The organism is Streptococcus oralis (genome assembly GCF_001983955.1).
Classification (GTDB): domain Bacteria; phylum Bacillota; class Bacilli; order Lactobacillales; family Streptococcaceae; genus Streptococcus; species Streptococcus jiangnanensis.
This window is the reverse complement of the sequence record NZ_CP019562.1, coordinates 691,507-921,276: the sequence shown is the minus strand read 5'-3', so window position 1 is coordinate 921,276 and position 229,770 is coordinate 691,507. Positions and strand designations below refer to the sequence as shown.

Sequence of the window (229,770 nt, the reverse complement as noted above, 5' to 3'; positions counted from 1 at the left end):
ACACCCTCAAAAGCGGTCTCAGTCGTTTCTTCAATCGTAATATCTTGGTCTTTAAATTTCAAAGTCTTGCCTGCTGAACGTGCAGAAGCAAGGTAACGAATTTTTTCGATAGGAAGTGTTGATTCTTCCAACATTTTTATCATCTGAGCTCCGACAGCACCTGTCGCGCCGACTACAGCAACTGTATATCCCATAAATAACCTCTTTCGGAATTTTCTAAAAATTTCTATAATAGAAGTATTATACTACTTTTTCTAAAAATTGAAAAGTATTTTTGAGTTCTAATTTCTGAAAATAAAAAATCCCTAGCCATTGACCAGGGACTAAGAGGCATCTTCATGTGATGAGCAGGTTCACACAACTCATCAAGGTCCGCTCCTGCGTTATGACCTCCTTATGCTCAATAGTAGTCCGAAGACTACCTATCGACTCATCGCAGGTTTTATTCTACTATGCTTTGCTGACTTTGTCAAGGCTAATGCGGGGTAAATATAAAAAACTCTCGAATATCAAGAGTTTTACTGTCTATTTCATGCTAATTGCCGGGATTGAACCGGCGACCTCATCCTTACCATGGATGCGCTCTGCCAACTGAGCTAAATCAGCTTACCTAAAAAGTATACTATAGTTCTATGCTATTGTCAAGCGCTCTTTTTCTTTTCTGGAATGAAAAAAGCTAGATTTATCAAGTATCTAGCTTATAAACTTCTTATTTTGTTAAATCGATTCGCTGTCCCAGTTTTCCGATTAGGATTGCACCAACGATAAGCGATGCAAACTCTCCAATTCCTGTAGAAAACCAAGTGAAAAAGAATGGAGCTTCAGCAACGATATGAAGTTCTGCTGCAATGGTAATCATTGAAATTGAGAAGAGGATTGAAAAGAAGAAATGATCTTTTCGAATCAAACCATTGAACAAATAGTCTTCCTTATACTTGCTAAAGAGCCAAACACCTAGACTAAGGAAAATTAGAGTAGATCCTCCACCGACAAAGACATCAATTATGCCAAAACTAAAGAAATTAGCAATCATACAACCAATCGTCACACCGATGATGTATTTAGGGTTGTAAAAAGCCAAAAAATTCATCATCTCAGAAATACGGAACTGGTAAGCACCGTAGCTAATAGCATTTAGTGGTGGGGTAATGGTCAAAACCACATAGATAGCAGCAACAATAGCAATATCTGCCATGTCGCGAACAGTTAATTTTTTCATGTTTTCTCCTTTGGCGGTTTCCCGCGTAAAATATGCTTGGTGAAAGAAGCTAAGCACCAAGGGTTGAGTGAATCAACCTTACCAGTATAGCACAATATATGACTTTATGCTATACTAAAATCATGAAAAATCAAATTAAGGCTTTTTTTGATAATGAAATCCTCTCCTATCTATTTTTTGGTAGTGCTACTACCTTGGTATCTATTTTATCACGTTTAGCTATCTATCATATCAGCCATCAGGAAATCCTAGCAACTGCACTGGCAAATATTATCGGTATTCTTTTTGCCTTTATCACTAATGATACATTTGTTTTTAAACAAGAGAGGAAGAATTGGCCAATTCGACTAGTTAAATTTTTCTTAGCTCGTCTCTCTACTCTTGGTCTGGACCTTCTTTTAACTTATATCTTTGTTACAACCTTTCCTGATGTTATTGGCCAGTTTGTTAAATATAATATAGATAGAGTTAATACTATCGAGACCATACTAGCACAGATATTGATCATTATTTTAAACTATATTCTCAGTAAAATTTATATTTTTAAAGGGGGCAACTGAGAACTTTGAGCGTTCAAGTTGCTTTTTGTCACAATTTAGGATATAATAAATTAGAAAATTAGGAAAGGAATTTATGAAAATGTTAAAGGATCTTAAAGCATTTTTGCTTCGTGGTAATGTCGTTGACCTCGCTGTCGGTGTGATCATTGCCTCTGCATTTGGTGCTATCGTTACTTCATTTGTTAATGATATCATCACTCCACTTCTCTTGAACCCAGCCTTGGAAGCTGCGAAAGTACAAAATATCGCTGAGCTTGCATGGAATGGTGTTACATATGGTAAATTCTTGAGCGCTGTTATCAACTTCCTTGTTGTGGGTACAGTTCTCTTCTTCGTTATCAAAGGTATTGAAAAAGCGCAAAACCTCCGTAAGAAAGAGGAAGTGGTTGAGGAAGCTCCTGCTGCTCCAACTGAACTCGAAGTTCTTCAAGAAATCAAAGCTCTTCTTGAGAAAAAATAAGACAAATAAAGGATTTAGCTTCAAGCTAAATCCTTTTTTCTTTACTCTTTTGGTAACTTCCCAGCCTTTTCGAGCATTTTCTTAATCAAGTAAGGCATCTTCACATTTTCACGGCCTTTTTTCTCAATGAGTTTTTTGACAAATTCTGGCATCTGAAGATCGTCTGTCTCCTCCATGATGTCCTTTGTAGTTGCCGAAGGCGCTAACTCATCAAATGTTTCTTCTTCTGGGAGAAAAGCTTTAAATTCTTTGTCTTCATTGGCTCGTACAGTAGCAACTAAAGCGTCAATTAAACGGCTATCTGTATTGGGCATAGGTGGACGATGGTAGGTGACACCTAATTCTTGACACAACTCATAACATTCTACATCGTTGTCAAACAAGACTTCAATGTGCTCACTGATAAAACTAATCGGGATAAAAATATAATGCTCGGGATGTTGCTTTTGTTCTCGTAAATACTCTAAGACATCTGGCTTGATCCAAGGGATTCCAATATCGCTTTCGCTCTGCCAAGTATTGGTATACTGGTCAGCTGTTAGGCCGAGTTGTTCAGCAATTAGCTTGCTATTATCGAAAATCTGATCAATATAAGGATCTCCATAGTCTAAGGCGAAAATGGGAACACTGTGAGCTGAAAAGATTACCTTGAAAGTTTCTTCTCCCACATGATTTCGTAAAATTTTGCTAATCTCATCTGTCCAGAAGTCCAGCAAAGGCTGTTGTTGATACCAGTCCTTAATTACTAAAAATCGGATCTGCTGACTTTCCAAAAACTTTTCATACCCCATCACCGAGTAAAAGGAATAATGAGGTTCCAAAATCAAGCAGATACATTCTTCAACACCATCAGCTTCCATCTGCTTGATCACGTCTGGAATAAAGGGGCGAGAAAACTTATTGGCAAAGTAGATACCGTACTCCTCCCCTATACGTTCTCTTACTAAAGCAACTTCTTCCCTTGTAATCCGCTGCAAAGGTGTCCCACCGATAAGGACGTAGTTGTCATAGAGGGTCTGAATCTCGTGGTCTTGGGGTCTAACACCACGACGAATGTTTGTAAAAAATTCTGCGACTCCTTCAAAACTAATCTCCTCTGGAGATCCAAAGGTCATCATTAATATTGCTTTTTTCATGTTATTATCCTTATGTTATTATTTTCACTATCTATTCTATCATGAAAGAAAAAAATAGTAAACGCTTCCGACGTCTACTATTTCTTTTTGTCTTTAGTCTTTTTATCTCGTCTCATGATTAGGATGATAACGACAAGGAGTAAAATAACGATAATCAGGAGAAGAAAGGCAAGGATATAAATCCAATGCGTTGGTAGCCCTTGATCGAAATACCGCGTCCCTACAGCTTCTCCACTTTTATCCTGGGCTGCTTTTACTGGTGCATCCGTTATTTTAGCTAAGAGGATATGTCGTCCGTTGGTAATGTTAAGGAAACAGGTGCTTAACAAAACAATCTTGTCCGTTGAGGTCAAGGAGACATCTCGCTTGTACTTGGCTTTACTTAGCAAATACTGATAGTAAGCCTGGTGTTCCTCATCGTTGGAACTCAAAGTCCGGTAAATCTCCGTGTCATAGGCATCCACTTCTAAAATCCCAAAAATCTCAAGACCACGTTCACGACCATTGTAGTAGATAGAACCATAGCGATGATTTTCAAAAAAATCTTGATCTGCAAATTTTTGAATCTCCCCAAACATAGCACCAGAAGCCATGGAGTGACCGTAGATAATAGTGTTAAAGTCAGTAAAATTTGGATTAAAACGATAGTCTAGAAATATAGAACCTGACACAGTATAATCGCCAAAAGCATTGCGGTCAAGGTATTTGACATTGTCCTGACTCTGCAAGAGGGGATAGTCTACCTTGGTCCCATCGAGGCTAATCCAACCACAAACATCCTTGTTGAGGTGCTGCAAGGTTTCAAAGCCCGTACTGCTGGCATCCTTTTCAATGGGATTATAATGATCGTAGTCACTCGCAAGTACTCTATCAGCTGTAAAAAGACAGAAAAAAGCTAGAAAGAGGGATAGAATGACCTTTATAACTTTGCGACTCGTACTTGTTTTCATATTTCCTTCTTTCTCCTTTCTAGCCTTGAAAATAAAAGAGCAAGAGAGGCTGTCCCTTTCTCTTTTATTGGTAGTTTAGTCAGTAATGGTATCTTCCCCTTCTTCCTTTGCTTCTCTTCTACGACGCAAGATCAAGTAGAGGATGATGAGCAAGAAGATCAATAGCAAGAGCAAGATAAATAAGATGATATACCATATCCACAAAGGTATCGATGAGAGAAATCGTCCGAGCGACGAATCATCAAAGACACTGTAAGGGAATGGTTTTGATTTTTTCGTATGGAAGGTGTTCTTTGGAACCGTATCCGTAATCTTGGCAACTACGATATGTCTCCCATTTGTTACGTCTAGGAAACAGGTACTGAGAAGGATGATATGGTCATTTGGCCCCAGTGTAATGTCTCGTTTGTGAATGGCAACCGAGAGTAAGTGATCGATATATTCTTGGCGCCGATCATCCCCATTAATACCTGGATCGTAGATGTTAAAGTCATAGGCGTCCAACTCGAGCATCTCAAAGATCTCAAGACCTTTTTCTACGCCATTATAGTAAATACTACCGTAGCGATGCTGGTCAAAAAATTCCTTATCAGAAAACTTTGCTACATCTCCAAACATAACCCCATTTTCTACATGGTGTCCGTAGATGATGGTATTAAAGTCTTCGAACTTGGATTCATTTCGAGCCTCAAGGAAAATAGCTCCCGTAGCTGCAAACTCTCCTTTTGAGTCCTTGTTCAGGTATTTTTCATTGTCTTTGGCTTGAACTAAGGGATAGTCGATATTGGTGCCGTAGACATTGATCCAACCGAGAACCTCTGGATTGACTTGCTGTAGCTTGTGGAAGCCAGAAAAACTAGCAAGCTCATCCTTCTCAGTAGTACTCACTGGTCTATAGGCCTCATACTCACTTGATGAAGCCTGAGAATAAACCTGATTGGCATCCCAAAGGGCGTAGAAACCAAAGAGAAAGACTAAGGCTGCCAAGAGGAGCAAGATATGATTCATCAATGCATCTACAGCAAGTACCAGACGCCTAGACAGACTCCTTTTTGGTTTCTCACGCTTAATTTTCATAAGTCAAACCACTTATTTAAGCTTGTCTGCGTTTTTTAGACAAAACAACAAATCCAGCCAAACCAAGACCAATCATCAAGATGAAAGGAAGGTTGTCAATCAAGAGACCAGTAGGGGTAACGTCTTGAACGCTATTGGTGATTGTGTTTTCATTTCGTTTTTCGCCAACTAAAATACTATCTTGAGTCAAATCAGCTGAAATTCTGCCTGCTTGAGTTTTAGATACTCCATTTTCCCAATAAGCAGCTGAAGCTGTATAGCCCTGAGATCCTGTTTCAACCAATTTATAACGAGTACCTGCTGGGATTGTATCAAATACTAAGGATTGATCATGGTGTAGTGTAATTATTGTTTCTTTTCCGTATTCGAAAGTTTTAGAAACATTCCCGATTTTTCCTACAATAGATGTTCTATCTTCAGTAGATGCTTTTTTGAAAGTAAGCTTGAAAGTGAAATCTTTCGATTTATCTGCAGTTCCTCCTGAAACAACTTTTTTAATTACTAATGAGTCAACTTTAGGATTAAACTTCGCAAGGTGCGGATTATTAGGATGGGGGTGATTTGGATCTGTTATCTTACCAGCATTTTTACGATAGATATTTGTGAACAAATCATATTTGTAAGTAGGCCCTTTTTCAGATGGTTTCACTTTAGCTGTGGCCCCTGTTGTTTCTTGTTTAAAGTACACAGATGAGATATAGACACCACTCGTTGATTTATTTTTTACAATAACATGCATTTCATAGCTACGATTATCATATGTCATTGAGTCAATTGCATCATCACCTCTTTGAATTGCTCTCCAACCGTCATTTTGTTTTTCAGCTACAGTATAGACATATTCTCCAGCGTGTGTGTAAGTCACGTTTGCAAAAATATTTCCAGTTTCTTTCTTAATACTAGTTTGATTTGGTTGCAAAACATCTCTTTCAGAATAATTAATTGTTTTATCTGCTATTTGACCGTTTGAAGCATTGATTGTTTCATATGGTACTCCGTTATTCGAGTTACCGTTTTTCGGAGTGAAAGTAAAGGTAAAGTTAGCTAGTGGTGTAGTGATTCCTTCTGCAATATTCAACACCTTGTTAATGGATACTTGTGCATTTGTTTCTCCATTGGACATTGCGGTTGCATCAGAGCTTTCATCCGCAAATGTTGGCACTCCTCTAAAGACCGACAAGGCGGTTACAGCTGCAATGCTTGCAGTAACTAATTTTTTCAAAAATGTTTTTTTCATGATTATTCCTTTTATTTTTAAATTTCTTTTTTCATAAATTATCATCAAAAGCCCCGTCGCCTTAGGACTGTTACCACCTTGCCATGGGTATCCTGTATAGGAATGGTTCCAAAAGCACGACTATCTACAGCCGTTGTTCGATTGTCTCCGAGGACAAAGAGTTGTCCTGCTGGGACTTTCATTGGGAAGGTAGCCCCTTCCTTATAGAGCAGCGTTTCTTTGTAGATATCCTGCTCTTGTTGAGGAGAACCATTGATGATGAGACCATTTTCGTTTATATCGATCGTACTTCCTTCGGTTGCTATGACACGCGCCACTCTTTCCTTGCCCTTATAACTATAGACGAGCAGATCACCAATCGAATAACGTTTATCCAACCTATAGTAGACAACCAAGTCGCCATCTTTTAAGGCTGGCTTCATGCCATCGTCATTATATCTCAATAGTCCAAAAACAAAAAAGTAAAGGGTGGCCAGTACAAACCCAACCATCAGAAGCTTACTGACTAAGTAGAGGATATCTCCCCATACACTCGGCGGAGACTTATCCCGATTGACTTGTGTTACCGTTTTCTTATATTTCTTTTTTAGTAGCATTATTTTCTCCTATGCACCACTAGATATCCGAGTAGGATTGTAAAGAAGATTCCTCCTAGCGGAAGGATTATTCCTAACATGAGTGTACTGCTGAGGAAGTCAACTCCGGTTTCAGGTACACTATTCTTATTATTCGTGACTGTCGCGGACTTGTCCCCATCAAGCTTGCCTTCTTGATTTTCATAAGAAACCTGATATCCACGAGAAGAGTTTGATTCCTCTTCTACGGTATAGTAACTATCGAGTGGAAGTCCATCAATTTTTATGGTTTGATCTTTGTTGAGGTCAATAGACGCTCGACCATTCGTAAATTGCAAAGGAGTTCTTTTATTATTCACCGTTGCATTATAGGTTCCATTCAGTGGACTATTCTGAGCATCCCTAATGTTAATGGTAATCTTAAAAGATTTTAATAGATTGGCAAATACCCCAGTAATCTTTTTTGTAACGGATAAACTTGGAAGCTTGTGATTCGTAACAGTGCTGGTTTCGTCTTTATTCAGATCACCCTCTTGATTCTCATATGTAACGTGGTAACCGTTCGTTGATGCCGCTTCTTCTTCAACTTTGTAATGAGTTCCATACGGGAGATACTTTAGAGATTTTTCGGCATTATGTGTTAATGATATTTGAGCACGTCCATTAGTAACTTTGATATCACCGAAAGTACCATTTATAGGATGTCGTTCTTTATCAGTTAGTTCGATGTTAATATTAAAACTCTTATTTGATGTATCTTCAGGAACTAATATCTTCCTTATCGTCAAACTAGGTAATTGACGATAAAATACTTTAAAGGTTGGCGATTGGTCCGTTCCTTCTTTTTTTACTTCCTTAGTAAAACCGGGAACATCAGGAGCTATAAGATCATATTGATAACCCTTAGCTACTTTTTCAAAATTGGAAGTTTCACTTAGCTCACCTGCTTCTACTCCAACACTAGTTTTCCTGTATTCATTCTTGTCAGTTCCACCACTCTTGCCCTTTTGAATTAATTTAAAATCTAAAGCCTTAGGTTGACTAGCTGTTACCGTGTTACTTCCATTAACGCCTTCCCACTTCACTTCCACTGGAACTGTTAATGGATCTGAAGGCTTAAAGGTTGGGTTATCAGTGTATTCTTTGGTCTTAGTTTGTGAGGTGCCTATTCCATAGGAATATGTGACACTGGCACCTTTATTGGAGTAGAGTTTATTGACATCAGATCCCTCAGCATCACCAGCCTCTAGTTTTTTATCACCAGCAATGGCATCCAGGGCTTCTTGACTTGATGTAACAGTGAATTTTAGAACATATCTAGCTCCATCTTCTAAGGAATAATTAGGAGAAAATTTAGCTGTAACTTCCACTAATCCTTCTGACGTTGTCTTGGAATCAAAAGTTACTTGATTTTCGGTTAATGTTTCACTACTACCAGCCTTTTCTTTCACTACACGAAACTCTGACGATCCGTTTGGTAATAGCTGGACATACTTAGAAAGAACATCCTTGATGGTCACGTGGTGAATTCCCAGTGGCAGAATCTTATCAGTGATATCTTTAAAACTGTCCCGTAACTGGTCTTCATTGTTTGCGGATAGAATTTCATTAGGAATTGAAGAATTGTGGTACCTGATATAATACTGCAAACTGGTAATACTATCGACATTATTTGAATAACGAAACTTAATAGAGTAAAAGCCAGCTAGTTTTGGAGCGAGACTATAGGCGAGATTATTGATAGATACATCTAAATTATTCCAGAACCAATCTGGTGCCGTTTCTGATCCATCTTGATTATTATAGTTATAAACTGTATAACCACTGTCGTTGTAATACATATTGGCAAAACCATCTGAAAGAACAATAACAACCTTCTTGGCATTTGGTCTTGCACTATCTATCAATTGATTAGCAATACGAATACCCGCGCTAATATTGGTTCCTGTACCGATTCCTGATTCAGTCCCTATTGATTGACCACCAGCAATTCTCATATTACTGACTGCAGTCTTTGAACCACTAGCATCGTTATTCCAATTTAAAATTGTTTCCGCATCATCCCATGGGGATACACCATCATAAAATGCTGTTCTCTCTTCATACGGCCAATACCGATACCCCCACTCCCATTTTCGGTAGTAGGAATTCCATGCTTGTTCCGCAAACTTATTATCAATCTTTCCACCAAAACCTACCATAGATAATCGATTATTTGAATTGGATAAAATGGTATCAATTAATCCCTGACGATTTCGAGTTCCTTTAAGGGTATTTTTTAAAGCATCCAATCTTGTAATTGTTCGACCAGTAGAAGAAGGAACATCTCTCTTATTCATACTTCCTGACAGGTCTGCTACTAAAACAACATCCAAGGGATCCGTTTGGGTCTCTGTTCCCAGTTTGGATGTGATATCCAATGACAACTCATACTTGTCATCCTGTCCTGGTATCGGAGTAATCGTTTTACGAAGAGTTGTCTGAGGTTCTGTAGTAGAATCTGCATTTAACAGACTTATCGGAGCACACAAAAAGAGAATAGCTAACAGTGTAACTAAACGGCGCGCAATAATTTGAACTTTCTTAAAATCGAAGCGAATGTTCATTTTATTCTCCTTAACTAGAATGTACTAATATCATTACTATATCAATCTAGGGCATTTACAAGATAATTGTACAATAAAGTTCACGCAGTGTCAATTAATATGATTGATTTTATATTATGTTAATTAATAAAAGAGTATGATTCTTCTTTGTCTTTCAAACTTTTCTATGGTAAAATGAAAAAAGAATAAAAAAATCTCATAAAATATCAATGCATATATTTTAATCTAAAATATCCAAGATTTCATTTAAAAGTCTATTGAATTTGAATTATTATATTTTTTTAAAATTCGTGAAATTTTCAGAATGAGGCTTTTTCCGAAATTTGCATTCTATTTTATGATTGTTAAAGGAGTTTTTATGACTTATCCGAACCTTTTAGATCGTTTCTTGACCTACGTTAAGGTCAATACGCGTTCTGATGAACACTCTACTACTACTCCAAGTACGCAAAGCCAGGTTGATTTTGCGACCAATGTTCTTATTCCTGAAATGAAACGTGTTGGTTTGCAAAATGTCTACTACTTACCAAATGGTTTTGCTATTGGTACCTTACCAGCTAATGATCCAAAGCTCACTCGCAAAATTGGCTTCATCTCCCATATGGATACTGCTGATTTTAATGCTGAAGGTGTGAAGCCGCAAGTTATCGAAAACTATGATGGTGGAGCTATCGACTTGGGTGATTCTGAATTTAAACTCGATCCGACTGATTTCAAGAGCCTTGAGAAATATCCAGGTCAAACCCTCATCACAACCGACGGTACGACCTTGCTAGGTGCTGATGACAAGTCAGGGATTGCTGAGATTATGACTGCTATCGAATACTTGACTGCCCATCCTGAAATCAAGCATTGTGAAATTCGTGTTGGTTTTGGACCAGATGAAGAAATCGGTGTCGGTGCCAATAAGTTTGATGCAGATGACTTTGATGTTGACTTTGCCTACACTGTTGATGGTGGCCCACTAGGTGAACTTCAGTACGAAACTTTCTCAGCAGCTGCTGCTGAATTGCATTTCCAAGGGCGCAATGTTCACCCTGGTACTGCTAAAGGACAGATGGTCAATGCCCTTCAGCTTGCCATTGATTTTCATAATCAACTTCCTGAGAATGACCGACCAGAACTGACAGATGGTTACCAAGGTTTCTATCATCTCATGGATGTGTCAGGTAGTGTTGAGGAAGCACGTGCAAGCTATATCATTCGCGATTTTGAAAAGGATGCCTTTGAAGCTCGTAAGAAAGCCATGCAGGACATCGCTGACAAGATGAATCAAGAGCTTGGGAATGATCGCGTTACCTTGACTCTGACAGACCAGTACTACAATATGAAGGAAGTCATTGAGAAAGACATGACACCTATTACTATTGCTAAGACTGTTATGGAAGATTTAGGTATCACGCCTATTATTGAACCAATCCGTGGAGGGACAGACGGCTCTAAGATTTCCTTTATGGGAATCCCAACTCCTAATATCTTTGCAGGTGGTGAAAACATGCATGGACGCTTTGAATACGTCAGCCTTCAGACAATGGAGCGTGCAGTAGATACCATCATTGGCATTGTATCCTATAAAGACTAAAAAAGACGAGGTAGCTCAGCTACTTCGTCTTTCTTTTTATTCTACTGTTTTTTCTTGATTTTCAGTGCTTGTTGTAGATTCTGTTGTTTCCTTTTCTGAAGTTGATTCAGATGGTTTAGAATCTGTTGCATTACTCGGTTTGTTTTCGTCGCTGGCAGTTTCGCTGTTAGATTCTGCAGTTGCTGATGTTTCAGTTTCAGTACTTGTCTTACCACTATTTGCTTCAGCATTTCTTGCTGGGGTTGCTTCTTCACCGACGCTTGATTTTGACTTGATTTCTTGATTTAATACCAGAATAGCTTTTGTCAATTCAAGTAAAGCGGCTTTATCTTTACTCTTAGCAGATAGCTGATCTAGTAGAGCATCAACCTTATCAAAGTCTGCATCAGAACCCTTATTATTTTCTAAATATGAGTGAAGCGACATGAGAATATCGTAGAGTTTTTGATAGAGAACAAGTGTCTGAGGATCTTGCTCTGCATTTTCCTTCTCTTGTTTAAGGGCGCTAGCGATACGAGCCAAGACGTCTTTCACCTGACTATTTACTTCATCCAAGTCTGCATCAGCCTTGTTTGTGGCAGCTTTGAGATTTTCTACTTCTTCTGCCAAGGATTGTTTGATGCCTTCTTCTTGGATTTGTTCCAAGAGTTGATTTGCCTTGCTCAGGAGACTCTCTACTTGTTCCTTGCTAACATGGTTGACATGTTCCTCAGGCATAAAGTCTCCATACAATTCTTTCAAGAAGCCATAAATAGCTGTTTTGGCACTTTGATTATCGACTTTTTCAGTATCTAGAACTGTTTGCGTTGATTTTGCAGTAGTTGGTTGAGCTTTCAAAGCTTCTTCCACTTCTTGTTTTGCCTGATAGATGCTTGGGAATAATTTGTTCAATTCTGCTGCCTTAAGGAAGGATTGAGATTGATACAAGGTCCAAGTCAACTGAGCTACTTTATTTCGCAGTTCATCACTCAAACGACCATCATTTACGTGTTCGTAGAAATACTTGATGTATTCTACAGTTGTAACACCTGTTCGATCATTAAAGTCTTGTAAGGCTTGAAGTTGTGATTCAACCGCTGCTAAACCAGCCTCATCTTTAGCTAATTTAGCTTCTTGAAGTTGAACGAGAAGCTCTTTCTTAGGAAGACCATAAGAGTCTGTATCTAGTGTATTGATTTTATCAATCAAGGCCTGATATTTCTTATCTAGAGCGCTTGTTTCAACAGGTTTGATACTTTCATCAATATGGATATATTGCTTATCAAAAAGATCAAGTGTTGCAAGATAACCTGCCGTAGAGTTGGTTGCTAGTTTCTTCATATTTTCAGTAAACTGACCTAAAGCTAATTCAATCTGTCTTTGTGCGATAGGCTTGTCTTTGTAAATATTTCTGCTATATTCTAAAAGTTGATCCACTTTAGATAGAACAGTTTGTTCATCAAAAGCCCCAGGTTGATAGGTCGATTGTAGCGCCGGAATCTTATTTTTCAAAGCTACTTCATAGCCCTTGGTTTGAACCTTGATGTAGTGATTGTGGTCTCCGTGAGGAATTACAAAACTACCATTTTCTACTTGCAAACTATAAGGAGATACCCCATCACGTAGTGCAGTCGTATAAAGTTCATTTAGGAAATCCAGTTCTGGATTTCCAGTTTGGAGAGGAATACGAACATGTTCTTTTCGAACGGCATAGGGATGGATATGGGTTGGATCATAAGCTTGATCCGGATTTCCAAAGACAAAGAATCCATTTGAAATGCGAATGGCTTCTAGCGGTACACCGTAGGTCTTAGCAATATACTCCATTTTTTCTTTGTCACTGGCCTCTCTAGAAAATGCTTCTACATCTTTTGCAAGAGGTTTAACAGACTCAGTTTTATGACTGTTTAAATGTTCTTGAGCAGCTTTAATCTGATCTTTTGTTAAATCTTTTTTAAAGAAATAGTGGTTGTGATCTCCATGAGAAACGACAAATCCTTTATCATCTTCACTTATCACTCGATCTGCTGCAAAGCCATGATCGTGTTCTTCCTCATGATGGTTTCCATGGTTATCATGATGGTGTTCTTCTGGTTTACTAATGTGGTTATCAGGGCTAGTTTCTGAATGTTTATTTCCGTACAAGTGATCTTGTGCTGCCTTGATTTGCTCAGGTGTCAAATCTTTCTTAAAGAAGTAATGATTGTGATCACCATGACTCATGACAAAACCTTCTGAATCTTCACTTATAATTCTATTTGCATCAAAACCATGATCGTGTTCCTCTTCTTCATGGTGAACATGTGGTAACGGATTATTTGGTGTAGAATTAGAAGGACTTTCTAAGCTTGGAGTGTTAGATTGTGCTTGATGATTGTTAAGAGATGATTTAGGGATATAGTGATAGTGGTCCCCATGTCGTACGATATAAGCATCGCCAGTATCTCTGACAATATCATTAGGGTTAAAGACATAACCATCATCTGCTGCAGAAACACCATTATTCGGTGTCAGTGACAAGGGTTGACTGAGAGCTGAACTATTGCCAGATAAATAAGCCTTTGCGGCAGCTAATTCACCCGCTGACAGATCACTCTTAGGAATATAATGGAAGTGTCCTCCGTGGGGAACGATATAAGCATCTCCTGTATCTTCAATGATATCAGAAGCGTTAAAAACATAACCGTCATCAGTTGTATAACGTCCTTGAGCTCTAGCTGCCACAACTTCCTTAGAATCATTTTTTTGGTCAGATGTATGCCCTTGTTTTTGTTTTTCAATTTGTTCTTTGGTACGAATATTTTCAGCTTGACTAGCATTTTTTAGGTAGACATAATACTTACCATCAACCTTGATAATGTAGCCACCTTTGATTTCGTTGACAATATCAGCGTCTTTCAGTTGATAATTGGCATCTTTCATCAACAGTTCTTCGCTGAAAATCGCATCAAAAGGAACTTTCCCATTGTAATAATGGAAATGATCACCGTGTGAAGTCACATAGCCTTGATCAGTAATTTTCACAACAATTTGTTCTGCCTGAATATCTTCCTTTTTGCTAACTTGATCTGGTGTCTGAGTCTCTGTTTTTTGAGAGTCTTGTTTCCCATCAACATAAGACACACGGTTATTATCTTTGTTTCCTTCTACCTGGTGTTGGTTCAGTGCATAGATGCAAAGACTTAGGGAAAGGACTAAAGCCGATCCCGCCACAAGATACTTTTTCTTCATTTTCATCATCTCCTCATTTTAATTCTTCTGCAAGAACTTTCATATTTTCTTCTAGATTTTCTAAGTAAGTTTTGTCATTTTCGGGGTCTGCTTCCAAAGGATTCAGTGTTTTCAGACTAACCCCTGTTGATTTGACCAAGGTTTCAGCAACTTTAGAAGAGGCATTGCTCTCAGTAAAGATGGTTTTAACCTTATAGGTTTTGACAAATTCTTGGATTTCTGTCAACTGTCTCGGACTCGGCTCTTGTTCAGGAGAAATACCAGCAATCCCAAGTTGTTTCAAACCAAAGCGTTTAGCGAGATAAGAAAAGGCTGTGTGTTGTGTAACAAAGGTCTTTTGACTCGCTTTTTCAAAAATAGGCTGGTACTTCTTAGTCAATTCTTGGGCTTTAGCGATAAAGTTTTTAGCATTCTTTTGATACGTTTCCTTATTGGCACTATCAATCTCCGAAAGTTTATCCGCAATAATCTGCGCCTCTTCACCTGCTTTTTCTGGATCTAACCAAGTGTGAGGGTCATAGAGTGTTTTTTCATCGATGCCGTCACCAGCTTCAACATCTTCCAAACCTGGTACACGCTCCAAGGTCATTCCTTCAGAAGCTTCTAAAACCTTAACTTTTGAATTTTTCAAGTTAGGATCTAGACTTCCAGCCCAAGATTCGAGCGTATGAGAATGGTAGACAAAGACATCCGCGTCATAAATAGCAGCAATGTCATTTGCTGACGGTTCAAAGGAGTGAATCCCACTACTTGACTGAATCATCCGTACATCATTCAAGTCCCCCGATACCTCTTTGACCATGGCATAGATTGGATAAAAACTTGTTACAATCTTCATTCCTTTTGCTTCTTGTTTTTCTTTTTGACTACATGCTCCTAAGACAAGAGCCAACAAACTGGCCATCAATAATAGGATTGTTCTTTTTTTCATCATTACTCCTTAACTAGTATTTAACCATTTAATTAACTAGTAAATAGTTTATCTTTATTTACACTATATGTCAAGTTATTTTGCACATTTTCATGAAAAAAATGAGAACTAGAACTCACATTCTGCTCTCATTTTTCGATTTTATCTTTTCTAGCTCTCCTATCCTGTTTTTAGGAGTTAGAAAATGTTGCTACGACTACTTACTCTTCCTTAACAAAGCCAATAATTTTTCAGCTTCTGCCATAATAGTATTGTTGTCTTGGGAGCCAAATAACAAGTTATTCTTTAATCCCGTGAGAGTTTCTTTGGCATTAGACTTGATAATTGGATCCTGGATTTTTCCAAGTAAATCTTCAGCCTCTCTCAGTTTTTCTTCAACCTTTTCAGTTTCAACCTGAGGTTCTTCTGATTCCTCTGGCGATTCTTCTTCTGGCTCCTCAGTTGGTTTTGGAGACTCTGGTTTCTCACTCTGAGGTTTCTCTTCGCGAGGTTTTTCTTCCTCAGGTTTTTCTGTACGAGGTTTCTCTACTGATGGTTTTTCCGTATGATTGTTATCAGCTTGACCATTTTGGTTTCTTTGAACATGGTCACTTGCATTGCCCCAACCACTATCTGAATGCGGACGTTCGTTTGGATGTTCGACATAGTACTTCACAGTCGCAAAGAGATCCTCTAAAGTATACCCCTTAGGAGCCTCATAAAGACCTTCGTCAAACCATTCAAATTTGATGTTATGGTAATGGTCATAATGAGGAATAATCAAGCTTCCGTTTTTGACTTCCACAGTATGTTGAAGATTGTAAGGCATACGATCAAGCGGCACCTTCTTAGCTGCTTTCACGCGATTGTAGACAGCTTCTGCTCCTTTAGCCTCTGTATTTCCTGAATTCTGATGGTCTGTTGAAGGAGGCGTTAAACCTTTCTCTTTAGCATAAGCTTGGGCAGCCGCTCTTTCAGCTTCAGACAAACTATCTTTCTTAATCCAATGACTGTGGGTCATATGAGGAGTTACATAGGCATCCCCCTCATCACTTGTGATATCACGAGGATCAAAGATATAACCGTCTTCTGTTGTATACTTACCTGCCAACTTGGCTACTTGAATCTCATCATCTGTGTAAGCTATTTGCGCATTTGGTTTCCCTAGACGTTCTGGATGACGAATCGGTGCTAGGAAGGTAAGAATATCATCAACTAACTTGACTTTATCGCTTGAGACATCATTGAGACGTTCCAAGAGTTTATCCAAAGCCTCAAATTCAACTTGTCGACCTTTATTATCAAGTAAGTCTTGATGAACTCTTGCTAGTAAATCATAAGCCTTATTGTAAAATCCTCGATCACCAGATGGGAGGTTGGTTTTCTTAGCTCCGAGTTTATGAGACAAACTTTCTTGCTTGGCTAGTTTACTATCAATGGCTGCTGCTGTTTCTGCTGAAAGTTCCTTGGCAGGAGTATAACGTGAGATCCCATTCTCCTCAAATACATAGCCATCAGCTACTTTTCGAATCGCCTGTTTAACCAATTTTTCATCAATTGGATAGCTTGGAGCTGGTTGGGGATTTGGTGCAGGTTGCGGACTCGGACTAGGTTCTGGAGTCGGTTGTGGACTTGGTTCTTCTGATCTTGAATCTGGTACCCAATGGTTTGAACGATAGCGAAGCGGGATGATGCGAGCAATTCGTTCTTCCAATTCAGACATTTGTTCATAAGGGATAAAGTGGTAATGGTTACCATGAGGGACAGCTACACCTCTGGCGGTTCGACTTGTGATTTGTGCTGGGTCGAAAACAAGGCCATCAGACTCTACGTGTCGTTGACTTAAAGGCAGTTTGTAAAGCTGTTTCAAAAGACTATCAATGTCATCACTTTGACTTGCTTGACTGTTAGTATTGCTGTTGTTACTTGTGTTAGTATTGGTAGTTCCCTGATTGCTTACAGAAGGTACCCAGTTTGTTCTTGGAGTGTTATCGCTATTTTGTCGGCGATAGGTTCTTGAATTTGACAGATTTCCCCGACCAGATAGAAAGGCTTCTGCAGCAGCCAATTCGCTGGCTGATAACTCACTCTTAGGAATATAATGGTAATGGTCGCCATGAGGAACGATATAAGCATCACCAGTATCTTCAATGATATCGGATGCATTAAAGATGTAACCATCATCTGTGGTGTAGCGTCCCTGTGAACGTGCCAAGGCTACCGCGCCATCATTTGCTGAAGTCCCTCCTTCACGATACTGACTATGTTCTTGTTTTTGTCGATTGATTTCTTCTTTTGTACGGACATTATCCGCATGGGCTGCATCCTTAAGGTAAACATAGTATTTTCCATCTACCTTGATAACATAACCGCCCTTGATTTCACTGACAATATCCTCGTCCTTGAGCTGATAGTTTGGATCCTTCATCAGCAACTCTTCACTGATGATAGCGTCATAAGGGACCTTGCCATTATAGTAATGATAGTGGTCGCCGTGCGAAGTAACATATCCTTGGTCTGTTATCTTGATGACGATTTGTTCTGCGTTGATTCCTTCTTTTTTACTGACCTCATCAGGAGTCAGATTCTCTGTTTTTTGCGCAGCCTGTTTTCCATCTATATAGGAAACACGATTATTTTCTTTGACTGTTCTGGCTTGATACAGTCCCAACTCGTAAGAACAAACACTTAAAATTAAAGCTGCCGCAGAACCAGCTAGGTATTTTTTATTAATTTTCATCGAAACTCTCTTTCTTTTTTAATATTTCTATTTGCAATTCATTTCTAAATTGCAGAAACTCCTCTCTATTAATTAACTGGTTAATAGTTTACTCCTAAATTTGCAACTTGTCAAGAAATTTATGAACCAGTTAAGTATTTTTTTATTCTTCACCGCTACTTTCTCTAGAATGGACTTTATATAAAAAAGATTTTCTTGAAAATTATTTAAAAAAATCCCTGCAACTGGGTTGCAAGGACTTTTTGATTAATCAAAATTAACGTATTCTTTTTGAAGTTCAAGAACTTCTTCCATTGTTGAGCATTCTGTAAGGGCACGGTTTGCGTACTCTTCCATCTTAGCTGTATCGAGTTTCTTCATCAAGCTACGTGTACGAAGGACAGATGTTGCTGACATAGAGAACTCATCCAAGCCCATTCCGACAAGAAGTGGAACAGCTTTTTGGTCACCAGCCATCTCACCACACATACCTGCCCATTTACCTTCAGCGTGAGCCGCTTTGATCACATTGTTGATCAAGCGTAGGATTGATGGGTTGTATGGTTGGTAAAGGTATGAAACTTGCTCATTCATACGGTCTGCTGCCATTGTGTATTGGATCAAGTCGTTTGTACCAATTGAGAAGAAGTCAACTTCTTTAGCAAATTGGTCTGCAAGCATTGCTGCTGCTGGGATTTCGATCATGATACCAACTTGAATATTATCCGCAACTGCAACACCTTCAGCAAGAAGGTTTGCTTTTTCTTCGTCAAAGACTGCTTTCGCTGCACGGAATTCTTTCAAGAGCGCAACCATTGGGAACATGATACGCAATTGACCGTGAACAGACGCACGAAGAAGGGCACGGATTTGTGTGCGGAACATAGCATCTCCAGTCTCAGAAATAGAGATACGAAGGGCACGGAATCCAAGGAATGGGTTCATTTCGTGAGGCATATCGAAGTAAGGAAGTTCCTTATCTCCACCGATGTCCATTGTACGAACAACAACAGGTTTACCGTTCATTCCTTCAAGTACAGCCTTGTAAGCTTCGTACTGCTCGTCTTCTGTTGGGAAGTCTTGAGAATCCATGTACAAGAACTCTGTACGGTAAAGACCAACAGCTTCAGCACCGTTGTCATTGACACCTTCAACGTCTTTTGGAGTACCGATGTTGGCAGCCAATTCAAAGTGTTTACCATCAGCTGTTACTGTTTTAGCATCTTTCAAGAGAGCCCATTCAGCTTTTTGTTTCGCATAAGCTTCACCAGCAGCCTTGAATTCAGCCGCTTGCTCATCAGTTGGGTTGATAATAACCTCACCTGTGATACCGTTAACGGCAAGAATGTCACCGTCTTTAACGATTTCAGTGATGTTGTTTGTACCCAATACTGCTGCAATTTCAAGCGTACGCGCCATGATAGCCGAGTGGCTTGTACGTCCACCAATGTTGGTTACAAAAGCTTTTACAAAGTTTTTGTCCAATTGAGCTGTATCTGAAGGAGTCAAGTCATGCGCAATCACGATCACTTCTTCATTGATAGAAGCTGGGTTTGGCAATTTTTTACCAAGGAGATTGGCCAATACACGTTTTGTCACGTCGCGGATATCCGCTGCACGTTCTTGCATGTATGGGTTGTCTTCCATGCCTTCAAAGATAGTGATAAACATGTCTGTTACTTCTTTCAGACCTGCTTCTGCATTCACTTTCTTCGCACGGATTGTTTCCTTGATTTGGCTGATCATTTCTGGGTCAGCAAGAACCATTAAGTGAGCGTCAAATACTTGAGCAGCTTCTTCACCGAGCGTACCTACTGCTTTCTCACGAATAACAGAAAGCTCGTCTTGTGATGCTTTTAGAGCGGCATCAAGGCGAGCTTCTTCTGCGTTTGTATCTTCGACTGTAACAGTCTCAAATGACAAATCCGGTTGAACGAGTAGATATGCTTTTGCAACTGCAACACCGTCTGATGCTGCGATTCCTTTAAGCATTTCTGTCATTTCCCTTATGCCAATCCTTCTTTTTCCATAGTTTCAGTGATAGCAGCGATTGCGTCGTCAGCATCTGCACCTTCAGCTGAAATTGTAACGTCAGCACCTTGGCCAACACCAAGACTCATAACACCCATGATAGATTTAAGGTTTACTGATTTACCTTTGTACTCAAGAGTGATATCTGAAGCAAATTTGCTAGCTGTTTGAACCAACAATGTTGCTGGACGTGCGTGAATACCTGTTTCTGCCACTACGTGGAAATCTTTAGAAGCCATAGTTTGACTCTCCTTTAGTTATTTCTTTTTTGGATTATATGTGATAACCCTTACAAGACTGTATTATATCACCTTCTAGATTATTTTTCAAGTGTTTTATGGACTTTCTTTTATTTCCTTTCAGATAACTTGCTGAAAATCTTCTATTTATCTTACCAATATACAGTATATAGTTTTTTTGTTTTGATAAACTTTGATAGTTCAATGAAAACCCAATTTTACACTCTGACAAAACACTATATCTTGTGCTTTGTTTTTGAAACTGTAACTTTTTAGCACAAGATTTAGTTTAAAAAGTTTGACAAAGTTTTTTTTTCTGATATACTAAGAAAGTAATCTATTTTGAAAGAGGAGTTACGAAAATGGTAACCGTTTATTCTAAAAACAACTGTGTCCAATGTAAGATGACCAAGCGTTTCTTGGACAGCAACAATGTCGCTTATCGTGAGATCAATCTCGACGAGCAACCAGAGTACATCGATCAAGTTAAAGAGCTCGGTTTCAGCGCAGCTCCTGTTATCCAAACACCAACTGAAGTCTTTTCAGGCTTCCAACCAGGAAAACTGAAACAATTAGCATAATCTTAGTACATCATCCAGAAGAGATTGCTTCTAGGGCTAACTTAGAGGCCTTTCTTTTGTAATTAGATAAGGGAAATTTTATGGGATTAAAACATCTTGAGGACGTAACTTACTTCCGTCTCAATAACGAAATCAACCGTCCTGTTAATGGACAAATCATGCTTCATAAAGATAAGGAAGCCTTGGATGCCTTCTTTAAAGAAAATGTAGTACCAAATACAATGGTTTTTGATTCAATTACTGATAAAATCAACTACCTCATTGAACACAACTACATTGAAACAGCATTTATCAAGAAATACCGTCCAGAGTTTTTGGAAGAATTGCATCAATTCATCAAGGACCAAAACTTCCAATTCAAATCATTCATGGCTGCCTATAAGTTTTACAACCAGTATGCCTTGAAGACTAATGACGGTGAATATTACCTTGAAAGTATGGAAGACCGTGTCTTCTTTAATGCACTTTACTTTGCTGACGGGGATGAAGCGATTGCGACTGATATTGCCAATGAAATCATCCACCAACGCTACCAACCTGCTACTCCTTCCTTCTTGAATGCTGGTCGTGCTCGTCGTGGGGAGTTGGTATCTTGTTTCTTGATTCAAGTAACGGATGATATGAACTCTATCGGACGTTCTATCAACTCAGCTCTTCAACTTTCACGTATCGGTGGTGGTGTGGGAATTTCCCTCAGCAACCTTCGTGAAGCTGGCGCACCTATCAAAGGTTATGAAGGAGCTGCTTCTGGTGTCGTTCCAGTTATGAAGCTTTTTGAAGACAGCTTCTCTTACTCTAACCAATTGGGTCAACGTCAAGGGGCTGGTGTAGTCTACCTCAACGTCTTTCACCCAGATATCATCGCCTTCCTTTCCACTAAGAAAGAAAATGCCGATGAAAAAGTTCGTGTTAAGACCCTTTCACTTGGTGTAGTGGTACCAGATAAATTCTACGAATTGGCTCGTAAAAATGAAGAAATGTACCTCTTCAGCCCTTACTCTGTAGAGCTTGAGTATGGCGTGCCATTCAACTATATCGACATCACTGAAAAATATGATGAATTAGTAGCAAATCCAAAAATTCGCAAGACAAAAATCAAGGCGCGTGATTTGGAAACGGAAATCTCTAAATTGCAACAAGAATCTGGCTATCCATATGTAGTCAACATCGATACGGCTAACCGTGCGAATCCTGTTGATGGAAAGATTATCATGAGTAACTTGTGTTCTGAGATTCTTCAAGTTCAAGAACCAAGCTTGATCAACGATGCTCAAGAATACCTCCAAATGGGAACAGACGTGTCATGTAACCTTGGTTCAACCAACGTGGTCAACATGATGACCTCACCTGACTTTGGTCGTTCTATCCGTGCAATGGTTCGTGCTTTGACTTTCGTTACAGATAGTTCACACATCGTAGCAGTTCCTACTATCGACCACGGAAACAGTTTGGCTCACACCTTTGGTCTTGGTGCCATGGGGCTTCATAGCTACCTTGCCCAACAACTGATTGAGTACGGATCAGCTGAGTCAATTGAATTTACAAGCATCTACTTTATGCTTATGAACTACTGGACCTTGGTAGAATCTAATAACATAGCGCGTGAACGTGGTATCACCTTCCACAACTTTGAAAAATCAGACTATGCTAACGGTAGCTACTTTGACAAGTATGTGACAGGCGAGTTTGTTCCAAAATCAGATCGTGTTAAAGAACTCTTCAAAGATGTCTTTATCCCAAGTGCTGCTGATTGGGCTGAACTTCGCGAAAAGGTTCAAGCAGATGGTCTTTATCACCAAAACCGCCTTGCTGTAGCTCCAAATGGTTCTATCAGTTACATCAACGATGTTTCTGCATCTATTCACCCGATTACGCAACGTATCGAAGAACGTCAAGAGAAGAAAATCGGTAAAATCTACTATCCTGCTGCAGGTTTGTCAACAGATACTATCCCTTACTACACTTCTGCTTATGACATGGATATGCGTAAGGTGATTGATGTTTATGCTGCTGCAACAGAGCACGTGGACCAAGGGCTTTCACTCACTCTCTTCATGCGTAGCGACATTCCAAAAGGTCTTTACGAATGGAAGAAGGAAAACAAACAAACGACACGTGACCTATCTATCCTTCGTAACTATGCCTTTAACAAGGGTATCAAGTCTATCTACTACGTCCGTACCTTTACAGATGATGGTGGAGAAGTTGGTGCTAACCAATGTGAAAGCTGTGTGATTTAATTTTTATCTGGGGCAACCACATTTTCTCAGACTACTGATTAAGTTCCCCATCATACAAAACTTGATAAGTATCTTAAATACTATGAAAAACTAAAAAGTCGGGCTTCCGACTTTTTGTGCGATACTCTTCTCAGACTATGATAAAATAGAGAGGATTCGACAAACGCATTATTACATACAGAAAGAGATTTCAAATGGAAACTTACTACAAAGCCATTAACTGGAATGCCATCGAAGATGTCATCGACAAATCAACTTGGGAAAAGCTGACGGAGCAATTCTGGCTCGACACTCGTATCCCCTTGTCAAATGACCTTGACGACTGGAGAAAACTATCAAACAAGGAAAAAGACTTGGTAGGAAAAGTCTTTGGTGGTTTGACCCTTCTTGATACCATGCAATCAGAAACAGGGGTTCAGGCGCTTCGCTCAGACATCCGTACACCGCATGAAGAAGCTGTTTTTAACAACATCCAATTTATGGAATCTGTCCACGCAAAATCTTATTCTTCTATCTTTTCGACCTTGAATACTAAGGCTGAAATCGAAGAAATCTTTGAATGGACCAACACTAACCCCTACCTTCAAAGAAAAGCGGAGATTATCAATGAAATCTATCTCAATGGTAGCCCACTAGAAAAGAAAGTTGCCAGCGTTTTCCTTGAAACTTTCCTCTTCTACTCTGGTTTCTTTACGCCCCTCTACTATCTCGGTAACAACAAACTGGCCAACGTTGCGGAAATCATCAAACTGATCATCCGTGATGAGTCTGTTCATGGAACTTATATTGGTTACAAATTCCAACTTGGTTTCAATGAATTACCTGAAGAAGAGCAAGAAAAGCTCAAAGAATGGATGTACGATCTGCTCTACACTCTCTACGAGAACGAAGAGGGGTATACAGAAAGCCTCTATGACGGTGTTGGTTGGACAGAAGAAGTTAAAACCTTCCTTCGCTACAATGCCAATAAGGCCCTTATGAACCTAGGACAAGATCCACTCTTCCCAGATTCAGCTGATGATGTCAATCCAATCGTTATGAACGGTATTTCAACAGGAACTTCTAACCACGACTTCTTCTCTCAAGTCGGAAATGGTTACCTCCTTGGTGAAGTTGAAGCCATGCAAGACGAGGACTACAACTACGGTTTAGACTAATTTGGCTAATCATTCAAAATATCATGGTTTGTTTAAAACAACCATGATATTTTTGTTTTTGTTTTATTTTGTTTTTTTCTATTTGATTGATTGAGCGTTTTATGGTAAGATAATAATAGTAGAAATCGAGGTGATAAGGATGCTAAAGCAAGAAAAACTAGATAGTATTCTAGAAGCAGTAAACACAAAAGGCACTATTACTGTAAAAGAGATTATGGAGAGTCTTGATGTGTCAGATATGACAGCTCGTCGCTACTTACAAGAATTGGCAGATAAGGATTTGCTGGTTCGTGTGCACGGTGGCGCTGAAAAACTTCGTACAGGTTCTCTCTTAAACAACGAACGCTCAAATGTTGAAAAACAAGGCTTGCAGATTGCTGAAAAACAAGAAATTAGCCGTTTTGCAGGTCATTTGATTGACGAAGGTGAAACTATTTTTATTGGTCCAGGAACAACCTTAGAATGTTTTGCTCGTGAACTCCCAATTGATAATATTCGTGTTGTAACAAACAGTCTTCCAGTTTTTCTCATCCTAAACGAACGAAAACTAACAGATTTGATTTTGATTGGTGGAAATTATCGCTCTATCACTGGAGCTTTTGTGGGAACACTTACCCTGCAGGATTTAGCCAATCTTCAGTTTTCTAAAGCTTTTGTAAGCTGTAATGGTATTAAGGATAAGGCAATTGCTACTTTCAGTGAAGAAGAGGGCGAGGTACAACGAATCGCCTTGAACAATGCCAATAAAAAATACTTACTGGCAGACCACAGTAAGTTTAATAAGTTTGATTTTTACACGTTCTACAATATCTCAGAGATTGATACCATCGTTTCAGATGCCAAACTGAGTCAGGAAACATTTGAAGAGCTGTCGAAACAAACAACCATTCTTTTATCAAAACCATAAAAATTCCCCTGCCTTTTGGCGGGGAATTTTTGTTAAATTTTATTCAATAAGTTGTGTCTCAGCTAGTTTCTTGTACCAGTGAGCTGATTTCTTAGGATAACGTTCTTGAGTTTCAAAGTCTACATAAAAGAGACCGTAGCGTTTTTCATAACCGTTTGACCAAGAGAAGACATCCATCAATGACCAGATGAAGTATCCTTTGACGTTGGCACCATCAGCAATAGCATCAGATAATACTTTCAAGTGTTGTTTCACATAATCAATCCGCCCATCATCGTAGACTGTCCCATCCACAAACTCATCTTTGTATCCGAGACCATTCTCTGTGATGTAGATTTTCTTGTAATTTGGGTAATCTTTCTTCACGCGCATGATTTGATCATACAAACCTTGAGGATAGATAATCCAGTCCCAGTCCGTACGTGGGACATAGCCAGGCGCCACTCGACGTCCAACTCCCTTAATTTGATACTTAGAGCTTCCTTTTTCACCCTTACCGTTATGAATGATTTCTGTTTCGCCATCAAAGGCTTGCATCCAATCACTCATGTAGTAGTTAATTCCAAGGAAGTCATTCAGGTCTTTTGCAGCTTCTAGCACAGCGAAATCTTCTTCACGCAGATCTAAGCTTCCACCATTGACGGATAGAATATGGTTGACGCCTTCCATGGTTTCTTCGGAATATCGTCCAAGATAAGTTGCATCCAAGATAAATTTATTGTGGATGATATCTTCCAACTCAGCAGCGCGAACATCTGCTTGATTTTCAGGATCTAGAGGATATTTAGTAGGCAGGGCGTGAACCACACCAATTTCCCCTTTATAGCCTTTATCTTTATATAGCTTGACTGCACGCGCATGTGACACCATCATATTGTGATGAGATTGAAAGACTTTGGCAAGGTCGTACTGAATACCTGGAGGGAATTTCCCAACTAAATACTGACCATCTCCTATCGGCCCAATTTCATTAAAGGTTGTCCAATAGTTGACTTCAGGAAATTCTTCAAAACAGAAGGCTGCATAATCCACAAAGTGATCAATGTTTTCTCTATTCAGGAAATCTCCATTTGAATGAAGTGCTTCTGGCGTATCAAAGTGATGAAGAGTTACAAAGGGCTCAACATGCCGTTTGTGACATTCTGCAAATAGATTATGATAGAACTCAACCCCCTTGTCATTAACCTTCCCATAACCAGTTGGAAAGATACGTGACCAAGCGATTGAAATACGGATACCATTGACACCATACTCTTCTGCAAGTTTGAGGTCAACTGGGTATTTGTGATAGAAATCACTGGCTGGTTCAGCAGTGTACCAGTAGTTATCTTTGAGGTATTTGTCCCAGGCAACTGGTCCTTTACCATCAGTATTGGTCGCACCTTCTGCTTGATAGGCTGCTGTTGCCCCGCCAAAAATAAAGTCTTTTGGAAGTGTTTTTGTCATTTGATTCACCTTTCAAGAAATAGAAATGAGATGGAGATAGAGTTGGGAGGAATTCCGCCATCTCACTTCTTTGCTATTTACCTTTTATTCTTCAAACTGCGCTTGAACAAAGGCAAGAGCACCTTTTCCATCGCGAGTCAATTTAATGTATTGGCCACCTTCTGTCTTGGCAAGTTTGATACCAAGTTTGTCGGTCTCTGCTTTCATATCTTCAAAGTTAGAAGCAACTTGAGGAGCAAGGATAACCAGATCAAACTCAGGCAACATTTCACGGTGAGCACCATAGCCACCAGCTGCTGCTTTAACAGGAACCTTGTACTCCGCAGCTGCTTTATTTAAAGCATTTGCGAGGAGACCACTTGTTCCTCCACCTGCACAGAGAACCAAGACATTGGTTTCTTCAGTAATTGTGTTTTGCGCTGCTTCTACACCAGCTTTTTCAAGAATAGCATCTGCTTTGGCAGTATTGAAGTTTGCAGCTACTTTTTCTTTCAATTCATCATTGGCTTTACCAGAACGTTCTTCTTCAAGGATTTGTTCATCATAAACCTTGAGGAATGGATAGTAAATGGCTACGTCAACAAGGATTAACAAAGCAGCAAGTACAAATGACAAGAATTGGAAGTTTGTACCGAGAACAATACCGAGCGGACCTGGTGTTGTCCAAGGAAGGTTGGCAGTAAATGAGTTCATGCCAAGCGTTTCAATGAAGAATTTAAAGATCCATACGTTGGCAATTGGCGCAAAGATAAATGGAATAAAGAAAATCGGGTTCAAGACAAGCGGTGCTCCAAACAAGATTGGTTCATTTACACCAAAGAAAGTTGGAACTACTGAAGCACGTCCGATTGCACGGTTACGTTTTGATTTTGTTAACCACATGAACATGAATGGAACAACCAGTGTCGCACCAGTACCACCCATGGTAACGATAAACATTTGTGTACCAGAAGTAAGAATCTTGTCAGCGTGCATCCCTTGTTGGAGAAGGTTCAAGTTGACTTCGGCATTTGCATAGGTAATAGCCGCGATTGCTGGTTCAACGATGGAAGGACCGTGGATACCAACAAACCAGAAGAAGGCAAAAGCACCAAAGATAATGGTAATACCTAGATAGCCATCAGCTGCAGAGAATAATGGTGCAAAGAATTTTCCAATTGATTCTGCAACGCTGGCTCCAACAAAATGACGAGCTAGTAAATCAAGAGCATAAAGAGAAACCACTGATAGAGTGAATGGAATCACATCTTTAAAGACTTGTGAGATATTTGGTGGAACTTCGTCAGGCATACGAATAGTGACGTTGTTCTTAACACAAACCTTATAGATAGCTACAGTAACAAAGGCAGCAAGGAAGGCTGAAAGCAAACCTTTTGTCCCCAAGAATCCAGTAGCTAGGCCATTTTCGATAGGATCAGCTGCCAACATCAACAAACCAACAATTGCTGCCAACAATGTTGACATATAGTTGATTTGATTGGTTTTCTCCATGCTACGGTTTACTGAGTCGGTCAATGACTTAGCTGTTGTACCAGCTACCAAGAGAGCTAGAATCCCCATTGAATAGCTGTAAGGTTTCATCAGAAAGGCTACAACTTCGTCAGACCATTTAAAACCCCATGAGTTAGGAACAAAGGCAATCAAGATAAAGATACTTGAGAAGAGAATAACAGGCATACCTGCAATGAAACCATCACGAATAGCACGAAGATAGATATTACGAGACAGTTTTTCAAAGAAAGGCTTCCCTTTCTCGATAAATGAAATTAGTTTGTTCATTACTTAACTCCTCTCTTATAGAGTTCGATTAAATGGTGCATCAAATCTTTGAGCAAGATAGTTGTCATCAAGTGATCCTGACCATGCATCATGGTCACACTATAGGCCAAATCCTCACCAGCGGCTTCCTTGGTCAATAGACTTGTTTGCGCGTGATGAGCCTCGGCGATACAGCCACCAGCTTCCTCAACTAAACTATCCGCTTTCGCAAAATCGCCAGCTTCAGCAGCCTTTAAAGCTTCCAATAGTTTTGATCGAGCATCGCCAGCATAGGCAACAATTTCAAAACCTAACAATGTTACTTCTTCTCTATTCATGATAGAATTCTCCTTATGTATTTTTAATTAAATTTTTATGACAATAAACGTTGGATATGTAGAACTAGATAAACTCGTTCACTTTTATACAAATCAAGACCCGTATGTTGCGTAATCACATCATAGATCTTGGAACCAATCTCGAACGCTCTTGGATAGGATTGTTTAATATGATCTTCCATATCCAGAAGTGATTGGTTATCATCTCTAGATCTGTCTAAATAATCCAAGAAATAATTCAAATGAATCATAAAACGATCATAGAAATGATTATTCTCTTTGGTTCGTTGAATTGCATAACCCTTTAGCACTTCTTCAACATTCCTGAGAATTTCTTTCCTCTTATCAATCGACTCAACCACTTGAACTTCATTCTCCCCTTCGGCATTGATGAAATGATAAGCGATCCGAATAATTTCATCCTCAGGGAAATGATCTGTCAACTTCTGACGATAGATTTCAAAAGCTTCCTTTGCGATTTGAAAAGCGACAGGATACTTAGTGGAAATATCTGGCAGATTACTATCCTTGTACCTTCCTTGTGCTAGAGCTTGGTAAGAACAGTAAATATGATCTGTCAAGGTTACGTAGAGATACTCTTGAATCGGATAATGATATTTCTTTGATAGCTTATCAATGATTTCATAAGTCACTGTGATAAAATCCAGCGGAACATCTTTTAGCAGAGCCATAAAGTTTTCCCTAGACTCTTCTGTCTTCATCCGAAAGATTTTCTCAACTTGATCTTCAGCAATCAAATCCCCCTTCTTTTTCCCAAATGCAATCCCTTTACCAATCACAATCACTTCTTCTCCTTTGTCATTTCTGACAAGTGAGACGTTGTGATTCATTGGGTTTAGAATTCGATACATGGCAACCTCCTTTTATCTCTTAAAGGTATATGAGTATAAAAAATGACCACAAATGAACTAGAAAATCCTTTGATTTCTAATCCATCTGTGATCATGCCTAATATTACTTAGTAACACTCACCTTGTATTAACTTGTGATTTAAGTATAGCACAAGTCAGTTTTTTTGTAAACCTTTACATGTAACTTTTTTTAAAATTTTTATTTAGATCAATGTTCCTAAGATTAGGGGGGGAAAACTTATACACGTTCAGTCCATGAAGTCGCTGTTGTTTGAAGAACCTTGTTGAGTTCGTCAATGTTTTCAAAACCAGTTGTGCGAAGCCATTCGCGAGCTGCTGCTTCACCATCTTTGATGTAAGCTTCAACTGATCCAGCCCAGGTTGCACGGCCGCAAAGAACTCCGTTGAAGTTTGCGCCTGATTCGTGGGCAAAGACAAGGGTTTCTTGGAAGAGTTTAGCTGATACACCTGCACTCAAGTAGATGTATGGCAAGTTAGTTGCTTCATCTTGCGCTTTGAAGAAGGCTGCTGCTTCTTCACGTGTATGAACGATTTCACCATCGCCAAAGCCTTCAACGTATTTGACGTTGACTGGAACTTCCACTTTCAAGACATCGATGTTGAAGCGTGGGTCTGAGAAGACCTTCATAGCACCGATAACCTTGTGTGGCTTCACTTTTGCGTATTCTGCAGAACCAGCGTCAGCGATTTTTTCATCGTAAGCAAGGATTTCAAGGAAGAATGGAATGTCTTCCGCCACACACTCAGAACCGATGCGTTCGATGTAGGCTTGTTTTTGTTGGTTGAGTTCGTCAGAGCTGTCTACGTCATAGTAAAGCAAGAATTTGACTGCATCTGCGCCTTGTTCTTTGATGCGTTTGGCAGACCAAACATCCAAGCAGTCAGGCAAGCGTTTGGTGCTAGTTGTGTCATAACCTGTTTTCTCATAAGCAAGGAGAAGACCAGCATTTGGATCAAGCGCTTTTGTAGCTGGAAGACCATACTCTGGGTCGAGAAGCATAGAGGATGCGTATTTTGTTAATTCATCTGCTACCAAGACTTTGAGTTCTTCCATTTGAGCCACTGTTGGCTCTTCTGTTTGGTATTGGGCCATAAGGCGTTTCAAAGCACCACGTTGGTCAAAGGCAAGAGCTGAGATAATGCCGTTTTCATCTGAAAGTTTTTCTAAGCATGCACGTTTGTTTTCTGTTAAAGCCATTTTATACCTCTTTTACTATTAATTGATCATATAGAGCTTGATAGTTAGCCATATTGACATGACCTGTCATTTTTTCTTGAGCATTGAGCATACCAAGGACATTGGCCTTGATGAGGAGTTCTACATCCGATTCCTTATGAAGAAGTCCTGATGAAATCCCTGCCACAGTAGAATCACCAGATCCAACAGGGTTCACTACCTGAATTCTTGGAATATCTACCTTGTAGAAAGTATCACCGTGTTTTGCAAAAGCACCATTTGCTCCAAGTGAAACAATTATCCACTCAATCCCTGCAAATAGAGGCTCTTGAAGAACTTCTTTTAATAAATCCAAATCCTCAGAAACTTCTTTCCCAAGAAGCTGAGACAATTCTTCGTTATTTGGTTTGATTACTGTTGGTTTATGTGGTGATTCAAGAACCGCCTGAAGGGCAGCACCTGAGCAATCCAAAACAACTGGTTTTCCTGCGCGATTAGCAAGTTCTACTAAGCTCGCATAGTAATCAACTGGAAGACCTGCTGGCAGACTACCAGAGATAGCAACTACTTCCACAGTGTTAAGAAGATTTTCGAAATGAACCAAGAAATCTTGACCTTCTTGTTCCAGAACTTCGGGACCTTTTTCAAGGATTTCTGTTTGGTTGTCACCGTGCAGAATAGCGATACAGTTTCGAGTCTCTCCTTTGATTGAGAAGAAACGTTTCGTTACTTTATCGTCGATATGCTCTACTAAAAACTCACCAAGTTTACCACCGACCAAACCAGTAGCAACAACAGAATCACCAAATTCTGAAAGAACTCGTGTAACATTGAGCCCTTTACCACCAGCTGTCTTGGTCACGTCCACCACACGGTTGACAGTGTCAATTTTTAATTCATCCAAAGGATAAGAAATATCAATGGATGGATTCATTGTGACTGTTAAAATCATGCGTCACCTCTTAGTCGTGGTATTCACCGCGATCCCATTTTTCAAGGAATTCTGTAAAGAAGTTTGCATCTGCTTGATGAGCATTGTGAGTTTCAACGTGCTCAATTTTCGCAATCAATTTTTTGTTTTCTTCTGATGGTTTGTATTCAGCTTTGATGAAAGCTTCAATGATATCGCACATAAGCAATTCACCAGTAATTTTACCACCAAAACCAATAACGTTGGCATTCAATTGTTCTTTTGCATAAAGTGCTGTTGTCATATCACGAACCAAGGCAGAACGAACTCCTGGAACTTTATTTACAGCGTTGTTGATACCAACACCAGTACCACAGATACATACCCCAAGATCAGCTTGACCGCTTGTAACGGCTTCACCAACTTTTTTACCAAAGATTGGGTAGTGAGTACGTGTGTGATCATAGGTACCAAAGTCGATGACTTCATATCCTTTTGATTTCAAAAACTCTGAAACCGCCATTTTTTCATCTGTTACGATGTGGTCACATCCAATTGCAATTCTCATTTTTATCTTACCTTTCTTACTGTAATCTAATTAGCACATTTTGTTCAACATATCGACCCGAATTTGGTGACGACCACCGTCGTATTTACCATTAACAAAACCTTTAGCAATGTTTTTAGCCAATTCATCACCAACAAGTTGTGCACCCATAGTGATCATACGTGAGTTGTTGTGACCACGAGTCATATAAGCTGAACGTTCGTCAGATACTTCTGCAGCAACCATTCCTTTGATTTTTGTTGCAACCATGAAAGGACCAGCACCATAAGCATCAATCACGATACCAAGGTTTTGTTCTTCTTTGTTTACTTCTGCAGCAACAGCAAGAGTCACATCAACAAAGTCTTGACCTTCAGCTGTAACATCCACAACGTGGAAGTTTTCTTTTTCCAAGAAGTCTTTCACAACTTCTTTCAATCTCAAACCTGCAGCATCTGCACCGATAACAATAGACATATTGTATACTCCTTTTTATTATTCTAGGCTAGTAAAGACTTTTATAGTTAGCAGTTTACCTACAAAAGACTTTCTAGCAGTTTATTGACAAATTTGATTGAATAAGCTGTTCGATAGCTTATCCAAGTCTAGGAAATCAAGTTCCTAGAAACAAACTTTCTCCTCGAAAGAGAATATAACAAGTGATTATTTGTTTGTTACAAACATCATTTGTTGCTTACAAACATAATATACTCCTATTTATAGAAAAAGTCAACAGTAAATGTTTGTTTTTGTGGTTTTTTATCTAAAATATTTCAATATCAAAGCCAATCTGATCTACTTGACCCGGTTCTAGGAGACGAACGTTCTTCTTATCTTCTAAATGATCTCCTTCTTCAAGAGATGTTGATAATCCAGACCAAGGTTCAAAGGCAATGAATGGTCCCTTATTCAAAGTTGACCAAATGATGAGATTTGAGAACTCTTGGAAGTGTACTTTTAATCCCTTCTCATGCTTACGAGAACGAAGGGCAATTGTTCTGGAATGCAACTCATCCAAAGTCACTGCATCTACACTAAACAGATCGTAACTCAGATCCACTTCCTTTTGTGAATCCAACCATGGACTTCTATCTTGGAAGTCTAAGAGTCCAGTCTCTGGGAAAGGACGGGGAACAGAGCAAGTCTCTTCTTTCTCAAACTCTAAATAGTAATCTTCATAGACGTCATCATCAAGTAGAGGACAATTAAATCCTGGATGTCCTCCTATAAAGAATGGCATTACTTTATTCGTTTCTTTATTAAGGACTTTGTATTGAGTACGAACAGTCTTGCCAGTCACTAGATAAGTGATTTCAAGACGGAAATGATAAGGATAGTTTTGATAAGTATTCTCATCATCTTCGATAGCAAAGGTTACGCTGTTTTCTGTTTGATCAACTAAGTCAAATTCTTTTTTACGGACCAAACCATGACGAGGAATGTTTCCTTTCGTCTCCGTTCCATCTGCATGACTGTAGAAGGCTGTATCTTCTCTTAAAGAGCCGCAGATTGGAAAAAGTACTGGCGCTTGTCCACTCCAGTAAGTGGCATCTCCTTGCCACAGATACTCAATGCCTTCTCGATCCTTGATCGACGATAAGGCGCCACCTAAGGTTTTAAACTGGACCGTTAACTGGTCTGATTTGATTTCAATTACCATAATGTTCTCCAACTATTTTTAGATCTTTAGATAAAAAACTAGGTTGCCACTCCCAATGTCGGAAATTAACAACCTAGTTTTCACAATTTACATTTTATAGGAGCGAATTATTTAGCATTTGCTGCGTATTCTTCGTTACGTTTGATCATTTGTTTTCTATACCAAGCAAAGATACCTACATAGAATACAAGGAAGACTGCTGCACCAAGGATTGCTTTGATATCACCTGTTGTAGCATTACCGATTGCCCAACCAAATAGTTTTTCAATTGGTCCTTCAAGAGTTGAGTGAGTGATCAATTGAGTTTGGCTCACACCTTCTGGGAAGGCACCTACACCTTTAGCAAGTTCAGTTGCAAATGGAGCGATAAGAGTACCAGAAAGAAGGAAGAGAGGCAACAAGAGTGTTCCGAAGATAATCATACGGAGCAATTTACCACGTGTAACAACCAAGAGAGCTGGAGTCACACCCATAGCGATGATACCTGCAAGTGGCAAGATACCATTACCGACGTTTGAAAGAAGCACAGCTTCTACTAGCATGATTGGAGCAAGTACGTTAGCACAAGCCCAGATTTCAGCGCGACCAGCGATGAAAGGCCAGTCAAGACCGATGTTGAATTTACGTCCTTGAAGACGTTTAGTAGCAACGTTTGTAATACCTTGTGAGAGTGGTTCTACGGCTGCGATGAACCATGATCCGATAAGTGAGAAGAGTTCCAAAGCTACACCGGCAGTCAAACCAAGGCTCAACCAACCTTTAATAACAAGTTCCCATTTATCAGCTCCTTCTACTCCAGCAACTGGGTGTGGAGTCCCCATCAAACCAATAACAATACCAAGGATGAAACCGATAAAGAATTTAGATCCCCAGAAACCGATTTTTTTGTTCAATTTTGCAGCGTCAAAGTCATATTTATCGAGACCAGGCAATACTTTATCAAAGATTTTATCCAAGACCATGATAACTGGGTTCATCATGTAGTTCATGTGAGTTGAAGTCATTGGTGATGAACTTGGTGCATTAAGAAGGTCGTCGAAAGTTGGTTTCATCAAATCAGAGTTGATGATTTTCAAAATACCTACAAGGACAACTGCTGCAGTTGCGATGAAGAGTGAAACCCCTTGGCTAACTCCATTGTTGTCTGCGTACCATTTGATCAAAAGACCAGTGATTGACAAGTGCCAGATATCGAAGATATCGACGTCAAGTGTATCTGTTTTCTTCATTGCAAGCATCACAATGTTGACAATCAACATTACAAGCAAGAAGTAAAGTGTCCATGCAGATCCCCAAGTGATGGTTGCAAGTGGTGCCCAACCAACGTCAGTGATGTTCAATTGAATACCAGTATTTTCAACGAATTTTGCAAGTGATGCTGAGAAAGCTCCGTTGAGCATACCGATGATAGCACCGATACCAGTAAGGGCGATGGCAAGTTTGATACCACCTTCAAGCGCTTTGGAGAATTTCACTCCAAATAGTAAAGCCAATACTGTCAAGATGATCAGCATGATGATAGGACCACCCATTTCCAAGACTGGCTTGAAAATCTTATTGGCTAGTTCGATAATGACATCCATAATAGTTCCTCCCGTTTTTTTAGTTATATGAATGTTAACAAGATAAAGAATAAATTAGCTTAGTCCGTGTTCTTTGATAGCTGCTTCAATATTGTCAAATACTGGAGCGCTCATCGCTGGAATACGGAACAAGATTGGTCCAGCTTCAATTACTGGAATACCAGGTTCAAAACCAAGGTCAGTTGCAGCGATTGGTGTAAAGATATCGTAGCCCTTGATAAGGTCTTCGTTTACGTCTTTCACCATGACGGCATCACAGTGAACATCATAACCACGGTTTGAAAGTTCTTCTTCTAGAGCACTTTTAATTTGGTGACTTGAGTTAACACCTGCACCGCAGGCAGCAAGAATTTTAATCATTTGGATTTCCTCCGATTTTATTTTTTAATAGACAAGATTAAGCGGTTGCTTCAGCAATGTAAGCATAAAGTTTTTCTGGTTCAGAAATTTTTGATAAATCTTCCAGATGTCCATTTCCTGTGAAAAAGTCCATCAACTGAGCCAGAATATTTGTTTGACTTGAACTTGAGTTGTTAATAATAAAGAAGAGTAGGGATACTTCTACTTCCTTATCAGGAGCAATCATATTGTGAAAAGTTACTGGTTTTTCTAATCGAACAACCACAACTTTCTCAGCCAGATTATGAACAATATCTGTATGAGGAATCGCTACATTTGGCAAGTCCTTACCTAGAAATTCCATATCTAAGCCAGTTGGAAATGACTTTTCACGCGTGATCAAGGCTTCACGATAAGTTGGAGTGACAATTTCTCGTTCTTCCAACAAGCTTGCTACCTGATCAAAGAGTTGTTCTTGATTATCCGCTTCTAAGCAAAACACCAGGTTTTTGTCAAAGAAATGATCTAATCCCATAACATTTTCCCTTCTTTCAATTATCTTTTATGCTATAAGTATAACACTATATGAAATCGTTGTCAATAATTTTTGTTTTATTTTGTTCATTTTTTTGTAATTTTTGTTTCATTTAAAGAATACAATCAATATCGAACATTCTTGTTATAAAATACACAAAAAAAGAAGGCCCAAGCCTTCTTCTATTTCCTTACTCAATAGTAGATAAAATCTCTTCTAACTTATGGTAATCTTTTACACTATCAATTTCATAGATGCTATTTCCTTCTAATTCTTCGACATAGACATCCAATTCTTTGATATTATCCTTAACCATGTTATCCCAGTAGAGATCAACAAATTCACCACTTTCGTAAGCTTTGTCAATAAAGCCAACAATCTTCTCAGCAGTTGGTGCATCCCAGAATGAAACTCCGCTCAGAATGCGACCAGCCTTGCTGTCAACAATAATGTCTTGAACCTTGTAGTCATCACCGTAAACCAAGAACCACTCGTTGGTACAGTCTTCACGATAAACACTGAAATAGGTAGAACGTTTAAGATCGTTTCGAAACATATTTTTGAAAAGATAGTTATCTGCATCAATGACATAGCTGTTAGCTAAGTCTTCTTTTACTAGATAAAGTGAGTAAAAGTTATTGTAATCAGCATACTTGTCGTTAAAGACTAAACGGACACCATATTTTTCTTTTAGGTAGTCAAATTGTTCCTTGAGGTAACCGACAACGATAATAATCTCATCAATTCCTCTCTCTTTCAAAAACTCGATTTGGTATTCTACCAAGGGTTTTTGATTAACCTTAACCAAAGCTTTTGGGGTATTTTCAGTCATAGGGCGTAGACGAGTTCCTAAGCCCGCTGCTAAAATAATCGCTTTCACACGAATCTCCTTTATTCTTTAATAATAATATAAACACCAGCCATAACAATAAGTGAAGTGATGATTGTCAGCATATCTAGCGGTGCACCCAAGAAAATAACTGCAAATAAGACAGTCCAAACTACATAGCTCACATTCAAACCTGTCGCTTTCGCAGGTTGCAAACGATTAATGGCGATATAATAAGCTAAGTAGGAAATCATATCAAAGGCCGCAAAGACAATCAAGAGGCCGAATAATTGCCCATCTGCCACTTCTGCAAATGAATGGTGAGAAAAGAGCACAATCACAAGATAGGACAAGAATGAGGTTACTTGTCGAATTAACAAGGCTTCAATTTCACTTAAATCACTTTCCATAGCATAGGAGCTGAGAACACTTTCACTCCCCCAGGCAATGGCACAGATAAGGGCACAAAGAATCCCAATGTAAAACGAGTTTACTTGTTCAACCTTGTAGGTTTGAGCAATGATCGCTGCAATAATCAAGAAAACACCGAATACTGTATTCTTTGAAACCTTGTGTTTCAAAATGAAGAAGGCTAGTAAAACTGAAACTGCTGGGTAAATAGCCGATACAGATGAAGCTAGAGAACTACCAATATATTTAACCGCATAAAGATTGGCCTGCATACCAATAGGTCCTGCTAGTAAAGCACCGATAATTACACTCACATTTCGAATATTTAAGAAAATTGAAAGACGAACTTTTCTTTCTTTTACCAAAAGAAAAGCTAACAAGATAAAGATACTCAAGAAATCATGAGCAGCAGCCACCACAAAAGGTGAAAGATTTGTAAAAATTGAAAAGATATAAGCACTAATTGTTAGACCTAATCCCCAGAAGATACCAGAGAGCAGACCAAAGGAAACACCATTTTTATTCTTCATCCTAACCTCCATAATAAGTCAAACCTTCGACAGCTCTTTGGTAACGATTGACACCGTAATCTCCAAAATCAGCCCCTTGAGCTTCTTTGTACACTGTCCACAAACTCCAGATAGTATCTTGCAAGATTTTATAGATACGAATCTTCTCACGTGATACAGGCGTTTTATCACTTTCATAGTAGGAAAGGAAATCATCTTCCTCTTGCTTTGTAAATTCAGACTCTAAGAAAAGAGCTGCCAAATCCCACATTGGGTCATTCATAGAAGAGTATTCCCAGTCAATCAAATATAAACGACCTTGTGGTGACTCGATAAAGTTTTCTGGTACCAAATCGATATGACAGGACTTTCTATCAACACCCAAATCAGCCAATCTCTTTTCTAGTGAAAATACATCTTTTCTTACAGCTTCATAGTTTTCATAAGGGATAGCTCCCTCAATCAAGGATTCATATTTGCTGATTTCCTCAAAAGGAGCAAACTCTCCTCTTAATTCTTTCCCTGAAGCATGGATGGTTTGTAAAATTGGTGCAATCTTTTCAAACTTGGACTTGATTGATGTTGAATCTAGAGTTACTGCTGATTCGATGTACTCATTTACTTTAATCCCTGACTCAATATCAAAGAGATAATTTTCGACATCTAAATCTAAATCCTCTAAAAGTTCAAGATTGTACTTTTCATTTTGACGATTGATGAGTTTTTCAGTCCCTTTACCAAAAAATTTCACAATATACTGTTTGTTGGTTGTTTTGACCAAATAGTTTTGGTTGGTCATGCCTCCCAACTGTTCAACACTGAGTACTTCCTCTTCATCAGATAGTAAAGAAGAAATTTTTTCTTCGATGAGTTTCTCCACAATTAACCTCCATCTTCTACACTTCCCACTTAAATACTGTTTTGAAAGCAGTATTTAGGTCTGTAGCAAAGACACGGTGAATGTCCTTGATTTCTCTCACAGGCTCTTCAACATAAAGGATATTTTTCAGTCGATTCGCAAACTTTTTAACTTCCATCATCTGTATTGCATTTTCAAAATCAATCCGTCCAGATCGAGACGAACCGACCAATAATAAACCTTTTTCTAAAGAGTCTCGCGTATTGATATTAACCTTGTACTCGCTCACTCCCATCATGAGAATCGTTCCCTGTGGACGAATATAGCGAATCAAGTCATTGATAGCTGGGCCTGTACCATCGCCACCGCAACACTCAAACCCATGATCAAAGGTCAAATCCTCTGGGATATTATCCGTGATGTAGCACTCTTTTGCAAAAGAGAAGAGTTCCAGTTTTTCCCAATGGCGACCAATCACGATAATCTCTGCTTCTGGTAGAGTGTAATTGATAATATTCGCAACCACAAAGGCCAAACTACCATCTCCGATAACAGCGATGCGCTCTCTCTTGCTATGAGCAAGATGCAGGAATCGATCCATAGCATGCATGCCAACACTTACAAACTCAGTTATGGCTGCAACTGTGTCCTCAATATCATTATAAGACACAACACGATCTTTTGGAAGAGAGACAAATTCTCGCATAAAGCCGTCATAGCCACTAGATAGGAAGTAGGTTCCTGTCATGTAGTTCTCGTAGAACTCCTTGTCACTCTGCATAGGCGGTTGATTGGGAATCATAACTACCTTTTGACCAACTTCATAAGTCCCAGTGGGATCGGAAATAACAGTTCCACAAGACTCGTGAATCATGGCCATAGGAAGCTTTTTAGCCAATATCTTTGGATCGCGTTTTCCTTGATAGTAACGTTGATCCGCATGACAAACCGCCATATAATTTGGACGAATAAGGATATGATTCTCCTGATCAATGTCCTCTTCTTGGTATTTTACATTGATAAACTTTGGTTTGGTCAGTTGATAAATTTGATTAATCATAGCCTTAGTCTTTCTCAATCATGCTTTTCGCGATTTTCAAGTCAGTCACAGTTGTGATTTTAAGGTTTGAATATTCCCCTTTAGCTAGAGCAACATCCTTCCCTTTGATAACAAAAATCTTACATGCATCCGTCAGGATTTCCTTTTCTTGATCAGATAGGGAACCATACAAATCCATGAAATCCTTACAACGGAAAGTCTGAGGTGTTTGACCTTGATAAAGGTGAGCACGATTTGGAATATCCGTGATAAACTGACCATTAGTACTTTCAACAATGGTATCAACTGCTTCTACTACTGTGTCAACCGCATCATGATTTTGCGCTAGTTTGATATTGTCCTGGATCATGCGAAGTGTGATAAATGGACGAACAGAGTCATGCGTAATCACGATATCTTCTGGAGTGATTGGACGATAGGCATCAATAGCTTCTATAATTTTCTCGATACTGGTATTGCGATCAGCACCACCCTTGGTAATGATGATACGATCCTTGTGGAGAGAAAGATACTTGTCAACTAGGTCCTCAGCGTGTGACACCCAGTCTCCATGAACTCCAACTACAATTTTTTCAACACTTGGTTCCAAAACAAATTTTTCAATTGTGTGGATCAAAATAGGTCGATCACCCAACTCCAAAAATTGTTTTGGTAAATTACTGATTCCCATGCGTGTGCCAGTTCCTCCGGCTAGGATTCCTGCATAGATCATTTATATTCTCCTTTAGTTTATTCTAAAAAACTCATTACCATCTATTATATCACAATCTGTCTCCATCATGAAAAAAAGACAGAGTGTCATTTAATCTAATCAACACACCATTTAAGGCAAAAAGTGAACAATGCCTTGCTAAATCTGGAAAGACCATAACAAATTAAGAAATAAAATTAGGTTATCCTCTATATTCTCCTCTCAACGTTCGGTTAATATAGAGTTCTTTAGAATATAATAGAAACCTTAAAGAAAACTTAAACACATTTTTTGGAATACAAAAATAAGCTAGGAAACTGTTCGAACTCGCAAAGACAGATACAGTTCCTAACTTTATTGTTTTTATTTGTAAAAGATGGAATAGATTATTTTTCCTGTTCTTGGTCACTAAGTCCTTTAACTGCCTTCTTAAACTCAGACAGCATTTTACCGATTGATTCACCCAGTTCTGGTAAACGTTTTGGTCCAAAGATTAAGAGTGCACCTAGAACAATGATAATCAATCCTGGAGCACCGATATCACGTAAGATTCCCATTCTTTTCTCCTTTCATTTTTTTCTTTATTATTCTCTTGCTAATTGCAATACTAAGCTCATAGAGCGAGATTAAAGGAATAGTCATGGCTAAATCGCTGATAAAATCAGCTGGTGTCAAAATAACAGCTAGCACCAATAAAATAAAGTAGGCATAACGTCTATAGGTAACTAAGAGCCTTGGTCCAATCAAGCCAATCGACGTTAAAAAAGCGATGATGACTGGCAATTCAAAGATGAATGCCAAAGGGATAGTTGTTTGAAAAACAAAGTCTAAGTAGTTCTGAGCTGTTAATTGGGTTTCAAATAATCCTTCCCCAAGTCCTAAAAGCACTTGAAGTAAGGCAGGCGTTACAAAGTAGAATCCAAAGGCTAGTCCAAGTAGAAAGCAAATAAAACTAGCTGGAATATAGGCAAAAATAGCTCTTGCTTCTTCTATTTTCAAGCCTGGTTTGATAAAACTCCAAATCTGATAAATTGTAAAAGGTAGAGTAATAGTAAAGGACATTAGGCTCGCTAAGCGAAAATAAATCCACAGAATATCATTTGGACCTAATACAATCAATTTTTGATTAAAGGACTGAGTTAGATAGTAGTAAAGCTGATCTGCAAACAATAAAGCTCCACAAAAGACTATAGAAAAGCAGGCTATAACAGCAATGAACCTCTTTCTAAATTCTACCAGATGTTCAACGATTGTCAATTCTTTTGTATCCATCTACTTTTCACCCTGTCTCAATGTGACAACCAAAACAATTATCAAAAAGACTAGCTGACTTCCTAAACCTTCCCAACTTGGATAGATACCCAATAGGTCGATAGTAGGGAAACCTGGTAATAAGTGGTTAGGTGCCATATTGGTCAGCTGGAGAGCATGTATGCTAACACCTAGCATCTTGAAGGCAAGAGCATAAATCATCCATGTCAGGATAAAGAAAACCTTATGAGGTAGGAAAAATTGACTCGCCTTGTTCATCAAAAATGCAATAATCAGCAAGACCAACAAAGCCAGAGAAATACCTAGAATAAACTCAAAATGAGATATTCTCGGTAAAATTCCTACATAAAATAGTATGGTCTCTGCCCCTTCACGAAAAACAGCTAGAAAACTTAGAGCAAACATGGAAATGAATGAACCTGTCTTGGTCACCGTTTTCATCTGGGAATCCATAAAGTCATTCCATTTTTTGACCGAGGATTTACTGTGAAGCCAGATACCAATCAAAATCATCATCACTACTGCGAAAATACCAACAGATCCTTCGATGATTTCTCGATTGGCCCCTGATGTTACAGCTGGAAAGGCAATTTGGAGTATAAATGCAATCACTAGACTCGCTGCTATTCCTGATAGTGCTCCACCATATACCCACTTGAGTCCTTTGCGCATCTTGGCTGCTTTTAGAGTTGTGACCAAAGCCATGACGATTAAAAGGGCCTCCACTCCTTCCCGTAGGAGAATGAGCATAGCATCAAAGGCATTGTAGCTTGCATTGGTATCAATTTGAGATAAATCCGCAATCAGTTTTTCTAATTTTTCTTGATGTTCCTTCTCACTTCCCTTGACCATGATTACAGGACTTTCGCTTTCCACTCGGGTGTAGAGCGCAGGTTTGGTTGTTCTAACGGTTCCTTCAACTGTTGGCCAAATTGTGATAAACTCTTTCATGGTAGCTGCCCCTGATGCTTGGTCACCAGCTTGGAATTGTTCCAAAGCCTTCTTCAAAAGGGCAATACCGTCTTTGAGACTTAAATCAGAAGATGCTTCTGCGACTTCTTTTCCAGTTACAAAATCATCAATAGCCTTTTTTAAGTCCTCAAAGGAAGTCTGGATGGAGTTAAAATCAGTAGGCTCAGTTTCTATGCTACTCCGTAAGAAAGAAATAGCTGTTTCTACTTGACCATAATGAGCTGTACTGTTGTCACGGACAACACTCTCATTGATCGTCCAGGTTGAATTCATCTTTTTATAAGCTTCTCGGATTTGCTCTATATCTTTTGAAGTAATTGCCTTATCCAGAACCTCAAAACGCGGTCTTAGTCGACTAACAAGCTTTTCTTTTTCAGCATCAAGATCTACTGGATTTTGCTCTTTCTCAAATGCAAGAAGAGCAGATGAAATCTGTGTCAGATTTTCCTCACTTATATCTCCTGTCAGAGCAAGCTTTTCCTTGACGATCTTACCAGCTTCCGAATCAGAATGTTCTACTTTTTCAAAATCCGTCGCCATTTCTCTAACAAGAGCTTTGGCTTCTGCCTGATTATCATTTTTTACAGCCTTAGAGGCATCCGTTATCTTTACAAAATATGAACTCAGGCTTTCCTGTGCGCTAACGGGAAAAACAGCTAACAAGAGAAAAGACAAAGCTAAGAAACAAATGTTAATCTTCCAATAATTTTTGACCAATATAGCCTCCTTTCTCTACTCCACCAAAACAGGCAAAGAGACCGCTACCGATGTGGGTTACATACTCATTCATCTTGTCTGTAGCTCCGAGGTTGGTTTGAACCTTGACAAAATGATCTGGATCCTTTTGGAAAGAGATAAAGAGTAAACCTGTGTCAAATTGTCCAGTCTTTTCATCAATGCCATCTGAATATGAATAGGATCGGCGTAAGAGAGGCTTATCTACCTCTTTGGCTAATCGAACATGCGAATCATCTGGCAAAAGACTCAAATCTACTTCATCAAACTCATTCTTCTTACCAAAGGGAGCGCCACTTTCCTTGTAGCGACCAAAGGTATTTTCTTGCTCTTCAAGATTGGTTCGATCCCAAGTATCGAGAAACATCTGGATGCGGCGAACGGCCATATAGGATCCATTTTGCATCCAATCCTTGCTGTCTGCCCAGACAACACGATCAAAATCCTTTTCTTTGGTCACATTGGCTGTTCCATCCTTGAAACCAAAAAGGTTGCGGGGTGTCTCAAGACGATCTCCAATGGCTGCAAAACCTGACTGACTCCAACGGAGAGTCACCGCATTTCTCCCTTTACGGATAAGGTTGCGAATAGCATGAAAAGCAACTTGCTCGTCATCTGCACAGGCTTGGATAACAATATCTCCCCCAGTATATTTTTCACGCAGTTGCTCTTTTGGGAAGGGTGGTAAATCCTTAAAAAGTTGAGGACGTTTTTGTTCTAAATTCATTTTTTTCAGGAAACTTGCAGACACACCAAAAGTCAACGTTAAACGATGAGGATTTAGCCCCACGGTTTCTCCAGTGTCACTAGGTGGCAAGAGAGCATTCTGACCATCTTTTTTAACCAATTCCCCCTCGACCAACTTGGCACTATAATCCGTCCAATCCTTGAACAACTGGATAATCTTATCCCTATCTGTCGTATGCAAATCTAGGACAACAAAATAAATATTCTTCTGCATAGGTGTTGTAATACCCGCTTGGTGTTTGCCATAAAAAGCAATCTTTTCATTACCGTACGAGATGTTTTCTTGATTTCCTAGCTTAGGTGCGAAAAAAGCAGAAGCACCAGAGAGCCCTAGCGCTAAACCAGCCCCTCCAATCCCTGCTTTTTTTAGAAATTCTCGACGGTCCATTTTTTTCTCAAAAAACTTTTCATCTTTATCAGTCATACTGCTTATTCTCCATCAAGAAATTTGCCCATTTGTGATAGAGGTTCACCAAGTTTTGTCACGGCTTCAGCCAATTCCTTGGTGTCTTCTTTTGTCAAATCAGTATAGAGTTTGTAGTGTTCCTTGTCTGTCATGTGTTTATCCAGCAAACTATTAACAGATTTGAAATCTGCTTCCAATTCTTTAACTAAATCAGCATCTGATTTTTCTAGTAAAGGTTTAAATAGTTGGAAAATTTTCTCAGCACCCTCGATATTAGCACGGAAATCGTACAAATCTGTATGAGAATAGATTTCCTCTTCACCTGTAATCTTGCTTGTCGCTACTTCATTAAGCAAGTCAACTGCTCCAGTCAACATAACCTTGTAGTCCACATCTACAGTCGCAATCTTAGCTTTCAATTCCTTAATATCATTGACCAATTGATCACCATAACTTTCAGTCCCTTTTGTGGTATTATCTTCCCAAAGGATACGCTCAATACGGTGGAAACCAGACCAGCCTTCCTCAGTCTTATTTTCATCTACGTAGTCTGCCAAACGAAAGTCAATCTTGACATCTGACTCACCAAAGCTCTCAGCTATGGGTTCTGAACGCTCATAAGACATACGAACTAATGGATAAGCTTTCTTTGCTTCCTCCAGTTTCCCCTCTTTCAAAAGTTGAACAAAGCCCTCAGTATCGGTCAAAAGTTTATCAATTTGCTCTTGTACAAAAGTCTTATAGTCAGCAGTGGCCTTATCCAGCATTTTTTGCTTGTCTTCAGACAAGGCTGTCACCTTAGAGGAATCATTTGTCTCGGTTGATTTTTCAAAACGGACTGCACATGCTGTCAATAGCAAGGCTGAAGATAAAAGGACAAAACCTAGTTTTTTCATTGTATACTCCTATTGGTTCAGAAGACCTGAATTTATTTTACGCTCTATTATAACATGTATTTCCTCATTTTTCAATAAATTGTCAGAAAATTTAATGTTAGCCATCTAAAACTAATAATAGACTTTTGCCCCTAAAATTGATAAAATAAAAAAGAAAATAATAGAAAAAGGAAACTGTAAACCGCCATGATGAACATGCAAAACATGATGCGCCAAGCACAAAAACTTCAAAAACAAATGGAACAAAGCCAAGCAGAACTCGCTGCCATGGAATTTGTTGGAAAATCAGCTCAGGACCTTGTCCAAGCAACTTTGACTGGAGACAAAAAAGTTGTCAGCATTGACTTCAACCCAGCAGTTGTAGATCCAGAAGATCTCGAAACACTTTCAGATATGACTGCGCAAGCAATTAACGCTGCTCTTGAACAAATTGATGAAACGACTAAGAAGAAACTCGGTGCTTTCGCTGGAAAATTGCCTTTCTAATCCACAAAAAAAGAGAAACAGATGTTTCTCTTTTTTTCTTAGAAATCAAAGAATTCCATTGCTTTCTTTAAGAGTAATTCCGTATATTCTGGATCGTCTTGAGCCATTGTGACTTGTGACTGGACCATTTCAAGATCATCAGTAATCATGCCATCTGCGCCGAGACGAACTGCTTTATCAAATGCCTCCGAACCATTTACGGTCCAAACATAGAGCCTCTGATCGGTTGTCCAGAGTTTATTGACAAAGTATTCATCCAAAGTCGAGTACTCCATAGTGTAACCCGTTGCCTTGGTTCTTGGGAAGATACTGTTATAGGGAAGAATAAAGTAAACTGGAATTTCAGAATCATAAGTCAACACTTTATCAATCACATGATAGTCTAGTGATTGCATCTGATGTCCATATTTCTTGATAGTCGCTCCGTACTTTTCGAGGAAATGGTCCATCATTTGCGGACTATCTTTTTTACTGGTCTTAATCTCAATCAGCAATTTTTGATTTAAAGCATTTGCTCGTTCTAAATAGGCATCAAAGCTTGAAATCTTTGTTTGATAACCATTCTCATAAATATCTGTATTTGTTAATTCATCCAGAGTCAAATCTTGCGGCGTAGCATTAATACCTGTTAAATTTTTTAGGTTAGCATCGTGCATCATCACGAACTGACCGTCTTTCGTTTCCTGCACATCCATTTCGATGAGATCTGGTTTTAGCTGAGCTGTTTTTTCTAAAGACTGCACAGTATTTTGAACACCATTTTTATTACTTACTCCTCTGTGCGAAATCACTAAAGGTGTATTGGTATCCGGAGATTCCAGATAAACGTAGCCTTCTATGGCAAAGAAGATGCTTGCACACCCCATGACACCCCATCTCATCAGATGATCTTTCTTTCTCCTTGGCATGATCTCCAACTCTTCTCCTGTCAGGAAGGAAACAAACTTCACTAGGAAATAAGTCAGGGTCATGTAATGGAAATTTTTAATCAAGACAAAATTAATCACACCGAGAATCAAGGATTCTTTTTGAGTGAGATTATCCATCACTGCTTGCGCAAAAAGCAAGGGAATTAACAAACCAAAGAAGAAGAGATAGGTTTTAATAATAATGAGTAAGAGATGCCAAGAGAAGAAAAGGACATTTTTCTTTGTCTTTTGGAGACTATATTTCACACTTTCTCTTACTGTCTTTCTTTCAAAGAGAATCTTAGGGAGGGCAAACATAAATCGGACAGAGATGTAGAGAAAGATCCAAGCGGATGCTATGATCATCAGACCTACCATCCAATGCTTACCTTCCCAATAATTCACAATAAAATCAGGAATAATAATCTTGTTGAGGTAGTAGATTTTTAAAATCTTACGGATGAACGGGAAAAGCATAGCAATGTAAAAAAAGACAAAGGCCATCTTACAAAAGCTCAATCGCTTAACGAATAGAAAGCTCTGGTGAAATACTTTTCTACTGTACTCGATTAAAGTTCTCTTTTCATGATAGAGAAGGTGACGAGCCCCGATAAACAAAAGACAAATCTGGAAATAGGCAACCAGGAGATTGATTGCAATTAAGATGAGAAAGGCTAAACTGATAAAAGGCGAGCCTTGTATAATCGCCCAAAAGTTATTGTAGGAGATAAACAAGTAACCTGTTTGTCTCAGAAGGATGCCAGCAATCCATGAATTCAATGGTAGCCAGACAAACTCAACCATCATAAATATCAAGAAAAATAGAAATAAAATCTTATCTAGGTTATAGTATATCTTCCTAAAACCTAGCTTCTTAGGTTTTTCAGGTTTCATAGGCACTCCTAGTCTAAAAATTGGGATAAATCTAAGCCACCGAAAGGATTATTCATAGAAAAACTACTCTGGTCTTCTATTAATAGCTTTCCTTCATCCGATTCCAAAAAAGCTTCGTAAACACGCGCCGTCATGCGGGCGTCTTCTAAACTGTTATGAGACTTCCCGTGAAAGCCTAAAAAATTCGCTACAGTTTGTAATTTAAGATTGGCTATGCCGTGTAGGTCAGAACTACGGCGTTCAAAAGCCTCCTCATATAGATCAACCTTATACTGGTCACGATAATCAATACCATGCTCCAAGAGAATAGGCAAATCACTCTTAGCTGCATTGTAACCAACAATAGGTAAGTCGCCAACAAATGCTTGAAAGTCCTTTAAAACTTGTTCTACTTTTGGCGCATCTTTCAAGGTTTCAGCTGTGATTCCAGTCAAACCATTGATAAAACTCTTCAATGGGGCTGTAGTATGAACATAAGAATCAAAAGCAGCACTTTCTTGTCCATCTTGAAAGCGGACTGCCGATACTTGAATTAAATGGGTAACCCCCTCGTGTTGATTGAATTCCAAATCAAAGGCGATATAATCTCTTAATTTTTCCATTATTTACCTCAATTACTACCCAAACTAAACTATAAACAATAAAAGAAGCCATTAGGTTAGTGAGTAACCCAAACAGCTTCTTTATTTTCCTCCAAAAAGGCGAGCAAAAAAGCCTTTTTTGGTTGCTTGGACTTCTTCTTTTGCTTGGTCCAACTCGAGTTTCAAGGTTTCTTGATCCTTCATGGCTTGAAGAGTTAACTGTTGCTGTTGGTCCAACTGTTTGTCCTTTTCAGCAATCTGTCGGTCTTTGATACGCATCTGTTCATCTTTTTCTGATAACTGGCGGTCTTTTGCCTTGAGCTGCTCGTACAAACGAAGAATTTCAGCATTTTTCTCATCGACCAAGATTTCCATCAGTTCACGTTGTTTAACATCATCACTGACTGGTTCATCTTCAAAAATCGTTTTTTTGTAGATTTCCTCTAGCTTGATTAAGCCACTTCGAGTAACTACAGTTACACCTTTGTCATTTTTTTTCGTGTCCTCTTCTGGAAGTTCTTTGACACGATTGTTGATTGCTTGACGAGATAGTCCTAAGACCTCTGCAATCTCACTGACGGTCATTTCAATACTCATAATATCCTCTGAAACGTTTTCTAGCTTTTCTTTATTTAAATCTTATCATAAGCTAGATAAACTGTCAAATTTCCGCTTAATCTAAGGCTTTTAAAAAGGCTAGTAAGACTTGGGCAGAACGACGTCCAGCTTCGATAATAAACTCATCAAAAGAGACAGAGGCTTCGTGATTGGCATTGTCACTCATAGCACGAATGACTAGGAACGGTAAATTAAGAGACTGAGCCGCTTGTGCAATAGCAGCCCCTTCCATTTCAACTGCTAAAACATCAGGGAAGTGGGATTTGATACTAGCAATCTTATCATCTCCAGCTATAAAACTGTCCCCTGTGGCAATCAAGCCTAGATGCCATGTCTGCTCTAACTGAAATAAGTTTTCTTTAATCCAAGCGATAAATTTCTTATCTGATTCAAAGTACAGAGGTTGACCAGCCATTTGGCCATAAGCATAACCAAAAGCAGTCACATCCACATCATGGTAAGCTAGTCTATCTGCAATCACGACATCACCAACAGCAATCCCTTCGGCAAGAGCACCTGCTGATCCTGTATTGATGATAGCTTCTACCTGAAAATGGTCAGCTAGAATAGCTACACTCATAGCTGACATGACCTTTCCAATCCCACTCTGAACTAGAACGACTTCAGTATTGCCAACAGAGCCTGTGTAGTATGTATTTCCTAAGACTTGGACTTCTTGAGGTTTATCCAAATTCTGAGTCAAATATACGAGTTCTTCTGGCATGGCAGCAATGATTCCAATTTTCATTTCAAGTCCTTTCAATTACAAGAGTTTCATCGCTAAAATTAACAAAATCAAAAGTAGGATAACTGCAAACAAGATGCGATTGAGTTTTGAATTAAAAACATTTCTCTTGGTATTCTCAATGCGGCGACTCTTATGAATCGTTGGCTCTACTTCGATTGTTAAGGTATCTTGACTAAAACCGTGGTCTCTAGAACGTGAATAACCAAAATGTTGTGAAGATGTTGGCAGGATTTTGGTTTCCTCCTCATCTTGAAGGGGTGGTCCTGAGATTTTCTCACCACGATTGGCACGTTCAATCATTTCATCTGTTAATAAAGGTTTTCCCATGGGTTTCTCCTCTATTTCTTTTGTAGTTCCCAGTACTGGATTGCCATGATAGTCTTAGCATCACAGATATGACCTGACTGGATCAGGTTCTTGGCTTCCTCTAGGCTTACTTCTAAAACTTCCAAAGTTTCATCATCATCTTGTGGGCGAGGATTTTCCACCTTGACCAAATCACTAGCGAGGTAGAGTTTTAGTTTTTCATTACAAAATCCAATCGCAGAATAGAAATCGTACAACAGTTCTAACTTAGCTGTGTAGGCAACTTCTTCTTCCAATTCACGAAGGGCCGCCGCCATTGGATCAGCATTTTCACCAAGTTCTAGTTTACCTGCAGGAATCTCATAAGAAACCGCCTCGATAGCCTTTCGGTATTGCTTAACGAGAACGATTTTGTCTTCGGCTGTCACAGCTAGCACACAAACAGCTCCATTGTGAAAAATCAAGTCACGTTGGGCAGTACCCTTTCCTTCTGGTAGCTCCACCTGATCCTGTACTAGTTTGAAAATAGGACCTTGATAGATTTCCTTCCGACTAATCGTTTTTTCTTCAAATTCCATGACAAACTCCTACTGGTTCTTAGGATGATGAGGTAAGCGTGTTGCGTACTCATCTTTGTTAACTTGTCGTCCACGGCCGATAGCAATGGCATCAGCAGGAACATTCTTGGTAATGGTTGAACCCGCTCCAACCAGAGAATTATCCCCAAGTTCTACAGGAGCAATAATAGTTGAGTTTGAGCCAACAAAGACATTATTGCCAATGACAGTTTTGTATTTATTTTTGCCATCGTAGTTGACTGTAATAGTTCCTGCACCGAAATTAACGTTGCTACCCACTTCACAGTTTCCAATATAAGTCAAATGACCCGCCTTGGTATTTTCACCGATTGAAGAACCTTTGACTTCTACGAAGTTACCAATATGAACCTGAGAAGCTAGGCTTGAACCTGGTCGGATATGGGCATAAGGACCTACAGTCACGCCGTCTGCAACCGCACTTTCCTCAATCATGGAATTCGTAATCACAGCCCCAGCTCCGATAGTGCTATCCACTACATAAGTACCGTTTGTCAAAACAGTCTCAGCACCAATCTTCGTTTTACCTTTCAAGGTAACATTAGCTTCGATTTGGACTTCGGGAGCAATCTCAACATCAATGTCGATGAAAGTTGCTTCAGGATTGACAAAGCTAACACCATTAACCATATGCTTTTGGTTGATACGGCGACGCATCACTGCTTCTGCAGTCGCAAGAGCTACACGGTCATTTACGCCAAGACTTTCATCAAAATCCTTGAGAGTATAGGCCCCAACCTTTTCACCCGCATTACGGAAAATACCAATCACGTCAGTAATATAGTACTCACCTTGGGCATTGTTGGTGTTGATGTTTTTAAGAGCCTCAAAAAGACGTTCATTGTCAAATACATAAGTTCCAGTATTGATTTCCTTAATTTGCTTTTCAAAGTCTGTAGCATCTTTCTGCTCCACAATGCGAAGAACTTCAGCATTATCGTTGCGGACGATACGACCATATCCAAAAGGATCAGCTGCTTCAGCTGTTAAAATCGTCGCCACATTTTTGTGATTGATATGGAAATCCAAGAGGTTTTTCAAGCTTTCACCTGTTATCAGAGGAGTATCCCCAGCAATAACCAAGGTGTGGCCGGTACGTTTTTGAAGAATAGGCTCTGCCATCATGACAGCATGCCCAGTTCCTAGTTGTTCTGATTGGGTAACAAAGTCTGTCTGATCGGCTAATACTTGCTCAACTAGCTCTGCCTTGTGACCAACTACAGTAACTGTTTTTTCAGGTTGAATAGCACCAACACTACGAAAAACATGTTCCAACATCGAAATTCCAGCTACTTTGTGAAGTACCTTTGGAAGATCTGATTTCATGCGAGTACCTTTACCCGCTGCTAAAATAATGGCATAATTTGACATAATCTTCTCTTTTCTCTAGAAATTCCCTTATATTATACCATAATTTAGTTTCTTAGGAGTAAACAAACAGAGAAATAGGGAAAAGACGCCCATATATTCACTTTTTCCGATGTTTTCTTTGATTTTTTTATCTATTTACGTTAAACTATTTAAATATGAGAAAAAAGATTCATCCAGCTATTATTTTTACTTTATTTACTATATTTATAGCTATTTTGATCCTCAATAGACCAACTTATGAAGACCATCCTGTCAAGTCAAAACCCAATGCAGTCCAGGTTGAAAATCAGGCCTTGCATAATCTTGACAAACCTATTATTGATGTCTCTGGTTGGCAAAGACCTGAGGAAATCAACTACGATACCTTGTCTCAAAATATTTCAGGTGTTATTGTTCGCGTCCACAATGGGGCTCAACATACTGAAAAAAATGATGCGGCTTATGCCAATGGTATTGATAAAGCCTATAAAAGTCATATTACAGAATTTCAAAAGCGGAATGTTCCAGTTGCTGTTTATGCCTATCTAGCAGGTACTAGTAAGGAAGAAATGGAAAAAGCTGCTGAGGTTTTCTACAATGCTGCTTCTCCATACAACCCTAGTTACTATTGGTTGGACGTGGAAGAAAAAACAATGTCTGATATGAATGAAGGGGTTGAAGCCTTTCGTGCTAAACTGGAATCTTTAGGTGCTAAAAACATCGGCATCTATATTGGAGTTTACTTCATGCAAGAACACAGTATCAATACAGATAAGTTTACTGCTATTTGGATTCCTTCCTACGGGACAGACTCTGGTTACTTTGAAACAACACCCAATACCAGTTTAGACTATGACCTCCATCAGTATACTTCAAAAGGAAGAATTGCTGGATTTGAACACCATTTAGATATTAATCTCATTTCTACCTTGAAGGAAAAAGAAGAAACCTTCAGAAAACTATTTTTAAGACCATAAGACAAGTGAAAATTGCTCTCTTTTTCACTTGTTTTTTCATTTTCTTCTCGTCTGTGTTATAATTGATAGAATAGAGAAAGAATTTTATGAAATTGAGGATTTTATGATGTTTTCATGGATTGCAAGAGTTATTAAGGGAATCGTCATCGCCTTAGGATTTATCCTACCTGGAATTTCTGGCGGTGTTTTAGCAGCTATTTTGGGAATTTACGAGCGAATGATTAGCTTTCTGGCTCACCCCTTTAAGGATTTTAAAGAGAATGTCCTATACTTTATCCCCGTAGCAATCGGGATGTTGCTAGGCATTGGTTTGTTTTCTTATCCAATCGAGTATCTGCTTGAAAATTACCAGGTCTATGTTTTATGGAGTTTTGCTGGAGCTATCATCGGTACGGTTCCTAGCCTCCTTAAAGAATCTACTCGAGAATCTGATCGTGACAAGATCGACCTAGTCTGGTTCTGGACCACCTTTATCCTTTCAGGTGTCGGGCTCTACGCGCTAAACTTTGTTGTTGGTTCACTCAGTGCCAGTTTCGCTAGCTTCATCTTAGCGGGTGCTCTTTTAGCGCTTGGTGTCTTGGTGCCTGGTTTAAGCCCGTCAAATCTACTCTTGATTTTAGGACTGTACGCTCCGATGCTAACTGGCTTTAAGACCTTTGATTTATTTGGTACCTTCCTTCCTATCGGGATTGGTGCAGGTGCAACTCTCATCGTTTTTTCAAAATTAATGGACCATGCCTTGAACAACTACCACTCCCGTGTTTATCACTTTATTATTGGAATTGTGCTATCAAGCACCCTCTTGATTTTGATTCCAAATGCTGGAAGTGCTGAAAGTATCCAATACACTGGACTTTCTATCGTGAGTTATGTTCTCATCGCCTTCTTCTTTGCACTTGGCATTTGGCTTGGTATCTGGATGAGTCAATTGGAGGATAAGTATAAATAATGGCAAAAAAAGTCAAGATTAAAAAAACTTTGGTCGAGCAAATCTTGACCAAGGCGGGTATTGACCATACTGGTATTCAGATCAACGCGCTTGAGGGTGAACTTCCTTCGGAATATGATCGAACACATATCTTTAAAACCTTGGCTCTGCTGGGTGATAAGACGGGGCCAATCATCGGAATCGTTCCCATAACAGAACACCTCGCTGAGAAAAAACTAGCAAAGGTTTCTGGTAATAAAAAAGTGAGCATGATTCCTCAAAAAGATCTGGAAAAAACAACAGGCTATATTCATGGGGCTAATAACCCCGTCGGCATTCGCCAAAAACACAATTATCCCATTTTTATTGATCAGACTGCTTTGGATTTAGACCAAATGATTGTCTCTGCTGGAGAAGTCGGGCACAGTATCATCATCCGACCTCAAGACTTAGCCAGCTTTGTAAAAGCGGACTTTGCTGACATCTTGGAGGAAAACAACTGATGAAACTCTATTTTGTCCGTCATGGTCGGACTGTCTGGAATCTTGAAGGACGTTTTCAAGGTGCTAGCGGCGACTCTCCCCTTCTTCCAGAGTCCATTGACGTTTTAAAACAACTGGGGCAGTATCTCAAGGAAATTCCTTTTGATACGATTTATTCTAGTGATTTACCCAGAGCAGTTAAGTCTGCTGAAATTATCCAGAGTCAACTCCAATCCCCTTGTCCTTTGAAGAGCATTCCTGACCTACGTGAATGGCAACTTGGCAAACTAGAGGGATTAAAAATTGCTACGCTCAATGCCATCTACCCACAACAAATCAAGGCCTTTCGCTCTAATCTGGCTCAGTTTGATACGAGGATGTTTGAAGCCGAATCTCTCTACTCTACGACTCAGCGAACCATTCAGTTTATCAAATCTCTGAAAGAAAGTCCGGCTGAAAGAATTTTGATTGTCGGGCATGGGGCAAATCTCACTGCTAGCCTTCGTACACTTTTAGGCTATAAAGAAGCTCACCTCCGCAAAGATGGAGGCTTGGCCAATGCTAGTCTGACAGTTTTAGAGACCGATGATTTTGAAACCTTCACTCTGGAAAGATGGAATGACACTTCCTTTCAAAGAAAATAATGGAACTTGATCTTAATAGTCAAGTTCTTTTTAGTTTTCAAAGAATATCCGTGAATTTCTCTGCTATTTATGATAAAATGGGAGTATCGCAAAAAATGACTCATCGTATCAAATTTTGAGTAAAATTAGGAGGAACCCATGTCTACAGAACATATGGAAGAACTAAATGACCAGCAGATCGTTCGCCGTGAAAAAATGGCTGCGCTCCGTGAACAAGGAATCGATCCCTTCGGAAAACGTTTTGAACGTACTGCTAACTCACAAGAACTAAAAGACAAATTTGCAGAACTTGATAAAGAACAATTACATGAATTAAACGAAACTGCTACTATCGCTGGACGCTTAGTAACTAAACGTGGTAAAGGGAAAGTCGGCTTTGCCCATCTTCAAGACCGAGAAGGTCAAATCCAAATCTACGTTCGTAAAGATGAAGTCGGTGAAGAAAACTACGAAATCTTCAAAAAGGCTGACCTCGGTGACTTCCTCGGTGTCGAAGGTGAAGTCATGCGTACGGATATGGGTGAACTCTCTATCAAGGCAACTCATATCACTCACTTGTCTAAAGCACTTCGCCCACTTCCTGAGAAATTCCACGGTTTGACAGACGTTGAAACAATTTACCGTAAACGTTACCTTGACTTGATTTCTAACCGTGAAAGCTTCGAACGCTTTGTTACTCGTTCAAAAATCATCTCTGAAATCCGTCGTTATCTAGATCAAAAAGGTTTCCTTGAAGTGGAAACACCTGTTCTCCACAACGAAGCTGGGGGCGCTGCTGCCCGTCCATTTATCACACATCACAATGCCCAAAACATTGACATGGTACTTCGTATCGCGACTGAGCTTCACTTAAAACGTCTTATCGTTGGGGGTATGGAACGTGTTTATGAGATTGGTCGTATCTTCCGTAACGAAGGAATGGACGCCACTCACAACCCTGAGTTCACTTCTATCGAAGTTTACCAAGCTTATGCTGACTTCCAAGATATCATGGATTTGACCGAAGGCATTATCCAACACGCTGCTAAGGCAGTTAAGGGTGATGGTCCAGTTAACTACCAAGGAACTGAAATCAAAATCAACGAACCATTCAAACGCGTTCACATGGTAGATGCTATCAAGGAAATTACTGGTGTAGACTTCTGGCAAGACATGACTTTCGAAGAAGCTAAAGCTATCGCTGCTGAGAAGAAAGTTCCAGTTGAGAAACATTACACTGAAGTTGGTCACATTATCAACGCCTTCTTTGAAGAGTTCGTTGAAGAAACCTTGATTCAACCAACCTTTGTCTATGGTCATCCAGTAGCTGTCTCTCCACTCGCGAAGAAAAATCCTGAAGACGAACGCTTTACTGACCGTTTTGAGCTCTTTATCATGACTAAGGAATACGGTAATGCCTTTACTGAGTTGAACGACCCAATCGACCAGCTTAGCCGTTTCGAAGCCCAAGCAAAAGCTAAAGAACTTGGTGACGATGAAGCAACAGGTATCGACTACGACTACATCGAGGCTCTTGAATACGGTATGCCACCAACAGGTGGTTTGGGTATCGGTATCGACCGTCTCTGCATGCTCCTCACTGATACAACTACTATCCGTGATGTATTGCTCTTCCCAACAATGAAATAATACTCTTCGAAAATCTCTTCAAACCACGTCAGCATTTCCTTGCCGTAGATATATGTTCCTGACTTTGTCAGTCTTATCTACAACCTCAAAACAGTGTTTTGAGCAGCCTGCAGCTAGATTCCTAGTTTGCTCTTTGATTTTCATTGAGTATAAACCCTTATCCTCTGGTACTTGCCAGAGGATTTTTCGATGCAAAAAGAGACTGAGGAAAAACTCAATCTCTTTTCTTATTCTTGATTTTTAACTTGACTGGTGGCTACATCTTCCCCAAACCACTTCTGACTGATTTCCTGAAATTTTCCTTCTTGGTATAGTGATACAAAAGCCTGATTCAGAGCAGCTAGCAAAGTTTTATCAGCAGGTCTAACACCCACTGCAAAAGCTTCACTTTCAAATCCAGCTGAAAAGACATTGTAGTCATTTAATATTCCTTCAGACTGGAGATAATAATTGGCATATACCCGGTCAATCACAAGGGCATCAATCCGATCATTTTTCAAATCAATCAAGGCTTCATTGAAACTTTGGTATTGATTGGCCTTCTGGTCTTTCACTCTATTCTTAAGTAGTTCGGGTTGTCCTTCAAAATTCAAATAGCCAGAAGATCCTGCCTGGGCCCCTAGAACTTTATCAGTCATATCCTGAACTGAGTGGATATTTTGAGACTTTTTAGAGACCAAAACTTGTTGATTTTCCATGTAAGGAATGGTAAAAGCAACCTTCTCTTTCCGTTCATCTGTAGCTGTATAGCCATTCCAGATGGCATCAATGGTACCATTTTGTAGTTCGGTTTCTTTCATATCCCAGTCGATGGGTTGAAATTTAATCTGAATTCCTAGCTTTTCAGAGACAGCTTGGGCTAGGTCAATATCAAAACCTGCATACTGGCCATTCTTTTCCTCAAATCCCATGGGAACAAAGGTATTGTCAAAGCCAATGGTAATGCTTCCCTGTTTTTGATATTTGGCCCAATTATCCTGATTTGGATCACTTGCCTTCTGAGTACACGCCGTCAGGAAGAAGCTAAAGAACAGAGCAAGTACAAGGGCAATTTTCTTTCTCTTCATAGGCACCTCCTAGTCCTACTTTGGATCAACCTTAAGGATCTGATCAGCAATGTTTTCCGCAAACTGAAGATCGTGGGTCACAACAATCTGAGTCATCCCACGCTCTTTATTTTGAAGGATAAGTTTTTCTACTTCTAATCGCAACTCTGGGTCTAAGGCTGATGTAGGCTCATCATATCCAATAATTTCTGGGTTTATCATCATAGCGCGCGCTAAGGCCACCCGCTGTTTTTGCCCACCTGAAAGTGAGAAAGGGAAGGCATCTGCATGCCCAGCTAACCCAAGTTGTTCTAACAAACCACGCGCCTTCTTCTCAGCAACTTCCTTCTCCATGCTCATCGTTTTTATGGGCGACAAGGTTAAGTTATCTAGAACTGACAAATGCGGAAAGAGTTGAAAATCTTGGAAAACAAATCCCAGAAGATTGCGCTTTTCTAGTTCGTCTATAGCTAGCGATTCGCCGTTATAGTAGATTTCCCCAGAATCGATGGTTTCCAGTCCAGCTAGCATATGTAATAGGGTTGTCTTTCCGCCTCCTGATGGACCTACGATTGCAAGGATTTGCTTTTCAGGAATTGATAGGCTGAAATTGGTTAAGATTTGTTTGCCACCAAAGGCCTTGTTAATGTTTCGTAATTCTAACATAGCAATCCTCCTATCTGTAATAACTGTACTTCTTCTCAAGTTTTTTCGCTACAATGGTTACAAGACCAATCATGATCAAATAAATTGCTCCAGCTAAAAACATAGGAACAAGACTAGCATCACGATTAGCTGCTGTCCGACTAGCCAAAATCAAATCTGAAATCCCAAGGGCATAAACCAATGAAGTATCCTTGATCAAACTCATAATTTCATTAAAGACGCTCGGTAAGACAATCTTTGTAACCTGTGGCAAAATAATATAGCGCACTGTGTCAAAAGGACTAAACTTCAAGACCTTAGCAGCCTCATATTGACCTTTAGGAATGGTTTCAATCCCACCACGAAAGATTTCAGCAAAGTAGGCTGCATAGTTCAATACAAAAGCGATCACAGCAGCAGGCAAACGATCTAAACGTATCCCAATGCTAGGGAGAACATAGTAAATAAAGATTAATTGCAAGAGCAATGGAGTCCCTCGCATCACCCAAATATAAAGGTCAATCAGATAATGGAGGGGTTTCCAGCGGACTTGTAAAGCAAAGGCAACGACAATACCTAAAGGAATTGAAAATATCAAGACCAGAGCAAAGACTTGAAGCGTCATACTTGCACCGTTCAATAAACTTGGTAATATCTCAAACATATAAGACATACTGCACCTCCTAAAAATTATTGTTCCTATTATAGCATAAATAAACAATTTAGCAAGAGTTTTTGTAAAAAAAATTCTATTTTTCAAAAAAAACGTATCTGCCAAATTGACGGATACGTTCTTTTAGAGAGATAACTTTTAAAGTGTTTCTAAGAGTTCTTGCATCTGGACATCATCTGGAATGAGTTTTAAATAAGCTTCAGCTTGCACTTTAGCTTCTTCAAAATATCCCAATTCACGCAGGAGATAAGTATACTGCTCCAGAAATTCAGGATTATCCTTGAGATCAAGCGATAGTTCCTGATAGAGTTCATAGGCATTATCTAAATTCTCAATTTTCTGATAAGAACGGGCAATCATCCACTTGGTCAAGAGATTTTCAGGTTCTTGACTTTGGAGAGCAATGATATCTTCGTACCGCTCTTGTTCCATATAAATGGTTGTAAGTCGAAGGAAAATTTCTTCTGTATCCTCTGCATCTTCTTTGCCAGTAAGGAGAAACTGCTCAGCACTACTAGGATCATGCAATTCATACGAAAACTGAGAAGCAGCTAGTAAGAGCCGAGTTTCAAATGGATTTTTCTCCAAACCTTGTTTAACAATACGAAGGGCCTCTTCCACCTGATGTTCCTTATGCAACGCTTGACTATAACCATATTCATATCCTTCAAAATCAGGTGAAATGGTATCAATCTGCTTAAAGTAAAGAACAGATTTTTGATACTCTTCTTGGTCAAAGTAAAGACTAGCCAGTTCAAAGGCAGTTTGGTCATCGTATTCTAATTCTAAGGCTTTTTCTAAGAATTCAGTTGCAGCTTCAAACTTGCCTAACTGGGCATAAGCGTAGCCAATTCGCTGATAGGTTGAGACACCCGTTTGCTCATAGATGGAGCGATTGTCTAATTGAGCATAACCCTGAATAGCTTCCTGATAATTTCCTAACTCACTATCCAACTCAGCCAAACCAAGAACTAATAAGACATCATCTGAGTAATTTAAGGCCTCCAGTAACTTTTCACGCGCTACATCCGTCAAACCTTCCAGCTGATAGAGATCTGCCTTCAATACTAAAGCCGATACATACCAATCACTATCTGGTGTGATTTCTTCCAGATAGGCAAAGGCTTCCTCAACATTGCCATCCTCGCTAGCAATGGTTGCCAGGTTCAGATTCACTTCTGGAAATTCTGAAACGATATGTTGGTAAATTTCTTTTGCTTGAGGATAAAAGCCAATTCCCTCTAGATAGTTTGCTAGTTCGTAAAGAACCTCACTTGAATCTGTTTCGAGGGCTTCGTGAAAATACTGATCCGCTTTGGTTAAATTCTGTTCATCCAAAGCCTGGAGCATGCGCTGACTATTGTTCACTCTTGATTTCCTCCCCTTCTTCTTCATACAAACCGCTGACTTTCTTATACCAGTTAAAGATAGCTGAGATAACGACCTTGGCAGAAGCATAGACAGGAATTCCCAGCAAGACTCCCCAAATACCAAACATAGAACCTGAAGTTAGGAGAACAAATAGGACATTGATCGGATGAATATTTAGCTGGCTACCTAAAATAAGCGGAGAAACAAAGCGACCTTCAATCGTTTGTTCAACAATAAAGACAATAATTACTTTCAAAAGCATTACAGGTCCTGCTATCAAACCCAAAACCAAAGCAGGCAACATCGCTAGAAAACTACCTAGATAAGGTACTAGATTAAGGATACCAGCCGTGATCCCCAGAGTCACAGCATATCTGAGACCAATAATCTTAAAGAAGATAATAAACATAATTGCCACGATAATAGCAACTGTAACCTGCCCTCTAACATAGTTTGACAACTGTTTATTAACATCTGACAAAACTTGTCCGACAGGTTCTTTTAACTTGTTTGGGATGAATTTAGTCAGGTAATCTCGCAAGCCTTTCCCATCTCTCAAAAGATAAAAGAGCATGAAAGGTACGATAATAACCGCAACAATGACCTGGGACACGCTACTGATAAAGGCGCTAACCCAGTTAACAGCTTGAGAAGAGATTTTGCTGGCCCACATGGTCGCCTCACTAGAAACATTGGAAAGAACCTGCTCCAACTGTGGTCTAAAATCATCTGGCAAGCGTTTGGTTACAAGGTCATTGATCACCTTATCAGCATCTTCCAGGTATGTCGGCACATTCTTCGCAAAATTTAAGACTTGGCGTTGCAGATTAGGAATTGCGACTGCCAGCCCCCAAATGATAAAGAGTCCGATAATGACAAAAACAATACTAATGGCAAGGACACGATTGATCTTGTGCTTCTCCATCCAGTCCACAATCGGATTGAGGAGGTAATAAAGTAAACCAGATAAAATAACTGGCAACATGACAACCCCAAGAAAATCTAAAACTGGTAAAAAGATAAAACTAATCTTACTTAGAATAAAAATATTTAGCCCCAGTAACAAGGTTACTAAAAATACAGTGATGGCTTTATTATCTAAAAACCACTTAAAAAACCAAGATAGGCTAAAATGTTTCTCTTTATGTTCCATAAATACATCCTTTCTGTCATTCTCTCATTATACCATTTTTAGACTAAAATAACTCTTTTTTAAAGTGCTTACATGAATGAATCTAGTGCTTCATGACTGCCATTTTGTGGTATAATGAACTTATCATTATTAAGAGGTATGGACATGAAAGAAACTGTTTATTTTGGAACTTACACTCGTCGCTTATCTAAAGGGATTTACAAGGCAGATTTTGATACAGAAACAGGCCAGCTTGCAAATCTTGAGCTCTTTGCTGCTGAACCAAGTCCAACCTACCTTGCCTTTGACCAACAGCAACACTTATACACCGTAGGGAGCCAGGATGGCTTAGGTGGAATCGCTGCTTACAAGACAGATGGCGCTTTGCTAAATCATGTGGTTGAAGAAGGCGCTCCCCATTGTTATGTGGCAGTGGATGAAAAACGTGGTCTCGTTTATGGGGCCAACTATCATAAAGGTCAAGTTCTGGTTTATAAACGTCAAACGGATGGTAGCCTCATCCAAACAGATCTAGATCAGCATAGTGGACAAGGTCCTCATGAAAACCAAACTTCCCCACATGTACACTTTACGGATCTAACACCTGACCAGTACCTCGTCACCTGCGATCTAGGAACAGATGAGGTAACAACCTATGATGTTAGTCCAGAAGGAAAACTAAATAAACTCTACACTTATCACAGCCAAGCTGGAGCAGGTGCACGCCACATCGTTTTCCACCACCACTATAAGATTGCCTATCTCATCTGCGAACTTAATAGCACTATAGAGGTCTTGATTTATGATGGGGTTGGTGAATTTGAACGCATGCAAGTTATTTCAACCTTACCAGATGGATACGAAGGCTTTAATGCTACTGCTGCCATTCGTCTTTCAAAAGATGGCAAATACCTCTATGCATCCAACCGAGGTCATGATTCCATTGCAGTCTATACAATCCTCGCTGATGGTAGCTTGGAATTATTAGAGATTGTACCAAGCCATGGTAAAAATCCACGTGATTTCGACCTAACTCCTGATCAAGAGTTTCTCATTGCTGTTCATCAAGATTCTGATAACGCAACCGTCTTTAAGCGCAATCCTAAAAGTGGTCGTCTTGCAGAGCTTTCTAACGACTTCCATGTCCCTGAAGCAGTCTGCATCAACTTCCCACACTAAAAAAAATGAACTTGAGTTTCAAGTTCATTTTTTTTATAGTCTATTTCCAACATTAATACGGTTGATAGCACGCTGCAATGCGATTTTCGCACGACGCTCTTGGTCAATCAAATGCTTGTCATGAGCTTCTTCGATTTCTCGTTCAGCGCGAAGTTTCGCGCGTTCTGCACGACTGATGTCAATATCACGAGCACGCTCTGCTGAGTCTGCTACAATAGTAATGATATCATTAGCAATCTCGATAATTCCTCCGTTCACTGCAATCCAGTTCACATGAGTATCATCATCGATACGTTTTACCTTCACTTCATCAACCGCTAGAACCGCAATCATATTTTCATGTCGTGGCAAGATCCCCATCTCACCATCCAGAGTTCGTACCGATACAAAGCTGGCATGGTGATCATAGACGAGGCCATCTGGTGTCACGATCTGGACAGTTAAATGAGCCATAGATCACCTCTTAAAATCCCATTTTCTCTGCCTTAGCAATGACGTCTTCGATTGAACCGACACCACGGAAGGCATCTTCTGGTAGCTGGTCATGTTTTCCTTCCAGGATTTCCTTAAAGCCGCGAACTGTTTCCGCTACTGGCACATAAGAACCAGGTTGACCAGTAAATTGTTCTGCAACGTTAAAGTTTTGAGACAAGAAGAACTGGATACGACGGGCACGTGCAACCAAGGTCTTTTCTTCATCAGAAAGTTCATCCATACCAAGGATAGCAATGATATCTTGCAATTCATGGTAACGTTGAAGGACACGTTTAACCTCAGCAGCAACTGCATAGTGCTCCTCACCAACAATCTCAGGTGCCAAGGCACGAGAGCTTGAAGCTAGAGGGTCAACGGCTGGGTAAATACCCAACTGTACCAACTTACGTTCCAAGTTTGTAGTTGAATCCAAGTGAGCGAAGGCTGTTGCTGGTGCCGGGTCAGTATAGTCATCCGCAGGCACATAGATGGCTTGGATAGAGGTTACAGAACCCTTCTTAGTTGACGTGATACGCTCTTGCAATTGACCCATTTCTGTAGCAAGTGTTGGCTGGTAACCAACGGCTGAAGGCATCCGACCCAAAAGGGCAGATACTTCTGAACCAGCTTGAGTGAAACGGAAGATATTGTCAATGAAAAGAAGCACATCTTGGCCTTCTACATCACGGAAGTATTCGGCGATTGTCAAACCAGTAAGGGCAACACGCATACGTGCTCCTGGTGGCTCATTCATCTGACCAAATACCATGGCTGTTTTCTCGATAACGCCTGATTCTTTCATTTCCCAGTAAAGGTCGTTCCCTTCACGAGTACGTTCCCCAACACCGGTAAATACTGAAATACCACCATGTTCTTGGGCAATGTTGTGAATCAATTCTTGGATCAAGACAGTTTTACCAACTCCGGCACCACCGAAGAGTCCAACTTTCCCACCTTTAAGGTAAGGGGCAAGAAGGTCGATAACCTTAATCCCTGTTTCCAAGATTTCAGATGAGGTAGACAATTCATCAAAAGTTGGAGCTTTCTTATGAATTGGCTGACGCTCAGCGTCCTCAGCGAAAGGAGCATCCAAGTCAATGGTATCTCCCAAAACGTTGAAGACACGTCCCAAAGTTTCTTTACCTACTGGTACAGAGATTGGACGGCCTGTGTCCAAAACTTCCATTCCACGAGTCAAACCATCTGTTGATTCCATGGCGATCGTACGGACCATACCATCACCCAACTCCAAGGCTACTTCAAGGACGATTTTTGTTTTTCTTTCGTCATTTTTGTAGACGACAAGTGCATTATTAATCTCAGGAAGTGTTTCCCCTGCTGCAAACAAGACGTCTACAACTGGTCCGATAACCTGAGCAATTTTACCTGAACTCATCTCCTTCTCCTATTCTATATAAGATACTGTCGGTTCCTAGCTCAACTAGGTCCTAAGTTCATTTTGATACGAGGGAGGCAAAGCCTTATTCTAAGGCACTAGCCCCCGCTACGATTTCTGTAATTTCTTGTGTAATCGCCGCCTGTCTAGCACGGTTATACTGGATTGTCAAATCATTGATGACCTTTTTGGCATTATCGGTCGCCGTTTGCATGGCTGTCATGCCTGCAGCATTTTCAGCTGTCTTGGCATCGATAATAGCCCCGTAAATCATACTTTCGGCATACTGTGGCAACAACTGCTCTAGAATCTCATCACGGCTCGTTTCCAACTCAAAGGTCAAGCTATACTCTTCATCCGCTTCATTTGGATCCAAGTCAACAATCGGAAGCATTTGTTCCACACGCATTTGACTTGTAAGAGTATTAACATGATGGTTGTAGCAGACGTACAATTCATCAAAAAGTTCGTTTTGGTACATCTCAATCGTTTTTGAAATAATTTTACGAACTTCATCAAAACTAGGTTGATCTGCCAAGCCACGTAGTTCATAGATTGGCTGAATACCACGAGCCTTAAAGAAATCAGCTCCCATACCACCGATACAAATTATCTCAAAATCTTTACCATCTGGATGGTATTCTTCTTTCAACTCCATAACGGCTTTAAGGATGGAAGCATTATAACCTCCAACCAAGCCACGGTCTGAAGTAATAACGATATAGCCTGTTTTCTTAACTGGGCGACTGATGAGCATCGGATTGGTTGAACCACCAGATCCGTTACCATGCAGAATATCCGTCAAAAGCTTACGAACTTTCTGAGCGTAAACTTGGAAGTTGCGCGCTGCTTCTTCAGAGCGACCTAACTTGGCAGCCGATACCATTTGCATGGCATTAGTGATTTGACTCGTATTTTTGGTTGAGGCGATTTTTGTTTTAATATCATTTAGAGATACTGCCATCTGACACCTCTATTCTTATTGGAAGCTGGATTGATTGAGAAACTCTGTAATCGCAGCATCCAAGACTGCTTCTTCTGGCAAGTCTTTTGTTTCACGAATGGTTTCCAAAATCTCTGGATAATGAGCATCAAAGAAAGTATGGAACTCTTCCTCAAAACGAACAATGTCATCTACAGGAATCGTATCCAAGAAACCATGTGTCAAAGCATAGAGAATGGTTACTTGTTTCTCAACAGGTAGTGGTTTATGGACAGGTTGTTTCAATACTTCCACAGTACGACGTCCACGGTTTAACTTAGCCTGTGTTGCTGCATCCAAGTCAGAACCAAACTTAGTGAAGGCTTCCAACTCACGGTATGAAGCAAGGTCGATACGAAGTGTACCAGCAACTTTCTTCATGGCTTTAATCTGTGCCGAACCACCTACACGGGATACAGATGAACCCGCATCAATGGCTGGACGAATACCCGCATTGAAGAGACCATCACCAAGGAAGATTTGTCCGTCAGTGATAGAGATCACGTTGGTTGCGATATAGGCAGAGATATCTCCTGCTTGTGTCTCGATAAATGGTAGGGCTGTAATAGATCCACCACCAAGCTCATCAGAAACTTTAGCTGAGCGCTCAAGCAAACGGCTGTGAAGGTAGAAAACATCCCCTGGGAAGGCTTCACGACCTGGTGGACGACGAAGCAAGAGGGAAAGCTCACGATAAGCGACCGCTTGTTTTGAAAGATCATCATAAACAATCAAAACATGCTTGCCTTGGTACATAAACTCTTCTGCCATAGCAACTCCGGCATAAGGAGCTAGGAAGAGCAATGGAGATGGTTGTGAAGCAGAGGCTGTCACAACGATTGTGTAGTCCAAGGCACCATACTGGCGAAGTGTTTCTACTTGTGTACGGACAGTTGATTCTTTTTGTCCAATCGCTACGTAGATACAGATCATATCTTGACCTTTTTGGTTCAGGATCGTATCAATCGCAATGGTTGTTTTCCCTGTCTGACGGTCACCGATAATCAACTCACGTTGACCACGACCAATCGGTACAAGGGCGTCAATAGCTTTCAAACCTGTTTGTAATGGTTCTGATACAGACTTACGTTGCATAACACCAGGAGCTGGCGCTTCTACTGGACGAGTTTTGTCAGTATGGATGTCACCAAGACCATCAACTGGACGACCAAGTGGGTCGACAACACGTCCGATTAGGCTGTCCCCAACAGGTACTTCCATAATTTTACCTGTACGGCGAATGGTATCACCTTCACGAATATCTGTAAAGTCTCCAAGAATGATAATCCCAACGTCTGTAGACTCCAAGTTTTGCGCCATCCCATAAGAGCCGTTTTCAAAGATCAACAACTCTCCACTCATGGCATTTTCAAGACCGTGAGCACGCGCAATTCCATCCCCGATATAGGTTACAACACCTGTTTCAGACACATCAAAATTGGGTTTGAAATTTTCAATTTGTTGCTTAATTAAAGCGCTGATTTCTTGTGCGTTAATTGCCAAAAGAACACCACTTTCTATTTCAAATTTTCTTTAACAACTCGAAGTTGTTGTTTTATACTCACATCAATTGTCTTGTGATTAGCAAAAATAACAAAACCACCAATGAGTCCTTCATCAATTTGTTCTTTGATACTCCGTACTTTCAGAGACATTTTTTTCTCTATCAAGGGAAGCAAACGTTCCTTCTGCTCGTCCGTTAAAGGATGAGCTGAGGAAATCGTGACTACAAAATGATTGGTTTCTATTTCAAGACGATTCAAACAATCAACAATGATATCATAAAAAAGATTTGCTCTGTGATTGTAAATCAGAACCTGAATAAAGTTTTGCATTAAAGGTGAGACAGAGTCTTGAAAAAAACCAACTGTTTTTTCCTTATCAGACTCATCAACTGCCACCTGAGCTAAAAAAGAAGGTAAGCCCGTTTCTTCTGCGACTTGCTTGATTTGATCCAAGTCTGCAAAAATCCGGTCCTCTTCTCCTTTTTCAATCACTAATTGGACAAAAGGCATGCTGTACTTTTCAATGACCTTTGCTGTTTTCTTGTCCATTAGGCTTCTCCTAGCTGATCGATATACTGATCAATGAGTTCCTTATGAGCATGACTGTCAAGGTTTTTTGAGATGATTTTAACAGCAAGACTAATCGTCAAATCTGCCACCTCGCCCTTAACACTTTGCAAAGCTTCTGCTTTATTCTGAGCAATTTCTTGATTCGCCTTCTCTTTTAAGCGACCCGCTTCTACTTTAGCATCTGCCAGAATATCTGCTTTACTCTTCTCTGCAGTCTCTTTAGCATTTTCAATGATTGTTTTGGCTTCGTTGCGACTACCAGCCAATTCATCTTCACGTTTTTGGGCAAGAGTTTCTGCTTTTTGACGAGCTTGTTCAGCTCCATCAATATCAGCAGCAATTTTATTTGCCCTTTCTTCGAAGACACTTGTCAAGTTTGACCACGCATATTTCTTAACTAAGACAATCAAAAGGATAAAAGAGCCAGCGATTAAAATAAAGTTACCAATTAATTCACCTACTGTTACGTGCATCTGTTACTCCTTTCTACTCTTCTCCATCATTTATCTTATTTCCTAAGTACATAGAAGACAACATGGTAAACACATAGGCTTGGATGCAGGAAATAAAGACAGAAAAGGCTGTCCAAGCCAAGTTAGCACCAAAAGCAACTGGATACCAATATAGAGCTTGATGAGATAGAGTGATTAGCAAACTAGCCATCACTTCTCCAGCAAAGATATTTCCGAACACCCGCAAGGCAAGTGATAAAAAGTTGGTAAACTCTTCTAAGATATTCATGGGAGTCATAAAGCCAGGTGTGATATAGGCTTTTAGATATTTTTTAATCCCACGGCGACGAATCCCTTCAATATGGGTCATCAGGATAATTCCAAATGACAAGGCCAAGTCAAACTGGAGATTTGCAGTTGGCGATGTCCAAAGGTTTGTCCCATCTGTAGTTTGAAGTTTCGCCATCAAACCGAGGTTATTTGCCAGTACCATAAATAGAAATAGACAAAGGAAAAAGAGCGAGTAGTCTTTCATGTAGCTTTTACCAATGTTAGGTTCTGTAAATCCAATAACGAAGTCATAGAAATACTCAAGTACATTTTGCTTTCCTTTGGGTTTCAAAGTCATATTGCGACTTGCCCAATAGATAAAGCCAAAAACAACTCCCACAATCAACAAGGTCATGGCTAACATGGTTAAATCAAAGGTAACAGGACCAATATTGATGGTTGGATTGATACTTTCTTCCATCTAGAATCCTCCCTTTTCTTCTCGTTCCATTTGTCTATTTGATGACGAATGAAAAGACTAGGGTAACCAAGAACGTTCCTTCAATAAAGGCAATCCCCATGATCATTAAGCTACGTAATTGTGGGATGATGTCTGGTTGGCGAGCTGCTGATTTGAACAAACCGTTCATCAACATACCTTCTGCAAGGGATACACCCATACAGGCAAGACAAAGACCGAAAAATGTTAAATTCATGATGAATTCTCCTTTTATTTAAAATTTACTTACTTAGTTTAGTCCTAAAATTTGTTTTTGTCAACTTTTTACTTACGTTGGAAGCGTTTCAGCTGATTTATTTCTATTTTTGCTATTTTTACACTATTCTATAGAAAGTTTTTCCATTTTAGATTGCGAGTTTTTCTTGATTTTACTATATTTTCTGAAACAAATCGAAAAATCCAAGTTAAGAACTTGGATCGATTCATTTTATTTAAAATAGTAGGAATAGTGTTGTTTACAACCTGGATTAAATGGTGCACTGCAGTAAGGACAAGCCATCTGTTTTTGGTAATCTTGGAAAGTCATTGTCCTCTTACAAACCCCACATAAGATCGGTCGATCCTCAGAAAGCACCAAGGGATAGGGCGAAAACAAATGCGTTTCCATAGCATTGTGGCACTGATAGCATGCATAGTATTTCTTGCATTCATAACACTGGAGTGAAACAATATCCTTTTCACTATGATAATGAACACACCTGCTTTCATCATCTACCAATAAACCTTGAGCTTGAATCATTCCCTTTTCCTTATCTAGGCACGAACTGTAACACTTGTCCCGTCTTCCTTATAGAGGTTGATGAGCCCTTCTTTCAGAGCACGAACCATGTCACCTGCTTGTACAGGTTGTGGGACCTTGATTGTCAAGAGTTCCATTGGATTTGGAGCACGGTCGATTTTATTGCCCTTGGCATCATGAAGATCTTCGATATAAGTATCAAAATGACGGAAACCTGGTCCATAAAACTCAACTTGATCGCCTTCGTTGATGACATTTCGTTGACGAATGGTTGCCGTTTGAGTCGCATCATCATAAGCAACCACTTCAGCGACAAACTTGTATTCAGGAATTTTACGACGTGCGCCAAATAACTGCTCATTCTCAGACGGTGTACCATAGTAGAATCCAGTTGCCAATTCACGCTGGGCAACCTTCCACATCTCGTCCACCAAGTCCTGTTTGATGGCCTCAAACTTTTCAGGACTTTCGAGATAAGCATCCACAGCCGCCTTGTAGCAGTTTGTTACTGTTGAAACATAGTGAATAGACTTCATACGACCTTCGATCTTAAGACTGTCTACACCATTTTCAATCATATCTGGGATATGGTCAATCATAGACATATCTACGGCAGACATCGAAAATTCTTCTGGGATTTCACCTTTAAGGCTCTTACGTTCTTGGCCGAATGGCATGTCGTAGAGGTCGTATTTCCAACGGCAAGATTGAGAACAACCACCACGGTTAGCATCACGCATACTCATGTGGTTTGAAAGCGTACAACGACCTGAGTAAGAAATACACATGGCCCCATGGACAAATGCTTCAATCTCGACATCTGTACGTTTGCGAATCTCTGCCAATTCTTCCATTGAAACTTCACGAGCCAAAACCACACGAGTTAGACCAAGTTCTTTCCAGAACTCAAGAGTTTCATAGTTGGTCGCACTTGCTTGGGTTGAAAGGTGGATTTCAAGACCTGGTGCTTCAGTTGCTGCAATCATAATCAAGGCTGGATCTGACACGATAACTGCGGCAATCCCAATGTCACGCAACTTACGGAACCATTCTCCAGCACCAGCTTCGTTTCCTTCGTGCATAACCATGTTAGCAGCCACATAGACCTTGGCACCGTACTTAGCAGCAAACTGGACTCCTTCTTCCATCTGTTCAAAGGTGAAGTTTCCTGCACGGCTACGAAGACCATAGGCCTGTCCGCCGATGAAGACTGCGTCCGCACCATATTGAACAGCTACTTTCAGCTTCTCTAAAGTCCCTGCAGGTGATAAAACCTCAGGACGTTTTAATGTTTTTGTCATTTTTTCTCCTATTTGCAATATAAAAGTTTGACGTTTTTCCTTCTCATTTTATAGTAAATAATGGATAAAATCAAGCCTAGACAGATTGTTTTGACAATTCTAATCTTTTAAGAAAACAAAAAACTAGCCTTTCTAAACTAGTTATTTTCAAGATAAAATTCAAAGCGTTCGCCCACGTATTGACTCTTTACATACTCAAAAGCTGTCCCATCTTCAAGATAAGAGACCTGAGTCAAGGCTAAAATGGCATGCCCCTTTTCGACTTCTAGATAGTGAGCAATCTTTTCCTTAGCCAATCTCGCATAAATGGTCTGTTGGGATTTGCCAATCCGGTAGCCATGTTGCTGCAAGGTTTGGAAGAAATGACTGGTGATTTCTTCTTTTTTAAAATCCTTGATAAATTTCTCAGGAATGGATGCGACTTCATAGACTAGCGGAACTTGGTCAGCGTAACGCACCCGTTCCATACGGATAATATTCTCTGTCGGAGTAATCCCTAGCTTAGCGACCTCTTGCTCATTTGGAATGGTTCTTCTGTAAGAAATGAGTTGGCTGGAAGGTACTTTCCCTTGAGATTTGACAATCTCCGTAAAACTAGTCGTTCCCCGCATTTTTTCTTGAACACGAGTGCTAGAGACAAAGGTCCCACTTCCTACACGACGCTCCAAAACTCCTTCCTCAACTAAGAGAGAGATAGCCTGGCGTAATGTCATCCGGCTAACTTGAAACTGTTCAGCTAAATCTCGCTCACTTGGAAGTCTCTCTCCGATTTTCCAATGATGCTCATCTATATCCTTCTTGATCTGATCGTGGATTTTCATATAAGCTGGTAACATGATTCTCACTTCTTTTCTTTATTTTCTCCATTGTACCGTATTTGCTAAGAAAAAGTCAAACTTTGCCTTGTTTAGTTGGTAATTCGCCCCTATTTGTGATAGAATATTGAAAAAGATATTTCTTTTGAGAAAGGAAAATGATGAGCAACATTTCAACTGATTTGCAAGATGTCGAAAAAATCATCGTGCTGGACTATGGTAGCCAATACAACCAGCTGATTTCCCGCCGTATTCGTGAAATTGGTGTTTTTTCAGAGCTAAAAAGTCACAAAATCTCAGCTGCAGAGGTTCGTGCGATTAACCCTGTAGGGATCATCCTCTCTGGTGGACCAAACTCTGTATACGAAGATGGTTCATTTGATATTGACCCAGAAATTTTTGAACTTGGCATTCCAATTTTAGGAATCTGCTATGGTATGCAACTTTTAACTCATAAACTTGGAGGAAAAGTTGTTCCTGCAGGTGATGCTGGTAACCGTGAGTATGGCCAATCACCACTTACTCATACCACTTCTGCCCTCTTTGAAGGGACTCCTGAAGAACAGATTGTTTTGATGAGTCATGGTGATGCTGTTACAGAGATTCCAGCTGATTTTGTTCGTACTGGTACTTCTGCTGACTGTCCTTATGCAGCTATTGAAAACCCAGAAAAGCACATTTACGGCATCCAATTCCACCCAGAGGTTCGCCATTCTGTTTACGGAAATGATATCCTTCGCAACTTTGCCCTTAATATCTGTAAGGCTAAAGGTGACTGGTCAATGGATAACTTCATTGAGATGCAGATTCAAAAAATCCGTGAGACAGTCGGTGATAAACGTGTCCTTCTCGGTCTATCTGGTGGTGTTGACTCTTCTGTCGTTGGTGTTCTTCTCCAGAAAGCAATCGGCGATCAATTAATCTGTATCTTTGTAGACCACGGTCTTCTTCGTAAAGGGGAAGCGGACCAAGTTATGGAGATGCTCGGTGGTAAGTTTGGTTTGAATATCGTCAAAGCAGACGCTGCAAAACGCTTCCTTGACAAACTTGCTGGTGTTTCTGACCCTGAACAAAAACGGAAAATCATCGGTAATGAGTTTGTTTATGTCTTTGATGACGAAGCAAGCAAGCTCAAAGATGTGAAATTCCTTGCTCAAGGAACGCTTTACACTGACGTAATTGAGTCTGGTACAGATACTGCTCAAACCATCAAATCACACCACAACGTGGGTGGTCTTCCAGAAGATATGCAATTTGAATTGATTGAACCATTGAACACTCTTTATAAAGACGAAGTTCGTGCCCTTGGTACAGAGCTTGGTATGCCAGACCACATCGTATGGCGCCAACCATTCCCAGGTCCAGGGCTTGCTATCCGTGTCATGGGTGAAATCACTGAAGAAAAACTAGAAACTGTTCGTGAGTCTGATGCTATCCTTCGTGAAGAAATCGCTAAAGCTGGTCTTGACCGTGATATCTGGCAATATTTCACTGTCAACACAGGCGTTCGTTCAGTCGGTGTTATGGGTGATGGTCGTACTTATGATTACACAATCGCCATTCGTGCAATCACTTCTATCGATGGTATGACAGCTGACTTTGCCAAAATTCCTTGGGATGTCCTTCAAAAGATTTCTGTACGTATTGTTAACGAAGTAGACCACGTTAACCGTATCGTCTACGATATTACAAGTAAACCACCAGCAACTGTTGAGTGGGAATAACAGAATCAAATATGTTACTGTTACGAAACGCTTGAAAACACAGGGGATTGAGCAATTTTGATGTAGTAAAATTCTCTAAATGATACTGTTTTGATACTGAAAACAAGAAAAAGCAGGTCTGAAAGGGAGTTGTTGAATTTAGGTTAATAGTTTAGAAAGCCTTCCATCATTTTGGTGGGAGGCTTTTGTAGAAGTAGTGAGTGACACAAAACTGAATTTTGGGAGGTAGATATAAATGGATATTGTGAAAAATAATCTTACCAATCTCATACCAATTGTTAATCCAGCATTAAAAATTGAGAAAGGTGTTAAATTAGCTATTATGTATAGGATTCTTCCTACCACAGAAATCGACTCTTCAGAATTAGTAAAAGAAGCATATAAAAAATTATATGGTGAAAATATTCCGGAATCGGCAGATACAATATTTAATGCTTTCATTCCTTTTTTGGATTTTTGTAGAGCAAAATTAATTTTATTAAATCATGATGTTAGAAATCTTGAACAAGAAGAATTACTAAGACTTGTATATCTTCATTTAGATGAAATTTTTAACGGATATAGTGATTTGGAATCATTATTTAATAGATATTTTGATTTAATGTATTCATTCTCAAATATGATGCCTGTACCAAAATACTTTAATGGAAGCGATAATAAGAATGGTAAGGGAACATGGGAACTAAATAAGGATTATCCTTCAATTTATTATAAAAATCTTGAGGATGAAGATTCTTCAATAGATAATGTAAAAGAGATGAAAAAATGGTTGGATGAAAATATGGAAAAATATAGAATCGAACAAATGTATATGCTTGAACCTCCATATCCTATCGATGAATACTATGGGTATAATGATGATAAATTAGATAATTTAATTAGTTTTATTAAGAATGCAATCAGGTTAATTGAAGATAGATTCAATTAAGTTAATTGAATAGTCATATTATAAAAAGCACATAACTTTAAGATTGTAAAATCTTTCAGCTATGTGCTTTTTCTGTACTTATTTTAAATCCAGCGGAACTTTGGCATTTATTCCGCTTTTATATAACTTTACATTGCTTTCCTCAAAGGGAACATAATCTTTTTTCAGACTGTTAGGGTAGTTTGCCTTCCAATCCTGCAAGGCTTCTTTAGTGATTTCGTTGTTTTCATACTTCTGTTTCATTTTCTTCCAATCTTCAAGCATATTTCGTATTCTCAAAATAGCTTCACTGCCGAAATATATACCTGTAGTAGTATATCCAGGATCTTCGTCATTCATAATAACCTGTCTTATACTAACTTCAATACTATCATCCAATTTAAATAAAAATCGCATAAGGTCATGCTCCGTGTACGGATAGGTAGGTTCTTTCAGATAATCTTTATTTACATGGAGTGCAGCGGAAATATTTTCTAAGACATCATCTTTAGTAGTGCGAATATCAAGCTCATATTGTCTGATTCTAACATCATCTAAATGCCGTTCTCTCTCCTAATGCTTTTTGAGTGATTCTCCGTAGTTCAGGGAATTTCTTTATCAATTTACCCAAACTCAATTTTATCACCTCCTTAGGAACAAATATGCTATGGTAATTATTGAGTTTGAATAGTTTTTCTTTAAATTTTGAAATTCAATGGTTCAAAGGTTGTAGAAATTCCTACAACCCCATACTCCCCTTTTTAAATCCCTGAAACCATGCTATAATATAGTAAGTATAGCTCTAATAACCTGACTATAAAAGTCAGCGATAAAGATTTCTTACATCATCCGTAAGTGTTATTCTACTCTGATTCATACTATAATGAAAGTAACAAAAGATGGAGGTGTTTCACATGGAAACAATTTTACGAGTAGAATCATTAAAAAAGCATTATGGAAAAGAGCCGAATATCACCAAGGCCTTAAACGGCATATCTTTTCAAGTTGTAAAAGGTGAGTTCTTAGGAATTATGGGGAGTAGCGGTTCTGGGAAAACAACCCTTCTTAACTGTCTCGCCACAATCATCAAGCCAACTGACGGCTCTATTCAAATGCAAGAAAAAGATTTAGGTCAGTTAAAAGGGAGCCAATTAGCAGATTATAGAGGCAAGGAAATTGGCTATCTCTTCCAGAATTTTGAGCTTTTGGACAATCTTACAGCCAAAGAAAATATTTTACTCCCCTTGTCTTTACACAAGGTCGATGCCGACGAAAGCAAGGTTCGGTTAGAATTACTTTCCCAATATCTGGATATTTCTGAACTTCTGGATAAGTTCCCTTCTCAATTATCAGGTGGTCAACGGCAAAGGGTAGCTGCTGCGCGCGCCTTAATTTTAGACCCTAAGATTGTATTTGCAGACGAGCCCACAGGGGCTTTGGATTCAAAAAATGCGACCATTTTGATGCAAAAATTATCCGAAATGAATCAAGTGGAAGAAACCACCATTCTCATGGTAACCCACGATTCAGTTGCAGCCAGCTTTTGCAACCGCATATTGTTTATCCAAGACGGAAAACTATTCCATGAAATTCGACGCGATTATCCAAGAGAAAGTCAAGAAGACTTCTACCACAGAATACTAAAGGTCATGGCAGCCCTAGCTGGAGGTGATGGCAATGTTTTCTAAATTAGTCTCAAGAAATAGCAAGAGAGATCGAAAAAATAATGGCTTGTACTTCAGTTCCATGGTTCTTTCTATTATCTCCTTTTACATCATCCTTTCTTTGTCCCATCAAGATGTGATGATCTTTCTAAAACAAATAGAAAGTGACGCTGTAAATAAACTCTTTAGCATGATTCCTATTCTTTATGTAGCAACGCTCTTTATTCTCTTTTTTCTAGTCTACTTCGCAAGCAGTATGCAGATGGAAAGGAGAAAACATGAATTTGGTGTCTATCTCACACTGGGAATGCGAAGAAGCAAACTGTTCTTGCTACTCCTGCTCGAGGATTTGAGAAACAGCGTCCTTGCCCTTGGAATAGGCCTTCCTATTTCCATCTTGATTTCAGAACTAATTAGCCTAATAACCGCTAAAATTGTGGGACTAGGGATTATTGAACATCAATTTTCTCTATCTACTACAGCTCTGTTCTATACGATCATCGGCTTCCTAGCAGTAAAATTAGCTGTTTTTGTCCTTTTAAGTGCAAAGACGGCCAATATGGAAATCGGAAACCTACTTGCCTATTCACCCTCTGGAATGAAGAAACTACTCCCCAAGGGTGTGTACCTTCTTGCTTCCGTCCTCGGAATTTTGCTTCTAGGAACAGCCTATTACTTGGGGATGAGTAGACGAGCTTGGGAAAATGTCATAACAATGGGCATCACCGTTCTCCTGGGAACTCTAGGAACTATCCTACTCTTCTTTGGTATGCGTTTGTTTATAGACTTTTTGGTTAAGTTTGGAAGCAATCGAAAACTTCAAGCCTATAATTTTAGACAGATTCAGGAATTAGTTATCCAGCGTTCAACTATACTGGCCATCTGCTCCCTCTTAATCTTCTCTGCCTTGTGCCTCTTTGGAGCAGGTGTTGCCATTGCAAGTGGCAATTCAGGCAATCAAACCCACGTGTTGGATTATACATTTAGAGATGGCAAGCAGGATACAGATGAAAATCTTGATGTGAATACAGTTAAAAAAGAGCTTGAAGTTGCTGGACTGGCATCACAGTTTTCAAAGATTTTGCAAATAAAAATCGGCAAACCGAAAGAACACGAGTCCGTGTCCTTCGAAGAGATCATCCAGGAGTTGAAAAAGCAAAAAGGCAGCAAGAACAAGGAAATTTTGCTCCAAAGATTTAAACAGTCTACTACTTCCCACCTCATACCAGTTTCCGAATACAATGAACTTAGAAAAGCTGCCAATCTCCCTCCTTTAGAATTAACTAGCAAGGAAGCCTACTTGTATATGGGAAAAGATTTTCTCCCTGATGAGAACTTGGTTAACTCTGTTCTGAAAGCAAACCCTCAAATCAACGTCATGGGAAATGATATAAAATTGATTGGAGATGTGCAGTCTTTACCAATTGTAACGGACCGTGAAATCACCCTCTCTGTAGCACTCATTCTTCCAGATGAGACCTTTATGAGTTATACTGATAGTAAATACTCAAACTATGTCAGTGGCATCCTAGCTCCTGATCTGGTCAAGGAAAAAGGTCTGATGAAAGCTATCTCAGATACAAATGAAAAGCTGAATCAAACCTCTCTTGGTTATGAAAGCTATATACAAAATATGGGGCGCCAATTATTTTACATTATCTCTGCTAGCTATATTACTATTTATCTGGCAATCATTTTCCTTGTCGTTGCAAATACAATCATCGGCGTCCAGTTTTTGATGGGACAAAGACAATCCTACAGACGATACCAAACCTTGATCCATCTTGGAGCTAACTACGAAACTCTTTGTAAATCTTCAGAAAAACAAATCAACTGGTATTTCGGTCTGCCAATAGCCATTGCACTTCTCAGTAGTAGCTTCGGAGTGAGCTCCCTCCTCACAGGAATAGTACCCGCTAGTGCAAGAATGGCCATGGAGCAGAAATTTATCACAGCCATGCTAATCGTACTGCTCTTAGCTGGTTTTGAAGTCATCTATATCAGAATTGTAAAGAAAAATAGCAACAAGTACTTATTGTCATTAATGGAACCAAAAAGAGAAGAATAAGGTAGAATAAAATAGGAAAAGGAGGAACCGATATGAAGCATATTCTAGTAATTGAAGATGAAGCCTTGATTCGAGATGAAATTGTCATCTTGTTAGAGAAAGCGGGTTATCAAGTTGATAAGTTGACTGACTTCAAAGATACGAGCCAACAAGTGCTGCAATACGATACGAATCTAATCATACTGGATTTGAATTTGCCGGGAGAAACAGGCTTTCAAATTTGTAAAAATCTCAAGTCCAAACGCTCTGTGCCCATATTGGTTCTCACCTCCCGTGAACAACTAAAAGATGAGATTTACGCCCTGAAATTAGGGGCAGATGAGTATCTAACAAAGCCTTTCAAGAAAGAAAGATTTTTGGCACGTATAGAAAATATCTTGAAACGCTATGAAGGCAGACAAAATCTACTTGAAAAAGATAATTTTCTGCTGGATAGACAAACCTATACCCTTTATATCAATGGACATTCGATTTTACTCCCCCAAAATCAAGGGAAATTGTTAGAAACCTTATTGGTTACTAATGCTCCTGTCGTCACAAAAGAAGAACTATGTATGAAACTATGGAACACAACTGAGTTCATCGATGATAATGCTCTTCAAGTAAATATTGCAAGGCTCAAAAAGGTGATGAAAAAGGCTGGAATTACCCTTCAAGTCAAGTCTGTCAGAGGTATTGGTTACAAGCTAGAAGAGGTAAGTCCAGATGAAACAGAATCTTAAATATCTAGCTACTTACCTGCCCTGGTTACTTGTTCTTTTAGTATTTGATCTATTCACAGCGATTCTGCTTTGGCTTTCAGACGTGAGGATGTTTCAAGCTCTCATCCTGCTCTATATTTTAGCCACCGTCCTGCTTTTTTTCATCCTATCACTCCTACTTATAAGAAAAGAAAGAAAAAAATCAGCTGCTTATAAAGCCTTCATAGCCAATCCTAAGATAGATACGGAGCTGGAATTATTGCGTTTATCAACTGTCTCAGAAAAAGAAAGCATCGAAGAAATCGCAAATGTGCTCTACCAAAAGCAGGTGGAAATAGGAAAGCTTAATTCATTACTAGCCGACTATGAGGACTATGTTGAGAAGTGGGCTCATGAAATCAAACTTCCTCTATCGCTTCTTTCCCTCCTTTTGGACAACCAAAGTGACCAGCTGCCAAAGGATACAGCTTTTAAGTTGGATTATGTAAAAAATCAAATCCAAGGCAATGTATCACAGATACTATTCTATTACAGGGTTAAAAGTGAAAAAAATGATTTTCTATTTGAAGATGTCGACCTCCAAGAGTGTATTCAGGATCTTTTAGAAAACTTTGATCCCTTGCTTAAAGAAAAGAAATTTACGATTAAGGTAGAAAACATACAAGGAATCTGCTACACCGATCAACGCAGTTTTGAATTTATCCTCTCTCAAATCCTAGCCAACTCCATTAAATATAGCTCCGACAAGCCCGAACTCAATATTTATATGTCAAAGGATAAGGGGCGCACAAGTCTGATTATTAGGGATAATGGCTGCGGAGTTAAAGCTTGCGACCTCCCTCATATCTTTGAAAAAGGCTTTACAGGTGATTCAGGAGACACAAGGAAAAAATCAACAGGCATGGGTCTCTATCTGGTCAAACAATTAGCAGATGCTTTAAAAATCGATATCACGGTAAAATCCGAATGGATGCATGGATTTGAAATCACTCTTTCTATTTAGTCATTTTTCGAGTAAGAAAATTGCCTAATCATAGAAAGCACATATTTTATATAAAAAGGAAAGCACTTCTGCTTTCCTTTTTTATTTGCGTTTTTTCTTAGCTTTTTTCATTTTGTTGGCCATCCGTTTCATAGACTGTTTCATGGCAAATTCACCGATTTTACCTTTGAGTCCGCCACCAAACATCTGGCTCATATCTGGCATGCCTGCTCCTCCGAGACCTGACATATCTGGCATGCCACCTTGTCCCATCATTCCTTCAAGGGCAGACATATCCATCCCGCCCATATTTGGCATATTTTTAGGGAGGTTATTTGGATTGATTCCCATTTGCTTCATCATTTTGTTCATATCTCCAGACATGACACCTTGCATGAGCTGTTTGGCCTGGTTAAAGTCCTTGATAAATTTATTGACTTCGACAAAGGTATTTCCAGAACCAGCAGCGATACGACGGCGACGACTTGGATTTAACAGATCAGGGTTTTCGCGTTCTTCAGGTGTCATAGAAGACACAATAGCACGTTTGCGCGCAATCTGGCGCTCATCCACCTTCATATTTTGAAGGGCAGGATTGTTAGCCATACCTGGAATCATCTTGAGTAAGTCTTCCATTGGCCCCATATTTTGCACCTGATCCAATTGATCAATGAAATCATTGAAATCAAAGGTGTTTTCGCGCATTTTCTCAGCCATTTCAAGAGCTTTTTGCTCATCGTATTCCTGAGAAGCTTTCTCAATCAAAGTGAGCATATCCCCCATACCAAGGATACGGCTTGACATACGGTCTGGGTGGAAGGTTTCGATATCTGTTATCTTTTCACCCGTACCAGTGAACTTGATAGGTTTTCCAGTGATGTGACGAACAGACAAAGCTGCACCACCACGAGTATCCCCATCAATCTTGGTAAGGATGACACCAGTTACTTCCAACTGAGCATTAAACTCACGGGCAACATTAGCCGCTTCCTGACCGATCATGGCATCAATGACAAGGAGGATTTCGTTTGGTTGAGCCAGTGCTTTAACATCACGAAGCTCATTCATAAGAAGTTCATCGATTTGTAAACGCCCTGCCGTATCGATCAAGACATAGTCGTTGTGATTGGCCTGCGCTTGCTCCAAACCTTGGCGAACAATTTCAACAGCAGGCACTTCTGTTCCAAGTGCAAAGACAGGAACATCGATTTGTTGTCCAAGTGTTTTCAGCTGATCGATGGCTGCTGGACGATAAATATCTGCCGCAATCATCAAAGGACGAGCATTTTCTTCCTTCTTGAGTTTATTAGCCAGCTTACCAGCAAAAGTCGTTTTACCAGCCCCCTGCAAACCGACCATCATGATAATGGTTGGAATTTTTGGTGACTTGATAATCTCAGCAGTATCAGAACCTAAAACAGCCGTCAGTTCCTCATCAACAATTTTGATAATCTGTTGGGCAGGATTGAGGGTATCAATGACCTCGTGACCGATTGCACGTTCACGAACCTTCTTGATAAAGTCCTTTACAACAGGCAAGGCAACGTCGGCTTCAAGCAAGGCCAAACGAATCTCTTTGGTTGCTTCTTGGACATCAGTCTCAGAAATTTTTCCTTTTTTACGTAGATTTTTAAAGACGTTCTGTAAACGTTCTGTTAAACTTTCAAATGCCATTTTTCTTCCTCTTATTCTCTATTATCAATGCTTGTTAAAACTTCTATCTGCTCCTGCAGAAAGTCATCTTTGGGATAACGCTCCAAGATCTGGTCAAAAATCTGACTACGGACAATATAGTCCGAATACATGTGCAATTTCATCTCATAATCTTCTAGAATCTTTTCCGTCCGCTTGATATTATCATAGACAGCCTGACGACTGACACCGAACTCTTCAGCAATCTCAGCAAGACTATAATCATCAGCATAATAGAGTTCAATATAGTTCATCTGCTTGTCTGTCAAAAGCGCCGCATAAAATTCAAAAAGAGCGTTCATACGATTGGTTTTTTCGATTTCCATAACTTTTATTATACCAAAAAAACGATTATACTGCTAGAGTAGAAGCACTTCAAATAGAGTAAGAAGAAAGAAAAAAAGAACCTTGCAAGGCAAGATTCTTTTAGTGTCTGACTTAAATAATTGTTCTTCTGGGAACTTAATCGAATTAAGCTTCGATTTCTGTAACCATACCTGAACCAACAGTACGTCCACCCTCACGGATAGAGAATGTAGTACCTTGTTCTACGGCGATTGGGTGGATCAACTCAACGTCGATAGTCACGTTATCACCAGGCATTACCATTTCAGTACCTGCAGGAAGTTCGATTGAACCTGTAACGTCAGTAGTACGGAAGTAGAATTGTGGACGGTAGTTGTTGAAGAATGGAGTGTGACGTCCACCTTCTTCTTTAGTAAGGATGTAGACTTCACCTTTAAATTTAGTGTGTGGGTTGATTGAACCTGGTTTAGCGATAACTTGTCCACGTTCGATTTCGTCACGTTGAACACCACGAAGAAGGACACCTACGTTATCTCCGGCAAGACCTTCGTCAAGTTGTTTACGGAACATTTCAACACCAGTAACAACTGCTTTTTGAGTTTCTTCTTTGATACCAACGATTTCGATTTCGTCGTTGACACGAACAGTACCACGGTCGATACGTCCTGAAGCAACTGTACCACGTCCAGTGATTGAGAATACATCTTCGACTGGAAGAAGCAATGGTTTGTCAGTGTCACGTTCTGGTTCTGGAATGTACTCATCAACAGTGTTCATCAATTCCATGATGATGTCTTCGTATTTAGAGTCACCTTCAAGAGCTTTAAGAGCTGAACCTTGGATAACTGGAAGATCGTCACCTGGGAAGTCGTATTCTGAAAGAAGGTCACGGATTTCCATTTCAACCAATTCAAGCAATTCTTCGTCGTCAACCAAGTCAATTTTGTTCATGAAGACGATAAGGTGTTTAACACCAACCTGACGTGAAAGAAGGATGTGCTCACGAGTTTGTGGCATTGGTCCGTCAGTTGAAGCTACTACAAGGATAGCTCCGTCCATTTGGGCAGCACCAGTGATCATGTTTTTAACGTAGTCCGCGTGTCCTGGAGCGTCGATGTGAGCGTAGTGACGTTTTTCAGTTTCGTACTCAACGTGTGCAGTGTTGATAGTGATACCACGTTCGCGTTCTTCTGGAGCAGCATCGATAGACGCATAGTCTTTAGGTTGGTTAACTGATGAAGGCAAGCGACGTGCCAAAACAGTTGTGATAGCTGCAGTTAGGGTAGTTTTACCGTGGTCAACGTGTCCAATAGTACCAATGTTAACGTGTGGTTTACTACGATCGTATTTTTCTTTTGCCATTTGAGTAAAAGCCTCCAATAAAATATATTTTATAGATAGACAGTAGGCAATACAGTCTAACTTTCCTTACTATTTTATCAAATTTCTGCTAAATTGCAAGTGTTTTACACATATTTTGTGAATTAATCTAAATCTTATCAAATCCTGTTCTTCTGCTTCTTTATGACAATATGAATTCAAACTTATTTTGTTTGGAAGATAGTATTTTCAACAAAAAAATCAGGTCTCCCTGATTTTAATTTGATTCTGTTTTTTCCAGTTCCTTAGCTTCTTTATGATTTTCATATAATTTCGCTAGGAACTTAGTAATTTCTTTAAAAATGGAGTAAGTAGGTACTGCTACGACCATCCCTATGACACCGTAGATATTACTTGACAGTAAAAGGAGCACCAAGATCGTAATCGGATGCACTTTCATAACCCCTCCAACGATGCGTGGATAGAGAACATTTCCATCAATCTGTTGAATAATAAGCATATAAGCAACTGCAATCAACATACGATGAGGATCTGTGAAAACATTGGCAATCACCATTGGAATCAAGCCAATACTTGGACCAACATAAGGAATCAAATTTGCGATTCCAGAGAAAATAGCAAAAACTAGGGCGTACTTTAATCCGATAACGCTATAGCCAATATAGGCTAAACATCCAATAATAACCGCATCAATCGCAATTCCACTGATATAGCGCGCTATAGTTGTATTGAGATTGGTTAAAAGGCTAGAAAGATTCAATTTGTCATGTTTTAAGACGGTACGTTCCAACATTGGTAGCAACTTATGACCATCCAACAAGAAATAAATCAAGAATACAGGGGTCATAATGAGAATCAGTACCGTACTAAACAAGGCTGAAAGAACGCTTCCTAAACTGTTGCTGACGCTATTCAGGATATTCTGGAGGATATCCACATAGGAGAGATTCAGTTGTTGAATTGTTTGTTGAATATCAATATTTTGGAAGACTGGATTCATGGACAAATCGATGATCAAATCTTGTAGTCTACTATAGATGTTTTGACTAGAAATAATCAAGCTGGTCAACTGATTAATCAAAATCGGCAAGAGATAAACGACCCCTACAACGATAGCACCAATCAAGGCACAAAGAGTGACCAAGACACCAATTAGACGATTGATCTTACATCTCTTTTCTAAGAAAGTAACGACTGGATTTGTAATGTAGTAAAAAAATCCACCAAGCAAAAATGGAATCATGATGGTATTCACAACTGTCACGAAGGGAGTAATGATGGCTCCCATTTCTCTCCAAAGATAGAAAATCAGTGTTAATAATAAAATTTCAGCTGTCCAAAAAAATAATTTGTTTCTGCGGAACATAGGTATCCTCCTTCTCTCTATTTTACCACATTTCTGAAAAAGATAAGTTGGCTTTAGTAAAAAAGCGAGAATATTTTTTTTCTTTATGATAAAATAAAGCTAATATGAAAAAAATAATTTTATCTTTTATGACACTTTTGGTTTTTGGAACAGCTTCTACTGTTTCTGCTCAGGAGTTTGATGTTGCTGCTAAACATGCTATTGCTGTCGAGGCTACGACTGGAAAAATCCTCTATGAAAAAGATGCAAATCAGCCTGTAGAAATTGCTTCTATTACAAAACTGGTTACAGTTTATCTGGTCTATGAAGCTCTGGAACAAGGAACTATCAGCCTATCTACACCTGTTGATATTTCGGACTATCCTTACAAACTTACAACTAATTCTGAGGCGAGTAACGTCCCTATGGAAGCTCGAAATTATACTGTTGAACAGCTATTAGAGGCTACAATGGTATCCAGCGCGAACAGTGCTGCGATTGCACTAGCAGAAAAGATTGCTGGTTCTGAGAAAGACTTTGTAGACAAGATGAGGGCTAAACTTCTTGAATGGGGAATTCAAGATGCAACTATTGTAAACACTACTGGTTTAAATAATGAGACCCTTGGCGATAATATCTATCCTGGTTCTAAAAAAGACGATGAAAACAAGTTGAGTGCCTACGATGTTGCAATCGTCGCTCGTAACCTCATCCGAGATTATCCTCAAGTTTTGGAAATCACCAAAAAACCAACTTCTACCTTTGCAGGACTTGAAATCCACTCAACCAACTATATGTTGGAGGGAATGCCAGCCTATCGTGGTGGTATTGATGGACTAAAGACAGGTACTACTGATAAAGCTGGTGCTTCATTCGTGGGAACAACTGTTGAAAAAGGGATGCGTATTATTACAGTTGTTTTAAATGCAGATCAACAAGATACCAACCCTTATGCACGTTTTACTGCTACTTCAGCACTTTTAGATTATATTTCTGCAAACTTTGCCTTAAAAACCGTCGTTCAGAAAGGTGAAGCATACAATGATAGTAAAGTAACAGTTCTGGATGGTAAAGAAGATAATGTGACAGCTGTCGCTAAGTCAGACATTTCCATCGTCCAACGCATCGGAAGCGGTACTACACCAGCTCTCCAATTCACACAGAAATCAACATCAGAAATGGCTCCACTAGAAGAAGGAAAGGTTGTTGGTACTCTAACCTATGATGACCAGGATTTGGTCGGACAGGGCTATCTCACTTCCGACAAACCATCTTTTGAAATGGTTTCTGAAAAGAAAGTAGAAAAAGCCTTCTTTTTGAAGGTTTGGTGGAATCAATTTATCCGCTTTATCAATGAAAAACTATAAAAAAATCGCGAATAATCGCGATTTTTTCTTTATTTCATTTCTTTAAAAGCCGCTTCTGCATCAGCATTGCTAATAGCACCAAATTGGATTTTTCCGATTTTACCTTGACTGTCAATCAAGTATTCCGTTGGAATACTACGAATTTGGTAGGCTTGGAAGGTAGTTGCTTGCGTATCATATAGAACTGGAATATCCTTGTAGCCTTGTTCTTGGTACCATTTTGGAAAGTCTTGAACTGTTTTTTCACCTTGGAGACCAGGTGCAATGACACTCAAGATTTCAAAGTCTCGATCTTGTTTGGCAGCTAATTCCATCAGCTCAGGCATGCTTTTTTTACATGGTCCACACCAAGAAGCCCAGAATTTCAAATAGACCTTTTTCCCTTTATAGTCTGATAACTTCACTTCTTTGCCATCCATAGACTGCAAGGTAAAGTCTGGTGCATCTTTACCGACTGCGATTTGTTGTACAGCAGGTTGTTTGGGACTGCTTGTCTGTTTGGTTTCTTTTTCACCACAGGCAATCAACAAGAATAGAGACATGAGGCTCAATCCAGCAAAAATAATTTTTTTCATTTTTTCTCCTTTTATCCAATTATCCAAGAATTCCTGACAAGGCATTTAATTGCCCTAGCATTAATAATAATCCCATCAAAATAATCAAAGCTCCCCCGATTTTCTTTAGTAGGATCATATGAGGTTTTAATTTACTAAAATAGGGCATAATCCAGCCCGAAGCCAAGGCCAAAACAATGAAAGGAAGGGCCATTCCCAATGTGTATACTAATGTTAACACGGCACCTTGCCAAGCACCATTGCCACCTGAAGCTGCTAGGGCCAAGACTGAACTTAAGACTGGTCCGATACAAGGGGTCCAACCAAAACTAAAGGTTATCCCAAGTAAAAAGGCTGACAGATAGTGATTAGACTTGGATTGTTTGAAGGTGACTGTCTTTTGAACCTCCAGTTTATTGAAATGTAAGATTTCCATCTGGTGAAGCCCTAAAAGAATAATGACTATTCCCATAGCATAACGAAACCAGTCTGCATAGAGCATGTGCCCTAGGAATCCAGCTCCAAATCCTAAAATAAAGAAAATGAGGGAGATTCCTGCAATAAAGCACAAGGTTCGAATTAAACCAGACCATGCAATGTCTCTTCCAAAAAAGCGAAAGCTTTTCGAATTTCCCTGATCATCCAGTAAAATACCAGCATAGACAGGTAGCAAAGGAAAGATGCAGGGTGAAAAGAAGGACAGGATACCTGCTAAAAAAACAGATACTAGAAATATAATCGACTCCAACGAATTACCTACTTTCTCAAAATTCTAATCCTATTTTACTACAAAAGGATAAATTTGTAAGAAATCTGCTACGCTTATTTATTTTGACTAAATTTGACACAAAAAAGGAGCTAAGCTCCTTTATTTTAATACGTTCCTTCTTCACCTTGACTAGTCAAGATAACAGGACCGTCTTTGGTAATCACAAACTGGTGTTCATATTGACAAGATAGGCCGCCATCGATGGTTTTATGAGCCCAGCCAGTCTTCATATCTGTATCAATTTCCCAGTCACCAGTATTGATCATGGGTTCAATGGTTAGTACCATTCCTTCACGGAGACGGAGTCCACGGCCTGCAATACCGTAGTTAGGAACCATTGGCTCCTCGTGCATAGTTGGACCAACACCATGACCAACCAAATCACGAACGACACCATAACCGCGACTTTCAGCGTATTCTTGAATGGCTGCACCGATATCACCGATACGATTGCCAACAACTGCTTGCTCAATTCCTTTATACATAGCTTCCTTGGTCACGTCCATCAGGTTTTTCACTTCTTCAGACGGTGTACCAACCGCATAAGCCCAACATGAGTCTGCTAAACCACCAGTATAACTTTGGGTGTATTTTTTCATTTGCTCAACATTGTTGAAGTTGAGTTTAGATACATTAAGGTCGGATTTGGCAATCGGACCTCCCAGTACCATATCAACCTTGAGCAAATCGCCATCTTTCAAGATGTAATGACGTGGAAAAGCGTGAGCTACTTCGTCGTTGAGAGAGCAACAAGTGGCATAGGGGTAATCCATGACTGCACCATCTACTCCAATCTGTAGAGGAAGGAAATTTTCCTCTTTACAACGACGACGAACGTACTCTTCAACTTCCCACATATCCACGCCTGGCTTAATCAAATCACGTAAGCCGATATGGATACTTGCTAGGAAATCACCAGCCTTGTCCATGGCTTCGATTTCACGTGCTGATTTTAAAGTTATCATTTTTTCTCCTAGATTCTAATTAATTTTAACCGTAACATTTGCTTTTGAAACAATCTGATGACCATGATAAATATCATAATCAATAATAGCTGAGCGTCTCGTGTGGTGAATAATCCGAGCCTGAATCCGCAGAGTATCATCTATCTGTACAGCCTGCAAGAAATAAATCAACATCTGTTCAATGATGAGATTACGTCCGCTATTGACAACGAGGTCTTGGGTCATATGGTTGAGGATTTCAGCCAAGACTCCATTAGCAAGGACCCCATTTTTCTCCAACATGAAAGGCTCAACAGTAATGACGACCTCATCATGATGATAAGAGAGTTTTTGCCCGATTTGCTCGGAGAAAGTCGGCAAAGCTGAAACTTGGGAACGACTCATCTTTTCCATGACATCTCGTCGTGTTACGACACCGAGTAAGGTTTGGTTACTTCTGACAACGGGAACCATCTCAAAGTCTTCTGCAATCATCCGTTGACTGACATTGGCAATATTGGTCGCTAAACCTGTTACGAAGATACTTCGTGTCATCACCTTGTCAATCGTTGTACTGGGAGACTTGTCTCCTGCGTCACGCATGGTAACAACTCCAACAACCACTTGGTGTTGGTTAATGACTGGGAAACGACTACTTCTGTTCTTACGGACCAAGTCTAGATAATCTTTGACCGTATCTGTTTCTCTCAAAAAACCATACTCATGACTGGGACGATAGAGCTTTTCGACTGTCAGAATATCGGTTTTGATTTGAACATTTGAGAGGGCTTTGTTAATCATGGTCGCTACTGTAAAAGTGTCATGTTTACTTCTTAGAACTGGAATCCCTTTTTTATTAGCCAACTCAAGAACATCGTCCTGCACATGAAAACCACCTGTTACAAGGACTGCATTTTCATTTTCCAAGGCTAAAAGTTGAATGCGAGTGCGGTCTCCTACGATCAAAAGACCACCATCATGGAGATAGGACAGGATATTTTGCTCTGTCATAGCTCCAATGGAGAATTTGCTAAACTCTCTCTCCAACCCTTCCTGACCAGCTAAAACTTCAGATGAGGTGACCTCAGCGATTTCAGCATAGGTAAGCCGCTCAATAGCCACTTTCTGGGACTTGACTCGTATGGTTCCACTACGTGGCCGAGTTTCAACAATTCCACGATTTTCAGCTTCTTTGATAGCTCGGTAGGCTGTTCCGTCACTAACACCTAGGTGATTTGAAATACTACGAACACTAACTCTCTTCCCAATTGGTAACTCTTCCAGATAAGACAAAATTTCCTGGTGTTTACTCATTGAACTCTCCTTTTACGTAACGAAATTCAAGATAGTCCCTCATTTTTCGTGTATAGCGATCGCTCCCCTTAAACTGTCGGAAGAGACTAAATCCCGATTTTAAGGCTACTTTTTGGCTAGCTTGATTCTCCAGATGAGTGATGATGGATAATTGTTTTAAACCAAATTCTTCAAAAGAAAGGTGACAGAGTTTGCTAACAGCCTCTGTCATAAAACCTTGCGACCAAGCATCTTTTTTTAAGAAATAACCAATTTCTGCTTCTTTTTTGATTTCATCGATTTTTTCAAATTTAATGGAGCCAATCATTTCCTGATTTCCTTGGAGACAAATTGCCCAAACACCTAGAGGAGCCTTCATAAAATAGTTAGCAAGTGCGTACTGACTTTCTTCCAAACTTGCTTGACTGGGAAAAATAAACTGCAAATTCTCAGGGTTTGAAGCAATCTCGAAAAACGCTTGACTGTCACTAAAAAAGAAAGGACGCAAATACAAGCGCTCCGTTTCAAAAAAAGAAAACATTGCTAATTTGGTCCAAATATTCATAATCACCTCAACGGCTTAGTCTTCAACGAGTGTAATATCCGCTCCAAGACTACGCAATTTTTCAATAATATCTGAGTAGCCACGAAGGATAAACTCAATATTCGTAATTTCAGTCTGGCCTTGAGCCATTAAGCCAGCGATGACAAGTGCAGCACCAGCTCGCAAGTCTGTAGCTTTTACACTTGCCCCGTGTAACTTACGACCACCGTTGTAGATAATGTGATCGTTTGTAGTCGTAATATCCGCATCCATTTTCGCTAATTCAAAGACATGATTAACACGTTTCTCATAAATCGTATCAATAATGGTTCCACGACCTTGAGCAGTTAGTAAAAGTGGCGTGATAGGCTGTTGCAAATCAGTTGCAAACCCAGGATAGGGTGCAGTTTTGATATTGATGGCCTTCAAATCGGACTGTTCTTCAACGAAGATGCTGTCTTCTGAGACCGTCATACGAACGCCCATTTCCTCTAGTTTGGCGATAAAGCCTTCTAAGTGCTCATAGAGAACGTTGTTAATACGAATTCCTTTTCCTACCGCTGCAGCAAGTGAAATATAGGTTCCAGCTTCGATACGGTCTGGGATAACCTGATGACGCGTTCCATGAAGTTTCTCGACACCATCAATAATGATAATATCAGTCCCTGCACCACGAATATGGGCCCCCATGTTGTTCAAAAGGGTAGCAACATCGATAATTTCCGGTTCACGAGCCGCATTTTCAATGACAGTACGTCCCTTAGCTTTAACCGCAGCAATCATGGTGTTAATAGTTGCTCCAACGCTGACGGTATCCATGTAAATACTTGCGCCATGAAGCCCCTTACCTTGGGCAGATAAATTCATATTATCTCCCTCATAGCTGACCTTAGCACCCATGGCTTCAAAGGCTTTTAAGTGAAGGTCAATCGGACGAGGTCCCAGATCACATCCACCAGGAAGTCCAACTGTAGCTTCACCAAAGCGACCTAAAAGACTTCCGTAGAAATAATAAGAAGCACGCAAGCTATTAATTTTGCCATAAGGCATAGGAATGTTTTGAACACCTCTTGGATCAATCTCCAAGACATCGTCATAACGCTTAACAGATGCCCCCATGATTTCCATGATTTCGACAAGACTAGCAACGTCTGAAATATCTGGAACACAATCTAAAGTGACAATATCATCTGATAAGATAATAGCTGGAATAAGCGCTACAACACTATTTTTAGCACCACTAATGGTGATCTCACCTTGCAATGGACGTCCACCATTGATGACAATTTTTCTCATGTTTTACTCTTTCAAAATTTACTAAAAAGGTCTTTTCGTTCTATTATATCATAATTTTCAGTTTTTTCCCATTCCTATTTACTAAATACCATCTCATTTTGATAAAAAAAGACCTATCACTCAAGCTTTTCAGCCTGAAATGATAGGTTTTAATGTTAGATTAACGTACTGTACGGATACGCATTGTGTTTGTACGGACAGCTTCACCAAGTGGCACACCAGCAACGATAACGATATCATCACCAGATTCAACCAAGCCTTGTTCAACTGCAATCTTTTCAGCAAGATCAAACATATCGTCAGTATTTGAAGGACGTTCAGTTGTTACTGGAATGACACCCCAGTTCAGCATAAGACCGCGTTGAGTCAATTCGTCAAAAGTGATAGCCAAGATATCAGCATTTGGACGGTATTTAGAAATCAAGCGAGCTGTGTGACCAGTTTTAGTAAGGGTAACTACCAACTTGATATTCATTGAGTTAGTTGCATCTTTAACAGCTGATGCCATAACTTCAGTCTTAGAATTACGTGCCAAGTTAACTGATGACAAACGACCGTATTCATTAAGAAGAGTTTGTGCATTCTTGTCAATCGTAGCCATTGTTGTTACTGATTCAAGTGGATATTTACCGTTCGCAGACTCACCTGAAAGCATTGTTGCGTCAGTTCCGTCGATAACAGCGTTAAATACGTCTGATACTTCTGAACGAGTTGCACGTGGTTTTTCAGTCATTGTTTCAAGCATGTTTGTTGCTGTGATAACAACTTTACCTGCTGCGTTCACTTTAGTGATGATCATTTTTTGATAAACTGGAACCATTTCGAATGGTACTTCGATACCCATGTCACCACGAGCGATCATGATACCGTCAGCAGCTTCAATGATTTCATCCAAGTTATCGATACCTTGTTGGTTTTCGATTTTTGCAAACAATTGAACGTGACCATTACCAGTTTCTTCACAGATTGCACGAACTTCGTCGACGTCTTTTGCAGTACGTACGAATGAAATCGCGATGAAGTTGATACCTTGTTCCAAACCGAAACGGATATCATCGTTATCACGTTCAGCAAGTGCTGGGAAAGGAATTTTAGTGTTAGGAATGTTTACACCTTTCTGCTTAGCAATGATACCGTCATTTTCAACGACTACTTCAAATTCACGAGTTGCATCGTCTTTTGCGAAAACACGAAGACCCAATTTACCATCGTCAACCAAAACTTGGTGACCAACTTCAACATCATCGTAGATATCAAGGGCACCAGCAACGTTCAAAGCAATCACATCACGAGTTGATTTGATTCCTTGTTTAGTTGCAACACGGATTTTTTCACCAGTTTTGTATGAGTACTCTTTTGCGTCACCTTCAAACAATTCTGTACGGATTTCAGGTCCTTTAGTATCAAGAAGGAAACCAACTTTTTTACCTGCAAGTTTTTCAGCAAGTTTAACAGTTGCCATACGCTCACCTTGTTCTTGGTGGTCACCGTGTGAGAAGTTGAAACGGAAAGCGTTTGCTCCTGCTTCAATCAATTTAGCAATATTTTGAGCTGAAGCTTCAACGTCAAGTTTTTCACCCCAGTATCCGTCTTCACCGAATTTTTTACCACCACGGATTTCAACCGCAGGACCTAAAGTTGCAACGATTTTTACACGTTTGTTCATGATTTTTGTGACTCCTTTATATAATTCGACCTTTTATGGTCATGTTACCAAATTAATGAAAGTTGATTAGGACAAGCTCTTGTTCAAAGCAGAAAGTTCAAGATCAGCTTTATGAGGGTTGTTAACAATAATCTTACCTTCTGCAGTTAAGCTAAACAAAGCTCCTTCTTCTGCTGTACCAAGGATTGGATTCTCAACCATTTTTTCGTTACGGATACCAACAGCGACACCACCGATTCCTTGTTTAAGGAGTTTAACAGCGTGTGCCCCCATACGTGATGCCAATACACGGTCACGCGCAGTTGGTGATCCACCACGTTGGATGTGACCAAGTTCTGTTACACGAAGGTCACTAGTGTCTCCTGCTTCTTTTAGTTTTTGACCAAATTCAGCTGCTGACATAACACCTTCTGCCAAAACGATAATGTTGTGTTTTTTACCGTGCTCATAACCAGCTTTGATACTAGCTACGATATCTTCCATCTTGAAGCCTTCCTCAGGGATGATAATTTCATCAGCACCAGTTGCGATACCAGCCCAAAGAGCGATATCACCAGCGTTACGTCCCATTACTTCAACAACGAAAGTACGACGGTGACTTGATGATGTATCACGAATCTTATCAATCGCATCCATTGCAGTCGTAACTGCAGTATCAAATCCAATTGTGAAATCAGTACCTACGATATCGTTATCGATTGTACCTGGAAGCCCAATAGCAGGGAATCCATGCTCCGTCAAGCGCATAGCTCCGTGATAAGAACCGTCTCCACCGATAACTACGACTCCTTCGATACCGTGTTTTTTCAACTGCTCAATCCCTTTAAGTTGGCCTTCAAGTTGTGCAAACTCAGGGTAACGAGCAGAGTGAAGGAAAGTACCACCACGTGAAATGATGTCTCCTACTGAAGCAGCATCAAGTGGATAAATTTCACCGGCAACCATACCTGCGTATCCATCATAGATACCAAAAACTTCCATTCCTTCTGAGATTGCTTGGCGAACTACCGCACGGATGGCAGCATTCATACCAGGGGCGTCTCCACCACTGGTTAAAACAGCAATACGTTTCATTTGGTTATGCTCCTTTTTCTTTTAACATTCTTACTGATTATACCACATTTAATTGGAAAATTCTTCTATTTTCCGTATTTTTAGCGATAAATCGTTTTCATAGCAATTCCCTCTAATTTTTCCTCTAGAGCAGAATCTTTTTTTACAAAATGTTGAGTAGAAACAACCGTTTTTTGTTCCTCTTCATACCTGATAATGACAGGGATTGGGCCTTTGTATTGTTCTAGAATATTTGAAATCTCTTTATCATTTTCATGATTTTTAACTTGAATCCAGAATCGTTCCGCCACTGCTTCTTTCAAATCTTGTGCAATCATTTGCAGACGACCATCTCGGGATTGAACTTTGCCATTGATGTAGTAGAATTTACCCTCAGATAAGATGGAAGCGAATTTTCGATACTGGTCTGAAAATACAGTTACATCCATCCGAGACTTACTATCATGAACCTGTAGAAAAGCCATACTCTCGCCTTTCTTGGTTCGAATCACTTTAATCTTTTGCACTTCAACTAAGAGAGTGGCTTGAGTTCCCTCGGTTAGATTAGCGATTGGCGTCGTCGGATATAGGGCTTGTTTGGCAAGAGTTTGGAGAGGATGGAGACTGATACCTACCCCAATCAGTTCCTGCTCTTTGTAAAATTTCTCTGCTTCCGTAAAATCATCAGCTTCAGTCCAACTATAATTTGTATCTGCAAAAAGTCCACCTAATTCCTCAACAAAAACAAATAAGTTTGGTAGGTTGACTAAGATTTTCTGACGGTTCTTATCAAATTCATCAAAAAGCCCTAGTTCAACCAAAGAAGTCAAAAGCGACAGTTTCTTGTAATTCTTGGGAAGACGTGTGACAAAATCTTCAACACTTGAAAAAGGACGGTTTTCAATAATCCAGTAAGACAAATCTCTTGGCATACCTTTAATGGCTTTCAAACCAAGATAGAGTGTCTTCTGGGTAATTTTATCATGATAGGGAATGCTGTTTATTGCTAAGGGAGCTACTTCAAAGCCCATCTGCAATGCATCTACAATGTATTCACTGCTAGAATAGTTCAACATGACTTGAAAGAAAACAGCAGGATAATGTGTCTTGAAATAAGCGAGCTGGAAAGCCAGGGCTGAGTAAGCATAAGCGTGGGATCGGTTAAATCCGTAGCCGGCAAACTTTTCCATCACTGCAAAAACTTGGTTGGCCTTTTCTTCTGTATGCCCAAGTTTCATAGCTCCTGTGATAAAATCTTCCTTCATCAGATGCATCTCTTTGGCATTTTTCTTACCCATGGCACGTCTGAGAATGTCGGCTTTACCAAGACTGAATCCTCCAAAGCGTTGAGCTACCTGCATGACTTGCTCTTGATAGAGCATAATACCGTAGGTTGATGACAGAATGTCCTCCAAGGCAGGGTCTAACACCGTCACCTTTTCTTTCCCGTGCTTACGAGCGACAAAGTTATCAATATAATCACTAGCACCTGGTCTGTTGAGTGAGGTTGTGGCTACTACCTCTTCAAAGACTTGCGGCTGAACTCGTTTCAAGAGTCGAATGGCGCCAGGTTGTTCAAATTGGAAAATCCCCTTGGTATTTCCAGTAGCAAAGAGGGCCAGAGTTGCCTTGTCTTCCAAGTCAATCTCTTCGATTTTCAGATGAACACCTTCTGACTCAGCCAATAATTCCTGCATTTTTTGGACAAAAGTTAAGTTACGAAGACCTAGGAAATCCATTTTTAGAAGTCCATTGGCTTCAACACCATGTGAATCATACTGGGTGATCAGCATATCCTCACCGTATTTAAGTGGAATATAGTCTGTCAGGTCTTGGTCACTCATAACAACTCCTGCCGCATGGATAGAGGTCTGACGAGGATAACCTTCAATCTTTCGAGCAATCTCAAAAGCTTTTTGATATTCCATTTTGCTATTGATGACCTGCCTAAACTGTAAATTCTTTTCATAGGCTGTCGTTAGCGTATCTCGAAAACTGATTTTTTTCGTAATATTGGTTAATTCGTACTCAGGGACACCATAACGTTTGAAAACATCACGAATTGCCTGTTTTGCTCCAAAAGTCGAATAGGTAACAATCTGTGCCACATGTTGACTACCATACCGATCACGAACATAGCGAATGAACTCCGGCCTATAAAGATCAGGGATGTCGATATCAATATCAGGCATGGTGTATCGCTCACGATTTAAAAAGCGTTCGAAAATCAAGTTCTTTTCAACCGGATCAATTCCTGTAATATCCAGTGAGTAAGCCACCAGACTACCAACCGCAGAACCACGCCCCATTCCCATATAATATCCTTGGGAACGTCCAAAACGGAGCAAATCCCAAACTACAAGGAAATAATCGTCAAAGCCCATATCATGAATCACAGCCAATTCCTCATTCAGTCGCTCATGATAAATAGCTGAGGTTAACTCCTTGTCACTCAAGCCTTGCTCAGCTCTCTCTCTAAGTTCTTCGACCGCTGGTCTTTCAGGATTAAAGCGGGGAAGTTTTAAACTTGGGTCGATTTGATAGCTTACATTCTCTATCAGACCTTGGAGATTGGCAAGCGCCTGAGGGAAGCGATTTTTAAACCGTGCTTCCAAGTCTGAGGCAGGTAAAAAAATCCCTTGTTGTGAATGTACATCCACTTCTCTCAGACTGACATTGTCCTTGACTGCTGACAAGATTTGTAAAACTTGAATATCTTCTTTTTCAAAAGAATTGACTTGATAGAGTGGAAGAATGGGCCTAGTAAAGACTTCTTGAGGAGTATCTGGACTGACACCGATAAAATAATCATGCTCCAAATCCAGCTGTTCGACCCCATTAAAATAGGGAACAATAATAGCAACATCTTCGAGGTGGGAGGTGAAGTCAGACCAATTTTTCCGTCCAGTCATGTTTAAAGTGGATAACTTCATCAACTCTTGATAACCTTTAGTGGATAGGGCTAGAAAACGAAGAGAGAGATTCTCCTCATCTTTGAGCAAGGTCATTTCTAAACCAATTAAAGGTTGAATGCCATGCTTACGAGTTGCTTCTAGAAAATGATAGGCTCCATAGAGATTATCCACATCCATGATAGCAAGGTGAGAATAGCCGTATTCTTTAGCCATTTGTACATATTTTTCAATCGAAACTACACTTTCCATAAAACTATAAACAGTCTTGGTGTCGAGTTGTGCAATCATTTCTTCTCCTCCTTGCTTTCGTTTTACTACTATTATACCATTTTAAGTTGGATATTGAAGCAACTCTGCACTTTCTTTTCAATATTATCAGTTACAAACTTCTTCTCTTCTTACTGTTAAATTCTTCATTTTTCAAAGGAAAAAATAAAAAATTAATATTATATAATAGTTTTAAATGTAAATTTAGATATATTTATACCAAACAAAGAATAATAAAGATAGGAGTTATATGCAGTTTTACATATAAAAATCTCTAGAAAAAGGCTTACTTCTATGGTATTTATTCAGCATTTTATAATAACTTACCAAATAGATATGCTGGTTTAAGAAATTTATTTCATTTAAGTTTATTTATTCCATTTTTCCCTCTTTTTTGATATAATAAATCCAGTCTGTTTTCAAAGGAGAGAAACATGCGTTTTAATCAATTCAGCTATCAACCAACCACTAGTTCTCAACGATTTGCAGAATTAGAAGGTCTTGGTCTAAAGCTGTCACCCCAACTGTCCTTAAAAAGACAGTTTGAAGACTTCATTCGTTGGAGTTTTTTCACTTATTCTAACACGGATTATGCCTTATCGACTTTGGCTGCGGATAAAGAAACAGATTTAGTAACTTTTTTCCAGTCAGACCGTGAGTTAACTGCGGAGATTTTCTACACAGTAGTTTTTCAACTTTTAGGATTTAGCTATCTTGTTGACTTTGAGGATGCCGAACAGTTTCGTAAAGAAACTGGTTTTCCTATTGTTTATGGGGATCTCATTGAAAATCTTTATCAGTTACTCAATACGCGAACGAAAAAAGGAAATACGCTCATCGATCAGCTTGTTAGTGATGGACTCATTTCAGAAGACAATCACTACCACTACTTTAACGGTAAGAGCTTGGCAACCTTCTCTACTCATGATGTCATTCGTGAAGTCGTGTATGTCGAGAGCCGTGTGGATACTGATAAAGACGGACTCCCTGATTTAGTCAAAGTCAGCGTTATCCGCCCGCGTTATGATGGACAGATTCCTTCAGTCATGACTGCCAGCCCTTATCACCAAGGGACCAACGATAAAGCCAGTGACAAAGCTCTCTACAAAATGGAAGGAGAGCTTGAGGTCAAACCGCCCCACACCATTGAACTTGAGGAACCTAAGCTGAATTTAGTCGAACCTCATAGTCAAGCAGAAGTCGTCTCAGAAGCTGAAGAAAAGCTATCTCATATCAATAGCTCATATACTCTAAATGACTACTTCCTCCCACGTGGATTTGCCAATCTCTATGTATCGGGTGTTGGGACCAGGGATTCCCAAGGGCTCATGACCAATGGGGACTACCAGCAGATTGAGGCCTATAAAAATGTCATTGATTGGCTCAATGGTCGTTGCCATGCTTTCACGGACCACACGCGCAAGCGCCAAGTCAAGGCTGACTGGTCAAACGGCAAAGTCGCAACAACAGGAATTTCCTATCTAGGTACCATGTCCAATGGTCTCGCCACCACTGGTGTTGATGGCTTAGAAGTCATCATCGCGGAAGCAGGTATTTCCTCTTGGTACAACTACTATCGGGAAAATGGTCTAGTGACTAGCCCTGGTGGTTACCCGGGTGAGGATTTTGACTCACTTGCTGAATTGACCTACTCTCGCAACCTCCAAGCTGGTGACTATATCCGTGGCAATGAAGCTCATCAAGCAGACTTAGAAAAGGTTAAAGAGAAACTCGATCGCAAGACTGGTGACTACAATCAGTTTTGGCATGACCGCAACTATCTGCTCAATGCTCACAAGGTTCAAGCTGAGGTCGTTTTTACGCATGGTTCCCAGGATTGGAATGTCAAACCTCTTCATGTTTACCAGATGTTTCATGCCCTTCCTAGCCATATCAATAAGCACCTCTTTTTCCATCATGGTGCCCATGTCTATATGAACAATTGGCAGTCGATCGACTTCCGCGAGTCCATGAATGCCTTGTTAAGTAAGAAATTGTTAGGACTTGACTCAGGCTATCAACTTCCGACTGTCATCTGGCAGGACAATATCGCACCGCAAAGATGGCAAGATCTTGATAACTTTGGCAAGCAGGATGAACTGCATACCTTCTCACTTGGAACTGAAGAAAAAGTGATTCAAAACCAGTATGATCAAAAAGATTTTGATCGTTATGGAAAGACTTACCAGACCTTCAACACTGAACTTTACCAAGGAAAAGCCAATCAGATCACCATTGACCTTCCAGTAAGTCAAGACATTCACTTAAATGGGCGAGTGGAGCTGAAACTTCGTGTCAAATCGAGTACGAACAAGGGCTTATTATCAGCCCAACTGTTAGAACTTGGACAAAAGAAATATCTGCAGCCTTATCCAGCTGTTTTAAGTGCTAGAACCATTGATAATGGCCGTTACCACATGTTAGAAAATCTCTGTGAACTACCATTCAACCCAAGTGCCCAACGTGTCATCACCAAAGGCTACCTTAATCTTCAAAATCGAACCAATCTCTTGACGATTGAAGAAATCCAACCAAATGAATGGATGGACTTCAAGCTAGAGCTTCAACCAACTATCTACAAACTTAAAAAAGGAGATACTCTCCGTTTGGTTCTCTACACCACAGACTTTGAGATTACAATTCGAGATAATACAGACTATCAATTGACTATTGATTTAGCACAGTCTAGTCTTATCCTACCTTCTCAAAAGGTATAATCTACCAGACTTTCAATATGGAAGTATTCAAAGGAAAAGTCAATGAATTCGACCATTGAACTACCTATAACCAAAGTTTTCCACTTGAACAGTCGAATCAAACATAAACTTTGTATCAAATTCAGTTCATCTAAAAGCATTTTAGAAGCCCCTAGATAGAACTTGGACAAAAGATACTCCCTCTAACCAACATGTGTAACCATTTATCATATACGCTACTAGACCACATGTTGGAAATCTCTGTGAATTACATTTAGAGTGAATTCACAAAACGCCGTGACAAAAAGCTACCCAAATTGAATGATTCACTGTCATTAAAGAACATCAATGTAGATGAACAGATTGCTACCCAGTTTATCTGCACGCAACTAGTGACAAGTTAAAAGAAGGAGAATCCCTCCATCTAGTTCTTTATCTTACTGACTTTAAAATCATCATACGTGACAATACCGCCTACCACCCGACTGACATTTTCGTTTAGTCCACGCTACTGTACCTTGTAAAAGGAGTACTTACTTTATGAACAAATCAGAACACAGACACCAACTTATCCGCGCCCTCGTTTCAAAAAACAAAATCCATACGCAAGCTGAATTACAAGCCTTGTTAGCGGAAAATGATATCCAAGTTACTCAGGCTACCTTATCACGCGATATCAAAACCATGAACCTTTCAAAAGTGCGCGAAGAGGATAATTCTTACTATGTGCTAAATACAGGCTCTATCTCCAAGTGGGAAAAACGTCTTGAAAACTATATGGAAGACGCTCTTGTTATGCTACGTCCTGTGCAACACCAGGTTATTTTGAAAACTTTACCCGGTTTAGCCCAATCATTTGGATCTGTAATTGATTCCTTGGCCTTTCCAGATATCGTTGCAACCCTTTGTGGAGACGATGTCTGCATGATTATCTGTGAAGATGCTACAAAAGCGCAAGCTTGTTTTGAGAGTCTTAAAAAATATGCGCCACCATTTTTCTTTAGTGAATAAAACAAATCCCGTGATTAAAAGATCACGGGAATTTTTTATTTCTTTGACTGTGTTTCTTCTTTCTTTGTACGCGCCAATCGAAGAGCACGTTTAGGATTTAGACGATTAAACAATTCTTCTAGTTTCTTTTCATTCCACACATCTGCTGCAGAAACAAAATTTCCATCTGCATCTCGGAATGATATCGGTTTATCTCCCATATCAATCTCCTAGTCTACAAATTCAAATTCAAATTTACCAATTCGGACCAAGTCACCATCTTTGGCACCACGTGCACGAAGAGCTTCGTCAACCCCCATACCACGAAGCTGACGGGCAAACTTCATGACCGATTCGTCACGGTCAAAGTTGGTCATGTTAAAGAGTTTCATGAGTTTTTCACCAGAAAGTACCCATGTCGCATCATCATCACGACTAATCTCAAAGGCTTTTTCTTCCTCGTCAAAGCCATAGTAAGCCTCTTCTTCCATATCGGATTCATCATAAATCGGGAATTCTGGAGTCTTGTCTAACAACTCGGCTGTCGCGTCCAAAAGAGTCGCCACCCCTTGCTTGGTCAGACCAGAAATTGGGAAGATGGCTGGAAGTTCCTCAAACTCGTCGTAGTTTGCTGCCAACTTTTCCTTGAAAGTTTTCAGATTTTCCTGACTTTCAAGCATATCCATCTTGTTGGCCACAATGATCTGCGGACGTTCCATGAGACGAAGGTTGTAAGATTCTAATTCCTTATTGATAGCAAGGTAATCCTCATAAGGATCACGTCCTTCGCTAGCTGACATATCGATGACATGGAGGATAACTCGTGTACGTTCGATATGACGAAGAAACTGGGTTCCAAGACCAACACCTTGACTGGCCCCTTCAATCAAACCTGGAAGGTCTGCTACTGCAAAAGATTCACCTGACTGCGTACGAACCATCCCTAGATTAGGGACAATCGTCGTAAAGTGGTAAGCACCGATTTTAGGTTTAGCTGAAGTGATGACACTAAGCAAAGTTGACTTTCCGACAGATGGGAAACCGACCAAGCCGACATCCGCTAGAATCTTCAATTCCAGTTGCAACTCACGTTCTTGACCTGGTTCTCCATTCTCAGAGATTTCAGGTGCAGGATTTTTTGGCGTGGCAAAACGGATATTTCCACGACCACCTCGACCGCCATGAGCCACGATAAACTCTTGACCATGCTCAATCAAGTCTGTAATGACTTTACCTGTTTCCGCATCACGTACAGTAGTCCCCTGTGGCACGCGAACACGTAGATCTTCTGCACCACGTCCGTGCATTCCTTTGGTCATTCCTTTTTCACCGGAATCAGCCTTGAAATGACGGTTATAGCGGAAATCCATCAAGGTACGCAAGCCTTCGTCTACCACGAAAACAACGTTACCTCCACGTCCACCATCACCACCCCAAGGACCGCCATTAGGGACATATTTTTCACGGCGAAAAGCAACCATGCCATCGCCACCATTACCAGCCTTGACCTTGATCTTGGCTGTATCTAAAAACATACTCATATTTTCTTCTCACTTTAAAAAGGCTGGGGAGAACCCAGTCATTAGTTATTGTTTCTATCCTCGTAGCTTGCTTAGAATCTACTAAAAGCTCCAAGCGCAGTTGCAAAGATACCAGCAAGGGTTACAAACAACATGATGAGCACGACAACAAGTGTCACCTTTTCAAACAAAGTTTTTTTACGTTTTCCGTTATCTCCAAAAGCCATAACTTCTCCTTTTTCTATATAATTCTAATTTAATATTCTGTAGAAACAGGTGCAATTGCCCACAAAATCAAGTAAGCAAGAACCCCTGCTCCATAACAAAAGGCTAGAACTCCCCAAATCACACGGACAATCGTCGGATCAATATCAAAATAGTGGGCCACTCCTGCGCAAACGCCTCCAATTTTTTGATCTTTCCCGCTTCTCATTAATTTTTTCATTTTTTCTTCCTCTTATTCTATTATTTGAATTCGTCTCTCCAATAATCTCTGATGCTAGACAATTGTTTTCGAGACGCTCTTAAAATACGCTTGGATTCTTTTACTGGGCTTGTAACAGCCTGTTGTGGTAGATAGAGAATCGTTTTTAAGAAGCGCTGAGTGACAGGTTGTCCATCATGTAACTCATGTTCAAAGTTATTTGAGATAATAGCATCAAGGTAAAACTCATGAACTCGTTTCCCAAAATTTTCAGCCGAAATCTCGTACAACTTATCCGCTAACTTTTGTTCAGACATATCAGGAGTAGCAATCAAAGCTTCAAGGATAGCTCCTGCAAGCTCTCGTTCTCCATAGTAGAGGGTCCCAAACATTTTATCATTGATCAGATTTTCAAGATAGGGATTGCCATGAGCAATAACAGGCGTTCCACTGGCTAGACTTTCTAGATAGGTTAAGCCTTGAGTTTCACTCGTAGAGGCTGAAATAAAGAAATCAGCTGCTTTATAGTACAAGGCTGTCTCACTTGGAGCAATCATACCTGTAAAAATCACATGTTTTTGTATGTTTAATTTCCCTGCTTGTTCCTTCAGACTGTCCAAATAAGGTCCGTCTCCAGCAACAACTAACTTCACCTTGTCTTCTTCTTTCAAAACCTGTGCAAAGGCAGCTAAGACTGCTTGGATATTCTTCTCAAAGGAGATACGAGAAAGGCTCAGTAGCATTTTCTCGCCTTCCTGAATACCTAACTTCGAACGAAGTTCTTGCAAGTTTTCCTCTTTGATCTCAGGTCGTTCAAACTTAGCCAGCTCAATTCCAGTTGGGATGACACGCTTTTCAACCTTAACTTTGTATTTCGATAAAAGGTCACGAACAATCTCACTAGGGCAAATTACGCCATCTACATCATGAAGGAAGCCTCGCACCAAATATTTTACCATACTCGGACGAATTAGCATGCCCTTAGCAATGTAATGCACATAGTCTTCATACTGGGTATGGTAGGTATGAATAACTGGAATTTTCAATTCTCTCGCAATCCAAATCCCTAACAAACCAAGAGAAAATTCTGTCTGGGTATGAATAATATCGAGTTGATACTGCTTGGCAATTTCAAGCGCCTTTGTAAAACCTCGGTAGGCAAATCGTCGATCCTTAAATGCAAAGAAAGGGACACTCGGAATGCGAATAATTTGCCAATCCTCGTATCGGTTTACGTCTTTATCAGTCGTTGTAAAGATAAAAACTGCATGCCCCTGCTTTTCAAGCTCAGTTTTCAAAGTCCGAATACTAGTCGCGACCCCGGAAACCTGAGGGAAATAGGTATCTGTAAATAAACCAATTCGCATAAATTACCTCACTTTTTGCCCAAAGCAGCCTGTTCTCGATAAAATTTTAACCAGATTTCCAACAAATGCTCCTCAGAGTACTCTTTGGAGATCTCGCGAGCTTTTTCTTTCAAGTCCTTTAAGACTTCAGGGGCATTCTTGTATTCTAGGATTGCTTCTCTCATCTCGGAAACATCACTTGTAGCACGATAATTCCCATCAAGAATAACCTTATACAAATCCAAATCTCTTAACATAATAGGAGCCTCGCAACTAGCGGCCTCTAAGATAGTCATAGGGAATAATTCATTGTAACTTGGTAGCAAGAATAGATCCGCCATAGCGTAAAGCTCCCGCATCCGTTCGGGTGACACAATTCCAGGGAAAATAAGATTTTTGGGTGGATTGTCCATTATCTTCTTGTAGCGTTCATAACCATCTGTCATCCCACCAAATGAAAAACCACCTGCCCAGATAAAGGTAATTTCTGGCAATTCCTCAGCAAGACGGATAAAATCATCAATTCCTTTACGTTTCTGAACCTGACCCGCACCGATTACGACAAACTGATCTTCCGCAAGATCCATTTCCTTCCGGAGTTGTGCAACCTGTTCAGCTGGTAATGGATGCCATTTTTCTTTGTTTACAAAATTTGGAATATAAGTTACTTTTTCACGCGGAATACCAGCAGCCACTAAATCCTCGATAAACATGGGATTAACCACCACCAAGTGTTCCATTCGGTTGTAAAAAGAAAAAACATAGCGTTTGATAATTCCTTTTAGGAAAAATGGTATCTTCAAACTCCCCTCAAGCGTATCAGGCAAAAAGTGTACATAGCCAATTTTTCTCCCAGAGCGTTTCTTTTGGAAAGTGGATAAATAATAAGGGAAATCAATGGTATGAAAGTGAGTTACATCTGCCTCAACAGGAAGGTTCTCCGTAACAATTAACTGATCTTGGGCATCGCGATGTAGGAGACGTACCAACTCACGGTAGGCTCCTGATACTCCTTGACCAGCCACTTTCTCACTTGAACTTAGCATATTAATACGCAATTTTTCGTTTTCCATACCTTTCATTATACCATTTTATTTCCAGAAAATCAGCAAAAGAAAGAAGAGACCATAGGAAAAAGGATAAATTCACCCTATTTTCCAATCGTCTCTCGCATTATTCTTAGTCTTTATTTAATTCCTAGGGCGATACGCGCGTATCGGCTCATTTTTTCAACTGTCCAAGCTGGATACCAGACCAATTTAACTTCGGTATTAGTTACCTCAGGCACATCTGTCATCGCATCATGTATCTGGTCTGTCAAAAGGTCAGCCAGTGGGCAGCCCATAGTTGTCAAGGTCATATCAATTTCAGTGTGACCTGTTTCACCATCAAAACGAATTTCATAAATCAAACCTAGGTTGACAATATCAATCCCCAACTCAGGGTCGATGACTTCTTCCAAAGCATTTAAAATGCGTGTTTTGATCGTTTCGATTTGCTCTTCTGTATAAGCCATGTTATTCCTCACTCTTAGTCTTCAATAAAATCACGAAGGGGTTTGCTGCGACTTGGTTGACGCAATTTTCTCAAAGCCTTGGCCTCAATCTGACGGATACGCTCACGAGTCACGTTAAAGACTTTACCAACATCTTCAAGAGTACGCATTTTCCCATCGTCCAAACCGAAACGAAGACGCAGAACGTTTTCTTCACGGTCTGTAAGAGTATCCAAGACTTCATCCAACTGCTCACGCAAAACGATTCGAGTTGTGTAGTCTACTGGATTTTCAATCACTTCGTCTTCGATAAAGTCCCCAAGATGGCTGTCGTCCTCTTCACCGATCGGTGTTTCAAGTGATACTGGTTCTTGGGCAATCTTTAGGATTTCACGGACCTTGTCAGGTGTCATATCCATACGCTCAGCGATTTGTTCAGGTGTCGGATCTTGACCCAATTCTTGAAGAAGATTTCGCTGTTCACGGACAAGCTTGTTAATGGTTTCGACCATGTGAACAGGAATACGAATGGTACGAGCCTGATCAGCAATGGCACGAGTAATTGCCTGACGAATCCACCAAGTTGCGTAAGTTGAAAACTTGAATCCTTTAGAGTAGTCAAACTTGTCCACGGCCTTCATCAAGCCCATGTTTCCTTCTTGAATCAAGTCAAGAAACTGCATGCCACGCCCTACGTAGCGCTTCGCAATCGAAACTACCAAACGAAGGTTGGCTTCTGCAAGGCGTTGTTTGGCTTCGATATCACCTGCCTCAACAGCTAGGGCCAATTCTTTTTCCTCTTCGTTAGTCAAGAGAGGAACAACCCCGATTTCCTTCAAATACATACGGACTGGGTCATTAACCTTGGCTGAAGTTGAGCCAATCAAGTCCTCATCACTGAGTTCTGGCTCTTCTTCTGCACTAAGAACACGCGCGCTTGGATTTCCTTCGTTATCTGTGATAGAAATTCCAGCATCCTGAATCCGTTGCAAAAGGTCTTCAATGCCGTCTGCATCAAGGGCAAACGGAATAACCAGACTTGAATTGATTTCGTCATCTGTTGCTGTTCCTGTTTTTTTGTGGTTACGGATAAAGTCTGCTACTTGCACATCAAATGTCGTTACTTCTTTTTGTTTTGTTGCCATTATTACTCCATTCTTCTCTTTTGGGAAATCAATCGTTGCAATTCTTCCAAGGCTGTGTCTGTATCTCCTACATGACTAGCTTCCTGCACTTTCTTTTTAATTCGTAAGTTGTCCTTGCTGAGGAGGGCACGGTTTCGAGTCGCTTCGACTTCCATTAGCTCTTGAGGCGACATCTCAGCTGGCAAATCCAAGCTAAGCACGTGGTACCAAGCATTTTCAACCTCAGGCGTCTGATGAGAAAGCTCCTCTGAGCCGATTTCTCCCTGCTCACTTAATAATTCGTAAAGAATTTGAAATTCTGGGGTATCAAAGAAAAAATCTTCTCTTAATCGGTAGTCATTTAGAACAACTGGATTCTCAGCCATCCTATAGAGGAGATGAGCCTCTGCTCTCATGACTGCTGTCAGTTGTCGCGTTACAGGTAAACTAATCGCTGCTGGAGGTTGCTCCTCTTTGACTCTTTCCTGCCTTTGGACAATCCGACTTTCATTTACAATCTGCTCCACCTGCTGGTAATCAAAAGAAGGTAGATTATCCGCTAGAATGTGGATGTAGGAATTCTGGGCAGTGATAGACTTTTCCTTGGCGATTAGGGGCGCAATCTTTTCAATGAACTCAATTTGCGCCTGTAAGTTATCACTATTATCAGGCTTGAGCTGGTGTATATAGAACTCTATAGGACTGATCCGAGTCTTGGTTAAAAGGTAAGCCAGGTCTTCAGCAGAATTCTTTTGCAAATACTCATCTGGGTCCATGGCATCAGGTACTCGAACAACCTCAACTGAGAAATCTTTTAATTCTTCCAGAGCTTTGGCTGTCGCTGCCTGCCCTGCCTTGTCGCCATCATAGCTGAGAACAATTTTTTTGGTAAAGCGTTTGAGGTGGTCAACATGCTCCTTGCTCAGCGCTGTCCCCATGGAAGCTACAGCATTTTCTATACCAGCACGGTAGGCCGCGATCACATCCATGAAACCTTCCATCAGATAGAGCTCTGTAATCTTACCTGTTCCCTTTTTTGCCTTGTCCAAATGATACAATTCGTAACTCTTGTTAAAAATTGCAGTCGAGCGACTATTTTTATATTTGGCAGTCTGACTGTCCGTTTCTTGCCAGATACGACCTGAAAATGCAATAACCTGCCCCTTGTCATTAGTCAAAGGAAAGATGATCCGTCCAAAAAAAGTATCATAAAATTGATTACCATCTGACAGATAAAACAAGCCCGAATCCAATAAATCCTTTTCCTCAAACTTGTCAGCCAAACGTTGATAGAGATAAGTTCTCTCTGCTGGAGCTAGTCCAATCTGGAAGTGCTTCAGAACATCGTCTGTCAATCCGCGTTTGTAGAGATAAGCCCTTGCTTCTTCTCCCATCTTTGTCGTCATGAGGATGGCATGGTAAAAACGGGCAGCTTCTTCATGCATATCATATAGAGCTTGATGAGGGGAAGCTTGTTGGGGACGAGACTGAACAGGCATAGCTAGTTGAATACCGACGCGCTCTCCTAAGAGTTGAACGGCTTCCATAAAGGACACGCCTTGGTATTCTTCGATAAACTTAAAGACATCTCCTGAACGACCACAGCCAAAACAGTGATAAAACTGCTTGTCCTCAACTACGTTGAAAGAGGGGGTCTTTTCACCATGAAAAGGACAGAGCCCTAAATAGTTCCGTCCAGCCTTCTGTAAAGAAATCACATCACCTATGACTTCCACAATGTTGGCATTGTTTTTGATTTCTTCAATGACTTGCTTGTCAACCATACACAATACCTCCATCTTATCATAGTTTCACGTAAACTAGTATAGCTTATTTCTGAAAAAAAGTAAACCATTTCATACGCTTTCCGTAATTCTCTTTGCCTTATTTTTCCAGATAGAAAGAGGAGATAAAAAACTCAGAAACACTTCCATGCTTCTAAGTTTCTCTTCTCTATTTTTTGATGATTATTTAACTCATCTATTCAAATAATTGATAGTAGTCTGAAATTTTCATCTTAGCTTTTTCTTCTTTATTGAGGTCTTGGATAATACGACCTTCCTTCATGACAATCAGACGATTGCCATACTTCAGTGCATCTTCCATATGGTGGGTAATCATCAAGGCTGTCAGATGATCCTTACTGACAAAGTCATCTGTTAACTCCATCAAAGCAACACTGGTCTTTGGGTCGAGAGCTGCTGTGTGTTCATCCAACAAGAGCAACTCTGGTCGCTTCAAGGTTGCCATCAAGAGACTCAAGGCCTGACGTTGACCACCTGATAGAAATTCAATAGGAGTGTCCAGATGTTTTTCAAGACCATTTCCAACCTTTTCAATGGTAGTCTGGAACTCTTCTCTATGGCTTGAAAGTCTCCTAGGAAGGAGTCCTCTCTTCTCACCACGAAACTTGGCAATTAAGAGATTTTCCGCCACCGTCATACGGGGAGCCGTCCCCATCTTAGGATCTTGAAAGACACGAGACAAGTACTTAGCCCGCTTTTCAGGTGAAAAATGCGTCACATCCTCGCCCATGATACGGATACTTCCACTTGTTAAAGGTAAGGTACCTGCAATCGTGTTAAAAAGCGTTGACTTCCCTGCTCCATTTCCCCCTAGGATGGTAATGAAATCATGTTCGAAAATTTCAAGAGAAACATCATTCAGAATGATTTTTTCCTCATCAAAGCCATTCGTGATGACTTTGGTAGCATTTTTTAATTCTACAATTGCTGTCATTTGCTAAACTTGACTCCTTTCAGGTATTTGCTTTTGAAGGTTGGAATCATGAGACAAACTGCCAAAATCAAGGCGCTGTACAAACGAAGATAACTTGTATTAAACCCAAGAGCAATCACTCCCCAGACGAGGAACTGATAAGCAATAGACCCCACAACGATGGTCATGAGTCGCTCTGCCAGGGTCAAACTCTTAAACAAAACCTCACCAATAATCAAGCTAGCAAGCCCTACGACAATCACTCCAATTCCTCGAGAAACATCTGCATATCCTTCTTGTTGAGCAATTAAGGCTCCTGCAAGCGCGATAATCCCATTTGAGAGAACCAAGCCCATGAGTTCCATACGCCCCGTATTGATACCAAAGCTACGAGCCATATCGGGATTGTCACCTGTAGCGATGTAGGCCTGACCTAGTTTGGTATCTAGGAAAAAGAGCATGAGACCAATAACAAGAGCTACAAAGATTAATCCAGTCAGGAGTTGGTTAAGATCTGAATCAAAAGGCAAGACATCCTGAATTTGTTTGGTTCCAAGAAGCCCCAGATTGGCACGCCCCATTATCATAAGCATGATGGAATGGCAGGAAGTCATGACTAAAATCCCTGATAAGAGGGTTGGAATTTTTCCTTTGGTATATAAGAGACCTGTCGCCATACCAGCTAGACAACCTGCTCCTACTGCAGCTAAGGTCGCTAAAAATGGATTGACTCCCTGTGTTATCAAGGTTACAGCTACTGCTCCCCCAAGAGGAAAAGAACCTTCAGTAGTCATATCAGGGAAATTCAAAATTCGAAAAGTCATAAAGATTCCCAAACCTAAAATCGCCCAGACCATCCCCTGAGAAATAATGGATACTATCATAATCTTTCACTCATTTCTTTCTTTGTAAAAATGGGAGGAGATGTGTCCAGCTCCTCCTTTATCCTTATTCAATCACTTGTCCTGCTTCTTTTAGAACAGACTCAGGAATGGTGATACCAAGTTCCTGCGCTAGTTTTTTGTTGATAACCGATTTACCAGTTGAGAAGACATTAACTGGAGTATCAGCTGGTTTTTCACCTTTCAAAACTTTGGCAATCATTTTACCAGTAGCCACTCCAAGATCGTGTTGGTCAACTACTACAGATGCTAATCCACCTGCTTCTACCATGGCAGTTGCGCTTGGGTAGATTGGTTTTTTAGCTGTTTGGTCGCTTGATACAACTGTTGGGAAGGCTGATGCGATGGTGTTGTCAATTGGAACCCAGATTGCATCGACCTTGCTTGTCATAACATTAACTGTTGAAGCAATTTCGTTAGTGGAAGGAACAGCAAAGGTTTCGACTTTCAAACCTGCTTTTTCAGCATAAGCCTTGAATTCCTCAACTTGTGATTTTGAGTTATCTTCGCTACTTGAGTAGAGGGCTCCGATTGTTTTGACATCAGGTGTCAAAGCTTTAATCAATTCCACTTGTTGTTCTGCTGGGTTGTGGTCTGATACTCCTGTAATGTTGCCACCTGGTTTTTTCAAATCTTTGACTAAGTTAGCACCGATTGGATCCGTTACAGCCGCCATGATAACAGGTAGATCTTTTGTAGCACTTGCAAGTCCTTGAGCAGCTGGTGTTGCAATCCCAACGACAAGGTCGTTCCCGTTTGCCACCAATTGTTTACTCATGGTTGCAACCTTACTCTGGTCACCTTCAGAGTTCATAAAGTCGATTTTTACCTGGTCGTCCTTATAGCCTTCTTCAGCTAGTCCATCTTGAATTCCTTGATAAATCAAGTCCAAGGATGGGTGACTAACAAATTGAAGAACACCAACCTTAGCAACCTTTTGCTCCACCTTCGCTGCTGGCTTGTTCATAGATGAATAAATCAAGCTAGCCATTACCAATACTGCTAATCCAGCAATAATTCCAATCAATCGTTTATTTTTCATATTCTTTCTCCTTTTAAATCACTTGTATAATGCTCTTTTCAACAAAACAAGCGACGCCATCGTTTAAATTCCATCATCATCCTCCTAATAGAAAAAGTCCTCACACAAAAAACTTGTGTGAGGACGTCAATGCGCGGTGCCACCTCAATTATAGGGACTATCCCTATCGCTCTTTCTCGCTTCACGAGTTGCACTGTAAGGTGTGCTCACCGAATTCTTATGATTTCAAATTCTTTATAACATTCAGCCCAATTTTCATCACTTTCATCTATCTGTTTCCACCAAGCACAGACTCTCTAAAAAACTTCAATGATTACTTTCTGAATGTTTAAATTATATCATTTTTCAATTACTTGTCAAGACTATTTTTAGAATTTTTTAAACAATTCAAAAACTTCCCCTAGAAAAAGAGGAAGTTTAGAAAATATCAACCTGAATTACGCAAACCTGTTGCAATTCCGTTAATGGTTGTATGAATCAATCTTTCTTCGTCTGCCGACAATTCGCCACGACGTTGACGTTTAATCAACTCCAACTGGATGTAGTTAAGGATATTAAAGTAAGGCATACGATAGTTTAGACTGTCTTTTAGGTAAGAGTTTTCTGCCAAGAGTTCGTCATAACCTTCAATAGCTAAAATAACATCCTTGGTCAATTGCCATTCATCTAAAATAGTGTAAAAGATAGCTTGCACTTCTTCATCTTCACAGAGCTTGGCATATTCAAAGGCGATGTTCATGTTAGACTTGGACAAGACCATGTCCACATTGGAAAGTAAAGATTGGAAGAAAGGCCAGTTTTGGTACATATCACGAAGAAACTCGATATTTTTCGGATCTTGATCAATAAACTCTTTAAAGCTGGATCCTACTCCATACCATCCAGGGAACATGACACGACTTTGTGACCATGAGAAGACCCAAGGGATAGCACGCAAACCGCCAATTTCAGTGATGGTCTTACGAGCTGCTGGACGCGAACCGATATTGAAGCTTGAAATAGCCTTGATCGGACTGGATTCAAAGAAGTAGTCATAGAAATGTTCATTTCCAAAGACCAAGTCACGATAGATATCATAACTACGATCCACTACTTGGTCCATAATAGCTTCGTAACGGTTTGATGTGTTGGTATCACTCTTCTTCTTGGTAATCATACGGTTAATGGCTGCAGAAACCAACATCTCAAGGTTGTAATAAGCAGCGTCTTTGTTACCGTATTTGTTTCCAATCACTTCTCCTTGCTCAGTCAGACGGATACGGTCCTTTATAGACTTGAGCGGTTGAGATGTAATGGCTTCATATGTTGGACCACCACCACGACCGACAGTCCCACCACGACCATGGAAGAAAGTGACTTTAACGCCAAATTCATCCCCAATAGCAGTCAGTTGTTGTTGAGCTTTATAGAGGGTCCAACACGATGACAGGTAACCACCGTCCTTGTTACTATCAGAGTAGCCAAGCATGATTTCTTGGTAATTATCTTTTGAAGCAATCCATTTTTTAGCCAAAGGAAGAGAGAAATATCTTCTCATGGTTTCTTCCGAATGGTCTAAGTCCTCGATAGTTTCAAACAGGGGAACAATCTGAACACGGGCTTTTTGAGCATCCACCAAGCCGACTTCCTTGAGCATGATGGCTAGTTCTAGCATGTCGGAGACACTGGTTGCGTGAGAAATGATGGTTTGACGAATGACATTTTCACCCAGTTTATCCTTCAACTTGCGCGCAGCTTTAAAGATAGACAGTTCCTTCTCAAGAAGTTCTGACTTTTCAGCATGAGTTGCTGAGAGGATACGAGGGTCTTCTTCCAACTCTTTTAAGAGGAGAGCGCATTTTTCATCTTCAGAAAGGTCGCTATAGTGGTCGTTGATACCAGCTGATGCTAACAATTCAGCCACACAGGCTTCGTGAACACTAGAATCCTGGCGCATATCGATAGAAGCAAGGTAGAAGCCAAAGATTTCAACAGCTTGCATCAATTCGACAAATTCTCCTGAAATCAGGTATTCCCCTTTATTTTCAAGGAGAGAATCGCGAATCGCCAACAAATCTTGATAGAATTCATCTGCAGTGGCATATCTAGGCTGAAGTTCCTTGTCTTCAATGAGATAAGTCTTGGTTGCCTGCATCTTAGCTTGGATGTCAAAGAGGGCACGACGATAGAGTTCTTTTTCGCGATAAATCGAGTTATCCTGTGACTTAAGAGCCATCTCACGAACCTTGTCGCTGACATCCACAATACTGGTGGAGAGTGAGAATTCACGATAGAGGTTATAAATCTTCTCATCGTAGTAATTCATGATGACTTCACACTGGGTCAAGGCTGATTTGTTGAGGGTTTCTGCAGTTACGAAAGGATTTCCATCACGGTCCCCTCCAATCCACATCCCCATGGTAATCGGTTTTGGATGTTGGAGTTCGATACCTTGTTCCTTAGCTAGTTTCTTATACTCAGCCGTCAAACGCGGAACAGCATTCAGGAAAGAACTTTGGTAGTACTCCATCACGTTGGTGATTTCGTTGGTTACTTTCAATTTCTTCTCACGAATCATGTCCGTTTGCATGATAATCTCAATATAACGACGGAGATCCGTGTGCCATTTTTCTTTGTTAATCAAACCTAGTTTGACATCACGGTACTTACGCAAAAGATTATGGATGTGATTTGTCAAATCCAACATACTCTTACGTTGGACTTGCGTTGGGTGGGCAGTTAAGACAGGAACGACATTTAACTTTTCTAAAATTTCAGCTGCATTTTCTTTTTCAGCTACCATCTTAATCGTTGTAGATAGTTTCCCTAGATAGTCTTGGTCCACATTGTTTTGGTGATTGATTTCATAGGCCAAATCCACATCCTCAGAGATATTAATCAAAAGTGGAAGGATAGAGAAATAGCGTGAAATGTAAATCATTTCTTCATTCGAAAGACTGGTCACTAGATCATTGAGCCCTTGATAATTCTCGCTAGTTGACAATTCCTTCAACTGGATAATCTTTTCAAAGGTTTCTGGCGCCAGCATATTTTTTGTGATATCTTCTAATAGCTCAGTCAGAATCAAGACTTCTTCTTGGACGACTGCTTTATTACTATAGTTTTCTAATTTTTGAAGAGACATATACTTTCCTTTCCATACAATCCTTACAGACTTTCATCGGTTTGATTCTCGTATTCTCTGATAAGTTTGGCACGTTTTTCACTGGCATCGATGTTTAAAACAAGAGCTATGGCTACGGATAAGACTAGGAGACTATTTCCACCTTGTGAAAGGAAGGGGAAGGTTACCCCTGTAGAAGGAATCAACCCTGAAATCCCACCGATATTGACAAAGACCTGAACAAGTATCATCCCTCCGACACCGATAGCAACCATAGAATTAAAAGGATCTTTAGCTCGAATTCCGACTAAGATAATTCTCAAAATCAAGAAGAAGAGTAAAGCCAAAATCATACTGGCTCCTACGAATCCAAACTCTTCGATGACAATCGAAAAGACGAAATCCGTATGGGCTTCTGGCAGATAACCACGCTTCTCGATAGAATTCCCTAGTCCCAGTCCAAACCAGCCACCATTTACCATTGCATAGTAGGAATTTGCGAGCTGGTGCCCTGCACCCGCCAAGTCATTAAAGGGATTAAAGAAGGCACTAAAACGTTTAGCAACGTAACCAAATACAGGAATTTGAGAAAACTTTTCAACCCCAACAAAGCGAATGACAGACAAGACTAACATTGAGCTCCCTGCCAAGAGAGCCAGAATGGTCGAGAACCAACGATAGGCGATCCCACTAACCGTATACATGATGAGCGCCACCAAGACCAAGATGGTCGCATTTCCCAAGTCTGGGAAAATTCCCAAACTACCAATCAGAACCAGCAGAACAAAACGCCAGTCGTTAAAGGCTCGAGGTAGCCACTGATTCTGTGTCAAAACCTGGAAGTCATAAACCGCAATCTCATCTTGTTGTTTTGAAAATCGATGTGCTAGGTACCAGATAATGATAATCTTAAGGTACTCAGCAGGCTGAATCGTTACAGGTCCTACAGAGATCCATCCGTATGCTCCATTGACAGGTGTTCCGACCAGTCGCGCCAGAGCTAAAAGAACCATCTCCACAATCATTACGATAAAGATGAGACGCCCATTTCTTAGGAAACCTAATTTTAATTTATAGATTAAGGCAATCAGAATCAAACTAGCTATCCAGAAGATCCCCTGGTTACGCACCAATTGAAAGGCACTTTTTCCTTCTTCGATCAAGGTTGCACTCGTTGTCGAGTACACCACAATCAGCCCCAAAATCGATAAAAGGAAATAAGGAATCAAAATGGAATAGTTTAGTAGGTGCCTTTTACTAATTTTCATATTTCACCACTCTAATAGGAACAGACGCTTCTGTTCCCAATTCCGTTTTATTTTCTAGTTTTGATTGCTATTATACCACTTTTTCAGAAAGAAAAAAACTCTTATCCTTTAATCCTTCGAATTTTACTCATTTTCTAGTTTCAAGCATAAAAAATACAAACCTCTCTTGAGATTTGTATTTTAAGTTCTTAGTTAGATGAAGAGCTGCTACTTGAGCTTGAGTCACCACCACCGATGTATTGGGTGAAGATGTTTTGGAAGGCTTGGTCTTTGACTTTGATGTTTGCAGCTTGCAATTCTTTACCAATTACTCCTTGAACAAAGGCAGAATCATTTTGTTTTTGAGTCAAGATGATGGTCTTCAATTTTTCTTTGTAATCCTCTATATTAGAAGATTTTTCTGTTTTCTTCGTTACTTTGATGATGTAGAACTGACTGCTGTAGGCTTGTGTTCCAGTAGCTGTAATCACATCAGAAACCCCGTTCACATCCAAAGCAAAAGCTGCTTTCTTGACTTGTTCTGGAAGTTCTGTTGAAGCAGAGTCAAAAGTGATTTCTCCACCATTTTCTTTTGTTTTGTCGTCGTTAGAGTTGTCTTTTGCCAACTGAGCAAAATCTGCACCTTCTGCTTTAGCTTTTTCAAGTACTTCTTTTGCCTTGTCTTCATTATCCAAACGGATGATTTGAGCTGTTACATCTGGTGTGTAAGACTCAAAAGCTTTTTGGTAAGCTTCGTCTGTCAACTCACTCTCAGCAGCCTTCTTAACTGCCAATTCAACCAATTTGCTGGTACGGATTTGAGCTTTACGAGTCTCAGGTGTCATACCTGCACGTTGAAGCACGCTGTTGTAGCTATCGCCGTATTTCTTTTGTTCTTCAGCAACGGCATCATCCACATCTTTATCCGTTACCTCTGATCCATATTGTTGTTCAAATACTTTTTGGATGGTCATATTGAGCAAGACTTGTTGCGCAGTTGGATTGTTCTTTACTTCTTCAAAGAATTGATGCTCTGTAATCACATCGCCCTTCATGCTGATCAAATCTTTTCCTTCAGAACTGTTTGAACAAGCTGCAAGTGTTGCTACTGATAAAAGTGTGATGGCTCCTGCCATAAGTTTTTTCTTCATTTTTACTCCTTTTTCTAAAAACGGTCGAAAATTTCTCTAGACCGACTCAATCATTATACCATATTTTAAAGCAGATAACTTAAATAAGACTAAAAATAGTAGCTTTTAAATTTTAAATGATTCAATTTTTTTCATTCCAAAAAGAACCTGAACAATCGTTCAAGTCCTTTGTTTGTCTTGTATTATTTTTTAGTGACGTCCTTTGTAAGTCAAGCCTGCTAGACCAAGACTTGCAAGGAGGAAACCTGCAAATCCAAGAATTGAATTTTGTTCGCCAGTGTTTGGTAGGGCTTTCGACCCAACTTCAGTCTTGGTATTTAGCGGTGTAGCTTGTGCTTTTGTGGTATCTGCTCCATTGCTATTTTGAGCTGTGGTTGTTGTATTTTCACCACCTACAACAGCAATAGGCATTTGTATGCTACTGTCATTGCGATTTGCAGCAACATTTTTGAATGTCATTGCATAGATACTAAAGTGGTTGGTTTCAAAAGTCACCTTATCTGCATCTTGCTTGAAATCAAGTGCTTGCAAAGCGCCATCTGGGGCAACATAGTAGACATTTTCAACTGGCTTATCAGCAGAAAGGGTCACTAAAACCATGCCATTTGGCTGAATAGCCTTGCCGTTTGCGTCATATAAATGAATGTCATAAGCCTTGTAGCTTTTCGTCTCAAGTGATTTAGCTTTGGTTTCTTCTACCTTGATGTAGCTAACATTTTTGAGCGTTGCCTCTGAGCCACGAACTTGAACACTTCCAGCTTCGTTTGAAAGGACTCGGCTTGTGCTTGGAGTAGCTGGATTTGTAGGAGTTACAGGAGTTGTTGGGACTGTTGGAACAACTGGTGTAACAGGGCTTATAGGCTTCACAGGTGTGGTTGGTGATACAGGAACTATAGGTGTCACGCTTGGCTCTTCAGCTGGTTTCACTGGTTTAGTAGGCTGTGGTTGGTCAGAAGGCTTTTCAATAGGTTTATTACCACTTTGATTAGAACTACCTGACTGGACTTTTTCATATACATAACTAAAATACGGTCCACGGTCTAGGTCATCACCAGCATTATTTCTATAATGAATCACATCTCCAACCTTATAAGAAAGTTCATTTCCATCTGGTCCGGTATTAATAATCTTTTCAAGACGGTAGCCATCTATTTCTACATTTGGGAATGTATAGCTTTCTCCTGCAAGTAGCTCAATATATTTTTGGGGGAATTTATCGTCCAATTCATGATAGCCATCTTCACCAACTTTTGCACCTATTAAAATTGGGTCAATTTTTTGATCATTTGCATGTTCGGTTGCTTTACGGTAAAGATACGAAATATGATAACCATGACTAGATGCACCTGTTGAAGTAGGTGCGTTATCATAGTTTATTGTATCTCCTGGATTCATTCCTAACGTGGACATTCTTTCGAAAACATAACCTGCAATGGTAGGGGGAGCTGGCAAGGTGTAGCTTTCTCCAGGATGCAACTTAATAGTCGTGCTTGGATATTTTTCAGAACTACTATAGTCACGGGCCTCATCAGTCGGAGCATAATGCCATGCCCAACCACCACGGTAAGTAAATATACGGAATCTATATCCAATACGAACTTCCTTAACTTTATTCACATGGTTATTAAATGAGGTATTACTCCCATTCTCTTCTTCACTTGAAGTTTCTACTTCATTTGAGTTCGCATGTCCCTCAGGAGTATCAGATGGTTGAGACTCTGCTGGATTTGTTTCTGGATCAGATTCAGGACTAACTTCTTCTGCCGGTTTAACCTCTTGTTTTTCTGAATCACTTGGTTTAGCATTTTCTACTGGTTTTGAAGCTGTATTTGGCTTTTCTGCCACATTTGTGTCAGCCTGAACTGTAAAAGCTGGCACTGCACCCAACACCGCAACCGCAAAGGTTGCAACACCGAGTTTAACAAGTTTATTCGTTTTCATCATTTCCTCCTTAGGAATGTAGAATTACTTTTTAGGTGGGCAAATACTACAAAATTCTAATTTTTTTGATTTTAGTGTTTCGAAAATACACCTCAACCACTTGAGAGAAAAGGTTTTTGGTGTATCGCGTAACGACCGTTTGGCGAAACATTCAAAATAACAATATGAATATTTCAGAAAATACGAATTTAACAAGGTTTTGAGCCTGTGTTGGATTTGTATTTTTTTGTTTTTTAAGTGTATCGTTTAACAGTCGTTAATCGAAACATATTTACGCCTTCATTGTAGCATTTTGTCTGGTTTTTAGCAAGAAATTTTCGAAACTTTTTTGCGATTATTGGCCACATCGTTGCGTTCCAAGACTTTATAGATGGTTGAGGTCGAAATTCGTTCTGTTTTTGCTATTATTCTGATGCTTGCTACTCCTTCCAAGTACTGCTCAATAATTCTCTCCTCCTTCTTTTTCGAAATTCGCTTAGCACCCAGTTTGACGCCTTTTTCCTTTGCTTTAAGAAGCCCTTCACGAGTACGAAATCGCAAGTTTTCCAACTCACTTTCTGCCACAAATCCTAGAATCATACAAAGTAACCTACCAATGAGCTAGTCAGTTTCCAATTTTTCATGCAAACTGACTAGCTGAATATCCGAATCATTAAATTGTTCAATCAGTTCTAGCAATTTAAACATAGAGCGCGTAAGCCTATCAAGCTTGTAGATGGTGAAAGTGACTTGCGTTCCTTTTTTCGAAAGCGTTTGAGCCAATTTTAGAGCCTTTTCGAGCTCTGAGCGTGCATTGTTTGAACCAGATTCACAACTCTATAAAAAGCTGGTCACAATGCTTGAGAGCTTAGATTTGCACCTCTAAGCCCAAATCTTTCTTATGAGTTGAAACGCGTGTATAGCCGATATTGATGATGTTTTGAGACATAAAAATCCTCCTATTACTTGATACAGGAGGATTGTACTATTTTTTATTTATTCCATTTCTGGCAAGGTTACATTTTCCACATTCTTTCGTAGCATGAGAATGCCATCACCAAGAGGAACTAGAGTTGCTGTTAGACCTGGATTGTCCAAAGTTGCGTCGAAAAGCCTTTGCAAACCACGGTAGATGGTTCGTTGACCACGGCGGACTTCCATGATGTCCTTGGCAACATCTCCTCCTTGGAAAATATCATCCAAGACCACCACTCCACCAACTTCCAAATGTTTAAGGATTTCAGGCAGAAAGACGATGTACTTGGACTTGGCTGAGTCCATAAAGACAAAGTCATAAGTTTCTGTCAGAGTAGATAAAACATCGACTGCATCTCCCTCTAAAAGAGTGATTTGCTGACGACTGTCAAACTGGGCAAAGTTTTCCTTGGCAAAGCCTATCATCTCAGGATTACGGTCAATCGTTGTAATCTTAGCATCTGGCGCATGTTCCGCCATTAAAAGAGCTGAGAAACCGATAGCCGTCCCAATTTCCAAAATGTTCTTGGGCTGTATGGTCTCCATGAGAAATCGAAAATACGCGACCGTTTCATGGGGAATGATGGGAATATTTTCCTTGCGAGCGAAGGTCTCCAATTCTTTCAAAGAACCTGTCACCTGCTTTTGACGCTGGCGCATGAGTTCTACGATTTCTTCCTTGACGACGGGACGTCGCATATTGTGATTGGCATTTTTACTATAAGACTCTACCATCTTAAGCCAATCCCAATTTTTCAACAAGGGCTTCAAACTCGTTCAAGCGACGTTCAAAGACGGCAAAGGCATCGTTAAGATAGTCTTCCTTCTCCATATCCACTCCCGCTTTTCTCATGACATTGAGTGGATAGTCTGACTTACCTGCCTTGAGGTAGTCGATATAGCGGTCACGGTCTTCTTGACTACCATGGACAATCTTCTCAGCCAAGGCTGAAGCAGCTGCAAAACCTGTTGAATATTGATAAACATAGTAGTTATAGTAGAAATGTGGAATTCGTGCCCACTCGTATTGGATCTGAGGATTGTCTTCCTTGCTGAGTCCATAGTACTCCTGGTTCAAGTCAGCGTAGAGCTTATTGAGGAAATCACTTGTCAAGACTTCTCCATTTTGGTCTGCTTGGTGGATGGCATGTTCAAACTCAGCGAATTGAGTTTGACGGAAAACTGTTCCACGGAAACCATCTAGGAAGTTATTGAGGATAGCAAAGCGTGTCGCATCGTCTTCCACTTCTTCCAACAATTTCTCTGTCAAGATATTTTCATTAGTCGTTGAGGCAATCTCAGCCAAGAAGATAGAGTAATCCCCGTAAACATAAGGTTGAGTTTCACGAGTATAGCTTGAGTGCATACTGTGACCTGTTTCATGGACAAGGGTAAAGAGATTGTCTAGATTGTCCTGCCAGTTTAAAAGCATAAAGGCATTGGTATCGTAAGAACCACCAGAGTAGGCACCAGAACGCTTGCCTTGATTTTCATAGACATCAATCCAACGCTCGCTGAAGGCACGTTTGACACGGCTCAAGTAGTCGTCACCTAAAACTGCCAAAGCTTCTTCTGCCTTTTTCAAGGCTTCCTCGTAGGTAAAGCTATAATCTACTGACGAGAGTGGTGTGTAGACATCATACATCTTGAGATCTGAAATTCCCAAGATTTTAGAACGAAGGTTAAGGTAACGATGCAAGAGTGGCAAATGCTTGCGAACTGCTGCTACTAGATTGTCATAGACACTTTCTGGAACAAAATTGGCTGCGAGGGCTGCATGGCGAGCACTCTTATAGTTGCGAACTTTGGCACGGTAGTTTTGCACCTTAACATTTGTCTGCAAGGTCTTGGCATAAGTGTGTTGGAATTGCTCGTAAGTCGCATAAAGGGCTTCATAGGCACCACGACGCACTTCACGGTTTTTAGACTCCATCAAACGGATGTAAGTACCGTGTGAGAGTTGCACTTCCTTGCCTTCGTCATCAAGCACATATGGGAAGCTAATATCCGCATTGTCCAAAATAGCGAAGGTTTCGCTAGCAGCGCCAAAGATTTCTCCTGCTCCAGCAAGCAATTCTTCCTCACGTTGCGAAAGAACATGGTCTTTCTTTTGCAAGAGCTTGTCAAAAAAGTGCTTGTAAACTTGGAGTTTTGGTTGAGCTTCTAGGAAGACCGCATACTGCTCTTCGCTAATCTCCATAAACTCAGGTTCATAGAATGAAAAGGCTTGTTCTAACTGACTGTATAGGGTCATTGCCTTAGCATAGTACTCTTGATACTTGGCTTCACGCGTGTCCTGGTCATTTTTCATATGCGCATAGACATAAAGCTTTTCAACTTGGCGTTCCAAGTCAAGTGAGAATTCTGTAATCTCAAGCAAACTGTCTGCGCTATCCAAGAGATGCCCCTCATACTGGGCTGCTGTTTGTACTTTTTCAGTTAAATCTTTCAAGGCTTCTTCCCAAGCCTGGTCTGTTGGGTAGATTGTCGAAAGATCCCATGTATCTTTTTCATTTATTTCATGTCGTTGTAATACCATAAGATTCCTCCATCCTTTCTATTTTACCACATTTTTTGAGAAATATAAGTGATAAAAGGCTGGTGGATAGAGCTTTTGGCGATTATTTTTCGGATTTTTTTGATAGTAAGCCTGAAAATTTCTATAATAGCTAGTCAAATCCGTTTCAATCTGCAAAAAATCACCTGATTCTATCGGCTTGACTTGAGGATACCAGTCGTCTAGTTGACGGTTTAATAGATTGTCTCCTCGATGATAAGCTTGCTCCTGTTTTTTCATCCAGTAGGGCGTTTGGTAGTACAACTGCTGGCGAATGTAGTGACAGATAGTGGAATCTTGCACAACTGCAAAACGAGGCAGTTTTTGTTTTTGATAAGGAAATCGTAAGATTTCCAAGAGATTTCCTTGGCCATAGGAAAATTCCTTGACCTGAAAATGAAGCTTGCCACGTAGGTCCTGATGTAAAAGGTATTTAAGTCTCAAAACTTGCTTTTTGAGATCTAGTTCCCAAACATAGAATCCCATATTTTGACTAAAATAGAGAAATCCCCTTTGCAATTGTGTTAATCGCTCTTTTAACCAGAGTTTTTCTCCCAGTAGCCAGATAACCTGATAGCCCTGGCTGCGGTATCCTTGACTTCTATCGCCTAAAAGCTTTTGAGACAAGGGACTGCACTGAACCTCCAGAGCTAGTTTCTCATTGACGAGAACATCTGCTATCTGCTGAATCTCGGGCAGACTATATTCTAAGGCGACTTGATTGTCCTTCTTGACCCAATGATAAAGGGCCTCTTTATTTCCCAAGTGTTCTGGACTTTCATTCTCAAAAATAGCAATACAATCTCTTAACCTTTCATGGGCAAAGTGCGTTCGAATACTCTGTCCTTGGCGTAATCGTAGCCCGCCCCCACAGGCTGGACAAGTATAAGCTTGCTTGGTCACATCTTTTTCGAGGGCATTCACCAAATTCCCCTTGGCATCTCTGGCTACAAACATGGTCTACCTCCTTTTCTCATTTATTCGAAAAAGAAGTAAAAAAGACTGGAATTCCAGCCTTTCATGATATTATTTCTCATCTTTTTTGTCTCTTAGAATATTTTTTTAGCATAGGAATGAGATTAGGAATCTGCTCGCTTCTAATGACCAGCACGCCGTATTCCTGACAGCGATTGGCATAAACAGGATTGATTTTTCCCGTACAAACAATTAACTTGAGACAACTTTCCCCAGCAAAATGATTGGCATAGACTTCTAGCTCATTGATGGCTTCGACTGATAAATCTGTCATCTTGCAAGAGATAAAGGTAATCGAGCGTCCCTTTCTCAGAATGACATCAATCTCATTTTGAACATTGTCCGCCTCTGGAAAGATGCCATTCCAATCAATCTCACCACCTATCATGCACTCATCAAACAGCTGAGATTCAAGCGCCAAGAGATAGAGATATACCTCTAAAATATGCCCCTTGTTGCGGCAAAAGACTTGAGCTTCTTGACTTGGAAAGCTGTAGGCTACTCGTTTCTTGTCCTCACTTTCAATACAAAGCATCCCCGCTTCCACAAGTAAGGGAATAAGGGATTTTGGATAGTGATAATACCTGCCATTGTTTTCCAGTATTTTTTCGGTCTCAGCATGCAGGTCATTGGTCTTAGCTAGAGAGAAAAATTGGGTTACTTGATACCAGTGGGAAGGGTTGGAAATGGCAGAGCTGGCTAGCTTTTTGATGGCTGAAATTTCTTGAACTGAGTGGATAGGGCGTTTTGATTTGAGCATTTTTCCACCACGCAAGGCTATCAGCTGTTGGATGCTTAGGGTTGGAATGTCCAAGTCTTCTTTTTCCAACTGACCGGCTACCCACTTGTATTGTTTTCCCCGCTCGATATCCATGGCAACGATGGGGAGGTAGCGATCCAAGCCGTATTGATAGAGGGATAAGGCTAGTAGCGAATCTCCACCAAAAACATCAAGAAGAACCTGATCATAGCCTGCTAGACAATAATCTAACTGATCCGCTAGTTGTTCTAAGGATAACTGACGAAAGGTCACTCGTTGGATATGAGGCACCTCTTCCATGATAAACTGACGGAGAGAAAGCTTTTCTTCATTGCTTATTTTCGTCAAAGATAGAAAAAGAATCTCGTCACAATCACTGATAAAGGCTTGGTAGACATTCTTTTCCAATACATGCCGATCATACAATTCCACCAAAAGACTCGTCATTCGACCACCTCCATCATAAAAACTTTCTTGCGCTGAGAGTATCAGCAATACAGCCCAATTGCTCAGATTTCCTACTTCTAGTATAGCATAAAATCCTGCTCTCCCCAATCAACCAACGCAAACAAAAACGAATAGAGACCTTGCAAAGTGGTTTCTATTCGCTGGTATAGGTTTGATTTACTTGATTTTTTTAGCTAGCATAGTCGCAAAGCGTAGTTGAATGCGATTGCCATTTTCATCACGACGGTGCAAGTGTCCTGGATTTTCATTGTACTTAATCAATTCCCAATCCTTGTAGTAGTCCGCCAACTCCCCTTCTTTAAAGATGAATGGGAATTTGACTGAGCAAGGATAATCCTCTGTATCCATGGCACAGACGATAAGGTTATAACCACCGACCGTGGTGTGTTCCTGCATATTTTGGATAATAGCTGGAATGCGGTCAGCTTGAAGAAACATTAGAACAACTGTCGACACGATGAAGTCATAGGTTTGGCTAATATCGGCTGAATTGATATCGTAAAGTCCTACAGGCATGTCTAGATCCTCTTGCTCTACGATGCTTTGCAAAATTTCAAGGGACAATTCATTTTGATCCACAGCTGTCACATCAAAACCATTCTGTGCGAGAAAGAGAGAGTTACGCCCCTGACCACAACCCAAATCCAAGGCTCTTCCTGGTTTCACCGTCTGCATAGCCTCTAGGACCTCTGAATGGACTGGATTGGTCTGGTATTTCTTAGGGAAATAATCCTCAGGTTTACAATAAAATTCCAAGTACCATTCTACATCGTCTGTTGCAGCCTCTACTCGGTGCCAGGCTTGTGGTTGCGCCATGGGATTGTCAGCCCCTGCCTCAAAGAGGTGCTCAGCTAGAACCTCACCATCTTCAGTCAATTCAATAAACTTGAGAGCCCCTTTCAACACAGTAATTTTTCCCCAAGTGCCGACTTTAGTATTGTGCTTTTGCTGGACAGCTTCAGGCATGGTTTGTTTATTCCACAAGGGCATCCGTTTATAGGCAATTAATTTTTCCATTTTACTTCCTCTTCTTAACGCTGGTTGACAGCTTTCATCACACGCGCGATGTCGCGGTTTTGTTCACGACGCTTGATCGATTCCCGTTTGTCATAGTCATGCTTCCCTTTAGCAAGTCCTAAAAGGAGTTTGGCGTAGCCATCTTTGATATAGACTTTAAGGGGAACAAGGGTCATTCCTGTCCCTTTGGTCTCTTGTTCCAATTTTTGAATTTGCTTCTTATGGAGCAGAAGTTTACGACGGCGTTCTGGTTCCTGGTTCCAGATATTGCCCTCTTCGTAAGGGGCAATATGAACATTGCTCAGCCAGACTTCCCCATTTTTTACTTGGGCAAAGCCGTCCTTGAGATTGATTCGAGCAGCTCGAACGCTCTTGATTTCAGTTCCGGTCAGGACCATTCCTGCCTCTAGCGTATCTACGATTGTATAGTCGTGGTGCGCCTTTTTATTTTGTGCGACGACCTTTCCCTCGCCCTTTGCCATGCTTGGCTCCTTTCTTAGCTACTTCTTTGTAAAAAGGTTTCTTGCCTTTTTTCTTTTTATCTTTTTGTGAATGCTTGTGCTTATCATTTGAGCGCCCTGATTTTCTCTTGTCTTCCTTCTTGTCTGAACGGCGATTTGAACCACGCCCCCTGTCTCTGCGACCAGCTTGTTTCAAGCTCTTTTCGATGACATCAAACTCACTTGGAATATAAGAGAAATCAATCTCTCCTGTCATCTTATCGGCTCTTTCTACACGAATACGAATTTGCTGTCCCACACGGAAAGTTATTCCTGATTTTTCCCCACGAAGAGTCAAATCACGTTCATTAAAATGATAAAATTCAGGCAAATTGGTAATGTGAATCAATCCTTCGACTGTATTTGGCAATTCAACAAAGAGACCGAATTTGACGATGCTTGATACAACTGCGTCGTACTCTTCACCAACGTATTCTTCCATGTACTCAGCCTTTTTCATGGCTTCGACTTCACGCTCGGCCTCGATGGCACGACGCTCACGATTGGAAGACTGGGTTGCAATCTCTGGAATCACTTGTTCAAAATGCTCTGCTATTTCCTTAGAACGGCCGTAATCCCGAATCATTCGATGGACTAGAAGGTCTGGATAACGGCGAATAGGACTGGTGAAGTGAGTGTAATAGTTAGCGGCTAGTCCATAGTGACCATGATTGTGCTCAGAATAGCGAGCCTGTTGCATAGAACGGAGAAGCATCATGGATAATACATCCGCATAAGGTTCTCCCTCAACAGCACGCATGATGTCTTGGAGGGCCTCTTGACTAATCTCACTAGCCGTCCCATAAATTCGTAACCCAAAGCTCGAAGCGTAATCAATAAACTTCTGAACTTTTTCAGCCTTGGGCTCCTCATGAATCCGATAGATAAAAGGTAGGTCCATCTTGCTAAAGTGCTCGGCAACCGTTTCATTAGCAATCAACATGAAGGACTCGATCATCCGCTCAGCAACACCACGCTGACGAAGAACGATATCAACAGGCTTACCTTTTTTATCCACTAGAATCTTAGCTTCACTGGTATCAAAATTAAGAGCTCCACGTTTTTCACGCATGCTTTCTAGCCTTTCATGAAGCTTGGCCATGAGCTCGATACTAGGAACAATTTTCTTAAACTCTTGTCTCTTTTCCTCGTCACCTGCTAGGATATCATTGACAGCGCTATAGGTCATACGGAAACTTGTCTTGATAACCGTTTGGGTAATGGTGTAATGAACCACACGACCATGTTTATCAATTTCCATAATGGCAGACTGGGTCAAGCGATCGACTTGAGGATTGAGGGAGCAGATACCATTTGACAAACGCTCTGGAAGCATTGGAACCACTCGGTCTGTTACATAGACAGAAGTCGCGCGGTTAAGGGCTTCCTTATCAAGGGCAGAACCCTCTGTCACATAGTAGGAAACATCCGCGATGTGAACTCCGAGTTCCATATTGCCATTTTTCAAAGGCTTGATGTGAACTGCGTCGTCCAAGTCCTTGGCATCTGCGCCGTCAATAGTGAAGGTAAGCTCATCTCTTAAATCAAGACGCCCTTCCATATCCTTTTGAGACGGAGCTTCTGGTACACTTTCTGCTTCCTTGAGAACAGCTTCTGGAAATTCTGAGACAATATCCATGGACTCCAAGACTTCAAGGACATCAATCCCCGCATCAGTAGAGTGTCCCACCACGTCGAGCACACTAGCGACAAAGAAATCATGTTTCTTACTTGGGTATTTGTCGATAAAGACCTTGAGAACCTCTGTCCCTTCCAACTTGATAGCTGGTTTCTTCACATAGATCGGTTGGCTGATTTTCTGATTTTTTGAACGGATGTAGCCCGCATACTTGGGCTTTTCCTGATCCAGAACGATTTGGCCGACAACGCTTGTCAGACTATGCTCTAATATATCAATGATTTTTGCTTCTGCAGCAGTTCCCTTGTTACGGTCAGCAACTTTCTTAATGACTACCTCAACGGTATCGCCATCAATAGCATAGTTGACATCGTTTTTTCCTACAAAAAGGTCGTCCTCTTCGCCTTCCAGAGTAACAAAGCCAAAGCCGTTTTTATGGGCATGAAAAATCCCTTTGAGGGTAATTTCATGTTTCTTCTTTTGGTCCAGACATAAACTACCATCATCTTCAAAACGAATCTGGTGCTTTCTTTCCATCAGAGACAGTGTTTTAATCAACTCACGGAAATCCTTGGACCCATCCTTTCCGAGAGCCTGAGCCAGGTCATTTACCGTCACTCGCCCCTTCTCTTGCAAATATTCTTTAATTTTATCTTTCATGTTTTCTTTCTAGATTTTTTAATTTTCTTTTACTGTAAGACCTTCTCAAACATCATTTAATACTCAATAAAAATCAAAGAGCAAACTAGAAAGCTAGTCGCAGGTTGCTCAAAATACCGTTTTGAGGTTGTGGATAGAACTGACGAAGTCAGTAACACATATACGACAAGCCGACGCTGACGTGGTTTGAATTTGATTTTTGAAGAGTATAAAAATAAAAATAGGCAAAGACCTAGTCCTGCCCATTTCTTATCTACTTGATAATACCGTCAATGCTAAGGCAATGGCTAGCCAGAAAAAGACTAAAATACCTGTCAAACGTTGCATCACAGCTTCAAAACCACGCGCTTTACTCCGTTCAAACAAATCACCTGAGCTGGCATCAAATACATTGCTGGATTGGTTCTTAGTTGGTTGCATGAAAATCGCAATCACAATCACAACAGATAATACTAATAAAATGGTTAATAATAGGTTATACATATCAAACTCCTTAAAATCCCTATTATTTTACCATAAATTCTACTTAGATTCAAGATGTAAAGTTACTTTTCTTTCCTTTGGACAATATTTTAACACCTCAATCTTGTCTGGATGGGTTTTGGAGTTCTTACTGGTTAGATAATTCATGCTGCCACAAGAGGAGCACTTGAGATTGATTTTTACTCGCACTAGATTTCCTTTACTTTTAATAATGATCTAAATTGCACTAAGTTACATAAACAACTGAAAGCCACACAGGCTGCTGTCGCATAAAAGACAGCATGGTAGCCCAAATATCCTGCAACTGCGGATCCTGCCATAGGTCCAATCACTCCACCGAGGTAAAAAAAGACTTGGTTGAAGGCGAAAATCCTTGAAATACCTGATTTTGGAGTCAATTTGCTAAGAAGCACATTGACACCTGGTATGAGAGCTCCCGTTCCCAAACCAAAGAGAAAACGATACAAGCCAAGTTGAAGGGGGCTGGTTGCATGAGCACAAAGTATGTAAATGATGACGGAATAAATCTGCGCCGCGACCAACAATCTATGATTCCCTACCTTATCGCCAAGTTTTCCTAGAATTCCAGCACTCATCATGCTAGAAAATCCCATGCTGGATACGATTAGTCCTGATACAAAGAGGAGATTCTCAGTCTGTCCTAAGTCCCGCACATAGAGAGCTAGAATGGGGCCAATTGATTGAGCTGAAAATTGAATGACAAAGCTCGTCAAAAATAGATTCACTAAGAGCCTAGGATACTTGAAAGAAGAAAATACTTCTTTCGTTGGGATAGCCTTCTCCTTAGCAACTGGCTGAAAATCTTCCTTGATAAAGAAAATAGTTAGGATTGCAGCTAAAAATAAGAAAGCGCCTACCAATAAAAAAACATTACGAATGCCAAAAATTTCAGCAATAAAGCCTCCAACAAAGGGGCCCGTCAGTGTTCCCGCAACTACACCTGTAGATAGAGTCCCCAGAGCCGCTCCAGACTTATCTTTAGGTACCTGACTAGCAATCAAGGCTGTTGCATTGGGGACAAATCCAGTAAATACACCATTGAGCAAGCGCAAAAAGAGTAGCCAATAGATATTCGGAACAAAGGCCAAACCTCCCATAGTGATGGTCATGGCAAGACCCGCTCGAATCATCATGGGTTTTCGACCATATTTGTCAGCAAGAATACCCCAGATAGGAGAAACTAGAGCTGCTGAAACAGCCGAAACTGAGATGGCTAATCCAGCATAGAAAGCTACTTGATTTCTTTCGATTCCCAACTGCTCTACAAAGATAGGCATGAAAGGAACGACCAAGGAAATGCTGGCGCCCGTTAGAAAACTACCGAACCAGGCGACACGAAGATTCTCTTTCCAACTAATCTCTTGCACAGCTATCGCCTCCTTCAAGTAACTTCACTACTTGAGCCACAAGCTGATCACGACTGCCATTATTATCTAGTATATGACTCGCTAATTTTTTCTTTTCTTCTAAAGACCACTGGGCGGCCAAACGAGACTCTGCTACTTCCTTAGAAAGATGATCCCGTTTCATGAAACGTTCCACCTGAACATCACGGTTCACATAGACCAGCCATGTTTCATCAAACCAGGTGGCATAGTCCTGTTCAAAAAGCAGGGGAATATCCATGAAAAAAATCGCTTCTGTCTGAATCAACTGGTCTCGCAATGCAGCCAATTCCTCACGAATAATCTCTCCTTGGGTTTGTTTAGACCATTCTTGCTCCTCAGGATTTGAAAAGATGAGACTAGCCAGAAGAGGGCGATTAAGTTCTCCATTTTCAAGGATGATTTCCTGCCCAAAGTGCTGAACTAAGAGCTGATAAAGACGACCACCAAGTTTTTGTAGATCATGGACGACTGCGTCAGCATCGACAACTTGGAATCCTTTTTGTCTTAGAAAATTTGTCACAGTTGACTTACCAGAAGCAATTCCTCCTGTGATTCCGATGATTTTTCCCATCAGCTCCTCCTTTGACACTGAGGACAAAAATGAGTTCCACGTCCACCGAGCTGGAATTTCTCAATCACTGTCCCACAGCGGGAACATGCTTGTCCAGTCTTATCATAGACCTGATGGAAGTCCTGCATGGTTCCGTCTTCCCCAAAGGCATTGGTATAGGTACGAATGGTGGAGCCGCCTTTTTCAACAGCCTGCCCCAAAACAGCAATGGTCTGGTCATGAATAGCTGTCGCTTCTTCTGCTGTCAAAGTCTGGGAAGGTCTTGCTGGATGAACCTGAGCTCGCCAGAGAACCTCATCCACATAGATATTGCCAAGGCCAGCTACCAAGGTCTGGTCTAGGAGATGGGATTTGATAGGCTTTTTAGACTTGGATAGAGCAGCTTGAAAGACCTGCAAATCAAAGTCCTGCTCTCTTGGCTCAGGCCCTAGTTTTTTAGATACAAAGTAGGCATCCAAAAGGTCGGGTGCCAGCAGTTCCATAGTACCAAACTTGCGTACGTCCTCATATACAAGAGTGCCGCCATCCTCAAAATGGAAGAAAACATGGGCGTGTTTACGTTCTGGAACTTGGTCCGGATAGTAAAAATACTTTCCCTCCATCCGCAGATGGGAAATCAAGACCTTGTCTGTCAAGTAGAAAAGCAAATATTTTCCACGACGCCCCATGGACTCAATTACTTGACCAGGCACTTCCTTTTGAAACTCTTTCAAATCCGTCTTGATCATCTTGGGATAAGCAATTTCTACATTAGCAATCTTCTTTCCCAAAATCAATTTTTCTAAGCCACGACGAACCGTTTCAACCTCAGGTAATTCAGGCATAAGTCCTCCTTCTGTAAAAACAAGAAGCAGGCATGAGCCCACCTCTACTTAGTATTCTTTTTCATTATAGCCAAAGTCAGCCAAATCTAGCTTTTTATCACGCCAATTTTTCTTGACCTTGACCCAAGTTTCTAGGAAAACCTTATCCCCTAGCATGAGTTCGATATCACGACGGGCCATGGTCCCAATTTTCTTAAGCATGGCGCCACCTTTACCGATGATGATACCTTTTTGGCTATCTCGCTCCACCATGATGGTTGCACGGATGTGAACCTTGTCTGTCTCTTCATCCCGTTTCATAGAGTCAACCACTACGGCAACTGAGTGTGGAATCTCTTCACGTGTCAAATGAAGAACCTTCTCACGAATCATCTCTGATACTAAGAAACGCTCAGGATGATCTGTGATTTGATCAGCTGGGAAATACTGGAAACCTTCCTCTAGATTTTCACTTAAAATATCGATTAGTCGAGAAACGTTATTTCCCTGAAGGGCTGAGATAGGAACAATTTCCTTAAAGTCCATCTGGTTACGGAAATCATCAATTTGAGCCAGAAGTTGGTCTGGATGAACCTTGTCAATCTTATTCACCACCAGAATCACAGGAACCTTGGCAGCTTTCAGACGCTCGATAATCATGTCGTCGCCCTTACCACGTGGCTCATCAGCTGGCACCATGAATAGAACAGTATCCACTTCACGCAGAGTACTGTAGGCAGATTCCACCATGAAATCTCCAAGAGCCGTCTTAGGCTTGTGAATCCCCGGCGTGTCGATAAAGACGATTTGCTCCTTATCCGTGGTGTAAATCCCCATGATTTTATTGCGCGTTGTCTGCGCCTTGTCACTCATAATGGCAATCTTTTGCCCCATGACGTGATTTAAAAAGGTTGACTTCCCAACATTGGGACGTCCCAAAATAGCTACAAAGCCTGATTTAAATGTCATAATTTCCTCTTATAGTTTAGAATAGTATATCCCAAATGCGTGGGATAAAGATAAGTGCACCTGTCACTGCAGCAAAAAGAGAGACAACTAGCACGGCTCCTGCTGCCATGTCCTTGGCTTTCTTTGCCAACATAGAAAAGTGATAGTGACTGGCTAGATCCACCACATTTTCAATAGCAGAGTTAATAATCTCAAAGGCTACTACCAAGAAAATGCTCATTAGGAGAAAGAGCCATTCAATTCGTGACACCTGAAAAACAAAACCTGCAAGGATAACTACTAGAGCCGTCACTGCATGTTTTCGCATATTACGTTCTTCCTTGAAAGCAGTCAGAATTCCTGTAAGAGCAAATTCTAAACTAGATACCAGGTCACGATTTTTCCATTTTCGTTTATTGTCTTGTGAGTCCATAGGCTGTCAAAATTTCTTCTTGTAAACCGAACATCTCCGCTTCTTCTTCCGGAGTGTAGTGATCGTAGCCGTTAATGTGTAAAAAGCCGTGTACTGCCAAGAAGCCCATTTCACGCTCAAAGCTGTGGCCATATTCCTCAGCCTGCTCATGCGCTTTATCGATAGAGATGAACAGTTCCCCAATATAGGCATCAAACTCAGACACCATATCTGCTAATTCAGGATTTTCAAGCAAATCTTCTTCATCAAAGGCAATGTCCAACTCTGGTTTATACTCAAGGCTGATGACATCTGTCGGACGATCTGTATCACGGTACTCCAGATTGAGTTCGTGGCTACGCTCGTTGGTCACAAAAGTGACTACCATCTCCTTGTCTTCTTTTCCTATTTTTTGGGCTGCAAATTCCAAAATTTCTTGGGTTTGTTGCAAGATTTCTTGTGAAACTTGACCAGTTTCATCTACCATTTCAATATACATGTACTTCTCGATTCTCTTTACTTGGCTTTATTATACCACATTTCCATGATTTTATTCTACCTTTTTGATATAATACTATGGAATACAATCACAAGGAGAGAACGATGTCATTTGACGGATTTTTTTTACACCACATGATTGAGGAATTGCGAAGAGAGTTGGTCAATGGTCGCATCCAGAAAATCAATCAACCTTTTGAACAAGAGTTGGTCTTGCAAATCCGCAGCAATCGCCAAAGCCATCGCCTGCTCCTCTCTGCTCATCCCGTTTTTGGTCGCATCCAGCTGACCCAAACAACCTTTGAAAATCCAGCCCAACCTTCCACTTTTATCATGGTTTTGAGAAAGTATTTGCAGGGTGCCCTGATTGAGTCGATCGAGCAAATCGAAAATGACCGTATTGTGGAAATCACAGTTTCCAATAAAAACGAAATTGGAGATCATATCCAGGCGACTCTGATTATAGAGATCATGGGTAAACACAGCAATATTCTCCTCGTGGATAAAAGTAGCCATAAAATCCTCGAAGTCATCAAACACGTCGGCTTTTCACAAAATAGCTACCGCACCTTACTTCCAGGATCGACCTATATCGCTCCGCCAAGCACCGAGTCTCTCAATCCTTTTACTGTCAAGGATGAAAAGCTCTTTGAAATCCTGCAAACACAGGAACTAACAGCAAAAAATCTTCAAAGTCTCTTTCAAGGTCTAGGACGTGATACGGCAAATGAATTGGAAAACATTCTTGTCAGTGATAAACTGTCTACTTTCCGAAACTTTTTCGAGCAAGAAACCAAGCCTTACCTAACGGAGACTTCTTTCAGCCCAGTTCCTTTTGCAAATCAGGTGGGAGAGCCTTTTGCCAGCCTTTCTAACTTGCTGGACAACTACTATAAGGACAAGGCTGAACGGGACCGAGTTAAACAGCAAGCCAGTGAACTGATTCGACGTGTTGAAAATGAACTTCAGAAAAATCGACATAAGCTGAAAAAACAAGAAAAAGAATTACTGGCAACAGACAATGCTGAGGAATTTCGCCAAAAAGGGGAATTGTTGACAACCTTCCTCCACCAAGTGCCTAATGACCAAGATCAGGTTACCTTGGACAACTACTACACCAATCAACCTATCACCATTGCGCTTGATAAGGCCTTGACTCCCAGTCAGAATGCCCAACGCTATTTTAAGCGTTACCAGAAACTCAAAGAAGCTGTCAAATACCTGACTGAGCTAATTGAAGAAGCCAAGGCTACCATTCTCTATCTAGAAAGCGTGGAAACCGTCCTCAACCAAGCTGGACTGGAAGAAATCGCTGAAATCCGTGAAGAATTGATCCAAACTGGCTTTATTAGAAGACGCCAACGCGAGAAAATTCAGAAACGCAAAAAACCAGAACAGTATCTGGCGAGCGATGGCAAGACCATCATCTATGTCGGACGAAACAACCTGCAAAATGAGGAATTGACCTTTAAAATGGCCCGCAAGGAGGAACTTTGGTTCCATGCCAAGGACATTCCTGGAAGCCACGTCGTCATCTCAGGAAATCTTGATCCATCTGATGAAGTTAAAACAGATGCGGCAGAACTAGCGGCCTACTTTTCCAAAGGGCGCTTGTCAAATCTAGTTCAGGTAGATATGATTGAAGTGAAAAAACTCAATAAACCAACTGGTGGCAAACCCGGTTTTGTAACCTACACAGGACAAAAGACCCTCCGCGTTACACCAGACCCAGAAAAAATCGCATCTATGAAAAAATCCTGATTCCACTTGAAATCAGGATTTTCTTTTACATTTTACTCTGCAATCAAGGTTTCCAAGCCGACCTTCATCATATCGGTGAAAGTGTTTTGGCGTTCTTCTGCAGTAGTGTCTTCATCTGGATTGACCAAGCTATCAGAAATGGTCATGATAGCAAGTGCATCAACGTGGTGTTGGGCAGCAAGATAGTAAAGGGCTGCTGCTTCCATTTCCACTGCCTTAACTCCCCATTTACCAAGTTCGATGTTCTTTTCAAAGTAGTTTGAATAAAAGACATCTGATGACAAAACGTTCCCAACGTGGGTGGTCATACCAAGTTCTTTGGCGATATGGTAGGCCTTGTCAAGCAAATCAAAGCTAGCGATTTGTGGAAAATCATACTGTGGCCAGTCGTTGCGGATGATGTTTGAGTTGGTTGCAGCTGCTTGCGCCAAAACCAATTCACGGACATGAACATCCTCGTTTAACGAACCCGCAGTTCCCACACGGATCAGTTTTTTCACACCATAGTCCACAATCAACTCACGCGCATAAATCGAAATAGACGGCATTCCCATCCCAGTTCCCATGACCGATACACGGTGACCCTTGTAAGTACCAGTGTAACCAAACATGTTACGCACTTCATTAAAACAAACAGCATCTTCAAGGAAGTTCTCCGCAATAAATTTCGCACGAAGAGGATCTCCAGGAATAAGAATTTTATCAGCAATTTCACCCTGCTGAGCAGCAATATGGATAGACATGTTTAAGATATAAAGGGCGACAGAGAACAAAGGAAAAATAGGAAACTGACGACACATCGCAGATGTTAGACAGTTTATCTTTTTTACACAGTTCTCCGCCCGTATTCAGTTCAGTGAATACAAGGAGCCCATCCTTTCTTTCTTGATTTTAAAATTAAATATTTCACAGAACAATTAGCCCGAGTTTGACTATAACTCAGATACTCTGCCTTTCTGTAGTTCCTAGTTTACCAATGAATCTAAAAATGCATACAGTTTTGCATTCATTTCAGAATAATCGTTTCCACGTAATTCTTCTGGTGTTTGAACAAAAGGCAACTTTTCACTTTGCTCTCTTAATTTCTCCTCACCATCCGCAACAATCAATAATTCTACTGCGTCTGGATCAAATTCCAAATGAGCCTGAAAGGCATAATGTTTCGGACTGAAGCGAATAATTTGGCGTGGACAACCTTGACTGGTCGCCAAGACGACAGCTTCATCTGTCAGTCCTGGCATATCACCGTGCCAGTGGCCGGTTTCTATGTTTTTTCCGAACAAGCTGACATGAGGATCTGTTAGACCTTGCATCGTCAATGTCACAGGATAAACGCCGATCTCGCGCTCTGGACTATGTTCATACTTCGCACCATAGGCGACAGATAGGAGTTGCGCACCAAGACAGACACCAACAATATAGATATCTGCAGCAATCGCTTCTTTCATAAAAGCAAGCTCAGCCTTTGGATCATAGTATGGGAAGTTTTCTCTATCCTCATCAGGTGATTGAGGACCACCCATGACAATCAGAAAATCAATCCCGTCAATTGTTTCAGGAAGAGGTTTTTTTTCATAAACCTTTGTTGATGTAATTTGATGACCTCGTTCTATAGCCCATTTTAGATATGCGCCTGGAACCTCAAATGTCTCATGTAAAATAAAGTGAACTCTCATGACATTACAATTCAGCAAGAATCGCTTTCAGCAAGCCTTTGAAGTCGCCTTTGACACGTTCAGTCACTTCTACAACCTCTTCGTGATTGAGTTCTTCTTGGAAACCAGCAGCATGGTTCGTAATACATGAAATACCGAGAACTTTCAAGCCTGAGTGGGCAGCCACAATCACTTCAGGAACAGTGGACATACCAACTGCATCTGCTCCCAGTGTCTTATAGGCACGGATTTCTGCTGGAGTTTCATAAGTCGGACCTGTTACACCAATATAGACACCTTCATCAAGCTTGATACCAAGTTTCTTAGCCACTTCATGGGCAGTAGCACGGTATTCTGGTGTGTAGGCTTTAGACATATCAGGGAAACGTGGACCAAAGTCATCCAAGTTTTCACCCATCAATGGATTTTGACCTGTCATGTTGATATGGTCTGAGATAGCCATCAAAGTACCAGGACCATAGCCAATACCACCAGCTGCATTGGTTACAATAACACCTTCACATCCGAGTACTTTCATCACACGAACTGGGAAAGTCACGACCTCAAGAGGATTGCCTTCGTAGAAATGGAAGCGTCCTTGAAGAGCCAAGACCTTGCGCCCTGAAAGTTCACCATATACCAATTTCCCAGCGTGTCCGACGACTGTAGAGCGACCCCAGTTTGGAATGTCTGCATAGTCTACTACAACTGGATTTTCGATTTCTTCTGCCAATTCTCCAAGTCCTGATCCAAGGATTAGACCGAACTCAGGCGCTTGGATTCCCTTGTCTTTCAGGAAAGCAGCTGTTTCCTTGATTTTATCTAAAAATGTCATTGTGTGTCTCCTTTATTATTTTTTAACATTTGACCGATTTTGTCAAAGGTTTTGGCATTGCGAATGGTGATGTTGCGATAGAAAGGCATCTTGAGCAAGTACTTGTGATAGGCAGTTGCATAGTAAGATTCTTCAGAGAATTTCCCCCAGAAAATCCCAAGTCTTCCAAAATGAACCACTTCATCTTTCAGTTCCAAACTGTTCACTTTCTCGATGACTTGATCCACATCCAAGTTCTCCGTGTAGAAGAGCACATCTTTTCGAGCCAAGTCTTTGGACCACCAATCTGGCAGATTCTCCAGCTCTGCTTCATAGTCTTCCTGACTCAGCAAGGAAAAGCTCTGAATAAATGGATAATGGACTTCAAAGAAAGTCTCTAACTTTTCAACCAATTGGGCTTTGTCATCTGTCGAAGTAAAGAAAATATTGCCACTGTTGATGTAGGTTTCAACTTTTTCCAGTCCCAACTTTGTCAATTCTTGACGAAGCTCCGCCATGACAACCTTATTCTTCCCACCGACATTAATGCCCCTTACCAGTAAAGCATATCGCGTCATCTTATACCAATTTATCTAAGAAACTTTCACCAATCATGGCAGTTTCAACACCAAAGTTATCCGCAACTGTTGCTGAGATATCTGCAAAATGTCCAACTGGAATGACACCATTTCCTTTAAAGGAAGGACTGTAAGCCAAAAGTGGAATATATTCGCGAGTGTGGTCTGTTCCTGCATAGGTTGGGTCATTTCCATGGTCCGCAGTAATCAAAAGAAGGTCATTTTCTCTCATTGCTGCGATAATTTCAGGCAAGCGCTCATCAAACTCATGCAAGCAATCACGGTAACCATGAGCATTGCGGCGGTGTCCATAAAGGGCATCAAAGTCAACTAAGTTTGTGAAAGAGAATCCTTTTTCAAACTCAGCAAGTCCCATGGTCTTCAATAATGTATCAATTCCGTGGCTGTTTGACTTGTTGTGACCCATGTCGTGGTTGATACCAGCGCCGTTAAAGATATCGTTGATTTTACCAACAGCGTAAGTATCGATACCTGCTTCGTTCAATTTATCCAAAACGGTTGGTGCAAATGGAGAAACGGCTAAGTCACGACGATTTGCTGTACGAGTGAAGTTTCCTGGCTCACCAACATATGGACGGGCAATGATACGACCTAGAAGAGCAGGACGCTCAAGGGTAATCGAACGAGCGTATTCACAGATACGGTACAATTCATCCAAAGGAATGATGTCTTCGTGGGCAGCAATCTGCAAAACAGGGTCAGCTGAAGTATAGATAATCAACTCCCCAGTTTTCATCTGACGTGGTCCGAAATCATCGATAACAGCTGTTCCTGAGTATGGTTTGTTGGCTTCACGAATGACCTTGCGTCCTGAAAATTCTTCGATCTTTGTCAGGATTTCTTCTGGGAATCCGTTCCAGAAAGTATCGAAAGGCTCGGTAATGTTGAGTCCCATGATTTCCCAGTGACCAGTCATGGTGTCCTTACCTAGAGATACTTCTTCCAATTTTGTTGCATAACCTGTTGGATTGCTTTCAGCTGGTACAGTCTTAAGCGGCGTTTCGCGAGGAATATTTCCTAGACCGATTTTAGCCATGTTTGGTACATTCAAACCAACGGTTTTTGAAATGTGTCCCAGTGTGTCAGAAGCTCCGTCTGGAACCCCTGCATTGACAAAGTTATTGGCATCTGGCGCAGCACCGATTCCTACAGAATCCAGTACCACCAAGTGAATACGATTAAATTTTGACATAGTGTATCTCCTTATTATGTTGATTAGTTTGCTTTTGTTGAAGTTAAAATCTGAACCCCGTCTCGTCCAGCAACGATGACCTTATCCACCATTTGGTTGAACAAGCCATGCTCAACGACACCAACGACATGGTCCAATTCTTGTCCGAAGGCAATTGGATCTTCAATGACATCCAAGGCTAGATCAATGATAAAGTTCTGCATATCGGTCACAAAACGTTGGCCGTCTTTTTCACGGAAACTTGGTTTGTAGCCAGCTCGCTCAAACCGACGAAAGACCTGTTCTGCACCATACTGAACCACTTCTACAGGCAATTTAAAAGCACCTAGTTTCTCTACCAGTTTGCTTTCGTCAACCACCCAAATGTATTCTTTTGAGGGCGTTGCGACAACCTTCTCCATCAGAAGGGCACCACCACCACCTTTGATCCCGTTAAACTGGCTATCTACTTCATCCGCCCCGTCAACCGTCACATCGACAAAGTCCACTTGATCAATCGACTTGAGCGGGATATTAAGACCTTCGGCCTGTTTACTAGTAACACTGGAAGTCGTTACAGCAGTAATCTGCAAACCTTCTTCCTTAATCCGACGACCGATTTCTTCTACGAAATAGTAGGCAGTAGAACCAGTTCCCAGACCGACTACCATGCCATCCTTGACAAACTCAGCTGCCTTGATACCTGCCATTTTCTTCAGATTTTCCACTCAAACACCTCCATTAAAGAGCTATTTTTATTATAACATGTATCCGTTTTTATTTCATGGATACACTGGAAAAACCCGAACATTTTTATTTCGGGTTTTTATGTCCTATTTAACCATGTCAGGATCGTAATCATAGAATCCTGTGTCCAGGAAACGGTTTTTAGGGTGTAACTTGCGCACTTCCTCATCTAACAAGAAGGCTTGGTCATGGCTGAATTTGCCCTCTTGAATCAAGCTGCGTGCTTGAATAAAGAGTTTAGCAATTTCTACAAAATTCTGACCAGGTGTGTAGAGCCCCTCTAGCTTCCAGTGAGTAAAACCATGCTCCACCAATTCTGTTAATTTGGTCATCAAATCAAGGTCGTTATTTGCAAAGATGTGGGTACCATGATTGTCTTCAAAGATAGAGTAATGGCTCTCTGGATCACTTGGTTCAGCCAAGAAGAGGTCACGCTTACGCGTCTTTTCATCATCGATGTGCGTGAAGTTATAGTAGTTTTGCAAGAGCGGACGCTTAGAATGGTGAATGACACTAGCCCCATAAACCAATACTTCAGCAGGAATTTCCAAAATCTCTGGCATCTTGAAGAGTTCAGCAGATGGAATTTCACGCGCCAAAACCGCCTCAGATGCGCCAGCCTTTTGACCCCAGAAGTTAATCTGACGACTGCTTGTCACCATAGTTGAAGCATCGTAGATGGTCTTAAAGGAATAGCCATCACGATTGACCACGTAAAAGACACCTGCATCCCCAACTGTGATGTAGTCTGTCTTAATTTCTTCCAAGAAGTCTAGGAAAGGCTTGATACGGTCCATCATATCTTGATGCATGAGGGCATTAACCGCGACAATCAGTTCCTTGCCTGCTTCATGAACGAGATTTGCGATGGTGCGTAACTCTTCATAACTAAAGGTCGTTGGCAGACGAAGGCCAAAATCTTTCTCACCGACGTAGATACGGTCTACACCAGCTTCGAGTAGTTGTTCAACTTGTTCAATACTTTCAGCAGTTGCTGTAATGATAATCTTTTCCATAAGAAAAATTATACCACATTTCTCAAAAATCAGCTATGGTTACTGAGAGTTTCACAAAAAGTTAAACTTGTTTCTATCTTTCCCAATCAAAAAAGTGAACAGTAACTTGTACCATTCACTCTATTTTATGCATGTGTTTCTTCAACTAGGTGGCCATCGTTCATGACATAAATACGATCAACCTTATCAAGAAGACGAGTGTCATGCGTAATCATAACAACTCCTCTACCTTGTTCATGGGCAATGGCAGCCAGCATCTCCGTTACTTGGTAGGCACGCTCAGTGTCAAGACTGGCTGTCGGCTCATCTGCAAGCACAATGCTTGGATTGTTATAGAGCGCTCTAGCAATCGCGGCACGCTGACGTTCGCCACCCGATAGAGCTTTGGGATAATGATTTTGAACTTTTTCCAAATCCAACAAGTCAAACAGCTCTTTTCGGTCACTTTTACTATTTTTTCCCTTATCTAGTCTGTCTATCAAATCCAGCTGTTCCTTGACCGTTAGAAAAGGAATTAAGTTTGAAGCCTGGAGAATGAAACCAAACTCTCTAAAACGGAGATCTGTTTTTTCCTTCTCCGTCAAACTGCCTGTTTCCTTCCCTTTGACTAGAATCTTTCCACTCGATGCTTCCTGAAGTTGTCCTAGAGTTGTTAGAAAGGTCGTCTTTCCAGAGCCAGAGGGCCCAACGATAGCTACGAACTCTCCCGCATTTAGCTGAAAATTCGTCTCATGCAGGGCTACGACTTTCATCTTTCCTTCCCCGTAAGTTTTTGTCACTTGATTCATTTCTATCAATGTTGTCATACTATTCTCCTTATCACTCTGCAATCGCAGTAATCGGGTCCACCTTTAGCAAGCGTGGAAGTGAAATGACACCACCTAGAAGGGCCATCAAGGAAATTACCAAACTTAGGACAGAATAGGCTATCCAACTTGGATAGAAAAAGAAGGTAGCTGGTAAGACTAAAATGACTCCTCCGATTGCCAGCAAGGCTAAAGCAATCCCCATACCAGCTAGGAGGAAGATTTGACAGAACAGAGACCATACAATGGTTTTGATCTGTATCCCTTGAGCTCGCATTATTCCATAAAGACCTAGTTTTTGGATGGTAATGATATAAACAAAAATCCCCACAATCAGGCCTGTGATAACAATCATAGCGAGAATCATTCCTGAAAATACATTAACCTGAGGTGTGTAACCAGGAATTTTCGAAATCATTTTTGGAATGGAAATCTGTTTCAGTCCGTCGCCAGTCACTTCTATGTCATTTTTCAATACCAAGGCAGAGATGAAACGATTGGCTTTCAAGGTTCCTTGTAAGGTCCAATAAGTTGTCAGGCTCGTAAAGACAACAGGCTCGGTGAAAAATTTATTTCCTTGAGTCAGGCCTACAATCTTGTAACTTGAATCGCTTCCATTGAGCTGAATGGCATCGCCTAGCTTCATCCCATAGTTCTCAAAAGACTGGTCCACGACAACCTCATCATCTCCTTCAGGATAACGACCTTCCGTCAAACTAGGAGAGATAAAAGCGTCCCAGTCTTGAGCAAAAATGGAAACATTGACCTTTTCACTACCATCGACTAGATTGGTTACAGCGAACATATAGCCCAGGGGAGCAGCCTCTTCAGAACTCTTATCCTTGTAGTCCTTTTCAGGAATAAAGGATGCTGTCAAATTATCATTTGCGTAGTCGGATAAAACGACACCCGTTGCTTGCCAATTATCAATAGCGGCCCGGTTGTTTCGCACAAGACCGAGAGCTAGACTGGTCATAAAAAAGACCATAAAAGCGATAAGAAAAATGGTCGTTAAGATCAAACTATATCGAAGTTTGTTTCGTAATATCTCTTTGATAGCAAGATACATGCTTATCTCCTTTAACATTTCCCAGAGGTAGCAAGAATGCCACCCAGTCCAATAGACAGAATCTCTGTCTTATCATCCATTCAAAACAACTCCTATCAATACTCTTCAAAAGTATTCAGGTAGCAACTTAACAAATCATCTTAGGAAAAAGCCTCAGCTTGCTATCAATTTATATAAGTTATCCTTACCTTTCTCAGTATATTTATAATATAGAAAGTTAGGTCATCTGTTTTTAAGTGTAACATCCATGCTATCATTTTCTCTAGTGGGTGTCAAGAAGAGCGACTTAGAGGATGATAAGAGACTTTAGTGTTTTTGTAACAATCCTGTAATAATTCTCTGCATAAAAAATGATAAAATAGTTATGTACTGTTAAGGAGAGAATCATGTCCGCAAGAAAACTAGAAGCTTATGAGTTTGAACAAGCTCCCGAATCGAAACAAACTCCGCTTTACCAAGATTACACACCAGAAGCCCCAGTCGGCCCTAACCTAAAAGAGATTTTATTTTTTGTAAATATCGCTTGTTTCTGTATTTTTATGGCACTTTTTAGTTTTATCTTTTTAGCCTTAAAATTGAACACAGCTTTATCATTTGTTGCTGCAATGGGTCTTAGTTTCGCCCTTTTACAACTTCAAAGAAAGATAATCAAACGAAAATTTTCAAAATAAAGGTTGGTACTACTACCAGCCTCTTTTCTAGTTATCAAAAAAGACAGTTATCTAACTGTCTTTTTATTTATTCTTACGTTTTGAAGGAGATTGGATAGCGATTTTAACTTCAAAAATTGTTCCTCTAGGTTTGTTATCTTTGACGCTAATCGTTCCTCGTAAGGCATCTACGATCTGCTTGGCCAAAGATAATCCAAGACCAAAGCCACCTTTCTGGCGGGTTCTCGCCTTGTCTACACGGTAAAATCGATCAAAGATTTTCTTCTTATCAGTAGCTGAGATTCCAATTCCATTATCCGTTACTGTTAGATAGAGGTGGCGATCTGTAGCATGGACTACAAACTCAATTTTCCCATCTTCTTCAGTATACTTGATGGCATTGTCAAATAAGATGGTCATGAGCTGTTTTAAGAGCAACTGATCGGTCATGAAGGGACGATAAATCCGATTTTCATACTCAAAAATACGATCATTTTCAGAAGCAATCAACTCATAGTTAGCAAAGGTCGTCTTAAAGAACTGTGGTGATACTTCTGCTATTTCTGGTTTGATTCCATCATCGCGACGTGCAAGGTTGAGAAGATTGGTCGTGAGGAAGCGCATGTTGCGAACTTCTTCAAGACTCGAAGCGATACTTTCGCTGGATTCCATAATCGTTGCCTCTGGTTTTCGAAAGAGATTTTCTAAACGATTTTGTAAAACGGCCAAAGGCGTTCTCAGTTCGTGACTGGCATTTTCAACAAAGGACTTCTGCTTTTGCATACTTTCCAGCAAAGGTTTGACACTGACACGTGCCAAGTAAACACTGGCAATTAAAGACAGGAGCCAGAAACTAGCCATGACTACAACAATTAAATGCTCGTGGTTTTGGCTGATTTGCTCGAGCTGGCTGGTATTGATTAAAACCGCCGCATATTTGACGTTGCTTGATACGGAGGAAGAATTGGTTTCCATCAAAATCATCCGGTAGGTTTCTTCCTGACCGTAGCTATTGACAACTTGGATTTGACGAATGTGATTCAACTCTTTCTTGTCCAGCTTAATCTTATCCAATCCTAAAAAGCGATTGCCCAGTAAGAGTTGGTTAAAATCCTTGTCAAAGAGCAAGACTTCCGTGTTGGAGCTGACATTGGGTTTGATTTCAGCCTTGCTGGCATCCGCTGTTGCTGGTTGAATATCCTTGACTTCCTCAGTTGCCCGATTCAGGGCTAACTGGATAACCGCTTGGGGACTACTACTAAGGGCTTGTAGTTTTTCATCTACAGAAGTGTAGAGACTCGAGTGCATGACCTGGAGGATAATCAAGGTCATAGCAGAGAAGATCAGGGTGAACACTCCAAAGTTTCGAATGAAATAGCTGAAATCATCTGCATACCATGTTTTTTTTAGTTTATTGAACATCTTTTAAAATATACCCGACACTACGCAAGGTTTGAAGATTTTCAGCAAAGGCTGTTCCCTTCAATTTCTTACGAACTTTTGAGACATAGACTTCTACAACGGAAATCGTCGTATCGCTATCAAACCCCCATAGACGGTCAAAAATTTGCGTCTTGGGAAGAATGACATTTTGATTTTGAAGGAAATAAACCAATAACTCAAACTCTTTTCCGAGTAGTTCCACAGGCGTGTCTTCCACCTTCACTTCATTCGTTGAAAGGTTGACGACAATATCTCCATAGGTCAAGGTGTTTTCGTTGAACTTACCTGAACGCTTGAGAAGGGCTTGGATCCGCATTTTGAGTTCTTCTAGATAGAAAGGTTTGGTGAGGTAGTCATCCGCTCCCAACTCAAAACCATGTCCCTTGTCATCCAAACTTTCCTTAGCGGTCATGATAAGGACTGGTGTCGTGATTCCTTTCTCACGCAATTCTTTCAGAACTTGGAAGCCATTTTTTTCAGGCAACATCAGGTCAAGCAAAATCAAGTCATAGACGCCACTTTCAGCTTCGTAGAGACCTTCTTCTCCATCAAAAACCTGCATGACATCTGCAAAATCATCTAAAAAGTCAAATACTGAGTTTGACAACCCTAAGTCGTCTTCTACTAGTAAAATCTTAATCATCTTGTTCTCCTCCTGCTATAAGATACTAATCAGCTTCATCTAAGGTTATTATAAAATAAAGAATTTTTGTATCATTTTTTGGATCTTAGTATAATTCTTTAATTATTATATCATGGCTTTAACAAATGGATTAAGATTTTGTAGTGTTTTCTTCATTATTTTGGTTAGAATTGATATCCTTGGCCTTCGTACTTCCATCTGCATTGGCTGGTTTCTTCTTAGAATTGCTACCGCCTTCTTGATTATTATTTCCTTGCGGCGGCTGTCCACCGTGACTTTGCATATTATTGCCATCTTGATTATCTTGCTGGGTTTTCGATGTTTGAACGGTCGACTGCTGATTTGTTGATTTTTGAGTCAAAGAACCGAATATATAACCACCAAGCAAGCCGACCACTAAAGAACCACTTGCTACTACTGATAGCCTCCACTTGGTGCTTTTTTCTACAACAATCATTTTCTCTTTATTCATTCTATATTTTTCTTTCTTTCTGCTTTAAGTTTCTGTGAAAAAATGAAGAAGCTCTACTTCATAAATTCACCACATCCTTTCTTTAGGCTACATACATCTTAATTATTTTTTCTTAAAGAATACTAAAAGATGAGAAAATTCTTAGAAAAATAATAGAAAATTTATCCAAAATATTTTTTTAAAATACGACCGTATCGTCTCAGTAAAAGATAATCCGCTATTGCTGGGGATAGAAGGTTTAATGTTGTAAAAATCTTTGTACCTTGTCCCATCAAAATCACTCTTTTACGAGATTTTATACCTTTAAGTAAAGCTTGGGTTACTTGATTTGTACTTGATATAGAGATCCCCATTTCTCTCCAAACTGGATGATAAGGCTTTTCTGATGGTGTGTCTGCTGCATTGGGGCAAAAATAAGTTATATGCATCTTTTTCTGCTCCTGTATTAATTCTCGGTTCATTGATTCGATAAAAGAAAAAAGTCCGGCGCGGCTCGCCACATCTACACTATAATAGGGGAAGGCCAGCCTACCATCTGCAAAACCTCCTGAATGCACAATGGTTGCTCCTTTTTGATTTTTTAACAAAGGTAAAAAATGTTTGCTGACAAGGATAGCCCCTATTAGGTTAATCGTCATAGTTTGATTGATCTCCTCCTCAGAGTGAGATAATAAAGATTTTCGTACATCAAATCCCGTTGCATTAATAACAATATCTATATTACCCGACCACTTTTGAACTTCAGACACTGCAACTTTAATAGAAGTTTCATTCGTTATATCTACTGAGCAAATCGGAATCTTGGAAGCAATATTCTCAGAAAAACTGGCTAATTTATTCATATTGCGACCTAAAAGAAATAAATGAGCACCTGCTTGAAAAAAAGCTTGTGTATAGGCTTGTCCCAAATTTCCACTGGCACCAATAATAACGACTCTTTTATTCTTAAAATAATTGTCACCCATAACATACTACCTCATTAGTGAACCTTTTGTGATAGGTTTAATATAACAAGCCCCACAATAACTAAAGCAATTCCCAAGAGACTTGCGAACGTTACTTTTTCATGAAAAAGCAAAATAGATAGCACAGTTGTTCCAACCAAACCAACACCAGACCAAATAGCATAGACTAGATTTAGTTGTATGCCTTTCAAAGACAAAGATAGAAAGAAAAAACACAAGCCATACAAAACTAAAGCAAGAATCCCAAAAAGCATTTTCGAAAAACCTTGCGACAGTTTTAACAGACTTGTGGCAGCTATTTCAGATACAATAGCAAGAGTTAAATAAACGTAAGACATCATTGTCCTCCTAGAATCAATAGAATTGAAAAGCTAGTCGGAAAACAATTGATTTAGCGATGAGTGGAAGCGAAGCAGGTCCAAAGTGTACAAGCATTAGCTAAAATCATAGACTTGATCTTTGAATTCTTGTAAACAGGAATCTTTTTTCGTCCACATAACTCATCTAAAGAGATCTGATAAAAATCAGCTAAGCGAATCAAACTATGACTATCTATAATTGTTTTATCATTTTCCCAATTTGAGATAGTTTGACGAGTCGTCCCCAGACATTCTGCTATTTGATTCTGACTGTAGCCATTTTGTTCTCTAAATAATTTTAATTGTTTTCCTAACATCTGCATTTCCTCTTTATATTATTCTTTTCTTCACGAATTGGCTAGACGAAATTCTTTAACATCCTATACAATTCTAGGTAAAATTTCTTTGACATTGCTATTATAACACGATTTTCAGGATGGACACTTTATACTGACTTCCAAAAAACAGCAGATTGCAAGATCCGCTGTTTTTTATCTATTACTTACTTGCTTTCAAAACCTTTTCTACTGCTGCTTTTTCACGCTTAATCAAATCAACACGCGCTGCAATTTCCTTGATTCCCATACCGATATTACGGCTAAGCGCAAGGTCAGAAAGTTGCGGTTCAAAGAATTCCTTGTACTCTGCCAAGCGTTGCTCTGTCTTAAATACGTGGGCAGGTAGGATAACAAAGCTATCAAAGCTCATATCCCCACCAAGAGCTGCCTTGATCCAATCCCAGTTTTCACGCGCCCAAGACCAAGATGTTCCCTGAGTTTTTTGATGAGCTAGGAACTGGTAATACCAAGCAGACAAGTCTTGTGGTTTCACGACAAATTTGTCCTTCCATGAACTAATCAGGGTTTGGATATTGTCGGCATCTGTACTGTATGCAAGAGCCGCTGACAGCTGACGTTTGAAGACCGCATCCGTCGCATGAGTATATAGGTCCAGATAGGTTGCGACCAAGTCTTTGGTCTCATGGTGTTTCATTTCATTGATGAGAACTTGAGCACGAATTGCTGCTGGAAGTCCTGCAAGATTATCCTTGTGAGCTGCAAAGATTTGGCTAGCAACTTGACTAGCTTCTGCATCATTAGAGCGAATCATCATAGAAACGGCCAACTGACGAACCAATTCATCTTCATCTGATTCCCCGTCTTTGGCTTCAAAGCCAAGACGGTCATAGTTGTGACGAGCCAATTTAGCAACGAGTGTATTAAAGGCTTTCTCAGTTTCTGTTCCTTCATCGATAAAGCGCTCAAGGGCAGCAATCACTTGAGAAACAGCTGAAACGACAAGGTAAGATTCTTCCTTAGCAAGTTTATCAAGGACTGGGAGCAAGTCTGCATAAGAAATGTGCCCTGCTTCAGCAAGCAAACGACGTTCTTGAACGATTTGTAGTTTGCTTGTATTATCAAGTGTTTCTAGCTCAGCAAGAACAGCTTCTAACAAGTCTCCTTGATAGTCTGTAATATAGTGGGCAGTATTTTCAGTATTGAGACGAAGAGCTCCTTCATTTTCAGCAAGAAGAGCTGCGTAGCCAGAGATTTCGATACTTTCAGTTTCGAGTGTATCTGGCAAACCTTTCCAGTTGCTGTTGAGTGGCACCACCCAGAGGCGGTTCTTGTCTTCGTGCTCACCGATGAAGAATTGTTTTTGCGAAATCTTCAAGACATCATTTTCAACTTTGACAGTGAGAACTGGATAACCAGGCTGTTCCAACCAAGAATCCATGAAGGCTGCAACATCACGTCCTGATGCTTGACCAAGGGCATTCCAAAGGTCACGACCAATGGTGTTGCTGTATTGGTGTTTTTCAAAGTAAGCATGCAAACCTTTAGCAAAATCCGCATCACCTAGCCAACGGCGAAGCATGTGCATGAGACGGCTTCCTTTGGCATAGACGATAGCGCCATCAAAGAGTGTATTAATTTCATCTGGGTGTTTGACTTCGACGTGGACAGACTGAACACCATCCGTCGCATCGCGTTCAAGAGCGTGAGGTACTCCACCTGTTTGGAAGTCTTCAAAGATATTCCAACTTGGCTCGATGGCATCCACACAGACGTATTCCATCATGTTTGCGAAGCTTTCATTGAGCCAAAGGTCATCCCACCATTTCATAGTAACGAGGTTACCAAACCATTGGTGGGCCAACTCATGTGCCACAACAAGAGCAACTTGTTGACGACTGGCAAAGGTTGAGTTTTCATCTACAACCAAGCAAACTTCACGGTAAGTGACAAGACCCCAGTTTTCCATAGCACCAGCTGAGAAGTCAGGCAGGGCGATGTGAAGTGATTGAGGAATTGGGTACTTAACTCCATAGTAATCTTCGTAAAACTCGATTGAGCGAACAGCGATGTCTAATGAGAAATCAAGGTTAGATAGTGGATGGGCTTTGGTTGAGTAAACACCTACGAGGGTACCGTTTTTAGTTTTAGCCGTTACCCCTTGCAAATCACCTGCAACAAAAGCTAATAAGTAAGAAGACATGCGAGGTGTTGTCTCAAACTTCCAGATGCCTGTTTCCTTACGGTTTTCCACATCAATCTCAGGCATGTTTGACAAGGCCACTTCACCTTCTGCTTGGTCAAAACGGAGAGCGAGGTCAAAAGTTGCTTTGGCTTCAGGCTCATCCACACATGGGAAGGCTTCACGCGCAAAATGGCTTTCAAACTGAGTAGACAAGACTTCCTTCTTGATACCATCAACTGTGTAGTAAGAAGGGTAAATCCCTGTCATGTTGTCTGTAATTTTTCCTGAAAAAGCAATGACCAATTCAACTTGACCAGCCTCAGCCAATTCGATATGAAGGGCTTCATTGTCATGGTCAACTGTAAATGGACGAGCTTGACCCGCAACTTCTACAGAAGCGATTTCCAAGTCTTTTTGGTGAAGGGAAATACGGTCACTCTGTGCTTGACCAGTGATGGTCACCTTCCCAGAAAAGGTCTTGGTCTCACGACTCAAGTCTAAAAATAAATCATAGTGTTCAGGAACAAATTGCGTAATAAAATGTTCTACTGCTTGCATAGTTTTCTCCTATTCTAAGTTTAAGAGCTAGAGCTCTTCTTCAAACAAACTTATTATATCATGTTTTGCTTTAGAAAAAAGGATTGGACGGTAATTTCCAAAACTTTCTTCCTTTTACATTCTACAGTGGGTAGACCTTGCGAAATTCTTCCAAAACGACCTTGCTATCAGGTGTAAAAGTCAGTCTAGCCTCACTCAGACACTCCGTAAAAAAGGCCTCATGAACCTGACGCCAATAGGCTAGGGATTTGTCACCTTCCCCTTCCTTAAAGGCATGGTCAGCAGAAACTTGATGAAAAGGCTGAACGGAGACCTTTGTAATTTCGACAATACAGACAGCCTGATTTTGACTGTCTAAAATGATATCGAAGGTCCCTTTTTGTGGAAGGGGTTCGTCTTCTAGTGCGTAGAGGTCGTAGGCTGAGGCGGTTGCTGTCTTTTCACCTTTTAAAACCAAACCTGCCAAGGTATCGGCTTCCACTCCAAAAGCCCAGGCATCTATCTCATCTCCGATAGAGGGGTTAATTTGCTTGTAAATATTCCACATTTCTTGCGGTGTCATGGGTTGCTCCTTTGTAATTTTTTACTTAATTCTTTTACACGTTTGAGGTGGTCTGGATGGTCAATCTCTAAATCAAAAATCTCTGGAATAGAACTGTAGTGGATAATGCATTTGATACCCATCTGATTCATTTTTTGTATGAAGGAAAAGTTCAGATAACCTGCTACAGCCAAGTCAATCTTTTTCATCCTTGCTTTATCCTGCATATCTCTCAGCATATCTAACATTATTGGACTTTCCATATCATGCCATTGACTATTTCTCACAGTCGCAAAAACAAAAGAAGTCAAATCATTCATTCCAACTACAATCTTTGAAATACCAGTTTCCAGTATCCTGTCCAAGTATCCTGTCCAAGTCAAAATAAGCTGACGGTAATTCAATCATTGTGCCGACTTTTCCAGTAAAACCATGCTCACGCAATACTCTAATAGCTTGCTTTAACTGCTCAGAATTATTGACAAAAGGAAAAATAACAGACAAATTGGGATTTGTTTGATAAACTTCTGTAACGACATGTGCCTCAGCCTGAAATTCATCAGGACACGCCAGCAAACGCCTAGTTCCTCTATATCCAAACAAGGGATGATTTTCATCAAAATGCTCTTTAGTTCCCTCTAAACAATTAGCTTCTGTATTTGTTAACTCTGAAAAACGATACCAAACCTCTTCATCTGAGTACAAGGAGCAAATGGTGTCTAGATAATCTTTTACAAATTGCTGACAACTTGCTAATAGGATGTTTTGATTAAGCTCTCTCAACAAATATTCCCCACGAATCATACCAACATGATGCAATAATTGAGGGTAAACTTTTTCAACAATTTGTTCGCCACTAAGAGCAAGTTGGTTTTGCATAGCCATTCACCTCGTCTTAAAACATACAATATCAGATATCATTATATGATACCTTCCTCTAGTTCAAAAGCTTCATAAGGTTCAAATAACTCATATCCTAAAAATTCTGCTACTTTTTTGGAAGCCTCGTTATGAGCATCCCAAAGTGGAAACATATCTCTATTTAAACTCTCCAGAATCATTGTAGCACCAAGCTTTTTAGCAAATCCATTTCCTTGTTCGTTTGGTCTAGTTGCAACTTCCACTTCAACTGCTCCACGGTAAACTAACCCTGAGGAAATCCCAGCAATCAGTTCATTATTTTTAAGAATCACAAAGCCAAATCCACCCTTTAAAACAAAATCCTGATAGGACTCAAAATCCCCCTGTAAATCTTGTGACCATTCTTCCTCAGAAAAGCAGTTATAAATATGATTATCAATAGGCACAATATTGTAATCTTCCTCTAAGTGAGTAACTAGACCATTTAGAAATTCAACTTGAAAATTTGCCTTATCTTTAAAAGAATAGCGAGTAAAAGAATTTAGCTCCACTTTCCGATGTAGAAAATCTTGCCAATTAGTATCTTCTGAAATAATAATCTTATAATCTAAACCGTATTTCCTAACAAAATCTTCCCAAAATCTGGAATCCAACTCCCCTGCTAGGTATAGAAAATTTCCAACATCATAAAAGCTTGTTGTCCTATCACTGTTTCGGTAGACAGTTCCGATTTGAGATTTAAGACCATAAAGAACCATATTTTTCTTCCATGTTTTAAATAGTTCCATTATCCCCCTACTTCACCTTCCAATTCATATACAAGGTCTTGTCCAGCTCTGGAAATCTCAATAATTCAGACTTAACCTTCAAGACTAATGGTGATGCATTTTCTTCTGTGATTTTCTGAATATCCATCCAAACATATCCGAGTGAATCATTCGCACCATCAGACACAGCTTCAGAAATCGTGACTTGAGCTTCCTTCTCGTTGACTTCAATATCATAAAATGCCATGATATGGTGAACCATAAAATTTGTTAACTCTTCCCTGACGAAAACATCGTAGATTCGAGGATTGGAGTAGCTTCTAACAGTAAAACCTGTCTCTTCCATAACTTCTCTAATCAACGTTTCCGTCAATCCTTCACCAAGTTGCTGACTGCCTCCAGGTATATCATAACGATGTTGATAAGGGCCTCTCGTTTTTTCAATGCAGAGTAATTTCCCATTTTCAAAGCAAACAGCATAGACTCCAAAGTGTTTTTTGATTTCCATCCAACTCCTCCTACTTCAAACTCCAACCACCATCAATGGTCAGGATTTGTCCTTGCATGGCGCTCGCTTTTCCACTTGCTAAGAAAAGGCTAATCTCTGCTACTTCCTCTGGCTCAATCCAGCGCTTGATTGGCGTTTCACTAGCTACCCAGTCAGCTAAGCCACCTGGTTCAAAGTCCGCAGCGGTCATAGCTGTCTTGACTGCCCCTGGAGCAATCCCAAAGACCTGAATACCAGCCTCAGCATAGTCTAGAGCCAACTGCTTGGTAAAGCCAGCTAGGGCGTGCTTAGACGAGGTATAGGCGTGACCACCTCCGCCAGCTAGGTTTGAAGCGATGGAGCACATATTGATGATGATTCCTTTTTTATTTTCCAGCATTTGAGTCAGATAATGTCGCGTCAACTCTACTGGAGTCACATAGTTGATTTCAAAAATCTCTTGGATTTCTTGGGCTGATTGTTCCAAAAGTGGTTTGAAATCATCCAAAACTCCTGCAGTATTGCACAAAACATCCACCCGAGGGCACCAGTCAAAAACAGGCTCCAAGTCCAAGGTCAAATCTCTCTGTAAAAAGTGAAAATCACGCTCTAAGAGTGGATTTTCACCTTGGTCAACTCCATAAACTTGATAGCCATTCTCTAAAAAGAGTCGTGCTTGAGCCAGACCAATTCCTGAACTTACTCCCGTAATCAATACACGTCTAGTCATACACTTCTACCCAATCCGTCGCCAAAACATCACAAGGTGTCGGGCTCCACATGGAAAAACCTTCTCCCTCCCCAGACACGTTGATGAGAAAATAAGGCGTCACTTCAAGTGCAACCCCGTTTTGTTCGATAGTGTCAAAGAGTTGGACATAGTTTTCAGCCCCTCCCCAACCAGTTCGTACATATTTTTTCTTAGCCTTTAATCCAGGCAGGATTTCTTCAAAAGTCATGATGTTCTCCTTCAATTCTACATTCTTCATTTAATTATAACAAAAAACCGTTTTCCAACGGCTTTTTGACTGTATATCTGCTAAATTCTTCCTACCACTGCAATCCAGCTTCTCTAATTTCTTTCTTGGAAGCGAATTTACCATTTGGTCTGTGCCATCTTCCGTTTTTATCTCTAAAGTAGCCACCTGAATTTGTTGATTGCGAGTTTGATTCCTGGCTTTCTTCCTTTTCTTGTGCGGCTTTACGAGCTTTTTCCTGTTCTTCTTCTTTTGCTTTCTTTTCAGTTGCTTCTTTTTCTTCAGCCTCTTTCTTGGCTTTTTCCTCAGCTTCCTTCTTAGCCTTTTCTTTTTCTTCTTTTATCTTTGCATCTTCAACTGTATTCTTAGCAGTACCATCCAAGTAATTGATTTCCGCATTAGCTGAAACATTGTCTAAAACGACATGCGTCACAGAATACTGATCAACCTTTTCCTTACTACCACCCAACTTGATCTCCAAGAGTTTGCCATTTTCATCAATTCCCACATACTGCAACTCAATCTGTCTAGGGATCAATTCGTCTTTTTGATAGATTGGGGTCACCTTGTAATCAAGAAAGTAGTTTGGGTGATTGGCCAACCAAGAGTCCAATCGATTCTCATAGTAAAGCATGCTACTTTGGTTTTGGTCATCTGTTCCAGAATAATTTCCAGCATTGAGCCAGTTAGTCATTGGAACCAGATTTCTCTTTTCATCGTTTAATCCGCTAAACTGATAACCAATCAGATGACCTCTACTCATCAACCAAGCTTCTTTTTTACCGTCACCATAAAAGAATTTATAATTGTGCCATCCAACTGGATCATAAGTCAACTTGGACTCTCTCTTTTCAGTTGGTTCATCGCTGTCCTTAAGTTGAATATGAGCACCCGTTGCGCGTGATTTAGAATCCAATTCCCCAAGTTCTAACTGCTTTTCATTTTTAAAAGGCAAGAGTCCAGCTTCTTTAAACAACTTTTCATCGAACTTGGTTTGCTTCTGTTCAATTTTTTCTTCTGGGACCTTTGATTCTACCTTATGTCCAGAACAAGCAACTAGTGTTGTGATTGAAAGCAAGGCAATTGAGAAGGATAATAGCTTTTTCATAAAAGTCTCCTTTTTATATAGTAATTAGATTAATATCTTCTATTACATTTTACTATCATTTTGTTAATTGTTCAAGAACAAAGATGCTGTTATTATACTATTTTTCTTCCAATGACTAAAACAAAAACGATAACCACTTTTTCAGTAGTTACCGTTGATTTCTTTTGATTAGTCTTTCCCACCAAGTCTACTATTGATGGTCATCATGATGCTGGCTATTTTCTCACCCCAGTATGGATCAGAAGCATAGCGAACATTCATTCCGGTTGCTTTATTTCCAAGGTGGTCTCTGCCATAGTCGATGTAGTTCTCACGGATCCACTTGGCGGCTCCAAGGATTCCTTTATCCACATTATCAAAGCTCTTGGCTGAGAGATATGGGCTCGTATCATAAGCAGCAATACCAAAGAAGTTGTTCTTATCTCTGGCAATTTGACTGCGTCCCCAAGCACTTTCAAGGGCACTATGTGCCATCAAGTAAAGGGCATTGACACCGTAGCGTTCCTCAGCTTCTTTGAAAGTCGCTCCTTTACCTGCGAGAGGACTATCCTGCAAGTTCATCATCGAATACAGTTTATCCAATTCAGCTGCACTATAATTACTTGGTTCTCTCAAGTTTTTATAGAGGAAAGGATTTTTAATGGTAAAGCCATCAAAATGCTCTCCATCAGTTGAGTAGTACTTCTTACCAATAACCATAGCAGATGTGTGTGGAGCTACTTTGATACTCGTATAAGGAGAGAGTTCATGATAGAGGAATTTCCCATCACTAGTATAATGAGGGATAAACTCGCTTCCTTCATCCACTGCTGTCAAATCACTTTGATTCATATAGCCAGACAAGCCAGAAATCGAAACTGCAAGTCGGCCACCTTTTCGCGTCGAGCTATCCAGTGAAACGATGCTTCCTTGGTTAATGTAACTTAAGATTTCTCCAGATGCACTATAGACATAGGCTGTGATGGGTTTAACTTTGTAATATTTGGTTTTATCCGCAACATGCCATCTACCAGAAGCATCCAAGGTATGACCATCCACAGTTTCATTTTTTGCCATATAACCGCCTGATTTAAGGTAGTACCATGATTGGTCGGATGAATCGTAGATTAATTCTTTCTCAGCCATCTTTCCATTTGACTTGAGGTAGAACCAATTGTTCTTGTACCATACCCACTCACTCGCAGCCATATAACCACCAGATTTGAGATAGTAGTAACCATTATCCCAGAGCCATTCTTTATTGGCATAATTTCCATCAGAGTTAATATAGAACCAAGAGTTATAATTCTTGTCAAAGAGCCACCCTTTGCCAGCTTTTGCTCCACTGCTCGTCACATAACTGCGGTCAATCCAAGTTTCTGTAGAGAGGTAGCCACCAGATTTGAAATGGTAATCCTTGCCTTTGATGGTTTGCCAACCTTTTTCAGCATAGGTTCCGTCAGCTTTCAAGTAAAACCAAGAGTTATAATTCTTGTCAAAGAGCCATTCCGATTTCAATTTAGCTCCACTTTTAGCAACATAGAAGCGATCAATCCAGCGCTCGGTAGAAAGATAACCACCGGATTTAAAATGGTAATCTTTTTCTTTGATCTTTTCCCAGCCTTTTTCGGCATAGGTTCCATCAGCTTTCAAGTAAAACCAAGAATCATAATTCTTATCAAAGAGCCATTCCGATTTCAATTTAGCTCCACTTTTAGCAACATAGAAGCGATCAATCCAACGCTCAGTTGAAAGATAACCGCCTGATTTAAAATGGTAGTCCTTCCCATCTATGGTTAACCAGCTATTTTCAGCGTAGGTGCCGTCTTGTTGAAGGTAGAACCAACTGCTATAGTTGTCATCATAAATCCAGGCTTGTTTAACCTTATGACCATTTTCTGATATATAGTTCTTACCAAGCCAAGCATTTTTCAGCATTTTACCTTGTGAATTGATGTAGTATTGGTTCTCCCCTTGAGTAATCCACTCATCTTTGGCCATTTTCCCATCTTCTTTAAGGTAATATTTTTCCTGACCTTGTTGAATCCACTCATTTTGAGCTTTCTGACCATCAGACTTGAGATAATACCAGGATTCTTGTTCCTGATTAAATACCCACTGTTCCTTAGCTTTAGCACCACTTTCAGTCACATAATACTGGTCAATCCACATTTTCGTAGCTAATTTTCCAGCTTCGTTAAAATAGTAGTCCTTACCACCAAGTGTCAGCCAACCATTCTCAGCACGATTTCCATCAGCTGTTAAATAAAACCAAGCCTGTTGCGTTTGGTCAAAGATCCATTGGTTGGTTGCTGGTTTCCCATCTGCTTTGAGGTAGGTCTTTCCTTGCCAAGTTCCCTCTTCTGCTTTTGCTGTCTCCACTACAGTAAAAAAACACCCCAATAAGCCAGCACTTACTAGGGCCACTTTCCATCGTTTCATTTAAATGCTCCAATAACGTTTTCTAATCCCTATTGTAACATAGTTAACCGACGGAAATATTACAAATTGATGAAGATTCTATTTCGTGTTGACGATAAGGAAGATCTAGCTTATCTCAGACTGGCTTTGACTTCCTGACGGAGATCTTCCAAACTGCTAATGCCATATTTGTCCATGACTTTTGGCAGATTTTCGATGATGTCAGGACAGGCGTATGGATTGGTAAAGTTGGCTGTTCCAACACCGATGGCAGAGGCACCAGCCAGATACATTTCTAGCGCTGCTTCAGCCGAATCCACTCCCCCCATTCCAATGATCGGGAGGTCTGTGGTTTGGGCTACTTGACGAATGAGTTTGAGGGCGACCGGAAAAACTGCTGGGCCTGACATTCCACCTGTACCATTGGCTAGGATTGGTTTTCTAGTTTTGAGGTCAAAGCGCATACCGACAAGGGTATTGATCATGGTTAACCCACTTGCTCCTGCATCTTTTGCGGCTTTAGCAATAGTGACAACATCCGTTACACTAGGGGTTAACTTAACATAAACTGGCACATCAGAGGCTTCCACAGCTGCTTTTACCACTTCGTAGGCCAAATCAGGATCTTGCCCAATCAAAAGTCCATGATTGCCATGATCCACATTCGGACAAGAGATATTGAGCTCGATCGCTTTTACATTAGCTGCCTTGGAAATTCCTCGAGAAACGGCAGCGTACTCTTGTTTTGAAAAGCCTGCTACATTGGCGATGATGGGAAGTTTAGGATACTCTCTTTCCAGCCAAGGCAATTTCTCAGCTAAAACAGATTCTAAACCTGGATTTTGCAAGCCGATTGCATTGAGCATACCAGCAGGCGTCTCTGCCACCCTAGGAGTTGGATTGCCAAAACGGGGTTCTAGAGTCGTTGCCTTGATCATAATAGAGCCTAAAAGGTCCAAATCATAGTACTTGGAATATTCCTGACCAAAACCAAAACAGCCTGATGCTGGTATGATAGGATTTTTCAAATCCAATCCCGGTAGAGAAACTTGTAAACGTTTGTTAGTCATGACTTTCTCCTTATAATACAACTGTTCCTGTACGGAAAACAGGGCCATCTTCACAGACGCGTTGACTAATTGTCTCACTATCTGGCACTTTTAGGACACAGGCATAGCAAGCCCCCATCCCACAAGCCATACGAGATTCTAGAGATAGATAGGCTCTTGGGTGATTATAAAATTTTTGATTGATGTACTTCATCATTCCAGGCGCTCCACATGAGTAAACAGCATCAAATTGACTGTCTAAGTCATTAATGACGACTGACACATTTCCCTTGATACCATATGAACCATCATCTGTCGTTACAAAGACCTGACCATATTGGGTCAATTCTGTTTCGAGAATCACAGCATCCTTGTTGGCAAAACCGAGGACTGTCACTACTTTCACCCCACGCGCATGCAATTCCTTGGCCACCTCAAGCAAGGGTGGAACACCGATTCCACCACCAACGAGGAGGACTTGACTCTGGTCGTCTAGGTCAGACAAGTCAAAACCATTTCCCTGAGGTCCCATCACATCAAGAGTATCTCCCTGACTTAAGGTTGAAAAAATAGCGGTCCCAGCCCCCTCAATCCGATAAATGAGGTGGCACTGCTTGTTTGCCTTGTCAATAGACGAAATTGAAATAGGACGGCGCAAGAGATGGGCATCATCAGGCACACGCAGATGAAGAAATTGACCTGCTCGCATGGCTTCAACCATCTCCCCTTCTAGGACTAATTCAAAGATTGCTGGCGCGATTTCCTCTTGTGCAACCACCTTCATGGTTTCCAAACGAATAGCACCCAAACGTTTCTTACATGTGGGATTCATGACTTTTCCTCCTTAAATTTAAGGGGACCAGATAAAGAAAAGACCTTGCTAATGCAAGGCCTCAGTTAGGTTAGGCTAGAACTCATGCGCACACTTAAAAAGTCTCCACAGAGAGTCCCTTTATCCCTTTTATCTGACACCTTGTGAGTCTCTCTGGACTCCCCTTAAAGGTTAAATTTGTATTAGTATACTCTTTCAAAGAAAAAAAGTCAAGCAGAAAACGAACATTCTACTTGACTTTACTGGATTATTTTTCACGAATGACTTCGACCTTGTAGCCATCAGGATCCTTGACAAAGTAATAGTTTGGTGGGTTACCTGGTAGGCCTTTGGGCTCTGTAACCTCATAGCCTTTGTTGCTGTGTTCTTGATGAAGTGCCTCAAGGTCAGGTGTACTGAGGGCAATATGGGCAAAGCCATCTCCTACCACATAAGGACCGTGATCATAGTTATAAGTCAACTCCAACTCATAGTCATCCCCCTCAAGTCCTAGGTAGACAATGGTGAAAGCATGATCTGGAAAATCTCTGCGACGCAATTCTTTAAATCCAAAAGCATCTTGATAAAAAGCGATTGATTTTTCAAGGTTTTCTACTCGCAAGCAAGTGTGTAGCATTTTTGAAGCCATTTTCATTACCTCTTTCATTTTAATAGTTCTATTATACCTTTATTCAGGAAAATTTACTAGAAACTTGAACTAGAGTCCTCTTCTCTAAGCTTTCATTCTAAGCAGCACTTTTACGATTTTCCTTGCGTATATTGCGAATAAGGAAAAGCATGATCAGGACAAAAAGTCCTTCGAGGAAGTAGAACGTAAATTCGCTGTTCATGAGTAGTAAGTCTTTGTAATGATAGTTATTACCGAAAACTGAATTTGGTGCAAATAGGATTCGGAACAGTCTTCTTAGGAAAATAAAGATCTGCAATCCATAAATCATAAAGACCTTCTTCACACCAATCATGAAGCCTTGTTCCTTTGTAAAATAAGACAAGGCAATTCCATTTAACAAGAGAATAACCGTTATGGCCAGAGTTTCATTTCGTAGAATAGTTGGATCAAAGTTATCTAAACGGCTGTGAATGTAAGGCAACGTTTGAAAGAGTAAGATTCCCAAGATTGCTGGTATGAAAATTTTCTTCAGAGATGGTGGAAATCCGGGACTAAATCGTGTAAAAGACAAGCAAATCACAAGGATTGCAAAAATATGGAAGTACATCATTGCAACTCCGGAAATGATCTGGTTTCGATTTACCAAAGCGGATAAGAAGCCAGCAGAAAGAAAGATACCGATAGGAATCAGCTTCTCCAAAGAATAATCCCACTTCAACCCCTGACTTACTTGGAAACCATCGATGAAGCTGAAAAATGTAATAAACATAAGGGCACCGATGAGGCCAAACGGTAAGGATGGAATGACGAGGGTCAATAGCAAGATTAGTAGGAACCATGGATGGGGGCTGTAGTAGAATTTCCGTTTTTCTCCTCTAGCAGTCACTCCTTCCTCAATCGGTGTTTTCCTTAATTTTAGCATATAGACGTAAAAGAGTGAAAACATACCCGCATGAACCCATGAATTATAACCAGGTCGCTCTATAATACTGACTAGCAAACTCACAATCGTAAAGAGGCCAAAGAAAATCTGAAGAAACTTATTTTTAAAGACCTGTCTTTTTTTCCAATCCAAATAAGAGAGTCTGGCCTTTGGATGACTAAGTTCATAGGCATAAGTCGTCATCTCTTCTAGTTTCTGGTCTGTCTCCTCCGTCATCATTTGGGGAGCCATTTTAGAAGTAGGAAAAGGAGCTAAAACATATCTCAGGAGCTCGCCGTCTGTAAACCGATGGTACTCCTTATAGATCTGTTGAAGCAAAATCGTTAGAATGCGTGGTCTTCCTTTAAAGTAGCTTCTCCACTTCTCCCAATCATTGATATCTTCATCGCTCTTCGTGAGCTTATCCATATAGAGATAACCTTCATTGTACCAGTAATCAAAATTTTCTTTTTTATCTAGTGCGTACTCCTCTACCACTGAAGGATAAGAATGGATACTCTTCCAGAAATGAAGTTTTTTCAGGTAAGGATTTGATTCCTCATCACTGTAACGTTCCACAAATTGGAGAACGAGAGCTAACACTTTCGCATTGGTTAAAGGATAGACGTCCACCTTTTCTAACAAATCAAGTAGGAGCGTGTGATCTTTGACTGATTCAAAAAGATATTGCCAATCACGTAACAGTTTGTACTCGTCTTCATAGCGAGCATGGAGCAACTCATAGAAGGCTGCCTCAACTTCATCTGGATTATCTAGAGAGTAGTGACTAAAGTCAACGTTTTCTCCCAGCTCCCCTTTTACTTCGTCTAAGTAATCAACCAAGTCATTCAAGAGTGGATAATCCTCTTCAAATATGACTTGTCGGTTTTTTTCAAGAATATAGGTTAAAACTGGCACACTCTTGATTATCTGACGATTTTGATTTACTTGATCTAAGACCATAAAGCTCAGATAGGGGTGCTTGAAAAACTCTATCCAAGAGTTCAATTGATTTGCTTTGTTAGAATCTTGGAGAATTTCTTGGCAAAGTTGATAAGAATAATAGAATTCTTCAGTGGCTTCATGGGCGCTTTCAAGCGAACTGCCTTCCTCTTCTGCTATATCTCTTTTAACTTTCCAATACTTCAGTTTATAGTAATAGCCCCAGTACTTAAAGTCAGGTATATAGTCTTCCAGCAAGGGAATAAGGATAGAGAATTGCTCCGGTTTGTTAAAAATATAAACATCCATTTCCTCTAAAACGGATTGAACAATGTCCATATCATATTGATACTGATGAAAGAACTGACGCCATAGATGCTCTTGTTCTTCTGGACTGTAATCATCATTTTTAACAATACTTTCAATCGCATTTCGGATCAGATAAGTTTCTTCATTATAACCGCTAAAGTCAAGAGTAGACCTTGTTGTTTCTTCTTGCCCACGGTTCTCTTCGTCACCAAACGTTTCAAAGTTGAGGGTATTCTTAGCTCTTTCTTCAGAATCTCCATTTAGCTGAACTTCCTCATCATAGTCACTAAAGTCAAGGGTGGACTTTTGCTCATCCTCTTCTGCTTTAAAGGTTTCAAAGTTAAAGGAATTGCTTGTTTTATCAGTTGATTGCTGATAATCACTGAAATCAAGACTAGATGTTTCAGACTCTTCGTTCTCAGTCTTCGTTTCTTCAGTCAAGTTTTCAAAGTTGAGACTTGAGTTAGGCTTTCCATTCGCCTTTTCTTCAAGTTCAGTAGCTTCTTGAGAGTCACTCGCTTTTCTTAGACTATTTTCTGGTCTTGTATTTCTAGACCTCGCATAAGTCAAGGCTTTTTGGTACGCTTCAACAATTTCTTGGTAAATTTCTGGTTGGTCTTCTGGGTGATAGAGCCGAACCAGTTCAGCATAACGCCTTCTAATAAGCTTGACGTCAGTCGTTGGCTCTATCCCTAAAGTTTCCCATATATTCATAAGGTCTCCTCTTTTACAGTCCTCGCTCTAGGAAGTCTAGATAGTTTGAAAATGATTGATAGAGTTTTGGCAAATGATACACAGATGCTTGACTGACCTCTTCTTCAAATCGTCTAGTTTCAGCCATTAGCTCATCTCTTCTTCTCCCCAAGAGCATACTGTACACGCGATTCGCTTTTTCAATCAAGAAACGATAAACCTCTGTTTCTTGAGCATTGATCTTATAGCGAGTCAACTCTGCTTGCTTAGCCTTGATTTCCTTTTCTGTCAGAGTAACACTATCTTGGAGAATAACATGACTAAAGACTTCCTGTGTTGAATCAATTTTCACTTCGACATCCAAAATTCCATTTAAATCATAGGTAAATCGAACTGTGAAACTTTCATTTACTCTAGTATTCACAGGGACGGGAACTTCTAATTCTCCTAGGAACAGGTTTTGTGATGCCTTCATCATCTCACCTTGATAGACCTTTATCTTGACTTGGCTCTGTCCCAATTCAGCCGTATAGTACTGCTCGATGCGTGAAGCAGGTAGGGTAGAATTTCGCTCAATAATCGGCGAAAAACGGTCTCCAACTATCTCAATCCCCAGTGTAAAAGGACAAATATCAGACAGCAACAAATCACGTATCTCACCCTTCCGTTCTTTTATTCCAGCTAAAAGGGCACAACCTCTCGCAATCATCCGATCAGGATCATCCGAAACCTGCACCACTTGATTGATACAGTAGGATAAAAAGTCCTGAACCAAGCGGAGTTTCGAAGTCCCCCCAACAAGAACAAAGTTATCTGATGATACATAGCTATAGCGTGCATCCATTAAGGCACGGTCCAAAACAGCCTTAACACGGGCTAGCAGAGGTTGACAAAGCTCATAAAAGCGTTGGTAGCTCAAGTCTAGAGTGTATTCCTGATCTTGGTCCAGAACTGTCATCTTCACTTCTTCTTTACTATTGAGTTCTAGCTTAGTCTTTTCAGCCTGTACCAGAATTTTGCTATAAAATTCTCGGGAAATCGAATCCTTGGTTAATTGATTGGAGACTAAAAATTCCTCAGCAATAGCCGAAGTAAAATCTTCTCCTCCCAAACGATTGTCCCCTGCGATCGAGACGATTTCGACGATATTATCAAAAAGCTCTACAACTGAAATGTCTAGAGTCCCACCACCAAAATCGACTACAATAAAGGATTGATCTTCTTGGTTTACCATAGATCTTTTAGCAAGAGCTGCTGCGGAAGGTTCATTGATAATCCGATCAATCTGAACACCTGCAAATTTCCCTGCTAGTTTGGTCGCATAGCGTTGAGCATCGTTGAAATAGGCTGGTACACTGACAATCACTTCCTCAACCTTTTCTCCAAGATAGGTCTCTGCATCGTCTACCAACTTTCGAATGATAAAGGAGCTTAATTCTTCAGCTTTATATGCTCGATTTCCTAGCGTCAACTCATGCTTGGTCCCCATAAAACGCTTGAACTGAGAAACCGTCTTATCTGGGTGGGTCACCAAGCGTTCCTTGGCAATTTTTCCAACTATAATCTCATCATTGTCATCTAAAGCCACAACAGATGGAGTCAAATACTCACCAAAAGCATTGGGAATCAGCTTGACCTGGCCATCTTGATAAACCCCTACTAAAGAATTAGTCGTTCCTAAATCAATACCTACTATCATCTTCTTCTAACTCCAAATCTTTTTTAGATATTCCTATTATACAAGAAATATCCTATTTTCTTTGAAAAAATCTGTGATTTACTCTCTAAAATAGAAAATCGTTTAAGGAAAATAAAAAAGTTTCACCCTACTCTTGCGGTAAAAACCACGAGAGTAAGAATGAAACAGTTTGTCATTATTTACCAAGTTTTGCTTTAGCTGCATCTGCAAGAGCTGTGAAAGCTGCTGCATCGTTAACAGCCAAGTCAGCAAGCATTTTACGGTTAACTTCGATTTCAGCCAATTTCAAACCATGCATCAATTGTGAGTATGAAAGTCCGTTCAAACGAGCTGCCGCATTGATACGAGTGATCCACAATTTACGGAAGTCACGTTTTTTCTGACGACGGTCACGGTATGCATAGTAGTAAGAGTTCATTACTTGTTCTTTTGCAGTACGGAACAAGATGTGTTTAGCTCCATAGTAACCTTTTGCTAATTTAAGAATACGTTTACGACGTTTGCGTGATACAACGCCACCTTTAACACGTGCCATGTTTTATTTCCTCCAAATATTTCCTAGAATTGTTTACTTACTGTTAGGCTATTATTTCAAGCGAGTAAGCATTGCTTTGATACGTTTGAAATCTCCTGAATGCACCATAGATGCTTTACGAAGATGACGACGTTGTTTCTTAGTTTTTCCGTGGAAACGGTGAGAAGTGTAAGCACGGAAACGTTTAAGTCCACCAGAACCTGTACGTTTGAAACGTTTAGCTGATGCGCGGTGTGTTTTTTGTTTTGGCATGATTTTTTCTCCTTTATTTAACTTTCTGACAATTATTTTTTGTCAGTTGCTGGCGCCAACTGCATGAACATTTGGCGTCCATCCATCTTAGCTCGTTGTTCGATGATCGCAATATCTTGTGTTGCTTCAGCAAACTCGGCTAAAACTTTTGCACCAATCTCTTTATGGGTGATCATACGCCCTTTAAAGCGAATGGATACCTTAACTTTATTTCCTTTTTCAAGGAACTTGCGTGCATTGCGAAGTTTTGTGTCAAAGTCACCCTTGTCAATAGTTGGACTCAGACGAACTTCTTTCACAGTAACAACACTTTGTTTTTTACGTTGTTCTTTTTGCTTTTTCTGATACTCAAATTTGAACTTACCGTAGTCCATAATTTTAGCAACAGGTGGCTTTGCTTGGGGTTGGATCAATACTAAGTCAACATTTGCACTATCAGCTAATGCTTGCGCTTCACTGAGTGGCTTGATGCCTAGCTGTTCTCCCTCAAGACCGATCAAGCGAACTTCACGTACACGAATTTCATCATTGATGAATAAGTCTTGCTTTGCTATGGTTTTCACCTCTTTTTTATTATTAGAGAAAAACAATAGCGGACTCGTAATAATACAAGCCCGCACGTTATGATAGCGTTTCTTAGAAACTTTTCATCCGTAGGGCCAGGCAACTTGATGTCACAAGGCGAGAAGCTCTCACTTCTGCTTTTCTCAACTTTTATATGATACCAAGTTTTCTATCCCTTGTCAAGATAAAAAGTCAATTTTTTAAAAACTTTGTCTATCTTATCGAACCGTTTCAATTCGCCAACTATTCCATCCTTTAAAGCGAATAGCCCCTTGCTGGTCAGTTCGGTAAATCTTACTCTTGATACTTTCCAGTCGTGTCAAGGTTTCCTGATGGGGGAGTTTCGCACGATTGTTTTTTCCAACTGAGATGAGAGTGAACTCCGGTTTGAGCTGTTCTAGGAAAGCTGAATTGGATGATGTTTTAGCACCATGTTGACCTGCTTTCAGGACATCCACCTCTAAGTCAGGGTATTGCTTTAGAAGATCCTTCTCTCCCTTCTCTTTCAAATTTCCTGTGAAGAGAAAGTGCTTATCCAAAAGTTTCCCATAAAGAATCAGGGAACCATCACGATCCCCATCTCCAATCTGCCTTGGAGATAGAAGTTCTAAGTAACTGCCAAAAATCGGCAAGTTTTCCCCTGCTGTCACACTGCGTACCTTGGTTTGGCTTGCTTCTAGTTCTGATACAAATTCCTTCTGTGTCAAACTTCCTTTTGATACTAAAATCTCCCCGACATGGAAAGCCTTGGTCACCTCCAGCAAATCGCCAATATGCTCCTTATCTGTATTTGTCAAAATCAGCTGGTCAATCTTGTCTACTCCTCGACTTTTTAGATAGGGAATCAAGGTACGCTGGGCATTGCTGGTCGTCGACTTTTCTTGCCAAGCCTCGATTTTCTTATCAGATTCTGCCTTACCACCTACATCTATGAGAATAGTTTTACCAGTCATATCCCGTAGGAAAATACTTTCTCCTTGCCCCACATCCAACATAGTGATTTCATTTTCCAGCGGATGCTTGGTCAGGAAAAAGAGACCCACAATAAAGAGACTAAATCCTGCTAGTCTTTTAATGTTTTTCCTCATGTCATAGACTAAGGCTAATGAAACTAACAGTAGAATCAACAGCCATGCGTTGGGTTGACCAAAGACCAGGGGCCTACTTGCCAGCTGCGATACCAAGCGAATGATGTTCTCCAACCACTCAAAGACAAAGTTAAACTGAGTGACTGGGTAAATAAAAGACAGAATGAATAAGATGGACAAAAGCGGTAAGAAGACCACATCAAACAGAAAGGAAAAGACAAAGGTCAAAAGAATAGACCAAGGCTGAAATTCTGCAAAATAAAAGGATAAAATGGGCAATATTCCCAAGGAAATGACCAGACTTTCTCCAGCAACAGCCTTGAGCCCATCGTCTTCTTTACTAGTCATGGTCAAGATAAAAGCGTAAGCGCAGGATAAGACCCCTCCTGCAGTTAGGAAAAAGTTAGGCATGATGATAAAGAGGACAAGGACCGTTAGGGCAAAATTATCCAAACCCTTAACACCATGTTGGGCTAGTAACTTTTGCAAGAGACTGCGAATAACAGATGCTGAAAATCCTGTCAGACCTGCATAGATAAGAGAAAAGGGATAAGTTAGCCACTTCAACTTCTCTTGGGTCAAGCCCAATCGCAAGAGGAGTTTCTTAAAGGCATCCATAAAGAAACCCACCTGCATACCCGACAGAGCAAAGAGATGGATAATTCCAAGACTGGAATAGAGCTCATTCATCTCCTCAAAATCAGTATCTAGATGTCCGAAAAGAAGACCTGTCATATAGTTGCGCATAGGATCTGGAAAGTGCATCTTAATCCAAACTACAGCCTTTCGACGTAAACTGGACAGATTTTCTCCTATATTCCAACTGCTAACCTGTTTAAGTGACTGGATGCTCTTGATAGTCAGTGTCTGATAAATCCCCTGGGTCTTTAGATAGGCTTGGTAGTCAAATCCACCAAAATTTCTCTGCCCTTCAGGATCTGAAACTTTCCCTTCTAGCTCTATCTCGTGAAGATCTGTTAAGGCTTGAAAGAGCTCTTTTTCCTCCTCAGACTGGAGTTTATAGTAAACTTGGAAGGTACGGCCGTCAGCCTTGCCCCGAAAGGACAGACTGTCTCCATTGACCTTAATAGTGTCAGGCAAAATCCGTACCCTTTCAACAGAATCTACTAGGTTTTGACTTGCTTGTGTCTGTTGCCAATTTTGAAACAAAAACCAAAATCCAAAAACTCCACAAATCGCTAAAACTTTTCCAGCAGATTTCCATGGAAATTGGAAAAAGAGGCAGAAGAGCAAAAAAACAAAACCTAGCAGTGCGAGATAGGACACTCCAAAAATGGCATAGTAAAGCCAGAGTAACAGAAAGCTCAGATAGATTAGGGGGATAGGGAAATTCTTAATCCACTGTGACATAATCTTTTAGCTTTTCTATGGTCTTAGCGCCAATGCCAGAGACCTTCTTTAATTCATCTACCGACTTGAATTTGCCATTTGCCTCACGATGGTCGATAATATCCTGAGCTCGTTTTCCTCCCAAGCCTTTGACCTGCTTTAGTTCTTCCAGACTAGCTTTATTGAGATTGACCTTCTTTTCTTTACTTGTCGAAGGAGTCGTTCCAGAGGCAGCCTGCTGACTAGCCGCTTCTTCTCCCTTAGTTGGAACATAGACAAGAGCCTCGTCACTGACTTTCTGAGCGAGATTAAGCGACTTACTATCTGCTTCCTCTGTCAATCCACCAGCTTTCTGAACAGCATCATGAACACGACTCCCTACTGGTAAATCATAAATCCCTGGCGATTTAACAGCACCTTTGACATCCACTGTGATCAGATCTTGTTCAGCAGACTCTTCCTTTTCTTCCTTCTTGACTTCCTTTTCAGACGATGAATCCTTTGAAACGGCCGAGACTTCAGCTTGCAAATTCTTTTCTTTGACGGGTGTTTGTGAAGTTGGCTTTAGTAGGAAAAATCCGCCCAAGGCCAAACCTAAAATAGCACAAATGACAATGATTTTATACTCTTTGATTTTCTCGATAATTGCTTCCATATTTTCTCCTCTCTTAAGTTATTCGCAAGAGAAAGAAAAAAACAGCTGAAAATTTCTTTTCAACTGCTTATTTATTTGCAAAATAGTCTTCCTTGGTCAAGACATAATGAACTCTTGTAACGATTCGTCCTGGTTCTTTATTATCCATTCTGGCATAGGGTTCTTCGTGGGAAAAGCGCATACCTGATTTCTCCATGACCTTTCCTGATGCGGGATTGTCTTTGTCATGAAGGGCAGTCAACTTGTGCATTCCAATCTTCTCAAAAGCCAGCTCAATCACGGCACGATTGGCTTCTGTCGTCAATCCTTGATTCCAATACTTTTGGTTGATAATGTAACCAATAGCTGCCTTCTTAAGAATAGGATCAATCTTGTGCAAGTCAATGGTTCCAATAAACTGACCATTGCTTTTTAGCTCGATCCCCCAGCGTCCCAAGGGATTAGCCAAGTAGAACTGAGCAATGTTGTTCTTGGTTTCTTCTAAGCTTTGATTTGTTGGAAAAGTGTAGCGTGTATTTTCTCTGTCTGAGGCATACTCAAACATAGCTTCTGCATCGTCCAAGGTTACAGGTCGGAGCAACAAACGCTCCGTTTCTATAGATGGATACTGGGCAAATTTCACAAATATTGATTCCATACTTTTCCCTCCATTAGAGTTTGATTCTCACTAGTCTAGCATAAATAAATTTGGATGACAAGTTTTTCTTGATTTTTGAAGCGGTTTCATATACAATAAAACCATCACATTTTTGATTTATGAACTGGAATGTGACAACTAAAACAATCCCGTCAATTGAAAGGTAGGTTATCTCTATGTTAATCGGAATTCCAAAAGAAATTAAAAATAACGAAAACCGCGTTGCCCTCACTCCTGCTGGCGTCCACAGTTTAGTCAGCCGTGGACATCGCGTCCTCATCGAAACAAATGCTGGTCTCGGTTCAGGATTTACTGATTCGGACTATCAAAAGCAAGGAGCTGAGATTGTCGCTACTGCTGCTGAAGCCTGGGCTGCCGAGTTAGTCGTGAAAGTAAAAGAGCCACTAGCTTCTGAATATGGTTATCTGCGCGACGATCTTCTTCTCTTCACCTACTTGCACATGGCCGCTGCGCCAGAATTAGCAGAAGCTATGTTAGCAGCCAAAACAACAGGAATTGCCTATGAAACTGTTCGTGACAATCAAGGACAACTACCGCTCCTCGTTCCTATGAGTGAGGTTGCAGGTCGTATGGCTGTTCAAATCGGAGCCCACTTCCTTACTAAGCAAGCTGGTGGCTCTGGTGTTCTACTTGGTGGTGTACCAGGTGTTCCAAAAGGAAAAGTAACCATCATCGGTGGTGGTGTCGTCGGTACACATGCTACCCGCATCGCCCTTGGTCTTGGTGCTCAAGTGACTATTTTAGATATCAGTGCGAAGCGTCTCTCAGTTCTAGAAGAAGTCTTTGGAAACCAAATCCAAACTCTTATGTCTAATTCATTCAACATCGAAGCAAGTGTGAGAGATGCTGATGTGGTGATTGGTGCAGTTCTCATCCCTGGTGCCAAAGCACCAAAATTGGTGACAGAAGAGATGGTCAAACAAATGCGTCCAGGCTCTGTCATTGTTGACGTTGCCGTTGACCAAGGTGGCGTTATCGAGACAGCTGACCGTGTGACAACACACGATGAACCCGTCTATGAAAAACACGGTGTTCTCCACTATGCCGTTGCCAATATCCCTGGTGCGGTTGCCCGTACTTCAACCATCGCCCTAACCAATGTCACTCTTCCTTATATCGAAGCTCTTGCTGGCAAAGGATTCGCACAAGCAATTGCTGAAGATGAGGGCTTGCGTCAAGGTGTGACCACTTATCAAGGTTACTTAACTAGCCTCCCAGTTGCTCAAGGCCTCGCTAAAGAGCACACGTCTATCGACGAACTTGTTTAAAGCTAGACACTCATTAAAAAAAAGCAGTTCACATCTGAACTGCTTTTTTGCTATTCTGTTTCTTCCTTCTTTTCTTCATTTTTAACTGAAGCTGGTTCATAAGCTCGGATAATCTGAGCGACAACTGGATGGCGAACCACATCCTTGGCTGAAAAATGAACAAAGTCGATTTGGTGAATATTCTTGAGCTTTTCTTGAGCATCAATCAAACCGGACTTAACATTGCGTGGCAGGTCAATCTGACTGATATCTCCATTGACAATCATCTTCGAATTAAAGCCTAAACGAGTCAGGAACATCTTCATCTGCATGATGGTCGTATTTTGTGCCTCATCTAAAATGACAAAGGCATCATCCAAGGTCCGCCCACGCATGTAGGCAAGGGGCGCGATTTCGATAATTTCACGCTCCATGAGACGGGTCGTTTGGTCTTTCCCGAGAATCTGATACAAGGCATCGTAAACTGGTCGAAGATAAGGATCCACCTTCTCCTTGAGATCACCTGGAAGAAATCCTAGACTCTCACCTGCTTCCACTGCTGGACGAGTAAGGATAATCCGCTTGACCTGCCCACGTTTAAGGGCAGTTACTGCCAAGGTCACTGCAAGAAAGGTCTTCCCTGTCCCTGCAGGTCCGATTCCAAAGGTCACATCATGCTGTTTGACACTGTCCACATAAAGCTTTTGACCCAAGGTTTTGACACGGATCGGTTTCCCAGTATTGTCCTTGATAATTTCTTCTTCGTAAAGGGCGACAAACTTGTCAATTTCATCGTTTTTGACCATGCTAATCGCAGTCACCACATCTGGCGTGCCAACGGTCATACCCCGATTCACCAAGACCATCAATGCCTGAATAACCTGACGGGCTTCCTCACAGGCAGCCTCTTCTCCGATAACCTGCACAATCTCTGTACGAGCATGAATCACCACATCGAGTTCTTCTTCCATCAAACGAAGATGGCGCTCGTTGGATCCAAAAAGATGAAACAAGTCATCTGGATGACTTAGTTGAATGTCTATTGAATGTTCCTTCAAATAAAGAACCTCTCTAATCCGTTTATTTCTTTTTATTATAGCAAAGAGAACAATAAAATACTAGCCTCATCTCATTGTCTCTAGTGTTCTAAGTATTCTTGCCAGATGGCGTCAAAGTCTCCTAGGTTAAAAGAGAAGCTGGCATGCTCCTCCAAAAAGCGACTCACCTCATCAAAATCATCCGTGTGTTTTGGGAAGGCTGACTCCTCAAAAGCGAGGTCTGCCAAGATGGCTTTGGGGCTATTACTTTTAGGATTGCGCTCAGTCATGAGCCAAGTGTAAAATGATTTTCTCAATTCTTTCTCCTATCAAGAGTTTTTTGATGACACTTTTCTGATTCTTGAAAATTACTGGACTTAGCCTCTGAAACGTAGTGGTTTATAAAATCCGTTTTCGCATCTGTATAGGCGTCTCGATTGTGTTCAAATTGTTTCCACAAACTTAGTTTTAATTCCTGATACGCTTGGGCAATATCTGGATGCTGGCAGAGATAATCTCTAAAATAAATCTCGTCATGATCTCCCGTCATTCGCAAATGTAGATGAAAAACGTTCTCAGCAAATCCCTGCTCTGTATATCCTTTATTTAGCGAAATCCTGTTAGGACTCTCCGACATCACTAGCCAACCATTCTTCACCAATAAATCCCTGACTCTTGCTAAATCCTCTATTCTACCTACTTCTAGCAGAATATCAACGATATTTTTGGCCCAAATATTAGGGATAGCAGTGCTACCGATATGTTCTATTCTTTTAATAACATTTGCACCCAATATTTTTTTCAGACTTGTTTTTTCCGATTCATACCAGTCTTTCCACTCTGACTTATGCTCTACTAGAAAAATAGGAAAAAGTTGCCAGAGTTCCTCTAAACTCATTTCTTCAAGTTTCTTTATCATGTCTATAAGGTTTAAATCAACTCTGTCCCAAACTGATCTTGCTTGATTTTACCAGCCTTCATCAAGCCACCGAGTGCTTTCTTGAACTGACCTTTAGAAATGCCAAAGGTTGCCTTGATGTCTTCAGGAGATGACTTATCATTTAAGGTCATGAAACCGCCATTGCTTTCCAAGTAGGTCAAAATCATCTGGGCATCATTTTCCAACATTTCAAAGGAACGTGGTTTGAGGGAGAGGTTCAAGGTACGATCCACTTCACGGAAACCAATTACACGCGCATCTAACACTTGCCCCAAACGTGGCTCTGCGTAGCGCTCACTTGGGTGAATGAAACCAAGCATGTTATTCTCTGGCAGATAGACAAAGGTCCCTGATAGCTTGAGACGGTAAACAATGGCTGGCCAGTTTTGGTTCTGCATGTTGTTGTAGGCAGGACGAGCCAGACGTTGGAAGTCTTCCTGATACGCCAAAAGTCCCCAGATTCGGTCTTTCTTGTCCACTTCAAGACGGATGTAAAGTTTATCACCTTTCTTAGGCCAGAGTTCCTTGAGCTCAGGGAGGATATCGAGTGACACAACGATTTCCTTATCAGGTAGACCGGTATCGACAAAGACACCCAAGTCCTTTCGAACTTCTGTTACGGTTCCCCAACCAAATTGGTCCTGAGTCGCAGTAACTTCTTGAGTGGTCAAGCGGAGTTTTTGCTTCATATCCGTGTAGGCAAAACCTTTGACCGTATCCCCTACTGTATGTTGACCTTCTTCTTTAGCAAGAGCATAGGTCTGACCATCCTTTTGCACAAAGTAAAAACGGTCATTTTCATCGATGATGAGTCCAACGATAAAACTTGCAAGATTTGTATTCATATTTCCTTCTTTCGAATAAAACTCAGCCAGCAATGCCAACTGAGTTTTTCTGTTTATTTTTAGACTTCCAAGATTTCTTTTTCTTTATTGGCAGTCATGTCGTCGATGTGTTTCACAGCATCGTCTGTTACTTTTTGAATATCTTTTTCAAGAGTCTTCAATTCGTCTTCAGTGATTTCTTTTGCTTTTTCTTGTTTCTTAGCTTCATCCATAGCATCACGACGGATATTGCGGACAGCCACTTTAGCATTTTCACCGACCTTCTTCACTTCTTTGGCAAGGTCACGACGAGTTTCTTCTGTAAGAGCTGGGATAACCAAGCGGATCACAGAACCGTCATTAGCTGGTGTAATACCAAGATCAGAAGCGTTCAAGGCACGTTCGATGTCTTTCAATGAAGACTTGTCAAATGGTGTTACCAACAAGACACGCGCTTCTGGAATAGTAATTGAAGCGATTTGGTTAAGAGGAGTTTCAACTCCATAGTATTCTACGTGGATACGGTCTAGCAAGCTTGCGTTGGCACGACCGGCACGGATACCTCCAAATTCACGAGCAAGTGATTGGTGAGACTGGGTCATTCTCTCTTTTGCTTTTTCTACAATTGCATTAGCCATAATTTTCTTATTCCTTTTCTTCGATATTGTTTGAAACTGTTGTTCCGATATTTTCACCAAATACGACACGTTTGATGTTGCCTGGTTGGTTCATATTGAAGACAACCAAGTCAATGTCGTTGTCCATAGAGAGAGTTGAAGCTGTTGAGTCCATGATACGAAGACCTTTATTGATAACGTCACGGTGGGTCAATTCTTCAAACTTAACGGCAGTTTTGTCTTTCTTAGGATCGGCATTGTAAACACCGTCTACGCCATTTTTAGCCATAAGGATGGCATCCGCTTCGATTTCAGCTGCACGAAGGGCTGCTGTTGTATCTGTTGAGAAGTAAGGTGAACCAATACCAGCACCAAAGATAACAATACGGCCTTTTTCAAGGTGGCGAAGAGCACGTCCACGTACATAAGGTTCTGCCACTTGTTGCATGGCAATGGCTGTTTGTACACGCGTATCGACACCAACTTGTTGCAATGAATCTGCCATCACAAGAGCATTCATCACGGTCCCAAGCATTCCAGTGTAATCAGCCTGAACGCGGTCCATTCCTGCTTCTGCAGCAGGTTCTCCGCGCCAGAGATTTCCTCCACCAATAACAAGGGCAATTTCGATACCTAAGCTATGAACTTCTTGAATCTCTTTTGCGATTGTTTGAACTGTTTGGATATCAATCCCTACGCCACGTTCACCGGCAAGGGCTTCACCTGATAACTTGATTAAAATACGTTTATACTTGGGGTTCGCCATTTTTACTCTCCTTTTTTTATCCTACCTATTTTATCACAATTTCTAAGATTTTTATAGTATCATGAGCAATTCTTTGAAAAAAATTAGACCGTTAAAAATTCCTCTAAGTCGGTAAGAGCACGCTCTGCAATTTTTTCATAACGAGCCTTCTTATCACGGATACGCTCGCCTTCCAATTCCTTGATAATCCCGAAATTGACGTTCATTGGTTGGAAATGTTTGCTATCAGCGTGAGTGATGTAATGAGCCAGACTTCCAATCGCTGTGGTCTCTGGGAAGATAGCTTCACTTTCACCCTTAAAGAGACGAGCTGCGTTAATACCTGCAACCAAGCCTGAAGCTGCTGACTCAACATAGCCTTCTACACCCGTCATTTGACCAGCAAAGAAGAGGTTTGGTTGTTTCTTAGAACGGTAAGTCTGTTCAAGAAGATTTGGTGAATCCATATAAGAATTGCGATGCATGACCCCATAACGGACAAACTCAGCATTTTCAAGACCTGGAATCATTTGGAAGACACGCTTTTGTTCTCCCCATTTGAGGTGGGTTTGGAAACCAACGATATTGTAGAGGCTACCAGCCGCATTGTCCTGACGAAGCTGGACAACTGCATACGGTGTTTTGAACTCCCCGTCACGAGGGCCTGTATAATCGTCTGGATACTCCAAACCGACTGGCTTCATCGGACCATAAAGCATGGTTTTAATGCCACGCTTAGCCATGACTTCGATAGGCATACAACCTTCAAAGTACTTTTCTTTTTCAAACGAATTGAGCGGGGCTTCTTCCGCATTGATCAATGCTTCATGGAAATCCATAAATTCTTGCTTGGTCATAGGGGCATTGAGGTAGGCTGCTTCTCCCTTGTCATAACGAGACTTGAGATAGACCTTGCTCATATCGATGGTATTGACATCGATAATCGGCGCCGCCGCATCGTAGAAATAGAAACCATCACCGTCATTAAGGGCATGAATCTTTTCAGCTAGGGCATCGCTGGTTAAAGGACCAGTAGCGACAACTGTAATAACATCAGTCGGCAATTCTGTAATTTCATCACGAACCACTTCAATCAAGGGGTGATTAGCCACTTTTTCAGTCACCATTTGAGAGAAACCATCACGGTCCACCGCAAGGGCTCCACCAGCAGGAACACGTGTAGCTTCAGCAGATTCCAAGATAACAGAACCCAAGCGACGCATTTCTTCCTTGAGAAGCCCAACTGCATTGGTCAAAGCATCCCCACGTAAGGAATTGGAACAAACCAATTCAGCAAAATTGTCTGTTTTGTGCTGAGGTGTTGACTTGACCCCACGCATTTCATAAAGTTTAACTGGAATACCGCGTTCTGCGATTTGGTAAGCTGCTTCAGAACCTGCCAAACCAGCACCGATAACATTGATATAAGATTGAGACACGACACTAATACCTCTTTGGGTGGAACCTAAGTTCATATCAAAACAAGCTACTAGACTGTTTGACACCCACAAATCTTTCTAATTTTTCTTCTACTAGTATAACAAAAAAAGGGAAGATGGCAAACTTCCCTGTTTAGTCATTTTCTTGATTTTCTTCCCATTCGTGGTAGGCAGCGTAGAGTTGGCTTTTATTCCACTGGTAGAGTTTCGCAACTTCCTTAATGGCTTGATTTTTCTTCATGCCTTGCTGGATACGAGATTGGATTTCTGAAAACAAGTCCTCCTCGTCCTTTTCCTCCACATCCTGACTTGCACCTTTAACGATGAGAAGGCATTCACCCTTGAGTGGCGTTTCAGCAATACTTTCTAGTAGCTCTGAAATCTTTCCTCGTTGGTATTCTTCATAGATTTTGGTCAATTCCCTGACCAAGACTACCGAGCGGTCACCGTAGACTTCTAGCATATTTTCCAATGTATCTGATACACGGTGGGGCGATTCGTAGAAAATCTGAGTTTCTGGGTAATCTTTTTTTAAGTCGAAAAATTGCTTTTGCTGGCCTGATTTTCTCGGTAAGAAACCGTAAAAGATATGTGGTTGTGGAGCTAAACCACTGGCAATCAAAGCAGAAATCCCTGCAGAGGCACCCGGAACTGTCACTACTGCAATTTCTTCCTCAATAGCTGCCTTAACCAAATCATGACCAGGGTCCGAGATACTAGGCAGACCCGCATCGGATACCTGAGCGATACTTTGGCCTGCTTTCAAGAAACCAATCAAATCAGGAATTTTTTCCTTGGCATTGTGCTCGTGAAAACTAATCTGCTTGGTGGAAATGTCAAAATGCTTGAGCAAAAGTCCTGTATTGCGCGTGTCCTCAGCTGCAATCCAGTCCACTTCTTTCAAGGTCTGAATGGCACGAAAGGTCATGTCATCTAGATTGCCAATCGGCGTTGCCACTAGATAAAGTTTGCCATATGGAGATTGTCCCTTAAAACTTTTTTGAATCTGCATGCCTACTCCCTGTACAACAACTCGTCACAGAACATACATTCCTCGTCCTGCTCTCGGCGTTGTCCATAAAAATCATTACATACGTGAAAACCGTCCTTATAGATTCGACGGACGCTTTCACGAACATGCTTAGCCTTGACGGGAGTATCTGCTTCCACCTCGCCCAAGCGTTCGCGCAACTTACTATTTTCCAAGCGAAGAGCTGTATTTTCCTCTACCAGGCTCTTGAGATTTTTCTTGATGGCTTCCACATCGGCCAAGGTCACCAGTAACTGTTGGGAAAAATCATCCAGCGCGTCAAATAATTCTTTTTTGTCCATAAACCAGCCCTTTCCTTTCTTTATCCTTCATTGAGTTTATATTTCTTTCAAGACCAGATATTCCATAGCATTTTGAAAGCTGACATTAGCCTGCCACATTTTTCTAGCTTCTAGTAAATCTTGTAGAATCTGTCGAATCCTTGCTTGCAAGAGATCCTGCCCACAGAGGACTTCGAGGATTCGCAAGACCTGATCTTGTTTTTCCTTGTCATCTACCAAGCTGGCTAATTTCGCAACTTGCAAATAACTCTCTTTTTTCTTAGCTAATAACCAGGTCAGCAGGCGTTCGCTCTCATCCACCAAGGTCCAAAAACTAGCCTGATTGACCAACTTTTCAGCTTCAGCACGTGATTGACAAAACTGGGCTAAGAGAGTTGCTTTTTTCTTGACCAGACCTGCTTGTTCTAATTGATGGATGAGCTTTTCTTCTTGCTTTTTAAAATGGAAAATCTGGGTCCGACTACGGATTGTTGGCAAGATTTTTTCCTCATCGCTGGTCAAGAAGAAAATGTAAACTTCACTCTGGGGTTCTTCGATGACCTTGAGCAGAGAATTAGCCGCGTTAGGATGCATTTTCTCCGCCTGCTCAATAATAAAGACCTGCTGCTGACTTTCAATCCCTGCTTGAGAAAACTGACCCACCAATTCCCGAATGCGTTCTGTCTTGATGACCTGATTGACTGGCTTAATCAAGGTAACATCGGGGAATTCTTCCTGTTCAATCAGCTTACAGTTTCGGCATTTCTCACACGGCAAAACGCCTACTTTATCCCTACAAAAGAGGCTCTTAGCCAAAAACTGCGCCATTTCCAAGCTTCCAAAGAAACCTGAAAAGAGATAGGCGTGATTGAGCTGATCTTGTTCTAGGATACGGACAAAGCGGTCAAACTGGTCTGGCTGCCAAGCTTTTAGTTGTTCTTGTTTCATTTAGCCAAGCCCATTCTGTCAAACAAGACAGCCTTGGTCGTTTCCACAACTTGCTCCAAAGGAAGACTCGCATCAATCTTGACAATGCGATTTCCTTCTTTGTCCAGAAGAGAAAGGTAGCCTTGACGGACTTTCTTGTGCAAGTCCAAGCCTTCCAAGTCCAAACGATTGACCTCGCGGTCACTATTAGCAGCAATGCGAGCCAGCCCCTCTTCCACCTCGATGTCAAAATAGAGTGTCAAATCGGGTTTAAGTCCATCTGTCGCAAAGTGATTGAGCCAATCAATGGCATCAATATCCAAGCCACGGCCAAATCCCTGATAAGCAACAGAACTATCGATGAAGCGGTCCATAATGACCAACTTGCCATCTTCAAGTGCTGGAAGAACTTTTTCTACCAAATGCTGTCTGCGACTGGCGATATAGAGAAGAAGCTCTGTTTTAGGATCCATCTGCGTATGACTTGGATCCAAAATCACTTCCCTAATCTTCTCCCCGATCAAGACTCCGCCAGGTTCACGGGTCGTCAACACTTCTACTCCTTTTTCCTCTAAAATTGGGAGTAGAGTCTCTAAAACACTGGTCTTTCCTGCTCCCTCTGGTCCCTCAAAAGAGACTAAAAATCCTTTTGACATGTCTAACTCATTTCTTTTTTACTATCTTCTATTCTATCAAAAAAATAGATTTTTGTGACAATCTTTTTGCGTCTTCTCCATTCAATCGACCATAAAAGAGGCTGGGAGTCACCCAACCTCTTATTTACCTAATTCTTGTGTTCGTTTGTAGGCTTGCTGAACTGCGTCCATGACGGTACCTCTAAAGGCATGTTCTTCCAGACTTGCTACACCAGCGATAGTCGAACCACCTGGACTGCAAACTTGGTCTTTCAAGACCGCAGGATGTTGCTGACTTTCCAGAACCATTTGTCCAGCTCCAACTACTGTTTGGGCTGCCATTTTCAAAGCCGTTTCTCGTGGCAATCCTGACTGAACACCTGCATCTGCCAAAGCCTCGATAAAGAGGTAGACAAAGGCTGGCCCACAACCTGCAAGACCTGTCGCCGCATCAATTAAGTCATCCCCAAGCTCAACCAATAGACCCGCATTGGATAAAAGCTGACAAAAGAGTTCACCGTCCTCAGCAAGACAGTTTGCTGACATGGCATAACTAATCACCCCTTGACCGATAGCCACTGGAGTATTGGGCATGATGCGAATGATACGATGTTGACTTGGGATAAGACTAGCTAGTTTTTCCAAAGTCAATCCAGCTGCCATGGAAATCAAAAGAAGACTCTCTCTTTTTTCAAGGATGGTCTGATATTGAGCAAGCAGTTCAGAAAACTGCGCAGGCTTTACTCCTAGAAAAATCACATCTGCTTCTGCGAAGATTTCTTCATTGCTGGAAGCCTGACCACCAAAGTTGACAATGAAAGCATCTACTTTTGCTTGACTACGATTGGCAAGGAGAATCTGAGCACCCGTCTTGGCCTGCACAACAGCCTTAGCCAAGCTAGCTCCCATATTCCCCAAACCGATAAATCCAATCTTCATCTCTTACTCCCTTATCTGTCCGTCACCAGTAACCACATACTTGTAGCTGGTCAACTCTTTCAAGCCCATAGGCCCACGCGCATGCAGTTTCTGAGTAGAAATCCCCATCTCACATCCAAGACCAAATTGACCTCCATCAGTGAAACGCGTTGAGGCATTGACATAAACCGCTGCTGAATCCACTTGATCTGTAAAGTAGGCTGCCGCTTCAGCATTTTCCGTCACAATGGCATCCGAATGATGGGTACTGTGGGCTTCAATATGCACAACCGCTTCTTCTAAACTACTCACGACCTTAACAGCTAGGACATAGTCTAAAAACTCAGTGTCAAAGTCTTGCGCCTCAGCTGCTCGACCTGAAAGAGACTGACTTGCTTTCTCATCCAAGCGGAATTGAATTGGTTCCAGTCCAGCTTCTTTCCGACTTGTAACCAGCACTTTCTCCAAGCGAGGAAGAAAACGTGCTGCCTTGTCTTCATGAACCAGCAAGACCTCCATAGCATTGCAGACAGAAGGACGACTGGTTTTAGCATTGTTAATGATAGACAGAGCCTTGTCTTCATCGGCATCCTTATCCACATAGACATGTACAATCCCAGTTCCTGTCTCGATAACAGGCACGATAGCATTTTCAACCACAGCATTGATCAAACCAGCGCCTCCACGGGGTATGAGAAGGTCTAGATAACCCTTGGCCTTCATCATGGCATAGCTACTTTCACGGCTAGTATCTTCCACCAGTTGAATCACCTCTGGATGAATGGTAGTCGTCTCCAAGCCCTTCTTTAAAGCTGTGACAATAGCATGAGCTGTTTGATAGGCATCCTTACCACTACGAAGAACGACTGCATTCCCACTCTTGAGAGCCAAGGCAGCCGCATCCGACGTCACATTTGGACGGCTTTCATAGATAATACCGATGACCCCCATAGCCACCCGTTTCTTGGTAATAACCAAGCCATTTTCAAGATGACTTGTCTCTAGGACTTCACCAATGGGATCTGGTAAAGCAACTACTTCACGAATCCCTCTTGCCATCGCTTCTATACGTTCCGCATCCAAATAAAGACGGTCTAGCATAACATCTGAGATTTTCCCCTTGGCCGCTTCCATATCGAGGGCATTGGCCGCTAGAATCTCCTCAGTAGCAGCCACTAAGTGATCAGCCATGGCTAGCAAGGCTTGGTTTTTCACTGCTTCACCGGCAGTATTGATTGACTTTTTAACAGCCTGTACTTGTTCAAATTGTTCTTGTGTCCTTACCATCGTTCACCTCTAAAATTCTGTAAAGAGTAGCTGGATTTCAGGAGTGATGGAAATCCAGTCATCACGGTGAATCAAGACTCCTTTGGCTTTTTGAGAACGGAGCATATCTTCTAGGGCTGAGACACCAAATTGGACACGTCCCTTTCCAAGAGATTGACCTGTTTCTTTATCTGCTACTGTGACAATATCATGGTAAGAGAAGTTCCCTTCCACTTCTACCACACCTGATAAAAGGAGACTTTTTCCGTTTTTTGAAAGTGCTTCTGCAGCTCCACCATCTACCCAAATCGTTCCTTGACTTTGAGCATAGAAGGCCAGCCATTGTTTCTGGGTACGAAGTCCCTTCTCTTGCGCAACAAAGTAGGAACCATCCCTAGTTTCTTCAGCTGCCTCAATCAGTGCATCTGATTTCAAGGAAGAGCAGATATAGACTGGCACCCCTGACTCCGTTGCGATCGTAGCTGCCTTGATTTTTGTTAACATACCCCCAGTACCGTTTGATGAACCTGCTCCACCAGCCATATCAATAATCTCACGATTGATAGTCTCGATTTTCTCCAAACGTTTGGCTGTTGGATCTGAGTTGGGATTGCCAGTATAGAGACCGTCCACATCGGTCAAGAGAACTAAAAGGTCTGCTTGAACCATCGCCGCTACCTGGGCACTCAGAGTGTCATTGTCCCCGACCTTGAGCTCATCAATAACGACACTGTCATTCTCATTGATGACGGGGATTGCACCACGATGAAGCAATACAGACAAGGCCTGGTGGGCATTCTTATAGCGACGTTTGTCTACAAAATCATCCTGTGTCAGCAAGATTTGTGCAGAAACGATCTGGCGCATGAGGAGGTTGGTTGTATATTCCTCCAACAAAAGTCCCTGACCAACTGCAGCCGAAGCTTGTTTATCTGCAATCTTGGTCGGACGTTTTTTAAACCCCAAAGCTCCAAATCCAGCGGCAACTGCCCCAGATGACACTAAAATCAACTCATGTCCAGCCTCATGCAGCATAGCCAATTGCTGGGTAATTGCCTTTACTTTACTCCTTGATAAACTCCCGTCTTCATTTGTTAAGGAGGAAGTCCCTACCTTAAAGACGATTCGTTTGTACTTCATATTCTAACTCCGATTCTTCATATTTATCCATTATAACATGAATGCTTTAAAATAGAAAAGACTTGAAATGAAAAAGGTTGAGACAAGGCATCTCAACTCTTTTATCTATTCTCAATTTTACGCAATCTTTCCAGCGTTTCTTTAAAAATCTCTGGAATATCTGCTGTGAACTCCAAGGTTTCACCTGTTCTCGGATGGGTAAATCCTAGAGTTTTAGCATGGAGAAACTGTCCATGTCCTTTCAAAGTCTTACGAGGACCATAGACCTCATCCCCAGCAACTGGATGGCCAATATAAGCCATATGAACACGGATTTGGTGGGTACGTCCTGTTTCCAGTTGCAACTCCACTAAGCTATAATCTCCAAAGCGTTCCAAGACTTGAAAACGAGTCACTGCTGGCTTTCCTTTAGCAGTTACAGCCTGTTTCTTACGATCTTTTTCACTACGACCAATCGGAGCTTCAATGACACCACGATCATTGGGAAGATTGCCATGAACAATCGCCCAGTATTTGCGGAGAGACTTCTTGTCCTTGAGTTCTTGGGCAAGTGCTAAGTGGGCCTCATCATTCTTAGCAATCATAAGGAGACCAGACGTGTCCTTGTCAATACGGTGAACGATTCCTGGGCGGAGAACCCCATTGATACCTGACAGGTCCTTGATATGGTACATGAGGGCATTGACCAAGGTTCCACTGGTATGACCTGCGCTGGGATGAACCACCATCCCTTGAGGTTTGTTAACAACGGCTACATCCTCATCTTGGTAGATAATCTCGAGCGGCAGATTCTCAGCCACATACTCTAAAACCTCTGGTTCTGGCACATGGTAGGTGACGATATCCCCCTCTTGGACAGTGTATTTGGCTTTCTTGACTTGCCCATTCACCAAGACTTGTCCAGCCTTGATTTGTTCATTCGCGAGACTGCGTGACAATTCTGTTAGATCCGATAAGGCCTTGTCTAGACGTTGCCCACCTCTTTCAATTTTAATTTCCATTTACTTCCTCTTTAAGCATTGCAATCAATAGAACAATCACACCGACTGTCAAATAGCTATCAGCAACATTGAAAATCGCAAAGTTGATAAAGTCTAGGTGAAACATATCCACCACAAAACCTTGACTCATTCTGTCGATAAAGTTGCCCAGACCTCCCGCTATTATCAGGGTCAGTCCAAAAACTAACCAGAGAGAATCCTCCATGTGTTTATGTAAATACCAAATGGCACCCACCATGACGACCAGTGTAATGACAGCAAATAACCACTGCTGATCTTGCAGCATGGAGAAGGCTGCTCCTCTATTTTGCAGGTAGGTCAAACTAACGAGATTGGGGATCCACGAACGCACTTCACCCAGTGGAATCTGCTGGACAACATAATTTTTGACCAACTGATCCAGCCCAATCAAAAGCAGTACAATGACTGCTACTATTCCTCTTTTTTTCATGATTTCCTCTTTTGATCAAAATATTCTTGCATGACTTCTACGAAAAGAGTCCCAGCTTGGCTAAGCTCCACTTCTTCCCGTTTGACATAGACCATGCGATTATCTAGATTATCCTTGAGACGAATGACTGTGATTCCATTGACACTGTCACTATCTAAAAATCCTGAACCTGTCGCATAGGCATCCGTTCGCTCCAAAATACCATTCAAAGTAGCACGGTCGGTCACATTAAACATCTGGGAGCTCGCGCTGGTGTCGACAAAGTTCTCTGAATAGTAAAGGTACTCATCCTTTTCCTGAGTAAAAAGAACCGTTGGTAAATCCGCTAAATCCTCCATGACCAATTCCTCTTTCTGTGCTAAAGGATGCCCTTCACGAAGATAAATGTGAGTCTGGAAAGGAATTAGTTCAATAACTTCTAAACCAAGCTTTTCAACCCGTTGCATGATGCCCTTTTTATTTTGGTTGTTGAGGTAGATAATCCCAATCTCACTATGTCCTTGAGCCACTTCGTCTAAAATTTGAACTGTGGTAGATTCAAAAATACGAAAGTTCTTGTAGTCAGGATAACGTTCCGAAAAGGCCGTAATCGTTGGTGGCAAGAAGTCATAGTGCTGGCTGGCAATGGAAAATTCATCCTTTTCTTCCTCAGGATTGGCATATTGATTTTGAAAAACATCAAAGCCTTTGACCAATTCTTGCGCTTTCTCATAAAATTCCATACCACGACGGGTCAAAAACGTTCCCGAACTCGTCCGACGGAAAATCTTAAAACCAAGCTCTTTTTCCAAATCGCGCACAGAAATAGACAGACTTGGCTGACTAACATACATCTTTTCAGCAGCTTCACGGAAAGTACCACTATTGGCAATGGCCACAACATAGCGTAATTGTTGAATGTTCATCTTTTACCCCCAACTTCTCTATCTGTTCATTATACCATATTTTAGAAGTTTTCCACCTAGGAAAAATAATGTCGCTCACAAAATTCATCTACACTAGTAACGAAAAATTGTGGGTATCAAAACAAAAAAATAGGCTCTCCGAAAACTCGGAAAGCCTTATTTTATGCTAGTTCTAGCTTCCTCGCCTTTTCATTTTAAGGCTCGGGATAAAAAGGTTCACTGAACCTTTTTATTTTGCGATTGGGTAAACAGAAACTTGTTTTTTATCGCGACCTTTACGTTCAAAGCGTACTACGCCTTCAACTTTAGCGAACAAAGTATCGTCTCCACCACGTCCAACGTTTACACCTGGATAGATGTGTGTACCACGTTGACGGTAAAGGATTGATCCACCTGTTACAGTTTGTCCGTCAGCTGCTTTAGCTCCAAGACGTTTCGCTTGTGAATCACGTCCGTTTGATGTAGAACCTCCACCTTTTTTGTGGGCGAAAAGTTGCAAGTTGTTAAGAGTCATTTTCAACATAATGTTTTCCTCCGTGTTAGTTTTCTGTGATAACTCTGGTTTGGACGAACTCAGATGAGTTCTCCGATAAGTTTGCCATACCTAAGAAAAATGATTCGAAGAATAACTGGGTCATTTCTCTCTGGTGTGAAGGAAGATCCGCTGGTATATCAACCTTTAGATAGCCACCTTCATCTTCGTTTAATTCTAAGATTGGTTCATAGCCTGCAAATTTCTCAATGGAATTGATAAAGTTAATGGCAAGCGTAGAAACCGATGCACACACGACATCTAAGCCGTATTCGCCACTTTCGGCGTGTCCAGTAATTTCCGCACTCCTCAGCTCGCCATCTTCAGCTCTCTCAAAGACTGCTTGTATCATGTGTTCTCCTAAAAATTAAGCGTTGATCGCGTTGATGACAACTTTTGTATATGGTTGACGGTGACCTTGTTTACGGTGGCTACCTTTTTTAGGTTTGTACTTGTAAGTAACAACTTTCTTTTGTTTTCCTTGTTTTTCAACAGTTCCAACTACAGTAGCTCCAGCAACAAGTGGAGTTCCGACAACAGTGTTTTCACCACCAACAAGAACAACTTCGTTAAAAGTAACTTCTTGACCAGCTTCAACGTTCAATTTTTCAACGTAAACTGCTTGACCAACTTCAACTTTAACTTGTTTTCCGCCAGTTTTGATAATTGCGTATGTGCTCATTATGCACCTCCTATGATTTTTAGGGTTTCCCCGTATTTTTGTGAAGACTCGCCTAGCATCGTGGGACGAACCACTTTATACTCACTATGTGAGCAACGATGTTCGTGCGGTTGCACAGGATTGTGCATAGTCAACTCTTCAAGTATAGCATATCTTCTTTTTTCTTACAAGCGAAATCAATCAAAATTAAGCTTTTTCTTTCCCTTTTTTCCTCCAAGAAGCAAAAACCATACTAAGGTAAAAGATGCTCATCATCACTGGAACACCTAGAATCGTCTTTTCATGATAGAAAATCGTCAAGTAAGCTGAAAAGACAACTCCAAGAACAAAGCTGGTAAGTAGGCTAACGAAAATCAAGGCTTCACGCAGGAAGGGCGTATGCTTGGTTCGGAAATAATCCCCAAAAGCCAACATGGTTCGTTTAATATTCCCAGTCATAAAAGCATTATTATAGGCAATACCTGACACTTCTCCAAAAGCAGTTGTCACCAGACCCATACAAAAGGCCAAGGGCGGTACGAGATAGATATTGTCAACCGTTTGCGGCACAAAGCCTATAATTAGGGATAAGACTGCAAGTGGAATCAAGGACAAAATCGGCTTTTTAACAATTCGTAGTTTTTCCTTATACAATGTCAGAAAAAAGACACCCATCATAAAGAAAAGCAAGGTCATTACTTTAGCACTAGCATCCGATACATTTTGTTGAATGAGTCCTACAGAGAGAAAAACCACATTCCCTGTTTGTCCAGCCACAAGGGTGTTCCCTCGCACGATAAAGGTATAGGCATCGACATACCCTGCACAAAAAGTCAAAAAAAGCGCTAGCCTCTTAGACTGACGTGATATTTTTCTTATTGGTAATAATCTCATCTTCTCCCCCTTCTCATTTCATCTACTTATCTAAATATTGTACCACTTTCTCCAAGAAATTCGTAGCCCATTTGAAAATTTTTACCATCTGTTGGATAGTCCTTCTTTTCTATGTTATAATGAAGGAAGGATTTGAAGTCGGAAAAGGAGTATTTATGCTTAAATTAGGTGTTATCGGAACAGGCGCTATCAGCCATCATTTCATAGAAGCATCCCATGCCAGTGGAGAATACCAGCTGGTTGCTGTCTACTCTAGAAAGTTAGAAACTGCGGCAACCTTTGCTTCCCGCTATCAGGATATCCAACTCTTTGATCAATTAGGAGACTTCTTTAAGTCTTCCTTTGATGTGGTCTATATCGCCAGTCCAAACTCCTTGCATTTTGTTCAAGCAAAGGCTGCCTTGTCTGCTGGCAAGCATGTCATTCTTGAAAAACCAGCTGTCACTCAGCCACAAGAGTGGCTGGATTTGAGACAGACAGCTGAGAAAAATAATTGTTTTATCTTTGAAGCAGCACGAAACTACCACGAGGAAGCTTTTACTACTATCAAAAACTTTTTAGCAGACAAGCAAGTGTTGGGAGCAGATTTCAATTATGCCAAGTATTCTTCCAAGATGCCTGACTTATTGGCTGGACAGACGCCAAATGTCTTTTCAGATCGTTTTGCTGGTGGAGCACTTATGGACTTGGGGATTTATCCCCTCTACGCTGCCATTCGCCTCTTTGGAAAAGCTCAGGACGCGACCTATCAGGCTCAACAGCTTGACAATAGCATTGACCTAAATGGAGACGGTATCCTCTTCTACCCTGACTTTCAAGTTCATATCAAAGCTGGGAAAAACATCACTTCCAATCTTCCTTGTGAGATTTACACAGCAGATGGAACCTTGACCCTTAACACGATTGAACATGTCCGCTCAGCTATTTTTAGCGACCACCAAGGAAATCAAGTTCAACTCCCTATACAACAGGCTCCTCATACGATGACTGAGGAAGTTGCTGCATTTGCACACATGATCCAGCAACCAGACCAGACGCTCTACCAGAACTGGCTGGATGATGCAGGTTCTGTTCATGATTTACTCTATACCATGCGCCAGACTGCTGGCATTAGATTTGAGGCAGAAAAATGAAAACCAAACTACCGACTGAATGGCAGGAATTGAGTGACCAACTCGGTTTCCAAGAATTTACCCCCATTCAAACTCAACTATTTGAGCCCATTCTTGCTGGAGAAAACCTCCTAGGAGTAAGCCCAACAGGAACTGGTAAGACCCTAGCTTACCTCCTGCCAAGTCTTCTCAGACTACAAAAGAAAAAAGCCCAGCAACTCTTGATTCTAGCACCAAATACGGAACTTGCTGGACAGATTTTTGATGTATGTAAAACGTGGTCAGAGGCTATCGGCTTAACTGCTCAGCTCTTCCTATCAGGTTCAAGTCAGAAACGCCAGATTGAACGCCTTAAAAAAGGACCGGAAATTCTGATTGGAACTCCCGGCCGTATCTTTGAGTTGATTAAATTGAAAAAGATCAAGATGATGAATGTGGAAACCATCATCCTGGATGAATTTGACCAATTGCTCGATGATTCTCAGATTCACTTTGTCGAGAAAATCACCCACTACGCGCCTCGTAACCATCAACTCATCTACATGAGTGCGACGACCAAGTTTGACCAAGAAAAGATTGCGCCAAACACGCGCACCATTGATCTCTCTGACCAAAAATTGGATAACATCCAGCATTTCTACATGCAGGTAGACCAACGTCACCGAGTGGACATGCTACGAAAACTAGCACATGTAGAGGATTTCCGTGGTCTGGTCTTCTTTAACAGCTTGTCAGACCTTGGAAGTGCAGAAGAAAAACTACAGTATCGAGATGTCTTGGCTATTTCTCTTGCTAGTGATGTCAATGTCAAGTTTAGAAAAGTTATCTTAGAAAAGTTTAAGGACAAACAGCTAACCCTGCTCCTTTCAACTGACCTTCTGGCTCGCGGAATTGATATCGATAGCTTAGAATGTGTCGTAAACTTTGATATTCCTAGAGACATCGAAACTTACACTCACCGCGCTGGCCGTACAGGTCGCATGGGCAAAGAGGGCTATGTGATCACTCTCGTAACCCATCCAGAAGAGCTTAAAAAACTCAAGAAATTTGCTACAGTTCGAGAAATTGTCCTAAAAAACCAAGAACTCTATATCAAATAAGGTTGGCATTCGCCAACCTTTTTCTTATCCCCAAGTAATTTCTAATTGATAGCTGGCAAAGGGGTGCCCCTCTTGGTTTTGCAGTTGATAGGCGAGCTCAATTTTTTGCCCATCCACTTGATAACGATTCGTTTGAATGATAAACTCCTGCATGCCCATCGGAGTCGGAATATAGGCTAAACTATCACTATCCTTTAGAAAACGCATGATGGTTTTGGGACTCGAGAAACGGGTCATCACCAGTTCTTGACCATGAAACTTGAGAACCACTTTTTCCTTTTCCTCATTGTAGAAAAGCAGATAGCTATAATCTCCCTTTTCACGCACTTCCACGTCATAGAGTTGGTCTATGACTTCCAACTGTTCATCAAACTGAATCGTATTTCGCATCCGAATCTTCACATCAAATCCTCTTTCATGTCTCTTGTCCTACTATTTTACCAAAAAGAGCAGGATTTTGCTATAATGGTCATATGAACGAAAAAGTATTCCGTGACCCAGTTCACAACTATATCCATGTAAATAATCAGGTCATCTATGACTTGATCAATACAAAAGAATTTCAACGTCTGCGCCGTATCAAACAGCTAGGAACTTCCAGCTATACCTTCCATGGTGGGGAGCACAGTCGCTTTTCCCACTGTTTGGGGGTCTATGAGATTGCTCGTCGTATCACGGAGATTTTTGAAGAAAAATATCCTAAAGAATGGGACCCTGCTGAGTCTCTCTTGACCATGACCGCTGCGCTCCTTCATGACCTTGGGCATGGGGCCTACTCGCATACTTTTGAACATCTCTTTGATACAGATCATGAGGCCATTACCCAGGAAATCATCCAAAGTCCTGAGACAGAGATTCACCAAGTCCTGCTTCAAGTAGCACCCGATTTTCCGGAGAAGGTAGCCAGTGTCATTGACCATACCTATCCTAACAAGCAGGTGGTGCAACTCATTTCCAGTCAGATCGATGCAGACCGCATGGACTATCTCTTGCGCGACTCCTATTTTACAGGAGCATCTTATGGGGAATTTGACCTGACTCGTATCCTCCGAGTGATTCGTCCTATCGCAAATGGAATCGCATTTCAGCGCAATGGTATGCATGCCATCGAAGACTACGTTCTCAGTCGCTACCAGATGTACATGCAGGTTTATTTCCACCCAGCAACACGCGCCATGGAAGTTCTCCTACAGAATCTCCTCAAGCGCGCCAAAGAACTCTATCCTGGGGACAAAGACTTCTTTGCACGAACTTCCCAACACCTCCTACCTTTCTTTGAAAAAAATGTGACCTTGTCTGACTATCTGTCTCTGGATGATGGCGTGATGAATACTTACTTCCAGCTCTGGATGACCAGTCCTGACAAGATACTAGCCGACTTGTCGCAACGTTTTGTCAACCGCAAGGTCTTTAAATCCATTACTTTTTCTCAAGAAGATCAAGACCAACTCGCAACCATGAGACAACTGGTTGAAGAAATCGGTTTTGATCCAGACTACTATACAGCCATTCATAAGAACTTTGACCTCCCTTATGATATCTATCGTCCCGAATCTGAAAATCCACGGACACAGATTGAGATTCTACAGAAAAATGGAGAACTAGCAGAACTCTCTAGCCTGTCTCCCATCGTCCAATCCCTTGCTGGCAGTCGCCACGGAGATAATCGTTTCTATTTCCCAAAAGAAATGTTAGATCAAAACAGTATCTTCGCAAGCATTACCCAGCAATTTTTACACTTGATTGAGAACGATCATTTTACCCCAAATAAGAACTAGAAAAGGAAATATATGAGTATTAAACTAATCGCCGTCGATATCGATGGTACCCTGGTTAACAGTAAAAAGGAAATCACTCCGGAAGTCTTTTCTGCCATCCAAGATGCCAAAGAAGCTGGCGTCAAGGTCGTCATTGCAACAGGTCGTCCTATCGCAGGTGTTGCCAAACTTCTGGACGACTTGCAGTTGAGAGACGAGGGTGACTATGTGGTAACCTTCAACGGTGCCCTTGTCCAAGAAACTGCTACTGGCCATGAGATTATCAGCGAATCCTTGGCCTATGAGAATTATCTGGATATGGAATTTCTCAGTCGTAAGCTCGGTGTCCACATGCACGCTATTACCAAGGACGGTATCTATACTGCCAATCGCAATATCGGAAAGTACACGGTGCACGAATCAACCCTCGTCAGCATGCCCATCTTTTACCGCACTCCTGAAGAAATGGCTGGCAAGGAAATCGTCAAATGTATGTTTATCGATGAACCAGAGATTCTCGATGCTGCGATTGAAAAGATTCCAGCCGAATTTTACGAGCGCTACTCCATCAACAAATCAGCTCCTTTCTACCTCGAACTCCTTAAAAAGAATGTAGACAAGGGTTCAGCTATTACCCACCTAGCTGAAAAACTCGGATTGACCAAAGATGAAACCATGGCGATTGGTGACGAAGAAAATGACCGTGCCATGCTCGAGGTCGTTGGCAACCCCGTTGTTATGGAAAATGGAAATCCAGAACTCAAAAAAATCGCCAAATACATCACCAAAACGAATGACGAATCTGGCGTAGCCCATGCTATTCGTAAGTGGGTATTGTAGCAAAAGGTAAGAATAGACGAAAACCGCTCAGCAGAGCGGTTTTTGATATAAGTTAGACAATTGCTAATATTATCTAAATATACAGTTACTTAAATCTTGAGAGTACAAAAACCTCAAATTCGTTAATTTTGATTTTTGTTCCCTCAAAAACATTATAGAGCCTTAAAGCTCACTCGTCAATACAATTATTTCAACTAAGATTATTTGATAATGCTATTTCATTCAACGTTCCTTTCTAAATTCGTCCAAGCTGACTTCCGTTAGGTGCTTTTTTGTTACCTTAATTCATCTACGCTGATTTCCAACTCATCAACAATTTTCTTAACCGTGTCAAAATATAAAGCTTTCACCTCTCCATCTCTTAAACGATAGATTCCAGCAGGTTCGATACATGCTTTTAAGCAAAGTTTATAAACTGTCCAATTTCGTTCTGAAAGTTTTTCAGATATTTTTTCCCAAAGCATAGCCTTTTTCTCCTTATATATCTTTATTTTTTTACTTTTTATGCCCATATATGCAATTGCACTATATATTGTGTTTTTTTGAATTTCTTCCTGTTGTTTACACAATATATTGACAAAAATTGTTTTTTAGCATATAATATATCTTGACTAAGACCTCTCACCGTTTTAGTCAAAATTTCAACAGAAAGGAGTAGTCTTATGTCAAAGACTCCTATAAAACCTGGAACAGATAATCAGAAGCCTGGTTACTATGTAGAGGTAGGACCTCGAGGTGGAAAAGTCACTAATGGTCATACCGCAACTATCGGAAAAGGTGATCGGCTCCCTCCGACATCAGCTAAAGGCAATGGCTGGAAAAAAGTCTAGTCTTCGTTTGCGTACAATCGTTCAATGGTTGTACGCTTTTTCCATAGACAAAAGCACATTCCAAAAATATTGATTTGAATCCATGCTTCAGCGTAATCTTTCCCATCGCTTGCGTAATGAGTTATGTAATGATGTATCATATCTATTCCTTCTTAAATTTGGTATAATAAAGATAATAAAACGATTGGAGAAATCTTATGGATTCTAATAAGCTATTCTGCTTGTTTTGCGGTTATTCAGTCCCAAACCACTACGATACATTCCGAGAAGAAGAACACTACTTTCAGATTCGACGTCCACATATTAAGGTTGAGGAAAATTTAAGCGACAAAATAGCAATACAAACAATGAATTGTCCAAACTGTCATAAAGTTTCAATCGATATCGTGGGCGTAGGAAGTCAATTCCCGAATCGAATTATGCACTTCAATCCAATTTCTCTCGCTAAAGCCTATCCAGATTACATCCCGCAAACAATCAGAAATGATTATGAAGAAGCTCACGCTATCTTAAATCTCAGCCCCAAATCCTCCGCAACCCTCTCTAGACGTTGTTTACAAGGAATGATTAGGGATTTTTGGGGAATTTCGAAAGCAAGATTAGTAGATGAGATAGACGCTTTAAAAGATCTTGTTGATCCAAGTACTAAAAAGGTACTTGATGCCCTACGAAAACTTGGAAACATTGGAGCTCATCCAGAAAAAGATGTAAATCTTATAGTAGATATTGAACCCAATGAGGCTCACATGCTGCTGAAATTTATAGAATTACTTATGCAAAAATGGTATATCGAACGCCATGACAACGAGCAATTACTACAAGATATTTTGGATTTGGACAAAGATAAACAAAATCAACGCAAATCTAAAAATTCTTGATAATGTTGAGAGTAAGGATCTAATTCAAAATTAGATCGCCGTCCATATTGTAATATTGCTTGACAATTCGAATTTTATCCGCTTCAGTTCCTTCGTCTCTCAAAATTGAAAGGTGGATAACTTTTTCAACCTTCAATTCATCAGATCTACCACGTCTATCGTGGTATTTTTCTTTTTTCTCTGGCATCTTTCTACCCCTCCTACTCTCCTAAATCAACCCTGCTTTCATCGATGCCTAGGACATCGCACACTCGGTTTTTCAATCTGTCGCTTCCCTTACCATACTTCAGCAATTCTGAAATGGTAGGCTTCTTTACTCCACAAGCACGAGCAAGGTGTGTTTGTGTCATTCCTTTTGAATTCAGTTTGTCTTTGACAATCTGAATCCACTTTTGATGTTGTTGACTCATATATTCCCTTTCTATTGTTTCGTCTCACTTTCCAGCGCTCTGAGTTCTATCTCGTGGCTAACTTGTCTCAATAGCTTCTCACACGCTATTTTAGCTTCTCTATATGTTTTAGATTCGCTGATGATGTAATCAGCAAGTTCGATGATTTTATCTTCCATTCAACCTCCTATATCAGTCTCAAGGCTGATGTAATATCCTCCTAAATTGCTATAATAATCTTGACTAGGACCTCTCACCGTTTTAGTCAAAATTCCAATAGAATGGAGGAAATGAGAATGAATCTAAATCAAATTCGTATTTTAGAAGCTTGTCATAATTTTTTGATTGGTCGTACGGAATTTAAGGATGAATTACAAAATGATTCCCTCGTCTACCGATTCCAAGATAAAAATATTACCTTTGTAACCTATCAAGAATACAGGAATTTATCATTTATCGATTTCAAATTAAAATATGGTTATCTAGATGATTCTATAACCTATTTAGATAATAGAGAAGAATTGATAAGTGCATTCCCAAGCGAACACGAACTAAGAGCCTTAAACGAAGTGCCTGATATGGAACAAGCTCGTATTCAGATTTTTAAACTACTATCACAAGCTAATCTTGAAATACTAACTGAAAAAAATTCAAATGCCAAAAAAGATTATTTTGGTTACCAGTTCCGTAATCTCGAAACAAAAGAATCATATCCAATTTATTTGTTTCCAGAAAATGCTAATTTTGAACTAGTTGCTATCATTTGATAGGATATCTGCTTCAAAACGAAACCAATTCAGCTCATGAGCAAGCTCTTCAAGCTCGTGAGCTTTTTTATTATGGCTTCAAGCCATAACAAAAAGCAGTATCCGAAAGATACCACTTGACGACTCAACTCTAGAATTATTAAAAAAGTACAGACAAGATCATTGGCTGGAAAATAAAGATAATCGTATTTTCTCTAACATATCAAACAATGCAGTCAATAAGGCCTTAAGATATATCGTTGGAAGAAATGTCCATGCTCACTCTCTCAGGCACACTTATGCTTCTTTTTTGATTTCAAAACACGTTGAACTACTATCTATCTCTAAAATCCTTGGCCATGAGAATATGAACATCACTATTGAGGTGTACGCTCACCGTTGAAGGAATTAGAGGAGGCAAGTAATTCGGAAGTAAGAGAGATATTCTCAAATTTAGGGGCGGATTTGGGGCGGAACGCCTCAAAAACCCAGTAAAATCAATAGTTTATATGCCCCCTGCAGGAATCGAACCTGCAACTACTCCTTAGGAGGGAGTTGTTATATCCATTGAACTAAGGGAGCTAGAGAAAAACCCTGCTGGGTGAGCAGAGTTTTTTAGTCGAATTAACGACGGATTTCTTTGATACGAGCTGCTTTACCTTGAAGAGCACGCAAGTAGTACAATTTCGCACGACGTACTTTACCGTAACGAACAACTTCGATCTTTTCAACACGTGGAGTGTGGATTGGGAAGATACGCTCAACACCTACACCGTTAGAGATTTTACGAACTGTGTAGTTTTCTGAGATGCCAGCACCTTTACGTGCGATAACAACACCTTCAAAAATCTGGATACGTTCACGGTTACCTTCGACAACTTTCGCGTGTACACGAACTGTGTCACCAGGACGGAATGATGGGATATCTGTACGAAGTTGACCTTCAGTCAAGCTTTGGATTAATGGATTCATTTTATTCTCCTATCTTTGTCAATCTTGAGGAACCTTCCTCAGCGGATAAACTGTATTTTTGTGCGTCCATTACACACAAGATACAGTTTACCAAATTTCCACCTAAAAGTAAAGAAATTTATAGCAGAATTCCTAAAAAAATCGCTAGAAAACCGCCTATGTAAGTTAAGAGAAAATAGCTATAAAATACCTTCTTGTCACTTAACAGTCTTTGTAGCTCATCATTCAAGGTTGAAAAGGTCGTTAACCCTCCACAAAAACCTGTCGCTAGGATAGCATAGATTTCCTTGGACTCCACATGATTGTAGAATAGGCCAATTAAAAAACATCCTAGAAGATTGGCAATGAGAGTTCCCAATGGCAATTTTGAAGGTTGATTATAGCGGGAAAAGAAATAACGCACCAGGGCTCCGAACCCGCAGGCGATTGCAAGATAAACGATTACCATTTCTTCCTCCCTAGAACATAAGCCAAGAGCAGACCTCCTCCAATACTAAAAATCAAATACAGGACTAAACTAAGATAACGCCCAGTATCGAGCAATTTCACAGCATCCAAGAGTAGACTAGAAAAGGTTGTTAAACCTCCGCAAAAACCCGTCCCCAGCGCCAAAACCAAGCCTTTACTAGTTCCCTTATGGGCCAGATAGCCTTTCACCAGATAGACCAAGCAGAATATTCCCAGATAGTTGACGAGAAGGGTCCCCCAAGGAAAGTCTGGGCTAGCTGGTAACCAAGTGGAAATGAGATAGCGGACAAGGCCACCCAACATAGCTGCTAGAAAAATTCCGAGCGGATAGAATTGTTCTTTTTTCATTTGATATTTTGATCCTGATAATCACGCGAACGTTTGAGAATGTCTGAAAAAGTCGCAACAATGGTCTCCTGATAGCACTTATCTTCTACTCTATTTCTGACTTTTTCAAAAATGATTTCTTCTCTCTTAGTATCTAAAATAGGTTTTCCAGAGGCTTTCTTATAGGCAACTACTCCCTCAACCAAATGCATTCGTTCTTCTAGGAGCTTAACGATTTGGTCGTCGATTTGATCAATTTCTTGCCGAATAATATCTAAGTTCATACAGTCTCCTCCTTTATTTGAATTATTGTATCAAAAAGCTACCAAATAGGCTAGTAAAATCCCAAAATAACTAATAAAAAAACGCACTGACTTCTTCCAGTCAGCGCAGTTTGATTCTTATCCTACTTTTGCAGCCAATTCTTCTGCGAATTGTTCCAAACGCTCGATGTCTTCTTCTTCGGCAGAGAGGTCCACTTTAACACACTCTGAACCTTTTTCTGCTCCTGTCGCTACAAAAACGCGATCAAAGTCATCGACAGCCTTACAGAATTCGTCGTAGAAGGTATCTCCTGAACCGACCACTCCGTAAATTTTGCCATTCAAGTTGAGATCGGCTAGGTCTTCGTAGAAGTCCATCATCTCATCTGGCAATTCTCCATCACCGTAAGTATAGGTCGCAACGATTGCGATATCCGTCTCCAAGAAGTCTGAAGCGTCAACAGTCGTACATTCATCCACATCGACATCCAAGCCCAAGTCACGCAATTTGTCTGCTACAATATCTGCAATTTCTTCGGTATTACCGGTCATACTGGCAAATACAATTTTTGCTAATGCCATATCATCCTCCTCAATTTATCTTTCTCCATTATATCATATCTTTTTCATTTTAAAAATAAAAATTCTTGTGCTACAATGAAATGAGAAAGAATTGAGGTTATTTATGGAAATTTGCCAGCAAATTTTAGAGAAAATCAAAGAATACGATACCATTATCATTCATCGTCATATGAAACCAGATCCGGATGCCTTAGGGAGTCAGGTAGGTTTGAAAGCTCTTCTCACACACCATTTTCCAGAAAAGACCATCAAAGCAGTCGGTTTTAACGAACCAACTCTAACTTGGATGGCGGAAATGGATACTGTCCAAGACAGTGACTACCAAGGAGCTCTTGCTATTATTTGTGATACAGCGAATCGTCCTCGTATCGATGATAAACGCTACGAACAAGCTGCTTTCACCATCAAAATCGATCACCATCCAAATGATGATATCTATGGTGACCTATCTTGGGTGGATACAAGTTCAAGCAGTGCCAGTGAGATGATTGCTCTATTTGCTCAAGAAAATCAGCTAACTTTGTCTAGTGAAGCGGCACGACTTCTCTATGCAGGAATTGTCGGGGACACAGGGCGTTTTCTCTACCCGTCAACTAGTGCCCGTACCTTTAGAATAGCTAGCCAGCTCCGAGAAATTGATTTTGACTTTGCTGGACTGTCTCGTCAAATGGATACCATGAGCTTCAAGATTGCAAAATTGCAAGGGTATGTTTATGATCACTTAGAAGTTGATGAGAATGGAGCCGCACGCGTTCTACTTACTCAAGACATCTTGAAAAAATATAAGGTTACAGATGCTGAAACAGCGGCAATTGTCGGAGCACCTGGCCGAATTGATACTGTTAAGGCTTGGGCTATCTTTGTTGAGCAAGCTGATGGTCATTTCCGTGTGCGTATGCGTAGTAAAATCACTCCTATCAATGAGATAGCCAAACGACACGACGGGGGAGGGCATCCATTAGCCAGTGGCGCCAATTCCTATAGTCTAGAAGAAAACGAACAAATATACAAAGAGCTGAAAGAGGCTCTACAGATTCACCAAGGCTAAGAAAGAATTTTCTTGGCCTTTTATATGCTAGATTCTTAAAATATACGGTTTCTTTGTACCTCAGTTTATGGTATAATAAATCAAACTGAATAAAAGGAGACTTAATAATGGAAAAAAATCGTTTGTATATTCTCATTTCTGCTGGAGTAGCCATCCTTGGTTCACTTTTGCCATGGGCTAGTTTAAATGCAGGTTCTTTTGGATCCTATAGCGTGAATGGTTACCAAGGAGATGGGTGGTTTGTCATTATCGCAGCTATTGTGTCTATTGTTCTTGCTTGCTTGAATAATATGAATAAAGCAATGCCTAAAGGGTTCTCAATTGGTGTCATTGTTGCAGGTGCAATTGCAACTCTTGTCACACTAAATAGTCTCTTTAATGTAAATAAGTACATGTCTAACTTTGGTGGATATGGCATTTCAATCGGCTTTGGTTTGATTTTAGCTATTCTTGCTAGCATTGCACTTGTTGTAACTGGTCTCTTGGCAATGTCAGGTGGTAAAATTACAAAAGAGTCATTTACTGAATTAGCTGAGTCTGGTAAAGATTTTGCTCAGACTGTCGGACGTGTAACAAGCTCTACCGTTAAAACTGCAGTAGAAGAAATCAAAAAAGAATCTCAAGAACGTAAAAAAGAAGAAACTACAGCTGATAAAACAGAGACAGCTAAAGAGGAAACCGAGCAAAAAGAAGAAGCTAAGGAACCAGCTAATGTGGAAGCTGAGTCAACAGAAGAAAACGCAGAACCAGTAAAAGAAGAAACTACTGAATCTGAATCTGACTCTGAAACAAAAACAGAAGCTGAGCCAGTAGCCGAACCAACAGAAACAGAGGCTGAAGCTGAAACTGTAACAGAATCAACAGAAACAGAAATTACTGAATCTGAAAAAGAAGCAAAATTAGCAGCAGAAAACACAGAACCAGTAAAAGAAACAGAAGTAAAAAATCAACAAGAAGAAAAAACTCCAAATCAAGAGAACTAATCATTCTTCTACCGTCACTCCAGTAAACACTGGAGTGATTTTTTATCAAGATTTTTAATAAAATCAGGGAAAAGACTTGCCAAACTTATCAGAATCTGATAGACTAGTATGGTAACAATCTATGGCTCGCAAAGAGACCATGGCAGAAAGGAAATATTGCAAAATGAAAAAAGATATCCATCCAGAATATCGCCCAGTTGTCTTCATGGACACAACTACTGGTTACAAATTCCTTAGCGGTTCAACAAAACGCTCTAACGAAACTGTTGAGTTTGAAGGCGAAACTTACCCATTGATCCGTGTGGAAATTTCATCAGACTCACACCCATTCTACACTGGACGTCAAAAGTTCACTCAAGCAGATGGACGCGTGGATCGTTTCAACAAAAAATACGGTCTCAAATAATGATAAAAAAGAACAGTTACCACTGTTCTTTTTTTGTACTTGTTTTTATGAACCAATCACTACTACTTTCTATTTGTCAACCTTCACGCTGACACTATGATTGATTTCAAACGAGGTTAAAAAATATCGAAAAGAAGCTTGATATTGAGAATGGTCAAGATGATTGAAACTGTGTAACCTAGGATGGTGTTCCACTTGGCATTGGTGAATTCTCCCATCAGTGACTTCTTAGAGGTCAGATAGATTAAGGGGAAGATTGAAAACGGAAGAGCAATTGACAGAAAGACCTGTGAATAGACCAATAACTGATCTAAGGTTTTTTCTTGATGTCCAAACAAGACGGCTACAATAATCACAGGAAGCAAGGCAAAAATACGTGTACCGATACGGATAATCCACTGTGGCAATCTTAGATGTAAGAAACCTTCCATGACAATCTGTCCTGTCAAGGTACCTGTAATGGTCGAATTTTGTCCACTTGCTAAGAGGGCTAGGGCAAATAAAGTTGACAGAGTTGAACTAGCTATCGCTCCTGCTATCTTCGAATCTTGTAAAGCATTGTACATTTGAGAAAAAGCTGAAATTTCAGATGCATGCCCAAAAAAGAGAGATGCACCCAAAATGAGCAACAAGGAATTGACAATAAAGGCTAGGGACAGCTGAATATTTGAATCCCAGGTCATAAAACGTACGGCTCTTCGAACATCCTTCTTATCTTTGTGATTGATTTTCCTTGTTTGGGATAGGGATGAATGAAGATAGAGATTATGGGGCATGACTGTCGCTCCTACAATTCCTAGAGCCAAGGTCAATTGGCTTTCATGACCTGGCAATGGTGTTTCAAATAATGTAGGAGTCGGTCAATAACCACCAAATATACCCTGAATACTTGGACTGGATAAGGCCACCAGATAGGTAAAGATGGCTAATATGGTTAAAATAAGGGTCGTAACAATGGCTTCAATTTTTTTGAAGCCAAATTTCATCAACAACAACAAAAGAAATACATCTAAAACGGTTAAGAGAATAGCAACCATAATCGGTATTTTAAATAAAAGATTTAAGGCAATCGCTGAGCCTAAAACCTCGGCTAAGTCTGTCGCCATTAAAGCTAATTCTAAAATCACCCACAAACTATAGCGAAGCCATTTGGGAGCATGATGTGCAGTTGCCTGTGCTAGGTCCATCTTAGTTACGATACCAAGCTTTCCAGCCATCTGTTGTAGTTGCATGGCAATAATGGATGAAATCAAAATAACAAATAAGAGACTATATTTGTAGGAAGCTCCACCAACCACACTAGTAATCCAGTTTCCAGGATCCATGTAGCCAACTGCTACAAGGGCTCCAGGTCCTAAAAAAGCTTTTAGATTTTGCCAAAAATGATTGTTATTAGGAGTTTCAATAGATTGGTTGATCTCAGAAAGAGAGACTTTTTTGTAAGAAGACATCGGGATTTTACACTTTCTAATCTTGTCTTTACCTATTTTATTAATGGATTTTTTTGAAAAAATGATGAAAATAGTTTTCTATTTCCAATTCTCCCTTATTATATCACAATTTAGAATGATTCCTAAGAAAACAAATGATAGTTGAAATAAATAATATCAGTATTGTAAAAGCCAGCGATAGAAAACGCTGGCTTTAAAACTGTAAAAATTCTTTCTCAACTAGATCGCTTCTGTGACAAAACTACGGCTTTCTAGCACCTTGAGCATGGCATTTGCTGTGTCTAGGGCTGTGAAGAGGGGCACACCGTGTTCAATGGCTGAACGACGGATTTGCTCACCATCTTCGTCAGCAGTTCGTTTGGTTCCGACAGTATTGATGATCGCTTGAATTTTCCCTTTGCGGACAAAGCTTGGGATATCTTGTTCATCGTCACCAATCTTACCAACAGGTTGGGCTTGAAGTCCATGACTGGCAAAGAAGGCTGCTGTCCCTTCTGTCGCGAGGATACCGTAGCCGATATTTTGGAAACGACGAGCCAAGTCCAAGGCTTCATCTTTGGCATCATCTGCGATGGTAAAGACAACATTTCCAAAGGTTGGCAAGTGCAGGTAAGAAGCTTCAAAAGCCTTGTAGAGAGCTTTTTCAAGAGTTGTATCAGAACCCATGACTTCCCCTGTTGACTTCATTTCAGGACCTAACAAGCTGTCTACCTTAGCTAGCTTGGTAAAGGAGAAGACTGGCGCCTTGATATGAACGCGAGTGCTTTCTGGATAAAGTCCATCTTGATAGCCAAGTTCTTCAAGACTTTGCCCAAGAATGAGCTTAGTCGCTACCTGAGCCATAGGAATATTAGTTACCTTAGAAAGGAATGGCACCGTACGGCTGGCACGTGGATTGACCTCAATAACGTAGACTTTTTCATCCTTGATGACAAACTGGATGTTCATCATCCCAAGACAGTTAAGGCCGATTGCTAGGCGTTTGGTGTAGTCTGCGATAGTTTCCTGAACCTTTCGCGACAAGGTTTGTGGAGGATAAACAGCCATGGAGTCACCTGAGTGGACACCGGCACGTTCGATATGCTCCATGATACCAGGTATGAGAACATTTTCTCCATCTGAAATGGCATCAACTTCGCACTCTTGCCCAACAATGTATGAATCGACAAGGACTGGATGGTCTGGACTAGCCTTAACAGCGGTACGCATGTAAGAACGAAGGTCTTCTTCGTTTTCTACTATTTCCATAGCACGTCCACCCAAGACATAAGATGGACGAACGAGGACTGGGAAACCAATCTTGCGAGCAGCAAGCACCGCTTCTTCTTCATTAGTTGCTGTTTGTCCTGGTGGCTGTGGAATATCCAAGTCTTTAAGGGCTTGCTCGAAGAGGTCACGGTCTTCGGCACGGTCTAGGTCAGCTACTTGGGTACCAAGGATGGCCACACCTGCTTTTGCCAAAGGCTCCGCAAGGTTGATGGCTGTTTGACCACCGAACTGAACGATAACGCCTTTTGGTTGCTCCAAATCGATAACATTCATGACATCTTCGAAAGTTAATGGCTCAAAGTAAAGTTTGTCTGATACCGAGAAGTCGGTTGAAACGGTCTCTGGATTTGAGTTCATGATGATAGCTTCATAACCAGCAGCCTGGATAGCCTTAACAGAGTGAACGGTTGCGTAGTCAAACTCAACCCCTTGTCCGATACGGATTGGACCTGAACCTAGGACTAGGACGGATTCCTTATCAGACTTGATAGATTCATTTTCCCAGCCATAGGTTGAATAGAAGTATGGTGTCTCAGAGTCAAATTCTGCCGCACAGGTATCGACCATCTTGTAAACTGGGACAATCTTGTTTTCCAAGCGAAGTTGGCGAACTTGGTCGGCAGTTGTTTTCCAGAGTTCAGCAATCTTGCGGTCTGAGAAGCCATTTAGCTTAGCTGTTTTCAAGACTTCTAGATCTTGTGGATGGGCACCTAATTCTTGCTCAATTTCAAAGATGTGCAAGAGTTTATCCAAATAGAAGATATCAATCTTGGTCAATTCAGCGATTTCTTCTGGTGTGTAACCACGGCGAATAGCTTCTGAAACGTAGAAGAGACGATCATCTTGGGCTTTGACAACTTTTTCAATCAAAGCATCATCTGAAACCGTTGCAAGCTCAGGCATTTCATTGTGATGGACTCCGATTTCAAGTGAGCGGCAAGCTTTAAGAAGAGATTCCTCGATGTTCCGACCGATAGCCATGACTTCTCCAGTCGCCTTCATCTGGGTGCCCAGACGGCGTTCCCCTTTTTCAAACTTGTCGAATGGGAAACGAGGAATCTTAGCAACCACATAGTCGAGGGCTGGCTCAAACATGGCATAGGTTGAACCTGTAACTGGGTTGATGACCTCATCCAAGGTCAAACCGACGGCAATCTTAGCTGCCAATTTAGCAATCGGATAACCAGTTGCCTTAGAAGCAAGGGCAGAAGAACGCGATACACGAGGGTTTACTTCGATAACATAGTACTTAAAGCTATGGGGATCAAGTGCTAGCTGAACGTTACACCCACCTTCAATCTTAAGGGCACGAATGATGCTCAAGCTAGCGTCACGTAGCATTTGGTTTTCGTAGTCTGACATGGTTTGTGCAGGGGCGAATACGATGGAATCCCCTGTGTGAATCCCAACTGGGTCAAAGTTTTCCATGTTACAAACAACGAGGGCATTATCAGCCGAGTCACGCATAACTTCGTACTCGATTTCCTTGAAACCTGCAATGGAACGCTCAATCAAACATTGGGTAACAGGTGACAGTTTCAAACCATTTTCAGCGATTTCACGCAATTCTTCCTCGTTGGCACACATACCACCACCAGTACCACCTAGGGTAAAGGCTGGACGGACGATGACTGGGTAGCCAATTGTTGCTGCAAAGGCAACTGCTTCTTCTACTGTGTTGACAATTTCAGATTCAGGGATGGGTTGCTCAAGCTCTTCCATCAATTGTTTAAAGAGGTCACGGTCCTCTGCTTGGTCGATGGCAGACAATTTAGTACCCAGAAGTTCTACTCCAAGCTCATCTAGAATTCCATTTTTAGACAATTCCATGGCCATATTGAGCCCTGTTTGGCCTCCAAGAGTTGGAAGCAAGGCATCTGGACGTTCCTTACGGAGAATACGTGTCACAAACTCGAGTGTGATCGGTTCGATGTAGACCTTGTCCGCAATCTCCTTGTCCGTCATGATGGTGGCAGGGTTTGAGTTCACCAAGACAACTTCATAACCTTCCTCTTTCAAAGACAAGCAGGCCTGGGTCCCCGCGTAGTCAAACTCAGCAGCCTGACCAATAATAATTGGACCAGAACCAATCACCATAATTTTTTGAATATCAGTACGTTTAGGCATAGTTTATGATACAAAGCCCGTAAAGAACATAGTGAAAATAGGAAACTCGGTGCAGACGCCTTTAGCGTCAAGACGATGTTTATCTTTTTCACACAGTTCTTAGGGCGTGTTCACTTCCGCGAACAATGTATCTTCTCCTTTCTATTCGGCAACTCTCTGGTTGCCATTAAATAAATTCTCCGACGATTTTTTAGAGAAACGATATTTTTCGATAAAAAATCTAGTGCAGGGAGTTTTTAGTTCGCCTGATAGCGACTAAAAGAAACGACCTGCCTTTCTATTCGTCGCCTCACAGAGCGACATTAAATAAGATACAAAGGACGAATAGAAAGCGACTGAATTTTAGGGAACCAAGGAAGGATTGACAATCCAAGTTGGTTTCTCTAAATTCCGAGCTTTCCGTCCGTGTTCAGTTACATAAATTCTCCGACGAGCTTTTACTCGTTCTTAGTTTGCTTGTTTAAAAGCTTCCATCATCTCGATAAATTCGTCAAAGAGGTAGCTAGCGTCGTGTGGGCCGGGAGCTGCATCTGGGTGGAATTGAACAGAGAAACCTGGTTGGTATCTGTGGCGAACTCCTTCAACTGACTTGTCATTGATTTCTTCGTGGGTAATGATCAAATGCTCTGGCAAGTCCTCACGGCTAACTGCATAACCGTGGTTTTGGCTGGTAAAGTCTACGCGTCCTGTTGCAATTTCACGTACCGCGTGGTTAAATCCACGGTGACCAAATTTCATCTTGTAGGTCTTCGCCCCGTTTGCCATAGCAAAGAGTTGGTGTCCCATACAAATACCGAAAATTGGAATTTTCCCTTGCACACCACGAATCATGTCTAGTGCTTCTGGAACATCTTCTGGGTTACCTGGACCATTTGACAACATAACTCCATCAGGATTTAGGTGGAGAATTTCTTCCGCTGTTGTTGAATAAGGAACAACCGTAACGTTACAGTTACGCTTAGAAAGTTCACGTAAGATTGAGTGCTTGAGACCAAAGTCTACTAAGACCACACTCAAACCAACTCCTGGAGCTGGATAGGAAGTTTTAGTAGAAACCTGTTTGATATTGTCTGTTGGCAAGACTGTTGCTTGGAGCTGGTCCGTCACATGGTCCATACTGTCCCCGACGTGAGTCAAGGTTGCACGCATCGTACCATGCTTACGGATAATCTTAGTAAGGGCACGCGTATCAATCCCTGAAATACCTGGAATTTTCTTGGCTTTCAAAAATTCATCCAAGGTCATTTGGTTGCGCCAGTTGCTAGCTCGACGCGCCTCTTCAAAAACGACAACTCCCTTACAAGTTGGAATGATGGATTCATAATCATCACGGTTAATGCCATAATTTCCTACCAAAGGATAAGTAAAGGTCAAGATTTGTCCATTATAAGACTGGTCTGTAATGGATTCTTGGTAGCCGGTCATCCCTGTATTAAAGACGATTTCGCCTGTTACATCAATATCTGCTCCGAAGGCCTTGCCTTCAAAAACTGTACCATCTTCTAATACTAGAAGTCTTTTTGTCATATTTTCACCTCTCGTGGACGCTCACTGGCGTCTTTTAACGTCTTGTGTTTTAGTTGGCGTTTCTACTCGCCAATACGGATTCTAAGATTGCCATTCGAACAAAGACACCATTGGTCATTTGTTGGACAATGCGTGATTTTGGCGCTTCAACCAAGTGGTCAGCAATTTCCACATCTCGATTCACTGGAGCAGGATGCATAATGATTGCTGTTTCTTTTAAGCGATTATAGCGTTCTTGGTTCAAGCCGTGTTGAGCATGGTAGTCTTCTTTTGAAAAAACAGCTCCACTTTCATGGCGTTCATGTTGAACGCGGAGTAACATCAAAACATCCACCTGATCAACAATCTCATCAATAGTTACAAACTGTCCATAGTCCGCAAACTCTTGACTTCTCCATTCCTCAGGTCCTGCAAAGTACAGTTCAGCTCCCAAGCGTTTCAAAATTTGCATATTGGATTTGGCAACGCGTGAGTGGTCCAAGTCGCCTGCAATAGCAACCTTGAGACCCTCAAAGTGGCCAAATTCCTCATAAATAGTCATCAAATCAAGCAAGCTCTGGCTAGGATGTTGTCCCGAACCATCACCACCATTGATAATAGAAGTTGTAATCGACGGACTCGCAATCAACTCTCTGTAATAGTCAACCTCTGGGTGGCGAATCACACAGACATCCACTCCTAGAGCAGATAGGGTCAAGATAGTATCATACAGTGTCTCACCCTTATTGACCGAACTAGTCTTCACATCAAAGTCTAGTCGCTCCAACCCTAGCTTAATCTCTGCCACTTCAAAGGACTTATGTGTCCGTGTAGAATCTTCAAAGAAGAGATTCGATACGATAGGTTTGTTCTCGTAGGGAAGTTGGGCTCCGTTTTTAAACTCGATTCCTCGTTTAATCAATTTCATCACTTGATCAACTGTAAGGTCTTCCATGGAAACCACATGGTTCAATGCTTGTTGATTTTCTGACATGGCTACTCCTTCAGCTTTCTAAGCTTCTTCAGTAATCAGAACTCTGTCTTGGCCATCAAGTTCTGTCATCTCTACGATGATTTCTTCAGAACGACTGGTTGGGATATTTTTCCCAACGTAATCTGGACGGATAGGCAATTCTCTATGTCCACGGTCAACTAGCACCGCAAGACTCACGCGCGCAGGACGACCATGGCCGACAATGTTATCAATAGCAGCACGGATGGTACGGCCTGTATAGAGTACATCATCCACCAAGATAACTTCACGGTCTGTCACATCAACAGAAATCAAAGAAGTATCTTCTCCGCTTTTAACATCATCACGGAAAGGCTTGGTGTCCAATTCCACAACAGGAACAGTGATGTTTTCCAACTGCTCCAAGCGTTCTTTGATACGATGAGCGATGAAAACACCACGCGTTTTTATCCCAGCTAGGATAATTTTATTCAAATCTTTATTGCGCTCAATAATCTCATAAGTAATTCGCGTAATCGCTCGTTTGACAGTCAATTCGTCTACAACTTCTTTTGTCTTCATGACAAACCTCCAAAAAGAAAAGTCTCCTTCTACAAGGAGACTTGAAATGTATAGCCAAGCGAGCCCTACTATAAACAGTATAGACTTCACCCTTCTACTTTATCGCGCTCCTTGCCTGCCTCACGGGACAGGTTTAAAGGACTATTTAGTTACCATTTACTATAGCACAAAGCACCCTTAAAATCAAGCAAAAACTTTTTCAGAGTCCGCTTAAACATTACTAAAATCATATAATTGGGGATAGTGATCGCATTCTGGATTTTTGGGATGACAGATAGCTCGTCCAAAGTAAATCATGGCCTGGTGGGCTGCTAACCACTCTTCTGGTGGTAGGACGTCCATGACACGTTTTTCTACTTCAAGTGGCGTAGCTGATTTTTTAACGATATCGTGATGTTTGCAAATACGCTCCACATGAGTATCGACTGCGAAGGCTGGGATTCCAAACCCCACACTCATGACGACATTTGCTGTTTTACGACCAACACCCGCTAGACTTTCTAATTCCTCTCGAGTCTGAGGTACTTGCCCGTCAAAATCATCTAGTAATTGTTGAGCACATTTTTTAAGGAATTTAGCCTTATTTCGATACAGTCCCAGACGAGAAATGTGTGAAGCAATTTCACTTTCAGTCGCGACAGACATGGCTTGTGGTGTTGGAAAAGCAGCAAAGAGACCTGGCGTGGCCTTATTTACCGCTGCATCTGTCGTCTGAGCTGACAACATCACCGCAACCAAGAGTTCAAAATGATTGCGAAAATCTAGACTTGGTTTGGCATCTGGAAAAAGGGCAATAATTTCCTCAATGACATGACGGGCACGTTTCTTGGATAAAACCATCTACTCGTCTCCATCAAACAGTTCTTGCAAGCCAGCAAATGGACTGTTTTCTTCTTTCTTGACTGCTTGTTGAGCTTGGTATTCGTCCTCAGTCATGATTTGCCAGTCATTTCCAGACACAAACCCTTGGCCAGCCTCTTCTTCTGCCGTCAAGACCTTGATTGGGATATTGAGCAAGATATTATCTGCTACGCTCTCAGCAAGGTCGATTTCCCCATTTTCGATAGGCAAGACCAAGTCATCATCAAGAACCTCCTGGTCCAGTTGGTTGGTCGCTCCTTCCATGAAGACCTCTGTGACTGGATAAGACTCAGCCAACTCAACTGGCTCCATACTGCGGCTGGAAGCAAGGACAATGGTATATGACAACTGATAGTCTAAGAAATACAGACGGTCTTCGTACTGTACCTTCCCCACTGCAAGGATATCTTTGACATCTAAAATCTCTTGGTTCCGTTTACGCAAGTCTGCTGCCAGGTCTAAAGCTTGTTCAAAATGTAGGCCTTCAGGTTGCTTACGAATTTCTTGAATGTTTAACTTCATATTTCCTCCATAAAGATGTACTCACTTGATTATACCATGAAAATGCTACAAGTCAGCCTCCCAAACTTTGAGATTGAAATCTCATTTTTTAACATATTTACTATGACAAGCTTTCCTATTAGTGCTATACTATAGGCAAGAATACATCAGAGCAAGGAGGATGCTCATATGGAAGACAAAATACTCATCACTGAAGCTTACCAACTCCTTTCCGAGTTAAATAAAAGCTACCAAAGCTGCAAACAAGGAACAGCCGATGATCTTCGACTGCAAGAGCTGCTGAACACCACTCTTGAGGAACTAAAAAAAGCAGAAAAGCTGGACAACAGTATCTTAATCGACCTTGAGAAATTTTACCAACGCACCAGTCTTCTGATTGGACTAGGGAGCCTAAAACTAAACGATCAAGCTCGTACTGCTTGGCGCAACTATGACAAGTTCCACTACGAACATGTCAAACACGTATTGACTCTCTATGGACCTGTTTTCGGTTTTTAGAGCTTGAAATCACTTGTTTTCTATTGACAAAATTTCCTGAAAGGTATAGGATAGAGGTACTAATACTCGGAGGTAAGGGAGACATGAACAACTAAGTCTATCAAATAAAGAATCTTTATTTAGTAGATCTTGTTTTTGTCTCTTTTTGTGTGCTCTTTTCATACTAGATTTTCTAGTATCTTGTCCTCATTGAAAATCAAAAAACTAGAAAGCTATGCTCCTCTTGGGTTGGGTTAGGCAGCTCCAAGCTAGTTTGACGAGTTTTTTCAACGAGGATAATAGAGTTTTGACAGTGACTTTGGGCTCTACTAGATAAAGTAGAGCTTTTTGTTATGCACTATCGACATTCTAGAAAGGGCAACAATATGATAAAAATCAATCATCTAACTATCACGCAAAACAAAGATCTACGAGATCTTGTATCTGACCTAAGCATGACTATCCAAGACGGGGAAAAGGTTGCTATTATTGGTGAAGAAGGAAATGGTAAATCGACTTTACTACGAGCTTTAATGGGGGAAGCATTATCTGATTTTACTATCAAGGGCGACATCCAGTCTGACCTTCAATCACTGGCATGCATTCCTCAAAAAATCCCTGAAATCCTGAAAAATAGGACTCTACATGACTACTTCTTTTTAGATTCTGCTGATTTAGACTACAGTATTCTTTATCGTTTGGCGGAGGAGTTGCACTTTGATAGCGACCGTTTTGCTAGCGACCAAGAGATTGGCAGTCTATCAGGGGGCGAAGCTTTGAAAATTCAGCTCATCCACGAGTTAGCCAAACCCTTTGAGATTCTATTTTTGGATGAACCTTCAAATGACCTAGACCTTGAGACGGTTGATTGGCTAAAAGGTCAGATTCGAAAGATTAGGCAAACTGTTATTTTCATTTCCCATGATGAAGACTTTCTTTCTCATACGGCAGATACTATTGTCCACTTGCGACTGGTCAAGCACCGAAAAGAAGCGGAAACGCTAGTCGAGCATTTAGACTATGATCGCTATAGTGAACAAAGAAAGGCAAATTTTGCAAGACAAAGCCAGCAAGCTGCTAACGACCAGAGAGCCTATGACAAAACCATGGAAAAGCATCGTCGCGTCAAGCAAAATGTAGAAACTGCACTTCGAGCTACCAAAGACAGTACTGCCGGTCGCCTATTGGCTAAAAAGATGAAAACTGTTCTCTCTCAAGAAAAACGCTTTGAAAAGGAAGCTCAGTCCATGACCCAAAAGCCACTTGAAGAGGAACAAATCCAACTTTTCTTTTCAGACATCCAACCATTACCGGCTTCTAAAGTCTTAATCCAACTGGAAAAAGAAAATTTATTCATTGGCAAGCGCATTTTAGCTCAGGAGTTACGACTAACAGTCCGTGGCCAAGATAAAATCGGTATCATCGGGCCAAATGGTGTTGGGAAATCAACTCTGTTAGCCAAGTTGCAACAACTGCTCAGCGCCAAAAGAGAGATTTCACTTAGTTTTATGCCACAAGATTACCATAAAAAACTACAATTGGATCTATCTCCAGTAGCCTACCTCAGCCACACTGGACAAAAAGAGGAACTACAGAAAATCCAATCTCACCTAGCCAGTCTCAATTTCAGCTATCCAGAGATGCACCACCAAATCCGCTCCCTATCTGGCGGGCAACAAGGTAAACTCCTACTTTTGGATTTAGTGTTGCGCAAACCAAACTTTCTCCTTCTGGATGAGCCTACACGTAATTTTTCTCCCACTTCTCAACCCAAAATCAGAAAACTCTTTGCCTCCTATCCAGGCGGTCTAATCACTGTTTCGCATGACAGACGCTTCTTAAAGGAGGTCTGTACGAGTATCTATCGTTTGACAGAAAATGGTTTGGAAGTTGTTGATTTACAAGATTTATAAATGTTGAATATAGCAAAAATCCAGAGAAATCTCTCTGGATTTTTTTTTACATGTGTTTCAAGCGTTCGATTCGTTCTGAGATAGGTGGGTGGGTATAAAAGAGTTTTTGAAGTCCGCCACCTTTCTTAGGATCATTGATATACAGAGCGCTGCTGGCATCATCGACATGGTGATGCATCGGCTCGCTATTGTCCAACTTGCGCAAGGCATTGATCATCCCTTGAGGATTGCGAGTCAGCTCCACACTGGACGCATCCGCCAGAAATTCCCTCTGACGGGAAATGGCTAGTTGTACCAAGGTTGCTGCGAGAGGTGCCAGAACAATGGCTAGGAGAGAGATAACAAGCATGATAATCTCCAAACCATTTCCATCACGATCATTATCGCTCCGTCTTCGACCTGCGCCACCCCACCACATCATCCGACCAGCCATACTAGATAGCAGGGTAATAGCACTAGCAAGAGCAACAGCAATGGTCGAAATGCGGATATCGTAGTTTCGGATATGACTGACTTCATGACCCATGACCGCTTCTAGCTCCTCACGATTCATGATGGCTAGGAGACCCGAAGTAGCCGCTACTGCTGCATTCTGCGGATTCGAACCTGTTGCAAAGGCATTTAAAGAAGAATCCTCAATGATGAAAACACGTGGCATAGGGATCTGAGCAACCATGGCCATATCTTCCACTACATGGTAGAGGTCTGGTGCCGTTTGTTCATCAACCTCACGCGCCCCATTCATAGACATGACAATCTCTGTTGATTGAAAGATCATGGTTAAGGCATAGACAAGACCAATGATTAGGGCTATGATCATCCCCCCAAGACCTGATCGCATGAAGAGATAGCCAACGGCATAACCAACCAAGGCCAAGAGTAGGAAGAAAACCAGCAACAAAATCCAGGTTTTTCGTTTATTGCTCGCAATTTGATCAAACAACATCTTAGTCACCTAAACCGCTAAAGTCAACTTTAGGAACTGCCTTTTCCTCTTCAGGTGTTTGAAGGAAGTCCGCAGCTTTAAAGCCAAATAGACCTGCGATGACATTGCTTGGGAAGCTTTCTAGTTTTACATTGTAGTTGCTGACAACACTGTTGTAGAGTTGGCGTGAGTAGGAAATTTTATTTTCTGTATTGGTCAACTCTTCTTGTAATTTGATAAAGTTAGCGCTAGCTTTCAAATCTGGGTAATTCTCTGCAACTGCAAAGATACCGGAAATCTGGCGGGTAAGGGCATCACTGGCCTTCATCGCTTCAGCTGGCGAGGTTGCTGCGGCTACTTGTCTACGAAGTTCTGTCACTTTTTCCAAGGTAGAACCTTCATATTTTGCATAGCCTTTGACTGTTTCAATCAAGTTTGGGAGCAGATCATTACGACGCTTCAACTGAACATCGATCTGGCTCCAAGCCTCCTTGGTCTGCATACGATTTTTAACCAAACCGTTATAGCTAACAATCACAAAAATAACAATCAGAGCCAAAACTCCAAGAATAATCCAAGTCATAATCTTATTCCTTTCTGCTTTTAGATTACTACCAGTATATCAAAATTTTAATGAATATGGTAAAATAAGGTGATACTAGAGAAGGAAACGACTATGAAACCAGAAACATTTTACGACTTGCTAGCGGAGCAAAACCTTTCACTTTCAGACCAGCAAAAAGAACAATTTGAACGGTATTTTGAACTCTTGGTCGAGTGGAATGAAAAGATTAACCTGACCGCTATTACAGACAAAGAAGAAGTCTATCTTAAACATTTTTATGATTCGATTGCACCCATCCTTCAAGGTTTGATTCCTAATGAAACTATCAAACTTCTTGATATCGGAGCTGGAGCAGGATTTCCTAGTCTTCCTATGAAAATCCTCTATCCTCATTTAGATGTGACCATCATTGATTCGCTAAATAAGCGCATCAACTTCCTTCAGCTTTTGGCTCAGGAGTTGGATTTGGATGGTGTTCACTTCTACCATGGGCGGGCAGAAGACTTTGCCCAAGACAAGAACTTCCGTGCCCAGTTTGATATGGTGACAGCTCGTGCGGTTGCCCGTATGCAGATCTTGTCTGAACTGACCATTCCCTATCTTAAAGTCGGTGGAAAACTATTGGCACTCAAGGCCAGCAATGCGCCCGAGGAATTGCTAGAAGCCAAGAACGCCCTCAATCTCCTCTTTAGCAAGGTTGAGGATAATCTCAGCTACGCCCTACCAAATGGAGATCCGCGTTATATCACTGTGGTCGAAAAGAAAAAAGAGACTCCAAATAAATATCCAAGAAAAGCTGGCATGCCCAATAAACGCCCTCTTTAAATTTTTTAGTAAAAAAATGTATACAAAGTTCGCCTCGCTCTTACATTTCTTGGCTCGGGAAAAAATGATTTACAAAATCAAACCTCGCTCTCGCATTTCCGGGCTCGGGAAAAAATGATTTACAAAATCAAACCTCGCTTTCTTATTTCTGGGCTCGGGAAAAATTCGTTTACAAAACGGACCCCGCTCTCGTATTTCTGGGCTCGGGAAAAAATGATTTACAAAATCATTTTTTTCTGCTATACTATCACAAGCAAAGGTTTTTAATGTCATCCTGTGAGGTGACGAAGGCGCAGATTTATATAAATTTTTAAAAGATAGCTATTTTTTAAAAAGTCTTACTCTGAGGGCCTATTGCTGCAAAATAATGGGCTCTTTTTTGGTGCCCAAAAGTGAGGTTTTTATGAAACAGGAATCAACTGTTGACTTGTTACTAGACGTTGATCAACGTCCTTCTGCTGGTAAAGGTATTCTTCTAAGCTTCCAGCACGTATTTGCCATGTTTGGTGCAACCATTCTCGTTCCCTTAATTTTGGGAATGCCCGTATCGGTTGCTCTCTTCGCATCCGGTATTGGAACACTTATCTACATGATTTCTACTGGCTTTAAGGTTCCAGTTTATCTAGGTTCTTCATTCGCCTTTATCACAGCTATGTCTCTAGCCATGAAAGAAATGGGAGGCGATGTCTCTGCTGCTCAAACTGGAGTTATCCTGACTGGTTTTGTCTATGTCCTTGTAGCAGCAAGTGTTCGTTTTGCAGGTACGAAATGGATTGATAAACTCTTGCCACCAATCATTATCGGACCTATGATCATCGTTATCGGTCTTGGTCTTGCTGGTTCTGCTGTAACGAATGCTGGACTTGTGGCAGACGGAAACTGGAAAAATGCTCTTGTAGCCGTTGTTACATTCTTGATTGCAGCCTTTATCAACACAAAAGGAAAAGGTTTCCTCCGTATCATTCCTTTCCTCTTTGCCATCATCGGTGGGTATATCTTCGCTATGATGCTTGGTTTGGTTGACTTTACCCCAGTCCTTCAAGCCAACTGGTTTGAAATTCCTGGTTTCTACTTGCCATTTAGTACAGGTGGAGCCTTTAAAGAGTACAACTTGTACTTCGGTCCTGAAACAATCGCCATCTTGCCAATCGCAATCGTAACAATTTCAGAACACATCGGAGATCACACAGTTTTGAGTCAAATCTGTGGCCGTCAATTCCTAAAAGAACCAGGACTTCACCGTACCCTTCTCGGTGACGGTATCGCGACATCAGTATCTGCTTTCCTCGGTGGACCAGCTAATACGACTTACGGAGAAAATACAGGAGTTATCGGGATGACTCGTATCGCTTCTGTCTCTGTTATCCGTAACGCGGCCTTCATCGCCATTGCTCTTAGCTTCCTAGGTAAATTCACTGCCTTGATTTCAACCATTCCAAATGCTGTGCTTGGTGGCATGTCCATCCTTCTCTACGGAGTTATCGCCAGCAACGGTCTAAAAGTTTTGATTAAAGAGCGCGTTGACTTCAGTCAAATGCGTAACCTCATCATCGCAAGTGCCATGTTGGTACTTGGACTTGGTGGAGCCATCCTCAAACTTGGACCAGTTACACTTTCAGGTACTGCTCTATCAGCCATGACAGGAATCATCTTAAACTTGATTTTGCCACACGAAAATAAAGACTAATCATCTATACACACAAAATCCACTCGATTGAGTGGATTTTTTAATTACTTACTCTTTATTTCCAGCAGTAAATCTTTCAATGAAATAATGGTCACGGCTAGTAAAATCATGGCCATACCGACAAAATCAATCAAATAAAACTGTTCCTTCATAATCAGAAAGGCAAAGAAAACGGCAGAAATTGGCTCTATGGAAGCCAATAAACTAGACTTAACAGGGCCTATCAGACTAGCTCCCTTTAGGAAAGCTGTATAGGCAAAGACCGTTCCGATGATGATAATCCCAGCAAATGCAAAGAGAAAATCTAAGCTAGTCGGTATGCTGGCCCGTAAGACTCCTGTAAAGGGAAGAGCCACTACACCAGAAATAACCATCCCGACACCAATCACCGAAATACTGCCCCACTTCTTAATCAAAACGATGGGAAGGATGATATAGAGGGCATAGGTTAGGGCAGAAAAGAGGCCCCAGAAAAGTCCAGCAGGTGTGACAGACAACTGGTCAAGTTCCCCATGCGTCGCGATCAGAAAAGTTCCTCCAATTGCTAAACCAATCGAAATAATCTCAGCCAGTGTCGGAGCTACCTTATCTTTCATACAGGTATAAACCAAAATCCCAACGGGGCATACATACTGGAGAACTGTCGCAGTTCCAGCATTGGTTTCCTGAATGGCAGAAAGATAGGCAAACTGGTTTAAGAAAAGTCCAAACAGGGCAAATAGCAAAAGAGATAGTAGACTTTTTCTGTCTTTTAAAAAAGCATAGAGTTTATCCTTTGAAGTCATATACGATAAGGCTACCAGTGCCAAGCCTGCAATGATAAGCCGCAGATTGGTCAAGACTAGAGCGGAAATCCCGTGTGCCATCAGGTATTGGCCACTGGTTCCAGACAAGCCCCAAGCAATCCCTGCCACTACTGTATACAGAGTTCCTTTTACGTTTTTTGACATGCTTCTCCCTACTCCCTTTGACGAATCATTTCCATGACTTGGTTTCGATCGACTATCCACTGGGCACGCTCATCCTTCTCATACGTTCGATTGGATAAAAAGATGGCGGCTTCCTGTTTCTTTCGATTCCACATGATGAAGGTACCTGTATAGCCCGTATGGTCCAGCCAGTCTCCTTCCAGATTCCAAGCTAGCGAACGCTCTTTATCCTCTAAGGGAGAAAAATTTCGGCTCAATTCTGCAGCAAAATCATCTTTCAAGTAATGTTCCAGAAAGATTTGCAAATCCTTAACAGTCGAAAACAAACCAGCACTTCCTGCGTGTTTCCCTAATAGACGGGCTTTGGGATCATGAATATTTCCGGCCTCCACTCCTTTCACTGTTGGTACAGCTTGCTCAACGGGACCAAACTTGGTCTCTTTCATTCCCCATGGTTCCAAAACTTGTTCTTCTATAATCTGATCCAAGTCTTGGTCAAAGATTTTTTCCAAAAGAAATCCTAAGAGTAAAAAGTGAACGTCCGAGTATAAGAAAGCAGGCTGACTTCGTCTATTGAGGTGAAACATGGCTTCTTTTAATTCAGGGGCAGTCAAGAGGTCCCGATTTGGAATAAAGGGGTCCAAGTCTGTGGCATGGGTCAGGAGCAGCCGTATAGTGATATCAGGATAATCACACTCCGGTAAAAAATCCGTTACTGGTCGATCAATGTCTAGTTTCCCCTGTTGCCACAAGAAGGTTAAGATTGTCCCTACTCCTACAACCTTACTAACACTGGCTAAGTCATAGACTAGCCCTGACTCTGTTTTCAAACCTTTCTCAGGATCACTCAAGCCTAGATAGGATTCTCTCCATTCTCCGTCCTTAAAATACGCAAAAGAGGCCCCGGGATAGACCCCTGCCTCGATTTGATCTTCTATTTTTCTTAGAATTTTTGTCCACTTCATGCTTCTTCAAACCACAATTCGATGTTATTGGTATCCTTACCAAGGAAGAATTTTTCAGACTTAGGGACAAAGTAGCCTGTCTTTTCAAATTTTTGACGAAGACTGGTTAGATCAAAATTCTTGACTAAAAATTTTAACATCGTCAGGTCCCAAGTGACATTGTTTTCAACAGCCAAATCTGGTCCTTGCCCTTTAGTAAAAGTGATTACTTGCGCTACTCCTTCGGGATCAAGTAAACTCTCTGTCCCTTCAGGCAAACGCAACTCCATAGAAACCTCAAATTGGCTCACGTATTTTATACTTGTATTTGAATAAAATTCAGGAACAGTTTCCAGTGGAACCAGATCTCTTACATCATTTTCCGCATGAACAAGGATCACATCCTCTTCAGGAGAAACAATCTCAAAAGCATACCCTCGGTTTCCTTTAAATAGACGAGGAAGAGGCTTCATCTGAGAAAGAAGGCCCTCAATTTCGGAGGGATTTTCAACCTTTATCAAGAGTCTAGCTAGTTTCTTAAGCCCTTCAACTCTACGTGTTCGCATGCTTGGAGCCTCTTCTAAAATCAATCTCTCCGTAGCTGTCTGATCACCTAAGGAAAGAAAGGCAGACTCTTCCAGCAAAGGTTTCATCCCCAGGGTTTCAATGTAAAATCTTTCATTTAATTTTCGATTATTAACTTTCAAAGTCGGAACGATCCGAACAATTTCATTCACATTCATAAATTCCTCCAACTCTTTTATTTTAAAGGATTTTCGAATATTTTACAAGCCATATCTATTTTATTTAGAAATTTTACAAGAAAAAAACTGGGATTCCCCAGTTTCATTTCTTATAGGTAAAGTAGTTTAAATAGTGCTACTGCCGCAATACCCGCTGCAATTGGAGCTACAACTGGAACCCATGCATACCACCATTTTGAATCACCCTTGTGTTGACCAAGAACTGATTTTGGAAGGAGTTCGTGAAGAAGACGTGGTCCAAAGTCACGAGCTGGGTTCAAACCAGGACCAGTAGGTCCACCGAGTGAAGTTACCAAGGCCATTACTAGGAAACCAAGTGCCAAGTGCGCAACTGAGATCCCAGCAGCTGTATGTGGAGCTACTTGGGCTTTCACTGCCAATTCACTTAAATCAACAGTTTGTCCAGCTTGAGTAGCCATTTGTTTCATGTATTGAAGAACCTCTGCACCAAAGAAGTTTTTAGTCAAACCAAGCGCTGCAAAGAAAAGAACAAATGAACCTACAAACTCATTGAGGAAACCGTTAACAGTAGCTGCAAAACGTGATTCTTTTGTACCGTGGTCGATGCTTGAAATCGTTGAGAAGGTACCCAAGATATTGTTTGGGTTTTCTGTCTTCAAGTAGTAAGGACGGTGAGTCGCTACAACCAAAGCTTGACCGAAGATTGCTCCCAAAACTTGTGCTAGGATGTAATATGGTACTTGTTCCCAAGAGAAAAGTCCACTAACAGCAAGTCCAAGAGTGAAAGCTGGGTTGATGTGGTTACCAGATACATTACCAAACATCAAGGCTGGGATCATAACCCCCATACCATAACCAACCGCGATAACGAGCCAGCCACTTTGGTGACCTTTCGTACCTTTAAGTTCAACGTTAGCAACTGCACCATTACCAAGAATGATCAAAATAGCAGTTCCCAAGAATTCTGTGGCATATTTAATAGCCCATGTAAAATCCATTTGATAGATTCTCCTTAAATTTTTTTAGACAATCCTTATTCTATCAATTTTTAGGCCTTTTAGCAATATCTTTTCTAAAAGAATCTATGGAAAACGCTTTATTTAACTTATCTTTAAGAAAAGGACAAAAGAAGTCAAACTCCTTTCATCCTAATCGTTATTCTTGACGTTGACCAAAATCTACAATCATCTGCTCCATCTCTTGGCGACTCGGAGTGGTCAGCATATAAAGGTAGTCCCCTTGTAGCTCTGCAAAAGCTGCTGGCATGATTTTTTTGACCTTGAATTGCTGGCTGTACTTAGCAAGCAAGTCTTCTTCTGAATAGACATAATTTGCATTGGCACGACGTGATGTAGCTAGACAGTATTGAGGTTCAAACTCTGATGCTGGGAACTCTTCTCCTGCGACAATAGCTGCATAGCCACGATAGAGGTCCAAAGAGTGAGCAAAGTTATAAACATCAATGGTAAAGCCACCTGCAGGACGGTTATTGTACTCAATGGCAATGTAGTCGTCCCCGTCACGGAAAAACTCGATATGGAAAAAGCGTTCTCTCATTCCAAATTCCTTGACAATGGCCTCACCATACTTGCGCAGTTTGGGATCCATATCCTTGAGTACATAGTAGGAATTGTCCATCTTATAAATCATCAAATCAAGTGGTGTATAGGCATAGTCAAAGGTTGTTGAAAAGACAATATGACCATCCTTGTCCACCAGTCCGTCAAAGGTACAGATTTCGCTGGAAGTGACAAATTTCTCAAAGAAATAAGCGGTTGAATGGTCCCATGCTTGCTTGAAGTGATTGATATCGTCTTCTGTCTCAAGCTTAAATGTTGCTGCCGCTCCCACTCCATTATCAGGTTTGGCAATCATTGGTAGGCCAATCGCCTCGACTGCTTGGTCTACATCTGCTTCTGTCTGGATAACAGCGCCTGGTACAACAGGTACGCCTGCCTTCTGGAAGAGTTTCTTCATCTCAGACTTAAACTTGGTTTTTTTAAGATCTTCAGGTTTGGCACCAAAGACATTGAATTGTTCTCTGAGTGTTGCGTCTAGCTCAAGCCAGTATTCATTGTGGGACTCAATGCGGTTGATTGGGCCATGCTTGTAGAAAAGAAAGGCAACTGCACGTTTGACTTCGTCTATGTTCTCAAGATTGTCCACACGGAAATACTCGGTCAGGCTATTGCGCAAAGGTTCATCTAGTTGTTCGTAAGGTTCTTGACCAATCCCCAAGACTGTAATGCCTTTATTGGCTAGCTCGATTGTAAACTGTTGGAAGTTTTGCGGATAGTAGGGAGAAATAACAAGGTAATTCATAGGCAACTCCTTTTATAGATACAGGTGTCCAAGAAAATAGGGCATTTGTTTACGCCACCATTCCCAGTCGTGGGCAACATCGTGCCCCCATTCAGCAAACCAGGCTGGAATTTGTTTCTGGTCAAAGGCTTCTTTGAGCTTGTAGAAGGATGGCAGACCATCTTGTTCCCAAGCACCGAGACCCGTACAGACGACAATCTCCGCCTGACGGTAACGATCGATAAACCAGCCGTCATTCTGATTCCAAATATAATCGACTGGCGAGTTTTGGTAAATGGCATCGTCATTGTAGTAATCTCCAACAAAGAAACGTGCGTCGTAAACACCGCTGAGGGCAATCACCTTGGTAAAGACATCTGGATGCTGGAGAAAGAAATTGAGTGCATGGTAAGCCCCCATCGAGCAACCTGTCGTCATCATTCCGTCAAACCAACCTGTCTTGTGCTTGATAAAAGGAATCGCCTCCTCAATCACATAGCGTTCGTAAGCTCGATGCATCTCCGCTTGATCATGACTATTTTTCCAAGTAGCCAACCAGCTCTCAATATCAACACTGGAGAGAGTAAAGAATTGGACACGACCTTCTTCGATAAAGGAAGCACAGGCATCAATCATGCCAAAATCATAGTATTCGTTGTGACTACCACCAGATGAAGCAAAAACAACAACTGGAATCCCAGCATGTCCATAACGGTTGAGATACATTTCACGGTTGAGGTGGCCACTCCAGTGGCTAAGGTTTTCAATATGCATTGGCTTTCTCCTTTCTTAACTTACCATTTCTCTGCAAAAAATCGGAGACAGTCTGGTAAATTTTCCGACCAAGGTATTTCACTATGGATAGCACCAGACTGAACTTTCAAGACCAGATTATCCAAGCCTACTCCACCTGCAATCAAATCACGGTAATAACGAAGCGATGAGTCGATATAGGCTTGCTTGATATTGCCAGCCATTAGGGTCTTGTCCGTATCATCTGCTTCTTCCGTTCCAACATAGATAAAAATGCGCTGTTCAGGCGACAATTTCTTCCGCTCGATATAGCGGTTAAAGGCTTCTTGGTGAAGCCAGTTAGCAGATGAGAAGACACCTAGACAACCAATTCGGTCTTGGTACTCTAGTCCGATAAACTGGGTAATATTGCCTCCTAGTGACGAACCAATCATAGCCGTGTGCTGGCGATCAGCTTTGGTTCGGTAGGTTTCATCGATAAAAGGCTTGACCACCTCCATGACAAACTCGGCATACTCCACACCCTTACCACCAAACTGCTGGCCTGGGATAGGAGATTCTTGAAATTTCCAAGCCGCATACTCATTCATCCGTCCCATGCCATCATTGTCAATAGCAACAACAATCATGCGACTGATATCAGGATTCCGCTTAATGGCTGGAATAATCTTCCAAGAGTGTCCGATATAAGACTCCTTGCTGTAAAAGACATTTTGCCCATCATGAAAGTAAACTACAGGATAAAAACGGTCTGTGTCCTTCTCGTAGTCCTTTGGCAGAAGCACACGCACACGACGCTCTTTTCCAGTATAAGGAACTTTAAGTTTGTGTTCTTTCATTTTTAAGTAAAAGTAGGAATGATTCATTGTCAGAAAACTCTCTATATTCAAAATTTTATCTTATTATAACATAAAAATAGAAAAAAAGTCAGTAATTGTCCATTTTAAGGATAAATAACTAACTTTTTTCATTTAATATTCTAAATTCTTCTGGATTTTCTGATTAGAGGAGATTATCAATTAACTCATCGACAGCATCTTTTTCAACCTGGGGAGTGATTTCAGTAATCATAATCCCAGCCACTGCTCGCTCAACCAAGCCTTCAACATCCATGCGTTTTTCATACTGCTCTGCATTCTCTATCTTAGGATTGGTCTTAGGACGGTCAGGTGCAAAAATAGTACAGCAGTCTTCAAAAGGCTGGATTGAAATTTCAAAGGTATCGATTTCCTGCGCGATGTCAATGATTTCCAACTTGTCCATCGTAACCACAGGGCGGATGATGGGAGTGTTGGTCACAGCGTTGATAGTCTGCATGCTTTCCAAGGTCTGGCTGGCTACTTGACCAAGACTTTCCCCATTGATGATAATTAAACCATTTCGTATCTCCCGAATACGGTCGGTAATCCGCATCATAAAACGACGCGTCAAGGTCATGAGGTAGGCTTCTGGCGCTTTAGCCTTGATTTCCTCTTGAATCTCAGTGAAAGGCACCTCGATAAACTGGATATTGCCCCCAAACTTGGTCAATTTCCGAGTCAAATCGTGGGCTTTCTTGAGGGCACCTGGACTGGTGTAAGGTGGGCTAGCAAAGTGAACCGCCTCAATATCTACACCACGTTTAAGAGCTAGATAACCTGCCACGGGTGAGTCAATCCCTCCTGACAACATGAGCATACCTTTACCAGAACTTCCCACAGGTAATCCTCCTGCTCCACGAAAAGTTTCATAGGAAAGATAGGCAGCCTCTTCACGAATCTCAACCTGAAGATTAATATCTGGATTCTTCATCTGAGCTTGCACGTTTGGAATAGCCTCGAAAACAGCACCACCAAGAGTTTGATTCAGTTCACGACTGTCGAGTTCAAAGTTGTGGTCGCTACGCTTACTAGTGATTTTAAAGGTCATGCCTTCCTTGTAGATTTCCTTCATAATCTCTTGGACAGCAGACTTCAGAACGTCCACTGACTTTTCAACCTTATACACAGGAGAAAAGTTTTGGATCCCAAAAACTTGTTTGAGCGATTCTGCAACTGCTGTGCAATCTGCTCCATTCAGGTAAGCGTGGGCACGGTCGCGATCTGCGGTTACCTTAACTTGAGGATAGATAGACAAAACGTCTGAAATATTATTACGAAGTTTATTGATGAAACGCATACGATTTTTGTGCTTGGTTGACAATTCTCCGTAACGAATCATAATTTCTGAATACTGCATAAATGCTCCTATCTTACTTTTCTAGTTTGATTGTAAATTAATTTTAGATTGGTCAAGAACTGCTCGACTTGACTCATATCATTTTCCAGGTCTAGGCTTAGACGCACAGCTGACTGGGCCTTATCCTTTTCCACTCCCATTGCAATCAAGGTCCCCGCAGGTTTTCCTGCCTTGGACGAACAAGCAGAGGTTGTGGAAATGAAAATGTCATAGTCTTCAAAAGCGTGAACAATGACTTCACCACGAACACCTTTAATCCCAAAAGTCAGGATATGAGGGGCAAAGTCTTCCTCATCTGAAAAGACAAAAATATCTGGATAATCCAGAAGGGCTTGGCAAATGACTGCCTTCATCTGCCCTGTCTTGCTAGCAAAGGTAGCTAATTTTTCCATAGACAAACGGAGAGCTTTGGCTGTCGCTGCAATCCCTGCCACATTCTCAGTTGTCGAACGATAGTCTCGCTCCTGACCACCACCTGTTAAAAGAGGCATGATCCTTTTGCCAGACTTGATATAGACAAATCCGACACCTCTGACACCATGAAACTTATGACTCGAAAAGGTTGCGAAATCCACTCGATCCGTCAAGTATTTTTCAGTCGGAATCTTAGCGAGTGCCTGAACCGCATCAACATGGAAGGAAATGGTTGGCTTATCTGCTAACAGTTTTGAAATAGCTTCAATAGGCTGGATAGAGCCAATTTCGTTGTTAACTGCCATGATGGAGACGAGAGTCGTATCAGGACGTATCAAATCTGCTAATGCTTCAACATCCACAAATCCTTTCTCATCAACTGGAGCAAAATCTATCTCAAAGCCTTGACTTTTCAGCCAAAGGGCTGATTCCTTGACTGCTGGATGTTCAATAGCTGACACAATAATGTGCTTGCCAAACTGGGCTTTTTCAAAGGCCACACCCTTGATGACCCAGTTATCTCCTTCTGTTCCACCAGAGGTAAAGAAGATTTCATCACTCTTCTTCCCAATCAAATCTGCAATTTGCTGCCGGGAAGCATCTAAAATTCGTGTTGCCTGGTCGCCCAAACGATGGAGGCTAGAAGGATTTCCTACAATTTTCGAAGCGACCTGAGTATAGGTCTCTAGTGCTTCGGGATAAGGCTTAGTTGTTGCCGAATTATCAAAGTAGATCATGTTTTCTCACGCTTTCTAAAATCACTCCTTCTATTGTATCACGAAAAGAGACCTGCGACAAGAAAGGGAGGTTTCTCTTTTTTTAAGATTTTTTTAAAGAAATGAGGTATAATAAATCATAATCAAAGGAGAGTATCATGTCTAACTATCGTAGAACTTCTAATAAATCAAAAACAGAACACATCAAAAAGGGATTTACTGTCTTTCAAAAAACGATTGCTACCATCGGTAGTATCCTTGGTCTCATCACTGCTACTATCACCATCATGAACGCCATGGACAATAACAAAAACAACAAAAAAGAACCGACGACAACCCAAACAACTGTTGTCAAGGAAATTCAAAAGGAATCCCCTCAGGAAAATACTACACCTAACAAGGACAACACTCCTACTAAAGAAAATACTCCGCAAGAAGAAACTTCTCAATCCAATAAAAAAGAGGAGAAAAAAGAAGAGCAGAAAACAACAACTCAGGACTCTTCTACACCTGCTACAAATAAAGAAACAAGCGATAATGGAACACAGTCAAATACGACGAGTTCTGAAACTAAAACGAACCAGTAATCACCAAAATAGCTTCTTTCCAAATTTGGAAAGAAGCTATTTTTTTATTGTTGTAATACTTTTCGTGGTTTGGTTCCTTCAGCTGGACCGATAACACCTGCTATTTCGAGTTCTTCCATCAGGCGAGTCGCACGGTTGAATCCAACCGACAAACGACGCTGAATCATAGAAGCACTAGCTTTCTGCGTCTCGATAACCAAAGCCTTGGCTTCTTCAAAAAGCGGATCGCCGCCAGCTTCTCCGTCAGAGAGATCTCCTTCATTTTCAGGGACATCTCCTGGGTCAAAGCTTTCATCATAGTCCGCATCCGCCTGATCCTTGATAAAGTTTACGATGCGTTCAACATCATCATCCGAGATAAAGGAACCTTGCAGACGGACTGGATGATTTTCATCGATTGGTTTAAAGAGCATGTCTCCTCGACCAAGCAGTTTTTCTGCTCCATTCTCATCCAAGATGGTTCGTGAATCTGTACCTGATGAAACTGCAAAAGCCACACGAGATGGGACATTGGCTTTGATAAGACCAGAGATAACATCAACCGATGGACGTTGCGTTGCGAGAATCATGTGAATCCCTGCAGCACGCGCCTTCTGTCCGAGACGGATGATGGCATCCTCCACTTCCTTGCTGGCCACCATCATGAGGTCTGCCAACTCATCCACAATGACAACAATCAAAGGAAGTGGTACTTGTTTGTACTCAGATTGGCTATTAAATTCCTCAACCTTGGCATTGTAGCCAGCGATATTTCGCACACCAACCTTAGCGAAGAGTTCGTAACGATTTTCCATCTCATCCACAACCTTTTGCAGAGCCTTGCTGGCCTTGCGTGGATTGGTCACAACTGGAATCAAGAGGTGAGGAATGTCATTGTAAACGGATAACTCAACCATCTTTGGATCCACCATCATAAACTTGACCTGATCTGGTCTTGCTTTCATAAGAATGCTAGCGATAATACCGTTAACTGCGACTGACTTCCCTGATCCCGTCGAACCTGCAACGAGTAGGTGGGGCATCTTGGAAAGGTCAAAGGTGCGAGCAGTTCCATTGACAGCCTTACCTAGAGGAATTTCGAGGAGATTTTCTGGTTTAGTTTGAGACTGTTCCCAGAGTTCACGGAAGGAAACGGTCGCAATCTCAGAGTTGGGTACTTCAATTCCGACTAAGGATTTACCAGGGATCGGAGCCTCAATCCGAACATCCTTGGCCGCCAGAGCCAGCGCTAAGTCGTCTGCCAGATTGGAAATACGGTTAACCCGTACTCCAACTGCTGGCTTGACTTCATACTTGGTAACTGATGGTCCAATTTCAGCCCGTTCTACCGTCACCTTGATACCAAAGCTGGCAAAGGTTTCTTCTAGGATTTTGATATTTTCTCGAACAATCTTCTTTTCCTTGGACTGATCTTTGGGTTTATCTGGCGCAAAGAGTTGCAAGCTTGGTAGCTTGTATTCAAGGGCTTCCTTAGCAGAAAAATCAACCTGCACCTCTTCATCCTCAAAATCTTCTTCCACATCTGGAACGTCAAAATCAGTTTGAGGGAGGATAATCTCCGGTTCGATCCACTCTTCCTCAGGAATTGGGGGGAAATCGTAGTCTGGTACCTCTGATAAGATTTCTCCCGTTTCAGGATCTACAGGAGGAAGCGGTAATGCATCCTGTTCTTCTTGTTCTCTCTGAATTCTGGCTGCTTCTTCAGCTTCTTGACGAGCCTTCTCTTCTTCTTTCTTGATGAAGCGTTCCTGTTTTCTCTGTTCCTGTTTTTCCATGAAGGATCTGAACTGAGCTCCAATAAAGGCTGCAACATCATAAATAGACCAAGGACTAACCAAGAGTGCCCCAACTAGAATCAAGAGGACTCCAATAAAGTACGATCCGATATTTGAGAAAAGAAAGGATATGGGGATATAGAGTCCAACACCAAGCAAGCCTCCACCAGCGAAGCTAGTCACCCGCATACCAGTCAGGTCCGTCATAACTTGAGACAGGGTCCCTTTTAGAACTGACTGCTCCAAGCCAAATTTCCATACCAAGTAGGCCTCAAAAATCAAGAGCAATCCAGCGAAGATACAGAGAAATCCTGACAGAAGTCCCTCTTGCTTGCGGATCCATTTAAATAGAAAAAGATAAATGAGTAGGGCACCTATGGCCACATAGGCCAAACTTCCAACCACCAGTCGAATGAGATTGTAAAGAGTGACGCCTGCTGCACCGAGTTTGAGGGCTGCAATAATCAACAATAAGGCAATTCCTAAGGAAATCAACATCCTCTGGATAGCCTGTTTTCTTTCAAGTTCTGCTTTAGACGGTCTCCGTCTTGTTTTTGTAGTATTCTTGTTTGCCATTCTTTTATTATACCATATTTCACAGCCATTTCGAATAGAGAAAAAGATTGCACCAAATGGTAACAATCTTTCTATTCTAATCCTTTTTATGCTTGTGGCTTGCGTAGGTAACCATAAACCACACCACTTACAATTGCGCCAACCAAGACAAAGGCAAGGTAGAGAAGGGCATTTGAAGTTAGAGCGATAACGAAGATTCCTCCGTGTGGTGCCATGAGTTTGATTCCTGCAAGACCAACGAGTCCACCTGCTACTGCTGAACCAAGGATAAAGCTTGGAATCGCACGAGCTGGGTCTGCTGCACCAAATGGGATCGCTCCTTCAGTGATGAATGACAAGCCCATGATGATGTTTGTCAAACCAGAGTTACGTTCTTCTTTGGTAAATTTATCTTTAAAGAGAAGAGTTGCGACAAAGATGGCAAGTGGTGGAACCATTCCTCCAGCCATAACTGCTGCCATGGCTACAGAACCACCTGAAGAAACAGTCGCTGCAAGCGTACCTGTACCAAAGACATAAGCAGCTTTGTTGACTGGTCCCCCCATGTCAACAGCCATCATGCCTCCAAGAACGATACCAAGAAGGACAGCTGAACCTCCTCCAAGACCGCCTAGGAAGTCATTCATAGCAGTGTTGATTGCTGCCATTGGAATGTTGACAGCCAACATAACAAATCCTGTCAAGATTGTTCCGAAAAGCGGTAGGATAAGGATAGATTTAGCACCTTCAAGTGAACGAGGAACTTTAACGTATTTCTTGATAGCAAGAACCAAGGCTCCTGCGATAAATCCACCAACAAGGGCACCTAGGAAACCAGATGAGACACCTGCAAGGGTTGAAGTTGCTTCACCACCTGCTGCATAAGGGATTTTACCAAAGGCAAAACCTTCTTTGGCAATAGCACCAGCCACGAAACCAGCTACCAAACCTGGTTTTTCAGCGATAGAGTAGGCTACGTATCCTGCAAAAACCGGAAGCATCAAGCCAAAAGCCGCGCCACCAATTTTCATGAACATAGAAGCTAGTTCATGGTAGGATCCGAGATTTCCAAGACTATCCTGTGGCACACCAAAAGCTCCGTCGATCAAGAAAGCAAGGGCAATCATGATACCACCACCGATAACGAATGGCAACATTTGAGATACACCACTCATCAAGTGTTTGTAGAAAGCACCACCGATACTTTGTTTTTCATTAGATGCTGTTGCAGCTTTTGCTCCATTAGCAGCACGATAAACTTCAGCATCTCCTGAAAGAGCCAAGTTGATTAATTCTTCTGTCTTACGAATACCGTCTGCAACTGGACGATTAACCAATGGTTTGCCATCGAAACGATCCATCTCAACAGCCTTGTCAGCAGCGATGATAACAGCTTTAGCCTTGCGAATGTCCTCTGCAGTCAATTGGTTCCCAACACCACTAGCTCCGTTTGTTTCAACCTTGATACCAACACCCATTTCAGCAGCCACTTTTTGAAGGGCTTCTTGGGCCATATAAGTGTGGGCAATACCTGTCGTACAAGCTGTAACAGCTAC

Annotated in this window: 231 protein-coding genes, 2 tRNA genes, 3 pseudogenes, 1 riboswitch and 3 other annotated features (2 of these 240 cut by a window edge); of the genes and pseudogenes, 43 read left to right on the top strand and 193 right to left on the bottom strand. The window is 40.9% G+C overall.

Annotated features, from left to right (window positions below):
- From BWR56_RS04445 to BWR56_RS04435, 3 genes are all read right to left on the bottom strand, one after another.
- Positions 1 to 194: the start of an aspartate-semialdehyde dehydrogenase gene (locus BWR56_RS04445; protein ID WP_049505771.1), read on the bottom strand. 883 nt of this gene lie to the left of the window's left edge; the window shows 194 of its 1,077 coding nt (coding positions 1-194); the start codon lies at positions 192 to 194; its stop codon lies off the left edge, out of view.
- A gap of 339 nt (positions 195 to 533) precedes the next feature.
- Positions 534 to 606 (bottom strand) — tRNA-Thr (locus BWR56_RS04440).
- Between the two features lie 103 nt (positions 607 to 709).
- Entirely contained in the window at positions 710 to 1,219 is a 510-nt protein-coding gene (locus BWR56_RS04435) for a QueT transporter family protein (protein ID WP_076984523.1), read from the bottom strand.
- Positions 1,217 to 1,313, bottom strand: a riboswitch (PreQ1 riboswitch). It overlaps the preceding gene by 3 nt.
- A 28-nt stretch (positions 1,314 to 1,341) precedes the next feature.
- Here BWR56_RS04435 and BWR56_RS04430 point away from each other — a divergent pair.
- Together BWR56_RS04430 and mscL are read left to right on the top strand one after the other, a co-directional pair.
- The gene (locus BWR56_RS04430; protein ID WP_076984891.1) at positions 1,342 to 1,779 is read left to right on the top strand and encodes a GtrA family protein; all 438 of its coding nucleotides are present in this window, start codon (positions 1,342 to 1,344) and stop codon (positions 1,777 to 1,779) included.
- Between the two features lie 79 nt (positions 1,780 to 1,858).
- On the top strand, positions 1,859 to 2,239 hold the full coding sequence (mscL, locus tag BWR56_RS04425) for a large conductance mechanosensitive channel protein MscL (RefSeq protein WP_025170998.1): 381 nt from the start codon (positions 1,859 to 1,861) through the stop codon (positions 2,237 to 2,239).
- A 41-nt stretch (positions 2,240 to 2,280) separates the two neighbouring features.
- On the opposite strand, the gene hemH is transcribed toward mscL, so the two are convergent.
- The 6 genes from hemH to pitA form a co-directional block, all read right to left on the bottom strand.
- Positions 2,281 to 3,375 carry a ferrochelatase gene (gene hemH, locus BWR56_RS04420; protein WP_076984522.1) on the bottom strand — a complete coding sequence of 365 codons (1,095 nt, stop codon included), beginning with the start codon at positions 3,373 to 3,375 and terminating at the stop codon, positions 2,281 to 2,283.
- Positions 3,376 to 3,452: 77 nt separating this feature from the next.
- Complete coding sequence (gene srtB / locus BWR56_RS04415; protein ID WP_076984521.1) at positions 3,453 to 4,325, bottom strand: class B sortase; 873 nt, start codon at positions 4,323 to 4,325, stop codon at positions 3,453 to 3,455.
- Between the two features lie 75 nt (positions 4,326 to 4,400).
- Positions 4,401 to 5,402: a class B sortase gene (gene srtB, locus BWR56_RS04410; RefSeq protein WP_076984520.1), complete on the bottom strand. Its 1,002-nt coding sequence runs from the start codon at positions 5,400 to 5,402 to the stop codon at positions 4,401 to 4,403.
- A 16-nt stretch (positions 5,403 to 5,418) separates the two neighbouring features.
- The gene (locus BWR56_RS04405; protein WP_076984519.1) at positions 5,419 to 6,684 is read right to left on the bottom strand and encodes a DUF7601 domain-containing protein; all 1,266 of its coding nucleotides are present in this window, start codon (positions 6,682 to 6,684) and stop codon (positions 5,419 to 5,421) included.
- On the bottom strand, positions 6,684 to 7,235 hold the full coding sequence (gene sipA, locus BWR56_RS04400) for a PI-2 pilus system signal peptidase SipA (RefSeq protein ID WP_000924792.1): 552 nt from the start codon (positions 7,233 to 7,235) through the stop codon (positions 6,684 to 6,686). The genes BWR56_RS04405 and sipA overlap by 1 nt, the downstream gene beginning before the upstream one ends.
- The gene (pitA, locus tag BWR56_RS04395; RefSeq protein WP_076984518.1) at positions 7,235 to 9,820 is read right to left on the bottom strand and encodes a PI-2 pilus tip adhesin PitA; all 2,586 of its coding nucleotides are present in this window, start codon (positions 9,818 to 9,820) and stop codon (positions 7,235 to 7,237) included. Before pitA ends, sipA begins: the two co-directional genes overlap by 1 nt.
- A gap of 358 nt (positions 9,821 to 10,178) precedes the next feature.
- Between pitA and pepT the strand changes: the two genes are divergently transcribed.
- Entirely contained in the window at positions 10,179 to 11,402 is a 1,224-nt protein-coding gene (gene pepT, locus BWR56_RS04390) for a peptidase T (protein WP_076984517.1), read from the top strand.
- Positions 11,403 to 11,438: 36 nt separating this feature from the next.
- Here the strand turns inward: pepT and BWR56_RS04385 are convergent, their stop codons facing one another.
- The 5 genes from BWR56_RS04385 to BWR56_RS04365 form a co-directional block, all read right to left on the bottom strand.
- Positions 11,439 to 14,618, bottom strand: coding sequence for a pneumococcal-type histidine triad protein (locus tag BWR56_RS04385; protein WP_071850952.1), 3,180 nt, complete (start codon positions 14,616 to 14,618; stop codon positions 11,439 to 11,441).
- Between the two features lie 7 nt (positions 14,619 to 14,625).
- Positions 14,626 to 15,543, bottom strand: coding sequence for a metal ABC transporter solute-binding protein, Zn/Mn family (locus BWR56_RS04380; protein WP_076984516.1), 918 nt, complete (start codon positions 15,541 to 15,543; stop codon positions 14,626 to 14,628).
- Positions 15,544 to 15,739: 196 nt separating this feature from the next.
- Positions 15,740 to 18,262: a pneumococcal-type histidine triad protein gene (locus tag BWR56_RS04375; protein WP_076984515.1), complete on the bottom strand. Its 2,523-nt coding sequence runs from the start codon at positions 18,260 to 18,262 to the stop codon at positions 15,740 to 15,742.
- A gap of 246 nt (positions 18,263 to 18,508) precedes the next feature.
- Positions 18,509 to 20,242 (bottom strand): phosphoenolpyruvate--protein phosphotransferase, encoded by a 1,734-nt coding sequence (gene ptsP / locus BWR56_RS04370; RefSeq protein WP_076984514.1) that lies wholly within the window; start codon positions 20,240 to 20,242, stop codon positions 18,509 to 18,511.
- Positions 20,243 to 20,247: 5 nt separating this feature from the next.
- Positions 20,248 to 20,511 (bottom strand): phosphocarrier protein HPr, encoded by a 264-nt coding sequence (locus tag BWR56_RS04365; protein WP_000146948.1) that lies wholly within the window; start codon positions 20,509 to 20,511, stop codon positions 20,248 to 20,250.
- 362 nt (positions 20,512 to 20,873) lie between these two features.
- Here BWR56_RS04365 and nrdH point away from each other — a divergent pair, with 362 nt between their 5' ends.
- The 4 genes from nrdH (at position 20,874) to BWR56_RS04345 (ending at position 25,396) form a co-directional block, all read left to right on the top strand.
- Positions 20,874 to 21,092: a glutaredoxin-like protein NrdH gene (nrdH, locus tag BWR56_RS04360; RefSeq protein ID WP_000259240.1), complete on the top strand. Its 219-nt coding sequence runs from the start codon at positions 20,874 to 20,876 to the stop codon at positions 21,090 to 21,092.
- 80 nt (positions 21,093 to 21,172) lie between these two features.
- Positions 21,173 to 23,332, top strand: coding sequence for a class 1b ribonucleoside-diphosphate reductase subunit alpha (gene nrdE / locus BWR56_RS04355; RefSeq protein ID WP_076984513.1), 2,160 nt, complete (start codon positions 21,173 to 21,175; stop codon positions 23,330 to 23,332).
- 194 nt (positions 23,333 to 23,526) lie between these two features.
- Positions 23,527 to 24,489, top strand: a complete 963-nt coding sequence (gene nrdF / locus BWR56_RS04350; RefSeq protein WP_000451378.1) for a class 1b ribonucleoside-diphosphate reductase subunit beta — start codon at positions 23,527 to 23,529, stop codon at positions 24,487 to 24,489.
- A 139-nt stretch (positions 24,490 to 24,628) separates the two neighbouring features.
- A complete protein-coding gene (locus BWR56_RS04345) occupies positions 24,629 to 25,396 on the top strand; it encodes a DeoR/GlpR family DNA-binding transcription regulator (RefSeq protein WP_000917580.1) in 768 nt (255 codons plus the stop codon).
- A gap of 39 nt (positions 25,397 to 25,435) precedes the next feature.
- On the opposite strand, the gene lacG is transcribed toward BWR56_RS04345, so the two are convergent.
- The 22 genes from lacG to efeO form a co-directional block, all read right to left on the bottom strand.
- The gene (lacG, locus tag BWR56_RS04340; RefSeq protein WP_071850943.1) at positions 25,436 to 26,842 is read right to left on the bottom strand and encodes a 6-phospho-beta-galactosidase; all 1,407 of its coding nucleotides are present in this window, start codon (positions 26,840 to 26,842) and stop codon (positions 25,436 to 25,438) included.
- 84 nt (positions 26,843 to 26,926) lie between these two features.
- Positions 26,927 to 28,621 (bottom strand): lactose-specific PTS transporter subunit EIIC, encoded by a 1,695-nt coding sequence (locus BWR56_RS04335; RefSeq protein ID WP_076984512.1) that lies wholly within the window; start codon positions 28,619 to 28,621, stop codon positions 26,927 to 26,929.
- The gene (locus BWR56_RS04330) at positions 28,621 to 28,938 is read right to left on the bottom strand and encodes a PTS lactose/cellobiose transporter subunit IIA (protein WP_001078319.1); all 318 of its coding nucleotides are present in this window, start codon (positions 28,936 to 28,938) and stop codon (positions 28,621 to 28,623) included. The genes BWR56_RS04335 and BWR56_RS04330 overlap by 1 nt, the downstream gene beginning before the upstream one ends.
- A gap of 35 nt (positions 28,939 to 28,973) precedes the next feature.
- Complete coding sequence (locus BWR56_RS04325; RefSeq protein WP_071850939.1) at positions 28,974 to 29,810, bottom strand: PRD domain-containing protein; 837 nt, start codon at positions 29,808 to 29,810, stop codon at positions 28,974 to 28,976.
- Between the two features lie 238 nt (positions 29,811 to 30,048).
- Positions 30,049 to 31,029, bottom strand: coding sequence for a tagatose-bisphosphate aldolase (gene lacD, locus BWR56_RS04320; RefSeq protein WP_071850930.1), 981 nt, complete (start codon positions 31,027 to 31,029; stop codon positions 30,049 to 30,051).
- Between the two features lies 1 nt (position 31,030).
- A complete protein-coding gene (locus BWR56_RS04315; protein ID WP_071850928.1) occupies positions 31,031 to 31,960 on the bottom strand; it encodes a tagatose-6-phosphate kinase in 930 nt (309 codons plus the stop codon).
- Positions 31,961 to 31,970: 10 nt separating this feature from the next.
- Complete coding sequence (lacB, locus tag BWR56_RS04310) at positions 31,971 to 32,486, bottom strand: galactose-6-phosphate isomerase subunit LacB (protein ID WP_001216920.1); 516 nt, start codon at positions 32,484 to 32,486, stop codon at positions 31,971 to 31,973.
- A gap of 30 nt (positions 32,487 to 32,516) precedes the next feature.
- Positions 32,517 to 32,942: a galactose-6-phosphate isomerase subunit LacA gene (gene lacA, locus BWR56_RS04305; protein ID WP_000029277.1), complete on the bottom strand. Its 426-nt coding sequence runs from the start codon at positions 32,940 to 32,942 to the stop codon at positions 32,517 to 32,519.
- 286 nt (positions 32,943 to 33,228) lie between these two features.
- Positions 33,229 to 34,125, bottom strand: coding sequence for an aldose 1-epimerase family protein (locus BWR56_RS04300; RefSeq protein WP_076984511.1), 897 nt, complete (start codon positions 34,123 to 34,125; stop codon positions 33,229 to 33,231).
- Positions 34,126 to 34,232: 107 nt separating this feature from the next.
- Complete coding sequence (locus BWR56_RS04295) at positions 34,233 to 35,708, bottom strand: PTS galactitol transporter subunit IIC (protein WP_000382508.1); 1,476 nt, start codon at positions 35,706 to 35,708, stop codon at positions 34,233 to 34,235.
- A 54-nt stretch (positions 35,709 to 35,762) separates the two neighbouring features.
- Positions 35,763 to 36,068 carry a PTS sugar transporter subunit IIB gene (locus BWR56_RS04290; RefSeq protein WP_000590551.1) on the bottom strand — a complete coding sequence of 102 codons (306 nt, stop codon included), beginning with the start codon at positions 36,066 to 36,068 and terminating at the stop codon, positions 35,763 to 35,765.
- Between the two features lie 37 nt (positions 36,069 to 36,105).
- Complete coding sequence (locus BWR56_RS04285) at positions 36,106 to 36,582, bottom strand: PTS sugar transporter subunit IIA (protein WP_000521979.1); 477 nt, start codon at positions 36,580 to 36,582, stop codon at positions 36,106 to 36,108.
- 190 nt (positions 36,583 to 36,772) lie between these two features.
- On the bottom strand, positions 36,773 to 37,462 hold the full coding sequence (locus BWR56_RS04280) for a sugar phosphate nucleotidyltransferase (RefSeq protein ID WP_000643950.1): 690 nt from the start codon (positions 37,460 to 37,462) through the stop codon (positions 36,773 to 36,775).
- Positions 37,463 to 37,473: 11 nt separating this feature from the next.
- Positions 37,474 to 38,352, bottom strand: a complete 879-nt coding sequence (locus tag BWR56_RS04275; RefSeq protein WP_000791842.1) for a DMT family transporter — start codon at positions 38,350 to 38,352, stop codon at positions 37,474 to 37,476.
- A gap of 1 nt (position 38,353) precedes the next feature.
- Complete coding sequence (locus BWR56_RS04270) at positions 38,354 to 39,211, bottom strand: phosphotransferase family protein (protein ID WP_071850926.1); 858 nt, start codon at positions 39,209 to 39,211, stop codon at positions 38,354 to 38,356.
- A 16-nt stretch (positions 39,212 to 39,227) separates the two neighbouring features.
- Positions 39,228 to 40,250, bottom strand: coding sequence for a ribitol-5-phosphate dehydrogenase (locus BWR56_RS04265; protein ID WP_061421075.1), 1,023 nt, complete (start codon positions 40,248 to 40,250; stop codon positions 39,228 to 39,230).
- A 4-nt stretch (positions 40,251 to 40,254) separates the two neighbouring features.
- The gene (locus tag BWR56_RS04260) at positions 40,255 to 40,962 is read right to left on the bottom strand and encodes an IspD/TarI family cytidylyltransferase (protein WP_071850924.1); all 708 of its coding nucleotides are present in this window, start codon (positions 40,960 to 40,962) and stop codon (positions 40,255 to 40,257) included.
- A gap of 365 nt (positions 40,963 to 41,327) precedes the next feature.
- Positions 41,328 to 41,498, bottom strand: coding sequence for a twin-arginine translocase TatA/TatE family subunit (gene tatA / locus BWR56_RS04255; protein WP_049484393.1), 171 nt, complete (start codon positions 41,496 to 41,498; stop codon positions 41,328 to 41,330).
- A complete protein-coding gene (gene tatC, locus BWR56_RS04250; RefSeq protein WP_061421076.1) occupies positions 41,482 to 42,213 on the bottom strand; it encodes a twin-arginine translocase subunit TatC in 732 nt (243 codons plus the stop codon). Before tatC ends, tatA begins: the two co-directional genes overlap by 17 nt.
- The gene (locus BWR56_RS04245) at positions 42,214 to 43,902 is read right to left on the bottom strand and encodes an FTR1 family iron permease (RefSeq protein ID WP_071850922.1); all 1,689 of its coding nucleotides are present in this window, start codon (positions 43,900 to 43,902) and stop codon (positions 42,214 to 42,216) included.
- A complete protein-coding gene (efeB, locus tag BWR56_RS04240; protein WP_061421077.1) occupies positions 43,877 to 45,091 on the bottom strand; it encodes an iron uptake transporter deferrochelatase/peroxidase subunit in 1,215 nt (404 codons plus the stop codon). Before efeB ends, BWR56_RS04245 begins: the two co-directional genes overlap by 26 nt.
- A 5-nt stretch (positions 45,092 to 45,096) precedes the next feature.
- The gene (gene efeO, locus BWR56_RS04235) at positions 45,097 to 45,969 is read right to left on the bottom strand and encodes an iron uptake system protein EfeO (protein WP_076984509.1); all 873 of its coding nucleotides are present in this window, start codon (positions 45,967 to 45,969) and stop codon (positions 45,097 to 45,099) included.
- Between the two features lie 186 nt (positions 45,970 to 46,155).
- Here efeO and BWR56_RS04230 point away from each other — a divergent pair, with 186 nt between their 5' ends.
- Complete coding sequence (locus BWR56_RS04230) at positions 46,156 to 46,455, top strand: YbaB/EbfC family nucleoid-associated protein (protein WP_000981515.1); 300 nt, start codon at positions 46,156 to 46,158, stop codon at positions 46,453 to 46,455.
- A gap of 38 nt (positions 46,456 to 46,493) precedes the next feature.
- Here the strand turns inward: BWR56_RS04230 and BWR56_RS04225 are convergent, their stop codons facing one another.
- The 7 genes from BWR56_RS04225 to glmU form a co-directional block, all read right to left on the bottom strand.
- The gene (locus BWR56_RS04225) at positions 46,494 to 48,257 is read right to left on the bottom strand and encodes a glycerophosphoryl diester phosphodiesterase membrane domain-containing protein (protein ID WP_076984508.1); all 1,764 of its coding nucleotides are present in this window, start codon (positions 48,255 to 48,257) and stop codon (positions 46,494 to 46,496) included.
- 8 nt (positions 48,258 to 48,265) lie between these two features.
- Positions 48,266 to 48,859, bottom strand: coding sequence for a 3'-5' exonuclease (locus tag BWR56_RS04220; RefSeq protein ID WP_061421081.1), 594 nt, complete (start codon positions 48,857 to 48,859; stop codon positions 48,266 to 48,268).
- A gap of 81 nt (positions 48,860 to 48,940) precedes the next feature.
- Positions 48,941 to 49,435, bottom strand: coding sequence for a chromosome segregation protein RocS (gene rocS / locus BWR56_RS04215; protein WP_000021252.1), 495 nt, complete (start codon positions 49,433 to 49,435; stop codon positions 48,941 to 48,943).
- A gap of 76 nt (positions 49,436 to 49,511) precedes the next feature.
- Positions 49,512 to 50,204, bottom strand: coding sequence for a 5'-methylthioadenosine/adenosylhomocysteine nucleosidase (locus tag BWR56_RS04210; RefSeq protein ID WP_061421082.1), 693 nt, complete (start codon positions 50,202 to 50,204; stop codon positions 49,512 to 49,514).
- A 15-nt stretch (positions 50,205 to 50,219) separates the two neighbouring features.
- Positions 50,220 to 50,531 carry a cell wall synthase accessory phosphoprotein MacP gene (gene macP / locus BWR56_RS04205; protein ID WP_071850913.1) on the bottom strand — a complete coding sequence of 104 codons (312 nt, stop codon included), beginning with the start codon at positions 50,529 to 50,531 and terminating at the stop codon, positions 50,220 to 50,222.
- Between the two features lie 11 nt (positions 50,532 to 50,542).
- Positions 50,543 to 51,088: an NUDIX hydrolase gene (locus BWR56_RS04200; protein ID WP_000393795.1), complete on the bottom strand. Its 546-nt coding sequence runs from the start codon at positions 51,086 to 51,088 to the stop codon at positions 50,543 to 50,545.
- 9 nt (positions 51,089 to 51,097) lie between these two features.
- Positions 51,098 to 52,477 (bottom strand): bifunctional UDP-N-acetylglucosamine diphosphorylase/glucosamine-1-phosphate N-acetyltransferase GlmU, encoded by a 1,380-nt coding sequence (gene glmU, locus BWR56_RS04195; RefSeq protein ID WP_071850910.1) that lies wholly within the window; start codon positions 52,475 to 52,477, stop codon positions 51,098 to 51,100.
- Between the two features lie 155 nt (positions 52,478 to 52,632).
- On the opposite strand from glmU, the gene BWR56_RS04190 reads away from it, so the two are divergent.
- The 5 genes from BWR56_RS04190 (at position 52,633) to lysS (ending at position 57,116) form a co-directional block, all read left to right on the top strand.
- On the top strand, positions 52,633 to 53,433 hold the full coding sequence (locus BWR56_RS04190) for a glycoside hydrolase family 25 protein (RefSeq protein WP_071850908.1): 801 nt from the start codon (positions 52,633 to 52,635) through the stop codon (positions 53,431 to 53,433).
- Between the two features lie 106 nt (positions 53,434 to 53,539).
- Complete coding sequence (locus BWR56_RS04185) at positions 53,540 to 54,382, top strand: DUF368 domain-containing protein (protein ID WP_076984507.1); 843 nt, start codon at positions 53,540 to 53,542, stop codon at positions 54,380 to 54,382.
- Entirely contained in the window at positions 54,382 to 54,864 is a 483-nt protein-coding gene (locus BWR56_RS04180; RefSeq protein ID WP_001085909.1) for an aminoacyl-tRNA deacylase, read from the top strand. Before BWR56_RS04185 ends, BWR56_RS04180 begins: the two co-directional genes overlap by 1 nt.
- The gene (locus BWR56_RS04175) at positions 54,864 to 55,487 is read left to right on the top strand and encodes a histidine phosphatase family protein (RefSeq protein WP_076984506.1); all 624 of its coding nucleotides are present in this window, start codon (positions 54,864 to 54,866) and stop codon (positions 55,485 to 55,487) included. The genes BWR56_RS04180 and BWR56_RS04175 overlap by 1 nt, the downstream gene beginning before the upstream one ends.
- Positions 55,488 to 55,625: 138 nt before the next feature.
- On the top strand, positions 55,626 to 57,116 hold the full coding sequence (lysS, locus tag BWR56_RS04170; RefSeq protein WP_000102438.1) for a lysine--tRNA ligase: 1,491 nt from the start codon (positions 55,626 to 55,628) through the stop codon (positions 57,114 to 57,116).
- Between the two features lie 227 nt (positions 57,117 to 57,343).
- Here the strand turns inward: lysS and BWR56_RS04160 are convergent, their stop codons facing one another.
- The 5 genes from BWR56_RS04160 to BWR56_RS04140 form a co-directional block, all read right to left on the bottom strand.
- A complete protein-coding gene (locus BWR56_RS04160) occupies positions 57,344 to 58,183 on the bottom strand; it encodes an amino acid ABC transporter substrate-binding protein (RefSeq protein ID WP_071850903.1) in 840 nt (279 codons plus the stop codon).
- 15 nt (positions 58,184 to 58,198) lie between these two features.
- Entirely contained in the window at positions 58,199 to 58,828 is a 630-nt protein-coding gene (locus BWR56_RS04155) for an amino acid ABC transporter ATP-binding protein (RefSeq protein WP_076984505.1), read from the bottom strand.
- A 10-nt stretch (positions 58,829 to 58,838) separates the two neighbouring features.
- Positions 58,839 to 59,480 (bottom strand): amino acid ABC transporter permease, encoded by a 642-nt coding sequence (locus tag BWR56_RS04150; RefSeq protein ID WP_071850901.1) that lies wholly within the window; start codon positions 59,478 to 59,480, stop codon positions 58,839 to 58,841.
- Positions 59,481 to 59,618: 138 nt separating this feature from the next.
- Complete coding sequence (locus BWR56_RS04145) at positions 59,619 to 60,848, bottom strand: tetratricopeptide repeat protein (RefSeq protein ID WP_071850899.1); 1,230 nt, start codon at positions 60,846 to 60,848, stop codon at positions 59,619 to 59,621.
- Positions 60,838 to 62,004, bottom strand: a complete 1,167-nt coding sequence (locus BWR56_RS04140; RefSeq protein ID WP_000400294.1) for an AI-2E family transporter — start codon at positions 62,002 to 62,004, stop codon at positions 60,838 to 60,840. The genes BWR56_RS04145 and BWR56_RS04140 overlap by 11 nt, the downstream gene beginning before the upstream one ends.
- Before the next feature lie 144 nt (positions 62,005 to 62,148).
- On the opposite strand from BWR56_RS04140, the gene BWR56_RS04135 reads away from it, so the two are divergent.
- On the top strand, positions 62,149 to 63,162 hold the full coding sequence (locus tag BWR56_RS04135) for a lactonase family protein (protein WP_071850896.1): 1,014 nt from the start codon (positions 62,149 to 62,151) through the stop codon (positions 63,160 to 63,162).
- A 33-nt stretch (positions 63,163 to 63,195) separates the two neighbouring features.
- On the opposite strand, the gene BWR56_RS04130 is transcribed toward BWR56_RS04135, so the two are convergent.
- The 11 genes from BWR56_RS04130 to BWR56_RS04080 form a co-directional block, all read right to left on the bottom strand.
- Positions 63,196 to 63,615 carry a F0F1 ATP synthase subunit epsilon gene (locus tag BWR56_RS04130; protein WP_000940836.1) on the bottom strand — a complete coding sequence of 140 codons (420 nt, stop codon included), beginning with the start codon at positions 63,613 to 63,615 and terminating at the stop codon, positions 63,196 to 63,198.
- 10 nt (positions 63,616 to 63,625) lie between these two features.
- Positions 63,626 to 65,032 (bottom strand): F0F1 ATP synthase subunit beta, encoded by a 1,407-nt coding sequence (gene atpD, locus BWR56_RS04125; RefSeq protein WP_000094372.1) that lies wholly within the window; start codon positions 65,030 to 65,032, stop codon positions 63,626 to 63,628.
- Between the two features lie 85 nt (positions 65,033 to 65,117).
- Positions 65,118 to 65,996, bottom strand: a complete 879-nt coding sequence (locus BWR56_RS04120; protein WP_000301228.1) for a F0F1 ATP synthase subunit gamma — start codon at positions 65,994 to 65,996, stop codon at positions 65,118 to 65,120.
- A gap of 15 nt (positions 65,997 to 66,011) precedes the next feature.
- A complete protein-coding gene (gene atpA / locus BWR56_RS04115) occupies positions 66,012 to 67,517 on the bottom strand; it encodes a F0F1 ATP synthase subunit alpha (protein WP_000996617.1) in 1,506 nt (501 codons plus the stop codon).
- Positions 67,518 to 67,531: 14 nt separating this feature from the next.
- Entirely contained in the window at positions 67,532 to 68,068 is a 537-nt protein-coding gene (locus BWR56_RS04110; RefSeq protein ID WP_070568704.1) for a F0F1 ATP synthase subunit delta, read from the bottom strand.
- The gene (atpF, locus tag BWR56_RS04105; protein WP_061421090.1) at positions 68,068 to 68,562 is read right to left on the bottom strand and encodes a F0F1 ATP synthase subunit B; all 495 of its coding nucleotides are present in this window, start codon (positions 68,560 to 68,562) and stop codon (positions 68,068 to 68,070) included. The genes BWR56_RS04110 and atpF overlap by 1 nt, the downstream gene beginning before the upstream one ends.
- A 13-nt stretch (positions 68,563 to 68,575) precedes the next feature.
- Positions 68,576 to 69,292 carry a F0F1 ATP synthase subunit A gene (gene atpB, locus BWR56_RS04100; RefSeq protein WP_000392869.1) on the bottom strand — a complete coding sequence of 239 codons (717 nt, stop codon included), beginning with the start codon at positions 69,290 to 69,292 and terminating at the stop codon, positions 68,576 to 68,578.
- A 34-nt stretch (positions 69,293 to 69,326) separates the two neighbouring features.
- The gene (locus tag BWR56_RS04095) at positions 69,327 to 69,527 is read right to left on the bottom strand and encodes a F0F1 ATP synthase subunit C (protein ID WP_001054556.1); all 201 of its coding nucleotides are present in this window, start codon (positions 69,525 to 69,527) and stop codon (positions 69,327 to 69,329) included.
- A 231-nt stretch (positions 69,528 to 69,758) separates the two neighbouring features.
- A complete protein-coding gene (locus BWR56_RS04090) occupies positions 69,759 to 70,070 on the bottom strand; it encodes a CHY zinc finger protein (RefSeq protein WP_076984503.1) in 312 nt (103 codons plus the stop codon).
- A gap of 14 nt (positions 70,071 to 70,084) precedes the next feature.
- Complete coding sequence (locus tag BWR56_RS04085; RefSeq protein WP_070568709.1) at positions 70,085 to 71,371, bottom strand: peptidase U32 family protein; 1,287 nt, start codon at positions 71,369 to 71,371, stop codon at positions 70,085 to 70,087.
- A 137-nt stretch (positions 71,372 to 71,508) separates the two neighbouring features.
- Positions 71,509 to 72,207 carry a GntR family transcriptional regulator gene (locus BWR56_RS04080; protein ID WP_000936178.1) on the bottom strand — a complete coding sequence of 233 codons (699 nt, stop codon included), beginning with the start codon at positions 72,205 to 72,207 and terminating at the stop codon, positions 71,509 to 71,511.
- A 140-nt stretch (positions 72,208 to 72,347) separates the two neighbouring features.
- On the opposite strand from BWR56_RS04080, the gene guaA reads away from it, so the two are divergent.
- Together guaA and BWR56_RS04070 are read left to right on the top strand one after the other, a co-directional pair.
- Positions 72,348 to 73,910, top strand: a complete 1,563-nt coding sequence (gene guaA, locus BWR56_RS04075) for a glutamine-hydrolyzing GMP synthase (RefSeq protein ID WP_076984502.1) — start codon at positions 72,348 to 72,350, stop codon at positions 73,908 to 73,910.
- Positions 73,911 to 74,145: 235 nt separating this feature from the next.
- Positions 74,146 to 74,838 (top strand): hypothetical protein, encoded by a 693-nt coding sequence (locus tag BWR56_RS04070; RefSeq protein ID WP_076984501.1) that lies wholly within the window; start codon positions 74,146 to 74,148, stop codon positions 74,836 to 74,838.
- Positions 74,839 to 74,916: 78 nt separating this feature from the next.
- Here the strand turns inward: BWR56_RS04070 and BWR56_RS09990 are convergent, their stop codons facing one another.
- The gene (locus BWR56_RS09990; RefSeq protein ID WP_231110165.1) at positions 74,917 to 75,234 is read right to left on the bottom strand and encodes a hypothetical protein; all 318 of its coding nucleotides are present in this window, start codon (positions 75,232 to 75,234) and stop codon (positions 74,917 to 74,919) included.
- A gap of 497 nt (positions 75,235 to 75,731) precedes the next feature.
- On the opposite strand from BWR56_RS09990, the gene BWR56_RS04060 reads away from it, so the two are divergent.
- Genes BWR56_RS04060 through BWR56_RS04045 form a run of 4 tightly spaced genes read left to right on the top strand, consistent with a single transcriptional unit; the run spans position 75,732 to position 80,253 of the window.
- Positions 75,732 to 76,505 carry an ABC transporter ATP-binding protein gene (locus BWR56_RS04060; RefSeq protein WP_000447868.1) on the top strand — a complete coding sequence of 258 codons (774 nt, stop codon included), beginning with the start codon at positions 75,732 to 75,734 and terminating at the stop codon, positions 76,503 to 76,505.
- Entirely contained in the window at positions 76,495 to 78,549 is a 2,055-nt protein-coding gene (locus tag BWR56_RS04055; protein WP_076984500.1) for an FtsX-like permease family protein, read from the top strand. The genes BWR56_RS04060 and BWR56_RS04055 overlap by 11 nt, the downstream gene beginning before the upstream one ends.
- A 32-nt stretch (positions 78,550 to 78,581) precedes the next feature.
- A complete protein-coding gene (locus tag BWR56_RS04050; RefSeq protein WP_076984499.1) occupies positions 78,582 to 79,271 on the top strand; it encodes a response regulator transcription factor in 690 nt (229 codons plus the stop codon).
- Positions 79,255 to 80,253: a sensor histidine kinase gene (locus tag BWR56_RS04045; RefSeq protein ID WP_076984498.1), complete on the top strand. Its 999-nt coding sequence runs from the start codon at positions 79,255 to 79,257 to the stop codon at positions 80,251 to 80,253. Before BWR56_RS04050 ends, BWR56_RS04045 begins: the two co-directional genes overlap by 17 nt.
- Positions 80,254 to 80,334: 81 nt before the next feature.
- On the opposite strand, the gene ffh is transcribed toward BWR56_RS04045, so the two are convergent.
- The 4 genes from ffh to BWR56_RS04025 form a co-directional block, all read right to left on the bottom strand.
- A complete protein-coding gene (gene ffh / locus BWR56_RS04040; protein WP_076984497.1) occupies positions 80,335 to 81,906 on the bottom strand; it encodes a signal recognition particle protein in 1,572 nt (523 codons plus the stop codon).
- A gap of 11 nt (positions 81,907 to 81,917) precedes the next feature.
- On the bottom strand, positions 81,918 to 82,250 hold the full coding sequence (locus BWR56_RS04035; protein WP_000402068.1) for a putative DNA-binding protein: 333 nt from the start codon (positions 82,248 to 82,250) through the stop codon (positions 81,918 to 81,920).
- Positions 82,251 to 82,395: 145 nt separating this feature from the next.
- A complete protein-coding gene (gene tuf, locus BWR56_RS04030) occupies positions 82,396 to 83,592 on the bottom strand; it encodes an elongation factor Tu (RefSeq protein ID WP_049505740.1) in 1,197 nt (398 codons plus the stop codon).
- Between the two features lie 235 nt (positions 83,593 to 83,827).
- Positions 83,828 to 84,937, bottom strand: a complete 1,110-nt coding sequence (locus BWR56_RS04025) for an AI-2E family transporter (RefSeq protein WP_000489830.1) — start codon at positions 84,935 to 84,937, stop codon at positions 83,828 to 83,830.
- Positions 84,938 to 85,041: 104 nt separating this feature from the next.
- On the opposite strand from BWR56_RS04025, the gene pbp3 reads away from it, so the two are divergent.
- Positions 85,042 to 86,283, top strand: a complete 1,242-nt coding sequence (pbp3, locus tag BWR56_RS04020) for a D-alanyl-D-alanine carboxypeptidase PBP3 (protein WP_049505739.1) — start codon at positions 85,042 to 85,044, stop codon at positions 86,281 to 86,283.
- 29 nt (positions 86,284 to 86,312) lie between these two features.
- Here pbp3 and sdbB read toward each other — a convergent pair whose 3' ends face one another.
- From sdbB to BWR56_RS03975, 9 genes are all read right to left on the bottom strand, one after another.
- Positions 86,313 to 86,858, bottom strand: a complete 546-nt coding sequence (gene sdbB / locus BWR56_RS04015) for a thiol-disulfide oxidoreductase-associated lipoprotein SdbB (RefSeq protein WP_049505738.1) — start codon at positions 86,856 to 86,858, stop codon at positions 86,313 to 86,315.
- A gap of 19 nt (positions 86,859 to 86,877) precedes the next feature.
- Complete coding sequence (ccdA2, locus tag BWR56_RS04010) at positions 86,878 to 87,585, bottom strand: thiol-disulfide oxidoreductase-associated membrane protein CcdA2 (protein WP_000443807.1); 708 nt, start codon at positions 87,583 to 87,585, stop codon at positions 86,878 to 86,880.
- Between the two features lie 125 nt (positions 87,586 to 87,710).
- A complete protein-coding gene (locus BWR56_RS04005; protein WP_000631558.1) occupies positions 87,711 to 88,571 on the bottom strand; it encodes a methionyl aminopeptidase in 861 nt (286 codons plus the stop codon).
- A 15-nt stretch (positions 88,572 to 88,586) separates the two neighbouring features.
- The gene (gene spxR / locus BWR56_RS04000) at positions 88,587 to 89,864 is read right to left on the bottom strand and encodes a CBS-HotDog domain-containing transcription factor SpxR (protein WP_000033809.1); all 1,278 of its coding nucleotides are present in this window, start codon (positions 89,862 to 89,864) and stop codon (positions 88,587 to 88,589) included.
- The gene (locus BWR56_RS03995; protein ID WP_049505737.1) at positions 89,857 to 90,408 is read right to left on the bottom strand and encodes a GNAT family N-acetyltransferase; all 552 of its coding nucleotides are present in this window, start codon (positions 90,406 to 90,408) and stop codon (positions 89,857 to 89,859) included. Before BWR56_RS03995 ends, spxR begins: the two co-directional genes overlap by 8 nt.
- 15 nt (positions 90,409 to 90,423) lie before the next feature.
- The gene (locus tag BWR56_RS03990) at positions 90,424 to 91,683 is read right to left on the bottom strand and encodes a UDP-N-acetylglucosamine 1-carboxyvinyltransferase (protein ID WP_049505736.1); all 1,260 of its coding nucleotides are present in this window, start codon (positions 91,681 to 91,683) and stop codon (positions 90,424 to 90,426) included.
- A gap of 160 nt (positions 91,684 to 91,843) precedes the next feature.
- Positions 91,844 to 93,349, bottom strand: a complete 1,506-nt coding sequence (gene pyk, locus BWR56_RS03985; protein WP_076984496.1) for a pyruvate kinase — start codon at positions 93,347 to 93,349, stop codon at positions 91,844 to 91,846.
- 66 nt (positions 93,350 to 93,415) lie between these two features.
- Positions 93,416 to 94,423, bottom strand: coding sequence for a 6-phosphofructokinase (gene pfkA, locus BWR56_RS03980; RefSeq protein ID WP_000820882.1), 1,008 nt, complete (start codon positions 94,421 to 94,423; stop codon positions 93,416 to 93,418).
- Positions 94,424 to 94,503: 80 nt separating this feature from the next.
- Entirely contained in the window at positions 94,504 to 97,605 is a 3,102-nt protein-coding gene (locus BWR56_RS03975; protein ID WP_076984495.1) for a DNA polymerase III subunit alpha, read from the bottom strand.
- Positions 97,606 to 98,018: 413 nt separating this feature from the next.
- Here BWR56_RS03975 and BWR56_RS03970 point away from each other — a divergent pair, with 413 nt between their 5' ends.
- Together BWR56_RS03970 and BWR56_RS03965 are read left to right on the top strand one after the other, a co-directional pair.
- Positions 98,019 to 100,301 (top strand): Xaa-Pro dipeptidyl-peptidase, encoded by a 2,283-nt coding sequence (locus BWR56_RS03970; RefSeq protein ID WP_076984494.1) that lies wholly within the window; start codon positions 98,019 to 98,021, stop codon positions 100,299 to 100,301.
- A 519-nt stretch (positions 100,302 to 100,820) separates the two neighbouring features.
- Positions 100,821 to 101,291 (top strand): arginine repressor, encoded by a 471-nt coding sequence (locus tag BWR56_RS03965; protein WP_001043018.1) that lies wholly within the window; start codon positions 100,821 to 100,823, stop codon positions 101,289 to 101,291.
- 35 nt (positions 101,292 to 101,326) lie between these two features.
- On the opposite strand, the gene BWR56_RS03960 is transcribed toward BWR56_RS03965, so the two are convergent.
- The 33 genes from BWR56_RS03960 to ybeY all read right to left on the bottom strand — a co-directional run bounded on the left by BWR56_RS03960 (position 101,327) and on the right by ybeY (position 133,938).
- On the bottom strand, positions 101,327 to 101,491 hold the full coding sequence (locus BWR56_RS03960) for a hypothetical protein (protein WP_000502578.1): 165 nt from the start codon (positions 101,489 to 101,491) through the stop codon (positions 101,327 to 101,329).
- Positions 101,492 to 101,500: 9 nt separating this feature from the next.
- Positions 101,501 to 102,811: a GTPase ObgE gene (gene obgE, locus BWR56_RS03955; protein ID WP_076984493.1), complete on the bottom strand. Its 1,311-nt coding sequence runs from the start codon at positions 102,809 to 102,811 to the stop codon at positions 101,501 to 101,503.
- A gap of 71 nt (positions 102,812 to 102,882) precedes the next feature.
- The gene (locus BWR56_RS03950; RefSeq protein ID WP_000863851.1) at positions 102,883 to 103,017 is read right to left on the bottom strand and encodes a DUF4044 domain-containing protein; all 135 of its coding nucleotides are present in this window, start codon (positions 103,015 to 103,017) and stop codon (positions 102,883 to 102,885) included.
- Between the two features lie 29 nt (positions 103,018 to 103,046).
- Positions 103,047 to 103,235 (bottom strand): PspC domain-containing protein, encoded by a 189-nt coding sequence (locus BWR56_RS03945; protein ID WP_180364415.1) that lies wholly within the window; start codon positions 103,233 to 103,235, stop codon positions 103,047 to 103,049.
- 20 nt (positions 103,236 to 103,255) lie between these two features.
- The gene (locus BWR56_RS03940) at positions 103,256 to 104,581 is read right to left on the bottom strand and encodes a glycosyltransferase family 4 protein (RefSeq protein ID WP_001219461.1); all 1,326 of its coding nucleotides are present in this window, start codon (positions 104,579 to 104,581) and stop codon (positions 103,256 to 103,258) included.
- An 8-nt stretch (positions 104,582 to 104,589) separates the two neighbouring features.
- Positions 104,590 to 105,633, bottom strand: a complete 1,044-nt coding sequence (locus tag BWR56_RS03935; RefSeq protein ID WP_196769375.1) for a glycosyltransferase family 4 protein — start codon at positions 105,631 to 105,633, stop codon at positions 104,590 to 104,592.
- A 113-nt stretch (positions 105,634 to 105,746) separates the two neighbouring features.
- Positions 105,747 to 106,076, bottom strand: coding sequence for a metal-sulfur cluster assembly factor (locus BWR56_RS03930; protein WP_000331930.1), 330 nt, complete (start codon positions 106,074 to 106,076; stop codon positions 105,747 to 105,749).
- Between the two features lie 14 nt (positions 106,077 to 106,090).
- Positions 106,091 to 107,200: an RNA polymerase sigma factor RpoD gene (gene rpoD / locus BWR56_RS03925; protein WP_000201890.1), complete on the bottom strand. Its 1,110-nt coding sequence runs from the start codon at positions 107,198 to 107,200 to the stop codon at positions 106,091 to 106,093.
- Positions 107,201 to 107,202: 2 nt separating this feature from the next.
- Entirely contained in the window at positions 107,203 to 108,963 is a 1,761-nt protein-coding gene (dnaG, locus tag BWR56_RS03920) for a DNA primase (protein ID WP_076984492.1), read from the bottom strand.
- 196 nt (positions 108,964 to 109,159) lie between these two features.
- Entirely contained in the window at positions 109,160 to 109,918 is a 759-nt protein-coding gene (locus tag BWR56_RS03915; RefSeq protein ID WP_049505730.1) for an ABC transporter ATP-binding protein, read from the bottom strand.
- Positions 109,915 to 110,781 (bottom strand): ABC transporter permease, encoded by an 867-nt coding sequence (locus BWR56_RS03910; protein WP_000637255.1) that lies wholly within the window; start codon positions 110,779 to 110,781, stop codon positions 109,915 to 109,917. Before BWR56_RS03910 ends, BWR56_RS03915 begins: the two co-directional genes overlap by 4 nt.
- A 64-nt stretch (positions 110,782 to 110,845) precedes the next feature.
- Positions 110,846 to 111,841: a tryptophan ABC transporter substrate-binding protein gene (trpX, locus tag BWR56_RS03905; RefSeq protein WP_049505729.1), complete on the bottom strand. Its 996-nt coding sequence runs from the start codon at positions 111,839 to 111,841 to the stop codon at positions 110,846 to 110,848.
- 116 nt (positions 111,842 to 111,957) lie between these two features.
- Positions 111,958 to 112,173, bottom strand: a binding site (T-box leader).
- A 95-nt stretch (positions 112,174 to 112,268) separates the two neighbouring features.
- A complete protein-coding gene (gene ppc, locus BWR56_RS03900; RefSeq protein ID WP_049505728.1) occupies positions 112,269 to 114,965 on the bottom strand; it encodes a phosphoenolpyruvate carboxylase in 2,697 nt (898 codons plus the stop codon).
- Between the two features lie 23 nt (positions 114,966 to 114,988).
- Positions 114,989 to 116,212 (bottom strand): cell division peptidoglycan polymerase FtsW, encoded by a 1,224-nt coding sequence (ftsW, locus tag BWR56_RS03895; RefSeq protein ID WP_000703343.1) that lies wholly within the window; start codon positions 116,210 to 116,212, stop codon positions 114,989 to 114,991.
- Positions 116,213 to 116,400: 188 nt separating this feature from the next.
- Complete coding sequence (gene prsA, locus BWR56_RS03890; RefSeq protein ID WP_000728080.1) at positions 116,401 to 117,342, bottom strand: peptidylprolyl isomerase PrsA; 942 nt, start codon at positions 117,340 to 117,342, stop codon at positions 116,401 to 116,403.
- Between the two features lie 189 nt (positions 117,343 to 117,531).
- Complete coding sequence (locus BWR56_RS03885; protein WP_076984491.1) at positions 117,532 to 119,283, bottom strand: LPXTG cell wall anchor domain-containing protein; 1,752 nt, start codon at positions 119,281 to 119,283, stop codon at positions 117,532 to 117,534.
- Between the two features lie 303 nt (positions 119,284 to 119,586).
- Positions 119,587 to 119,862 (bottom strand): hypothetical protein, encoded by a 276-nt coding sequence (locus BWR56_RS10095; protein WP_394355675.1) that lies wholly within the window; start codon positions 119,860 to 119,862, stop codon positions 119,587 to 119,589.
- A gap of 21 nt (positions 119,863 to 119,883) precedes the next feature.
- Positions 119,884 to 120,045 carry a recombinase family protein gene (locus BWR56_RS10090; protein WP_394355674.1) on the bottom strand — a complete coding sequence of 54 codons (162 nt, stop codon included), beginning with the start codon at positions 120,043 to 120,045 and terminating at the stop codon, positions 119,884 to 119,886.
- A 213-nt stretch (positions 120,046 to 120,258) separates the two neighbouring features.
- Positions 120,259 to 120,972, bottom strand: coding sequence for an O-methyltransferase (locus BWR56_RS03875; RefSeq protein ID WP_076984889.1), 714 nt, complete (start codon positions 120,970 to 120,972; stop codon positions 120,259 to 120,261).
- Position 120,973: 1 nt separating this feature from the next.
- On the bottom strand, positions 120,974 to 122,776 hold the full coding sequence (gene pepF, locus BWR56_RS03870; RefSeq protein WP_049505726.1) for an oligoendopeptidase F: 1,803 nt from the start codon (positions 122,774 to 122,776) through the stop codon (positions 120,974 to 120,976).
- Between the two features lie 18 nt (positions 122,777 to 122,794).
- Complete coding sequence (locus tag BWR56_RS03865; RefSeq protein WP_049505725.1) at positions 122,795 to 123,751, bottom strand: competence protein CoiA; 957 nt, start codon at positions 123,749 to 123,751, stop codon at positions 122,795 to 122,797.
- A 76-nt stretch (positions 123,752 to 123,827) separates the two neighbouring features.
- Complete coding sequence (locus BWR56_RS03860) at positions 123,828 to 124,976, bottom strand: PDDEXK family nuclease (protein ID WP_049505724.1); 1,149 nt, start codon at positions 124,974 to 124,976, stop codon at positions 123,828 to 123,830.
- Positions 124,977 to 125,153: 177 nt separating this feature from the next.
- Positions 125,154 to 126,014 (bottom strand): SAM-dependent methyltransferase TehB, encoded by an 861-nt coding sequence (gene tehB / locus BWR56_RS03855; protein ID WP_049505723.1) that lies wholly within the window; start codon positions 126,012 to 126,014, stop codon positions 125,154 to 125,156.
- A 14-nt stretch (positions 126,015 to 126,028) separates the two neighbouring features.
- Positions 126,029 to 126,496: an SsrA-binding protein SmpB gene (smpB, locus tag BWR56_RS03850; RefSeq protein WP_001051742.1), complete on the bottom strand. Its 468-nt coding sequence runs from the start codon at positions 126,494 to 126,496 to the stop codon at positions 126,029 to 126,031.
- The gene (rnr, locus tag BWR56_RS03845) at positions 126,459 to 128,813 is read right to left on the bottom strand and encodes a ribonuclease R (RefSeq protein ID WP_076984490.1); all 2,355 of its coding nucleotides are present in this window, start codon (positions 128,811 to 128,813) and stop codon (positions 126,459 to 126,461) included. Before rnr ends, smpB begins: the two co-directional genes overlap by 38 nt.
- A gap of 249 nt (positions 128,814 to 129,062) precedes the next feature.
- Positions 129,063 to 129,296 carry a preprotein translocase subunit SecG gene (gene secG / locus BWR56_RS03840; protein ID WP_000282517.1) on the bottom strand — a complete coding sequence of 78 codons (234 nt, stop codon included), beginning with the start codon at positions 129,294 to 129,296 and terminating at the stop codon, positions 129,063 to 129,065.
- A 39-nt stretch (positions 129,297 to 129,335) separates the two neighbouring features.
- Positions 129,336 to 129,485 carry a 50S ribosomal protein L33 gene (gene rpmG, locus BWR56_RS03835; RefSeq protein ID WP_007519517.1) on the bottom strand — a complete coding sequence of 50 codons (150 nt, stop codon included), beginning with the start codon at positions 129,483 to 129,485 and terminating at the stop codon, positions 129,336 to 129,338.
- A complete protein-coding gene (locus BWR56_RS03830; RefSeq protein ID WP_076984489.1) occupies positions 129,485 to 130,684 on the bottom strand; it encodes a multidrug efflux MFS transporter in 1,200 nt (399 codons plus the stop codon). Before BWR56_RS03830 ends, rpmG begins: the two co-directional genes overlap by 1 nt.
- Positions 130,671 to 131,276 carry a dephospho-CoA kinase gene (gene coaE / locus BWR56_RS03825; protein ID WP_049505720.1) on the bottom strand — a complete coding sequence of 202 codons (606 nt, stop codon included), beginning with the start codon at positions 131,274 to 131,276 and terminating at the stop codon, positions 130,671 to 130,673. The genes BWR56_RS03830 and coaE overlap by 14 nt, the downstream gene beginning before the upstream one ends.
- Positions 131,276 to 132,100: a DNA-formamidopyrimidine glycosylase gene (gene mutM, locus BWR56_RS03820; RefSeq protein ID WP_049505719.1), complete on the bottom strand. Its 825-nt coding sequence runs from the start codon at positions 132,098 to 132,100 to the stop codon at positions 131,276 to 131,278. Before mutM ends, coaE begins: the two co-directional genes overlap by 1 nt.
- A 48-nt stretch (positions 132,101 to 132,148) precedes the next feature.
- The gene (gene era / locus BWR56_RS03815; protein WP_000143274.1) at positions 132,149 to 133,048 is read right to left on the bottom strand and encodes a GTPase Era; all 900 of its coding nucleotides are present in this window, start codon (positions 133,046 to 133,048) and stop codon (positions 132,149 to 132,151) included.
- 16 nt (positions 133,049 to 133,064) lie between these two features.
- Complete coding sequence (locus BWR56_RS03810; protein ID WP_000378180.1) at positions 133,065 to 133,460, bottom strand: diacylglycerol kinase family protein; 396 nt, start codon at positions 133,458 to 133,460, stop codon at positions 133,065 to 133,067.
- Positions 133,441 to 133,938, bottom strand: a complete 498-nt coding sequence (gene ybeY, locus BWR56_RS03805; RefSeq protein WP_049505718.1) for an rRNA maturation RNase YbeY — start codon at positions 133,936 to 133,938, stop codon at positions 133,441 to 133,443. The genes BWR56_RS03810 and ybeY overlap by 20 nt, the downstream gene beginning before the upstream one ends.
- 104 nt (positions 133,939 to 134,042) lie before the next feature.
- Between ybeY and pavA the strand changes: the two genes are divergently transcribed.
- A complete protein-coding gene (gene pavA, locus BWR56_RS03800) occupies positions 134,043 to 135,698 on the top strand; it encodes an Rqc2 family fibronectin-binding protein PavA (protein ID WP_076984488.1) in 1,656 nt (551 codons plus the stop codon).
- A 32-nt stretch (positions 135,699 to 135,730) separates the two neighbouring features.
- Here the strand turns inward: pavA and deoD are convergent, their stop codons facing one another.
- The 9 genes from deoD to BWR56_RS03755 form a co-directional block, all read right to left on the bottom strand.
- On the bottom strand, positions 135,731 to 136,441 hold the full coding sequence (gene deoD, locus BWR56_RS03795; protein WP_049505945.1) for a purine-nucleoside phosphorylase: 711 nt from the start codon (positions 136,439 to 136,441) through the stop codon (positions 135,731 to 135,733).
- 222 nt (positions 136,442 to 136,663) lie between these two features.
- Positions 136,664 to 137,374, bottom strand: a complete 711-nt coding sequence (locus tag BWR56_RS03790) for a type 1 glutamine amidotransferase (RefSeq protein ID WP_049505716.1) — start codon at positions 137,372 to 137,374, stop codon at positions 136,664 to 136,666.
- 4 nt (positions 137,375 to 137,378) lie between these two features.
- On the bottom strand, positions 137,379 to 138,188 hold the full coding sequence (locus BWR56_RS03785) for a purine-nucleoside phosphorylase (RefSeq protein ID WP_049505715.1): 810 nt from the start codon (positions 138,186 to 138,188) through the stop codon (positions 137,379 to 137,381).
- Entirely contained in the window at positions 138,185 to 138,745 is a 561-nt protein-coding gene (locus BWR56_RS03780) for a DUF1697 domain-containing protein (protein ID WP_049505714.1), read from the bottom strand. The genes BWR56_RS03785 and BWR56_RS03780 overlap by 4 nt, the downstream gene beginning before the upstream one ends.
- Position 138,746: 1 nt before the next feature.
- Positions 138,747 to 139,958: a phosphopentomutase gene (locus tag BWR56_RS03775; protein WP_049505713.1), complete on the bottom strand. Its 1,212-nt coding sequence runs from the start codon at positions 139,956 to 139,958 to the stop codon at positions 138,747 to 138,749.
- A 23-nt stretch (positions 139,959 to 139,981) separates the two neighbouring features.
- The gene (gene rpiA / locus BWR56_RS03770; RefSeq protein ID WP_049505712.1) at positions 139,982 to 140,665 is read right to left on the bottom strand and encodes a ribose-5-phosphate isomerase RpiA; all 684 of its coding nucleotides are present in this window, start codon (positions 140,663 to 140,665) and stop codon (positions 139,982 to 139,984) included.
- A gap of 105 nt (positions 140,666 to 140,770) precedes the next feature.
- A complete protein-coding gene (locus tag BWR56_RS03765; RefSeq protein WP_076984487.1) occupies positions 140,771 to 141,700 on the bottom strand; it encodes a peptidase U32 family protein in 930 nt (309 codons plus the stop codon).
- A gap of 125 nt (positions 141,701 to 141,825) precedes the next feature.
- On the bottom strand, positions 141,826 to 142,506 hold the full coding sequence (locus BWR56_RS03760) for an ABC transporter ATP-binding protein (RefSeq protein WP_000209231.1): 681 nt from the start codon (positions 142,504 to 142,506) through the stop codon (positions 141,826 to 141,828).
- A 13-nt stretch (positions 142,507 to 142,519) separates the two neighbouring features.
- Positions 142,520 to 143,575, bottom strand: coding sequence for an ABC transporter permease (locus tag BWR56_RS03755; RefSeq protein ID WP_049505710.1), 1,056 nt, complete (start codon positions 143,573 to 143,575; stop codon positions 142,520 to 142,522).
- 386 nt (positions 143,576 to 143,961) lie between these two features.
- Between BWR56_RS03755 and BWR56_RS03750 the strand changes: the two genes are divergently transcribed.
- Positions 143,962 to 144,246, top strand: coding sequence for a DUF3270 domain-containing protein (locus tag BWR56_RS03750; protein ID WP_049479726.1), 285 nt, complete (start codon positions 143,962 to 143,964; stop codon positions 144,244 to 144,246).
- Between the two features lie 63 nt (positions 144,247 to 144,309).
- On the opposite strand, the gene BWR56_RS03745 is transcribed toward BWR56_RS03750, so the two are convergent.
- The 26 genes and pseudogenes from BWR56_RS03745 to BWR56_RS03620 form a co-directional block, all read right to left on the bottom strand.
- Complete coding sequence (locus BWR56_RS03745; protein ID WP_049505709.1) at positions 144,310 to 145,647, bottom strand: sensor histidine kinase; 1,338 nt, start codon at positions 145,645 to 145,647, stop codon at positions 144,310 to 144,312.
- Complete coding sequence (gene ciaR, locus BWR56_RS03740; protein ID WP_000590630.1) at positions 145,637 to 146,311, bottom strand: two-component system response regulator CiaR; 675 nt, start codon at positions 146,309 to 146,311, stop codon at positions 145,637 to 145,639. Before ciaR ends, BWR56_RS03745 begins: the two co-directional genes overlap by 11 nt.
- 130 nt (positions 146,312 to 146,441) lie before the next feature.
- Entirely contained in the window at positions 146,442 to 146,783 is a 342-nt protein-coding gene (locus BWR56_RS03735) for a hypothetical protein (RefSeq protein ID WP_049505708.1), read from the bottom strand.
- 161 nt (positions 146,784 to 146,944) lie between these two features.
- Positions 146,945 to 147,748: an SDR family NAD(P)-dependent oxidoreductase gene (locus BWR56_RS03730; protein WP_000502736.1), complete on the bottom strand. Its 804-nt coding sequence runs from the start codon at positions 147,746 to 147,748 to the stop codon at positions 146,945 to 146,947.
- Positions 147,749 to 147,762: 14 nt separating this feature from the next.
- Positions 147,763 to 148,089, bottom strand: coding sequence for a DMT family transporter (locus BWR56_RS03725; protein WP_009013481.1), 327 nt, complete (start codon positions 148,087 to 148,089; stop codon positions 147,763 to 147,765).
- 50 nt (positions 148,090 to 148,139) lie between these two features.
- A complete protein-coding gene (locus BWR56_RS03720) occupies positions 148,140 to 148,424 on the bottom strand; it encodes a helix-turn-helix domain-containing protein (protein ID WP_049505707.1) in 285 nt (94 codons plus the stop codon).
- A 181-nt stretch (positions 148,425 to 148,605) separates the two neighbouring features.
- Entirely contained in the window at positions 148,606 to 151,146 is a 2,541-nt protein-coding gene (locus BWR56_RS03715) for a M1 family metallopeptidase (protein ID WP_071850860.1), read from the bottom strand.
- A gap of 121 nt (positions 151,147 to 151,267) precedes the next feature.
- Entirely contained in the window at positions 151,268 to 151,708 is a 441-nt protein-coding gene (locus tag BWR56_RS03710) for an ASCH domain-containing protein (protein ID WP_071850858.1), read from the bottom strand.
- Positions 151,705 to 152,566 (bottom strand): annotated as a pseudogene (locus BWR56_RS03705) (putative PEP-binding protein). The gene BWR56_RS03710 and the pseudogene BWR56_RS03705 overlap by 4 nt, the downstream one beginning before the upstream one ends.
- A 41-nt stretch (positions 152,567 to 152,607) precedes the next feature.
- Positions 152,608 to 153,336, bottom strand: coding sequence for a GNAT family N-acetyltransferase (locus BWR56_RS03700; protein WP_000418697.1), 729 nt, complete (start codon positions 153,334 to 153,336; stop codon positions 152,608 to 152,610).
- Positions 153,337 to 153,343: 7 nt separating this feature from the next.
- Complete coding sequence (locus BWR56_RS03695) at positions 153,344 to 153,823, bottom strand: NUDIX hydrolase (RefSeq protein ID WP_076984486.1); 480 nt, start codon at positions 153,821 to 153,823, stop codon at positions 153,344 to 153,346.
- 10 nt (positions 153,824 to 153,833) lie between these two features.
- Entirely contained in the window at positions 153,834 to 154,532 is a 699-nt protein-coding gene (locus BWR56_RS03690; RefSeq protein WP_071850854.1) for a 3-oxoacyl-ACP reductase, read from the bottom strand.
- Positions 154,525 to 154,761, bottom strand: a complete 237-nt coding sequence (locus BWR56_RS03685) for a DUF2829 domain-containing protein (protein WP_033684947.1) — start codon at positions 154,759 to 154,761, stop codon at positions 154,525 to 154,527. The genes BWR56_RS03690 and BWR56_RS03685 overlap by 8 nt, the downstream gene beginning before the upstream one ends.
- Positions 154,762 to 154,852: 91 nt before the next feature.
- A complete protein-coding gene (locus BWR56_RS03680; RefSeq protein ID WP_076984485.1) occupies positions 154,853 to 155,887 on the bottom strand; it encodes a DNA/RNA non-specific endonuclease in 1,035 nt (344 codons plus the stop codon).
- A 168-nt stretch (positions 155,888 to 156,055) separates the two neighbouring features.
- Positions 156,056 to 158,308 carry a glucosaminidase domain-containing protein gene (locus tag BWR56_RS03675; RefSeq protein ID WP_076984484.1) on the bottom strand — a complete coding sequence of 751 codons (2,253 nt, stop codon included), beginning with the start codon at positions 158,306 to 158,308 and terminating at the stop codon, positions 156,056 to 156,058.
- 110 nt (positions 158,309 to 158,418) lie between these two features.
- The gene (locus tag BWR56_RS03670; protein WP_196769373.1) at positions 158,419 to 159,405 is read right to left on the bottom strand and encodes a dihydroorotate dehydrogenase; all 987 of its coding nucleotides are present in this window, start codon (positions 159,403 to 159,405) and stop codon (positions 158,419 to 158,421) included.
- Positions 159,368 to 160,168: a dihydroorotate dehydrogenase electron transfer subunit gene (locus tag BWR56_RS03665; RefSeq protein ID WP_049505699.1), complete on the bottom strand. Its 801-nt coding sequence runs from the start codon at positions 160,166 to 160,168 to the stop codon at positions 159,368 to 159,370. The genes BWR56_RS03670 and BWR56_RS03665 overlap by 38 nt, the downstream gene beginning before the upstream one ends.
- Before the next feature lie 247 nt (positions 160,169 to 160,415).
- On the bottom strand, positions 160,416 to 160,796 hold the full coding sequence (gene gloA / locus BWR56_RS03660) for a lactoylglutathione lyase (protein ID WP_033629915.1): 381 nt from the start codon (positions 160,794 to 160,796) through the stop codon (positions 160,416 to 160,418).
- Positions 160,797 to 160,893: 97 nt separating this feature from the next.
- Entirely contained in the window at positions 160,894 to 163,665 is a 2,772-nt protein-coding gene (locus BWR56_RS03655; protein WP_071850848.1) for a J domain-containing protein, read from the bottom strand.
- Between the two features lie 13 nt (positions 163,666 to 163,678).
- Positions 163,679 to 165,343 carry a molecular chaperone HscC gene (locus tag BWR56_RS03650; RefSeq protein ID WP_076984482.1) on the bottom strand — a complete coding sequence of 555 codons (1,665 nt, stop codon included), beginning with the start codon at positions 165,341 to 165,343 and terminating at the stop codon, positions 163,679 to 163,681.
- 175 nt (positions 165,344 to 165,518) lie between these two features.
- Positions 165,519 to 165,878 (bottom strand): 50S ribosomal protein L20, encoded by a 360-nt coding sequence (gene rplT, locus BWR56_RS03645; RefSeq protein WP_000124830.1) that lies wholly within the window; start codon positions 165,876 to 165,878, stop codon positions 165,519 to 165,521.
- Between the two features lie 51 nt (positions 165,879 to 165,929).
- Positions 165,930 to 166,130 (bottom strand): 50S ribosomal protein L35, encoded by a 201-nt coding sequence (gene rpmI, locus BWR56_RS03640; protein ID WP_001125942.1) that lies wholly within the window; start codon positions 166,128 to 166,130, stop codon positions 165,930 to 165,932.
- Positions 166,131 to 166,162: 32 nt separating this feature from the next.
- A complete protein-coding gene (gene infC, locus BWR56_RS03635; RefSeq protein WP_000848184.1) occupies positions 166,163 to 166,693 on the bottom strand; it encodes a translation initiation factor IF-3 in 531 nt (176 codons plus the stop codon).
- A 15-nt stretch (positions 166,694 to 166,708) separates the two neighbouring features.
- Positions 166,709 to 166,840: a sequence feature (ribosomal protein L20 leader region), on the bottom strand.
- 72 nt (positions 166,841 to 166,912) lie between these two features.
- On the bottom strand, positions 166,913 to 169,153 hold the full coding sequence (locus BWR56_RS03630) for a DNA internalization-related competence protein ComEC/Rec2 (RefSeq protein ID WP_076984481.1): 2,241 nt from the start codon (positions 169,151 to 169,153) through the stop codon (positions 166,913 to 166,915).
- Positions 169,137 to 169,787, bottom strand: coding sequence for a helix-hairpin-helix domain-containing protein (locus BWR56_RS03625; protein ID WP_076984480.1), 651 nt, complete (start codon positions 169,785 to 169,787; stop codon positions 169,137 to 169,139). The genes BWR56_RS03630 and BWR56_RS03625 overlap by 17 nt, the downstream gene beginning before the upstream one ends.
- Before the next feature lie 67 nt (positions 169,788 to 169,854).
- Complete coding sequence (locus BWR56_RS03620; RefSeq protein ID WP_076984479.1) at positions 169,855 to 170,424, bottom strand: GNAT family N-acetyltransferase; 570 nt, start codon at positions 170,422 to 170,424, stop codon at positions 169,855 to 169,857.
- A 176-nt stretch (positions 170,425 to 170,600) separates the two neighbouring features.
- Here BWR56_RS03620 and ald point away from each other — a divergent pair, with 176 nt between their 5' ends.
- Complete coding sequence (gene ald, locus BWR56_RS03610) at positions 170,601 to 171,713, top strand: alanine dehydrogenase (protein ID WP_076984478.1); 1,113 nt, start codon at positions 170,601 to 170,603, stop codon at positions 171,711 to 171,713.
- A gap of 50 nt (positions 171,714 to 171,763) precedes the next feature.
- Here ald and BWR56_RS03605 read toward each other — a convergent pair whose 3' ends face one another.
- From BWR56_RS03605 to BWR56_RS03525, 17 genes are all read right to left on the bottom strand, one after another.
- Positions 171,764 to 172,750, bottom strand: coding sequence for a PhoH family protein (locus BWR56_RS03605; RefSeq protein ID WP_076984477.1), 987 nt, complete (start codon positions 172,748 to 172,750; stop codon positions 171,764 to 171,766).
- An 80-nt stretch (positions 172,751 to 172,830) separates the two neighbouring features.
- Positions 172,831 to 173,046 carry a YozE family protein gene (locus tag BWR56_RS03600; RefSeq protein ID WP_001232084.1) on the bottom strand — a complete coding sequence of 72 codons (216 nt, stop codon included), beginning with the start codon at positions 173,044 to 173,046 and terminating at the stop codon, positions 172,831 to 172,833.
- On the bottom strand, positions 173,043 to 173,648 hold the full coding sequence (locus BWR56_RS03595) for a GrpB family protein (RefSeq protein ID WP_042902395.1): 606 nt from the start codon (positions 173,646 to 173,648) through the stop codon (positions 173,043 to 173,045). The genes BWR56_RS03600 and BWR56_RS03595 overlap by 4 nt, the downstream gene beginning before the upstream one ends.
- A gap of 11 nt (positions 173,649 to 173,659) precedes the next feature.
- A complete protein-coding gene (gene cvfB, locus BWR56_RS03590) occupies positions 173,660 to 174,514 on the bottom strand; it encodes an RNA-binding virulence regulatory protein CvfB (RefSeq protein ID WP_009730017.1) in 855 nt (284 codons plus the stop codon).
- A gap of 59 nt (positions 174,515 to 174,573) precedes the next feature.
- A complete protein-coding gene (gene frr, locus BWR56_RS03585; protein ID WP_001262235.1) occupies positions 174,574 to 175,131 on the bottom strand; it encodes a ribosome recycling factor in 558 nt (185 codons plus the stop codon).
- 7 nt (positions 175,132 to 175,138) lie between these two features.
- Positions 175,139 to 175,876, bottom strand: a complete 738-nt coding sequence (gene pyrH / locus BWR56_RS03580) for a UMP kinase (RefSeq protein ID WP_000002996.1) — start codon at positions 175,874 to 175,876, stop codon at positions 175,139 to 175,141.
- An 83-nt stretch (positions 175,877 to 175,959) separates the two neighbouring features.
- Positions 175,960 to 177,294 (bottom strand): methylenetetrahydrofolate--tRNA-(uracil(54)-C(5))-methyltransferase (FADH(2)-oxidizing) TrmFO, encoded by a 1,335-nt coding sequence (trmFO, locus tag BWR56_RS03575; RefSeq protein WP_000083706.1) that lies wholly within the window; start codon positions 177,292 to 177,294, stop codon positions 175,960 to 175,962.
- Positions 177,295 to 177,427: 133 nt separating this feature from the next.
- Positions 177,428 to 178,306 carry a 16S rRNA (cytidine(1402)-2'-O)-methyltransferase gene (rsmI, locus tag BWR56_RS03570; protein WP_001166866.1) on the bottom strand — a complete coding sequence of 293 codons (879 nt, stop codon included), beginning with the start codon at positions 178,304 to 178,306 and terminating at the stop codon, positions 177,428 to 177,430.
- Positions 178,307 to 178,308: 2 nt separating this feature from the next.
- A complete protein-coding gene (yabA, locus tag BWR56_RS03565) occupies positions 178,309 to 178,626 on the bottom strand; it encodes a DNA replication initiation control protein YabA (protein ID WP_000358229.1) in 318 nt (105 codons plus the stop codon).
- Positions 178,627 to 178,662: 36 nt separating this feature from the next.
- Positions 178,663 to 179,553, bottom strand: coding sequence for a DNA polymerase III subunit delta' (locus BWR56_RS03560; protein WP_076984476.1), 891 nt, complete (start codon positions 179,551 to 179,553; stop codon positions 178,663 to 178,665).
- Positions 179,550 to 180,188: a dTMP kinase gene (gene tmk, locus BWR56_RS03555; protein WP_076984475.1), complete on the bottom strand. Its 639-nt coding sequence runs from the start codon at positions 180,186 to 180,188 to the stop codon at positions 179,550 to 179,552. Before tmk ends, BWR56_RS03560 begins: the two co-directional genes overlap by 4 nt.
- 120 nt (positions 180,189 to 180,308) lie before the next feature.
- Positions 180,309 to 181,106, bottom strand: coding sequence for a pyrroline-5-carboxylate reductase (gene proC / locus BWR56_RS03550; protein WP_076984474.1), 798 nt, complete (start codon positions 181,104 to 181,106; stop codon positions 180,309 to 180,311).
- A gap of 3 nt (positions 181,107 to 181,109) precedes the next feature.
- A complete protein-coding gene (locus BWR56_RS03545; RefSeq protein ID WP_076984473.1) occupies positions 181,110 to 182,372 on the bottom strand; it encodes a glutamate-5-semialdehyde dehydrogenase in 1,263 nt (420 codons plus the stop codon).
- A gap of 9 nt (positions 182,373 to 182,381) precedes the next feature.
- The gene (gene proB, locus BWR56_RS03540) at positions 182,382 to 183,491 is read right to left on the bottom strand and encodes a glutamate 5-kinase (RefSeq protein WP_076984472.1); all 1,110 of its coding nucleotides are present in this window, start codon (positions 183,489 to 183,491) and stop codon (positions 182,382 to 182,384) included.
- 101 nt (positions 183,492 to 183,592) lie between these two features.
- Positions 183,593 to 184,492, bottom strand: coding sequence for an RluA family pseudouridine synthase (locus BWR56_RS03535; RefSeq protein WP_076984471.1), 900 nt, complete (start codon positions 184,490 to 184,492; stop codon positions 183,593 to 183,595).
- Positions 184,482 to 184,943: a signal peptidase II gene (gene lspA / locus BWR56_RS03530; RefSeq protein WP_076984470.1), complete on the bottom strand. Its 462-nt coding sequence runs from the start codon at positions 184,941 to 184,943 to the stop codon at positions 184,482 to 184,484. Before lspA ends, BWR56_RS03535 begins: the two co-directional genes overlap by 11 nt.
- Entirely contained in the window at positions 184,940 to 185,848 is a 909-nt protein-coding gene (locus BWR56_RS03525; RefSeq protein ID WP_076984469.1) for a LysR family transcriptional regulator, read from the bottom strand. The genes lspA and BWR56_RS03525 overlap by 4 nt, the downstream gene beginning before the upstream one ends.
- On the opposite strand from BWR56_RS03525, the pseudogene BWR56_RS09985 reads away from it, so the two are divergent.
- A pseudogene (locus BWR56_RS09985) lies at positions 185,841 to 185,912 on the top strand (AraC family transcriptional regulator); the annotation flags it as partial. The gene BWR56_RS03525 and the pseudogene BWR56_RS09985 sit on opposite strands and share 8 nt — an antisense overlap.
- Positions 185,913 to 186,077: 165 nt before the next feature.
- On the opposite strand, the gene rpmA reads toward BWR56_RS09985, so the two are convergent.
- The 4 genes from rpmA to BWR56_RS03505 all read right to left on the bottom strand — a co-directional run bounded on the left by rpmA (position 186,078) and on the right by BWR56_RS03505 (position 187,935).
- Positions 186,078 to 186,371 carry a 50S ribosomal protein L27 gene (rpmA, locus tag BWR56_RS03520; protein WP_000916509.1) on the bottom strand — a complete coding sequence of 98 codons (294 nt, stop codon included), beginning with the start codon at positions 186,369 to 186,371 and terminating at the stop codon, positions 186,078 to 186,080.
- A 16-nt stretch (positions 186,372 to 186,387) separates the two neighbouring features.
- Positions 186,388 to 186,732 (bottom strand): ribosomal-processing cysteine protease Prp, encoded by a 345-nt coding sequence (locus BWR56_RS03515; protein ID WP_000613696.1) that lies wholly within the window; start codon positions 186,730 to 186,732, stop codon positions 186,388 to 186,390.
- Between the two features lie 15 nt (positions 186,733 to 186,747).
- Positions 186,748 to 187,062, bottom strand: coding sequence for a 50S ribosomal protein L21 (rplU, locus tag BWR56_RS03510; protein WP_000109141.1), 315 nt, complete (start codon positions 187,060 to 187,062; stop codon positions 186,748 to 186,750).
- A 34-nt stretch (positions 187,063 to 187,096) separates the two neighbouring features.
- Positions 187,097 to 187,184: a sequence feature (ribosomal protein L21 leader region), on the bottom strand.
- Positions 187,185 to 187,248: 64 nt separating this feature from the next.
- On the bottom strand, positions 187,249 to 187,935 hold the full coding sequence (locus tag BWR56_RS03505; RefSeq protein WP_076984468.1) for a YoaK family protein: 687 nt from the start codon (positions 187,933 to 187,935) through the stop codon (positions 187,249 to 187,251).
- Positions 187,936 to 188,090: 155 nt separating this feature from the next.
- On the opposite strand from BWR56_RS03505, the gene BWR56_RS03500 reads away from it, so the two are divergent.
- Positions 188,091 to 189,068, top strand: a complete 978-nt coding sequence (locus BWR56_RS03500; protein WP_076984467.1) for a Gfo/Idh/MocA family protein — start codon at positions 188,091 to 188,093, stop codon at positions 189,066 to 189,068.
- Positions 189,065 to 190,147 (top strand): DEAD/DEAH box helicase, encoded by a 1,083-nt coding sequence (locus tag BWR56_RS03495; RefSeq protein ID WP_076984466.1) that lies wholly within the window; start codon positions 189,065 to 189,067, stop codon positions 190,145 to 190,147. Before BWR56_RS03500 ends, BWR56_RS03495 begins: the two co-directional genes overlap by 4 nt.
- Before the next feature lie 24 nt (positions 190,148 to 190,171).
- On the opposite strand, the gene BWR56_RS03490 is transcribed toward BWR56_RS03495, so the two are convergent.
- Complete coding sequence (locus BWR56_RS03490) at positions 190,172 to 190,549, bottom strand: YwiB family protein (protein ID WP_076984465.1); 378 nt, start codon at positions 190,547 to 190,549, stop codon at positions 190,172 to 190,174.
- Between the two features lie 71 nt (positions 190,550 to 190,620).
- Between BWR56_RS03490 and BWR56_RS03485 the strand changes: the two genes are divergently transcribed.
- Together BWR56_RS03485 and yidA are read left to right on the top strand one after the other, a co-directional pair.
- The gene (locus BWR56_RS03485; RefSeq protein ID WP_076984464.1) at positions 190,621 to 191,925 is read left to right on the top strand and encodes an HD domain-containing protein; all 1,305 of its coding nucleotides are present in this window, start codon (positions 190,621 to 190,623) and stop codon (positions 191,923 to 191,925) included.
- Positions 191,926 to 191,937: 12 nt separating this feature from the next.
- On the top strand, positions 191,938 to 192,744 hold the full coding sequence (gene yidA, locus BWR56_RS03480; protein ID WP_076984463.1) for a sugar-phosphatase: 807 nt from the start codon (positions 191,938 to 191,940) through the stop codon (positions 192,742 to 192,744).
- Positions 192,745 to 193,019: 275 nt separating this feature from the next.
- Here the strand turns inward: yidA and BWR56_RS03475 are convergent, their stop codons facing one another.
- Positions 193,020 to 193,208, bottom strand: a complete 189-nt coding sequence (locus BWR56_RS03475) for a helix-turn-helix domain-containing protein (RefSeq protein ID WP_049506005.1) — start codon at positions 193,206 to 193,208, stop codon at positions 193,020 to 193,022.
- Positions 193,209 to 193,406: 198 nt separating this feature from the next.
- Here BWR56_RS03475 and BWR56_RS03470 point away from each other — a divergent pair, with 198 nt between their 5' ends.
- Together BWR56_RS03470 and BWR56_RS03465 are read left to right on the top strand one after the other, a co-directional pair.
- Entirely contained in the window at positions 193,407 to 193,574 is a 168-nt protein-coding gene (locus tag BWR56_RS03470; RefSeq protein WP_009729999.1) for a YjzC family protein, read from the top strand.
- Between the two features lie 197 nt (positions 193,575 to 193,771).
- Positions 193,772 to 194,452 (top strand): DUF4145 domain-containing protein, encoded by a 681-nt coding sequence (locus BWR56_RS03465; RefSeq protein ID WP_049506006.1) that lies wholly within the window; start codon positions 193,772 to 193,774, stop codon positions 194,450 to 194,452.
- A 19-nt stretch (positions 194,453 to 194,471) separates the two neighbouring features.
- Here BWR56_RS03465 and BWR56_RS03460 read toward each other — a convergent pair whose 3' ends face one another.
- Genes BWR56_RS03460 through BWR56_RS09930 form a run of 3 tightly spaced genes read right to left on the bottom strand, consistent with a single transcriptional unit; the run spans position 194,472 to position 195,020 of the window.
- The gene (locus BWR56_RS03460) at positions 194,472 to 194,639 is read right to left on the bottom strand and encodes a hypothetical protein (RefSeq protein WP_196769372.1); all 168 of its coding nucleotides are present in this window, start codon (positions 194,637 to 194,639) and stop codon (positions 194,472 to 194,474) included.
- A 13-nt stretch (positions 194,640 to 194,652) separates the two neighbouring features.
- Entirely contained in the window at positions 194,653 to 194,862 is a 210-nt protein-coding gene (locus tag BWR56_RS03455) for a helix-turn-helix domain-containing protein (protein WP_049506008.1), read from the bottom strand.
- Positions 194,863 to 194,873: 11 nt separating this feature from the next.
- Positions 194,874 to 195,020, bottom strand: a complete 147-nt coding sequence (locus BWR56_RS09930) for a hypothetical protein (protein ID WP_180367601.1) — start codon at positions 195,018 to 195,020, stop codon at positions 194,874 to 194,876.
- Positions 195,021 to 195,137: 117 nt separating this feature from the next.
- Between BWR56_RS09930 and BWR56_RS03450 the strand changes: the two genes are divergently transcribed.
- The gene (locus BWR56_RS03450) at positions 195,138 to 195,608 is read left to right on the top strand and encodes a hypothetical protein (protein WP_049506010.1); all 471 of its coding nucleotides are present in this window, start codon (positions 195,138 to 195,140) and stop codon (positions 195,606 to 195,608) included.
- Positions 195,609 to 195,693: 85 nt separating this feature from the next.
- Positions 195,694 to 195,990 carry a tyrosine-type recombinase/integrase gene (locus BWR56_RS03445; RefSeq protein WP_307770166.1) on the top strand — a complete coding sequence of 99 codons (297 nt, stop codon included), beginning with the start codon at positions 195,694 to 195,696 and terminating at the stop codon, positions 195,988 to 195,990.
- Positions 195,991 to 196,097: 107 nt separating this feature from the next.
- On the opposite strand, the gene BWR56_RS03440 is transcribed toward BWR56_RS03445, so the two are convergent.
- From BWR56_RS03440 to BWR56_RS03415, 6 genes are all read right to left on the bottom strand, one after another.
- A tRNA-Arg gene (locus tag BWR56_RS03440) sits at positions 196,098 to 196,169 on the bottom strand.
- A 42-nt stretch (positions 196,170 to 196,211) separates the two neighbouring features.
- A complete protein-coding gene (gene rplS, locus BWR56_RS03435; RefSeq protein ID WP_001068669.1) occupies positions 196,212 to 196,559 on the bottom strand; it encodes a 50S ribosomal protein L19 in 348 nt (115 codons plus the stop codon).
- A gap of 118 nt (positions 196,560 to 196,677) precedes the next feature.
- Positions 196,678 to 197,007, bottom strand: a complete 330-nt coding sequence (crcB, locus tag BWR56_RS03430) for a fluoride efflux transporter CrcB (protein WP_049506012.1) — start codon at positions 197,005 to 197,007, stop codon at positions 196,678 to 196,680.
- The gene (crcB, locus tag BWR56_RS03425) at positions 197,001 to 197,375 is read right to left on the bottom strand and encodes a fluoride efflux transporter CrcB (RefSeq protein ID WP_049506014.1); all 375 of its coding nucleotides are present in this window, start codon (positions 197,373 to 197,375) and stop codon (positions 197,001 to 197,003) included. The genes crcB (BWR56_RS03430) and crcB (BWR56_RS03425) overlap by 7 nt, the downstream gene beginning before the upstream one ends.
- The gene (locus tag BWR56_RS03420) at positions 197,372 to 197,638 is read right to left on the bottom strand and encodes a chorismate mutase (RefSeq protein ID WP_049506016.1); all 267 of its coding nucleotides are present in this window, start codon (positions 197,636 to 197,638) and stop codon (positions 197,372 to 197,374) included. The genes crcB (BWR56_RS03425) and BWR56_RS03420 overlap by 4 nt, the downstream gene beginning before the upstream one ends.
- 117 nt (positions 197,639 to 197,755) lie before the next feature.
- Positions 197,756 to 198,199: a flavodoxin gene (locus BWR56_RS03415; protein WP_049506018.1), complete on the bottom strand. Its 444-nt coding sequence runs from the start codon at positions 198,197 to 198,199 to the stop codon at positions 197,756 to 197,758.
- A gap of 103 nt (positions 198,200 to 198,302) precedes the next feature.
- On the opposite strand from BWR56_RS03415, the gene BWR56_RS03410 reads away from it, so the two are divergent.
- The 3 genes from BWR56_RS03410 to BWR56_RS03400 all read left to right on the top strand — a co-directional run bounded on the left by BWR56_RS03410 (position 198,303) and on the right by BWR56_RS03400 (position 200,636).
- Complete coding sequence (locus BWR56_RS03410) at positions 198,303 to 199,247, top strand: DHH family phosphoesterase (RefSeq protein ID WP_049506020.1); 945 nt, start codon at positions 198,303 to 198,305, stop codon at positions 199,245 to 199,247.
- Between the two features lie 107 nt (positions 199,248 to 199,354).
- A complete protein-coding gene (locus BWR56_RS03405) occupies positions 199,355 to 200,230 on the top strand; it encodes a lantibiotic ABC transporter permease (RefSeq protein WP_076984462.1) in 876 nt (291 codons plus the stop codon).
- A 163-nt stretch (positions 200,231 to 200,393) separates the two neighbouring features.
- On the top strand, positions 200,394 to 200,636 hold the full coding sequence (locus tag BWR56_RS03400) for a type B 50S ribosomal protein L31 (RefSeq protein WP_000710762.1): 243 nt from the start codon (positions 200,394 to 200,396) through the stop codon (positions 200,634 to 200,636).
- Between the two features lie 116 nt (positions 200,637 to 200,752).
- Here the strand turns inward: BWR56_RS03400 and BWR56_RS03395 are convergent.
- From BWR56_RS03395 to BWR56_RS03365, 7 genes and pseudogenes are all read right to left on the bottom strand, one after another.
- Positions 200,753 to 202,087, bottom strand: a pseudogene (locus BWR56_RS03395) (Nramp family divalent metal transporter).
- Positions 202,088 to 202,306: 219 nt separating this feature from the next.
- Entirely contained in the window at positions 202,307 to 205,483 is a 3,177-nt protein-coding gene (gene carB / locus BWR56_RS03390; RefSeq protein ID WP_076984461.1) for a carbamoyl-phosphate synthase large subunit, read from the bottom strand.
- A 447-nt stretch (positions 205,484 to 205,930) separates the two neighbouring features.
- Positions 205,931 to 207,010, bottom strand: coding sequence for a carbamoyl phosphate synthase small subunit (locus tag BWR56_RS03385; RefSeq protein WP_000166847.1), 1,080 nt, complete (start codon positions 207,008 to 207,010; stop codon positions 205,931 to 205,933).
- 49 nt (positions 207,011 to 207,059) lie between these two features.
- On the bottom strand, positions 207,060 to 207,983 hold the full coding sequence (locus BWR56_RS03380; RefSeq protein WP_070696987.1) for an aspartate carbamoyltransferase catalytic subunit: 924 nt from the start codon (positions 207,981 to 207,983) through the stop codon (positions 207,060 to 207,062).
- Positions 207,984 to 208,001: 18 nt separating this feature from the next.
- Positions 208,002 to 208,523 carry a bifunctional pyr operon transcriptional regulator/uracil phosphoribosyltransferase PyrR gene (pyrR, locus tag BWR56_RS03375; protein ID WP_000850018.1) on the bottom strand — a complete coding sequence of 174 codons (522 nt, stop codon included), beginning with the start codon at positions 208,521 to 208,523 and terminating at the stop codon, positions 208,002 to 208,004.
- Between the two features lie 210 nt (positions 208,524 to 208,733).
- The gene (nth, locus tag BWR56_RS03370; RefSeq protein ID WP_000244432.1) at positions 208,734 to 209,363 is read right to left on the bottom strand and encodes an endonuclease III; all 630 of its coding nucleotides are present in this window, start codon (positions 209,361 to 209,363) and stop codon (positions 208,734 to 208,736) included.
- Complete coding sequence (locus tag BWR56_RS03365) at positions 209,364 to 209,906, bottom strand: YceD family protein (RefSeq protein ID WP_076984460.1); 543 nt, start codon at positions 209,904 to 209,906, stop codon at positions 209,364 to 209,366.
- Between the two features lie 168 nt (positions 209,907 to 210,074).
- Here BWR56_RS03365 and BWR56_RS03360 point away from each other — a divergent pair, with 168 nt between their 5' ends.
- Both BWR56_RS03360 and BWR56_RS03355 read left to right on the top strand, forming a co-directional pair.
- On the top strand, positions 210,075 to 210,404 hold the full coding sequence (locus tag BWR56_RS03360; protein WP_076984459.1) for a helicase BlpT: 330 nt from the start codon (positions 210,075 to 210,077) through the stop codon (positions 210,402 to 210,404).
- Between the two features lie 332 nt (positions 210,405 to 210,736).
- Entirely contained in the window at positions 210,737 to 212,296 is a 1,560-nt protein-coding gene (locus BWR56_RS03355; protein ID WP_076984458.1) for an ATP-binding cassette domain-containing protein, read from the top strand.
- Between the two features lie 46 nt (positions 212,297 to 212,342).
- On the opposite strand, the gene htpX is transcribed toward BWR56_RS03355, so the two are convergent.
- Both htpX and BWR56_RS03345 read right to left on the bottom strand, forming a co-directional pair.
- On the bottom strand, positions 212,343 to 213,242 hold the full coding sequence (gene htpX / locus BWR56_RS03350; RefSeq protein ID WP_049506037.1) for a zinc metalloprotease HtpX: 900 nt from the start codon (positions 213,240 to 213,242) through the stop codon (positions 212,343 to 212,345).
- Position 213,243: 1 nt separating this feature from the next.
- Complete coding sequence (locus BWR56_RS03345) at positions 213,244 to 213,804, bottom strand: LemA family protein (protein WP_000219840.1); 561 nt, start codon at positions 213,802 to 213,804, stop codon at positions 213,244 to 213,246.
- Between the two features lie 93 nt (positions 213,805 to 213,897).
- Between BWR56_RS03345 and rsmG the strand changes: the two genes are divergently transcribed.
- On the top strand, positions 213,898 to 214,611 hold the full coding sequence (rsmG, locus tag BWR56_RS03340) for a 16S rRNA (guanine(527)-N(7))-methyltransferase RsmG (protein ID WP_049506039.1): 714 nt from the start codon (positions 213,898 to 213,900) through the stop codon (positions 214,609 to 214,611).
- A gap of 403 nt (positions 214,612 to 215,014) precedes the next feature.
- A complete protein-coding gene (locus tag BWR56_RS03335; RefSeq protein WP_049506041.1) occupies positions 215,015 to 216,298 on the top strand; it encodes a uracil-xanthine permease family protein in 1,284 nt (427 codons plus the stop codon).
- Between the two features lie 44 nt (positions 216,299 to 216,342).
- Here the strand turns inward: BWR56_RS03335 and BWR56_RS03330 are convergent, their stop codons facing one another.
- From BWR56_RS03330 to BWR56_RS03290, 9 genes are all read right to left on the bottom strand, one after another.
- On the bottom strand, positions 216,343 to 217,248 hold the full coding sequence (locus tag BWR56_RS03330) for a DMT family transporter (RefSeq protein WP_071850827.1): 906 nt from the start codon (positions 217,246 to 217,248) through the stop codon (positions 216,343 to 216,345).
- A gap of 8 nt (positions 217,249 to 217,256) precedes the next feature.
- On the bottom strand, positions 217,257 to 218,192 hold the full coding sequence (locus BWR56_RS03325; protein ID WP_071850825.1) for a serine hydrolase domain-containing protein: 936 nt from the start codon (positions 218,190 to 218,192) through the stop codon (positions 217,257 to 217,259).
- Positions 218,189 to 218,914: a CppA N-terminal domain-containing protein gene (locus BWR56_RS03320; protein ID WP_049506046.1), complete on the bottom strand. Its 726-nt coding sequence runs from the start codon at positions 218,912 to 218,914 to the stop codon at positions 218,189 to 218,191. The genes BWR56_RS03325 and BWR56_RS03320 overlap by 4 nt, the downstream gene beginning before the upstream one ends.
- Positions 218,915 to 219,024: 110 nt before the next feature.
- A complete protein-coding gene (gene gla, locus BWR56_RS03315; RefSeq protein WP_000348117.1) occupies positions 219,025 to 219,894 on the bottom strand; it encodes an aquaglyceroporin Gla in 870 nt (289 codons plus the stop codon).
- A gap of 157 nt (positions 219,895 to 220,051) precedes the next feature.
- Positions 220,052 to 221,218, bottom strand: coding sequence for an ATP-grasp domain-containing protein (locus BWR56_RS03310; protein ID WP_049506048.1), 1,167 nt, complete (start codon positions 221,216 to 221,218; stop codon positions 220,052 to 220,054).
- 12 nt (positions 221,219 to 221,230) lie between these two features.
- Positions 221,231 to 221,971: an esterase family protein gene (locus tag BWR56_RS03305; RefSeq protein ID WP_049506049.1), complete on the bottom strand. Its 741-nt coding sequence runs from the start codon at positions 221,969 to 221,971 to the stop codon at positions 221,231 to 221,233.
- 20 nt (positions 221,972 to 221,991) lie between these two features.
- Positions 221,992 to 222,816: an alpha/beta hydrolase gene (locus BWR56_RS03300; RefSeq protein WP_001016816.1), complete on the bottom strand. Its 825-nt coding sequence runs from the start codon at positions 222,814 to 222,816 to the stop codon at positions 221,992 to 221,994.
- Positions 222,817 to 222,952: 136 nt separating this feature from the next.
- Complete coding sequence (thiI, locus tag BWR56_RS03295) at positions 222,953 to 224,167, bottom strand: tRNA uracil 4-sulfurtransferase ThiI (protein WP_049506052.1); 1,215 nt, start codon at positions 224,165 to 224,167, stop codon at positions 222,953 to 222,955.
- 8 nt (positions 224,168 to 224,175) lie between these two features.
- Positions 224,176 to 225,318: a cysteine desulfurase family protein gene (locus BWR56_RS03290; RefSeq protein ID WP_049506055.1), complete on the bottom strand. Its 1,143-nt coding sequence runs from the start codon at positions 225,316 to 225,318 to the stop codon at positions 224,176 to 224,178.
- A 137-nt stretch (positions 225,319 to 225,455) separates the two neighbouring features.
- Here BWR56_RS03290 and BWR56_RS03285 point away from each other — a divergent pair, with 137 nt between their 5' ends.
- A complete protein-coding gene (locus BWR56_RS03285) occupies positions 225,456 to 225,884 on the top strand; it encodes a DUF6556 family protein (RefSeq protein ID WP_049506057.1) in 429 nt (142 codons plus the stop codon).
- Between the two features lie 44 nt (positions 225,885 to 225,928).
- Here the strand turns inward: BWR56_RS03285 and BWR56_RS03280 are convergent, their stop codons facing one another.
- On the bottom strand, positions 225,929 to 228,235 hold the full coding sequence (locus BWR56_RS03280; RefSeq protein ID WP_076984456.1) for a DNA translocase FtsK: 2,307 nt from the start codon (positions 228,233 to 228,235) through the stop codon (positions 225,929 to 225,931).
- 86 nt (positions 228,236 to 228,321) lie between these two features.
- Positions 228,322 to 229,770: the 3' portion of a PTS fructose transporter subunit IIABC gene (locus tag BWR56_RS03275; RefSeq protein WP_049506061.1), read on the bottom strand. The gene runs 504 nt beyond the window's last position; the window shows 1,449 of its 1,953 coding nt (coding positions 505-1,953); the start codon falls outside the window, past its right edge; its stop codon occupies positions 228,322 to 228,324.

What these genes read in the sequence shown, in the direction of transcription:
- BWR56_RS04435 (WP_076984523.1), bottom strand. Translation starts at nt 1,219, where the DNA reads ATGAAAAAATTAACTGTTCGCGACATGGCAGATATTGCTATTGTTGCT.
- BWR56_RS04430 (WP_076984891.1), top strand. Translation starts at nt 1,342, where the DNA reads ATGAAAAATCAAATTAAGGCTTTTTTTGATAATGAAATCCTCTCCTAT.
- mscL (WP_025170998.1), top strand. Translation starts at nt 1,859, where the DNA reads ATGTTAAAGGATCTTAAAGCATTTTTGCTTCGTGGTAATGTCGTTGAC.
- hemH (WP_076984522.1), bottom strand. Translation starts at nt 3,375, where the DNA reads ATGAAAAAAGCAATATTAATGATGACCTTTGGATCTCCAGAGGAGATT.
- srtB (WP_076984521.1), bottom strand. Translation starts at nt 4,325, where the DNA reads ATGAAAACAAGTACGAGTCGCAAAGTTATAAAGGTCATTCTATCCCTC.
- srtB (WP_076984520.1), bottom strand. Translation starts at nt 5,402, where the DNA reads ATGAAAATTAAGCGTGAGAAACCAAAAAGGAGTCTGTCTAGGCGTCTG.
- BWR56_RS04405 (WP_076984519.1), bottom strand. Translation starts at nt 6,684, where the DNA reads ATGATAATTTATGAAAAAAGAAATTTAAAAATAAAAGGAATAATCATG.
- sipA (WP_000924792.1), bottom strand. Translation starts at nt 7,235, where the DNA reads ATGCTACTAAAAAAGAAATATAAGAAAACGGTAACACAAGTCAATCGG.
- pitA (WP_076984518.1), bottom strand. Translation starts at nt 9,820, where the DNA reads ATGAACATTCGCTTCGATTTTAAGAAAGTTCAAATTATTGCGCGCCGT.
- pepT (WP_076984517.1), top strand. Translation starts at nt 10,179, where the DNA reads ATGACTTATCCGAACCTTTTAGATCGTTTCTTGACCTACGTTAAGGTC.
- BWR56_RS04385 (WP_071850952.1), bottom strand. Translation starts at nt 14,618, where the DNA reads ATGAAAATGAAGAAAAAGTATCTTGTGGCGGGATCGGCTTTAGTCCTT.
- BWR56_RS04380 (WP_076984516.1), bottom strand. Translation starts at nt 15,543, where the DNA reads ATGAAAAAAAGAACAATCCTATTATTGATGGCCAGTTTGTTGGCTCTT.
- BWR56_RS04375 (WP_076984515.1), bottom strand. Translation starts at nt 18,262, where the DNA reads ATGAAAATTAATAAAAAATACCTAGCTGGTTCTGCGGCAGCTTTAATT.
- ptsP (WP_076984514.1), bottom strand. Translation starts at nt 20,242, where the DNA reads ATGACAGAAATGCTTAAAGGAATCGCAGCATCAGACGGTGTTGCAGTT.
- BWR56_RS04365 (WP_000146948.1), bottom strand. Translation starts at nt 20,511, where the DNA reads ATGGCTTCTAAAGATTTCCACGTAGTGGCAGAAACAGGTATTCACGCA.
- nrdH (WP_000259240.1), top strand. Translation starts at nt 20,874, where the DNA reads ATGGTAACCGTTTATTCTAAAAACAACTGTGTCCAATGTAAGATGACC.
- nrdE (WP_076984513.1), top strand. Translation starts at nt 21,173, where the DNA reads ATGGGATTAAAACATCTTGAGGACGTAACTTACTTCCGTCTCAATAAC.
- nrdF (WP_000451378.1), top strand. Translation starts at nt 23,527, where the DNA reads ATGGAAACTTACTACAAAGCCATTAACTGGAATGCCATCGAAGATGTC.
- BWR56_RS04345 (WP_000917580.1), top strand. Translation starts at nt 24,629, where the DNA reads ATGCTAAAGCAAGAAAAACTAGATAGTATTCTAGAAGCAGTAAACACA.
- lacG (WP_071850943.1), bottom strand. Translation starts at nt 26,842, where the DNA reads ATGACAAAAACACTTCCAAAAGACTTTATTTTTGGCGGGGCAACAGCA.
- BWR56_RS04335 (WP_076984512.1), bottom strand. Translation starts at nt 28,621, where the DNA reads ATGAACAAACTAATTTCATTTATCGAGAAAGGGAAGCCTTTCTTTGAA.
- BWR56_RS04330 (WP_001078319.1), bottom strand. Translation starts at nt 28,938, where the DNA reads ATGAATAGAGAAGAAGTAACATTGTTAGGTTTTGAAATTGTTGCCTAT.
- BWR56_RS04325 (WP_071850939.1), bottom strand. Translation starts at nt 29,810, where the DNA reads ATGTATCGAATTCTAAACCCAATGAATCACAACGTCTCACTTGTCAGA.
- lacD (WP_071850930.1), bottom strand. Translation starts at nt 31,029, where the DNA reads ATGGCTTTAACAGAAAACAAACGTGCATGCTTAGAAAAACTTTCAGAT.
- BWR56_RS04315 (WP_071850928.1), bottom strand. Translation starts at nt 31,960, where the DNA reads ATGATTTTAACAGTCACAATGAATCCATCCATTGATATTTCTTATCCT.
- lacB (WP_001216920.1), bottom strand. Translation starts at nt 32,486, where the DNA reads ATGAGAATTGCAATTGGATGTGACCACATCGTAACAGATGAAAAAATG.
- lacA (WP_000029277.1), bottom strand. Translation starts at nt 32,942, where the DNA reads ATGTCTATTGTTATCGGTGCAGATGCTGCAGGTTTGAGATTGAAAGAA.
- BWR56_RS04300 (WP_076984511.1), bottom strand. Translation starts at nt 34,125, where the DNA reads ATGGTAATTGAAATCAAATCAGACCAGTTAACGGTCCAGTTTAAAACC.
- BWR56_RS04295 (WP_000382508.1), bottom strand. Translation starts at nt 35,708, where the DNA reads ATGGATGTCATTATCGAACTAGCCAATAAGATTTTCAAGCCAGTCTTG.
- BWR56_RS04290 (WP_000590551.1), bottom strand. Translation starts at nt 36,068, where the DNA reads ATGATTAAAATTCTTGCTGCCTGCGGTGCAGGTGTTAACTCAAGTCAC.
- BWR56_RS04285 (WP_000521979.1), bottom strand. Translation starts at nt 36,582, where the DNA reads ATGGGATTAGATCATTTCTTTGACAAAAACCTGGTGTTTTGCTTAGAA.
- BWR56_RS04275 (WP_000791842.1), bottom strand. Translation starts at nt 38,352, where the DNA reads ATGAAGAATAAAAATGGTGTTTCCTTTGGTCTGCTCTCTGGTATCTTC.
- BWR56_RS04265 (WP_061421075.1), bottom strand. Translation starts at nt 40,250, where the DNA reads ATGATTAATCAAATTTATCAACTGACCAAACCAAAGTTTATCAATGTA.
- BWR56_RS04260 (WP_071850924.1), bottom strand. Translation starts at nt 40,962, where the DNA reads ATGATCTATGCAGGAATCCTAGCCGGAGGAACTGGCACACGCATGGGA.
- tatA (WP_049484393.1), bottom strand. Translation starts at nt 41,498, where the DNA reads ATGGGAATCTTACGTGATATCGGTGCTCCAGGATTGATTATCATTGTT.
- tatC (WP_061421076.1), bottom strand. Translation starts at nt 42,213, where the DNA reads ATGGATACAAAAGAATTGACAATCGTTGAACATCTGGTAGAATTTAGA.
- efeB (WP_061421077.1), bottom strand. Translation starts at nt 45,091, where the DNA reads ATGACTGATAAAGATGAAAAGTTTTTTGAGAAAAAAATGGACCGTCGA.
- efeO (WP_076984509.1), bottom strand. Translation starts at nt 45,969, where the DNA reads ATGAAAAAACTAGGTTTTGTCCTTTTATCTTCAGCCTTGCTATTGACA.
- BWR56_RS04230 (WP_000981515.1), top strand. Translation starts at nt 46,156, where the DNA reads ATGATGAACATGCAAAACATGATGCGCCAAGCACAAAAACTTCAAAAA.
- BWR56_RS04225 (WP_076984508.1), bottom strand. Translation starts at nt 48,257, where the DNA reads ATGAAACCTGAAAAACCTAAGAAGCTAGGTTTTAGGAAGATATACTAT.
- BWR56_RS04220 (WP_061421081.1), bottom strand. Translation starts at nt 48,859, where the DNA reads ATGGAAAAATTAAGAGATTATATCGCCTTTGATTTGGAATTCAATCAA.
- rocS (WP_000021252.1), bottom strand. Translation starts at nt 49,435, where the DNA reads ATGAGTATTGAAATGACCGTCAGTGAGATTGCAGAGGTCTTAGGACTA.
- BWR56_RS04210 (WP_061421082.1), bottom strand. Translation starts at nt 50,204, where the DNA reads ATGAAAATTGGAATCATTGCTGCCATGCCAGAAGAACTCGTATATTTG.
- macP (WP_071850913.1), bottom strand. Translation starts at nt 50,531, where the DNA reads ATGGGAAAACCTTTATTAACAGATGAAATGATTGAACGTGCCAATCGT.
- BWR56_RS04200 (WP_000393795.1), bottom strand. Translation starts at nt 51,088, where the DNA reads ATGGAATTTGAAGAAAAAACGATTAGTCGGAAGGAAATCTATCAAGGT.
- glmU (WP_071850910.1), bottom strand. Translation starts at nt 52,477, where the DNA reads ATGTCAAATTATGCCATTATTTTAGCAGCGGGTAAAGGTACTCGCATG.
- BWR56_RS04190 (WP_071850908.1), top strand. Translation starts at nt 52,633, where the DNA reads ATGAGAAAAAAGATTCATCCAGCTATTATTTTTACTTTATTTACTATA.
- BWR56_RS04185 (WP_076984507.1), top strand. Translation starts at nt 53,540, where the DNA reads ATGTTTTCATGGATTGCAAGAGTTATTAAGGGAATCGTCATCGCCTTA.
- BWR56_RS04180 (WP_001085909.1), top strand. Translation starts at nt 54,382, where the DNA reads ATGGCAAAAAAAGTCAAGATTAAAAAAACTTTGGTCGAGCAAATCTTG.
- BWR56_RS04175 (WP_076984506.1), top strand. Translation starts at nt 54,864, where the DNA reads ATGAAACTCTATTTTGTCCGTCATGGTCGGACTGTCTGGAATCTTGAA.
- lysS (WP_000102438.1), top strand. Translation starts at nt 55,626, where the DNA reads ATGTCTACAGAACATATGGAAGAACTAAATGACCAGCAGATCGTTCGC.
- BWR56_RS04160 (WP_071850903.1), bottom strand. Translation starts at nt 58,183, where the DNA reads ATGAAGAGAAAGAAAATTGCCCTTGTACTTGCTCTGTTCTTTAGCTTC.
- BWR56_RS04155 (WP_076984505.1), bottom strand. Translation starts at nt 58,828, where the DNA reads ATGTTAGAATTACGAAACATTAACAAGGCCTTTGGTGGCAAACAAATC.
- BWR56_RS04150 (WP_071850901.1), bottom strand. Translation starts at nt 59,480, where the DNA reads ATGTCTTATATGTTTGAGATATTACCAAGTTTATTGAACGGTGCAAGT.
- BWR56_RS04140 (WP_000400294.1), bottom strand. Translation starts at nt 62,004, where the DNA reads ATGGAACATAAAGAGAAACATTTTAGCCTATCTTGGTTTTTTAAGTGG.
- BWR56_RS04135 (WP_071850896.1), top strand. Translation starts at nt 62,149, where the DNA reads ATGAAAGAAACTGTTTATTTTGGAACTTACACTCGTCGCTTATCTAAA.
- BWR56_RS04130 (WP_000940836.1), bottom strand. Translation starts at nt 63,615, where the DNA reads ATGGCTCATTTAACTGTCCAGATCGTGACACCAGATGGCCTCGTCTAT.
- atpD (WP_000094372.1), bottom strand. Translation starts at nt 65,032, where the DNA reads ATGAGTTCAGGTAAAATTGCTCAGGTTATCGGACCAGTTGTAGACGTC.
- BWR56_RS04120 (WP_000301228.1), bottom strand. Translation starts at nt 65,996, where the DNA reads ATGGCAGTATCTCTAAATGATATTAAAACAAAAATCGCCTCAACCAAA.
- BWR56_RS04110 (WP_070568704.1), bottom strand. Translation starts at nt 68,068, where the DNA reads ATGGACAAGAAAACAGCAAAGGTCATTGAAAAGTACAGCATGCCTTTT.
- atpF (WP_061421090.1), bottom strand. Translation starts at nt 68,562, where the DNA reads ATGCACGTAACAGTAGGTGAATTAATTGGTAACTTTATTTTAATCGCT.
- atpB (WP_000392869.1), bottom strand. Translation starts at nt 69,292, where the DNA reads ATGGAAGAAAGTATCAATCCAACCATCAATATTGGTCCTGTTACCTTT.
- BWR56_RS04095 (WP_001054556.1), bottom strand. Translation starts at nt 69,527, where the DNA reads ATGAATTTAACATTTTTCGGTCTTTGTCTTGCCTGTATGGGTGTATCC.
- BWR56_RS04090 (WP_076984503.1), bottom strand. Translation starts at nt 70,070, where the DNA reads ATGATTCAAGCTCAAGGTTTATTGGTAGATGATGAAAGCAGGTGTGTT.
- BWR56_RS04085 (WP_070568709.1), bottom strand. Translation starts at nt 71,371, where the DNA reads ATGACAAAAACATTAAAACGTCCTGAGGTTTTATCACCTGCAGGGACT.
- BWR56_RS04080 (WP_000936178.1), bottom strand. Translation starts at nt 72,207, where the DNA reads ATGTTACCAGCTTATATGAAAATCCACGATCAGATCAAGAAGGATATA.
- guaA (WP_076984502.1), top strand. Translation starts at nt 72,348, where the DNA reads ATGAGCAACATTTCAACTGATTTGCAAGATGTCGAAAAAATCATCGTG.
- BWR56_RS04070 (WP_076984501.1), top strand. Translation starts at nt 74,146, where the DNA reads ATGGATATTGTGAAAAATAATCTTACCAATCTCATACCAATTGTTAAT.
- BWR56_RS09990 (WP_231110165.1), bottom strand. Translation starts at nt 75,234, where the DNA reads ATGCGATTTTTATTTAAATTGGATGATAGTATTGAAGTTAGTATAAGA.
- BWR56_RS04060 (WP_000447868.1), top strand. Translation starts at nt 75,732, where the DNA reads ATGGAAACAATTTTACGAGTAGAATCATTAAAAAAGCATTATGGAAAA.
- BWR56_RS04055 (WP_076984500.1), top strand. Translation starts at nt 76,495, where the DNA reads ATGTTTTCTAAATTAGTCTCAAGAAATAGCAAGAGAGATCGAAAAAAT.
- BWR56_RS04050 (WP_076984499.1), top strand. Translation starts at nt 78,582, where the DNA reads ATGAAGCATATTCTAGTAATTGAAGATGAAGCCTTGATTCGAGATGAA.
- BWR56_RS04045 (WP_076984498.1), top strand. Translation starts at nt 79,255, where the DNA reads ATGAAACAGAATCTTAAATATCTAGCTACTTACCTGCCCTGGTTACTT.
- ffh (WP_076984497.1), bottom strand. Translation starts at nt 81,906, where the DNA reads ATGGCATTTGAAAGTTTAACAGAACGTTTACAGAACGTCTTTAAAAAT.
- BWR56_RS04035 (WP_000402068.1), bottom strand. Translation starts at nt 82,250, where the DNA reads ATGGAAATCGAAAAAACCAATCGTATGAACGCTCTTTTTGAATTTTAT.
- tuf (WP_049505740.1), bottom strand. Translation starts at nt 83,592, where the DNA reads ATGGCAAAAGAAAAATACGATCGTAGTAAACCACACGTTAACATTGGT.
- BWR56_RS04025 (WP_000489830.1), bottom strand. Translation starts at nt 84,937, where the DNA reads ATGTTCCGCAGAAACAAATTATTTTTTTGGACAGCTGAAATTTTATTA.
- pbp3 (WP_049505739.1), top strand. Translation starts at nt 85,042, where the DNA reads ATGAAAAAAATAATTTTATCTTTTATGACACTTTTGGTTTTTGGAACA.
- sdbB (WP_049505738.1), bottom strand. Translation starts at nt 86,858, where the DNA reads ATGAAAAAAATTATTTTTGCTGGATTGAGCCTCATGTCTCTATTCTTG.
- BWR56_RS04005 (WP_000631558.1), bottom strand. Translation starts at nt 88,571, where the DNA reads ATGATAACTTTAAAATCAGCACGTGAAATCGAAGCCATGGACAAGGCT.
- spxR (WP_000033809.1), bottom strand. Translation starts at nt 89,864, where the DNA reads ATGAGTAAACACCAGGAAATTTTGTCTTATCTGGAAGAGTTACCAATT.
- BWR56_RS03995 (WP_049505737.1), bottom strand. Translation starts at nt 90,408, where the DNA reads ATGAATATTTGGACCAAATTAGCAATGTTTTCTTTTTTTGAAACGGAG.
- BWR56_RS03990 (WP_049505736.1), bottom strand. Translation starts at nt 91,683, where the DNA reads ATGAGAAAAATTGTCATCAATGGTGGACGTCCATTGCAAGGTGAGATC.
- pyk (WP_076984496.1), bottom strand. Translation starts at nt 93,349, where the DNA reads ATGAACAAACGTGTAAAAATCGTTGCAACTTTAGGTCCTGCGGTTGAA.
- pfkA (WP_000820882.1), bottom strand. Translation starts at nt 94,423, where the DNA reads ATGAAACGTATTGCTGTTTTAACCAGTGGTGGAGACGCCCCTGGTATG.
- BWR56_RS03975 (WP_076984495.1), bottom strand. Translation starts at nt 97,605, where the DNA reads ATGATTGCACAACTCGACACCAAGACTGTTTATAGTTTTATGGAAAGT.
- BWR56_RS03970 (WP_076984494.1), top strand. Translation starts at nt 98,019, where the DNA reads ATGCGTTTTAATCAATTCAGCTATCAACCAACCACTAGTTCTCAACGA.
- BWR56_RS03965 (WP_001043018.1), top strand. Translation starts at nt 100,821, where the DNA reads ATGAACAAATCAGAACACAGACACCAACTTATCCGCGCCCTCGTTTCA.
- BWR56_RS03960 (WP_000502578.1), bottom strand. Translation starts at nt 101,491, where the DNA reads ATGGGAGATAAACCGATATCATTCCGAGATGCAGATGGAAATTTTGTT.
- obgE (WP_076984493.1), bottom strand. Translation starts at nt 102,811, where the DNA reads ATGAGTATGTTTTTAGATACAGCCAAGATCAAGGTCAAGGCTGGTAAT.
- BWR56_RS03950 (WP_000863851.1), bottom strand. Translation starts at nt 103,017, where the DNA reads ATGGCTTTTGGAGATAACGGAAAACGTAAAAAAACTTTGTTTGAAAAG.
- BWR56_RS03945 (WP_180364415.1), bottom strand. Translation starts at nt 103,235, where the DNA reads ATGAAAAAATTAATGAGAAGCGGGAAAGATCAAAAAATTGGAGGCGTT.
- BWR56_RS03940 (WP_001219461.1), bottom strand. Translation starts at nt 104,581, where the DNA reads ATGCGAATTGGTTTATTTACAGATACCTATTTCCCTCAGGTTTCCGGG.
- BWR56_RS03935 (WP_196769375.1), bottom strand. Translation starts at nt 105,633, where the DNA reads ATGGAAAACGAAAAATTGCGTATTAATATGCTAAGTTCAAGTGAGAAA.
- BWR56_RS03930 (WP_000331930.1), bottom strand. Translation starts at nt 106,076, where the DNA reads ATGGCTTATACAGAAGAGCAAATCGAAACGATCAAAACACGCATTTTA.
- rpoD (WP_000201890.1), bottom strand. Translation starts at nt 107,200, where the DNA reads ATGGCAACAAAACAAAAAGAAGTAACGACATTTGATGTGCAAGTAGCA.
- dnaG (WP_076984492.1), bottom strand. Translation starts at nt 108,963, where the DNA reads ATGGTTGACAAGCAAGTCATTGAAGAAATCAAAAACAATGCCAACATT.
- BWR56_RS03915 (WP_049505730.1), bottom strand. Translation starts at nt 109,918, where the DNA reads ATGACAGCAATTGTAGAATTAAAAAATGCTACCAAAGTCATCACGAAT.
- BWR56_RS03910 (WP_000637255.1), bottom strand. Translation starts at nt 110,781, where the DNA reads ATGATAGTATCCATTATTTCTCAGGGGATGGTCTGGGCGATTTTAGGT.
- trpX (WP_049505729.1), bottom strand. Translation starts at nt 111,841, where the DNA reads ATGAAAAATAAACGATTGATTGGAATTATTGCTGGATTAGCAGTATTG.
- ppc (WP_049505728.1), bottom strand. Translation starts at nt 114,965, where the DNA reads ATGTCTCTTCAAAAATTAGAAAACTATAGTAATAAAGCAGTCGTCCAA.
- ftsW (WP_000703343.1), bottom strand. Translation starts at nt 116,212, where the DNA reads ATGAAAATTAGTAAAAGGCACCTACTAAACTATTCCATTTTGATTCCT.
- prsA (WP_000728080.1), bottom strand. Translation starts at nt 117,342, where the DNA reads ATGAAGAAAAAACTTATGGCAGGAGCCATCACACTTTTATCAGTAGCA.
- BWR56_RS03885 (WP_076984491.1), bottom strand. Translation starts at nt 119,283, where the DNA reads ATGAAAACGAATAAACTTGTTAAACTCGGTGTTGCAACCTTTGCGGTT.
- BWR56_RS10095 (WP_394355675.1), bottom strand. Translation starts at nt 119,862, where the DNA reads ATGATTCTAGGATTTGTGGCAGAAAGTGAGTTGGAAAACTTGCGATTT.
- BWR56_RS03875 (WP_076984889.1), bottom strand. Translation starts at nt 120,972, where the DNA reads ATGGTAGAGTCTTATAGTAAAAATGCCAATCACAATATGCGACGTCCC.
- pepF (WP_049505726.1), bottom strand. Translation starts at nt 122,776, where the DNA reads ATGGTATTACAACGACATGAAATAAATGAAAAAGATACATGGGATCTT.
- BWR56_RS03865 (WP_049505725.1), bottom strand. Translation starts at nt 123,751, where the DNA reads ATGTTTGTAGCCAGAGATGCCAAGGGGAATTTGGTGAATGCCCTCGAA.
- BWR56_RS03860 (WP_049505724.1), bottom strand. Translation starts at nt 124,976, where the DNA reads ATGACGAGTCTTTTGGTGGAATTGTATGATCGGCATGTATTGGAAAAG.
- tehB (WP_049505723.1), bottom strand. Translation starts at nt 126,014, where the DNA reads ATGGAAAAATTAATTGCCTATAAACGGATGCCCTTGTGGAATAAACAA.
- smpB (WP_001051742.1), bottom strand. Translation starts at nt 126,496, where the DNA reads ATGGCAAAGGGCGAGGGAAAGGTCGTCGCACAAAATAAAAAGGCGCAC.
- rnr (WP_076984490.1), bottom strand. Translation starts at nt 128,813, where the DNA reads ATGAAAGATAAAATTAAAGAATATTTGCAAGAGAAGGGGCGAGTGACG.
- secG (WP_000282517.1), bottom strand. Translation starts at nt 129,296, where the DNA reads ATGTATAACCTATTATTAACCATTTTATTAGTATTATCTGTTGTGATT.
- coaE (WP_049505720.1), bottom strand. Translation starts at nt 131,276, where the DNA reads ATGGGAAAAATCATCGGAATCACAGGAGGAATTGCTTCTGGTAAGTCA.
- mutM (WP_049505719.1), bottom strand. Translation starts at nt 132,100, where the DNA reads ATGCCTGAATTACCTGAGGTTGAAACGGTTCGTCGTGGCTTAGAAAAA.
- era (WP_000143274.1), bottom strand. Translation starts at nt 133,048, where the DNA reads ATGACATTTAAATCAGGCTTTGTAGCTATTTTGGGACGTCCCAATGTT.
- BWR56_RS03810 (WP_000378180.1), bottom strand. Translation starts at nt 133,460, where the DNA reads ATGGACTCACAAGACAATAAACGAAAATGGAAAAATCGTGACCTGGTA.
- ybeY (WP_049505718.1), bottom strand. Translation starts at nt 133,938, where the DNA reads ATGTATATTGAAATGGTAGATGAAACTGGTCAAGTTTCACAAGAAATC.
- pavA (WP_076984488.1), top strand. Translation starts at nt 134,043, where the DNA reads ATGTCATTTGACGGATTTTTTTTACACCACATGATTGAGGAATTGCGA.
- deoD (WP_049505945.1), bottom strand. Translation starts at nt 136,441, where the DNA reads ATGTCTATCCATATTGCTGCTCAGCAGGGTGAAATTGCTGATAAAATT.
- BWR56_RS03790 (WP_049505716.1), bottom strand. Translation starts at nt 137,374, where the DNA reads ATGAGAGTTCACTTTATTTTACATGAGACATTTGAGGTTCCAGGCGCA.
- BWR56_RS03785 (WP_049505715.1), bottom strand. Translation starts at nt 138,188, where the DNA reads ATGACATTTTTAGATAAAATCAAGGAAACAGCTGCTTTCCTGAAAGAC.
- BWR56_RS03780 (WP_049505714.1), bottom strand. Translation starts at nt 138,745, where the DNA reads ATGACGCGATATGCTTTACTGGTAAGGGGCATTAATGTCGGTGGGAAG.
- BWR56_RS03775 (WP_049505713.1), bottom strand. Translation starts at nt 139,958, where the DNA reads ATGTCAAAATTTAATCGTATTCACTTGGTGGTACTGGATTCTGTAGGA.
- BWR56_RS03765 (WP_076984487.1), bottom strand. Translation starts at nt 141,700, where the DNA reads ATGGAAAAGATTATCATTACAGCAACTGCTGAAAGTATTGAACAAGTT.
- BWR56_RS03760 (WP_000209231.1), bottom strand. Translation starts at nt 142,506, where the DNA reads ATGACAACATTGATAGAAATGAATCAAGTGACAAAAACTTACGGGGAA.
- BWR56_RS03755 (WP_049505710.1), bottom strand. Translation starts at nt 143,575, where the DNA reads ATGTATCTTGCTATCAAAGAGATATTACGAAACAAACTTCGATATAGT.
- BWR56_RS03750 (WP_049479726.1), top strand. Translation starts at nt 143,962, where the DNA reads ATGTCCGCAAGAAAACTAGAAGCTTATGAGTTTGAACAAGCTCCCGAA.
- BWR56_RS03745 (WP_049505709.1), bottom strand. Translation starts at nt 145,647, where the DNA reads ATGTTCAATAAACTAAAAAAAACATGGTATGCAGATGATTTCAGCTAT.
- ciaR (WP_000590630.1), bottom strand. Translation starts at nt 146,311, where the DNA reads ATGATTAAGATTTTACTAGTAGAAGACGACTTAGGGTTGTCAAACTCA.
- BWR56_RS03735 (WP_049505708.1), bottom strand. Translation starts at nt 146,783, where the DNA reads ATGAATAAAGAGAAAATGATTGTTGTAGAAAAAAGCACCAAGTGGAGG.
- BWR56_RS03730 (WP_000502736.1), bottom strand. Translation starts at nt 147,748, where the DNA reads ATGGGTGACAATTATTTTAAGAATAAAAGAGTCGTTATTATTGGTGCC.
- BWR56_RS03725 (WP_009013481.1), bottom strand. Translation starts at nt 148,089, where the DNA reads ATGATGTCTTACGTTTATTTAACTCTTGCTATTGTATCTGAAATAGCT.
- BWR56_RS03720 (WP_049505707.1), bottom strand. Translation starts at nt 148,424, where the DNA reads ATGTTAGGAAAACAATTAAAATTATTTAGAGAACAAAATGGCTACAGT.
- BWR56_RS03715 (WP_071850860.1), bottom strand. Translation starts at nt 151,146, where the DNA reads ATGCAAGCAGTAGAACATTTTATTACGCAATTTGTTCCTGAACACTAT.
- BWR56_RS03710 (WP_071850858.1), bottom strand. Translation starts at nt 151,708, where the DNA reads ATGACACCGCAAGAAATGTGGAATATTTACAAGCAAATTAACCCCTCT.
- BWR56_RS03700 (WP_000418697.1), bottom strand. Translation starts at nt 153,336, where the DNA reads ATGGAACTATTTAAAACATGGAAGAAAAATATGGTTCTTTATGGTCTT.
- BWR56_RS03695 (WP_076984486.1), bottom strand. Translation starts at nt 153,823, where the DNA reads ATGGAAATCAAAAAACACTTTGGAGTCTATGCTGTTTGCTTTGAAAAT.
- BWR56_RS03690 (WP_071850854.1), bottom strand. Translation starts at nt 154,532, where the DNA reads ATGACTAGACGTGTATTGATTACGGGAGTAAGTTCAGGAATTGGTCTG.
- BWR56_RS03685 (WP_033684947.1), bottom strand. Translation starts at nt 154,761, where the DNA reads ATGACTTTTGAAGAAATCCTGCCTGGATTAAAGGCTAAGAAAAAATAT.
- BWR56_RS03680 (WP_076984485.1), bottom strand. Translation starts at nt 155,887, where the DNA reads ATGAAAAAGCTATTATCCTTCTCAATTGCCTTGCTTTCAATCACAACA.
- BWR56_RS03675 (WP_076984484.1), bottom strand. Translation starts at nt 158,308, where the DNA reads ATGAAACGATGGAAAGTGGCCCTAGTAAGTGCTGGCTTATTGGGGTGT.
- BWR56_RS03670 (WP_196769373.1), bottom strand. Translation starts at nt 159,405, where the DNA reads ATGGCCCTGTTTTCCGTACAGGAACAGTTGTATTATAAGGAGAAAGTC.
- BWR56_RS03665 (WP_049505699.1), bottom strand. Translation starts at nt 160,168, where the DNA reads ATGAATCCCACATGTAAGAAACGTTTGGGTGCTATTCGTTTGGAAACC.
- gloA (WP_033629915.1), bottom strand. Translation starts at nt 160,796, where the DNA reads ATGGCTTCAAAAATGCTACACACTTGCTTGCGAGTAGAAAACCTTGAA.
- BWR56_RS03655 (WP_071850848.1), bottom strand. Translation starts at nt 163,665, where the DNA reads ATGAATATATGGGAAACTTTAGGGATAGAGCCAACGACTGACGTCAAG.
- BWR56_RS03650 (WP_076984482.1), bottom strand. Translation starts at nt 165,343, where the DNA reads ATGATAGTAGGTATTGATTTAGGAACGACTAATTCTTTAGTAGGGGTT.
- rplT (WP_000124830.1), bottom strand. Translation starts at nt 165,878, where the DNA reads ATGGCACGTGTTAAAGGTGGCGTTGTATCACGCAAACGTCGTAAACGT.
- rpmI (WP_001125942.1), bottom strand. Translation starts at nt 166,130, where the DNA reads ATGCCAAAACAAAAAACACACCGCGCATCAGCTAAACGTTTCAAACGT.
- BWR56_RS03630 (WP_076984481.1), bottom strand. Translation starts at nt 169,153, where the DNA reads ATGTCACAGTGGATTAAGAATTTCCCTATCCCCCTAATCTATCTGAGC.
- BWR56_RS03625 (WP_076984480.1), bottom strand. Translation starts at nt 169,787, where the DNA reads ATGGAAGCAATTATCGAGAAAATCAAAGAGTATAAAATCATTGTCATT.
- BWR56_RS03620 (WP_076984479.1), bottom strand. Translation starts at nt 170,424, where the DNA reads ATGGAATCAATATTTGTGAAATTTGCCCAGTATCCATCTATAGAAACG.
- ald (WP_076984478.1), top strand. Translation starts at nt 170,601, where the DNA reads ATGTTAATCGGAATTCCAAAAGAAATTAAAAATAACGAAAACCGCGTT.
- BWR56_RS03595 (WP_042902395.1), bottom strand. Translation starts at nt 173,648, where the DNA reads ATGATAAAGAAACTTGAAGAAATGAGTTTAGAGGAACTCTGGCAACTT.
- cvfB (WP_009730017.1), bottom strand. Translation starts at nt 174,514, where the DNA reads ATGAATACAAATCTTGCAAGTTTTATCGTTGGACTCATCATCGATGAA.
- frr (WP_001262235.1), bottom strand. Translation starts at nt 175,131, where the DNA reads ATGGCTAATGCAATTGTAGAAAAAGCAAAAGAGAGAATGACCCAGTCT.
- pyrH (WP_000002996.1), bottom strand. Translation starts at nt 175,876, where the DNA reads ATGGCGAACCCCAAGTATAAACGTATTTTAATCAAGTTATCAGGTGAA.
- rsmI (WP_001166866.1), bottom strand. Translation starts at nt 178,306, where the DNA reads ATGCAGATTCAAAAAAGTTTTAAGGGACAATCTCCATATGGCAAACTT.
- yabA (WP_000358229.1), bottom strand. Translation starts at nt 178,626, where the DNA reads ATGGACAAAAAAGAATTATTTGACGCGCTGGATGATTTTTCCCAACAG.
- BWR56_RS03560 (WP_076984476.1), bottom strand. Translation starts at nt 179,553, where the DNA reads ATGAAACAAGAACAACTAAAAGCTTGGCAGCCAGACCAGTTTGACCGC.
- tmk (WP_076984475.1), bottom strand. Translation starts at nt 180,188, where the DNA reads ATGTCAAAAGGATTTTTAGTCTCTTTTGAGGGACCAGAGGGAGCAGGA.
- proC (WP_076984474.1), bottom strand. Translation starts at nt 181,106, where the DNA reads ATGAAGATTGGATTTATCGGTTTGGGGAATATGGGAGCTAGCTTGGCT.
- BWR56_RS03545 (WP_076984473.1), bottom strand. Translation starts at nt 182,372, where the DNA reads ATGGTAAGGACACAAGAACAATTTGAACAAGTACAGGCTGTTAAAAAG.
- proB (WP_076984472.1), bottom strand. Translation starts at nt 183,491, where the DNA reads ATGAAGTACAAACGAATCGTCTTTAAGGTAGGGACTTCCTCCTTAACA.
- BWR56_RS03535 (WP_076984471.1), bottom strand. Translation starts at nt 184,492, where the DNA reads ATGGAAATTAAAATTGAAAGAGGTGGGCAACGTCTAGACAAGGCCTTA.
- lspA (WP_076984470.1), bottom strand. Translation starts at nt 184,943, where the DNA reads ATGAAAAAAAGAGGAATAGTAGCAGTCATTGTACTGCTTTTGATTGGG.
- BWR56_RS03525 (WP_076984469.1), bottom strand. Translation starts at nt 185,848, where the DNA reads ATGAACATTCAACAATTACGCTATGTTGTGGCCATTGCCAATAGTGGT.
- rpmA (WP_000916509.1), bottom strand. Translation starts at nt 186,371, where the DNA reads ATGTTGAAAATGACTCTTAACAACTTGCAACTTTTCGCCCACAAAAAA.
- BWR56_RS03515 (WP_000613696.1), bottom strand. Translation starts at nt 186,732, where the DNA reads ATGATACAAGCAGTCTTTGAGAGAGCTGAAGATGGCGAGCTGAGGAGT.
- rplU (WP_000109141.1), bottom strand. Translation starts at nt 187,062, where the DNA reads ATGAGCACATACGCAATTATCAAAACTGGCGGAAAACAAGTTAAAGTT.
- BWR56_RS03505 (WP_076984468.1), bottom strand. Translation starts at nt 187,935, where the DNA reads ATGAGATTATTACCAATAAGAAAAATATCACGTCAGTCTAAGAGGCTA.
- BWR56_RS03500 (WP_076984467.1), top strand. Translation starts at nt 188,091, where the DNA reads ATGCTTAAATTAGGTGTTATCGGAACAGGCGCTATCAGCCATCATTTC.
- BWR56_RS03495 (WP_076984466.1), top strand. Translation starts at nt 189,065, where the DNA reads ATGAAAACCAAACTACCGACTGAATGGCAGGAATTGAGTGACCAACTC.
- BWR56_RS03485 (WP_076984464.1), top strand. Translation starts at nt 190,621, where the DNA reads ATGAACGAAAAAGTATTCCGTGACCCAGTTCACAACTATATCCATGTA.
- yidA (WP_076984463.1), top strand. Translation starts at nt 191,938, where the DNA reads ATGAGTATTAAACTAATCGCCGTCGATATCGATGGTACCCTGGTTAAC.
- BWR56_RS03475 (WP_049506005.1), bottom strand. Translation starts at nt 193,208, where the DNA reads ATGCTTTGGGAAAAAATATCTGAAAAACTTTCAGAACGAAATTGGACA.
- BWR56_RS03470 (WP_009729999.1), top strand. Translation starts at nt 193,407, where the DNA reads ATGTCAAAGACTCCTATAAAACCTGGAACAGATAATCAGAAGCCTGGT.
- BWR56_RS03465 (WP_049506006.1), top strand. Translation starts at nt 193,772, where the DNA reads ATGGATTCTAATAAGCTATTCTGCTTGTTTTGCGGTTATTCAGTCCCA.
- BWR56_RS03460 (WP_196769372.1), bottom strand. Translation starts at nt 194,639, where the DNA reads ATGCCAGAGAAAAAAGAAAAATACCACGATAGACGTGGTAGATCTGAT.
- BWR56_RS03455 (WP_049506008.1), bottom strand. Translation starts at nt 194,862, where the DNA reads ATGAGTCAACAACATCAAAAGTGGATTCAGATTGTCAAAGACAAACTG.
- BWR56_RS09930 (WP_180367601.1), bottom strand. Translation starts at nt 195,020, where the DNA reads ATGGAAGATAAAATCATCGAACTTGCTGATTACATCATCAGCGAATCT.
- BWR56_RS03450 (WP_049506010.1), top strand. Translation starts at nt 195,138, where the DNA reads ATGAATCTAAATCAAATTCGTATTTTAGAAGCTTGTCATAATTTTTTG.
- rplS (WP_001068669.1), bottom strand. Translation starts at nt 196,559, where the DNA reads ATGAATCCATTAATCCAAAGCTTGACTGAAGGTCAACTTCGTACAGAT.
- crcB (WP_049506012.1), bottom strand. Translation starts at nt 197,007, where the DNA reads ATGGTAATCGTTTATCTTGCAATCGCCTGCGGGTTCGGAGCCCTGGTG.
- crcB (WP_049506014.1), bottom strand. Translation starts at nt 197,375, where the DNA reads ATGAAAAAAGAACAATTCTATCCGCTCGGAATTTTTCTAGCAGCTATG.
- BWR56_RS03420 (WP_049506016.1), bottom strand. Translation starts at nt 197,638, where the DNA reads ATGAACTTAGATATTATTCGGCAAGAAATTGATCAAATCGACGACCAA.
- BWR56_RS03415 (WP_049506018.1), bottom strand. Translation starts at nt 198,199, where the DNA reads ATGGCATTAGCAAAAATTGTATTTGCCAGTATGACCGGTAATACCGAA.
- BWR56_RS03410 (WP_049506020.1), top strand. Translation starts at nt 198,303, where the DNA reads ATGGAAATTTGCCAGCAAATTTTAGAGAAAATCAAAGAATACGATACC.
- BWR56_RS03405 (WP_076984462.1), top strand. Translation starts at nt 199,355, where the DNA reads ATGGAAAAAAATCGTTTGTATATTCTCATTTCTGCTGGAGTAGCCATC.
- BWR56_RS03400 (WP_000710762.1), top strand. Translation starts at nt 200,394, where the DNA reads ATGAAAAAAGATATCCATCCAGAATATCGCCCAGTTGTCTTCATGGAC.
- carB (WP_076984461.1), bottom strand. Translation starts at nt 205,483, where the DNA reads ATGCCTAAACGTACTGATATTCAAAAAATTATGGTGATTGGTTCTGGT.
- BWR56_RS03385 (WP_000166847.1), bottom strand. Translation starts at nt 207,010, where the DNA reads ATGACAAAAAGACTTCTAGTATTAGAAGATGGTACAGTTTTTGAAGGC.
- BWR56_RS03380 (WP_070696987.1), bottom strand. Translation starts at nt 207,983, where the DNA reads ATGTCAGAAAATCAACAAGCATTGAACCATGTGGTTTCCATGGAAGAC.
- pyrR (WP_000850018.1), bottom strand. Translation starts at nt 208,523, where the DNA reads ATGAAGACAAAAGAAGTTGTAGACGAATTGACTGTCAAACGAGCGATT.
- nth (WP_000244432.1), bottom strand. Translation starts at nt 209,363, where the DNA reads ATGGTTTTATCCAAGAAACGTGCCCGTCATGTCATTGAGGAAATTATT.
- BWR56_RS03365 (WP_076984460.1), bottom strand. Translation starts at nt 209,906, where the DNA reads ATGAAGTTAAACATTCAAGAAATTCGTAAGCAACCTGAAGGCCTACAT.
- BWR56_RS03360 (WP_076984459.1), top strand. Translation starts at nt 210,075, where the DNA reads ATGGAAGACAAAATACTCATCACTGAAGCTTACCAACTCCTTTCCGAG.
- BWR56_RS03355 (WP_076984458.1), top strand. Translation starts at nt 210,737, where the DNA reads ATGCACTATCGACATTCTAGAAAGGGCAACAATATGATAAAAATCAAT.
- htpX (WP_049506037.1), bottom strand. Translation starts at nt 213,242, where the DNA reads ATGTTGTTTGATCAAATTGCGAGCAATAAACGAAAAACCTGGATTTTG.
- BWR56_RS03345 (WP_000219840.1), bottom strand. Translation starts at nt 213,804, where the DNA reads ATGACTTGGATTATTCTTGGAGTTTTGGCTCTGATTGTTATTTTTGTG.
- rsmG (WP_049506039.1), top strand. Translation starts at nt 213,898, where the DNA reads ATGAAACCAGAAACATTTTACGACTTGCTAGCGGAGCAAAACCTTTCA.
- BWR56_RS03335 (WP_049506041.1), top strand. Translation starts at nt 215,015, where the DNA reads ATGAAACAGGAATCAACTGTTGACTTGTTACTAGACGTTGATCAACGT.
- BWR56_RS03330 (WP_071850827.1), bottom strand. Translation starts at nt 217,248, where the DNA reads ATGTCAAAAAACGTAAAAGGAACTCTGTATACAGTAGTGGCAGGGATT.
- BWR56_RS03325 (WP_071850825.1), bottom strand. Translation starts at nt 218,192, where the DNA reads ATGAAGTGGACAAAAATTCTAAGAAAAATAGAAGATCAAATCGAGGCA.
- BWR56_RS03320 (WP_049506046.1), bottom strand. Translation starts at nt 218,914, where the DNA reads ATGAATGTGAATGAAATTGTTCGGATCGTTCCGACTTTGAAAGTTAAT.
- gla (WP_000348117.1), bottom strand. Translation starts at nt 219,894, where the DNA reads ATGGATTTTACATGGGCTATTAAATATGCCACAGAATTCTTGGGAACT.
- BWR56_RS03310 (WP_049506048.1), bottom strand. Translation starts at nt 221,218, where the DNA reads ATGAATTACCTTGTTATTTCTCCCTACTATCCGCAAAACTTCCAACAG.
- BWR56_RS03305 (WP_049506049.1), bottom strand. Translation starts at nt 221,971, where the DNA reads ATGCATATTGAAAACCTTAGCCACTGGAGTGGCCACCTCAACCGTGAA.
- BWR56_RS03300 (WP_001016816.1), bottom strand. Translation starts at nt 222,816, where the DNA reads ATGAATCATTCCTACTTTTACTTAAAAATGAAAGAACACAAACTTAAA.
- thiI (WP_049506052.1), bottom strand. Translation starts at nt 224,167, where the DNA reads ATGCAGTATTCAGAAATTATGATTCGTTACGGAGAATTGTCAACCAAG.
- BWR56_RS03290 (WP_049506055.1), bottom strand. Translation starts at nt 225,318, where the DNA reads ATGATCTACTTTGATAATTCGGCAACAACTAAGCCTTATCCCGAAGCA.
- BWR56_RS03285 (WP_049506057.1), top strand. Translation starts at nt 225,456, where the DNA reads ATGTCTAACTATCGTAGAACTTCTAATAAATCAAAAACAGAACACATC.
- BWR56_RS03280 (WP_076984456.1), bottom strand. Translation starts at nt 228,235, where the DNA reads ATGGCAAACAAGAATACTACAAAAACAAGACGGAGACCGTCTAAAGCA.